Here is a 224,214-nt window from a genome sequence, read left to right as displayed (position 1 = left end):
GGCGTTCGCGACCCCGGCGGCCGGCCCCGGCGAGCCCCAGGCGGCCCGGGCCACGGCCCAGGCCACGGCGTACGTCGACGACCTGCGCGCCCGCCGCCCCTGGTGGCGCCGCCTGCTGTGGACCCTCGACCCGCGCCCCCTGAGGTGGCACCGCCGCCGCTGAAGTTACCGCCCGGCCGCGCGGGGTTCCACTGAGTCACATCGGTGTGATTCGGCTCGGCACGGCGCCGTGGGCGGACCGGCAGGGCCATAGGATTCCGGCATGAACGTCTCGCAGTGGCTGCTCGACGGCGATCCGGCGATCCGCTGGCAGGTGCTGCGGGACCTCGTGGGCGCGCCGGCCGAGAAGGTCGCCCGCGAGCGGGGCCGGGTGGCGTGCGAGGGATGGGGCGCCCGGCTGCTCGACCGGCAGGAGGCGGACGGATCGTGGGCCGGCGGGGCGTACGCGCCGCGCGGCTACGACTGGCCCGAGCAGGCCACCGGGCAGCCGTGGACGGCCACGGCGCACACCCTCGCGCTGCTGCGGGACCTCGGCGTGGACCCGGCCGACGAGCGGGTGGCCTGGGCCGTCGAACTGGTGCGGGACAACGTGAAGTGGGAGGAGGGCGGCCAGGACTTCTTCGCCGGGGAGGTCGAGCCGTGCGTCAACGGGCTCACCGTGTCCGTCGGTGTCTACTTCGGCATCGACGTCTCCGGCATCGTCGAGCGCTTGCTGCGCGACCGGCTCGCCGATGGCGGCTGGAACTGCTGGGCGCCGACCACGGCCTCGTTCGCGTCGACCGTCAACGTGCTCGAAGGGCTGCTCGCGTACGAGCGCGCAACCGGCGTCGCCATCGCCGAGCGGCGGGCCGCCGAAGAATACCTGCTGGAGCGGGGCCTGTTCCGGCGCAAGCGGACCGGCGACGTCGCCGACTCCGCCTGGCTCGAGTTCTCCTTTCCGGCCCGGTGGCATTACGACGTCCTGCGGGCGCTGGAGTATTTCCGCACCACCGCGGAGCCGCCGGATCCGCGGGTTTCTGAGGCTCTGGACATCGTGCGGTCGAAGCGGTCGCCGGACGGGACCTGGCCGCTGGAGAACACGCACCCCGGGGACGCGCACTTCCACCTGGAGGGCCCGGACGGGGCGCCGAGCCGGTGGAACACGCTGCGGGCGCTGCGGGTGCTGGGCTGGGCAGCCGGTCAAAGCAGCGGCAGCGAGCCCGTCACCGGCGCAAGGGCGTCCTGCCGGGCCGGGCCGATCGCGCAGCAGGTCGCCGTCCCGGCGGCCACCTGGGTGCGGCCCGCGTCGTGAATGACCTCGACCGGAAGCCCCGCCTCCTCGGCGGCGGCGACCACGAGCCCGAGCGTGTCCTCGTCGGGGACCTTGAGCACCACCTTGGGCTGGCCGGCGCGCCACCAGTCCGCGAAGGCCGGCCGGGCCTGGTTGCGCATGGCCGCGCCGACCGCCGCGTGCGCCGCCTGGGCGGCGATCTTCCCCTTGCCCATGCCCAGGTCGGTGCGCATGACGATGACCAGCCGGGTTTCGCTCACCCGCGCACCCTACAAGGCGATGTCGAAGCGCTGCATGAGGATCGGGGCGACCAGGACCGCGCCGGCGAAGATGGCCACCGTGGCGAAGACCGTGCGCAGGAAGACGGTCTCGGTCTTGTCTCCCGCCGTCAGGGCGATGCGGTGCGGCAGGCCGAGGCAGCGCCACATGCGCCGGCCGGTCGGGATCGGCCACAGGATCGGCGAACCGTGCCGGGTGATCATGTCGCCGAGCAGGTGGACCAGGCCGCCGACGCCGACGGCGACGCCGAGCAGCGGATAGCCGCGGTCGCCGGGCAGGCGCTCGTAGACCACGAAGGCGGCGCCCGCGGCGGCCAGGGTGACGATGACCCAGCCCGCCCGCTCGGCCCACTTCTCGAACAGGCCGCGCAGGGCCAGGGCGAAGGCGACGAAGAGCACGCCCATGACGGCCCATTTGCCGTACGCCTCGCACAGGGCGAGGGTGCCGTAGCCGACGCCGACGTTGAACACGATCGTGTGGGTCAGCGTGCGGTGGCCGTTGCGCCGGGGCGGGTCGTGCTTCATGCGGGTGAGCTTGTAGACGCCGAGCGAGAACTTCTCGATGCACTCGGCGAGGAACAGCGAGATCACGCCGAACGTGTGCGCCACGGTCGCGCCGCCCCGCCCGGTGGTGACCCGGCCGGAGAGGTCGAGGTCGGGCAACAGCGCACCGCCGGCGCAGATCGCGGTGCCGACGGCGAGCTGTAGCGGCGTCTGGTGGAAGTGCGCGAGCTGATCCAGCGCGAGCGAACCTGTCAACCAGACGGCCGCCCCGGAAAGCGCATGCGACGAGCCCATCATGACGCATGACTATCCCATGTGGACCATCATTCGTACATAGGATCTACAGTCGCATCAATGTGCCCGCAACGTCGAGTGTCGTTGCCGTCATGGTCGCCGCGGCGTTGGAGGCCAGGTAGAGGGCGGCGAAGGCGGCATCGTCCACGGTGGACTCGCACGGTGTCCAGGACACGACATTGGCCCGCACGCCCGCGGACGCGAACAGCCGGGCGTAGTGCCGGGTGAGCGCGGTCACACCGCCGCCGACCGCGTTCGTGGCCGGGTCGGGGCCTGCGGGGGCGAGCGTCACGACCGCGCCGGCGCCGGCCTCGGCCATGGCGGGCACGAACGCCTGCAGCGCCAGGAAGGTGGCCGTCAGTCCACTGTCGACGGTCCGGCGCCAGCCGCCGGCCCCGGACGGGCACGGCAGGACGAACAGGATCTCCGGCGGGCCCAGCTCGCCGGCGACGCTGGCGCGCACGGCGTCCATCGCCGCGGCGTCGGCGTCCCCGAGGCCGGCGGCGACGATGCCGACCGCCTCCGCGCCGCCCCACCGCAGCTCGTCGATCAGGTCGGAGAGCGACAGCTCGTCGGGGCCGACGACGGCGACCCGCGCGCCGCGCTCGGCGAGCAGCCGGCACACGGCCGCGGCGACCCCGTCGGCCCCGCCGAGCACCACCGCGGTCCGGCCCTTGAGCTCCAGCGACGTTCCAAACACGGCGACCTCATCCCTTCGAATCGGCGGGGGCCGCCGCGCCCGCGGCGGCCCCCGGTGGTGTCAGCGGGTCCAGCCCTGCTGCCGGTCCGACGCGGCCCCCCACGGTCCGCGCCCCCAGCCCTGCGGCCCGTGGCCGTGGTGGTGACCCCACGGCCCGCGGCCGAAGCGCGGCCCGGACCCGCCGTACGCCCGCCAGCGCGCATGCCTGGCCAGGCCGAACACCATGAAGAAGAGCGGGATCGCCGGCCAGAAGAAGTGCGCGCCCGACAGCACCCACAGCCCGGTCAGCGCCGCGGCGACCACGGCGACGAAGCCCGTGTGGCCCCACAGGTGCCGGCGGCTGTCGCGGGCGAACCGCTCCTTGGCCTCCGGCGTCTCGTGCAGCCCGCGCCGGCCGCCCTCGGGCAGGTCGGCGGTGAGCGGCGGCAGTTCGTCCCGATACTTCGCGGCGTACACCTGGGTGAGCCGCTCTTCGCCCTCCTCGAGCGTGAGCCGGCCCTCGGTCATGCCGGCCCGCACCATGTTGGCGTACTGTTCGCGCTCCTCGTCCGAGGCGCGCATCCGTTCGCCGGCCATGTTCTCGGCCCCCTTCCGTTGATGAGTACAGCGTGGCGAAAGACCGGCCGTTCGCGCGTCGCACCGGCGACGGCTCATGCGGTACCTCCCGCGGCGCAGCGGGGACCGGCGACTACTCCCGCGGGAGTAGTCGCCGCGCGCCGGGGAGGCGATGCCGCAGGTGAGGCGGCTCCACTACGGTTTGAGACGTGAGACACCACGCGCCCTGGGCCGCCGAGCACCGTGCGGCGCGCCTCGAGCGCAAGTTCCAGCGCTTCGAGGAGCGCATCGAGCGCCGCCGCGCGCACCGCCGCACCGGCCCGCACCACGTGCCGGTGGCGGTGTTCATCGCGCTCGTGCAGGTCTTCGGCACCCGCGCGGCCGCCTACGGCTCGACCGGGCACGTGCTGGACCAGACCGGTTACCTGCTGCTCCTCGCCGGCCCGGCCGCGCTGGTGTTCCGCCACAAGCTGCCGCTGTTCGCGCTCGCGGGCGCGCTGAGTGCCACGGTGGCCTATTTCTCGCAGCTGTACCCCAACGGCCCCGGCTTCATCGCCGCGATCGTGGCCGTCTTCGGCGCGCTGTCGGCCGGTTTCCGCTGGCTGACGTGGATCGCCGTGGTGGCCTCCTACGTCACCTACGTCGTGCTCGTCCTGCCCCACGCGTCCGTGGAGCGGCTGGTCGTCGTCGGCGTCTGGTGCGTGATCATCGCGTTCTTCGGCGAGGCGGCGAGGGTGCGCGCGCAGCGGTACACCCAGATGGCCCGCGACCGCGCCCACCAGGAGGCTCTCGCGCGCGCCGAGGAGGAGAAGGCGCGCAAGGAGCAGCAGCGCCGCCAGGCCAGCGACGAGCGCCTGCTCATCGCCCGCGAGCTGCACGACGTGATCGGCCACCACCTGTCCCTGATCAACGTCCAGGCCGGGGTCGGGCTGCACCTCATGGACGAGCAGCCCGAGCAGGCCCGGGTCGCGCTGAGCGCGATCAAGCACGCCAGCGCCGAGGCCCTGCGCGAGACCCGGGCGGTCCTGGCCGGCCTCAACCCCGGCGAGGCGGCCCCGCGCACCCCCGCCCCGGGCCTGGCGGACCTGGAGCGGCTGGCCGCCGAGGCCCGGGGCGCCGGCCTGCCGGTCGCGCTCGACACGCTCGGCACCGCGCGGGCGCTGCCGCCGCAGGTGGACCGGGCGGCGTACCGGATCGTGCAGGAGGCCCTGACCAACGTCCGCCGCCACGCCGGTCCGGACGCGACCGCGACGGTGATCGTCGGCTACTCCCCCACCGAGCTGAGCCTGATCGTCCGCGACGACGGCACCGGCCCGGCGTCCGGCGAGGCCCACACCGCCGGCAACGGCATCGCCGGCATGCGCCACCGCGCCGCCACGTTCGGCGGCTCGGTCGAGGCCGGCCCGCGCCGGGACAATGGCTCCGGCGGCGGCTTCGAGGTCCACGCCCGCATCCCCCTCAGCGAGGAAGACACGCCGTGATCAAGGTTCTGCTCGCCGACGACCAGGCGCTCGTCCGGGCCGGCTTCCGGGCCCTGCTCGACGCCCAGTCCGACATCGAGGTCGTGGGCGAGGCCGCCGACGGCGCTGAGGCCGCCCGGCTGGCGGCGCGAACCCGCCCGGACGTCATCCTGATGGACATCCGCATGCCGGTCCTGGACGGGCTGGAGGCGACCCGGCTGATCGCCGCCGATCCGGCGCTGGCCGACGTGCGGATCGTCATCCTGACGACGTTCGACCTGGACGAGTACGTCTTCGAGGCCCTCCGCGTCGGCGCCAGCGGCTTCCTGGTGAAGGACACCGAACCGGTCGACCTGCTCCGTGGCGTCCGTGCGGTGGCCGCCGGCGACGCGCTGCTCTCGCCGGGCGTGACCCGCCGGCTGATCGAGGAGTTCGCGAGCCGGTCCCGCGCCCCGCTGGCCCCCATGTCCCTGGACACCCTGACCGACCGCGAGCGCGAGGTCATGGCCCTGGTCGGCGCCGGGCTGTCCAACGAGGACATCGCGGCGAAGCTCTTCGTCAGCCCCGCCACCGCCAAGACCCACGTGAGCCGCGCCATGATCAAGCTGGGCGCCCGCGACCGCGCGCAGCTGGTCGTCTTCGCCTACGAGGCCGGCCTGGTCCGCCCCGGCTGGCTAGGTTAAGTATCCAGGCCGTTTCTCGCGATCACGCCGCGGTACCACTCGGCGCTGGCCTTGCGCCGCCGGTCCCGGGTGTCGCGGTCGACGCGGATGAGGCCCCAGCGCTGGGAGTACCCCTCGGCCCACTCGAAGTTGTCCAGCAGCGACCAGACGTGGAACCCCTGCAGCTTCACGCCGGCCTGGATGGCCCGGTGCGCCGCGGCGAAGTGGTCGCGCAGGAACGCGATCCGGTCGTCGTCGCGCACGTCGTTGACGGTCGGCATGCCGTTCTCGGTGATCGTGAGCGGGATGTCGCCGTAGTCGCGCTTGATGCGGGTCAGCAGGTCGTAGAGGCCGTCGGGGTACACCTCCAGCCAGCTCGCCTGCGTCGTGGGGTGCCGGACCACGCGCCCGCCGTTCGCGCTCACGTAGGCGGGGTTGTAGTACTGCACGGCGAGCAGGTCGGTGCGCTCCCCGATCGTGGCGAGGTCCCCGTCGCGGATGGCGGCCCGCACCTCGGCGGCCTGGTGGTCCAGCCACGCGTCGGGATACCGGCCGAGCAGCACCGGATCGAGCCAGCGCCGGTTCTCCTCCAGGTCCAGCGCGTCGGCCTGCTTCCGGGCCGCGGCCGAGTCGTCGGCGGCGTACACCGGCGAGAGGTTGAGCGCCGCGCCGATGCCGCCCTTGCGCCCGGTCTGGCGGAACGCCCGGACGGCGAGCCCGTGGCCGAGCAGCAGGTGGTGCCCGACGATGTCGCCCAGCCGCCGGTCCTTCTTGCCGGGGGCGTGGACGCCTGCGACGTAGCCGAGCGAGACCACGCTCTTGGGCTCGTTGAGCGTCAGCCAGGTCGAGACCTTGTCGCCGAGCGAGTAGAACATCTGCTGCGCGTAGTCGGCGAACCACTGCGCACAGTCCCGCCGCTCCCAGCCGCCCTTGTCCTGCAGCGCCTGCGGCGTGTCCCAGTGGAACAGCGTCGCCACGGGCGTGATCTTCCGCTCCAGCAGCCCGTCGACGAGGCGGTGGTAGAAGTCGAGCCCCTTGGCGTTGAGCGCGCCGCGGCCCTCGGGCAGCACCCGGGACCAGGAGATCGAGAACCGGTAGCTGTTGAGCCCGAGGTCCTTCATGAGGTCGAGGTCCTCGTAGACCCGGTGGTAGTGATCGGCGGCCACGTCCCCGGTGTCCCCGCCGCGCGTCCGCCCGGCCTGGTGGCTGAACGTGTCCCAGACGGAGGGCCCCCGCCCGTCCTCGGCCGCGGCCCCCTCGACCTGATACGCCGAGGTCGAGGCCCCCCACGCGAACCCCTCGGGAAACGCCGGCCCACCCGCTGCCAGGCTGGGCCGCTGACCCGTCGCCGGGCTCCCGCTCCCGGGCGGCGGCTTCGCCTTGTCCTCATCGGAGCAGCCGGCCGCGACCGCCCCCACGGCGGCGAGCGTGAGCACATGGCGCCGTCGCATCCCGAAACCGTAACGGGTCCGCGCCACCGCCGGCCGGGGCCGGCGCGGAGTGACGAAACGGCCGCCCCCGGCAGATCGGGAAGCGGCCGTTGCGGTGGAGCCGGAGTCAGTCGGCGAGCGTGACGATGCCCTGAGCCCAGCGGAAGTACTTGTTCGTGCCCAGGTCGCGGACCGTCTTGATGTTGAAGGCGGCCAGCAGCTTCTCGGCGTCGCCCTCACTCACGCCGGCGATCGCGGTCACGGGGGCGTCGGCGAGCTCCTGCGCGCTCTTGCCTTCCCATTCCTTCATGAGCTTCTTTTCCAGACCAAGCATGTTGCGCTCCATTCTCTCGGAGATGAAACCCGCGACAGGCTACGTCGCACGCCTACCGGCTGCAACGTGAGGGGTCCCGGTGGAGGGTTGCCACATCGGCCGTTTCGCGGAGATGATCGCCTGATGAACAGCCGATGGGGGCTGACGATTCCGTTGACGGGAATCCCGCTGCCCGACCACGCTGCACTGCTCAAGACGCTACCTGATCTCGGGTACACGGACGTGTGGTCCTCCGAAGTCGCGGGCACGGACGCGTTCACCCCGCTGGCGCTCGCCTCCGCCTGGGCGCCCCGGCTGCGGCTCGGCACGGCGATCGTCCCGGTCTTCACGCGCGGGCCGGGGCTGCTGGCCATGCAGGCGGCGACCCTCGCCGAGGCGGCACCCGGGCGGTTCGCGCTCGGGATCGGAGCCTCCTCGCCCGTCGTGGTCGGCGACTGGAACGCGGTGCCGTTCCAGCGGCCGTTCGAGCGGAGCCGGGACGTTCTGCGGTTCCTGCGCCGGGCCCTGGCGGGCGAGCTGGTCGACGGGGACTTCGACACGTTCTCCGTGCGGCGGTTCCGGCTCGAGCGAGCACCGCAGGTACCGCCGAAATTGCTCTTGGCGGGTCTTCGCGCCAGGATGCTGCGCCTCGCGGCGGCCGAGGCCGACGGGGCGATCCTCAACTGGCTGTCGGTCGAGGACGTGGCGACGGCGCGCGCCGAGCTGGCGGGTGCGCCCGAAGGCTTCGAGGTGGCGGCGCGCATCTTCGTGTGCCCGACGCAGGACGCGGGCCAGGCGCGGGCGATCGGGCGGCGGCTGATCGCGGCGTACCTGACGGTGCCCGCGTACGCGGCGTTTCACCGGTGGCTCGGGCGCGGCGAGGTGCTCAAGCCGATGTGGGACGCGTGGGCGGCCGGGGACCGGCGGGGCGCGCTCGCCGCGATCCCGGACGAGGTCGTCGACGCGCTCATCGTGCACGGGGCGCCCGCGGACTGCCGGGCGCACGTGGAGCGTTACGCGGCGGCGGGCGTCACCACCCCGGTGATCGCGCTGCTGCCGGCGCAGGGCACGGACCCGGTCGAGACACTGCGGGAGCTGGGGGCACGGTCGTGAAGGTTGACGGCAGAGTCGTCGTGGTGACCGGGGCGGCCGGCGGGATCGGGGCCGCGCTCGCCCGGCGGTTCGCCGCGCAGAAGGCGGCCGCGCTGGTCCTGGCCGACCTCGACGGGGCCGCCGCGGCGGCGCTGGCGGCCTCCCTGCCGGGCGAGGCGATCGGCGTGGAGGCCGACGTGACCAGCGAGGAGCAGGTCGCGGAGCTGGTCGCCGAGACGCTGGCGCGCTACGAGCACATCGACCTGTTCTGCGCCAACGCCGGGATCATCACCGGCGCCGGGCTGGAGGCCTCGGACGAGATCTGGGCGCGCACGTGGGCGGTGAACGTGCTCTCGCACGTGTACTCCGCGCGCGCCGTGCTGCCCTCGATGCTGGAGCGCGGGTCCGGGTACCTGCTGCACACCTGCTCGGCCGCGGGCCTGCTGACCGCCGTCGGCGACGCCCCCTACGCGGTGACCAAGCACGCGGCGGTGTCGTTCGCCGAGTGGCTGTCCATCACGTACGGCGGGCGCGGCATCAAGGTGAGCGCGCTGTGCCCCCAGGGCGTGGCGACGCCGATGCTGCAGGAGGGGCTCCAGGAGGGGCACATCGGCGCGAAGGTCACCGCGGCCGGCGGGGCGGTGCTGTCGCCGGAGTCGGTCGCCGACGCGGTCGTGACCGGGCTTGCGGCCGAGAAGTTCCTGATCCTGCCGCACCCCGAGGTCGCGAAGTACTACCTGAACCGCGCGAGCGACACCGACCGCTGGCTCGCCGGCATGCGCAAGCTGCGCGACACCCTGTCATGAGGCCGCCCGAAGTGCTGCCGGCGGCCCTGGACGTGGTCGTGCCGTTCGCCCGCGGGCGGGCCGGCCGCACGATCATCGGGATCTGCGGGCCGCCCGCGGCCGGCAAGTCCACCCTGTCGTCGGCACTGTCGGACGCCCTGAATGTCCACGATGGACTGTCCAGTGTGGCCGTACCGATGGACGGCTTCCATCTGTCCAATGTAGAGTTGACCCGGCTCGGCCTGACCGAGCGCAAGGGCGCGCCGGAGACGTTCGACGCGGCCGGGTTCGTGCACCTGCTGCGCCGGCTGCGCGCGGGCGAGGACCTCGTCTACGCGCCCAGCTACAGCCGCACGCTGCACGAGTCGATCGGCGGGGTCATCCCGGTCCCCGCGGACGTGCGGGTGATCGTGGTCGAGGGCAACTACCTGCTGCTCGACCACGGCCCGTGGGCGTCGGTGCGCGGGCTGGTGGACCTGGTGCTCTACCTCGACGCACCCGACGACGTCCGCCAGGAGTCGCTGGTGCGCCGCCAGCTGGCGAAGGGCCTCGACCTGCCCGAGGCCCGCGACTGGGTGTTCCGCAGCGACGAGCGCAACGCCGAGGTGATCGCCGGCACCCGCGACCGCGCGGATCTCATCCTCACCCGATGATCTCCCAGCGGACCGCGTCCAGCCACGCCTCGCCCGGGTCCAGCCTCACCGCGGAGGGGTCACGGCCGGCTTGGGGTCGGGCGCATCGCACGTGCACGTCCTGCGCCTCGTCGGCGCTGCCGAGGTACACCGCGAGCTGCCCCGCGATGGGCGCGAACGCGGCCGCGTAGCACTCAGCGAACTCCGGCGGCAGGCCGGCAGCGGGACACCGTCGAGCGTATGGATCGTCGTCATGATCCATACACGCCCACGGCCGGGCGGGGTTGTTCGCGCGGGTGTGCCGTCTCCCCGGCGGCGAACCCGGTGCGCCTGGGGCAAAATGGGGCGGTGACCAACACGACGCGACGTTGCCTGCACGGGCTGGCCGAGCTCGTCCTCGCCGGGCCGCAGCATCGCACCAGCGGCACCATCCGGCTGCGCGTCACCGGCGGCGGGTTCGCCACCGTGGCCGCGCCCGACCTGCTCGTGACCGCCGACGCGCTCGTCGCCGGCGGCCGGCGCGTCCCGCTGGCCGGGCGCACGCTCGGCGAGGTGGCGGCGGAGGCCGGCGTGGCGGCGGGAGCGCCGGAGGGCCTCTACCGGGACGGCTCCGGCGCCGCCCTGGACGACGTGACGGTGCTCGACGGGGCCGCGGAGATCCTGGACGGGTTCGCGGCCGGGGACGCGGCGCTGCGCGCGTTCGCCCCCGAGGCCACGCCGGTGCTCTGGCCCGAGCACTTCGACCTCGGCATCTCGCTCGACGAGGTGAACTACGGGGTGTCCGCGGGCGACTCGGCGATCGAGGAGCCGTATGCGTACGTCGGGCCGTGGAAGCCCCGCACCGGCGACTTCTGGAACGTCTCCTTCGGCGCCGCCCACCCGCTGCGCGAGGTGGCGTCCCTCGAAGCCTTCTTCGCCGAGGGACGCCGGCAGGCCGCGCAGAGTTGACCGAAGACGGCGGTGACGGAAATCGCTGATCGCCTATCTCGCGACGCGAATTTCCGCGAATCGGAAACTGGCCCGAGGTCTCCGTCGCCCAGGCATGAGCAACAATCTCCGAATGGATCGCGTGACCGTGTGGGACGACGGCCTCGACGACACCGGGCGGGCGCTGCTCGCCCCCGGCCGGGACGCGCTCGATCGCAGCCCCGACGTGCTGGTGGTCGGGGGCGGCGTGATCGGCCTGGCCGCGGCGGTGTTCGCACGCCGGGCCGGCCTCGGCCGGGTGCTGCTGATCGAGCGCGCGCCGCGGCTGGCACCCGGCCCGTCGACGGGCAACGGCGGGGCGATCGCGCCGGACATGCACGAGCTCACGGACCCGGCGGAGTTCGTCGCCTTCGGGCGCAGGAGCCGGCAGCTGTACCGCGACCTCGACGCCGAATGGTCCGGCGCGATCGGCACCCGCCCGGTCCGCTGGCTCGACATCCGCCCCGCCGACTCCTTCACCAACCACGCGGATCCGCTGGACGAGAGCGAGCTGCGCTCACTCGAACCCGACGTGCGCCTGCCCGACGGTGCGGCCGCCCGGCTGGTCGAGGGTCAGCTCGCGGTCGATCCGCTGCGCCTGGCCGTCGCGCTCGCGGCCCGCGCCGGCACGCTCGTCACCGGCGTGGGGCTGCTCGGCGTCTCGGTCCGCGGCGACCGGGTCACCACCGTGCACACCACCGCCGGCGACCTCACGCCCGGGGCGCTGATCGTCGCCACGGGCCTGGTCCCGCCGCCCTGGCACCGCGGTGTTGCCCAGCGCCGGGTCAAGGGCCACATGCTGGCGGTCGCCCCGGGCCCCTGGCGGCTGGGCAGCGTCCTGGCGGGCCCGTACGGCGGCGGCACGCCCCTGCCCGGCGGCGGCATCGTCATGGGCGGCACCTTCGACGAGGGCGACCCGACGCCCGACGTGCGCCCGGAGATCGCCGACCCGATGGCGGCGGAGCTGGCGACCCTGCTGCCGGCGGCCACCGGCGCCCGGATCAGCCACCGGTGGTGCTGCTTCCGCCCGCGGATCGAGGGCCGCCAGCCGGTGATCGACCGCCTGCCGGGGGTGAGCAACGCCTGGTTCGCCGGTGGCCACTTCACGACGGGTGTCATGATGGCCCCGGCCACGGGCGCGGTCCTGGCCGACTGGGTCGCGACCGGCCGGACACCCGCGGACGTCACCACCTTCACCCTGCCCGAGCCGCCGTATCCCGGGCTCGCCCCCTGACCGGTGCCGAGCAGGGAAAACGGCCGTGCTCTTGCTTTGATCTTTCGAGTTGGGGTCTGCTGATCAGGCAGTGGCCCGTGTTGCGTCCGCCGCGTGCAACGGGCCGTCCGGCACGTCCCCGCGGGAGGACCCATGGCCTGGAATCAGCGCGTCCGTGTGAGCCTTGACGTCGACGGCAGCCGCTACGTCGACGATGTCGAGCCGCGGACCCTTCTCGTGCACCATCTTCGTGAGCGGCTCGGCAAGGTTGGCACGGTCGTCGGATGCGACACCAGCAACTGCGGCTCGTGCACCGTGCTGATGAGCGATGCCGACGGCGTGCCGCGCAGCGTCAAGAGCTGCTCGGTGCTCGCCGTGCAGGCCGACGGCACCAGTGTGACCACGATCGAGGGGCTCGCGGCCCCGGACGGGGCGCTGCACGCGGTGCAGCGGGCGTTCCACGAGCTGCACGCACTGCAGTGCGGATACTGCACGCCCGGCATGATCATGTCGGCCGTCGACCTGCTGCGGGACAACCCCGACCCGTCCGACGAGGAGGTGCGGGAAGGACTGTCCGGGAACCTGTGCCGGTGCACGGGATACCAGAACATCGTGCACGCCGTGCGGGCCGCGGCGGCCGAGATCCGCGCCGGGCAGGGGGCGCCTTGTCTGGGTCGATCCTCGCGAAGCCTCATCGAGCCAGACGGGGCGGTGGCGGCATGACCGCGACCGTCGAGCCCGAGGTCGGGGCGGCCCGGCGGCGCAAGGAGGACGCGCGGCTCATCACCGGGCGGACCCGCTGGACCGACAATATCGTCCTGCCCGGGATGCTGCACCTGGCGATCCTGCGCAGCCCGCACGCCCACGCGCGGATCGTGCGCGTCGACGTCTCGGCCGCGCTGCGCCGGCCGAACGTCGTGGCCGCGTTCTGCGGGGCCGACGTCGCCGACGTGCAGGGGAGCCTGCCGTGCGCGTGGCCGGTCACCGAGGACATCGTGCACCCGGCGCGCCCGCCGCTGGCCGTGGACGTCGTGCGCCACCACGGGGAGGCGGTGGCCGTCGTCGCGGCCCGCGACGCCGCGAGCGCCGTGGACGCGCTGGAGGCGATCGAGGTCGAGTACGAGCCGCTGGACGCCGCGCTCGACCTGGCCGCCGCCGCCCGGGACGAGGTGCTGGTGCACCCGGACAAGGGCACCAATCGCTCGTACACCTGGATCTTCGACTCGGCCGAGGCGGGGACCGGCGGCAGCGTTGCCGAGGCCGGCGGCGAGGTGCGCGTCGAGCGCCGCTACGTGCAGCAGCGCCTGATCCCGGCGTTCATGGAGCCGCGCAGCGTCGTGGTGGACCCCGGCGCCGGGGAGTACACCATCTGGTCGGCCACCCAGATCCCCCACATCCTGCGGGTGTTCTACGCGCTGCTCACCGGCGTGCCGGAGCACAAGATCCGGGTCATCGCCCCCGACGTCGGCGGCGGGTTCGGCGGGAAGCTGCAGGTCACGCCGGAGGAGATGATCGCCTTCCTGGCGGCGAAGCGGATCGGCCGGCCGGTGAAGTACACCGAGACGCGCGGCGACACCATGCTCAGCGCGCACCACGGGCGGGACCAGATCCAGGACATCACGCTCACCGCCCGCCGGGACGGCACGCTCACCTCGATCGACGTGAAGCTGATCGCGAACATGGGCGCGTACCTCGGGCTGGTCGGGCCGGGCGTGCCGATCCTGGGCGCGTTCATGTACAACGCGATCTACAAGGTCCCGGCGTACCGCTTCGAGTGCACCGGCGTCTTCACCAACACCACGATCACCGACGCGTATCGCGGCGCGGGCCGGCCCGAGGCGACCTACGCGATCGAGCGCGCCATGGACGAGCTCGCCGCCGAGCTCGGGCTGGACCCGATCGAGGTGCGGCGGCGCAACTGGATCAAGGCCGAGGAGTTCCCGTTCACGACCGTCGCCGGGCTGGTCTACGACTCCGGTGACTACGACGCGGCCACGGACCGCGCGCTGGAGCTGTTCGGCTACGACGAGCTGCGCGCCGAGCAGGCGAAACGCCGGGAAGCCGGGGATGTCGTACAGCTGGGGCTCGGCGTCTCCACGTATACGGAGATGTGCGGCCTGGCGCCGTCGCGAATCCTCGGCGCGCTGCGATACGCGGCCGGCGGGTGGGAGAGCGCCGCGGTGCGCGTCCTGCCGACCGGCAAGGTCGAGGTCGTCACCGGCACGAGCCCGCACGGCCAGGGGCACGTGACGGCGTGGAGCCAGATCGTCGCCGACGAGCTCGGGGTCGCCTTCGACGACGTCGAGGTGCTCCACGGCGACACGCGCACCTCGCACAAGGGGCTGGACACGTACGGCTCCCGCTCGCTGGCCGTCGGCGGCGTCGCGCTGGTGGAGGCGTGCCGCAAGGTGCGGGACAAGGCGCGGACGGTCGCCGCGCACATGCTCGAGTGCAGCCCCGACGACCTCGAGTTCACCGCGGGGGCGTTCCGGGTGCGGGGTACCCCCGAGGCGGCCAAGACCGTCGGGGACTGCGCCTTCGCCGTCTTCGCCGCCCACGACCTGCCCGACGGCGTCGAGGCGTCGCTGGACGCCGACGCGACGTTCGACCCGCAGACGTTCTCCTTCCCGCACGGCACGCACCTGTGCGCCACCGAGGTCGACACGGCGACCGGGCGGGTCACGATCCGGCGATACGTCGCCGTCGACGACGTCGGCCGGGTGGTCAACCCGCTGATCGTCGAGGGTCAGGTGCACGGCGGCGTGGCCCAGGGCATCGCCCAGGCGCTGCACGAGGAGGCCGTCTACGACCCGGGCGGCACGCTGCTGACCGGGTCGTTCGTGGAGTACACGATCCCGAGCGCGGCGGATCTGCCCACGATCGTCACCGACCGCACCGAGACCCCGGCGACCTCGAACCCGCTGGGCGTCAAGGGCGTCGGCGAGGCGGGCGCGATCGCCGCGACCCCGGCCGTGGTCAACGCGATCGTGGACGCGCTGCGGCCGTTCGGGGTGCATGACGTACCGATGCCGTGCACCCCGGAGCGGGTGTGGCGGGCCGCGAAGCGGGGAGGCATAGCATGAGGAACTGGGGAGGCATGGCATGATCCCGGTCCCGTTCGACTACCTGCGCCCGGCCACGCTCGCCGAGGCGGTCGCCGCGCTCGGCTCGGCCGAGGAGGGCAAGCTGCTCGCCGGCGGCCAGTCGCTGCTGCCGGTGCTGCGGCTGCGGCTGGCCGCCCCGACGCTGCTGGTCGACCTCGGCGCGGTGCCGGGGCTGCGCGGGGTGCAGCTTTCGGGCGCCGACCTCGTCATCGGCGCCATGACCACGCACGCCGAGGTCGCCGCCTCCGACCTGGTCCGCGAGCACGCCCCGCTGCTCGCCGCCGCGGCCGCCACCGTCGGCGACCGCCAGGTCCGCCACCGGGGCACCCTCGGCGGCTCGCTCGCCCACGCCGACCCGGCCGCCGACCTGCCCGCCGTGGCGGCGGCGCTGGACGCGGTGTGCGTCGTTGCGGGCCCGTCCGGGCGGCGCTCGATCCCCGCGGCGGACTTCGCGGTCGACCTGTTCACCACGGCGCTCGCCCCCGACGAGGTGCTGGTCGAGGTGCGGCTGCCCTCGACGGCGGGCTGGGCCGTGCACTACGAGAAGTTCCACCGTACGGCCCAGTCGTGGGCGATCGTCGGGGTGGCGGCCGCAGTACGGCGGGACAACGGCGGCATCGGCGCGGCCCGCGTGGCCCTGACCAACGTCGGCCCGGTCCCGCACCGGGCCCGCGGTGTCGAGGAGGCCCTGGCCGGTGCCCCGGCGACCGCGGAGGCCATCGCCACGGCGTGCGCCGGCGCCGCGGAGGGCACCGACCCGGTCGACGACCTGACGGCGTCGGCGCGGTACCGCCGGGAACTGGCCCGCGTGCTGAGCACCCGGGCGGTGTGCCGCGCACTCGGGGTCCGGGCTGACTAACGTGAGGGTGGCCCCGGCGCGCGGCCGGGGCCACCGACACATCGGAGGCGCACCAGTGCAGCTGGAGAACTCCTTCACCGTGCCCGTCCCCGTCGAGCAGGCGTGGACGGTGCTGCTGGACATCGAGCGGATCGCACCCTGCATGCCCGGCGCGACGCTGACCTCGGTCGACGGCGACGACTTCACCGGGACCGTGAAGGTGAAGCTCGGGCCGGTCAGCCTGACGTTCAAGGGCGCCGGGCGCTTCGCCGAGCGCGACGAGGCCGCGCGGCGCGTGGTGATCAGCGCCAACGGCGCCGACAGCCGCGGCGGCGGGACCGCCCGGGCCACGGTGACCGCGGCGCTGGTGGCCGACGGCGACGCGACCCGGGTCGACGTCTCGACCGATCTGGAGGTCACCGGCAAGGCCGCCCAGTTCGGCCGCGGGCTCATCGCAGACGTGAGCGGCCGGCTCATCGGCCAGTTCGCCGACTGCCTGGCCGGCAAGCTGGCGGGGGAACCGGCCCCGGCTCAGCCCGCGGTGACGCAGCAGCCGGCGGTGACCGGGAAGCTGGAGACCGCCGAGCCGCTCGCGCCGGTGCGGCCCGACGCGGAGCCGATCGACCTGCTCGCAGTCTCCGGCGTGGGCGTCGCGGTCCGGCGCGCGGCGCCGTACGTGATCACCGCCGTCGCCGGCTTCGCCGTGGTGCTCGGCATCGTCTGGTGGATCCGGCGCCGCTGAACGGTCTTGATCCACAGCGCCGATTCATCCGTTAAGGTGACTCTGAGTGACTTTCAGACTACCGAAGGTGATAGCGGATGATCGGCACTGGAAGACGGCGCCGCGTCGGCACCCTGGCGGTCGCGGTTCTCGCCGCGCTCGCCCCGGGGCTGCCGGCGAACGCCGCGCCCCCTATGGGCGTCGTGCACAACGAGGCCCAGACCGGCGAGTCCAACGGATACGTGATCATGCTCAAGGACCCGCCGGGCGCGCAGAGCGCCGGGCAGGCCAAGGCCGCCGTCGCCGACGCGGCCGAGCAGATCTCGCAGAAGTACGGCGGCGAGGTCCGCGAGCAGTACAGCAGCGCGGTGCGCGGCTTCGCGATCGACAACATCGACGACACCGCCGCGAAGCAGATCGCCGCCGTGTCCAACGTGGCCCGCGTCGAGAAGAACATCATGCTGCACACGACGGCGACCCAGAGCTCACCGCCGTGGGGCCTGGACCGCATCGACAACCACGCGAACAACCACGACGCGTCGTACACGGCCCCGAACGCAGCCCCGGACGTCACGGCGTACGTCGTCGACTCCGGCATCCGCATCAGCCACAACGACTTCGGCGGCCGGGCGTCCTACGGCCACAACTTCGTCGACCGGGTCACGAACTACTACTACAACCCGGCCAACGGCGCCAACAGCAACGACCCGAACAACGCCGACGACTGCGACGGCCACGGCACGCACGTCGCCGGCACCATCGGCGGCACCAGCTACGGTGTGGCCAAGCAGATCTCGCTGGTCGCGGTGCGCGTGCTGGACTGCAGCGGCAACGGCTTCCTCTCCGAGATCGTCGGCGGCGTCGACTGGGTCACCGCCCACGCCCAGCACCCGGCCGTGGTCAACATGAGCCTGGGCTCCGACAGCACCACGATCATCCTCGACGCGGCCGTCAAGCGCTCGATCGGCTCCGGCGTGACCTGGTCGGTCGCGGCCGGCAACGGCGACGAGAACGGCAACCCGACCAACGCCTGCGACAACTCGCCCGGTGACGTGACCGAGGCGATCGTCGTGGGCGCCTCGACGTACGACGACCGCCCGGCCTACTGGTCCGACTACGGCCCGTGCCTCGACCTCTACGCCCCCGGCGTCGGCATCACCTCCGACTGGATCGGCAGCGACTCGGCGACCAAGTCCCTGGAAGGCACGTCGATGGCCGCGCCGCACGTCGCCGGCGCGGCCGCGCTGATCCTGCAGACGCACCAGGGCTACAGCCCCGCGCAGATCCGCAACGCGCTCGTGCAGGGCTCGACGGTCGGCGCGCTGGACATGAACTACTACCCGGAGTACGCCCGCGCCGGCTCGCCGAACCGGGTGCTGTTCGTGCGCCAGAGCGACCCGCCGCGCCCGGACGGCCGCACGCAGAGCCTGTTCAACCCGCGGTTCGGCACGACCGAGGTGTACGCCCGCTCGGCCGGCAGCGACCACCTGATCTACGCGTACTGGTCCGGCGACTGGTCGGACTGGACCGACCTGGGCGGCACGCTGGTCGGCGACCCGGCGGTGCTCTACAACCCGCGCTTCGGCACCACCGAGGTGTACGCCCGCCTGTCGAACAACCACCTGGCGTACCGCTACTTCTCCTACGGCTGGTCGGACTGGATCGACCTGGGCGGCAGCCTCGCGGGCAGCCCCGGGGTCATCTACAACCCGACGTTCGGCACGACCGAGGTGTACGTACGCACCACGACCAACTCGCTGGCCTACGTCTACTACTCGGGCGGCTGGTCCGGCTGGAACGACCTGGGCGGCACCCTGACCAGCGACCCGGGCGTGCTCTACAACCCGAAGTACGGCACCACCGAGGCCTACGTCAACACCGCCTCCGGCCTGGCCTACCAGTACTACCTGGGCGGCTGGTCGAACTGGATCGGCCTGGGCGGCACCGTCTCGGGCAGCCCGGCCGTGCTCTACAACCCGAAGTACGGCACGACCGAGGTCTACATGCGCACGGCCGGCGGCGCGCTGACCTACGTCTACTACCTGGGCGGCTGGTCGAGCTGGATCGGCCTGGGCGGCAGCCTGGACCAGGACCCGGGCGTGGTCTACAACCGCTCCTCGGGCACCACGGAGGTGTACGTCCACACACCGGGCGACGAGCTGCAGTACGTCTACTACCTCGGCGGCTGGTCCGGCTGGAACAACCTCGGCGGCGCCAACGACGGCAGCCCGTCGGTGCTCTACAACCCGCGCTTCGGCACCACCGAGGCGTACGTCCTCGGCCAGGACGGCCACGCCTATTACAAGTACTACGCGGGCGGCTGGTCGGACTACATCGACCTGTCCCCGTGACGTGAGCAGGCGGCCCGCGCGACGAGCGCGGGCCGCCTCGCCGGTCAGTACTCCGGGGCCGGAACCACCAACGGACGGTCGACGGCGTCCAGCGCGGCCAGCATCTCCAGCTCGGCCCGGTAGCCCCGGCGGTCCAGGTCGCCGTGCAGAAGACGGGCGGTGGCGGCGCGTTCGGCGTTGGCCAGGCGGCGGTGCGGGCGGTCGGCGGCGGTCGCCTTGTGCAGGTGACGGGCGACCAGAACCACGTAGACGCCGGCGATCGCCGCGGCGGCGAGCATCGTCGCGAGCATCTGCAGGATGCTACGTGGACCGTCCGGCCCCCGGAACCGCCCTCGCGGGTCGAATCAAAGGGCTCCTCGGCGGCGACCGCCTGGCTGCTCAGTCGTGGTGGATCCGGCCCGCCGTCGTGGTGAGCCGGGCTCCCCCGCCGCCCCAGCGGCCGGCGATGATCTCGGCGGCGATGCTGACCGCGGTCTCCTCCGGCGTGCGGGCGCCGAGGTCCAGGCCGATCGGCGAGGAGAGCCGGGCCAGCTCGGCCTCGCCGACGCCGGCCTCGCGCAGGCGGGCCATGCGGTCGTCGTGGGTGCGGCGGGAGCCCATCGCCCCGACGTAGGCGAAGTCCCGGCCCAGCGCCACCCGCAGCACCGGCACGTCGAACTTCGGGTCGTGGGTGAGCACGCACACGACCGTGCGGTCGTCGACGCGGCCGGCGTCGATCTCGCCCTGCAGGTAGCGGTGCGGCCAGTCGACGATCACCTCGTCGGCGCCGGGGAAGCGCTTCGGCGTGGCGAAGACCGGGCGGGCGTCGCAGACGGTCACGTGGTATCCGAGGAAGGTCCCGATCTTCGCCACCGACGCGGCGAAGTCGATCGCGCCGAAGACGAGCATCCGCGCGGGCGGGGCGTAGGAGGCGACGAAGAGCGTCAGGCCCTCGCCGCGGCGCTCGCCGTCCAGGCCGTAGTGCAGCATGTCGGTGCGGCCGGCGGCGAGCAGGCCGCGGGCGTCGTCGGTGGCGGCGGCGTCCAGCCGCGGCGAGCCGAGGGTGCCGTCCGTCGAGCCGGGCCAGACCACGAGCCGGCGGCCGATGCGCTCCTCGGGGCCCTCGACGAGCGACACCACGGCGACCGGGTCGCGCCGCTCGATCGCCGCGGCGACGCGCTCCAGGGCCGGGAACGTGGTCCGCGACACCGGCTCGACCAGCAGCTCGATGATGCCGCCGCAGGTCAGGCCGACGGCGAAGGCGTCGTCGTCGCTCACCCCGTAACGCTGCACGACCGGGCGGCCCGTCCGCACGACCTCCTGGGCCAGCTCGTAGACGGCGCCCTCGACGCAGCCGCCGGAGACGCTGCCGACGGCGGTGCCGTCCGGCCCGGCCAGCATCGTCGCACCCGGCGGGCGCGGCGAACTGCGCCAGGTGCGCACGACGGTGGCCATGCCGACCGGCTCCCCCGAGCGCCACCAGCCCAGCAGATCGCCCAGCACCTCACGCACGACGCACCTCCAGGTTCTGCACCAACGCCTCCAGCGCCGCGATCGTATGGCCCGCGACGAGGGCGTCGACGTGCGGCATCACGGCGGCCAGGCCCCCGGCCGACGGGGCGAAGCCGGGGCGCCCGGCGTGCGGGCTGACCCAGAGCACCCGGGCGGCGAGCCGGCGCAGGTGCGCGGCCGCGTCGCCGAGGCGCTGCGGGTCGCCGGTCTCCCAGCCGTCGCTGAACACCACGACGACCGCGCGGCGGGCGGCGCCGCGGTGGCCGTCGCCGCGCACGAACGCGCGCAGGGTGTCGGCGAGGCGGGTGCCGCCGCGCCAGTCCGGGATCGCCTGGCCGGCCGCGCGCAGCGCCGCCTCGGGGTCGCGGGTGCGCAGGGCGGCGGCCAGCGGGGTCAGGCGGGTGCCGAGCGAGTACACCAGCGTCCACCGTGGACGGTGGCGGACCAGCGCGTGGGCGAAGCGCAGCAGGGCGTCGGCATACGGCGACATCGACCCGGACACGTCGACCAGCAGCACCAGCCGCCGCGGCCGCGGCCGGCGCTCGTGGCGCAGCAGCACGTCGGGGCCGCGCAGCAGGGCGCGGACGGTGCGGCGGCGGTCGACGGCGCCGCGGGCCGACGGGGTGTGCCGCCGCCCGGGCCGCATCGGGTGCACCCGCGCGGTCAGTTCGATGAGCCGCCGGGCCTCGTGGCGCTCGACGGCGGACAGCGTCGCCAGGTCGCGGTGGCGCAGCACCTCCGCGCCGCTGGCCCGCACCGCGAGGGCCGGGTCGCCCTCGGCGGCGGGCGCGCCGGGCGGCATGGTGGAGCGCAACAGCGACCGCTCCGGCAGCCGGCGCACCTGCCACGGCGTGCCCTTCGGCGCGGGGTCGCGGGGCCGGCCGTGCCAGGCCGCGTCGTAGCGGGCGATGTCCTCGGGCGAGCCGCACAGGGTGAGCCGCCCGACCCAGTACGCATGCTCGGGCCCCACCGCGTCGAGCGCGGCGAGGCAGGACAGGCGGCGGTCAAGCGAGTACATCGGCGCCCCGCACCAGCTCGATGTCCTCGCGCACCTTGAGCACCACGCCCAGCGTCTCGGCGCCGGGAACGCTCAGGCCGAGTGCGTTCAGGGCCGCCGCCCAGTCGATGGCCTCCGCCACCCCCGGCGGCTTGACCAGGTCGAGGGTGCGCAGCCGGGCGGTGGCCTCGGCGACCCGGGCGGCGAGGCGCTCGCCGACGCCGGGCAGGCGGGCGCGCAGGATGGCGGCCTCGCGCTCGGGGGTCGGGTGGGCGACCCAGTGGTACAGGCAGCGCCGCTTCAGCGCGTCGTGCACCTCGCGCGTGCGGTTGCTGGTGACCACGACGACCGGCGGCACCTCGGCGACGATCCGGCCGAGCTCGGGGACGCTGACGGCGGCGTCGGCGAGCAGCTCCAGCAGATAGGCCTCGAACTCGTCGTCGGCCCGATCGATCTCGTCGACCAGCAGCACGCAGGGTGAGCGCTCGATCGCCTGCAGCAGCGGCCGGGCGAGCAGGAACCGCCGGTCGTAGAGGCCGGCCTCCAGCTCGTCGGCCGACAGCGGCCCGGAGGCGGCGGCCTCGACGGCCCGCAGGTGCAGCACCTGGCGGGGGAAGTCCCAGTCGTAGAGCGCCTGCGCCGCGTCGAGCCCCTCGTAGCACTGCAGCCGGATCAGCTCGACCCCGGCGGCCTCGGCGAGCGCGGCGGCGAAGGCGGTCTTGCCGACCCCGGCGTCGCCCTCCAGGAAGATCGGCCGGTGCAGGCGCAGCGCGAGGAAGCCCGCCATCGCGAGCCCCTCGTCGGCGAGGTAGCCCGCGTCGGCCAGGCGCGCCGCGAGAGCGGCCGGCGACGCGAAGTCCGGCACGCCCCCAACTATGCGCCACGGACGCCGGTTGCCGGAAATGCTACGACTCGGGCGGCACGTCCAGGTCGGTGTCGTCGGCGATGTCCTCGCAGGGCACGCCCTCGACCTCACCGGAGTGGGCGACCAGGTAGGCACGGGCGCCGACGTCGGCCGTGGCCAGGGTCGTCACCCCCGGCCAGTGGTCGCGGCCGAGGATCACGGGGTGGCCGCGCTTGCCCTTGTACGTCGCCGTGAGCAGCGCGCCCGGGCCCTCGGGGGCGGCGGCGAGCAGCCGGGCGACGGCGTCCGGGCCGATGCCGGGCGTGTCGACCAGGAGCACGGCCACGGCCTGAGCGTCGGTGTCCGCCAGGGCCGCGAGGCCGACGCGCAGGGACGAGCCCATGCCGCTCTTCCAGATCGGGTTGTCCAGCAGCTCGACCCCGTCCAGCCGCGCCTCGTCACGGACGCGGCCGGACTCCGCGCCCAGCACGACCCAGATGCGTGTGCAGCCGCCGTCGCGCAGCGTGGCGACGGCGCGCTCGACCAGCAGGCGGCCGTCATCGTGGCGCACGAGGGCCTTGGGCCCGCCATAGCGGCGGCCGCCACCTGCGGCGAGAACGAGTCCGACTATCGCGCTCAGCGGGGCTCTCCTACGTCCGACGGTCAGCACCGACTCGGATCAGATTAGTACCCGCTCGGTAGGCTGCATCCTCATGGCCCTCCATGATCACTGTTCGTATTGCGGCGCCGCCTTTGCGCAAGGGGCGCCCTGGCCGCGGCGCTGCGGCGCGTGCGGCGAGACCACGTGGCGTAATCCCCTGCCGGTGGCGGTGACGCTGCTGCCGGTCGACACCGATCAGGGGCGCGGCATCGTGGTGGTGCGCCGCGACATCGAGCCGATGCGCGGCGAGCTGGCGCTGCCGGGCGGCTTCATCGAGCTCGGCGAGTCCTGGCAGGAGGCGGCGGTGCGGGAGCTGCGCGAGGAGACCACGATCCACGCGGACGCGACCGACGTGCGCCTGTTCGACGTGCACAGCGTGGCCAGCGGCAACCTCATCGTCTTCGGGCTGCTGCCGCCGCGGCCGCTGGCCGAACTGCCCGCGTCGGCGCGGACCGAGGAGTCCCAGGGCTTCGAGATCTCCGTCGGGCCGCAGCGGCTGTGCTTCCCCACGCACAGCGACGTGATGGCGGCCTATTTCGCGTCGGCGTAGCAGTCCACGACCGACACGTCCAGCGGGAAGCGCACCTCGGTGTCGCCGAAGAGCAGCCGCCGGGCCTCGTCGGCGGCGGCCCGCACGGCGGCGGCGACACCCTCGGCCTCCTCGCGCGGGCAGTGCACGATGACCTCGTCATGCTGGAAGAACACCAGCTCCGCGCGGCGGTCCGCGATCGCCGCGCGCAGCCGGGCGAGCAGCACCAGGGCCCACTCGGCGGCGGTGCCCTGGATGACGAAGTTGCGGGTGAAGCGGCCGCGGGCCCGGCCCCTCGCCCCGCCGCGGGACTCGACCTCGGCGCCCGGCTCGTCGAACCCCTCCCGCCAGGTCACCGACGACGGCGGGCAGGTGCGCCCGAGCCAGGTGCGCACCAGTCCCCCGCTCTCGCCGGTGCGGGCGGCCTCCTCGACGAGGTCCCAGGCGGCCGGATAGAAGCGGCGCAGCGCGGCCAGGGCGGGCGCGGCGTTGCCGCCGGTCTGGCCGTACATCGCGCCGAGCAGCGCGATCTTCGCCTTGGCCCGGTCGCCGTCGAACGCCTCGGCGGCCAGGGCGGCGTAGAGGTCGCCGGCCGCGGCCGCCCGGGCCAGGCGCCGGTCGCCGGAGACCGCGGCGAGCACGCGCGGCTCCAGCTGCCCGGCGTCGGCGACGACGAAGGTCCAGCCGGGGTCCGCGACGACGGCCTTGCGCACGACCCGCGGGATCTGCAGCGCGCCGCCGCCGCGGGTCGCCCAGCGGCCGGAGACGACGCCGCCGGGGATGTACTCGGCGCGGAACCGCCCGCCGGCGACCCACTGCTCCAGCCAGGCCCAGCCGTGCGCGGTCCAGAGCCGGGACAGCTCCTTGTACTCCAGCAGGATCGGCACCGCCGGATGCTCGACGTGCTCCAGCTCCCACTTGCGCGTGCTGCGCAGCATGATCCCGGCGCGGGCGAAGGCGCGCAGCAGCTCGGCGGGCGAGTCGGGGTGGACCCGCCGGCCGAAGGCCTCGTCGATCCGGGCGCCGAGCTCGGCCAGGCGGGCCGGCGGGCCGCCGACCGGCGAGGGCGGGCCGAGCAGCTCCCGCAGCAGGGCGTCGTGCACGTCGGTGCGCCAGGGCAGCCCGGCCAGGCCCATCTCGACGGCGACGAGGGCGCCCGCGGACTCCGCGGCGATGAGCGTGCGCATCCCGCCGGCGCGGGGCGCGAGGGGGTGGGCGGAGGCGAGCTCGGGAAGGGCCTCGACCCGTCGCCGCTGCGCCTGATGAACCGCCAAGAGCTCATCCAGCGGTACGGCCGGTGCGTCAAACGCGTCGAACAGCGAATCCTGCGACAAGCCCGGCGGCTCGGCTGCCCGCGCCGGCGGGTCGGGCGGCACCGGCCGCCCCGCCAGGCGGGCGCTCGCCGCGGCGAGCGTTCGCGGCTGCCCCCAGGCACCCTCGGCGCCGAGCAGCAGCGCCTCGGCGAGCTCGAGGTCGTAGCAGCGCTCGACGCGGACACCGGCGCGCAGCAGGCGCGGGTAGATCTCGGCCGTGGCGGCCCACAGCCAGCGAGGGCGGTCGCGTGACTCGACTTGCGCGACCGCCCCCGCCAGGTCCTGGACGTGCCGCTCGGCGCCGGTGGGCGTGCCGTCGTCGGCCAGCGGCCTGAGCAGACCACCGGCGCCGGAGGGCGTCACCGCGACGAGCATGTGGGCATTACATCGCACGGCCCCGGTACTTCTCGACGGAAGCTCCGGGGCCGCGCGGGTCTGTGTCGCGGCTTACTTGGAGACGCCGCTGGTGAGGCCGGCCTGGACCTGGCGCTGGAAGACGATGTAGACGATCAGCACCGGCAGCATGGCCATGGTGAGGCCGGCGAACAGGCCGGACCAGTCGGACTTGTACCCCTGCTGCACCGACAGGCTGATCAGGCCCTGGGCGAGCACCTCGTGGACCTTGCCGGCGCCGCTCGTGTCCTGCATGAGCACGGTCGGCAGGTACCACTGGTTCCACTGGCCGAGCACGTTGAAGATGCCGATGCTGATCAGGCCGGGCTTGGCCATCGGCAGCATGACCCTGAAGAACAGCGTGCTGTGCGAGGCCCCGTCCACCAGCGCCGCCTCGGCGACCGAGGAGGGCAGCGTGCGGAAGAACGAGTGCATGAAGAAGATCGTGAACGACAGCGACCAGGCGACGTACACCAGGATCAGCATGAACCGGGAGTTCAGGCCGAGCAGCGGGAACGTGGCGCCGGAATTGAAGACGCCCTTGAACAGCGGCACGACCGCGAGGTACACCGGCAGCGTGAGGCCCGACAGGAACAGGAAGTAGATCGCCCGGTTGCCGGGGAACTCGTAGCGGGCCAGCACGTAGGCGGCCATCGAGCCCAGCAGCATGGTCAGGATGACGCCGCCGCCGACGACGATGACGGTGTTGAAGAAGAACTCGCCGAGGCCGCCCTTGCTCCAGGCGCGGACGAAGTTGTCCCAGTGCAGCGAGTGCGGGTTGAGCGACAAGGGCTCCTTGATGATGTACTTGTCCTCCTTGAAGGACGAGATCACCACCCAGAGGATCGGGTAGACCACCATCAGGGCCCAGACGATCAGGAACAGGTGCGAGAAGCCGCCGAACACCCGGTCGCCGAGCCGGAGCGGCTCCGAGGGGGCCTTCGGTGCCGCGTGGCCGCCATTCCCGGCCGGGGCCGTCCGCCTGTCGTTCACCACCACGTCAGCCATGTCAGAACTCGATTCGTTCGCGGCGGGTAAACCGCAGCTGGAGGGCGGCGATCAGCATCGTGAAGATCGCGAGCGTCACGCCGAGGGCGCAGGCGTAGCCGAACTGACCGCGGTTGAAGGCGGTGAACTGGATCACCGAGGCGAAGATCTCGGAGGCGTGGTCGGGGCCGCCCTGGCTGGGGGTCATGACGTAGACCAGGGCGAACATGTCCAGCGCGGTGATGCCCAGGTAGACCCAGGCGACCGAGATGTTGTCCCGCAGCAGCGGCAGCGTGATGCGCACGAAGGTGTGCACGCGGCCGGCGCCGTCAAGCAGCGCGGCCTCGTAGATCTCCTTGGGGATGCCCTGCATCGCCGCGGAGAACAGGACCATGTAGAAGCCGACGCCGCTCCAGACCGCGATGATGAGCAGCCACCACAGTACGGCGGGGATGCCGAGGATCGGGGTGGGGTCGGCGACGAAGAGGTTCGGGTGCTGGGGGTCGATCAGCCCGAACTTGATGAGCAGGCCGTTGAGCAGGCCCTGGTCGTCGGTGCGGTAGATCTGCTGCCACATGACAGCGATCAGGACCAGGGAGAGCACCTGGGGGAAGAAGAAGATGACCTTGTAGACGCTGGACCCGAAGACCCCCTGGATGCCGGCCCTGTTCCCGCGCCCGCCCACGTTGAGCAGGAACGCGAAGAACAGGGCCAGCAGGATCGTGAACAGCGGCACGGTGACCAGGAAGAACACGTTGTGCCAGAAGGCCTTGTGCACGAGCTCGTCCTTGAACACGCGGACGTAGTTGTCCACGCCCACGAAGTTCTGCTTGCCCGACAAACCGCCCCAATCGGTGAGGGAGTACCCCACCGCCTGGGCGAACGGCCACACCACGTAGAACACGTAGAGCAGTACTGGTAGGGCGAGGAAGCCCGTCACGAACCGCGCTTTACCGTGCCGCATGATCAGTCACTACCTAACCGGGAAACGGGGTCAGTTGGTGCGGGTCTGCTTCTTGATGTTCGAGTCCTTGGCGATCTTGTCGGCGGCCGCCTGCATCTTGCTCACGAACCCCGCGGCGTCGGTACGACCGGCCATCAGGTCCTCGGCGAGGTTGCCGCTCTCCTTGTCGTAGTCGGCGTAGAAGTCCGCGAACTTGAACGAGATGAGTTCCGCCGGGGCGCTCTTCATGAGGGTGTTCGCCGAGGCCAGCGCCGGGTCGTCCACCTTGTCGCCGGAGCCCTTGACGGACGAGAGCGACTTGGTGAGCGAGGCGAAGGTGCCGGCACCCTCGGTGGACAGCATCGCGCGCAGGTACTCCTTCGCGCCGGCGGCGTTCTCCGCCTTCGCCGGGACGACCCAGTCCTCACCCGCGCCGGCGAAGACCGCACCGGGCGCCTTGGGGCTGGCCACGTCCCAGTAGTTCGACAGGGTCAGCTTGAAGTCCGGCGGAAGGGTCTTCGCCATCTCGTTCTTGTACCAGGTGCCCAGCTGGATGAAGGCGGCCTTGCGGTCCAGGTGCGCCTGCTGCGACTGGGTGTGGTTGAGGCCCTGGGAGCCGGCCAGGATCAGCTGGTCCTTGACCAGTTTCTCGATGTTCTGCAGGCCCTCGAGGATGCCCGGGGCCTTCCACGCGTCGGGCTTGAGGTTGTCGATGTCGACGACGGCCTGCTTGCCGGCCGCGTTCCACACGGTCTGCATGATGTGCCAGCGCGGGTAGTAGCCGTGCACGCCGTCGTAGACGAACGGCGCGATGCCGGCGGCCTTGATCTTCGGGGCCAGGGTGAAGAAGTCGGCCCACGTCTTCGGCGCGGTCCAGCCGTTCTTCTCGAACAGGGCGGCGTCGTACCACATGCCGTACACCGTGTAGGCGTACTTCAGCGCGTAGAGCTTGCCCTGGAAGGTGCCGTCGTTGATCGTGCCGGGCAGCAGCGTGTCGCGGACCTTGCCGTTGCCGTCCCACGCGGGGGCGTCGAGCAGGTCGTCGAGGGGCTGGATCGCGCCCTCGTTGATCAGCGTGCTGGGGTCCATCTGGTCGGCGCCCGCGTTGTTGATCAGGTCGCTGGGAGTGGTAGCCATCTTCGGCTGCTCCTGCGTCTTGATCTTCTGGGTCGCGCTCTGGTTCACCGTGACGTTCGCGTGCTTCGCGTTGAAGATCGTGATGTCCTTCTTCGCGTACTCGGTGCCCAGACCGCCGTCGAAGACGACGACCTTGACGGTGGTGCCGTCCTTGACGCCGAACGGATTGTCGGCCGACTTGGTGCCGGTGTTGCTGTCCTTGTTGTCGGACCCGGAGTCGGAACCGGCACAGGCGGAGAGCAGCCCGGCGGCCGGCGTGGCGAGCAGGCCCGCAGCCGCCGCGCGCCGCAGGACGGTACGACGATTCAGTTCGTTGGACATATGGGGGTCTCCTCGGTTCGGGTCAGGCGGTTCGCCGGACACGCCCGGCGTACCGCGACTCGAGGGTGTGGTTGTGCTCGTCCCCGCCGGGGACGTTTGCGGACAGGTAGACGGGAGCCACCTCGCCCGCGGCCTCGATGCGTCGCACGACCTCGGCGACCACCAGCTGCGCGATGAGCGCGTTGGTGACCGACGAGACCGGGCAGACCGCGCCGCCGCTATCCAGCGACAGCAGTGCGTCGCCGTACGGCGCGCCGTTGTCCAGCACGACGTCGGCAATGTCGGCGAGCCGCTGGCCCGACGGGTGCCTGGGGGACACCCGGGCGGTGTGCTCGGCCGATGTGATGGCGATCAACTTGTGCCCGCGCTGCTTGATCAGCAGCGCCATCTCGACGATCCCCCCGTTGATCCCCGACTGTGAGGCCATCACGAACACGTCCTCGGGACGCGGCGCGGCGATCTCGTAGAGCCGGCCCGCGATACTGGGATCGCGCTCCAGCTTCTCGTCTTCGAGGATCTTCGGGTCCGCGCCGCCGTAGACGACGAGGTCCCGAAGGAGAATCTTGTTCGTCGGCACGAGGCCCCCGGCGCGGCCGGCGAAGTCCACCGCCACCGCCTCGGAGTGTCCCGTGCCGAACGCCTGGAGGAGGCCGCCGGCGCGCAGCGCGGCGGTGATGTGGTCGGCCGCCTGGCTGACGGGGTCGACCTGGGTGAGGGCGATCCGGTCGATGACCGACTGGATCGCGGAGACGTAACCGTGAGCGGTGACGGCCATCCCGTCGCCCTTTCTCGCGCGAGCGTCCTGGATAGTGGTCACGACGCTTCCTTTCCGGACGCCGACCGGTGACCGGCGACCGCCTGGGCCGTGACGGAGAACGCTGCGTGGGCGCGCTCGTGGGTGCGCTGGGCGACCGCGATGTACAGCAGGTCGAGCACCACGAGCTGCGGGTGCCGGGCCGAGAGGGCGTCCGGCCGGAAGGTGGTCGCCTGCGTCGCGGTGAGCAGGACGATGTCGGCGACCTCGGCCAGCGGCGAGCGCGGGAAGCTGGTCAGCGCGATCGTCGTCGCGCCCCGGCTGCTCGCCTCGGCGATCATCTCGATCGTCTCGCGGGTCTGCCCACTGTGCGAGACGCCCAGGGCCACGTCGCCGGCCTTGAGCAGCGCCGCGCTGGCCAGGCCGTTGTGCACGTCGGTCCAGGCCCAGGCGGCGATGCCGATGCGGTGCAGGCAGAACTGCATCTCCCCGCCGACCAGCGCGCTGCCGCTCGCGCCGTAGATGTCGACCCGGTCGGCGCGGGCGATGGCCTCCGCGGCGCGCTCGACCTCGGCCAAGTCCAGCAGCGACGCGGTGTCGTGCATCGCCTGCGTGTCGGCGGCCATGATCTGGCCGAGCACGCGCTCGAGGGGATCGGTCGGCTGGATCTCGCGCCCGATGTCCATCGTCCAGCCGCCGGTGCGGGCGGCCCGGCCGGTCTCGCCGGCGATCGCCAGCCGCAGGTCGGCGTAGCCGACGAAGCCCAGCGCCCGGCAGAAGCGGGTCACGGTGGCCGGGGAGGTGCCGCTGCGCTCGGCGAGCTCGACGATCGTCGAGCGGGCCGCGGCGGCGGGGTCGGCCAGGATCAGCTCGGCCACGCGCTGCAGGGCGCCGGTGAACTCGGGCAGCCCGGCGCGGACCCGGACCAGGACGCTCTCGCCGTTGCCATCGGCCGGCGACACCGGGACGGCCAGGCCCGAGGGGGTCAGCACGGGGGCACTGACAGCGGCCGGCACCGCCGTGAGTTCCTCGCGAGACACCATCTCGATCCCTTTCAGCAAGGTTCCTTAACTGTTAGTGGTAAAAGTTCTTACTGCGGGGCCCTTCTTGTCAAGGAGTTGGGTGAAGTTTTCAAACTGTTACCTGCCGAGTGGATCTTAAAGGCACCTAAAAGCCCAGCTCAGACTAGATGTCGATCTTGACGCGAGCGCGCCCGCCGCCCGCCCCAGGAGACCACCCGAGACCGGCGTGACGGCCGGGGCCCCGCGAACTACGCCCGATTTGTTACAAGCGCCGACTGGGCGGGATTCCACCGGTTTCCAGCGAAAAGGCCGAACCAGCCCTTCTGAGCGGGTTCGGCCCTGTCGTTGATCTTCGTGTTGACCTGGGCGTTCTCAGTTCGAAACAGTTCCGTGTTCGTGCAGGGCGTTGGTCAGAATTTCCAAACCCTCGCGCGCCTCGGCCTCGGTGAGGTTCAGCGGCGGGCCCATGCGCAGCGTCGTGCCGTACAGCCCGCCCTTACCGACCAGCAGGCCGTCACGCTTGCAGGATTCGAACACCGCGGTGGTGGCGGCCACGCTGGTCAGCTCCACGCCGATCATGAGCCCTCGGCCCCGCACCTCGGCGATGATCGGGCTGTCGACCGCGCGCAGGCCGCCGAGCAGGATCGCGCCCATCCGCGCCGCGTTGGCCTGCAGGTCGTGCTCGACGATGTAGTCCAGCACCGCGTTGCCGGCCGCCGTGGCGATCGGGTTGCCGCCGAACGTCGAGAACGAGATGCCCTGCACCGACTCCAGCACCTCCGCGCGCCCGACCACCCCGGCCAGGGCGAAGCCGTTGCCGATGCCCTTGGCGAACGTGAGCAGGTCCGGCGTGACGCCGTGCGCCTGGTAGCCCCAGAAGTGCTCGCCGGTGCGGCCCCAGCCGGTCTGCACCTCGTCGGAGATGAGCAGGATGCCGTGCTCGTCCAGCACCCGCTGCCACACCGCCATCAGCTTGTCCGGCCCGTGCGTGAACCCGCCGACGCCCTGGATCGGCTCGGCGATCAGGCACGCGACCGGCCCGGCGGTCGTGGTGGCGAGCACCTCGCGGAGGTCCTCCTCGGCCGCTTCGAGGTGCCGCTCGTCGCTCATGCCCCGCAGCAGTCCGCGCAGGCGGTCCCCGGAGTGCAGGTAGCTCACGTTGTACGGGCTGTACGCCGACGCCGACCAGGCCCGGTTGCCGGTCACCGCGATCGTCGCCGCCGTGCGGCCGTGGTAGCCGTTGCGCACCGCCAGGATGCTGTTGCTGCCGCGCTTGTTGGTGGCGACCTGCAGCGCGGCCTCGTTCGCCTCGGTGCCCGAGTTGGTGAAGAACACCCGCGCGTCGGGGATCCCCGACAGCTTCGCGATCTTCTCGGCCAGCTCCACCTGCGCCCGGATGAGGTACAGCGTGGAGGTGTGCACGATCCCGGTGCGCAGCTGCCGCTCGACCGCCTCGCGCACCTCCGGCAGATCGTAACCGAGCGAGTTGGTCAGCACCCCGCCGAAGAAATCCAGATACGTTTTTCCATCACTGTCCGTGACCCGGGCACCCTTACCGGTGACGAGCTCGATCGGCTCCTCGTAGTACACGGGCATCCAGGCGGGCATGACCCGCCGATGGCGGGCGAGAAGGTCATCCATGCCGTACATTCTCGCGCTGGCGTTTTCAGGGCGCTTCGATATGCTGTCCCGCGATGTTGACGGCACCGAGACGATTCCTCACGCTGTTGGTCACTACGTTGGTTCTGGTGGCCACGTTCGGTAACCCCGCAACCGCGGAACCAACCCCCGGCGCGGACGAGGACGGCGGCCAGAACCTCACCGTGCGTCAGGCTCTGGACAAGGCGACCGCGGAGTACAACGACGCCAAGGGCCGCCTGGACAAGTCGGTGGCCGATCAGGCGGCGATCTCTGACCAGATGGGCAAGACGCAGGCCCGCCTCGGCGAGTTGCAGGCCTCCACGGCGACGATCGCCAACGCGGCGTATCGCGGCCACCGCGTCAGCATCGTCAACGTCGTCATCGGCGCCGACAACCCCGACGACATGCTGCACAACATGGTCACGGTCGAGTACATGCTGCAGCAGGAGAACAACCAGCTGCGCCAGGTCACCGAGGCCCAGCGGCAGCTGGAGCAGCAGCGCAAGGACATCGACGCGGCCGTGGCCAACCAGCAGGCCCAGCTGAAGGTCATGGAGGCCAACAAGAAGGCGGCCGAGGACGCCCTGCGCAAGGCCGGCGGCGGCGCGGACGCGGGCTCGGGCGCCCCCTCCGGCGGCAAGGTCACGACCAACTCGGGCGCCCGCAACTCCGACGGTTCGTATCCGAAGGAGGGCTGCACCCTCGACGACCCGACGACGAGCGGCTGCATCTCCCCGCGCATGCTCAACGCCTACAACGAGGCGCGCCGCGCCGGGTTCACGCACTACACGTCGTGCTACCGCAGCGGCGGGGGCGGCGACCACCCCCTCGGCAAGGCCTGCGACTTCTCCGCCAACGCCTCGACCTTCGTCAACGCCCGGGCGACCGGCGCCGACAAGACCTACGGCGACAACCTGGCCGCCTGGGCACTGGCCAACGCCAAGAACCTCGGCGTGAAATACGTGATCTGGTACAAACGCATCTGGCAACCGAGCAGCGGCTGGAAATCCTACGGCGGCGACGGCACCCCCGCCGGCGACCACTACAACCACGTACACATCTCGATGCAGTAGGTCAGCTGCGCAGGGCGTCCAGGGCCAGCAGTGCCACGTGCAGGGACAGGCAGGACCGCACCGAGTCGAGGTCGGCGCTGAGGATCTTGCCGATCTTGGCCAGGCGCTCGTAGAAGGCCGGTCGGGACAGGTGGCTGTGCTCGGCCGCCGCGGACTTGTTGCGCCCGCAGTCCAGATACGCGCGCAGCACCTCCACCAGCTGCTCGCGCGGGTGGCGGGCGTCGTAGGCCAGCAGCGGGCCCAGCTCGCGCTCCACGAACGTCTGCAGGCGGGGCTCGTCGCGCAGCATGTGCAGCAGGCCGGCCAGACCCACGTCGGTCAGGCGCACCACGCCCGTCGCCGGGTGCCGCACCGCCTCGGCGACCTGGGCGGCCTCGACCAGCGACCGGCGCGCCTCACGCGGAGTCGACACGCCCTCGCCGGCCGCGATCACCACGGAGCCGTCCGAGCGCTGCAGGCGTTCCGCGAACCGCCGCAGGGTCTCGGGCTCCTCGGAGCGGTCGCGAAGCGTCAGCAGTACACCCGCGGAATGCTGGTCCAGAGTGCCGACGAGGGCCTTGACCGACATCTCCGACAGGACCCGCTCCGCAGCGGCCGCCAGCGCCGGGCGCAGCACCAGGCCGACCAGGTGGCGGCGCTCCAGCGGCACACCCAGCGCCCGGGCGCGCAGCATGACCTCCTCGACCGGCATCGTGTGGTTGAGCAGGGCGGTGAGCAGCGTGCGCTGCGGCCCTTCGGGGTCGGGGTCGATCAGGCGGCCCAGGGCGAGGGTCGAGGCCGCGCGTTCGATCAGGATGACGTACCGCGCCTCCGCCGAGGGCACCCGCATCAACAGCCGCCCCCAGTCCTGCCCGCGCGCGCCCACGGCGGTCACCAGCCACCCGGAGCCCGCGTCGAAGCCGGTGCGCCCCGGCGGCCGGATCGCCCGCGAGTGCGCCTCCCAGCTGGCCAGCAGCAGCTGCGCGGAGCCGCCCGCCGCGGAGTACGCGAGCACCTGCCGCGACAGGTTCTCCAGCACCACCGGCGCCCCGGCCAGCACGGCGGCCTGCGCGACGACCTCGGCCGGGCCGGCGCCCTCGACCGAGAGGTCGGTGAAACGTTGGTGGATCTCCTCCGTCGCGCGCAACTCGGCCAGCTGGGTGTCGATGATCATCGAGTGGACGGCCTCGGTGATCGCCACGAACGGCGTGCCGCGGTGCAGCTCGACCAGCGGGAGCCCGAGTTCGTCGGCGGCGCGCACCATGGCGGCCGGCAGCCGGCGGGCGTAGCGCCGGCCGAGCTCGACGGCGAGCCCGCACGCCCCGATCCCGGCGAGGTCGCTGACGTACTGCCGCAGCCCCGCCTCGTCCGGCGGCAGCCCGATCCCGGTGGTCAGCACGAGCTCCCCGCCGCGCAGCAGCGTCGCGATGTCCGGCACCTCGGAGCTGTGCACCCAGCGAACGGCCTGGTCGAGCCCGCGCTCGCCCGCGACGACCCGCGGGGCGCCGTTGCGTACCGGCTCCAGGTCGAGCACCTCGCGGACGGTCGGAAACATCAGCGGGATCGTACAAGCAGAATCGGCCCCATGGCCCAACTGACCGCTTGCCGGTTCCCTTCCCCCGGCCAGGCAGAACCCCGGAAGCGTGCGGCCGATCCCACACAAGGGTCCGCCATATCACCCTGGCGCCCGGAATTCGCGACGGGAGCACTGGGTTGTCGGCGGTATGACGACGATCGGGCTTATCGGTAGTGGCCACATCGGGGGCACGGTGGCGCGGCTGGCGGTTGCGGCCGGCTATGACGTGGTGTTGAGCAACTCGCGGGGTCCCGAGACCCTGGCGGATCTGGTCGCCGAGCTCGGGCCGCGCGCGCGGGCGGGCCGGCCGGCTGATGCCGGCTCGGCGGGCGACATCGTGGTGGTGACCGTGCCGCTGAAGGCATATCGCGACGTGCCGGCCGAGCCGCTGGCCGGCAAGGTGGTCATCGACACCAACAACTACTACCCGGAGCGCGACGGGCAGTTCCCGGAGCTGGACGCCGCGTCGACGACCAGCAGCGAGCTGCTGCAGCGTCACCTGGCGGACGCGAAGGTGGTCAAGGGCTTCAACAACATCTTCTTCAAGCACCTGGAGTCGCTGGCCCGCCCGTCCGGGGCCGCCGATCGCACCGCCCTGCCGATCGCGGGCGACGACGCCGAGGCGAAGCGGGCCGCGGCCGCGTTCCTGGACGCCATCGGCTTCGGCACCGTCGACGTGGGGACCCTCGCCGACAGCTGGCGCACCCAGCCGGGCACCCCCGTGTACGGCGCACCCTACGGCGAGTTCAGCGACCCGGTGGGCACCTCGGCGAGCGCGGAGACCGTCCGGGCGGCGGTGGCCAAGGCGCAACGCTGAGCCGGCGTGCCGCGGCGCCCGCCCACGTGCCGCGTGGGCGGGCGCCGCGGCACGGTCAGTGCAGCATCTCGACGTAGCCGCCGGTCCCGTGCAAGCGGATCCGCTGCCCGTCGGGGATCAGCCGGGTGGCGTCCACCACGCCGACGACGGCCGGCAGGCCGTACTCCCGCGCGATCACCGCACCGTGCGTCATCAATCCGCCGACCTCCGTCACCAGGCCCGCGATGGCGACGAAGAGGGGCGTCCAACTCGGGTCCGTGTGGGGCGTGACGAGGATGTCGCCCGGTTCGAGATCGGCCTCGGCCATGTCCAGGATGACGCGGGCCCGCCCTTCGACCGTCCCGGCGGAGACCGGCAGGCCGACGAGCGCGCCGGGCGGCACGTCGTCGCGCCGGTACACCCCGGCGATGGCCTCGCCGTCCGATGTGAGCACCCGGGGCGGCGTGAGCGCCTGGTGCGAACGGAACACGTCCTTGCGCCGGCGGATGAGCCGGTCGTCCGCCCGGTTCGTGCGCACGACGTCGTGGAACTCCTGGAACGTGAGGAAGAAGACGTCCTCCAGCTCGCGGATCACCCGGGCCCGCACGAGGCGCTCGGCCTCGGCCAGCAACGCCTGCTTGTAGACGAAGTAGCGGCTCACGATGGCGTACTTCGGGTACTCCCGGTAGCCGATGAAGGTCCGGACCCGCTCGATCATCCGCTCGACCTCGCCGGCCTTACGCTCCCCGTCGGGCCGGGCCCGCACGCGTTCGAGCACCTCCTGCGTCTTCTTCTCCGCCTCCTGCTGCCCTTGCTCGAAGCGCCGCTCGGCGGCGCCCGGCTCGAAGTTCCTGACGTTGTCGAGGATCACGGGCACGAGTGTGGAGGGGCGCTCGCTCCAGCGCGGCCTCGTGATGTCGATCTCGCCGACGCAGCGCATGCCGTACTTGTCGAGGTAGGCCTCGATGGCCTCGCGCGCTTCGGTCCCGCCCGCGAGCTTCGGCAGCTCGTCCAGGAAGCCCTCGTCCCCGACATCGCGCAGGAACGCCACCACGTCCGGATACGGGCGGATCACGTCGGCGACGTCGAGGAGCGCCAGCCCCATCTCCGACGTGATGTTGCCGGGGGCGGACAGCGTGAGGGTGTCGGCCGCGTTCGTCTCGCCCAGCCACTCCCGCAGCTTGTCGTTGAGCCACCACGTGGCCTCCATCCCCGCCATGATCGCCTGCACGCTCAGCGGATCACCGAGGACTCGCTTGTGCTCCTCGAAGGCCTCCCGCAGGAAGTCGAACAGCGCCGGTCCGCGGGCCGTCCGGACATCGCGCCGCAGGGCGGCGATGGACGCCTGGCTGCGCTCGATCAGCTCCGTGACGATCGCCGGATCGGTCTCGATCGGGGCGGGTGCGCGGCCGGGCGGCGGCCCGCCGGGTCCGGCGTCCGGAAGCGACGCGACGAAGTCGCCGCGGTCGAGGATGGTCCGCAGCGCGTCCGCGGTCAGCGGATCGGACTTACCCATGAGCTCCAGGAAGCCAGCCCGGCTCGTTGGCGAGGCCAGGCGCCGGGTGGCGTCCACGAACAGCCGCCCGCCGGCCTCAAGCATCGGCGCCATGGCCGTCAGCTGCCACATCGAGAGCCCCAAGGGCTTCATGGCGTCGGTCATCATCTGCTGGTGACCGACGGACAGGTAGACGTGGTTGTCTCGGTCGCCGGCCGGCGGAACGGGAAACAGCGTGGTGATCGGCCGGCTCTGGACGATGTGGAAGTCCTCGCCGGTCAGGCACCACTCGATGTCCTGGGGACAGCCGAAATGCGCCTCGATCCGCCGGCCGAGCTGCGCGAGCCGCACGGCCTGCGCGTCGGTCAGCGCCGGCCGCCGCTGCCGCTCCGCCTCGATCGCCTCTTCCCGCGTCCCGCCTGCCGGCCGGGCGTGGATGGCCCGCTGCTTGGCGGCGATCGCCTTGGCGATGACTTCGCCGTCGCGCACCTTGATCACGTCCGCGTTCACCAGACCGGAGACCAGGGCCTCGCCCAGGCCGAAGCCGGCGTCCACGGAGGCGACCTTCCGGTTGCCCGTGACGGGGTCCGCGGTGAACAGGATGCCGGACGCCTCCGGCCGGATCATCCGCTGCACGACCACGGCCATGTGGACCGTACGGTGGTCGATGCCGTTGCGCTGGCGGTAGATCACGGCCCGCTCGGTGAAAAGCGCGGCCCAGCACCAGCTGACGTGCTGGAGGATCGCGGCCGGCCCCACGACGTTGAGGTACGTGTCGTGCTGGCCCGCGAACGAGGCCGTCGGCGAGTCCTCTGCCGTCGCGCTGGACCGGACGGCGTAGGCAGCTTGCTCGCCGAACTGGGCGAGAGCGCGCGTGATCGCCGCCGCGAGATCGCCAGGAATGGCGTTGCCTTCGATGATCCGGCGGATCTGCGCGCTACGGGTGCGGATCGCCTCCCGGTCATCCGGGTCCAGCCGCGACAGCTCATCGAGCCGATCATCGAGCCGACCCTCGATCGAAGGCCCTTCCGCGATGATCCGCCGGAACGCGTCCGTCGTCACGCAGAAGCCGGCCGGCACGCGGATGCCGTCGATCCGCGACAGCGCCCCCAGGTGCGCGCCCTTGCCGCCAACGACCGCGACGTGCGTCTCGTCAACCTCGTGCAGACCCAGCACGTACTGCCCGATCATCTCGACACCTCCGAAATGTCGGCCGTCCGCTGCGCCCGTACCTCCAGCACACACACCTTGTTCACCCGTCTCCTCGTCGGCGCTCAGCCCGGCCGACGATTCTGCGGCAAGACCCGGGTCTTGCCACAAGCCCCCCGGTGTGTTATACGTTGAAAGTGGCAGGGGAATAGATTTCCCTGCCTTTACTTTTGTCGTCCGGCGGTGCAAGACCGGCACAGCCGGCCGCCGCCCCCCGTGTGGCGGCGGCCGGCGTTGCCCCGGTTCGGCGGTCCTGGCTCAGCGGTCCTGATCGAGGAACGCGAGGGTGGCCGCGGCGAACAGCGGGGACAGGAAGATGTCGTAGTGGGTCAGGCCGGGCAGGATGGCCAGCGCGTGGCCGCCTTTCGGGCGGCCCTCGCCCATCCAGCCGCCGTCGCGCAGGCCGCCGTCGAGGAGGTTGAAGACCTCGGCGTAGTGGCTCGGGGGCGCCATGTCGGCGTCGGCGGCGACGATGAGGGTGGGGACCTGCAGGCCGCGGACCTCCTCGGTGTAGTCGAAGTCCTTCGCCATCGCCTCGCCGATCTTGTCCAGCAGCCGCGGGAAGTCCCCGGGGCGGGGCGCGACCCGCTGGTACAGCTCGTACATCGGGGTGTCCTTCATGAACTCGGCGGCGGCCGCGCTCACCTGGCCCTGCTGCTGCAGCATCTCCGGGTAGATCGCATCGCGGCGGATGTTGGCCGACGCGGAGACCAGCCGGCCGACCTTCTCCGGGTGCCGGATCGCGACCTGGAGGGCGACGCCGCCGCCGAGGGAGTAGCCGACGACGTCGGGCTGGTCCAGGCCGAGGTGGTCGATGAGGGCGGCGACGTCGTCGGCCATCAGGGGGACCGCGAGCGGCCGGTCGATGTCGGCGGTGCGGCCGTGGCCCTGCAGGTCGACGGCGATGACCTGGTGGTGGCCGGCCAGGACGGGCAGGATCGGCCCGAACATCTCGCCAGAGCCGAGACCGCCGTGCAGCAGGATCATCGGGCGTCCGCCGCCGTGGGTCTCGTAGTACAGATTGATGCCGTTGACCTCGGCGTACTGCCCAGATCCGGCGGTGTCGGCGCTCCACTCGGCGGCGGTCATGATCTGCTCCTCAAGGTCTGTTCAGGGCCTGCAGTTCGTACTGTCGCCGGTTCAGACCAGGCGTGCACGGAGAACTCATCGCTCGAGGCGGGGAAATTTTCCGCGCCGCCTCGGCTAGGTTCGGATGATGAGCGATGTGGCGGCAAGCACGTCGATCGAGTCGCAGCTGGAGCCGTACCGCACGGAGCTGACCGGATACTGCTATCGGATGCTGGGCTCGGCGTTCGAGGCCGAGGACGCCGTCCAGGACACGTTCGTGCGGGCCTGGCGGGGTTTCGAACGGTTCGAGGGGCGCTCGGCGCTGCGGTCCTGGCTGTACCGTATCGCGACGAACGTGTGCCTGACCATGCTGGGCAGCGCGCAGCGGCGGGTACGGCCGATGGATCTCGGTCCGGCGGGGTCGGGGCGGGCGAGCGATCCGGGTGAGCCGCGCCCCGAGCAGATCTGGCTGGGGCCGGTGCCGGACGGGCGGGTGCTGCCGGAGATCGCCGACCCGGCCGACGTGGTCGCCGCGCGCGAGTCGGTCCAGCTGGCGTTCGTCGCCGCGCTGCAGCACCTGCCGCCGCGGCAGCGGGCCGTGCTGATCCTGCGGGAGGTCCTCGCGTGGTCGGCACAGGAGGTCGCCGACCTGCTCGACACGTCGGTGGCCGGCGTCAACAGTGCCCTGCAGCGGGCCCGGGCGACGCTCGCGGCCACCGACGTCACCGCCGCCGCCGACCCTCTCGACGAGGAGCAGAAGGCGCTGCTGGCGCGGTATGTGCAGGCGTTCGAGGCGTACGACCTGGAGGCGCTCACGGCGCTGCTGCGCGAGGACGCGACGCTGTCGATGCCGCCGGTGCCGCTGTGGCTGCGCGGCCCCGCCGACATCGTCGCGTGGATGCTGGGCACGGGCAGCGGCTGCCGCGGGTCCCGTCTGGTGCCGGTGACGGCGAACGGGATGCCGGCGTTCGGGCAGTACCGCCCGAGCCTCACCGGTGCCGGACACGACCCGTGGGCGCTGATCGTGCTGGAGCTGTCCGGCGGGCGGATCGCCGCGCTCAACAACTTCCTCGACACGCAGCGGCTGTTCCCGCTGTTCGGCCTGCCGGCCCACCTGGACTGACACTGCCGTCGTGGTCCGCTCCCGGCCGCCACCCGAACGCCGTCACGCTCGTCACGGCCGCTCGATCAACGGGGCGTCGAGCCCGATCAGCGTGATGAGCTGCCGCAGGTGGGGGCCGGCCCCGGTGACGACGAGCCGCCGGCCGTGCCGGCGCGCGGTGAGGTGCAGCCGGGCCAGCGCCTCGACCGTGACCGCGTCCGGGCGCGCGACGGCGGCCACGTCGCAGTGCACGACGCCGGGGCCGGTGCCGCGCAGCAACTGCGCGAGGTCACCGCACAGGACCGGGATGTCCGCGCGGGTGACCGCCGCGCCCAGCAGGAACCTCGCCTCGGTGCCCATCCCCGGTAGGACCGCCCGCGGCCGCGGAACTCATCGCTGCGCCGGCTTCGGGTCAAGGGTGTACGAGCCGCCAGCCGCCGGAACGTATGGTCATTTACGGGTGTCGCGCAGCTTCAAACGTTCCCGAACGTACCAGGCCACAAAGACTGCGAGCGGCACCGCACAGATCGCCATGGCGACGGGTTGCGATACATCGAGGCCCGCGAGAAACCAACCAAAGACGAATGCCACGGGAAGAGCCACGATGATCGCGACACGCAGCTTGGCGCGCGACGCCCCACTTGGTCGCGGTTGGCTCATCGATGTTCTCCTCAAATCAAATCGCCGCGCAGCCCGGGACTTTATCACCGGCAGAATGGCCAGCACCATCGCAAACGTCCACCTACCACCCGCTGCCCCGTGCGGGACGCGATGACTCCCCGTCCCCGGCGCAAGGCAGAATTGACCGGGTGCCGACCATCGAGACGATCACCGACGACGACGAGCGCCTCGGCGACTACCGGGCGCTCACCGACGTCGAGTTGCGCACCCGGTGGGAGCCGCCCAACGGCCTGTTCATCGCCGAGGGCGAGCTCGTCCTGCGCCGCGCTCTGCGGGCCGGCTACCGCCCGCGCTCGGTCCTCGTGGACGCCAAACGCGTCGGTCAGCTCGACGGCCTCCCCCTGGACGACGTCCCCGTCTTCGCCGGCGACCAGGCCGTGCTCGAGGCCACGACCGGCTTCCACGTCCACCGCGGCGTCCTGGCGAGCTTCCACCGCAAGCCGGACCGCACCGCATTCGAGGTCCTCGCGTCCGCCCGGCGCGTCGCGATCCTGGAGGACGTCAACAACCACACCAACGTGGGCGCCATCTTCCGGGGCGCGGCGGCGCTGGGCATGGACGCGGTGCTGCTGTCGCCGTCGTGCGCGGATCCGCTGTATCGCCGCAGTGTCCGCGTGAGCATGGGCGAGGTGTTCGCGGTGCCGTACGCCCGCCTGGACCCCTGGCCGTCCTCGCTCGCTGCCGTTCGCGAGGCCGGGTTCACGCTGCTGGCGATGACCCTGGCCCCGGACGCCATCCCGATGCGGGACCTGAGCGAGCGGCAACGCTCACGGACGGCCCTGCTGCTCGGCGCCGAAGGCCCGGGCCTTACCCGGGCGGCGATGGAGGCGGCCGACGTCCGCGTGGTGATCCCGATGCACAACGGCGTCGACTCACTGAACGTGGCCGCGGCGGCCGCGGTCGCCTTCTACGAACTCTGCCGCTGACCCCGCACGCGAGGGGCATGACCAGGGCCGCTCGCCCCCGCGGGAGGAGTGAGCGGCCCCAGTGGTGTCGTGCTGTCAGGCGTTGTCGCGGTGCTGGTCCGGCGCCGGGTCGTACACGGTGGCCGGGATGCCCTGGGAGCCGGGCAGCTCGCGGGACGGCTGCTCGCCGCCCGAGACCTGGGCGGCCGCCGCGGCGGCCTCCGCGTTGGCCGCGGCCGCGGCCTCTTCGGCCGCGCGGCGGGCCTCCAGGACCTCCGCGGACTCGGCCTCCTCCAGGGAGCTCTGGTCGACGTGGCGGGAGCGCTCGTCGTTGGACATCTGGCCGATGCCGCCCAGGGCGCCACCGATGCCCTCCAGGGCCTTGGTCAGCTCGACCGGCAGGATCCACAGCTTGTTGGACTGGCCGGCGGCGATCTGGGGCAGGGACTGCAGGTACTGGTACGCCATCACCTTCGAGTCCGGGTTGGCCAGGTGGATGGAGTCCACGACGGTGCGGATGGCCTTCGCCTGGCCCTCGGCCGTCAGGATGCGGGACTGCCGTTCGCCCTCCGCCCGGAGGACTGCCGCCTGCTTCTCACCCTCGGCGGTGAGGATCTGGGACTGCTTGAGGCCCTCGGCGTGCAGGATCGCGGCGCGGCGGTCGCGCTCGGCGCGCATCTGCTTCTCCATCGAGTCGCGGATGCTCGGCGGCGGCTCGATGGCCTTGATCTCGACGCGGGTGACCTTGATGCCCCAGCGGCCCGTGGTCTCGTCCAGCACGCCGGAGAGGTGACGGTTGATCTCGTCACGGCTGGTGAGCGCCTTCTCCAGGTCGAGCGAGCCGATGACGTTACGCAGCGTGGTCACGGTCAGCTGCTCGATGGCCTGCAGGTAGGAGAAGATCTCGTAGGTCGCGCGGACGGAGTCGACGACCTTGAAATACAGGACCGTGTCGATCGACACGACCAGGTTGTCGGACGTGATGACCGGCTGGGGCGGGAAGTTGACGACCGCCTCACGCTTGTCGACCTTGTTGCGGACCGAGTCGATGAACGGCACCAGGATGTTCAGGCCCGGGGTCAGCGTCCGGCTGTACTTGCCGAGGCGCTCGACGACGTACTCCACCTGCTGCGGTACGACCTTCACCGACTTGGCCACGGTGATGATGGCGATAAGGGCGGCGACGATCACCACGATCGCCAGGAACGTGCTCGGATCCACTTGGGCCTCAGTCCTTCCACACCATTGCGGTGGCACCCTTGATCTCGATCACCCGGACCCGCTCGCCGGCGCTGAAGCGCTGCGTGACGTCGTAGGGCCGGGCGCGCCAGAGTTCCCCTTCAATCTTGATCATGCCGCTGTCATTGTCGACGTCCTCCAGCACGAGCGCCATCGAACCCTCGATGGCCTCGACACCCATCTGGGTGTCGCGTTCGTCGCGGTGCATGTATCGGCGCAGCGTGGGCCGCACCGCCACGAAGGACAGCGCGCTCACCACGGCGAAGACGGCGGCCTGGATCGGCTCGTTCGCCCCGAGGGCGGCGGCCCCGGCGGCGGCGAACGCACCGATCGCGAACATCAGCAGCACGAACGTGGTCGTGAAGACCTCCGCCGCGACGAGTGCGGCGCCGACGATCAACCAGACGATCAGCCAGACATCCACACTTCGATCGTGTCACGCCGGTGCACGTCCCGTCGCCCGCGGGAGCCTCCGGTTGCGAGAACCTTGCAAAACGACCGCGACCCTTGCGCCCGGTGCGCAGTTGGGCTGATCGTGACCCGCGTGCCCCTCCTGCCCGAGACGACCGCCCGCATCGACGAACTGGTCGCCCGCGCCCACGCGAGCGCCCGGGTGCCGACCCTGGTCGCGGGCGTGGTCCGCGACGGGACGCCGGCCCACGTGGCCGCGGCCGGGCCGTACCTGGCCGGCCAGCAGTTCCGGATCGGCTCGATCACCAAGACGATGACCGCCGCGCTGGTGCTCGCCCTGCGCGACGAGGGCAAGCTGGCGCTCGACGACCTGCTGTACCGCCACCTGCCCGGCACACCCGTCGGCGCGGTGACCCTGCGCCAACTGCTCGGCCACGCCGGCGGCGTCCAGCGCGAGCCCGACGGGGACTGGTGGGAGCGCAACGCCGGCACCGACGTCGACACGTTCCTGTCGACCCTCACCGCCGACAAGGTCGCGTACCCGCCCCTGCACGGCTTCCACTACTCCAACCTCGCCTACGGGCTGCTCGGCGCCGTCGTCGCCCGCCTCGGCGGCGAGGACTGGCGGGAGATGGTCCACAAGCGGCTGCTGCGCCCGCTCGGGCTGAAGCGCACCACGTACGCCGCGGCGGAGCCGTTCGCCAGGGGGTACGTCATGCATCCCTGGCTCGACCAGATGCGCGAGGAGCCCCGCCTGGACGCGGGCGCCATGGCCCCGGCCGGTCAGCTGTGGTCGACGGTCGAGGACCTCTCGCGCTGGGCCGCGTTCCTGGCCGACCCCGACCCCGCCGTCCTCGCCCCGGCCACGGTGGCCGAGATGTGCGCCCCGGTGGTCCTGAGCGACCTGGAGAGCTGGCGCGAGGGCCACGGCGTGGGCCTGCAGCTGTGGCGGCGCGGCGAGCGGGTGTTCGTGGGGCACAGCGGGTCGATGCCCGGTTACGTCGCGGTCCTGGCCGTCCACCGCCCGTCGCGCACCGCGGTGGTGGCGTTCGCGAACGCGTACACGATGCATCACCCCGGCGGGCTGAGCGGCTTCGGCCTGGACCTGCTGGAGACGGTCCTCGACCGCGAGCCGGCGCGTCCGGCGCCCTGGCGGCCGGGCACTGCCCCGCCGGCGTCCGTGGCACCGTTGACGGGGCGCTGGTGGTGGATGGGGCGCGAGTACGAGGCCGGCTGGGTCGACGACGCCCTCGTGGTCACGCCGCTGACGACGGGCGACGCCCCGTGGCGCTTCGAGCCGGACGGGCCGGCGCAGGATCGCTGGCGGGGCCGCTCGGGCGAGAACGACGGCGAGATCCTGCAGGTGCGCCGCTCCGCCTCGGGCGAGGTCGTGGCGCTGGACATCGCCACGTTCGTCTTCACCCGGGACCCGTGGCCGGACCTTCGCTGAGCTGCGCTTTACGAAAAGTCGGGCGCTCCGCGCCACGACTTTTCGGATTTATACCCCGACAGGGCATAAGTCCGATATGTCGGAGCGGAGCGGCGCGGAGCGCCCGACATATCGGAAATTCCCGTTGCGGTACAGCCGGAGCTAACCGGACAAATCGCTCAGACATCCTCGTCGGGCTCGGTCACGAAGTCGATCAGCCGCTCCATCGAGTTGATCAGCGGCGTCTCCACGTCCCGGAAGCTCGACACCGACGCCAGAATCCGCCGCCACATGTCGGCCGGCTCCGCGACCCCCAGGGCCGCGCAGACGCCCTCCTTCCAGGGCCGCCCCGGCGGCACCACAGGCCATTCGCGGATGCCCACGGCGGAGGGCTTCACGGCCTGCCACACGTCGACGTACGGATGCCCGGTCACCAGCACGTACGGCGACTGCACCGCCGCCACGATCCGGCTCTCCTTCGAGCCGGGCACCAGGTGGTCGACCAGGACGCCGAGGCGGGCCACCGGCCCGGGCGAGAACTCCCGCACGGCCGCCGCCAGCTCGTCGATGCCCTCCAGCGGCTCCACCACCACGCCCTCGATGCGCAGGTCGTCGCCCCAGATGCGCTCCACCAGGGCGGCGTCGTGGACACCCTCGACCCAGATCCGGCTGCGCCGGGCCACCCGCGCCGAGTGCCCGGCCACGGCGATGGACCCCGACGCCGTCCGCTTGCGCTGCTCCACCCGCGCGGGCGCCGGCCGTACGAGCGTCACCGTCTGCCCCTCGAGGAGGAACGCGGCCGGCTCCAGCGGGAAGTTGCGCCGGTTGCCGAAGCGGTCCTCGAGCACCACGGCCCCGAACTCGAACCCGACCACGGCCCCGCAGAAACCGGAGTCGGCGTCCTCCACGACCAGCTCCAGCTCGGCCTCGACCACCGGCACCGCGCGCCGGCGCCGCCAGTCGTTGTTCGCCAGGACGTCCATGGCCGGGAAGCGTATCGGCTGACGGCCCGTTCGCCTGCGAGACATACCGGCACGTCAGCACGTACCCTTGCTCCCATGTCCCCCGCAGCACGCGCGGCGACCCTCCAGGCGCGCCGCTCGGCGCGTTTCGTGGCATGGGTCCGGGCGTGGCGCGCCGGCCTGGTGCCGTGCGACGACGCCGCCGCCGAGATCTCCGGCGACGAGGAGCACATGGTCTCCGACGTCCCCGGCACGTGGACCGACGTGCCGCTCGCCGACGCCCTGGCGTCGCTGTCGAAGCTGCACCCGGATGAGGTACGCCTCGTGCTCCCCGCACCCGGCGACCCCCGCGGCCTGCCGGGCCCGGGCCCCTTCACCGGTGCCGCCCTGCTCGCCGGCGAGGGCGTGATCGCGGGCGGCCTGGGCTTCGTGCCGGAAGTACGCTTGCACACGTCGGGCTCGGGCGACGAGTTCGAGACCGTACGCTGGCAGGTGTTCGCACTACCGCAGGACCGGCCGGCGACCCACGAGCCGAACACGGCCGAGGCGGAGGCCGAGCTGTCCGCGGAGCTGGCCACGGCCACGCGCACCCTCGCGAAGCTCGACATCGCCCAGTGGCGCCCGGAGCTCGCCGGCGCGATCGAGGCCCTGCGCAAGCCCGACTCCGCGGCCGACCTCCCGCCGGGCTACGACCCGAGGGCCCGCCGCCTGTTCGCCCGTGCGAGCATCCTCGACCGCGTGCTGGCGCTGGCCGAACACGCGGCCCCGGGCGGCGCGGTCAACGGCTACGAGGTCCAGCAGCGCGACGCGGCCCTGCGCCCGCTGACGACGGCCTGCCGCCGGGCCCTGGTCGCCGCCTGCAACGCCCCGCTGCTGTAGGGCCGTTCCCGGTTCGCGAAAAGTCGGGCGCTCCGCGCCACGACTTTTCGGACTTTTCGCCTGACAGGTCATAAATCCGATATGCGGGAGCACAGCGGCGGGCCGCGGTCCAAGAGAGACCGGCAGCGGGAGCACAGCGGCACGGGCCGCGGTCCAACTAGAAGAGACCGACAATCGGTCAAGATCACGCCTCGTCGCGGCGGGCGCCTCACCCCCTTGGACCTGCCGCGCCGCGGTCGCACGGCGGGCGGGGAGATGCAGGCAGGGCGCCTGTTGCCGGTCGCTCCAAGGCGCAAGAAAAGCCCGGCACGGACCACCAGCCGGAAACGGAAGCGCAAGAAGACTCGGCACGGACCACCAGCCGAACGTGCGAGCGCGAGAAGTCCGGCGCGGGGCGCCGGACCTCTGCGTCGGGTCGTCAGACCTCGTCGATCAGGTGCGCGACCGAAGGGATGATCCGCGAGGGCCGGTACGGGTACCGCTCCACGTCCGCCGTGGTCGAGATTCCGCTCAGCACCAGGATCGTCTCCAGGCCGGCCTCCAGCCCGCACAGGACGTCGGTGTCCATGCGGTCGCCGATCATCGCCGTCGTCTCCGAATGCGCGTCGATGCTGTTCAGCGCCGAGCGCATCATCATCGGGTTCGGCTTGCCGATGAAGTATGGCTCGATGCCCGTCGCCTTCGAGATGAGGGCCGCCACCGCGCCGCAGGCCGGCAGGGCGCCCTCGTTCGACGGGCCGGTCGCGTCCGGGTTGGTGCAGATGAACCGGGCGCCGTCGTTGATGAGGCGGATGGCGGTGGTGATCGCCTCGAAACTGTACGTGCGGGTCTCCCCCAGCACCACGTAGTCGGGCTCGGTGTCGGTGAGGATGTACCCGACCTCGTGCATCGCGGTCGTCAGCCCCGCCTCGCCGATGACGTAGGCGGTGCCGCCCGGGCGCTGGGTGTCCAGGAACTGCGCGGTCGCCAGCGCCGAGGTCCAGATCGCCGACTCCGGGACGTCGAATCCGATGCGGCGCAGCCGGGCCTGCAGGTCGCGTGCGGTGTAGATGGAGTTGTTGGTCAGGATCAGGAACGGCTTGCCGGACGAGCGCAGCCGGTTGACGAACTCCGGTGCGCCCGGCACGGGCTCGCCCTCGTGCACGAGGACCCCGTCCATGTCGGTGAGCCAGGACTCGATGGGCTTGCGTTCTCTCACGCGCAACATACTCCCTCGGATACGTTTCAAACCTATGCGCGTTTCGGTGACGCGCAGCAGTCAGCGGGGCAGAAATCCCAGGTCGGGACGGTTCCCAGCGCGTGACGCACATTACTGTGAGCAAGGACGCGCTCGTCGACGAGCTGTCGGATCATGTCCACGAAGCGCGGGTCGGCGCCGGGGGTGGCGGCGCGGGCGTAGGCCAGGCCGAGCCGGGCGGCGGTGGCACGGGCCTCCTCGTCGAGGTCCCAGATGACCTCCAGGTGGTCGGAGATGAACCCGATCGGGCTCACCACGACCTCGGTCACACCCCCCTTCGCCAGCGCCTCCAGGTGGTCGTTGACGTCCGGCTCCAGCCACGGCACCTGCGGCGGGCCGGAGCGGCTCTGCCAGACCAGGTCCCAGGACAGCTCCGGGGCGGCCTCGGCGGCGACCAGGGCCGCGGTCTCGCGCAGCTGCGCCTCGTAGCGCCCGACGCCGCCCGGGCCGCTGGCCGCGTTCATCGACACCGGGATCGAGTGTGCGGTGAAGACCAGCCGGGCCGCCATCCGCGACGGCAGCGCGGCCAGGGCGGCGCGCACGGCGTCGGCGTGCGGGTGGATGTACCCGGGATGGTCGTGGTAGTGCCGGATCTTGTCGATGACGGGCGCGCCGGGCACCTCGGCCCGGGCCCGGTCAATGTCCTGCAGGTACTGCCGGCACGAGGAGTACGACCCGAACGGGCTCGTGGCGAAGGCGATCACGCGCCGCACGCCGTCGTCGCGCATCTGCCGGACGGTGTCGGCGAGCATCGGGTGCCAGTTGCGGTTGCCCCAGTAGATGGGCAGGTCCAGGTGGGGGCGGAGGGCCTCGATGAGCTCGCGGCACTGGGCGTTGATCGGTGAGACGCCGCCGAAGTGGCGGTAGTGACCGGCGACGGCCTCCAGCCGCTCGCGTGGGATGCCCCGGCCGCGGGTCACGTTCTCCAGGAAGGGCAGGACGTCGTCCTGCCCTTCCGGGCCGCCGAACGAAAGCAGGAGGAACGCGTCATAAACCACGTCCCCCATTCTGCAACCGCGTCAGGAGGAGCCGACCGCGTGGTAGCCGCCGTCGACGTGGACGATCTCGCCGGTCGTGGCCGGGAACCAGTCGGACATGAGGGCGCAGCAGGCCTTGGCCGCGGCGGCCTGGTCGTACAGGTCCCAGCCGAGCGGCGCGGCCTTGGCCCAGGAGTCCTCGAAGACCGAGAAGCCCGGGATCGACTTGGCCGCCATGGTCCGCAGCGGCCCGGCCGCGACCAGGTTGACGCGGATGCCGCGCGGCCCGAGCTCGCGAGCCAGGTAGCGCGACGTGGACTCGAGGCCGGCCTTCGCCACGCCCATCCAGTCGTACACCGGCCAGGCCTTCGACGCGTCGAAGTCCAGGCCCACGATCGACCCGCCGTTGCTCATGAGGGGCAGGCAGGCGACGGCGAGCGACTTGAACGAGAACGTCGAGACGTGCACCGCGGTGGCGACGTCCGCCCACGGCGCGGCCAGGAAGTCGCCGCCGAGGCAGCTCGCCGGCGCGAAGGCGATCGAGTGCAGCACGCCGTCGAGCCCGTCGGCGTGCTCGCGCACCTTGTCGGCCAGGCCGTCGAGGTGCTCCTGGTTGGTCACGTCGAGCTCGATGACCGGGGCCTCCTGCGGCAGCCGCTTGGCGATGCGCTCTACCAGCGACAGCCGGCCGAAGCCGGTGAGCACGACCTGGGCGCCCTGCTCCTGGGCGACCTTCGCGGCGGAGAAGGCGATGGACTGTTCGGTGATGATCCCGGTGATCAGCAGCCGCTTGCCTTCGAGAAGTCCTGCCATAGTTCAGGCGTCTCCTAAGTGATGAGTTGTCCGCGGATCAGACCGTCAGTGACCCATGCCCAGGCCGCCGTCGACCGGAATCACAGCGCCGGTGATATACCCCGCGGCGTCGCTCGCGAGGAACGTCACCACGTCGGCGACCTCCTCGGGCTTGGCCATGCGGCCGAGGGGGATGCTCTTCTTGTACTCCGCCTGCGTCGCCTCGGGCAGCACCGCGGTCATGTCGGTCTCGATGAAGCCGGGCGCGACCACGTTGGCGGTGATGTTGCGGCTGCCGAGCTCCCGCGTGATCGAGCGGGCCATGCCGACCAGGCCGGCCTTGCTCGCCGCGTAGTTCACCTGGCCCGGGCCGCCGTAGAGACCCACGACCGAGGAGATGAAGATGATACGGCCCCAGCGGGCGCGCAGCATCTTGCTCGCGGCCCGCTTGGCGCAGCGGAACGAACCGGTCAGGTTGGTGTCGACGACGCCGGTGAACTGCTCCTCGCTCATGCGCAGCAGCAGGGTGTCCTGGGTGATGCCGGCGTTGGCCACGAGCACCTCGACCGGGCCGAGTGCGTTCTCGACCTCCGTGAACGCGGCGTCGACGGCGGCACTGTCGGTGATGTCACACTGCACGCCGAAGAGACCCTCCGGAGCGCCGGAACCGCGGTGCGTCACCGCCACCCGGTCGCCCTGCTTGGCGAACGCCTGCGCGATCGCCAGTCCGATGCCCCGGTTTCCGCCGGTGACCAGCACGGTCCTCGCCACGGGTGCCGCCTTTCAACACGTGAGGGAAATTCTGTAGGGAGAGTAGGTGCTACCGCATGGTAGGACCCAACGAGCCAGGCGGCTGATGGCGGGCGTGACGGCCCGGCGTACGATGAACCCGTCTGGATGTCCGGCCGCGGTGACGGCTGGGCCCGTTCTCCTACCGGCCGGTCCGGTAGCCGCTCCCAGGAGGTGATCGCTGTGCGAAGTAGCGATCCCTCCAGTCGTGGCCGGTAACAGCAGATCACCCGCCACGGCTTTCCGCGTGTCTGTTCTCTCTTTCTCGCTGAGACAACACCCGTTGGGAGCATGTCGTGAACCGTTTTGTCGCGCCCGTTGGCTTTTTCCTGGCCGCCGTGTGGGTCGCCGCCCTCTTCTTCATGGTCGGCGCCCACTAACTGGCCAGGGCCGCCGCTAGGGAAGCCGGGAGCCCCACAGCAGGCTCAGCGCACCCGCACACAGGGCCATCAGGAACCCGAATCCCAGATACCACTGGGTGATCTCCTGAGGCTTGGTGCGGAAGCCGATCGAGCTGCCCATGTCGGAGTACACCCGCTTGAGCTCTTCCTTGCTGGCGGCTTCGTAGAAGTACCCCTTGGTGACCTCCGCCACCTTCTGCAGCGAGGGGCGGTCCACCGGCACCCGCTGCGGCGTGTTGCCGATGCGGACCACGCCCTCGTCCGTGCCGAACGCGATCGTCGACACCGGCACGTTGGCCGCCGACGCGGCCGCGGAGGCGTCCTCCAGCGAGCGGCCGGCGGTGCGGAAGCCGTCGGAGAGCAGCACGATCCGGGCCGGCGGCGGGCCGGCCGCGCCGTCGGCGGGCACCGTGCGGATCGCGTCGAGGCTGGTGAAGACCGCCTCGCCGGTGGCCGTCGATTCCTGCAGGGTCAGGCCGTCGATGGCCTGCATGATCGAGTCGCGCTCCTTGGTCGGCGAGACCAGCACGCTGGCGGTCTTGGCGAAGGAGACCAGGCCGACGTTGAAGTTCGCCGGGAGCTGCTTGACGAAGTCCTGGGCGGCCGCCTTCGCCGCGTCGATGCGCGTCGGGGCCACGTCGGTCGCCTGCATCGACAGCGACACGTCGATGGCGAGCATGATGGTCGCCCGCTCCAGGGGCTCCTTGGTGTCCACCGACGGGCGGGCCATGCCGAAGGCCAGGATCACCAGGCTGAGCAGGAACGCCGCGGCGCTGACGTGACGACGCACGCCGATGCCCTTGGGCACCAGGCTGCTGAGCAGGTCCACGTTGGTGAAGCGGACGGCGAACGCGCGGCGGTGCAGCTGGCGCCACACGTACACGCCGATGACCACGGCGACGGGCACCAGGGCCAGCAGCCACCACGGTGAGAGCAGACGGATCATCGGGTCGTTCCTCGAGTTCGGGCGTGTCGCTGGGCCGCGACGAACCGGACGATGTCCAGCAGCCAGTCGGAGTCGGTGCGCAGCCGCAGATGGGCCGCGTTCGCGCCGCGCAGGGCCGAGGCTATCTCGGCGCGCTGGGCGGCGGCCGCGTGCGCGTAACGGTGGCGCAGCTTCGGGTCGGCGGTCTGTACCTCGTGCATCCGCCCCGTCTCCGGATCGACGAGCGCGATCACGCCGACGTTGGGCAGCTCCAGCTCGCGCGGGTCGACGACCTCGACGGCGAGCAGGTCGTGGCGGACGCCGAGCTTGCGCAGCGGCCGCGCCCACTGCTGCGGCGGGGTCATGAAGTCGGAGATGACCACGGCCAGGCCGCGCCGGCGCGGGGGCCGGTTGAGCATGTCGATGAGCGCGCCGAGGTCGGCGCGGCCGGGCCGGCCCCGGGTGAGTGCGATGGTGCGCAGCAGGCCCTGCGCGTCCTTGCGGCCCGGGCGCGCCGGGAGGCGGTCGAGGGCATCGGCGGTGCCGACGACGGCTCCGATGCGGTTGCCGCCGCGGACCGTGAGGTGGGCGACGGCGGCCGCGGCGGCGATCGCCAGGTCGCGCTTGAGGTAGTTCGCGGTGCCGAAGTCCAGGCTGGCGCTGAGGTCGACGGCGAGCCAGGTCTCCAGCTCCCGGTCGGCGACGGTCTGGCGGACGTGCGGCAGCGTGGTGCGCGCGGTGACCGGCCAGTCCATGCGCCGCACGTCGTCGCCGGGGCGATACTCCCGCGACTCACCGGCCTCGGTCCCCGGCCCCGGCAGCAGGCCCAGGTAGTCGCCCTGCAGCAGGCCGTCGAGCTTGCGGGTGACGAGCAGCTGCATGCGGTTGAGGACGACCTCGGCGCGAGCGTCGTCCAGGCCGGTCCCGCTTCGGATCCTCACCGACCGGGCCACGTCGTGATGGTCGTGGTCGCCTGCGGCTGACCGGGTTGCCCGGGTTGACCCGGCTGCCCGGCCGGCGCGGTGGTGGCCTGCTGGCGCGGAGCGACGGTGGGGGGCGCCACGGCGGCGAGCACCCGGCGCACCACGTCGTCGGCCGGGATGTCGTCGGCGAGCGCGTCGTAGGACAGCACGAGCCGGTGGCGCAGGATGTCCGGGGCGATGTCCTGCACGTCCTGCGGCAGCGCGTAGTCGCGGCCGCGCAGCAGGGCGAGCGCGCGGGAGGCGCGCACGATGCCGAGCGAGGCGCGGGGACTCGCACCGTACTGAATGAGGTGGGCGATGTCACCCAGCCCGTGCTCGGCCGGGGCGCGCGTGGCGACCACCAGCCGCACCGCGTAGTCGACGAGCGCGTTGTGCACGAACACGTCGTCGGCCTTGTCCTGCAGCGCCATGAGCTCCTCGGTGGTGAGCACCGCGACCGGCTCCGGGGTCTTCACGCTGACCCGGTAGACGATCTCGCGCTCCTCGGCGTCGGAGGGGTAGCCCACCTGGATCTTCATGAGGAACCGGTCGCGCTGGGCCTCGGGCAGCGGGTAGACGCCCTCCTGCTCGATCGGGTTCTGCGTGGCCATGACCAGGAACGGCCGCGGCACGTCATAGGTCTCGCCGCCGATCGACACCTGCTGCTCGGCCATGACCTCCAGCAGCGCCGACTGCACCTTGGCGGGCGCACGGTTGATCTCGTCGGCGAGCAGGAAGTTGACGAACACCGGGCCGAGCTCGACGTCGAACTTCTCGCTGGACTGCCGGTAGATCCGGGTGCCGACGATGTCGGCGGGCACCAGGTCGGGGGTGAACTGGATGCGGGAGAACGTGCCGCCCACGACCCGGGCCAGGGTCTCCACGGCGAGCGTCTTGGCCACGCCGGGCACGCCCTCCAGCAGCACGTGGCCGCGGCAGAGCAGGGACACGAACATTCGCTCGATCATGCGGTCCTGGCCGACGATGACCCGCTTGACCTCGAATAGGGCCCGTTCGAGCACGGTCGCGTCCTGAGCTGGGGTCGAGACAGGGTTGCTCGGCTGGGTCACCGGTCCTCCACGCAGATGTTCGTCTTTGCTGCAACCCTAGCGTCGCACGGCGCGGCGAGCGCTCGCGATCTGACACCGCTGAGAGCCTACTGGGAGTTCGCATCCAGGTACCTTGGGGCGATATATCGCATATGTGAACATCTATTGTGGGGATTTTTCTTACCGGTCACCGGCGACGACTGGACATCACCCGTACCGCAGCGGGTACCATTCACCCCGTCGCCGGGCGGCTTCCCCCGTGGCCGCCCGGCGCTCACACTTTCCACGTGGACGAGCTGATCTGCTCCGCGAAGGGGTGCCGCGCGCCGGCCACCTGGCGCCTGCTGTGGAACAACCCGAAGCTGCACACGCCGGAGCGACGCAAGACGTGGCTGGCGTGCGACAATCACCGCGAGTCGCTCTCGACCTTCCTCGATGCGCGCGGATTCCTGCGCGAGACCACCCCCATCCATGATCAAGATGCGATCAATGAGGCGGATAGGCTCGAGGAGTGAACGCTCCGGTCGCACCCGACCCGCTGCGCCCCTGGCCGGACACGGTCGCGTGGCGGCCGATCTCCCCGCGCTACTTCCTCGTCCGGCTCGCCGTGCTCGCCGTCTGGGTCCTCGTGCTGGCGCTCGCCTGCCTGGTCACCGGCGTGCTGTGGTCGGCCTGGTTCTTCGCCGCCGCGGCCGCGATCGTCGTCACCGGCGTGGTGCGGGCGGCGTTCATGCGCCGGTCCATCCGCTCCTGGGGCTACGCCGAGCGGGCCGAGGACCTGCTGGTCCGCCACGGGCTGCTGGTGCGGCGGCTGTCCATCGTGCCCTACGCGCGGATGCAGTTCGTCGACGTGACCGCCGGCCCCGTCGAGCGCGCCGCCGGCCTGGCCACCGTGACCTTGCACACCGCGGCCGCGGCGAGCGACGCCACCGTGCCGGGCCTGGAGGCCGCCGAGGCCACCCGGCTGCGCGACCGCCTGACGGCGCTGGGCGAGATCCGCGAAGAGGGCCTGTGAGCGGTCCGGAGCGAAGCGGAGGGGCCGCTCACGAGTGGCCCAGCGACGGGACGGAGCGAAGCGCAGGGGCCGCTCACCAGTGGCTGGGGCCGGCGCCGGTGGCGGCCGAGGCGCTGCCGCGGCAGCGCCTGCACCCGTTGACGCCGCTGGTGCGCGGGGCGAAGCTGGTGGCCCTGGCCGCCGTCGCGGTGTCCTGGCGCGGCCTGAGCGACCTCGGCCTCGGGCACTGGCTGATCGCGATGACCGTCGTGCTGGTCGGGGCGGTGCTGGTCTCCGCGGTCGTGTGGGCCGTGACCGGCTACGAGGTCGTCGGGCGCGAGCTGCGCGTCCACGAGGGGCTGCTGTCGCGGCGGGTGCGGACCATCCCGCTGGAGCGGGTCCAGGCCATCGACGTCGTCCGCCCCGCCCTGGCCCGCGTGTTCGGCCTGGCCGAGCTGCGCCTGGAGGTGATCGGCGGCGGCAAGACCGAGGCGCCGCTGGCCTACCTCACCCTCGCCGGCGCCACCGCGCTGCGCGCCTCCCTGCTGGGCCTGGCCACCGGTGCCGCCCCGGCCGAGCCCGCCGACGAGCGTCCGCTCTTCGCCGTGGGCAACTCCCGGCTGCTGCTGGCCCAGTTGCTCACCCCGCAGACGTTCTCGGTCCCGATCGGCGCCGCGTTCGTGGTCTGGCCGGCCCTCACCCACCCCGACTGGACCCTGATCGGCGTGGCCAGCACGATCACCGCGTTCCTGGGCGTGTTCCAGGTGACGGTCCGCCGGGTGCTGGACGAGTGGGACTTTCGCATCGCCGACGGCACGGCCGCGCTACGGGTCCGCCAGGGCCTGCTCAACAAGCGCAGCCAGTCCGTACCGCCCCGGCGCATCCAAGGCGTGAAGCTCACCTGGCCGCTGCTGTGGCGGCCGGCCGGATGGGCCCGGGCGCGCATGGACGTGGCCGGCTACGGCGGGGACGGCGAGGAGCAGCTGCGCGCGGGCACACTCGTCCCCGTCGCCGCGACGCCGGACGCGGTCGTGGTGGTTTCGTCCGTACTCGCAGCAGCGGTCGACCCCCGCCCCGCCCCGGCCCCGATCGACGCGGCCGCCCTCGCCGTGAGCGGCCCGCCACGCCGCGCCCGCTGGCTCGCCCCGCTGGCCTGGTCGCGCATCGGCGTCGCCGTCACCGACGACGTCGTCGCGGTCCGGGAGGGTGTGCTGACCCGCGAGCTGGTCGCGGTCCCCCTGGCCCGGGTGCAGAGCGTCCGGGTCACCCAGGGCCCGCTGCAGCGTCTGCTGTCGCTGGCCACCGTCACCGTCGACACCGCGGGCGGCCTCGACGCGACCGCCCGCCACCGCGACGCCGCCGACGCCTACCGCCTCGCCGGTGACCTGGCCGACCGGTCGCGCTCGGCCCGCCACACGTTCTCCGCCCGGCTCAGGTCCGGACGGAGTTAGGCGACCAGCCGCGGCAGCACCTCGCCGATCGGGTCGCGGATCACCTCGTCGGCGATGGCGTCGTACGGCGTCTCGGCGTCGTTGAGGATGACGATCCTGGCGCCCTGCTTCGCCGCGACCTCGAGCAGCCCGGCGGCCGGGTGGACGGTCAGCGAGGTGCCGATGGCCACGAACGTGTGGCAGGACACCGCCGCCTCCGCCGCCGCGGTCAGCGTCGCCATGTTCATCTGCTGCCCGAACGAGATCGTCGCCGACTTCAGCAGTCCCCCGCAGCTCAGGCAGGCCGGGTCGGGCTCGCCGGCCTCGACGCGGTCCAGGGTCGCGCGCATCGGCCCGCGCGCCCCGCAGTCCAGGCACTCGGTCTCGTGGATCGTCCCGTGCAGCTCGATGACCTTCGCGTCCGGCAGGCCGGCGCGCTGGTGCAGCCCGTCGATGTTCTGGGTCACCACGACGTCGAGCCGCCCGGCCCGCTCCAGGTCCACCAGCGCGCGGTGGGCGGCGTTGGGCTCGGCACCCCACGCGGGGTGGGTGAGCCGCTCCTGCCACGACCGGCGCCGCACGTCCGGGTCGGCCACGTAGTGCTCGATCGACGACAGCTTCATCGCCTCCGGGTCCCGCGTCCACACGCCCTTCGGCCCGCGGAAGTCCGGGATGCCGGAGTCGGTGGAGATGCCCGCCCCGGTGAGCGCGACGACGGACCCCTGGGCGAACCACTCGGCGGCCTCATACATGGCGATCAGGGTAAGCGGGGGTCACTCGGCGCCGCTGCCGGATTAATCTGGAACCATGCAGCCTCCTTCGGTCGATGCGGCATCCTGGGTCGGCGCGCTCACCCGCGTCGAGCTGACGGTCACCGACGCCGACACGGCCCAGGCCCTCGGCTCCGGCGACGTGCCCGTGCTCGCCACCCCGCGCCTGCTGGCCCTGGCCGAGGCGGCCACGGTCGGCGCCACGGCCAGCCGCCTCCCGCCGGGCTACACGACCGTCGGCACCCGCGCCGACCTCGAGCACCGCGTCGCCACCCCGATCGGCGGCCGGGTCGTCGCCGAGGCCCGCCTGGCCAAGGCCGACGGGCGCCGCCTCATGTTCGAGATCGTGGTCCGCGACGCCAACCGGGTCGTCGCCGAGGGCCGCGTCGAGCGGGTGATCGTCGAGCGCGCCCGCTTCCTGGCCAAGGCGCTGGAGCCGTCATGACGTTCCTGCGGGAGATCGCCGCCGGGGTCCACGTCCTGCGCCACCCGGTGCTGGACGTCAACGCCACCCTGGTCGTCGGCGGGCGGGCGGCCCTGGTCGTCGACACGCTCTCGTCGGCCCCGCAGGCCCAGGACCTCCTGGCGGCCGTGCGCCGTGTGACGCCCCTCCCCCTCGTCGTGCTCAACACCCACCACCACTTCGACCACTGCTTCGGCAACATGGTCTTCGCCGCCGACGGCGCCCCGATCTGGTCCCACGAGGAGGCCGCGGCGCTGATCGGCCCGGCCCTGCGCGAGCGCGCGGTCCTGGAGTTCCCGGAGCTGGCCGCGGAGATGGCCTGCACCACCCCGGCCGTGCCGACCCGGCTGTTGCGCACCGCCGCCGACCTGGACCTCGGCGACCGCGAGGTGCGGCTGCGCCACTTCGGTCGCGGCCACTCGATCGGCGACGTGGTGGCCCTGGTGCCCGACGCCGACGTCGTCGTCGCGGGTGACCTGGTGGAGTCCGGCGGTCCGCCGCAGTTCGACGACGCCTACCCGCTGGAGTGGCCCGACACCGTGGCCGCCGTGATCCCGGCGCTCACGGCGGACACCCGGATCGTCCCGGGCCACGGCGCCGTGGTCGACCGCCGCTTCGTCCTCGCCCAGCACGAGCAGCTGGCCGCCCTGGCCTGGCTCATCCGCGAGGGCGACGCCGACGGCGCCCCGGCCGAGCGGGTCGCCGCCAAGTCCCCGTTCCCCCAGGACGTCACCCTGCCGGCCGTGCACCGCGGCTACGTGCAGCTCAACGCCTGAGCCGCGCGGCGATCTCGAACAGCGCCCCGGCCAGCTCGCGGCCGCTCATCGCCTGCTCCGGCACGACGAGGTGCTGGACCACGACCCCGGTGAGCAGCGCCTGGTAGAAGCCGCCGATCCGCTGGGCCAGCTCCGGCTCGGCGGCCGGGTCGATGTGGTGGAACAGCGCCGCCAGGGCCGCCTGGGCCTCGCGCTGGGGGCCGCCCCACGACGCATCCGGCTCCGCCTGCCGGCCCAGCCGCGTCACCACCTCGAACTGCGTGGTCCACAGCGACCGGTTCCGCGTCACCGACTCGATCACCCGCACCCAGATCGCCTCGAACCGCTCGGCCGGGTCGGCGACGCCGGCCGCGCCGCCGAGCGCCCGCTCCAGCTCCTCGCCCCACTGCTCCAGCGCCCGGCGCAGGGCCTCGTCGAGCAGCGCCTCGGTGGTCCTGAAGTGGTAGTTGATCGCGGCCAGGCTCACCCCGGCCGCGGAGGCGATGTCCCGCGCGGTCGTGGCCGCGTACCCCTTCTCGAGCAGGCACTGCAGCGCGCCGTCGAGCAGCTTCTCCCGGTTACCCATGTCTGAAGCATACGTCTAAGAAATCTGTCTTGGACATTTGTCTTAGAATTCCGTACAGTCGTTGCCGGCAGGAAACACATCGACCAAGGGGAGACCGAAGATGTCCGTCATCGCCATCACCGCCGCCGTCGCGACCGCCGCCGGGGCACCCCTGGCCTACCGGGCCCTCCGCCAGCGCCGGCGCGCCGCCGAGGCCCGCATCACGAGCCCGAACGGCATCGTCGAGGGCCGCTACCTCACCATCGGCGGCGTCGAGCAGTGGCTGCAGATCCGCGGCGAGGACCGCGCCAACCCCGTGCTGCTCGTCGTGCACGGCGGCCCCGGCTCGCCGTACTGCGTCTTCACCCCCGCCATGCGCGAGTGGGAGAAGCACTTCACGATCGTGCACTGGGACCGCCGGGGCGCCGGACGGACCCTGCGCCGGGGCGGCTTCCACCCGCGGGAGATGTCGTTCGAGCTCATGGTCCAAGACGGCATCGAGGTCGCCGAGCACCTGCGGGAGCACTTCGGCCAGGAGCGCATCGTGCTCATGGCGGGCTCGATGGGCACGCTCGTCGGCATCCCGATGGCCCGGCGCCGCCCGGAGCTGTTCCGCGCGTACGTCGGCACGGACTTCTACGTGAACATGGTCGAGAACGAGCGCCGCGGCCGCGTGGAGACCCTGCAGCGGCTGCGTGAGGCCGGCAACCGGCGCGGGGTCGCCGCGCTGGAGCGACTGCCCGCCGACCCGCGCACGTGGGACGTGCAGCAGTGGGGTGTGCGGATGCAGTGGAGCATGAGCACCGATCCGACGACCGGCAACACCGCCCTGACCCGGCTGTTCGAGTTCCTGCTGACCAAGCCGGACTACTCCCTCGCCGACGTCGCCGCGTGGCTCAGGGGCTTCGGCCGGACCCGCGACACCATGTTCGAGCAGTTCATGGCCTGGGACGCGCGGGCGCTCGGCACCACGTTCGAGATCCCGTTCTTCCTCTTCCAGGGCGCCCACGACGTGGTGACGCTGACGGCGCCCGCACAGGAGTACTTCGCCGAGGTCGAGGCCCCGCGCAAGGAGCTCGTCCTCATCGAGGGCGCGAGCCACTTCGCCGCGTTCAGCCGGCCCGCCCGGTTCCTGGAGGCCCTCCGGCTGGTGCGCTGCTGAGCCAGAAGGGTGACGACGGTGCCGCGAGATTCTTCACGACGCCACCACGACCTCGGTCCCGGCGCGGCGGATCGCCTCGACGTGCTCCGGGTCGGCGCTCGCGTCGGTGACGAGGACCGACACGTCGGTGATGGCGCAGATCCCGGCCAGGCAGTTGCGCCCGATCTTCGAGCCGTCGGCGACCACCATCACGCGGTCGGCGCGGCGGATCATCGCCGCGTTGGTGTGGGCCTCGATCTCGTCGTGGGTGGTCAGCCCGCCGCGGGCGCTGATGCCGTCCACGCCGACGACCGCGACCTGCATGTTGAGCCCCGACAGCGCCTGGTCGGCGATCGGCCCGACCAGCTCGTAGGACTGGGTGCGGGAGACGCCGCCGGTCATGATGAGCTTCAGCCGCGGCCGCAGCACGAGCTCGGAGGCGATGTTCAGCGCGTTGGTCACCACGGTCAGGTCGACCCGGTCGGCGAGCAGCCGCGCGAGGATGAGCGTCGTCGTGCCGCCGGTCAGGCCCAGCGTCAGCGGCCCGCGCGGGAGCAGCGCCGCGGCCTTCTGGGCGACGAGGGCCTTCTCCTCGCGATGCTGGCCGCCGCGGTAGCGCACGGGCAGCTCGTAGGCCACGTCCACGGCCACCGCGCCGCCGTGCGTGCGCGACAGCAGCCGCTGCTCCTCCAGCACCTGCAGGTCGCGGCGGATCGTGGCGGCCGAGACGTCGAACTCCTCGGCGAGCGCGCCCGCGTCCACGGAGCCGTGCCGGGACACCCGCTCGAGGATGGCCGACATGCGGTCGGCCCGGCGCAGCGAACTCTCAGCCATCCACGCTCCGGCTCTCGGGCTTGGGAACTCCATCGATGATCAAACGCGCACAGACTATAGTTCGTTTGCGCACGATTGGTCAAAGAACCTTGTGCGATGCTGCACGACCTGCCGACAATCCCGGGCATGACTGTGATCACGTTCCTCGGCGCCGGCAGCGTGGTGTTCACCCGCGAGCTGCTCGCCGACCTGCTCTCCTTCGACGAACTGCGCGGCGTGACGCTCGCCCTGCACGACATCGACCCGCAGCGGCTGGAGACCGCCGAGGCGATCGCCCGCCGCACGGCCGAGCAGCTCGGCGCCGCCCCGAAGATCACCGCGAGCCTGGACCGGCGCACCGCGCTCGACGGCGCGACGTACGTCATCAACGCCATCCAGGTCGGCATGCACGCCGCGACGGTGCGCGACTTCGAGATCCCGGCCCGGTACGGCCTGCGCCAGACCATCGCCGACACCGTGGGCGTCGGCGGCATCTTCCGCGCGCTGCGCACCTTCCCGGTCCTGGCCGGCATCGCCGCCGACATGCGGGAGCTGTGCCCGGACGCGTGGCTGCTCAACTACACCAACCCGATGGCGATGAACGTCGCCTACCTGGCCGCGATCGCCCCGGACCTGAAGGTGGCCGGCCTGTGCCACTCGGTCTTCTGGACCGTGCACGACCTGTGCGCACTGGTCGGGGCGCCACTGGACGAGGTCGACTACCTGGCCGCGGGCGTGAACCACCAGAGCTGGCTGCTGCGCTGGGAGCACCGCGGCGAGAGCCTCTACCCGCGCCTGGACGCGCTGCTGGCCGGCGACCCGCAACTGCGCCGGCGGGTGCGCATGGACATGTACCGCCGCCTGGGCTACTTCCCCACGGAGACGAGCGAGCACAGCTCGGAGTACGTCCCCTGGTACCTCCACCACGACTCGGAGATCGAGCGGCTGCGCATTCCCGTCGGGGAGTACGTGCGCATCAGCGAGGCCAACCTGGCCGACTACGCCGCCACCCGCGCGGCGGTCCTGGCCGGCGAGCCGCTCGATCTGCACCGCGAGGCCACCGAGTACGCCCCGCAGGTCATCCACAGCATCGAGACCGGCACGCTGCGGCGTATCCACGCCAACGTCGCCAACCGGGGCCTGATCGCCAACCTGCCGGAGGGCTTCGCGGTCGAGGTGCCGTGCGTGGTGGACCGCCTCGGCGTGCGCCCGGAGCGGGTCGGGGCGCTGCCACCACAGTGCGCGGCGGTCAACCGCGGCTTCGTCAGCGTGGGCGAGCTGACCGTCCAGGCCGCCCTGACCGGGGATCCCCGCCTGGTCCGGCAGGCCGCGATGGTCGATCCCAACACCGCCGCCACCATGACGGTGGAGCGGATCTGGGCGTTGTGCGACGAGCTGACCGCCGCCCACGGCGACCTGATCCCGGAGCCCCTGCGCGCTTAAGTGTGCAATCCGGAATGTTCACTTGCGCAGTCAGTCTTGTGGAGCGTGCATAAACGCGCATAGCGTTCGCGCATGAACGACACTGCGCTCGAAATCGCCAGTCAGCCGGCCGTCTGGGGGCAGGGGCTCGCCCTCGCCGCTGAGGCCCGCGCCGCGCTCGGTGCGCCCGGGGACCGCACGCTCGTGCTGGGCTGCGGCACCTCCTGGTTCGTGGCCCAGAGCATCGCGGAGCTGCGGGAGGCGGCCGGCCTGGGCGAGACGGACGCCGTGTGCGCGTCGGAGTTCGTCCCCCGCCGCCGCTACGACCGGGTCGTCGCCATCACGCGCTCGGGCACCTCGACCGAGGTCCTCGAGGCGCTGCGCCGGCTGCCGTCCGGCGCGCACCGGGTGGCGGTGACCGCGGTCGCCGGCATGCCGGTCGACGACCTGGTCGACACCCGCGTCCTGCTCGACTTCGCCGACGAGCGCAGCGTCGTGCAGACCCGCTTCCCGACCACGACCCTCGCGATGGTCCGCGCCGCCTTCGGCGAGGACCTCGCCCACCTGGTCGCCGACGGCGAGACCGCGCTCGCCGCGCCGCTGCCCGCCGACCCCGCGCGGATCGAGCACCTGGTGTTTCTCGGCACCGGCTGGACGGTGGGCCTGGCCCACGAGGCCGCGCTGAAGTGCCGCGAGGCCGCGCAGGCGTGGTCGGAGTCGTACCCGGCGATGGACTACCGCCACGGCCCGGTCGCCGTGGCCGGCCCGCGCTCCCTGGTCTGGTCCTTCGGCGCCGTCCCCGCCGAACTCGACCAGGTCGTGCTCGACGCCGGCGCCACGCCCCACCGCGACGGCCTGGACCCGCTCGCCCAGCTGGTCCTCGCCCAGCGCTTCGCGGTCGCGCTCGCCGGCCACCGCGGCCTCGACCCGGACACGCCCCGCCTGCTGACCCGCTCGGTAGTCCTGGCCTGACCCAACCTCGCCATTCCCCCAGGTAAAGAGGTCTAGCGATGAGAATCCCCTCCCGAGGTAACGGCCGGATCCGTTTGCTGGCCGGCATAACCGGAGCCGCCGTGCTGCTGAGTGCGTGCAGCGGCGGCTCCAAGGCGAGCTCCGGCAAGGACGCCGCCGAGGGCTACGACCCGGCGGCCCAGGTGACCATCACCTGGTGGACCGGGCAGACCACCGAGGCCGAGAAGACGGCGGAGGACCTCGCCGCGCAGTACACCAAGGCCCACCCGAACGTCACGATCAAGACCTCGACCGGCGCCTCGACCACCGACGACCTGCTCACCAAGCTCTCGGCCGGGTTCACCGGCGGCAGCTACCCGGACATCTCCTACGCCTACGGCAGCTGGGCCGGCGAGCTGGCCACCAGCGGCCGCACGCAGGACCTCGCCAAGTGGGTCGCCGAGGAGTCCTTCGGCTGGTCGGAGATCCCGGCCGCGGCCCGCGAGACGGCGACGTACGAGGGCAAGGTCATCGGCGTCCCCGCACTGGTCGACAACCTGGCGCTGATCTACAACAAGCAGCTGTTCGACCAGGCGGGCGTGGCGTACCCGACGGACCAGTGGACCTGGGACGACTTCCGCGCGGCGGCGAAGAAGCTCACGGACCCGGCCAAGAGCCAGTACGGCACGGCGTACTCGGTGTCGGGCAGCGAGGACACCACCTGGCACCTGTGGCCGATGCTGTGGCAGCGCGGCGGGAAGATCCTCGACGGCCGCAAGCCCGCGTTCAACTCCGACGCCGGGGTCGGCGCGCTGGAGCTGCTGCGCGCGATGGCGGTCGACGACAAGTCGATGTACCTCGACCAGACCGACGAGAAGTACGGCCCGCTGTTCAACGACGGCCACATCGCGATGATGATGTCCGGCCCGTGGGCGCTGCTGGAGATCAAGGAGGCCGGCCTCGACTACGGCGTGACCCAGCTGCCCGGGTACAACGGCGACCACCAGACCGTCTCCGGCCCGGACCTGTGGGTGCTGTTCGACCACGGCGACGCCAACCGCGCCGGCGCCTCGCGCGACTTCATCAAGTGGCTGACCAGCAAGGAGATCGACGCGAAGTGGAACCTCGCGATCGGCAACCTCCCGCTGCGCTCCTCCGAGCAGGGCACGCCCGAGTTCGCCGCGTACGTCAAGGAGTACCCCGGCGGGCAGAAGTTCTTCGAGAACCTCGCGAACGCCAAGCAGGCCCGCCCCACCGTCGCCGGCTACGAGGAGATGTCACGCAACGTCGGCGACGCGATCTCCAAGGTGCTGCAGGGCGCTGCGAAGCCCAAGGAGGCGCTCGACGAGGCGGCCAAGAAGTCGGCGGGGGCGATCGAGTGACGCTCACGTTCGCGGCCTCGGCCCGCTCCGGTGCGCCGCCCGGGCCCTCGGCCAGGCACCGCCGCAGCCGCCCGGGCCTGCGCCGGACGCTCACCGGCTGGGCGTTCGCGGGGCCGGCGACGCTCGTCGTGGTCGGCCTGTCGCTCTTCCCCGCGGTGTGGGCGTTCTTCATCTCCCGCACGAAATGGAACGGCATCGCCGAGCCGCAGGACATCGGCTGGTCGAACTACGAGCGGCTCGCGCAGGACCCGGACCTGGCCGCCGCGGCGCAGCACACGCTCGTGCTCACCGCGCTGTTCGTGCCCGGGTCGATCGTGCTGGGCCTGCTGCTGGCGATCGCGCTGAACCAGCGGATCCGGCTGATCGGGTTCTACCGGACGTGCATCTTCGTGCCGTACGTCGCATCCGCCGCCGCGACCGGCATCCTGGCCGGCTACGTGTTCAACCCGCAGTTCGGGGCCGCGAACGAGGCCCTGCGCCGGGTCGGGCTGCCCGCGCAGCAGTTCCTGGAGAACCCGCGGCAGGCGCTGGTCGTGGTGGTCGTCGTCGCGCTGTGGGGCGAGGTCGGGTTCACCTCGGTGGTGTACCTCGCGGCGCTGCAGGACGTGCCGAAGGAGCTCATCGAGGCGGCGACGGTCGACGGGGCCGGGCGGTGGCGGGTCCTGCGCAGCGTGACGCTTCCGCAGCTGCGCCCGGTGACGCTGTTCGCCACGGTGTGGCAGACGATCACGGCCCTGCAGCTGTTCGACCTCATCTACACCACGACCCGCGGCGGGCCGATGAACAGCACGCAGACGGTCGTGTACTACGTGTACGAGCTCGCCTTCCAGACCCGCCGCCTGGGCTACGGCGCGGCGGTGGCGTATCTGCTGTTCGCGGTGACCCTGCTGCTCACGGCCCTGGCCATCTGGCGCGGCCGGCGCAGCGGCGAGGAGGCGTTCTGATGCGCAGACGACTGCTGCCCTTCAGCCCGTGGCACCTGGTCCTCATGCCGGCGGCGCTGCTGTTCGTGCTGCCGCTCGTGCACATGGTGCTCACGTCCTTCATGTCCGAGCGCGAGATCAACCGCTTCCCGCCGAAGCTCGTCCCGAGCGGGCTGCACTTCGACGGGTACCGCCAACTCTTCGGCGAATCCCACATCCTGCTGTGGCTGGGCAACACAGTGTTCGTGTCGGCCGTCTCGGTCGTGGCGCACCTGGTGCTGTGCTCGGCCGCCGGATACGGCTTCGCGCGCCTGAAGTTCGCCGGCCGGGGCCTGGCGTTCGCGGCGGTCCTGGCGACCGTGATGATCCCGATCCAGCTGCTGATGATCCCGACGTACCTCATGTTCGCCCGCCTGGGCATCGTCGACACCCTCGCCGCGGCCTTCGTCCCGTGGCTGGCCTCGGCGTTCGGCATCTTCCTGATGCGCCAGTTCTTCCTGTCGCTGCCGGCGGAGCTGGAGGAGGCGGCGCGCATCGACGGCGCCGGGGTGTTCCGCACGTTCGTGAGCATCGTGCTGCCGCTGGCCCGCCCGGCGCTGGCGACGCTGGCGGTGTTCACGCTGCTGTCGAGCTGGAACGACCTGCTGTGGCCGCTGGTGGCGATCAGCGACGACCACAAGTACACGCTGCAGGTGGGCCTGGCCACGTTCCAGGGCATGCGCCGCACCGAGTGGTCGCAGCTGATGGCCGGCAACGTGGTCGCCACGATGCCGCTGGTCCTGGCGTTCCTGATGGCCCAGAAGCGTTTCGTGGCGACGATGACCCTCAGCGGGCTGAAGGGATGAGCTCGTCGCGTTCTGGCTGGGCGGCCGTGCCTCCGGCGGCGCGGGTGCTGAGCGATCCGGCCCGCGCCGCCCAGGCCACCGCCTCGGGCAGTGCCTCGCCGCCGAGGCGGGCGGCCAGGAACCCGGCGTTGAAGCTGTCACCGGCGCCGGTGGTGTCCACGACGTCCACGGAGAGCCCGGGCGCGGCCGCTTCGCCGCCCGGCCACCAGACGCGTCCGCCGCGGGCGCCGTCCTTGAGCACGACGGTGGTCCCGGCCGCGACCAGCTTCGCGGCGGCCTCGTGCAGGTTGCCGGCTTTCGAGACCGCGAGCAGCTCGGCCGCGTTGGGCAGGAACACGTCGGTCACGGCCAGGATCTCCTCCAGCCCGCTCCAGCGCCCCGACGGGTCCCAGTTGGTGTCCAGCGACGTGCCGGTGTCGTTCGCGCGGGCCCGCGCGAACACGTCCGCCAGCCCTTCCTGCAGGCCGGGTTGCAGGAACAGCGACGCCACGTGGACATGCCGGGAGTCTTTGATCAGTTCGTCGGTCACGTCGGCCGGACGCAGCAAGGGGATCGCGCCGGACAGCGTGAGGATCGCCCGGTCGCCGGGCGCGGACAGGATCACGCTGATCCCGGTCGGCTCCTTGGCCTGCGCGTGGTCCGGCACGAGCAGCTCCACGCCACGCTCGGCGAGTCGTTCGCGCACGAACGAGCCGAAGACGTCGTCGCCGACGGCGGCCAGCAGCCCGGTGCGCAGCCCGAGGCGGGCGCAGCCCATCGCGGTGATCGCCGCCGACCCGCCGAGCACCAGGTCGGCCGCGTCCAGCAGCTGCTCCTCCTGCCCGAAGCGCGGCCGCACATCCCCGCGCAGCACCAGATCGGGGTTGGCGTCGCCGACCACGAGCACGTCGAACCGCATGATCACTCCTCCGCGTCGCTGTTCGAATGGACAGTATCAGCCGCTCGATCATGCGCGTACTGGCGATTTTCGTGCAGAATCAGCCATTGACATGTACAGATTTATGCGGTTTGATCGCTCCGAGCGATCGAGCCCAGCCGGTAGTGAGGACGTCCTCGAGCCCGGCACACAGGTCGCCAGGGTGCTCGGCACCCGAGGCGGGGCAGATCCCGAAACCCCTCGGAGCTCCCCCTGTGAACCCCATCCTGCGCCGCATCGGCGCTCCCGCCCTGACGTTGCTCGCAGCCGTCGGTACCGTCATCGGACTCGGCATGGGCAACGCCGATGCCGCCACCTACACCCTTCCGCCGGCCAACGCGCAATTCGACTACCAGATCGGAGCCGCGTACGCGCCACCGTCCGGCGTCAAGGTCGTCAGCCGCGACCGGACGGCCACGCCGGCGGCGGGGCTGTACAACATCTGCTACGTCAACGTGTTCCAGACCCAGCCCGGCGAGATCGCCTGGTGGCAGGCGAACCACGACGACCTGCTGCTGAAGGACGGCTCGGGCAAGTACGTCGTGGACAGCGCCTGGGGCGAAAATCTCATCGACGTCTCGACCCCGGCCAAGCGCACGGCGGTGGCGGCGATCGTCAACGGCTGGATCGACGGCTGCGCGGCGAAGGGCTTCAAGGCCGTGGAGCCGGACAACATCGACTCCTACGAGCGCTCGAAGGGCCTGCTGACGAAGGCCAACGCCGTGGCGCTGCTGAAGCTGCTGGCCCCGCACGCGCACGACAAGGGGCTGGCGATCGCGCAGAAGAACACGACGGACCTGGGCAGCGCGGGCAAGAACGCGGGCCTGGACTTCGCCGTGGCCGAGGAGTGCGGCCGCTACAACGAGTGCGGCGACTACACCGACGTGTACGGCAGCCACGTGATCGTCATCGAGTACACGAAGAACGCCTTCACCAAGGCCTGCAACAGCTACGGCTCGACGCTGTCGATCGTCCTGCGCGACGTGGACGTCACCGCGCCGGGCAGCGGCAGCTACAAGTACGACGCCTGCTGATCCGGCGGCTCCCCGCGGGCGGCGCCGCTCCCGGCGATCCCGGGCTTCGGCGCCGCCCGCACCTGAGCACCGGAGGTGCCGCGTGATCCTGACCGTGACGCTGAACCCGGCCCTGGACCTGACGTACGCTGTGGACGAACTCCGCCCGCACACCACCCACCGCGTGCGAACGGTCCACGAGCGCCCCGGCGGCAAGGGCCTGAACGTGGCGAGCGTCCTGCACATGCTGGGCGAGCCCGTGCACGCGACCGGCCTCCTGGGCGGCGCGACGGGAGCCCGCGTGCGGGACCTGCTCGCCGCGACCGGCCTGCCGGCAACCTTCAGCCCGACCGCGGGCGAGACCCGCCGCACGGTGACCATCACCGACGGCACCGACGCCACCGGCCTGTGGGAGCCCGGCCCGGCGGCCACAGAGCCCGAATGGCAGGACTTCCTGCGCCTGTACCGGGAGCTGCTGGCCGGCACCACGGTCGTGGCCCTGTCCGGCTCGCTGCCGCGCGGGCTCCCGCCGGACGCGTACGCCGTGCTGATCCATTCCGCGCGGGAGTACGGTGCCCGCACGGTCCTCGACACCAGCGGCGAGCCGCTGCGGCTGGGCCTGACGGCCGGCCCGGACCTGGCCAAACCGAACGCCGAGGAGCTCGCCGCGCTGGTCGGGCCCCGCGCCGCTCGGGCCGCCGGGGCCGACGGTCCGGCCGCCGGGGCCGACGGTCCGGCCGCGGAGGCCGACGGCCGGGTCGCGACGGTCGCGGTGGCGCGGGCCTTGGCCGCGGACGGCTGTGGCCTGGTCGTGTCGCGGGGGCGGAGGGGCTGCTCGCGGTCTGCGACGACCAGGCCTGGCACGCGGCGCCGCCGGCCCCGAGTCCGGAAATCCCACCGGCGCCGGCGATGCCTGCGTGGCGGCGCTGGCCCGCGGGCTGCGCGACCGCACGCCGTGGCCCGACCTGCTCGCCGACGCCGTGGCGCTGTCCGCCGCCGCGGTCGCCGCCCCCGTAGCCGGCGCCGTGGACGACGGCCACTACCGCCGGCTCCTCCCCCGAATCACCGTCACGCCGGTCCCGCGCCCGCAGGACCCGCGGCAGCAACCAGAACACGAGCAGAGCCACCGGAAACAGCCCCAGGCTGAGCAAGGAGCGTCGCCATGCTGACCCCAACCGGCGAGATCGTCGCGGACGCCCGGCGGCGGGGCGTCGGGGCCGGGGCGTTCAACGTGATCACCGTCGAGCACGCCGAGGCCGTCGTCACCGGGGCCGAGGCGGCCGGCTGCGCCGTGATCCTGCAGATCAGCGAGAACGCCGTACGCTTCCACCACGGGCGGCTCGGGCCCATCGCGGCCGCCGCGCGGGCCGTCGCCGAGCTGGCCTCCGTGCCGGTCGGGCTGCACCTGGACCACGTCGAGAGCGACGAGCTCTTCGATCAGGCCGCCGGCAACGGGTTCGGGTCGGCGATGTACGACGCTTCGCGGCTGGAGTACGACGCCAACGTCGCCGCCACCGCGGCCGCCGCCGGGCGGGGGCACGCGTGCGGGCTCTGGGTGGAGAGTGAGCTCGGCGAGGTCGGGGGCAAGGACGGGGCGCACAAGCCGGGGGTGCGCACGAATCCCGGGGAGGCGGCGGCGTTCGTCGAGGCGACCGGGGTCGACGCGCTCGCGGTCGCCGTCGGGTCGTCGCACGCCATGACGACCCGGGACGCCCGGCTCGACCACGAACTCGTCCGCCGGCTGTGCGCCGCCGTCGCTGTGCCGCTGGTGCTGCACGGATCGTCGGGGGTGCCCGACGACGAGCTGCGGACGGCGGTGCGGGGCGGGCTCGTGAAGATCAATATTGGCACCGCCCTCAACATCGCGTTCACCGGGGCGATCCGCGACGCGATGCGGCGCAATGCCGAACTCGTCGACCCGCGCAAATACCTGCTGGACGCCCGGCGGGACATGGCCGAGACCGTCACGCGCGCGTTGCAGGTGATATCGCGCTAATGCGGTGCCGTTCGTTCCGCTGCCTCACACGCTACCCGACTCCGCCTAATCGATCTCGGCCTCGTGGCGCACCGTCACGCCGGGCCCACCGACAGCACCCGGACCGCGGCGGCGCCCAGGGCGTCGGACTCGGCCAGGTCGACCTCGGCGACGATGGCCCAGTCGCGGTCGCCCTCGGGGTCGTCGAAGATCTGGCGGACGTGCCAGCGGTCCGGCTTCTGCTCGATGACGAGCAGGGCCGGGCCGCGGGCGTCGGGGCCGACGCCCAGGGAGTCGTACTCCTCGAAGTATCCCTCGATCGCATCCTGCCAGGCGTCCGCCGTGAAGCCGTGCTCGCCGTCGAGCTCGCCCAGCTCGTCGTAGCGGCGCAGGGCCGCGAGCTCCACGCGGCGGAACAGCGCGTTGCGGACCAGGACGCGGAAGGCGCGCAGGTTGCGGGTGACGGCCGGCGGCCGGTCGTCGCGAACAGCGGTCTCCTCGACGAGCGAGGGATTGCGCAGCCGCTCCCACTCGTCGATGAGGCTGGAGTCGACCTGGCGCACCAGCTCGCCGAGCCACTCGATGATGTCGGTCAGGTCCTCGGTGCGGGCGTCCTCGGGCACCGTCTGGCGCACGGCCTTGTAGGCGTCGGCGAGGTATCGCAGCACCAGCCCCTCGGAGCGCGACAGCCCGTAGAAGCCCACGTACTCGACGAACGTCATCGCCCGCTCGAACATGTCGCGCACCACGGACTTCGGCGACAGCACGTAGTCGGCGACCCACGGGTGGCCCTGCTTGTACAGGTGGTAGGCGTTGTCGAGCAGGTCCACCAGCGGCTTGGGGTGGGTGACGTCGTCGAGGAGCTCCAGGCGCTGCTCGTACTCGATCCCGTCGGCCTTCATCGCCGCGACCGCCTCGCCGCGGGCCTTGAACTGCTGCGCGGAGAGGACCTGGCGCGGGTCGTCCAATGTGGACTCGATGACGGAGAGTACGTCGAGGGCGTAGCCGGGCGCCTCCCGGTCCAGCAGCTCGATGGCGGCGAGCGCGAACGGCGACAGCGGCTGGTTGAGCGCGAAGTCCATCTGCAGGTCGACGGTGAGCCGCACCCGGCGCCCCTCCTCGTCGGGTTCGGGCAGTTGCTCGACGACCCCGCCGGCCAGCAGGGCGCGGTAGATGGCGATGGCCCGCCGGATCAGCCTGCGCTGCGCGGACGGGTCCTCGTGGTTCGCGGTGAGCAGGTGGCGCATCGCCGCGAACGCGTCGCCGGGGCGGCTGATCACGTTGAGCAGCATGGCGTGCGAGACCTGGAAGCTGGACTTCAGCGGCTCCGGCTCGGCCTCGACGAGCCGCTCGAAGGTCGGCCGGCCCCAGCCGATCGAGCCCTCGGGCGGCTTCTTGCGCACGACCTTGCGCCGCTTCTTCGGGTCGTCGCCGGCCTTGGCGAGGGCCCGCTCGTTGTCGATGACGTGCTCGGGCGCCTGGACGACGACGGTACCCACGGTGTCGAAGCCGGCCCGCCCGGCGCGCCCGGCGATCTGGTGGAACTCCCGGGCGTACAGCAGCCTGGTCTTCTGTCCGTCGTACTTGGACAGTGCCGTGAACAGCACGGTGCGGATCGGCACGTTGATGCCGACGCCGAGCGTGTCGGTGCCGCAGATGACCTTCAGCAGCCCGGCCTGGGCGAGGGTCTCGACGAGGCGGCGGTACTTCGGCAGCATCCCGGCATGGTGCACCCCGATCCCGTGCCGGACGAGCCGCGACAGCGTCTTGCCGAACCCGGCGGTGAACCGGAAGTTGCCGATCGTCTCGGCGATCATGTCCTTCTCGGCGCGCGTCGACACGTTGACGCTCATCAGCGCCTGCGCGCGCTCCAGTGCGGCGGCCTGGGTGAAGTGCACGATGTACACCGGAGCCTGCCGCGTGCTGAGCAGCTCCTCGATGGTCTCGTGCATCGGGTCCATGGAGTAGGTGAACATCAGCGGCACCGGCCGCTCGGCGTTCTTCACCACGGCGGTGGGCCGCCCGGTGCGCCGGCTGAGGTCCTCCTCGAACCGGGTGACGTCGCCGAGCGTGGCGGACATGAGCACGAACTGCGCCTGGGGCAGCTCGATCAGCGGCACCTGCCACGCCCACCCGCGGTCGGGGTCGGCATAGAAGTGAAACTCGTCCATGACGACGATGCCGACGTCGGCGCGCTCGCCGTCGCGCAGGGCGATGTTGGCCAGGATTTCGGCCGTACAGCAAATGATCGGCGCATCCGCGTTGACGCTCGCGTCGCCGGTGAGCATCCCGACGTTCTCCGGCCCGAACTGCTCCACGAGCGCGAAGAACTTCTCCGAAACCAGCGCCTTGATGGGCGCGGTGTAGAACGTCGTGCGGTCGGTGGCCAGCGCCGCGAAGTGCGCGCCCGCGGCGACGAGACTCTTGCCCGACCCGGTCGGGGTGTTGAGGATGACGTTGGCGCCGGAGACGATCTCGATGAGCGACTCCTCCTGGTGCGGGTACAGCGCCAGGCCCTGCTCCCGCGCCCACTCGGAGAACGCCTCGAAGACCGCGTCGGGGTCCCCGCCCCGCGGCACGCGCACAGCCAGATTCTTCATGCCTGCGCCCCCGCTTCGCTCCGGCCTCCGCTTCGCCGCGGGCCGCTGCGCTCGTACACCAGGTCGTAGGCGGTCCGCCCGGCACGCACGGCCCGCAGCTCGAACTTCGTCACCGGCCGCGACTCGGGCCGCGGCGCGAAGCCCGCGAAACGGTTCACCAGCCCCGGGTCGGCGTCGAGCGTGTCCAGCATCGTGTGGGCATAACCCTCGTCGTCGGTGGCGCAGTGCAGGATTCCGCCGTACCGCAACCGCCCCCGCAGCACCGCGACCCGCTCCGGCACGATGAGCCGCCGCTTGTGGTGCCGCGACTTGGGCCACGGGTCCGGGAAGAACACGTGCACGGCGGCGAGGCTCTCGGCCCCGATGTGCTCCCGCAGCAGCTCGAACGCGTCGACGGCCGCGACCCGCAGGTTGGTGAGCCCGCCCTCGTCGATGAGGTGCAGCAGGTTGGCGACGCCGGGCGTGTGCACCTCGACGGCCAGGTAGTGTCGGTCCGGGTCGCCGGCCGCCATCCGCGCGGTCGCCTCGCCCATCCCGGACCCGATCTCGAGGACATCGACGGGCTCCCCGGGCACGAAGGAGTATCGCGCGGCGAGCCGCTCCAGCGCGTCGAAGTGCCGACCGCTGAGCCGCCCGCGGCGCGGGTGATATGTCCGGACGGTCCGCAGCGGCCGGTCGACGGTAGTCATGGGGCGCCAACTCTACCCGAAACGCCGCTCCCACCCGCCCCCGGCCAGAATTTCCGACAAATCGGACACAAGTCCCGCACCCGGTCCGCCGCGCCCGCCCGCGCGACGGCAGCAACCCCGGCGCCACGAAGCGGCCGCCGGGCGAACAAATCGGATTTATGGCCGGGCAGGTATAAGAGGCCGCGCGAATAGGTCAAGATCATGGGCCGGGGCGCTTGTCCCACCGGTACAGGGTCCACGCCTGTCGACGCACGTGCCTCGTGCGTCGTCGTCGTTCTTGAGGCGCACGGAAATGCTGGTCGGTGGTCCGTTGGGATAGGGCTGGACGGATTTCGTGCGTGAGATTTCCCCGGGAACAGTTCTCATGTGCTGGCAGGCGCTGATGCTCGCCGGTATTGCTTCGCGGTGTCGTGTCGGCGGGCCGGCGCGGATTCTCGCGGGCGTGCCCGCGCCGCGCCGACGGGCCGGCGGGATGGCGCTGATGCGGTGGGTGCGGGTGGGCGCTGCGAGGCGGGGCCGGGTTGATCGGCGCCATGCGTCGGGTGCGGCACTGCGGTGTGGTCGTCCGGGCCGGTATCGATCGCGGGGCGGTCCGGGCTGCACGGGCGCTTCGGCAGCTGGCGGTGCTTCCGCCGGTGGCGGTGCTTCCGCCGGTGGCGGTGCTTCCGCCGGTGGCGGTGCTTCCGCCGGTGGCGGTGCTTCCGCCGGTGGCGTGCCGAGGCCCTGTCCTTGGCCGACGGTGCCGAGGTCCTGGCTGGGGCCTTGGTCGGCGGCTGCGCCGTGGCCGTGGCCGTGGCCACGGCCGTGGCCATGCGCGGTGCCGGGGTTGTGGCTGGGCCATGCCGGGGTCGTGCGTCGCGCCGAGGTCGGGGCCGTGGCGGGGGCGGGGGCGAGGGCGAGGGCGAGGGCGAGGGCGAGGGCGAGGGCGAGGGCGAGGGCGGGAGCCGGGGTGGCTGGTTCGTTCACTGCGTCTTCCCGGCCGTCGGCAGCCACGCTTGCCGGCGAGGTGCTCGCGCGTATTCGGCGGAGTTTCTCGGCATGTCGTTGAGCGAGACCCCACGCGCGATGCCGAGCATGTTCCCGACGAAACTCCTCATTCGCCACGGAATAACGACGCGACCTGGTCCGGTCACGCATGGCAGCCAATTCAGACTTGCAAAACAATTGCAGCTGCCCCATGCATTCATTCTCCCAGAATCCAGCCCGACCCGCCGCCCCGAACGGCCGACGGAAATGTCAAATGGTGCACGCACACACCGCGGCGAGGCTTGCCACCCAACGCGACGGAAGCTGGGTCGTCGGCCACAAAACATGCCGAATACACGGGCACCCGATCACCGCGCCGGGTCACTGCGGCACTTCGCCCCGGCGTCGTGGTGCTTGACGCAGAAAACCTGGACCAAAGGCAGACGACAAAACAGCTCGACAACACCGACGCCCCCGCCGTAGCAGGCCTCATCGAACGCCGCCCATGTGAGGTCAACAGATTGTCAGCCCGGCCCGGGAGGACATCGCCATGGACGGATGCATCACCAAAGCTCCCGGCGACGGTGAGGTCCCCGGCCAGCCCCCGGCCAACCGGGGCAAACATGGGATAAAACGCCCCAACACGGTCGAGGGCACAGGAATCCCCCAGGACCGGGTCCCAGCCAGCGCGAACCGACACGAACCACCACTGCCGCTGGGACCAACCCCCGACACACCAGACGCGTCCGATCCGCCGCCCGAGCAGGTGACGGCGCATCTGGACACCGGCGACGACTCGGCGGTCACCCACGAGGTTCCGGCTGCCCGAACCCTGGACGGTGAAATCGCCCAGCAAGGCGACAAAGCGCCCATCCAGGCGAGCCGGAGATGGCACGTCGAGCGGACGAACTCCCTCGCACAACAGCTACCAACGCACAGCACGCGTCATCAACGCGTTCCTTCACCTCGCCGACACCATCATCACGCCACATAGCCCGATCCGGCAGACGTGGACCCCGTACCGGTGGGACAAGGCGCCCGCGCGGACTCAGCGCCGCAGGGCCTCCTGAGCGGCCTGCACGAGCGCCATCACGTCCTCCCCCGCCGAGTCGGCGGACCAGACCAGCGCGAACGTCAACCGCAGCGACCCGCTGGACAGTGGCACGAACCGCACATCGGGCCGCCGGACGGTGTCGACGAGCAGCTGCGGCACCGGCAGGGCGCCTCGCCCCGCGGCGACCAGGTCCAGGGCTGCCACCGGATCGTCGACGGCCTCGGGCGCGAGCCGGACCCCGTCGGGCAGGGGTACGCCACGGGGCAGCAGGAGGCGTCCCGCGCGGTCGAGGGGCAGCGACGAGGTGCTCGACAGCGGATCGGCGGCGGACAGCGCCAGGTGGGACAGCGGCACATGGAACCGGGCGGCGCTGGCGAACCCGGGCGGGAACGGGGTGCTCATCAGGGCCGCCGAGACCCGGTGACCGGTCAGCGCCTCGGTGGCGGCGTGCCAGCCGGCCGGTACGAGCTGCAGGTCCAGTCCCGGCTTGCGCAGGGTGAGGCGGCGCGCGACCCGGGCCGCGAACCCGCCGGCGAGCGGTGCATAAGCGAGGCGAATCGCGTCCGGGGCGGGCACGGCCAGCCGGGCGGCCTCGGCGGTGAAGGCGGCGGCCTGCTCCAGCAGCGCGGACGCGTGCGGCAGCAGGGCGAGGCCGGAGTCCGTCAGCGAGACCTCGCGGCTGGTGCGCGCGAAGAGCCGGAATCCCAGCTCCCGCTCGAGCCGCGCGACGGCCTGGCTGACGGCCGGCTGGGACACGCCGAGGGCGGATGCGGCGCGCGAGAAGGAGCGGTGCCGCGCCACCAGCGCGAAGCACTCGATGTCCCGCAGCGCCGCCACGCCGACCAGTATCGGCCATAAGCGCTGGTGATGGCTGCGGCGCGAGCGCCCCGGAACCGGACACGATCCGCGCCGTGACCAATGACTTTCCCGCCTCCACGGTGCTCGGCTACCCGCGGATCGGCCCGGACCGGGAGCTCAAGCGCGCCCTCGAGGACTCCTGGGCCGGCCGGATCGACCGGTCGGCGCTGGAGGAGACCGGCCGCCGGCTGCGCGCGCAGACCTGGCACCGGCTGCACGAACTGGGGCTCGAGGGGCTGCCGTCGAACACCTTCTCGGCGTACGACCACGTGCTCGACGCCGCCGTGGCGGTCGGCGCGGTCCCGGACCGGTACCGCGGCGCGGCCGACCCGTACTTCGCGATGGCCCGCGGCGAGGGCGACCTCGCCCCGCTGCGGATGACGAAGTGGTTCGACACCAACTACCACTACATCGTCCCCGAGATCGGGCCGCGCACCCGCTTCCGCGCGGTGCCGGACAAGCCCGTAGCCGAGCTGCTGGAGGCCCGCGCGCTCGGCTACGAGACCCGGCCGGTGCTGCTCGGTCCGGTGACGCTGCTGCGGCTGGCCCAGAATCCCACCCCGGACCGCCTCGACGACCTGCTGGACGCCTACGCGGGGCTGCTCGCGGCGCTCGCCGACGCCGGTGCCGGCTGGGTGCAGCTGGACGAGCCGGTCGCCGTGATCGACGGTGGATCGCCCGCGCTGCGCCACGCCTACCGGCGCCTCGCCCGGCTGGACCGCCGCCCGAAGCTCATGGTCGCGACCTACTTCGGGGACGCCGGCGACGCGCTTCCGGCGCTGTCCGTGGCGCCGGTGGAGGCCGTCGCGGTCGATCTCACGCATGGTGTACCGCAAAATCTTCAGCTCTTCGAGGGTCGCACGATCGTCGGCGGCGTCGTGTCCGGGCGGGACGTGTGGCGCACCGATCCGGACGCGGCGCGGGCGCTGCTGGCCGCGGCCGGGGCGACGTCGGTGAGCACGAGCTGCTCGCTGCTGCACGTGCCGTACACGCTGCGGGGCGAGCCGGGCCTGCCGCCCGGGCTCGCGTTCGCGGAGGAGAAGGTCGCCGAGGTCGTGGCGCTGGCCGCCCTCGGGCCGAAGGCGGGCCCGCTGCCGGTCGCCCCGCGCGCCGAGGGCAGCGTGCCGGTCGAGTCCCGCGCGGACTTCGCGACCCGGCTGGCGGCCCAGGCCGACCTCGGGCTCCCGGCGCTGCCGGTGACCACGATCGGCTCGTTCCCGCAGACCGGCGAGCTGCGGGCGGCCCGGGCGGCGGTGGCGGCGGGGCGGCTGCCGGTCGCCGAGTACGAGGCGCGCATCGAGGCGGAGATCGCCGGCGTCATCGCCGAGCAGGAGGCGCTCGGGCTGGACGTGCTGGTGCACGGCGAGCCGGAGCGCAACGACATGGTGCAGTACTTCGCCGAGCACCTCGACGGCTTCGCGGTCACCCGCAACGGGTGGGTGCAGTCGTACGGCTCGCGCTGCACCCGCCCGCCGATCCTGCACGGCGACGTGTCCCGCCCGGCGCCGATCACGGTGCGGTGGGCCGCGTACGCGCAGTCGCGCACCACCCGGCCCGTCAAGGGCATGCTGACCGGCCCGGTGACGATCGTCGCCTGGTCGTTCGTGCGCACGGACCTGCCCCTGCGGGACGTGACGCTGCAGGTCGCCGACGCGGTGCGGGCCGAGGTGGCGGACCTGGAGGCGGCCGGAGTCCGGATCATCCAGGTCGACGAGCCGGCGCTGCGCGAGCTGCTGCCGCTGCGGCGCGAGGAGCAGGAGTCGTACCTGCGGTGGGCCGTCGCCGCCTACCGCCGCGCGACCGCCGGCGCCGCGGCCGGCACCCAGATCCACACGCATCTTTGCTACAGCGACGCGGCCGAGGTGCTGCGGGCGATCGACGCCCTGGACGCGGACGTCACGAGCATCGAGGCGGCCCGCTCGGGCCTGACCCTGCCGCCGGGCGCGTTCGCCCGCGGGATCGGCCCCGGGGTGTACGACATCCACTCCCCGCGCATCCCCGGCCGCGCCGAGATCGAGGCGCGCCTGCGCGCCGCCCTCGACGCCGTCCCGGCGTCACGACTGTGGGTGAATCCGGACTGCGGCCTGAAGACCCGCACGTACGCCGAGGTCCGCGCCGCCCTGGCCAACGTCGTCGCGGCCGCCGGAGCCGTGCGGGAGTCCGTAAGATGACGACATGTCATATCCACCCGCGGTCTACTCCGGCGAAACCGGCGAGCTCAACGCGACCTACCGCCCGGCCGGCACCGAACCGGAGCTGACCTACGCCAACGGCAACACCGTGCGCTACCTCGCCACGGGCGCGTCGACGAGGGGGCAGTTCGGGCTGTACCGCTGGGTGGTGGGCCCGCAGCCCAGCGGTCCGGACCCGCACTTCCACCGCTCGATCTCGGAGAGCTTCTACATCCTGCGCGGCTCGGTGCGCATCTACGACGGCAAGCGCTGGATCGACACCGAGCCGGGCGACTTCGTCCACGTCCCGGAGGGCGGGATCCACGCCTTCCGCAACGAATCCGGCGCCCCGGCGGAGATGCTGCTGCACTTCGCCCCGGGTGCTCCGCGGGAGGGATACTTCGAGGGCCTGCCGGACCTGTCGAAGATGACCGAGGACGAGCGGGCCGCCTTCATGCTCGAGCACGACACGTTCTGGATCTGAGGCGGCGGCTACGCGGTGCCGGTCAGGCGGGCGTACTCCTCGGCCGTGCCGATCGCCGCGCGGCGGTCCGGGTGCTCGACGTAGTGCTCGACCACCGAGCCGAGGAAGACCGGCTCCACGGCCAGCAGATCCAGCGGGACCAGCAGCCAGCCCGGCTCCGGCCGGCCGGGCCGGCGCACGCTCAGGGCCAGCTTCGGGGCGCGGACCGTCAGCGGCAGCGGGTTGCCCGGGACCATCACCAGGTCGTCCCAGGCCAGGACGCGCCGGCCGCCCGCGCGGATGTTCAGGCCGGCCGGGCTCACCACGATCCGCGGTCCCCGCAGCAGCGGCAGGACGGCACCGGCGATGACCAGGGCGGCGCCGCCGTTGATGGCCGTGCGGGTCGACGCCGGCAGGGCCGGGTCGCTCTCCAGGAACACCGTGCCCAGCAGCGCCCAGCCCATGGTGAGCCGGCCCATCAGGATCGGGGAGCCGGGGACCACGAACGCGTCGCCGCGCACGCGCAGCGCCACCGGGGGCGGGTGCTGGATCGGGCGGAAGACGATGCCGACGGCGATGAACGCGGCGCTGAGCACGACGACCGGGGCGAACAGCAGGGCGGCGGCGGCCCAGGCCGGCGTGTCGGCGGGGGTGACGCCGAACTCGTAGGCGACGCGCAGCGCGACGATCAGCAGGGCGACACCCACGGCCGTCGCCTTGCACCCAACCACGTAGCGGCCGAACCGCCCCGGCGTCACACCGCCAAGTCTACGAAGCGGGCGCGCAGGTCGGCGACCGTCGGCATCGACACGGCGCCGCCCGGGGACTCGCAGACCAGGCCGGCGACGTGGACCGCGACGCGGGTCAGGGTCGCCCAGGCGCCGAGGTCGCCGGGGCGGCCGTGGGCGAGGATCCCCCAGCTCAGACCGGCCATCGTCGCGTCGCCGGCGCCGGTGGCGTCGACCGGGGCGATGCGAGGGGCGGGCACGAGTACGGTCGATGGGCCCTTGGCCACGAGCGCGCCCTGCGCACCGAGCGTCACCACGACGGCGCCGGCGCCCGCGGACAGCAGGCGCGCGGCGGCCTGCTCCGGCGAGTCGCCCCACAGGGCGCTCGCGTCGGCGGAGCTCAGCTTGACCAGGTCGGCGGTGGCGGCGAACTCCTCGACGACGTCGGGGTTGACCCCGACGATCGGGCGGACGTTCGGGTCGAAGACGCGGACCGGGCCCGGGACGGCCCAGGCGCGGCGGGCCGCGGCGAGCACGGACGGGGCGAGCAGGCACATCGACCCGCAGTACAGCAGGCGCGCCCCGGCGATGAGCGACTCGTCGACGTCGGGGGCGCCGAGCAGGCCGTAGGACGGGGGTTCGCCGTAGAAGCGGAACGTCGGCTCGTGGCCCTGGAAGGTGGTGACGGCCAGGGTGGTGGCGACGCCCGGGATCGTGACGGCACCATCGGTACTGACGCCGGCTTTGTCCAGGAAGTCCAGCAGGCGGTGGCCGAACGGGTCGTCGCCGAACGAGCCCAGGAAGTGCACGTCGGCGCCGAGGCGGGCGATGCCGACCGCGACGTTGAACGGGGCGCCGCCGACGGCGGGCCGGTAGACGAGCTCACCGCCGGACGTGGACTCCAGCAGATCGATCAGCGCCTCACCGAGTACCACGCCGTAACCCGTCATGCGGCCAGTATCCGGCGCACACGGGCCCGTTGGCCAGCGATCACGGCAGGGGCTCGGCCACCGGCGGCTCGGTGAACGTCGGGCGCATGGTGCCGGTGACGAACACCGCGTGCCACACGCAGAAGACCAGCACCGTCCACAGCTTGCGGGAGTGGTCGGCCTCCTTCTTGCGGTGGCCCCGCAGCAGGCCGCGGACCACGTCGAGGTCGAGCAGGTCGCCGGCGTCGGAGGCGTCGAGCAGGCCGTGCGCCCAGTCGTACATCTCCCCGCGCAGCCACGGCCGGATCGGCACCGGGAAGCCCAGCTTCCTGCGGTGCACGATCGGCTCCGGCACGACCCCGGCCAGGGCCCGGCGCAGCGCCGCCTTCGTCTCCTGCGAGCGGGGCGGGACCTTGAGCTCGCTGGGCAGGCCGGCGGCGACCTCGAACACGGCCCGGTCCAGGAACGGGGTGCGCAGCTGCAGCGAGTGCGCCATGGTCATCCGGTCGGCCTTGACCAGGATGTCGCCGCGCAGCCAGGTGTAGAGGTCGATGTACTGCATCGTCGTGACGTCGTCGAGCGCCCCGGCCTCCTTGAACACCGGCGCGGTGACGTCGGTGTGGCGCACGTCGGGCTCGTAGTGGCGCAGCAGCGCGGCCTTCTCCTCGTCGGTGAAGATCCGGGCGTTGCCGTAGTAGCGCTCCTCGATCGGGGTCGTCCCGCGCTCCAGGAAGCTCTTGCCCTTCACGCCCTGCGGGATGACCCGGCTGACGGCCCGCAGACCGCGCCGCATCGAGTCGGGCAGGTGGCTCACGCCGGCCAGCGACAGCGGCTCGCGGTAGATCGGGTATCCGCCGAAGAGCTCGTCCGCCCCGTCGCCGCCGAGCACCACGGTCACGTCCCGGGCCGCCCGCTCGGCCAGGAAGAACAGCGGCACCAGGGCCGGGTCGGCGACCGGGTCGTCGAGGTGCCAGACGATGCGCGGCAGGGCCCGCATGAAGTCGGCGGCGGTGACGACGGTCGCGTCGAGCGGGACGCCGAGCGCGCGGGCGGACTGCTCGGCGACGTCGATCTCCGAATACTGCGCGCCGGGGCCGGCCGCGTCGTAGCCGACGGTGAAGGTGCGCAGCTGCGGGTCCTTCTCCGCGGCGAACGCGACGATCGCCGTGGAGTCGATGCCGCTGGACAGGAACGCGCCGACCGGGGCGTCGGCGTCCATGTGCGCGTGCACGCTGTCGCGCAGCGCCGCGGCGATGCGGCGCACGACGGCGTCGGGATCGGAGACCGGGGCGGGGTGGAAGCTCAGCTGGCTGTATCGCCGGTTGGCCAGCGGCCCGCCCGGCGTGTAGACGAACGACTCGCCCGCCCCGAGCCGCCGCACCTCGGGGTGCATGGTGGCCGGCTCCGGCACGTATTGCATGGTCAGGTAGTGCTGCAGCCGCACCGTGTCGACCGCGGCGGGGTCGCTCACGAAGGGCAGCAGCGCCTTCTTCTCGCTGGCGAGGTAGACCCCGTCCGGGGTCTGCAGCTGGAACAGCGGCTTGATGCCGAACGGGTCGCGGGCGCCGAACGCGCGCCGGGCCGAGCCGTCCCAGATCACGAACGCGAACATGCCCCGCAGCCGGCTCACGGCGCTGGGGCCCCAGTGGTGGTAGGCGGCCAGGATCACCTCCGCCTCGCTGCCGGTGGCGAACTCGGCGCCCCGGTCCTCGACGAGTTCGGCGCGCAGCTGCTCGGCGTTGTAGATCGCGCCGTCCAGGACGATGAGGTAACGCCCGGCGGTGACCCCGGACGGCGGGTAGGCGACCGGCTGGCGTCCGCCCGGTGCGTCGGTGACGGCGAGCCGCTCGGCGCCGAAGACGACGTCGTCGGTCGCGACCACCTGCTCCTCGTCCGGGCCGCGGTGGCGCAGCCGACCGAGCGCGTCGGCGACCGCATCCCGCTGCCTCGCCGCGCCGCCCCGGGCGCTGACGAACGTGAGAAGACCCGCCATGGCAAGCATCCTCGCACGGGGTATGGTCCCAGGTGGAGCACGAATTCGCGGCGGATGGAAGCGGGGTCGCAATGGAGGATGCCGTCGGCAGCAAGTCACACGACCCGGACTTTCCGGAGCGGTTCCGGCGGTTCATGCGCACCGGCTGGCGCGACACGACCCTGGAGGTGTCGCCCCGCACGGAGGCGCCCGACCACGCCAAGCGCCGGGCCGAGCTCTCCGCCGCGTTCCCCGGTGAGACGTTGATCATCCCGACCGGCGTCGAGCGGGTCCGATCCAACGACACCAACCACGCCTTCCGCCCCGGCACCGAGCACGTGTGGCTCACCGGCGAGCGCGACCCCGACTCGGTGCTCGTGCTGCGCCCGAGCGACGGCGGCCACGACGCCACCCTCTACGTCCGCCCGCGCTCCCCGCGCGACACCGACGAGTTCTTCACCGACCGCAACTACGGCGAGCTGTGGATCGGCCGGCGCCACACCCTGGCCGAGAAGTCGACCGAGCTGCAGCTGCAGACCGCGCACCTCGACGACCTCGCCGCCGCGCTCGACGACACCGCGCCCGGCCGCACCCGGGTCCTGCGCGGCTTCGACCCCTCCGTCGACGTGGCCGTGCGCTCCACCGACCCCGAGCGCGACCGCGAGCTGGCCTGGGTCCTGTCCGAGCTGCGGCTGGTCAAGGACGCGTGGGAGCTGGAGCAGCTGCAGGACGCCATCGACGCGACGGTCCGCGGTTTCGAGGACGCGGCCCGCGCGATCCCGGCCGACCGCGCGGTGAGCGAGCGGCTGATCGAGGGCGTCTTCGGCCTGCGGGCCCGCCACGACGGCAACGACGTCGGATACGCCTCGATCGTCGGCAGCGGCGCCCACGCCGCGATCCTGCACTGGACCCGCAACGACGGCCGCACCAGCCCCGGCGACCTGCTACTCATGGACATGGGTGTGGAGAACCGCAACCTCTACACCGCCGACGTCACCCGCACCGTGCCGGTGTCGGGCACGTTCACGCCGCTGCAGCGGGAGGTGTATGACATCGTCGTGCGCGCCCAGCAGGCCGGCATCGACGTCATCCAGCCCGGCACCGCCTTCGACGACGTCCACCAGGCCTGCATGCGGGTCCTGGCCGAGGGACTGGCGGCGCTCGGCGTGCTGCCGGTCAGCGTCGACGAGGCGATGGCGAAGGACAGCATTCTGTATCGCCGGTGGACCCTGCACGGCTTCGGCCACATGCTGGGCCTGGACGTCCACGACTGCGCCAACGCCCGCAAGGAGCGCTACCGCGAGGGGCACCTGGACGCGGGCTACGTGCTCACGGTCGAGCCCGGCCTGTACTTCCAGCCCGAGGACGACCTGGTCCCGGCCGAACTGCGCGGCCTGGCGGTCCGCATCGAGGACGACGTCCTGGTCACCCCCACCGGCGCCCGCAACCTCTCCGACGCCCTGCCCCGCTCGGCCGACGACGTGGAGTCCTGGCTGGCCGCCCGCCGCACCGAGGAGTTCCGCCTACCCTGAGCCGTTCGAGACCCAGACCCGCCGGCGTCCCTCTCCGCGGCCACCCTGCTCCGGTCCGGTTCGATATATGGCCATATGTTGCCTATGGTTTCACGATGCCGCGCTTGCGACCGATCGAGGAACTCGACGTCGATGACCTCGTCTCGCTGCCGAAGGAGTATCGGTACGAGCTGCACGAGGGCAACCTCGTCATCACGACGCCATCGAGCTTTTGGCACAAGGCGATGGCCCGCCGCCTGTTGCTGATGCTGCACGCCGCCGGCGCGAACGTCTTCCAGGACCCGGGCGTCCGGGGCGACCGCCCGCGCGACAACCGCCTCCCGGACCTCGGCGTGGTGACCCGGCTCCCACCGGGACTCGCCACCTACTCAAATCTGCCCGGCTCGGCGTACAGCCTCGTCGTCGAGATCGTCTCCGAGCACTCGGAGAACGGCGAGTACACCGACAAGGCCGTCTGGTACGCCCAACGAGGAATCCCGGAGTACTGGATCGTCGACCAGACCCCCGCCCGGGACGACGACGACGCGAATGTGCTGGTCCACCGCTTGACCCTGTCCGGTGGCAAGCCCGCCTACGTGCGCGACCGGACCCTGCTCCTGTCGGACCTCGAGGCCGAGTATCGACAGCAGCCCCAGCATCCGTGACCACTCACTGACACCGCGTGTCGGCAGGCATGATCAATTAGGTCGGGCTGGGTAAGATAGAAAATCAAGACGGTCCGGCCTTTCGGCGGATCGCGCCCGGGGTCGGAAGACGCAGACCGCGGACCTGATACAGCACATGTGTGTCGGATGGGCGACCGTTAACCGGCCCCGGCAACCCGCGCCGGTCACCATGCGGCCATGACTCCACTGATCGTCCTCGGCGCCGTGGTCGTGATCGTGATCGCGCTGCTGTGGTGGGCCGTGGCCACGTACAACGCCCTGGTCAAGGCCCGCACCCAGGTCGAGGCGTCCTGGGCCCAGATCGATGTCCAACTCAAGCGCCGCCACTCACTGATCCCCAACCTGGTCGAGACCGTCAAGGGCTACGCGGCGCACGAGCGCGGCACGCTGGAGTCGGTCATCGCCGCGCGGGGCGCCGCCGCCTCGGCCGCCGGCCCGGCCCAGCAGGCCCAGGCCGAGGGCATGCTCACCCAGGCCCTCGGCCGGCTCTTCGCGGTCGCCGAGGCCTACCCGGCCCTCAAGGCGAACCAGAACTTCCTGCAGCTGCAGGGCGAGCTGGGCAACACCGAGGAGAAGATCGCGTACGCGCGGCAGTTCTACAACAGCGCCACGCAGACGTACAACCAGAAGATCCAGACGCTGCCGACGAACCTGATCGCGGGCGTCGGCGGCTTCCACGCCCGGCCCTACTTCGAGGCCGCCGCCGGCGAGCGCGCCGACGTCAACGTCCGGTTCTGATGGACGCCCTGGAGATCGACCCCCGACTCCTGGTCGAGGCCGGCATCGCGCTGGCCGGCCTCGCGGTGTGGCTGGTCGCGTTCTGGGGCGCCCTGCTGTGGACCCGGCCCCGGCCGATCGCCGCGCCGCCGCCCACGCAGGACTTCGGCGGGCCCGAGCCGCCGGCCGTGGTGAGCATGATCACCGGGCGGTGGGAGCTGAGCGAGGACGCGGCCGAGTCCACGTTCATCGACCTGGCCGCGCGCCGGGTGCTCGAGTTCCGCCAGCCGGGCAACGACCCGCTGCAGACCACGGTGCACGTGCGCGACGAGCGGCCGGAGGGGCTCAACGCGTACGAATCCATGATCTTCGAGCGCGTGAAACGCCTGGCCAAGGGCGGCATGGTGCCGCTGACCGCCCTCACGTTCCGCGACGCCGCCGAGGCCGGCGGCTGGACGCGGCGGCTCAACGCGGCCATCGTCGCCGATGCTCGCTCGCGCGGGCTGTCCCAGCGCCGATTCTCGCCCGCGCTCGTCACGGCGCTGACCATTCTCGCGGCGATCCCGTCGTTCGCGCTCGGCCTCGCCGTCTACCTCTACGTCCGCCGCACCGGCGGCGACACGGGCGGCGCCTTCGTGCCGATCCTGTTCATGTGGATCATCCTGGGCGTCGCAGCCGGCAAGTCGCGCGGCGAGCGCGCCACGCCGGCGGGGCGCACGGCGGCCGCGCGCTGGCTGGGCCTCAAGTCGTTCCTGCGCGCCCACGAGAGCTTCGCCGACCTGCCGCCGGCCGCCGTCACGGTGTGGGACCGCTATCTTGCCTACGGTGACGCCGTCGGCGCCACCCGCGTCTGCGCCGCCGTGATCGACCTGGGCATGGGCAACCGCCGGCGCGTGTGGAGCTCGCTCGGCGGCACCTGGCACCGGGTCAGGGTCACATACCCCAGATTCTTCCCACGGTACGGCCAGAAAGCCGTCCGCCTGGCGGCCAAGGGCGTCCTCGCCCTGGTCATCGCCGCGCTGATCGTGCGCTTCAACGACCTCGCGTTCGACTTCACGCCCGGGTCGATCTCGGCGTGGGTGACGCTCGCGGTGCGGCTGCTGATCCTGTGGCCGCTGCTCTACGGCGGGTACACCCTGCTCGGCACCCTCGTCGACGTCCTCACCCCGGTCACCGTCACCGGCGAGGTGCTGTGGGTCGAGACGTGGAAGACCAAGAGTCAGGGCGAGAACTCCCCGTCCATCCCGATCGTGCACTATCTGGCGGTCGACGACGGCACCGCGGAGCGCACCGTGGCCTGGGCGTGCCCGTCGGGCATCGTGCACCGCGCCAACGTCGGCGACCTCGTCACGCTGACCGCCCGCCGCTGGACCCGGCGGGTGGTGGAGCTGCGGGTGGACTCCAGCGCGGGGGCGCGGTCGCAGACGTACGGCGACGAGAAGACCGACCAGCTCATCCTGCGCGCGATGAACGCCGGCGCGCCCGCCCTGGCCACGGCTGTCCGGCCGTCCCGGGTCGTGGCCGCCGAGCTGGTCTCGGCGCAGGAGGCCGGGCGGGTCCTCGGGCGGCCGGTGACCCTGACCGGCGCGGACCGCGGGGTAGCGGTCGGGCCGATGACGATGGCCGAGTTCCGGGCGGCGGACGGCTCCGCGCTGATCCTCACGGTGACGACCGGCGACGCGGCGGAGCTGGCGGTGCGGGCGCACCGCGGCGGCACCCCCGTGCCCGGCGTGGGCGACGAGGCCTTCGCCTCCGGCCAGTGGGCGGTCGCCCGCAGCGGCCAGGTCGTCGTGAGCCTGGAGCAGCGCACGCCGGGCCCCGTGCACCAGCCGTACCTGGTCTGGTTGCTCGGACTGGCCGTCAACCGCCTCACTTGAGACCCCCGGTCGTTGGGTAAGAGGATGCCCGGTAGACAGCTGTAGCCACTCGCAAGGAGATTGCGCATGTCCGATCGTCCGCGCCCGCCGTCGCCGTACGACTTCCTGCCCGCGGTGCCGGCGTTCAGTTTGACCAGCGAGGACCTGACCGACGGCGGTACCCTGCCCGACGCCCAGGTCTACGAGCGTGGCAACACCTCTCCCCACCTGGCCTGGCGGGGCGCCCCGCAGGGCACCAAGAGCTACGCGGTGACCTGTTACGACCCGGACGCCCCGACGGGCGGCGGCTTCTGGCACTGGATCGTGTACGACCTGCCGGCCGACGCGACCGAGCTGCCGACGGGCGCCGGCACCGGCGACAAGGACGGCATGCCCGACGAGGCGATCCACGCCCGCAACGACTACGGCACCCGCGACTTCGGCGGTGCCGCGCCGCCGCCGCAGGACGCGCCGCACCGGTACTTCTTCGTGGTCCACGCCCTCGACACCGACTCCCTGGGGGTGGACGCCGACGCCACCGCCAACGTGGTCGGCTTCAACCTGACGGCCCACACCCTGGGCCGCGCGATCCTCGTCGCCTCGTTCGGCTTCTGAGTCTCCACCTTCGGGCCCCGCCCGCCGGCAACGTCGCCGGCGGGCGGTCCGGGCGCGCAAGCAAGCCGTTTGCAAGGCGTACCACGGATGCTGGTTGTCGTGACTGCTTTGCTGTTGGTACGCCGGGTCCCGCCGGCCCGGCTCGAACTCACCCGGGCGACCACCATGCAGTGGCACGCGGGCCTGGCGGGCGACCCGTCCCTGCAGTGGTGGGAGCTGGTCGACCCGGCCGCCGACGACGCCCAGCCCGCCGCCGCCCTGGCCGCCCTCCGACCGGGCGACGAGACCGTACGCCTGGCCGCCCTCGCCACCCCGCCCGGCCGCCGCGACCGGGCCGTTCAGGTGTTGACCGCTCTGGTCGATGCACTGCGGGCCACGTCGGCCCGTACGCTCGAAGCGACGCCGTCCGCCGAGCTGCTCGGCATCCTGCGTGATGCGGGGTTCCGGCCCGGGCCGGACGGCCGGGAGGTCGTCGAGCTGTAGATTGGGAACGCCGGTTGGAGTTGCGGATCCTTGGCGCGCTGGAGGCGCTGACCTCCGACGGCGCCCAGATCGACCTGGGCACCCCGAAGCAGCGGGCGATCGTCGCCATGCTGGCCGCCCAGCCCGGCCGGGTCGTGCCGGTCCACCGCCTGATCGACGAGCTGTGGGCGGACGAGCCCCCGGAGCGCGCGCTAGCGACCCTGCAGGCGTACGTCTCCCGCCTGCGCCGCGCCCTGGAGCCCGGCCGCTCGTCGCGGGATCGTTCAACAATCCTGGTGAGCCGGGCGCCCGGCTACCTGTTGTCGGTGACGCCAGCTCAGGTGGACGCGGCCCGGTTCACGGCCGCGGTGGAGGGCTTCGAGCCGGACGGCGACCCGGCCGCGCTGACCGAGGCGCTGTTGCTATGGCGCGGTGACCCGCTGCCGGAGCTGGGCGACTCACCCTTCGCCCAGGCCGAGCGCTCCCGCCTGCAGGAGCTACGCTTCACGGCGATCGAGCTGCGCTCCGACGCACTGCTGGCATGGGGCCGCCCCAGGGACGTGATCCCCGCGACGGAGTCGGCGCTGGCCGAGTCCCCGTACCGCGAGCGCCTGTGGTCGCAGCTGATGCTCGCGCTGTATCGCGCCGGCCGGCAGGCGGAGGCGCTGAACGCCTACGCACGGGCACGCACGATGCTGGCCGAGGACCTCGGCATCGAGCCGGGCCCAGCGCTGCAGAAACTCGAAAAAGAGATTCTCCGCCAGTCCCCCGCCCTGAACCCGCCCGCCGCCGCCTCCAAGCCAACGGCCGCGGCGCCTTCGCCGGATAAATCCGAAATAACGGAAAAATCCGACAAGGCTGGCCGGGCCACGGCGGCAAGCACCGCCAACGAGCCCGGCCCGGCCGCCACACCGAACGGCGCGCCAACGCCGAGCGCCACGACGATGCGAAGCACCCCACCGACACCGGGCACTCGAGCAGAAGCACCAGGCCCGGCCGGAGCGCCGAACGCAACCCACGCGCCAACGCCCAACAACACCCCGCCGACGCCGGCCGGAGCACCGAGCCCAGCGGAATCGCCCAACGCCACCGGCACGCCAGCACCGAACACTCCGCAGGCACGCGAGGTCCCCACCGGAGCCGGAAGCACGGCGGAACCAGCTGACGCCACGCGCACCGCGGCACCAGATATCCCGGTCACCTCTGCCGGACCGATAGGCCCAGCGAGATCAGCCGACGCCGGTCTCACGCCGGGGCCGGACCCGGGCACCTCGGCGACTGCGGGCGATCGCGAGCGGGCGTTCGGGGCGGGGCACGGCGATGCCTGGGTGGCGGGCGGCGGCGGGGAGCGGGCCGGGCTTGTCGGGCGGGACGCTGAGCTGGCCGTCCTGGACCGGCTGCTCGACGAGCGGGGCCGCGGGCGGCTGCTGCTCGTCTCCGGCTCGCCGGGAATTGGCAAGTCGGCGTTGTTGCGGGAGCTGGCGGCACGGGCCAGTGCCCATGGGTATGCCGTCGGGATCGGTACGGGCGTCGACGGGCGGCCGCCGCCCGTGTTCGTTCCCTGGGCGCAGGTGCTGCGCGGTGTCGCGAGCACCGCGGACAAGGACGCCCTGGCGGCCGCGTTCGCGCCGTTCGGGAATCTCCCGGCGGTTCTCGATCCGGCGCTGGCGGACGTCCTGCCGCTGCCCGCCCCCGAGCGCCTGGCCGACGCCGAGCTCGCGCGGTCCCGGCTGTTTCAGGGCATCGTCAACGGGCTGCGGCGCCTTTCCACCCACACCCCCCTCCTCCTCATTCTCGACGACGCCCACCTCCTCGACAAACCATCCGCCACCCTGCTCACCCTCTGCGCCCGCACCATCACCGGCGACGACATCCTGCTGGCCACCGGGTTCCGGGACGCGGAGCTCGACCCGGGGGACGTGATCGCTGGGCTGAAGGGGGAGGCACAGGCCGTACGGCTGCGGCTTGAAGGGCTCAACGCCGAAAACCTCGCGGAGCTGGGGGCGCGGATCGCGGGGGCGCCCCTGGCCCGGGAGACGATCCGGACCCTGCTCGACCGCAGCGGCGGGAACCCGTTCTTCGCCGGGGAGCTGGTGCAGGAGCTCATGATGCGGGGCCGCGACGCCGGGATCCCCGTGCGGGTGCAGGAGGTGCTGCGGCGGCGGCTCGAGCGGCTGCCGGGGCAGGTCGGGGCCGTGCTCGCGGTCGCCTCGGTGCTCGGGCGCGAGTTCGACGTCGCGGTGCTGCGGGAGATGACGCAGCTCGACGAGCTGGAGCTGTACGACACGCTCGACACCGCCGTCGTGACCGGGCTCGTGCACGCCGACTTCCCGAACGTCCGCTTCGTGCACGACCTGCTGCGGCAGGCGGCGTACGAGCAGCAGGGGCCGCTGCGGCGGGCCCGGCTGCACGCGCGGGCCGGGCGGGCGATCCGCGCGGCCGGCGGGTCGGCGACGGACGTGGCGGCGCACCTGCGGCTGGCACTGCCGGTGCTCGCGGCGCTGGAGGTCGCGCCGGTGCTCGGGGACGCGGCCGGGGAGGCCTACGAGCGGACCGCCCACGAGGAGGCCGCGGCACTGCTCGAAGAAGCGTTGACGGTACTGCTCACCGCCAAGGCCTCCGAGCAGCGCGACGTCCAGGAGCTCGACCTGCGGGTCCGGCTGGCGTTCATGCATCAGGCGACCGACGACTACCTCGCCGGGCCCGTCGCCGAGCAGTACGCGCTCATGGAGCCGGTGCTGCGCCGCGTCCGCGACGTCCCCGGGGTCCTGCCGGCGCTGTGGGGGTACGCCTCCTTTCACACCAGCGCGGGCAACCCCGGCAAGATCGCCGAGGTGGTGCCGCCGGGCCCGGTCGCCGACGTCCACGCCGGCTACGCCGCGTTCGCCGCCGGCGATCTGCCGCGGGCCCGCGAGCTGTTCCGGCAGGCCTTGCGGGAGCTGCCGGCGGCGGAGGCGTTCCCGATCATCGACTGGGACCCGCGGGCCGGCATCCTGGGACCGGCCGCCGCGGCCGAGAGCCTGCTGGGCAACCGGGCCGCCGCCGAGCAGATCCTGGCCGGGGCGCGCGGCGGGAGCCTTTTCCAGCGGATGTACCTCAGCCAGTACGCCGCTGGCATCGCCGTCGACCACGACGACCCGGCCGGGGTCGCGGCGGCCTCCACCACGACGTTCGAGCTGGCGGAGCGGGGCGGGCACCCGGAGTACCGCGCGATGGCCCAGACCATGCTCGGCTGGGCGAACGCGGACGAGGCGCTGCTCACCGAGGGCGAGGCGGCCCTCGGCGAGACGCTGTGGCGCTATCCTCGCCTGCTGCCGCTGCACCCCGACCTGCTGCTGCGCGCGGGCCGGCGCGCCGAGGCCGCCCAGCTGGCCCGGGACCGGCTCGTCATCCCGCTGGACGGGCTGAACCGGTTCGCCGAGCCCGAGTTGCGCCGGGTGCTCGGCGCGGCCACCGGTGACCGCGCCGAACTGGAGCGCGCGCTGCGCCTGGCCCGCGACCTGGGCCACGCGCCGGCGGCGGCGCGGATCGCCGGGGTCCTCGAGCGGGGCTAGGAACTCCAGGCGATTGCCGAGGGGGATCGTGGGTGCTCGTCGCCCCACGTGAGCTCGTGCCCGGCCGGCGCCAGCCGGGCGGCGAGGCCGTCGAGATCGGGCCAGAGCAGCCCGGGGTGGGCCTTGCGGGCGGGGGCGAAGGGCTCCTCGACCCCCAGGTGCAGCTCGATGCCGTGCCCGCGGAACCAGCAGCCGCCCCGCCCGGCCAGCACCGGCGGCTTCGGGATCTCCGGCAGGCCGAGCAGGTCGCCGTAGAAGGCGCGGCACACCGGCTCCGAGCCCGCCGGGCAGGCGATCTGGACATGGTGAATCATGGCTCACAGCTTGGAACAGCCTTGCCTATCTAACAAGACGGACGTACGGTTTTCTTGACACCCGGAACCCCGCGACCTCGCGTCGCCGCACGCTGGGGAAGACTGGGTACTGGGGAAACACGACTTGACGGAAGAGGAGCACACGCCGTGGCGAGCCTCGACTCCTTCGGAGCAAAGAGCCAGCTGAGCGTCGGCGACGCCAGCTACGAGATTTACCGGATCGGCCAGGTCGAGGGGGCCGCTCGGCTGCCGTACAGCCTGAAGATCCTCCTGGAGAACCTCCTGCGCACCGAGGACGGCGCGAACATCACCGCCGAGCACATCCGGGCGCTGGGCGGCTGGGACGCCTCGGCCGAGCCGAGCGTCGAGATCCAGTTCACCCCGGCCCGGGTGCTGATGCAGGACTTCACCGGCGTGCCGTGCGTGGTCGACCTCGCCACCATGCGCGAGGCGGTCGTGGAGCTGGGCGGCGACCCGAAGCGGGTCAACCCGCTCGCCCCGGCCGAGCTGGTCATCGACCACTCCGTCATCGCCGACCTGTTCGGCCGCCCGGACGCCTTCGAGCGCAACGTCGAGCTGGAGTACGGGCGCAACCGCGAGCGCTACCAGTTCCTGCGCTGGGGCCAGACCGCGTTCAACGAGTTCAAGGTCGTCCCGCCGGGCACCGGCATCGTGCACCAGGTCAACATCGAATACCTCGCCCGGGTCATCATGGCCCGCGGCGGCCAGGCCTACCCCGACACCGTGGTCGGCACCGACTCGCACACCACGATGGTCAACGGCCTGGGCGTGCTCGGCTGGGGCGTCGGCGGCATCGAGGCCGAGGCCGCGATGCTCGGCCAGCCGGTGTCGATGCTCATCCCACGGGTCGTGGGCTTCAAGCTCAGCGGCGAGCTGCCGGAGGGCACCACCGCCACCGACCTGGTGCTCGTGATCACCGAGATGCTGCGCAAGCACGGCGTGGTCGGCAAGTTCGTCGAGTTCTACGGCCCCGGCGTGAGCGCGGTGCCGCTGGCCAACCGGGCCACGATCGGCAACATGAGCCCGGAGTACGGCTCGACCGTCGCGATCTTCCCGATCGACGACGAGACCATCAAGTACCTCCGGCTGACCGGCCGCGACGAGGCCCAGGTCGCCCTGGTCGAGGCCTACGCCAAGGAGCAGGGCCTCTGGCACGACCCGGCCGCCGAGCCGGACTACTCCGAGCGCCTGGAGCTCGACCTCAGCACCATCGAGCCGTCCCTGGCCGGGCCGAAGCGCCCGCAGGACCGGGTGCCCCTGAGCAGCGCCAAGCCCATGTTCCGCTCCGTTCTGAAGGACTACGTCGGTGACGGCGTCGAGGGCCCGGCGGACGAGGCCAGCGCCGAGTCGTTCCCGGCCAGCGACCCGCCGGCCAACACCCTGACGGCCAACGGCGACCGCCCGCACGAGCTGGTCTCGGCGGCCGTGGGCGCGAACGGCCGGCAGTCCAAGCCGGTGCGGGTCGAGGACTACGAGCTCGACCACGGCGCGGTCGTCATCGCCGCCATCACGTCCTGCACCAACACGTCCAACCCGCAGGTCATGATCGGCGCGGCGCTGCTGGCCCGCAACGCGGTGGAGAAGGGCCTGGCCCGCAAGCCGTGGGTGAAGACCACCCTGGCGCCCGGCTCGAAGGTCGTCACGGACTACTACGAGCGGGCCGGCCTCACGCCCTACCTCGACAAGCTCGGCTTCAACCTCGTCGGCTACGGCTGCACCACCTGCATCGGCAACTCCGGCCCGCTGCCGGAGCCGATCAGCGCCGCGGTCAACGAGCACGACCTCACCGTCGTGTCGGTGCTGTCGGGCAACCGCAACTTCGAGGGCCGGATCAACCCGGACGTGAAGATGAACTACCTGGCCTCGCCGCCGCTGGTGGTCGCCTACGCCCTCGCCGGCACCATGGACATCGACCTGACCAGCGACCCGCTGGGTACCGGCTCGGACGGGCAGCCGGTCTACCTGCGCGACATCTGGCCGAGCCCGAAGGAGATCGAGGACACCATCGCCTCGGCCATCGGCTCGGACCTGTTCTCCACCCGCTACGCCGACGTCTTCGCCGGCGACGAGCAGTGGCGCTCGCTGCCGACCCCGACCGGCGACACGTTCGACTGGGCGGGTGACTCGACCTACGTGCGCAAGCCCCCGTACTTCGAGGGCATGGCCGGCGAGCCGTCGCCGGTGAGCGACATCAGCGGCGCCCGGGTCCTGGCCAAGCTCGGCGACTCGGTCACCACCGACCACATCTCGCCGGCCGGCTCGATCAAGGCGGACTCCCCCGCCGGCAAGTATCTCGCCGAGCACGGGGTGGAGCGCAAGGACTTCAACTCGTACGGCTCCCGCCGCGGCAACCACGAGGTGATGATCCGCGGCACGTTCGCCAACATCCGGCTGCGCAACCAGCTGGCGCCCGGCACCGAGGGCGGCGTGACGGTCAACCACCTCACCGGCGAGCAGAGCACCATCTACGACGCCTCGGTCGCCTACGCCGAGGCCGGCGTGCCGCTGGTGATCCTGGCCGGCAAGGAGTACGGCTCCGGCTCCTCGCGCGACTGGGCCGCCAAGGGCACCGCGCTGCTGGGCGTGCGGGCCGTCATCGCCGAGTCGTACGAGCGCATCCACCGCTCGAACCTCATCGGCATGGGCGTGCTGCCGCTGCAGTTCCCGCAGGGCTCCTCGGCCGACTCGCTGGGCCTGTCCGGCACCGAGACGTTCACGATCACCGGCGTCGAGCAGCTCAACGAGGGCGGCACCCCGCGCACGGTGAAGGTGAGCACGGACACCGGCGTCGAGTTCGACGCGGTCGTGCGCATCGACACGCCCGGCGAGGCGGACTACTACCGCCACGGCGGCATCCTGCAGTACGTCCTGCGCAAGATGATCGCCGCGTAGCCGGCACCGTCACACGCGAACGGCGGCCGTAGGCTCCGCCCGGTCTGGCTCCGTGAGGCTTCGCCGAGACGGACCCACACCGGGCGACGGCCGCCGTTCTCCGTTTGCGCCTACTTGCCCGCGGGGATCTGGTAGCGGTACACCTTCGCGTTGTCCTTGTCCAGGAGCACCAGCGAGTCGTTGCTCAGCGACACGTCCTGCAGCAGCGTCGGCACCCCGCCCGAGCCGATCACCTTGCCGTCGAGGCTGTAGATGCAGGCCTTCCAGGTGGACTTGCCCGGCACGACGCTCTCGATGACGACCTTGTTGCCGTAGCCGGCCTGGACGTCCTGCACCGACAGCCCCTTGCCCAGCACGACCTGTTCGTTGCCGGTGGCCGGGTCGACCACGGCCGCGTCGCCGATCGAGTCGAACACGCCGTGACCGCGGACGAGCTTGCCGTCCATCACGACCCAGTTGGGCTCCTCGGTGCCGGTCAGGGTGCCGCTGCGGTCCTTGATCGACGGCTTCTTCCACTTGGCCTGGCCGTTGGTGGTGTCGATGGCGATAAGATCGTGCTTGTCGGAGCCCCGCTCGCCCGCGACGCAGATCTGCTGTTGCCCGCACGGGCGCAGGTCGTCGACCTTCGTGCCGGAATCCGCCTTGAACTCCCACGCCTTCTGCCAGTTCTGGATCTTGTACGCCACCACGCTGCCGTCCGCGTCGGGCCGGAACATCGCCAGGTCGTTGTAGACCAGCCAGGAGTCCTTCGTCATGCCCTTGGTGTAGGTGCCGGAGGCGGTCTGCTTGCCGGTGTTGAGGTCGATGGTGGCGGCCTTGGTGTCGCTGAGCAGCTGCACCGCGAAGGCGCCGCCGGTCAGCGACTCCTGGAACGGCCAGTAGCCGGAGAACGACAGCCCGTAGGTCGGCACGATGGTCCCGGCCCCGGTGTCGGAGGTGGGCCAGTGCAGCGCCGGCTTGGCCCCGCGCTGGCCGTTGATGCGGTGGCCGCTCTGCTCGACGCCGGCGGACCACTTCGTCGAGCCGTCGGCGAGGTTGACCCGGTCCAGGGTCGGCTTGCTCCAGTCGCGGTGCTCCACGATGGCGTCGGTGCCCAGGTAGATCAGGTCGATCCGGTCGTCCCAGGGCTTCGTCCACACCGCCTTCTGGGTGGCCAGGTTGATGACCGAGCGCGACTCCTGCTTGCCGTCGCCGCCGAGCTTGGCGTCGTCCTCGCCGTCGACGATGAGCAGGTTGCCGATCACGCGCAGCGCGAGCTTGGCCGGCTCCATCTGCAGCTGCACGTTCCAGATCGACTTGCCCGCGGTCTCGTAGCCGGTCACGACCGTCGCGCCCGCGTTGACCTGCGCGGTGTAGATGTTGCCATTGCCGGCCACGGCGGCGATGGCGCCGTCGGAGTTGAGCTGGATCACCTCGCCGGCGTTGAGCCCGTCGACCTGGCCCGGCCCGTCGGTTCCGGTGTCGAAGCCGGGGAAGCCGTTCTTGGCCGACTCGAACTGGTCGCCCACCCAGCCGAAGAACCGGTTGCCGCCGTAGACGCACCCGCCGATGATGGCCAGCACGATCACGAGCGCGATCCACGGCCCGGTGCGCCGGCGACGCTCGCGCACGATGATCGGCGGCCCGTAACCCGGCGGCCGATTCAGGCCCGGAGGCTGGTTCAGGCCCGGCGGGGCCATGGGCGGCGGCGCCGGGGTGCCGACGGCCATGCTCGGCGCGACCGGCCGCTGTGGGCTCAGCAGGCCCGGCGGCTGCCCGCCGGGCGACGCCGGGGCGGCCGGGAACGCCTGCGAGGTGAGGCCCGCGGGCGAGCCGTAGGCGCCGGGAGAGGTCTGCGACGTCGGGAGGCCGGAGACCGGGAAAGCGCCCGAGACCGGGATGCCGGTCGGCGGCAGGAAGGCGGGCGACTGCCCCGGGGGCGGCGCGGGCGTGCCCGGGGCCGGGCGGGGGCCAGGGACCGGCGGCGCGTCGAACTGCTGCTGCGACGGGGTGCCGACGGCGAGCATGCCGCCGTAGGCGACCGGGAGCTCCGGCTGCTCGGGCACGACCGGCGCGACCCCGAACCGGGCGTGCAGGCGGCTCGCGACGAGCGGGATGCGGCTGGACCCGCCGACCAGGAAGATGCCGGCGAGCTGGCGCACGTCGACGCCGGCCCGCTCCAGCACCCGGCGGGTCTCGTCCACGGCCCGGTCGATGAGCGGCCCGGCGACCCGCTCCAGCTCCTCGCGGGTCAGGTGCAGCGCCTCGTCGGTGCCGGGCAGGTGCACCGGCGCGGACGCGGCCCGCGACAGCATCTCCTTCGCGGCGCGGACCTCGGTCCACAGCTCGCGGCGGTCACGCTTGGCGGCGACGCTGTCCGGGTTGGCCAGCCGCTGCCACAGCTCGGGGTGACGCAGGTTGATGAGCTGGCCGAGGTGGCCGACGAGGGCCGCGTCGATGTCGACGCCGCCGAGGTCGTCGAGGCCGCCGACGCCGAGGACCCGCAGCCCGTCGAACTCGCGGCGGACCACGGAGACGTCCAGCGTGCCGCCGCCGAAGTCGAACACCGCCAGCGACTGCAGCGGGGCGACCTGCTGGCCGAGAACCCGCAGACAGTACGTCGCTGCGGCGATCGGCTCGTCGACGAGCACCACGGGGCCGAGGTTGGCCGCGCGGGCCGCCTCCAGCAGCACCCCGCGGCGCTGGCCGCCCCAGTCGGCCGGGCAGGTGAGCACGGTCGAGCCGACCGGGTTGACGCCGGCCTGCAGCGACTCCTCCGCGGCCCGGCGCAGCAGCGAGGCGAGCATCTCCACGATGGTGACCTCGACCGAGCCGAGCAGGGCCGAGCCCTCGTCGATGCTGCGCTTCGGATAGGGCTCGAAGCGCTCCGGGGCCAGCTGGGAGAGGCGCTCGGCGTCCCGCCCGACGCTGATACGGCCCTGCTCGTCGGCGTAGATGCCCGACGGCATGACGGGCGAGCCGTCGAAGAGCAGGGCACGGGGCGCCTCGTCGCCGCGGTGCACCACCGCGACGGTGTGGCAGGTGCCCAGGTCGATCGCGAGACGATGGGTCGGGGTCGGGGCCACCGCGAGCTCACCTCCAAAGACTCCCGGATGCTACGGCAGTGGTACGACATTTTTGATCGGCGGCTTGGGGTAGACAAGAACCTGACAATCTAGGAGGCAACCCGATGCGTGCGGTGGTGTTCGGCGAGTACGGCGATCGCTCGGTCCTGCGAGTGCGGCAGAGCCCCGATCCGCGGCCCGGCCCGGGCGAGGTCCTGGTGCTCGTCGGCGCCAGCGGGGTCAACTACATGGACGTGTACCAGCGCACCGGCACCTACCAGGTTCCGCTGCCGGCGGTGCTGGGCAGCGAGGGCGCCGGCACCGTGCTCTCCTTCGCCGACGACGTGCGCGGCCTGGCCCCCGGCGACCGGGTGGCCTGGACGGGCGTCCCCGGCAGCCACGCCGAGCAGGCGCTGGTGCCGGCCGATCGGCTCGTGCCCGTACCCGAGGAGGTCAGCACCGAGCAGGCGGCCGCGGTGATGCTGCAGGGCCTCACCGCCCACTACCTCACCCACGACTCGTTCGCCGTGCGCCCCGGCGCGACCGTCCTCGTCCACGCCGCCGCCGGGGGCATGGGGCAGTTGCTCACCCGGATCGTCACGCACCTCGGCGGCCGGGTGCTCGCCACGGCGTCCACCCCGCAGAAGCGGAACCTGGCGGAGGCGGCGGGGGCCGTACGCGCCGTGCCCTACGACGCCGCCCTGGACGCGGTCCGCGAGCTCACCGGCGGCGCCGGCGTCGACGCGGTCTACGACGGGGTCGGCGCGGACACGTTCGACACCAGCCTGCAGGCGCTGCGCCCGCGGGGCACGCTGGTGCTCTTCGGCGCCGCCAGCGGCAAGGTCCCGCCGTTCGACCCGCTGCGGCTGATGGCCGGCTCCTATTTCCTCACCCGCCCGACGCTGGGCCATTTCATCGCCTCGCGCGCCGAACTGCTCGACCGCGCCGGAGCACTGTTCCGCTGGGTCGCCGAGGGCGTCATCGACCCGGCCGTCACCGGGCGCTATCCGCTGGACGCGGTGGCCGACGCATACGCGGCGCTGGAGGGCCGGCAGACCACCGGAAAACTGCTCGTCATTCCGTGACCACGGTCTCAAAACACGAACCTGGCGGAATCCGCGAGCGGCCGCGCCAGTAGACCTTCAATGGTTTTCAGGAGCGATCGCGACAGTCCGCGCGGAGGGGAACCCGCACCATGAGTCACGCGTCCACCGGGGGTAAGCACGCGGCCACCGCCGTGCTGACGCCGCTGCACGCGTACCCGCGACGCTGGTTCGCCCTGGCGATCATCGCCGTCGCCCAGCTCATGCTCGTGCTCGACGCCACCGTCGTGAACGTCGCCCTGCCGCACGCCAACCAGCAGCGGGTGGTCGCAACCTACACGCTGACCTTCGGCGGCCTGCTGCTGCTCGGCGGCCGCATCGCCGGCTACCGGGGCCGCAAGCGCACGTTCGCCGTCGCCTCGGCCCTGGGCGGTGGCGCCTGGAATGACACCTCTTTTTCGGACTCATACCACGTCAGGCGATAAATCCGGCCAGTCGCGGCGCGGAGCGCCCGACTTGTCGATCCAGAGCCCAGGCCACGGCCTGTCGGGAACAAGCCCGAACCTGCGGAACCGGCGACCACCCTCCCCGCCGTCCGCGCCGCTGCGGCCCCGCCCGGCCACGAACCCGGGCGGGGCCGCAGCACCGTCTCACCGCACGCCGGCGTCGTGCAGCAGCTCGACGATCAGCGGCTCGGGGTCGATCGCCAGCCCCTTGCCCGTGAACCAGTTGGCCACGTTGGTGACGTCCCGGGCGAGGAAGTCGGCCCCGTTCGGGTTGATCACCACGTCGACGATCTGCGGCAGGTCGATGAGGACCAGCCGGGAGCCGTCGACCAGCAGGTTGTACGGCGAGAGGTCCCCGTGCGCCAGCCCCGCCCGGGCCAGCACGCGCAGGGCGTCGACGAGCTGCCACCACAGGTGTTCCAGCTCCGGCCGGGTGGGCCGGGTCTGGGCCAGCCGCGGTGCCGCGGTCCCGTCGGGCGCCCCGACGAACTCGAGCATGAGTTCGGTGCCGAGCAGCTGCACGGGGTACGGCACGCTGACCCCGAGCTCCCACAGCCCGGCGAGCGCGGCGAACTCCGCCGCCGCCCACTGCCCCGCGATGGCCTCGCGCCCGAAGGCGGTGCGGCCCTCCATCGCGCGGGTGACGCGGGACGCGCGGACGCGGCGCCCCTCGAGGTAGCCGGCGTCGCGGTGGAACATCCGGTGCGAGGCGTCGCGGTATCGCTTGGCGGCCAGCAGCACCGAGCGCCCCGTCCCGGGCACGGCCCGCTCGACGAGGTGAACGTCGGCCTCCTTGCCGGTCTTGAGCACCCCGCGGTCGGTGTCGCGGGCGGCCAGCTCGGTGATCACCCAGTCGGGCCGGGGCTCGGGTCCGTGCTGGACCCCGCCGGCGCCCCAGGTGGTCCAGCCGGCTTCGTCGTCGTTCTGCGCCGAGTCCCACGCGACGTCGAAGTCGTGGGAGAGACGCTTCAGGAAGGTCGGGTCGTCGTCATCGAAGCGGCGACGACGGGATGAGGCGAAGTTTCGGTCGCGCAACGCGAGATCTCCTGAGTCGAGAGAAGAGGAAGAAAGGTGGGCATGCGGAAGCGCGCCGTGACGGCAGCCATGCGAACCAACCCCCTCTCGTCGACTCGGAGCGATGGGACCCAACATGCGGTACGACCAAAGGAAGCGCAACCGATTTTCTCAGCGCGCCGCCATCACCTCGGCGATCGCGGCGATCACGCCGTCGGCCGTCCTGGTCGGCGCGTAGCGCCGCTCGCTCCAGCGGCGGCCGCGATGCAGCCAGACGCTACGCACCCCGGCCGCGTCGGCGCCGCCGATGTCGGCCTCGGGGCTGTCGCCGATCATCCACGCGCCGCCCAGGCGCATCCGGGCGCGCTCGGCGGCGATGGCGAAGATGCGCGGGTTGGGCTTGCGCACGCCGGCCTCATCGGAGACGACCCAGTCGGCGAGGTACCGGTCGAGCCCGGTCTTTCGCAGCTTCTCCTCCTGCTGCCGGGACTCGCCGTTGGTCACCACGACCGGCACCCAGCCGGAGTCCTCGGCGATCGCGAGGGCGCAGGCGGTCAGCGGGTCCAGCCGGACCCGGTCCATGATCGCGCCGCGAATCTCCTCGACGAGGTCCAGCGCGCTGTACCGCAGGCCGTACCGCTCGCGCAGGCCCTCGGCCACGTCCCACGTCGAGTTCATGCCGTCGGCGTCGACGGAGAGCAGCCACTCGAGGTCGTACTCAGGGGCGCCGATCTCCCGGAGGAACTCGCTCGCCCACGCGCGGAACGCCCCAGCCCTGTCCAGCAGGGTGTCGTCCAGGCTGAGCAACAACAGGGGCACGCGGGCAGGTTACGTGACCGGATTGATATCGAACAGATCCTCATCTCTGTGTAGCCATCGACAAAACGGCGCAAAACTGGTCAAAAGACCGGCATGAAACAAGCCGGCAACACCCTTGTATGCAAACCGTATGTACGGCTTGCATAATCGACCTTGTGCCAAGGGTGAGCCAGGACCAGCTCGACGCGCGCCGGAGGGAGATCCTCACCGGCGCCCGGACCTGTTTCGCCCGCCACGGCTACGAGGGCGCGACCGTTCGGCGCCTCGAGGAGGAGATCGGCCTGTCCCGCGGCGCGATCTTCCACCACTTCCGCGACAAGGACTCGCTCTTCCTGGCCGTCGCCGAGGACGACGCCACCGCCATGGTAGCCACCGTCGCCCAGCACGGCCTGGTGCAGGTCATGCGCGACCTGCTCACCGACGCCTCGGCCGCCGGCACCGGCGAGCCGGACGTGACCGGCTGGCTCGGCAGCCAGCTGGAGGTCTCCCGGCGGCTGCGCACCGACCCCGAGTTCGCCAAGCGCTGGGCCGCCCGCTCCGAGGCCGTCGCCGAGGCCACCCGCGAGCGCCTGCAGCGCCAGCGCGAGGCCGGGGTGCTGCGCGACGACGTGCCGATCGGCATCCTGGCGCAGTTCCTGGAGCTCGCCTACGACGGCCTGGTCCTGCACCTGGCGACCGGACGCCCGGCCGCCGACCTGGAGGCGGTGCTGAACCTGGTGGAGGCGGCCGTACGGCGCAAGTGAAGGGTCGCTGTCCGCCACAAGGTTTCCTCAAGTGTCCGGCCGGCGACACGCCGCACTCGACAGTGCCGCCCACACTGGGCCCATGACGACATCGATCGTGGCGGGGCCGGGCGACACCTGGGGCGTCCCGGGCCCGCAGTTCCTGTGGCTGTACTTCGGCCTCGCCGCTGTTGCGATCATCGGCGTGCTCATCTGGCGGCGCTCGTACACCGGCGGCCCGTCGCTGCGCAACGCCCGCGACCTCACCCCGACCCAGGCCGCGCTGATCAACGGGGATCGCCGCCTCGCCGTCTACAGCTCCCTCGCCGCCCTGCGCGCCGCCGGCTCCATCGAGAGCGACAAGCGCGGCTACCTGCGCCAGGTCGCGCCGCCGCCGACCGGCGCGTCCGAGCTGGACCGGGTCGTCCACGCGCTCACGCTCAACGGCATCACGACCACGGGCGCGCTCACCCACGCCAACGCCCGGTCGATTCTCGACCGCACGGAATCCGAGCTCACCCAGGCCGGCTGGATCCTCGACGAGCAGGGCCGCCGGGCCGTGCGCACGGGCTCCCTGGTCGTCTTCGCCGTCGTGGCGCTGGGCATCGCCCGGATCTTCGCCGGTGTCGCCAACGACAAGCCGGTCACCAACCTGGTGCTGCTCATGATCCCGGTGGTCATCGCGGCCTTCGCGCTGCTGGCCGTGCCGCGGGTGACCTCGTCCGGCAAGAAGATCCTCAACAAGATGCGGCGTGACGCCCGCCACCTCGCGCCCAGCCAGAAGCCGTCCTGGGCCACCTACGGCCCGCAGGCCGCGGCCCTGAGCGTCGCCGTCTTCGGCGTCGGCGCGTTCTGGCTCGCCGATCCGGCCTTCGCCGCCGAGGCCGAGCTGCAGCGCAACATCGCCCAGACCGGCACCGGCTACTTCGGCTCCGGCTCGTCCTCCTCCAGCAGCGACTCCAGCGGTTCGTCGTGCTCGAGCGGTTCGAGCTGCAGCGGCGGATCGAGCTGTGGCGGCGGCGGAGGATGTGGCGGATGAGTGTGTCGTACGGTGTGGGCATCGGCTGGCGGCCGGAGATCGCCGGCTATGTGGCGGGCCTGCCCGGGCTGCGCTTCACCGAGGTGGTCGCCGAGTCCGTGCACACCCACGCGCCCCTGCCCGACGCGCTCGCCGAGCTCGTCGCCCGCGGGGTCTGCGTGGTCCCGCACGGCGTGAAGCTCTCCCTCGGCGGCGCCGAGCCGATCTCCGACGAGCGCGCCGCCCACCTCTACGAGTGCGCCCAGCTGCTCAACGCCCCGCTGGTCAGCGAGCACATCGCGTTCGTGCGCGCCGGCGGCCTGGAGGCCGGCCACCTCCTGCCGGTCCCCCGCACCCGCGAGTCGCTCGACGCGATCGTCGCGAACGTCCGCCGCACCCAGTCGGCGCTCGGCGGTGTGCCGCTGGCCCTGGAGCCCATCGCCGCCCTGTTCGACTGGCCCGACCCGGAGCTGACCGAGGCCCAGTTCCTGACCGAGATCCTCGAGGGCACCGGCTGCGGCCTGCTGCTGGACATCGCCAACGTCTACGCCAACGCCCGCAACCGCGGCGAGTCCCCGGCGGCACTGCTGGACGAGCTGCCACTTTCGCGCATCGCGTACGTTCACGTGGCCGGTGGCATGCAGCACGGCGGCTACTACCACGACACCCACACCGACGCGATCCCGCCGGAGGTCCTGACCCTGGTCAAGGACCTGTGCGCCCGCACCACCCCACCGGCCCTGATGCTGGAGCGCGACGGCGAGTATCCGCCCGCGGCCGCCCTGTCGGCCGAGCTCGACGCCATCGCCGCGGCCGCGGGCCGGCCGGCGATCACATGAGCGCACCCGATCTGGCCGCCCGGCAGCAGGCGCTGGTCGCGGCCCTGGTCGCGGGCGGCGAGCTGCCCGCGGGCTTCGACCCGGCGGCCGTACGCGCGACGAAATCCGCGCTGCGCCGCAAGCGCGCCGGCGAGGTGGCCCGCACGTGGCCGTTCCTGGCCGCGTCGTACGGCCCCGACTGGCCGGGGGTCTTCGCGGCCTGGGCCGAGGACCGCCCGCCGAACGGCTCGCTCCGCGACGGCTGGGACTTCGCCAGGGCCCGGGGCGGGGCGCTGCCCGCGCTGGCCCGGGAGGAGCTGAGGGAGCGCGAGGCCGAGTACACCTACGACGGCTCCTGCGCCCCCGTCCCCCGCCGCCGGGGCCTGTTGTCCCGCCTCCGCCGCCGCTGAGCGCCGCGCCTTACGTGGCCCGGCCGCCCAGCCCCTGGTCACCGACGGCGCCCGGGCGGTCGACGCCGGCCCCACCGAGTTGGCGGTCCGCGCGGCCGTGTCCGCCCCTGGGCCCGGCGTGGCCCTCCCCGTCGACGGCGGCAGCATCGCGGCCGTCTGAAGCATCCCGGCCGCCGCCCGATCACCATGGGCAAGGATCGAACGGACCCGAACGATCTGCCCGGACTTGTATCAGCGACGACCAGCCCGTCCTCATGTCAGCAAGACGGCGCCGCCCACCGACCCGGCGACGCCCGAACGGGGACGGAGACACTCATGCAGCGAAGGCACCGCCGCTTACCTGGCACCCGCTCGGCCACCACCCCCAGGAGCCGGGCGTGCGTCCCATTCGCCAGACCATGACTGCCGACGACCCCGACGAGGCACTGCTTGCCGAACTCCGCCGCGTGGCCGCCCTGGCCGACCCGGCGCCCTCGACTCCGCCCGCACCACCACCGGACCTTTCATCGATAGTGTCCGATTTGCACGCTTGAGCGGGTATCGCGAATCCGCCAGTCCACGGCACCGAACCGCCAGCACCCTCCGTGACGCCATCTATACGAAGGCCCACTCAACCTCACGGGGGAACTCATGAAACTCGCAGTGTGCATCGGCATCAACGACTACCCTGGCACCGCCAACGACCTGTCCGGCTGCCGCAACGACGCCGAGGACTGGTCCGCCGCGCTGCAGTCCCGCGGCTTCACGACCCGCCGCCTCCTGGACGAGGCCGCCTCGGGCGAAGCGATCCGAACGGCCATCCGCTCCCTGCTGTCCCAGGCAACGACCGGCGACGCGGTGGTGATCACCTATTCGGGCCACGGCACCTGGCTCCCCGACACCAACGGCGACGAGCCCGACCACCGCGACGAGGCGCTCTGCCCCCACGACATCGCCGAGAACGGCCCCCTGCTGGACGACGAGCTCCACGACCTGTTCGCCCTGGCCCCCGAGGGAGTCCGCACCGTCCTGATCTCCGACTCCTGCCACTCGGGCACCCTGACGAGGCTCGCCCACGCCCCCACGCCGCCGCTCGCCCTGACCCCTCTCGACGTCACCGCCCCGCACGTTCTCCCCGCCCGCCCCCGCTTCCTGCCCCCGTCCACGTTCCTGCCCCCGCAGGGCTATCTCCGCGCGGCCGCCGCAACGAAAACGCCCCGCAAGCCCGACCCCCGCCCGACAGCCCTGCTCCTGTCCGGCTGCACCGACCCCGAGTATTCATACGACGCCACCTTCGACGGCCGCCCCAACGGCGCCTTCACCTACGTGGCCCTGACAACCCTGGCCGGCCTGCCCCCGAAGGCCACCTACCGCGACTGGCTGAACGCCATCCGCGCAACCCTCCCCAGCGAGACCTACCCGCAGACCCCGTCCCTCCAAGCCACCAAGCCCCAACTGGCGTGGCCGCTCCTGTCGTAACCTCGTCCCCCGCAGACCAAGGCGCCCCCGCCACCGAGGCCTCGGCCCGAAAAGGTCACCGGCACAACGGCACGGGCGAGTTCCCCCATGCCCGCCCGTGCCCAAGCCGCTCCCCCATCGGCGGCGGCCAGCCCCCACCAGATGTCCTGCCATGCTCCAGCCAACCACCAAGCCAGACCCAACCCGCTCACCGCGCGACGGAGCCCGCAATAGGCCCATCCGGCCGCGCCATCAGCCGTGGCAACGCGAGCACCGCAGGCGCCCGCCGAACCGCCGCACACGCAGAACCGCGCACTCTCGTCCCGCCAGCGCGGACATGGCCCGCGACAACGCACCGAACGATCACCAACAGTAGGGGTGGGAGCAAAACAGACAACCCAGCAAACGATCCCATCGATCACCGCAAACAGCCGCCAGCACCGACAGAAGGCCCGACCACATCCACCGCCCGCCGACATCCACGATCCCTGAGCAGTCCCGGCGCCGCGACCACGCCAGCACCCCACCAGCCGCCCAACGACGAGCAGGCGCAGGCCCGTGGCGCACGGGCCAGAGCGAGCCCATGAACGCGCGAGCCGGCGCAGGCCCTTGCGCGGGTGGGCAGGCGTGGGTGTCGATCCCCTGGAACCGTGAAGGACTCCGTTATGCGGCTTGAGCCTCCATCGCCCGAGGTGTTGATCGTTCGTGACCGATGGATGAACGTCCGTCGCAGACGGAGTGACGCTGGCGACGGTTGTCGAAATCGGTGATCCAGGTGGCGATCCAGCCGCGCCTCGCCGCGAGTGCGGAACTGGCGACGGTGGACGTACTCGACCTTGATGCTGGAGAAGGTGGCCTCGGCCACGGCGTTGTCGAAGCGCGAGCCGACCCGGCCCATCGACTGGCGCACCTTCCAACGGGCGAAGGAGCGCGCGAAGTCGGCCGATGTGTACTTGAGCTGGGCAGGCGCGGCCCATGCGACGGGCGAGCAGGCGCGGCCCATGAGGGCGCGGCAGGCGCGGCCCATGAGGGCGCGGCAGGCGCGGGCCCTTACGCGCGTGGGCAGGCGCTGCCCGATGAACGCGCGAGCAGGCGCAAGCCCGTCGAGGGGCCAGCACGCGCAGGCCTGTGGCGGGCGCACAGGCACGAGCACGTAGACACGCGGGCTGGCAGGCGCGGTCCGTCGACGGGCGAACGGACGCGGGGCCGTGAGCGCCGGCGTAGGGCGTAGCTCCCACCGGACGCGGGGCCGTGAGCGCGGGCGTAGGGCGTAGCACCCGTTAGGGGGTTGGGACTGAGGGGGCGGTTGGGTGGGGTATTGGGGACGTTGGGTGGGGCAAGGGGGAGTCGACTACGGCGAACTGGGTTCGGTACAGGTCGGCGTATAGGCCGCCGGCCGTTACCAGGTCGTCGTGGGGGCCTCGCTCTACTATGCGGCCGTTGTCTACCACCAGGATCTCGTCGGCGTCTCTGATTGTGCTGAGGCGGTGGGCGATCACCAGGGCCGTTCGGCCGGACAGGGCTTCGGACAGGGCTCGCTGGACCGCGGCCTCCGATTCTGAGTCCAGGTGGGCCGTGGCCTCGTCCAGGATGACGATCGACGGGGCCTTCAGCAGGAGGCGGGCGATCGCGATGCGCTGCTTCTCGCCGCCCGAGAAACGGTAGCCGCGTTCACCGACGACCGTGTCCAGGCCGTCCGGCAGGGACTCGACCAGGTCGCCGATCTGGGCGCGGCGCAGGGCCGTCCACAGCTCGTCGTCCGTCGCGCCGGGCTTGGCGTAGCGCAGGTTTTCCGCGATCGTCTCGTGGAACAGGTGGGAGTCCTGGGTGACCACGCCGATCGTGTCGCGCAGCGACTGCAGGGTCGCGTCGCGGACGTCGACGCCGCCGACCAGGACCGCGCCGCTCGTGGCGTCGTAGATGCGGGGCAGAAGCATCGCCGTCGTGGACTTGCCGGCGCCCGACGGGCCGACCAGGGCGACCATCCGGCCCGGCGCGACGGTGAAGGAGACGCCGCGCAGGACCTCCTCGGTGACCGTGCGGTCCAGGGCGGCCACGTCCTCCAGGGAGGCCAGCGAGATCTCGGCGGCGCTCGGGTAGCGGAAGTGCACGTCGCGAAACTCGACCGTCGCGGCGTCGCGCGGGATCTCGCGGGCGTCGGGACGCTCGGCGATCGATGGGGCAAGGTCGAGAACCTCGAAGACGCGCTCGAAGCTCACCAGTGCGCTCATGACGTCGACGCGCACGTTGGACAGGGCCGTGAGCGGACCGTAGAGCCTGGTGAGCAGCAGGGCGAGCGTCACGACGGTGCCGGCGGTGATGCGACCGTGCACGGCGAGCCAGCCGCCCAGCCCGTAGGTCAGCGCCTGGGCGAGGGACGCGACGAGCAGCATGCTGACGAAGAAGACGCGGCTGAACATGGCGGTCTGGATGCCGATGTCACGGACCCGGCCGGCGCGCTCGGCGAAGCGTTCGGCCTCGGCGTCGGGGCGGCCGAAGAGCTTGACGAGCAGGGCGCCGGCGACGCCGAACCGCTCGGTCATGGTGGCGTTCATCTTCGCGTCGAGCTGATACGCCTCGCGGGTGATGGCGGCCAGGCGCCGGCCGACCCGGCGGGCGGGCAGGATGAACAGTGGCAGCATCACGAGCGACAGCAGGGTGATCTGCCACGACAGGGTGAGCATCACCGCGGCGGTCAGCACGAGCTGGATGACGTTGCTGACGACGCCGGACAGGGTCGAGGTGAAGGCGCGCTGGGCGCCCTGCACGTCGTTGTTGAGCCGGCTGACGAGCGCGCCGGTTTGCGTGCGGGTGAAGAACTGCAGGGGCATGCGCTGCACGTGGTCATACACCAACCGGCGCAGCGAGAGGATGATGCCCTCGCCGATCCGCGCCGAATACCACCTCTGGGCGAGCGACAGGAGCGAGTCCACGACGGCGAGCCCGCCGATCAGCAGCGCGATGCGCACCACGGCCGTCCCGGCGTCGGGCCCGCCCGCATTGATCTTGTTGACGACGTCACCGGCGAGATAGGGCGTGGCGACGCCGATGCCGGCGCCGAGCACCACGGTGATCAGGAAGATCACGATGTCGCGCCGGTAGGGCCGGGCGAAGCGCAGGATGCGCCGGGTCGTGTCCCGGCTGAGCTTCTTGCCCGCCAGCTCGTCGGCCTTGCGCAGCGAGCGCAGGGTCTCCCACCCCGTCATGCTGCTCATCGGCGAGGACATGCCGCACACCCCCGGTCGCTTCGTACCTACCGGGGATGATTCTGCCCGGCAGGTACGACAACTTTTGGAGGGCACGAAGCCTTCCCGTCCGCGACCAGGTCTTTGGTCCTACTCCCCCAGTCCCGACAGATCCGCGATGCGCCGCAGCTGGGCCGAGCGCTCCGCGGCCTCCTGCTCGGCGAACGAACGCCCGGCGGCCTGGGCCAGCAGCGCCTTGATCTCGATGACGGCGTCGCGGGGGCCGGCGAGCACCGCGGCGGCGAGGTCGCTGGCGGCGTCGTCGAGCTCCGCACGGGGTACGACCACGTTGGCCAGGCCGATCTGTGACGCCTCGGCCGCCGCCACGCGCCGCCCGGTGACGCACAGTTCGAGCGCCCGGGCGTAGCCGACCAGCTCGACCAGGCGCTTCGTGCCGCCGAGATCCGGCACGAGGCCGAGCTTGATCTCGGCCATGCTGAAGGAGACGTCCTCGGCGACGACCCGGAAGTCGCAGGCGAGGGCGAGCTGGAAGCCGCCGCCGATGGCATGGCCCTGGACTGCTGCGATGGAGATCAGCGAGGGCCGGCGCAGCCAGGAGAAGGCCTCCTGGAAACCCGCGATGCGGGCGTCGGAGTCGGTGCCGACGGCGAGGGCGCCGAGCATCTTGGTCGCGGCGTTGGTGTCGAGTCCGGCTGAGAAGGCCCGACCCTCACCGCGGACGATGACGACGCGTACGTCACCCGGCAGCTTCCGTCCGAACTCGCGCAGATCGGCCCAGAGCTCGGGGGTCTGCGCGTTGAGGACCTGGGGCCGGCACAACGTCACCGTCGCAACCGGCCCGTCGAGGTCGAATCGCGCTTCTCCCGATTCGGGATCGGCGCTTGCCGAGGGGCTGACGTTCACGCCTTCTTGCGGCGCCGGGCGCCGCCACGTTGACGAAGCTGAACGCCGGATTCGGTCAGCACGCGGTGCACGAATCCATAGGAACGGCCGGTGGAAGCGGCGAGCGCACGGATACTCTCACCGTTGGTGTACCGCTTCACGAGGTCCTTCGCCAGCGTCTGCCTTTCGGCGCCGACGATCCGGCGACCCTTCTCGGTGCTGGTGGTGGCGGTGGCTGCCATGCTGATCCCTCACGTCCCAGACAGAGCGGTTGGTGCGGTCCCACCTATTAGACCGCCTCGAACGATCATGCGCTAGATATCGACGGCACGCCAACCGACACGCAGAGCATTGTCAGCTACCCGATACCGTGATGGGCCGTGATGAGCGAACCGCCCTCCGACCCGCCACGGACTGCGCAACGTGAGCGCCGCGATGCGCTGTGTTGGCTCCTACTGGCCCTCGGCGGCCTCGCCCTGGCCGCACTCGCGGTGCAGCTCGACGCTCGCCTGGGCACCGCCAGTGCCCCCTTCCTCGGTAGGTACAAGATCAGGGTCGGTCCGGGCTCGGTTCTGGCCCCGCTCGTCGCCGCCGGGACGCTCTGGTTCGCCGCGTCGGGAAGGTTCACCCGCCTGAGGTGGCACGAAATTCAGCTATTCGGGTACACGGTAGGGCTGGCGTGGGCAATTGCTTTGGCGCTTGTCGATGGTTGGTCGGGCCTTACGAAAGCCCTCGGGTCACCCGAGGAATACCTGGGCGACGTAAGGCAGGTGGGTGACGAACCGCTGACATACCTCAGACATTTCACGGCCGACGCCGCGTACCACTCGGTAGCGTCCCGGGGCCATCCGCCGGGCCCCGTGCTCTTTTTGTGGGCACTGCAGCGAATCGGGGTCACCGACCACATTATCCTCGGTTTCCTGATCACCGCCGTATCGGTGCTCACGATTCCGTTGGTACTCGCCGCCGTGCGCGACTCGGTCGGCGAGGAAGCGGCCCGGCGGTACCTTCCGGTGCTCGTCCTCGCCCCTTACGCGATCTGGACGGCGGTCAGCCTGGACGGCCTCGTGGCGGTCCTGGGCGCCGCCGCGATCGTCTCGGGCCTGCGGGCGAGCCGGCGCCGGATGCGCGGCTGGGCGGCCACGGGCTGGGCCGTCCTGGCAGGCCTCCTCGTCGGGGTGGCCGCCCTGTTCTCCTACTCCGCGCCGTGGCTCGGGCTCTCCCTGGTTTGTGTGTACTTCGCGAGGCGCCGCGCCGCCCTCAACGTCCTCAGCGGCGTCGGCGCCCTCCTGCCAGTCCTGGGCGTGCAGCTGCTGGGGTTCGAGTGGGCGGACGGGCTCGTGGCGGCGGAGACGGACTACGCCAGCCGTGTCGCGCCGTACCGCTCGGTGCTGTGGTGGAGCGCGATCAGCGTCGTCGTCCTGCTGCTCGCCGCAGGGCCGCCGCTGTACGCCAGCGGACGGAAGGTCAGGAACACCGCCATGTGGCCCTTCCTCGTCGGCGCCGGGGCGGCGGTGGTGTTCTCGATCGCCGCGGGGCTGGCGCGTGGCGGGGTCGAGCACGCCTGGCTGCCGTTCTTCCCGTGGCTGACGGTGGCGGCGGTGGCGCCCGAGCGGCCGGCGGGGGATCCGCCGCCGGCACCGCTGCTCCTGGTGGGGCTGGGCGCGGTCGCGGCGGTCCTGATCGAGGGCGTACTCGTCACACCCTGGTGAAACGGACTTGCCGCCTGTCAGGCGAAAAATCCGATATGTCCGGCGCGCCAGCGCCGGACATATCGTGATGGAAGGTACTCAAACGCCGGACGCTTCGCGATGGAGGGCGCCCAGGAACCGGACATATCGCGACGGAAGACACCCCAGACGCCGGACACTTCGCGATGGAGGGCGCTCAGGCGCCAGACATATCGCGAATGGAAGGCACCCAGACGCCGGACATATCGTGACGGAAGGCACTCAGGCGGCCGGACGTTTCACGATGGAGCCGGACATTTCGCACGGAAGGAGCTCCGGCAAGGGCACGACGGCCAAACGGCAATGCCACGGTGCGGCGCGGGATGGGGCAGTCAGCCGCCCCGGCCACGAGACCCCCGACGGTCCGGACATGCAACCTCAGGCGAGCTCGACCAGCTCCAGCAGATCGTCGCTCCAGGCATCCTCCACCCCGTCGGGCAGCAGGATCGCCCGGTCGGGCTTGAGCGCCTGCACGGCCCCGGGATCGTGGGTGACCAGGACGATGGCGCCCGGGTATCGCGCGATGGCGTCCAGCACCTGCTCCCGACTCACGGGGTCGAGGTTGTTGGTCGGCTCGTCCAGCAGCAGGACGTTGGCGCCGGAGCAGACGAGCGTGGCCAGGGCGAGCCGGGTCTTCTCGCCGCCGGACAGGACGCCCGCCGGCTTGTCGACGTCGTCGCCGGTGAACAGGAAGGCGCCGAGGATCTTGCGCAGCTCGGTGTCGTTCTGCTCGGGCGCGGCCGAGCGCATGATCTGCAGGATGGTGCGGTCGACCTCGAGCTGCTCGTGCTCCTGCGCATAGTATCCCCGCTGCAGCCCGTGCCCGGGGGTCACCTCGCCGGTGTCGGGGTCGAGCTCGCCGGCCAGCATGCGCAGCAGCGTCGTCTTGCCGGCGCCGTTGAGGCCCAGGATCGCCACGCGCGAGCCGCGGTCGACGGCGACGTTGACGTCCATGAAGATCTCGAGGGAGCCGTAGGACTTCGACAGGCCGCGGGCGGTCAGCGGGGTCTTGCCGCAGGCCTTGGGCTCGGGGAAGCGGACCTTGGCGACCTTGTCGGCGACGCGCACCTCTTCGAGGCCGTCGAGCATGCGCTCGGCGCGGCGGGCCATGTTCTGCGCGGCGACGGTCTTCGTGGCCTTGGCGCGCATCTTGTCGGCCTGGGCGAGCAGGGCGCCGGCCTTCTTCTCGGCGTTGGCGCGCTCGCGGCGGCGGCGCTTCTCGTCGGTCTCGCGCTGCTGCTGGTAGAGCTTCCAGCCCACGTTGTAGAAGTCGATCGTGGCACGGTTGGCGTCGAGGTACCACACCTTGTTGACGATCGCGTCCAGCAGGTCGACGTCGTGGGAGATGACCACGAGCCCGCCCTTGTGGCTGGACAGAAAGCCGCGCAGCCACGAGATGCTGTCCGCGTCCAGGTGGTTGGTGGGCTCGTCGAGCAGCAGGATCCCGCCGCCGGTGGCGCTCGCGTCGCGGAACAGGATGCGGGCCAGCTCGATGCGGCGCCGCTGACCGCCGGACATGGTGCCGATGGTCTGGCCGAGCACGCGGTCGGGCAGGCCCAGGTTGGCGCAGATGCGGGCGGCCTCGGCCTCGGCCGCGTAGCCGCCGAGCCCCGCGAACTGGTCCTCCAGCTGGCCGTAGCGGCGGATGAGCCGCTCGTCGTCGCCGAGCCGGGCCTCCAGCGCCTTCATCTCGGCGTAGATGGTGTCGAGCCCGCGCGCGGAGAGGACCCGGTCGCGGGCGGTCACCTCGAGGTCGCCGGTGCGCGGGTCCTGGGGCAGGTATCCGACCGGGCCGCGCCGCTCCACCTGCCCGGCGTGCGGAGTGCCCTCGCCGGCGAGCACCTTGAGGGTGGTGGTCTTGCCGGCGCCGTTACGGCCCACGAGGCCGATGCGGTCGCCGGGCTGGACGCGCAGGTTGATGTCGCTGAGCAGGATGCGGGCACCAGCGCGCAACTCAAGACCGTTTGTCGTGATCACAGCGGGAACTCTTTCTCGAGTGGGGGGACAGACTCCTGGTGACAGACTTCTGGTGTCTCAACAGGGTCACTCCCTCTGCGTGATCACGGCGATAGTCTACCGTGCGACCCGAGTGGCCCCGCCACACGATTCCGTCACAAGATCAACGGGTACTCCGCTCAAGCAGACGCCGGTCGATACCAACCCCCCGAGGTGCGCGATGGAGTTCAACGACGACGCCGATCTCGACAGCAGCCAGGTCAACGACCTGCGCGGGTCGGGCGGCGGTGGAGGCGGTAGCGGCTTCGGCGGCTTCGGCGGCCTGGGCGGCATTCCGATCCCGATCGGGGGAGGCCGCGGCGGCATCATCATCACGGTCATCATCCTGGCGGTGGTGCTCTGCGGCGGTGGCGGCCTCTTCGGCAGCGGCCTGCTGGGCGGGGGCGGCGGCGGCGACAAGAAGGCCGACAACGGCAAGATCAACAAACAGTGCGACAAGTCGAACCCGGACCGCTTCAAGAACGCCGACTGCCGCAACGTGCTGTACATCAACTCCGTCCAGGCCTACTGGAAGACCGAGCTGCCGGCGGCGTTCGGCAAGCAGTACAAGCCGGCCCAGACGAACTTCTTCAGCCGGTCCGTGAGCACCGGCTGCGGCGCGGCCGACTCCGGCGTCGGCCCCTTCTACTGCCCGGCCGACAGCCAGGTGTACATCGACCTGACCTTCTACAACGAGCTCAACAGCCGCTTCGGCGCCAAGGGCGAGTTCGCCGCGCCGTACGTGATCGCCCACGAGTACGGCCACCACGTGCAGAACCTCCTGGGCACCAACGCCAAGGCGCAGCAGGGTTCGCAGCAGGGAGCGAACTCGGCGTCGGTACGGCTGGAGCTGCAGGCCGACTGCTACGCCGGCACGTGGGCCAACCACGCCACGCAGACCAAGGACCCGCAGGGCGACGCGCTGTTCAAGTCCATCAGCGAGCAGGACATCGCCGAGGCCGTGCAGGCCGCCGAGGCGATCGGCGACGACACGATTCAGAAGAAGGCCGGCGGCCGGGTCAACCCCGACGGGTTCACGCACGGCACGTCGGCGCAGCGCAAGAAGTGGTTCCTGCAGGGGTACAACACCGGCGACCCGCGCCAGTGTGACACGTTCAACACCAGCAACCCGTGACGGGCGATCTCCTCGAACGCCTCCGGCACGTCTTCGGCGCGGCCGCCGACCCCGGGCGGGCCGCGCCGATGCGGGCCTACATGCGCGAGCAGTTCGAGTTTCTCGGCATTCCGAGCGTCCCCCGCCGGGAGCTGACCCGGGTCGTACTCCGCGGAGCGGGCCGGCCCACCGAGCGCGACCTCACGCGGGTCGCGCTCGCGTGCTGGGCGCTGCCGGAGCGGGAGTACCAGTACTTCGCCTGCGACTACCTGCAGAAGCACGCGAAGGTCCTGACCCCGGCCGCGCTGCCCGTGCTGCGCGAGCTCGTCACCACCAGGTCCTGGTGGGACACGGTCGACATCCTGGCCTCCAACGTCGCCGGCCCGCTGGTCACCGCCCACCCGCAGCTGCTGTCCACGATGGACGCCTGGACGGCGCCGGGGACGAACCTGTGGCTGGTGCGCACGGCGATCCTGCATCAGCTGCGCTACCGCGAGCAGACCGACCGCGACCGGCTGTTCGGCTACTGCGCGCGCTGGGCGGGCGAGCCGGACTTCTTCATCCGCAAGGGCATCGGCTGGGCGCTGCGGGAGTACGCCAAGACGGACCCGGCCGGGGTGCGCGAGTTCGTCGCGGACCACCCCGGCCTGTCCGCCTTGTCCAAGCGGGAGGCTCTCAAGAACCTGGCTTGACGACGAGCAGCACCGCGAGCACGGCGATGAAGGCGCTCGACACGATCGCCGTCCAGAATCGCCCGCGGGCCCCGGTGAGCACCCGGCCGAGCAGCGTCCCGCTTCCGGCGAGCATGAGCTGCCAACTGGCGGAGGCGGCGAACGCGGCCGCCACCCAGACGGCCTCGGCCGCGGCGGAGAGCCCGTCGTCGGCGCGGCGGCCGAGAACGAGCGCCCCGAAGTACACCACGGTGGCAGGGTTGAGCAGTGTCAGCCCGAGCAGCGCCAGGTACGCCCCGAGGGGCCGCCCCATCCGCCCCTCGGCCGTGCGCGCCGTGGCCCGTTCCCCGCGATGCCGCAGTGCTTCCCAACCGGTCTTGGCGGCCAGGCCGAGCAGCACCACGGCGGCAAGCCACCGCAGGGCTGCGGACATCGGGGCGATGAACCCGGCCAGAGCGGCCCCGCCGAGCACCGCGATGACCGCGTAGATCCCGTCCGCGGTGGCGACCCCCAGCGCGGCGGCGGCCCCGACCCGCCACGAGTGGCGCGAGGCGAGGCCGACGATGAGCGCACCGATGGCCCCGACGGGGATGGCGACGCCATATCCGGCGAGGAGGCCGCTGCCGACCACCTCGCCGATCCCGGCGCTCACGCCCGCGGCTTGCGGCTCGCCTCCGTCACGGCGCCGGACTGCTGTCGCGCGAACCCCTCGCCGGCGGCGGTGGATTCGGGCAGCGACGGCGCTCGGAAGCAGGTCATGCGGCGATGATGCCGACCGCGAGCCCCACTCGCCAGCGATTTAGCGGTGACGCCGCATTATCATGATAAAGGCGATAAATCCGGATACGGAACGTGTCCGGATTTATCGGGACAGCACGGTCCAGACTCGGGCCGGGACAGCACGGTTCAGACGTTGAAGCCCAGGGAACGCAGCTGGTCGCGGCCCTCGTCGGTGATCTTGTCCGGGCCCCACGGCGGCAGCCAGACCCAGTTGATGCGGATGTCCGAGACCAGCCCGCCGCCCGGGCCCGTGCACAGCGCCTGGCGGGCCTGGTCCTCGATGACGTCGGTCAGGGGGCAGGCCGCTGAGGTCAGGGTCATGTCGAGGGTGGCGACGTTCTCCTCGTCGACGTGGATGCCGTAGACAAGGCCGAGGTCGACGACGTTGATGCCCAGCTCGGGGTCGACGACGTCCTTCATCGCCTCTTCGATGTCGGCCAGGACTGCGGTCATGAGGACTCCTCAGGAGAAGTGGAGGCGCGCATCAGCGCGTCCTTGTAGGCCATCCAGGGCAGCAGCGCGCACTTCACGCGGGCCGGATACTTGGCCACGCCCGCGAACGCCACCGCGTCCTCCAGCACCGCCTCGTCCGGCTCGACCTTGCCGCGGCCGGCCATCAGCTCGGCGAAGGCCTCGTGGCGGCGCAGGGAGTCCTCGACGCTCGCGCCCTTGAGCAGGTCGTAGAGGACGCTGGCGGAGGCCTGGCTGATCGAGCAGCCCATGCCCTCGTAGGAGACGTCGGCCACGCTGCCGGACTTGAGCGACACGCGCAGGGTCACCTCGTCGCCGCAGGTCGGGTTGACGTGGTGCGCCTCGGCGTCGAAGGGCTCGCGCAGGCCGCGGCCGTGCGGATGCTTGAAGTGGTCCAGGATGATCTCCTGGTACAGCTGGTCGATCTGCATCAGGCGAAGACCTTCCGGACCCGTTCGACCCCGCGGACCAGGGCGTCGATCTCGTCGTTGGTCGTGTAGAGGTAGAAGGACGCGCGGGTCGTGGCCGGCACGCCGAAGCGCACGCACGTGGGGCGGGCGCAGTGGTGGCCGACGCGAACCTGGACACCCGAGTCGTCGAGGATCTGGCCGACGTCGTGCGGGTGGACGCCCTCGACGGTGAAGGAGATCGTCGCCCCGCGGTCCACAGTGGACTTCGGGCCGATGATCCGCACGTACGGCAGCGAGCCGAGCGCGTCCAGCGCGTACGCGGTCAGGGCCTTCTCGTGCGCGACGACGTTGTCCATGCCGACGCCCGTCAGGTAGTCCACCGCGGCGCCGAGGCCGACGGCCTGGGCGATCGGCGGGGTGCCGGCCTCGAAGCGGGCCGGCGGCGGCATGAACGTCGTGCCGGTCATGGAAACCGTCTCGATCATCGAGCCGCCGCCGAGGAACGGGGGCATCGCCTCGAGCAGCTCCAGCCGGCCCCACAGCGCGCCGATGCCGGTCGGGCCGAGCATCTTGTGGCCGGTGAAGGCGACGAAGTCGGCGCCGAGCGCGGCCACGTCGACGGGGATGTGCGGCACCGACTGGGAGCCGTCGAGCAGCACGAGCGCTCCGACCGCGCGGGCCCTGGCGACGAGCACGTCGACGGGGTTGATGGTGCCGAGGATGTTCGAGTAGTGCACGAACGCGACCAGCTTGGTGCGCGGGTTGATCAGCTCGTCCATGTCGGACAGATCGAGGCGGCCCTCGTCGGTCATCCCGAACCAGCGCAGGGTCGCGCCGGTGCGCTGGGCGAGCAGCTGCCACGGCACGATGTTGGAGTGGTGCTCCATCTCGGTCACGACGATCTCGTCGCCGGGGCCGAGCCGGAAGCGCGAGTCGTCGCCCGGTCTGGGTCGGTCTCCGCGAAGCGTCGCCGAGCCAGACTGGGCGTCTCGCGGGGTGAACGCGTGTGCGACGAGGTTGATCGCCTCGGTCGAGTTCTTCGTGAAGACGATCTCGGCGGACGACGGGGCCCCGACGAAGCCCGCGATCCGGTCGCGGGCCCCCTCGTAGGCCTCCGTCGCCTCGGTGCCCAGGGTGTGCACCGAGCGGGCCACGTTGGCGTTGTGCTGCTCGTAGTGCTCCCGCACCGCGTCGATCACCTGGCGCGGCTTCTGCGAGGTGTTCCCCGAGTCCAGGTAGACCAGCGGGTTGCCGTTGATCGTGCGGTCGAGGATCGGGAAGTCCTTGCGGACGGTCTCGACGTCGAGTGCGGTCATGGTGTCGTCCCTCAGGCGATCGAGGCCGGGGCGGCGTCGGCGAGGTACCGCTTGTACCCGGTGTCCTCCAGCTGCTCCGCCAGCTCCGGGCCGCCCTCCTCGACGATCCGCCCGCCGACGAAGACGTGCACGAAGTCCGGCTTGATGTATCGCAGGATGCGCGTGTAGTGCGTGATGAGCAGCAGCCCGGTCGCGCCCTGCTCGCGCACCCGGTTGACGCCCTCGCTGACGACGCGCAGCGCGTCGACGTCGAGGCCGGAGTCGGTCTCGTCGAGCACCGCGATCCTCGGCTTGAGCAGCTCCAGCTGCATGATCTCGTGGCGCTTCTTCTCGCCGCCGGAGAAGCCCTCGTTGACGTTGCGCTGGGCGAACGCCGGGTCCATCTGCAGCTTCTCCATGGCCCCGCGCAGCTCACCGGCCCAGGTGCGCAGCTTCGGCGCCTCGCCGGAGATGGCGGTCTTGGCGGTGCGCAGGAAGTTCGCGACCGAGACGCCGGGGACCTCGACCGGGTACTGCATGGCCAGGAACAGCCCGGCCCGGGCGCGCTCGTCGACGGTCATCGCCAGCACGTCCTGGCCGTCGAGCGTCACGGCACCGCCGGTGACCTCGTAGCGCGGGTGCCCGGCGACCGCGTACGCCAGGGTGGACTTGCCGGAGCCGTTGGGCCCCATGATGGCGTGGGTCTCCCCCGCCCGGACGGTCAGGTCGACCCCGGCGAGGATCGGCTTGAGCTCACCGTCGGGCAGCTTGACCGAGACCTGCAGGTTGCTGATCGAGAGCTCGCTCACGTGGTTACTCCGTTGCTCGGGTTCAGGTCGATGTAGACGTCGCCGTCGCGGATCTCGACCGCGTAGACCGGGACCGGCTCGGTGGCGGGCAGCCCGGTGGGCTCACCGGTGCGCAGGTCGAAGCGCGAGCCGTGCAGCCAGCACTCCAGGGTGCAGCCCTCGACCTCGCCCTCGCTCAGCGCGACCGCCGCGTGCGAGCACTCGTCGTAGACGGCGTAGAACTTGTCGTCGTCGGCGTGGACCAGTGCGATCTCGGTCCCATCGACCGTGACCTGCACGACCTCGCCCTTGGCCACGTCGGCCACGGAACAGACTCGAATCACGAACCGGCCTCTTCCAGCCGCGCCTCGATCGCGGCGCCGAGGCGCTCGCGCAGCCCCACGACCGGGATCTTCGCCAGCAACTCGTGGAAGAAGCCGCGCACGACGAGCTTGCGGGCCTGGTCGTCCGGGATGCCCCGGGACATGAGGTAGAACAGCTGCTCGTCGTCGAAGCGGCCGGTGGCGCTCGCGTGGCCGGCCCCGGCGACCTCGCCGGTCTCGATCTCCAGGTTGGGCACGGAGTCGGCGCGGGCGCCGTCGCTCAGCACGAGGTTGCGATTGATCTCGTACGTGTCCGTGCCCGTCGCCTCCGCCCGGATCAGCACGTCGCCGACCCACACGGTGTGCGCGTCCGCGCCCTGCAGCGCGCCGCGGTAGGCGACGTAGCTGCGGCAGTCCGGCACGGAGTGGTCGACGAGCAGCCGGTGCTCCAGGTGCTGGCCGGCGTCGGCGAAGTAGAGCCCGAACGCGTCGAGCTCGCCGCCGCGGCCGGTGTAGTCGACGCTGGTGTACTGCCGCACGAGGTCGCCACCGAGGGTCACCTGCACGTGCGTGACCTTGGCGTCGCGGCCGATACGGAAGCGCACGTGCTGCGCCTGCACCGCGTCCGCGTCCCAATCGGTGACGGTGACGAGCGTCAGCTTGGCGCCCTCGGCGACGAGCACCTCGACGTTGTCGGCGAGCGTGACGGTGCCGGTCTGCTCCAGCACGACGACGGCCTCGGCGAACCGGCCCACCTCGACCACGGTGTGCCCGTACGCCAGGTCGGCGCTCGCGCCCACCAGACGTACGACCGCGGGCTCTTGCAGAACCGCGTCGGGCGCCACCGCGACCAGCAGCGCCTCGCTCGCGCCGCCCGCGGCCAGGGCGCTGATGCGGTCGAACGGGGTCAGCGCCGAGCCGACCCGCGGGTCGCTGCGCTCGACGGTGGACACGGCGACGCCGACCGGCAGCGCGTCGGCCTCGACCTTCGGCGTGGTGGCGCCGGGACCGGTCGCGCTGGCCAGCCCGCGGAGGCGCTTGAGCGGCGTGAAGCGCCACTCCTCCTCGCGGCCGGTGAGCGCCGGAAAGTCGTTGACGTCGAAAGATCTGACCTGCTGAGCCCGGGTCTTGGGCGGGACCAACACGGGTGCGCTCATCCGACTGCGCCCTCCATCTGCAGCTCGATGAGCCGGTTGAGCTCCAACGCGTACTCCATGGGCAGTTCCTTGGCGATCGGCTCGATGAAGCCGCGCACGATCATCGCCATGGCCTCGTCCTCGGTGAGGCCGCGCGACATGAGGTAGAAGAGCTGGTCGTCGCTGATCTTCGACACGGTCGCCTCGTGCCCCATCGACACGTCGTCCTCGCGGATGTCGACGTAGGGGTAGGTGTCGGAGCGGGAGACCGTGTCGACCAGCAGGGCGTCGCACTTGACCGTGGACTTCGAGTGGTGCGAGCCCTCCAGGACCTGCACGAGGCCGCGGTACGACGTGCGACCGCCGGCGCGCGCGATCGACTTCGACACGATGGTCGAGGAGGTGTGCGGCGCGGCGTGGACCATCTTGGCGCCGGCGTCCTGGTGCTGGCCCTCGCCGGCCATGGCGACGCTGAGCACCTCGCCCTTGGCGTGCTCGCCGGTCATGAAGACCGCCGGGTACTTCATCGTGACCTTGGAGCCGAGGTTGCCGTCGATCCACTCCATGGTGGCGCCCTCGTGGCAGACCGCCCGCTTGGTGACCAGGTTGTAGACGTTGGTCGACCAGTTCTGGATGGTGGTGTACCGGCAGCGCGCGTTCTTCTTCACGATGATCTCGACGACCGCGGAGTGCAGGGAGTCCGACGAGTAGATCGGCGCGGTGCAGCCCTCGACGTAGTGCACGTAGGCGCCCTCGTCGACGATGATCAGGGTCCGCTCGAACTGGCCCATGTTCTCGGTGTTGATCCGGAAGTACGCCTGCAGCGGGATCTCCACGTGCACGCCCTTCGGCACGTAGATGAAGCTGCCGCCGGACCAGACCGAGGTGTTGAGCGCGGCGAACTTGTTGTCCCCGACCGGGATGACGGTGCTGAAGTACTCCTTGAAGAGCTCCTCGTGCTCGCGCAGCGCCGTGTCGGTGTCCAGGAAGACGACGCCCTGCTCCTCGAGGTCCTCGCGGATCTTGTGGTAGACGACCTCGGACTCGTACTGCGCGGCCACGCCCGCGATCAGCCGCTGCTTCTCGGCCTCGGGGATGCCCAGCTTGTCGTAGGTGTTCCTGATGTCCTCGGGCAGGTCTTCCCAGCTCGCCGCCTGCTTCTCGGTCGAGCGGACGAAATACTTGATGTTGTCGAAGTCGATGTGCGACAGGTCCGCGCCCCACGCCGGCATCGGCTTGCGGTCGAACAGCCGCAGACCCTTGAGCCGCAGGTCGAGCATCCACTGGGGCTCGGACTTCTTCGCCGAGATGTCGCGCACGACGTCCTGGTTGAGGCCGCGGCGCGCCGAGGCCCCCGCGATGTCGGAGTCGGCCCAGCCGTACTCGTACCGACCGAGGCCGGCCAGCTGATCGGCAGTCGTCATCTCACGATCCTTTGCCTGTCGGAACGGGCTCCGGCATGGACCGGGGCCGGAATGTGGGTGGTGCAGACACCGTCGCCGTTGGCGATGGTGGCCAGCCGCTGGACGTGCGTGCCGACCAGGCGCGAGATCACCTGGGTCTCGGCCTCGCACAGCTGCGAGAACTCGGCGGCGACGTGGGCCACCGGGCAGTGGTGCTGACACAGCTGCCCGCCGGAGGCGATCGTCGTCGCGCCGGCGGCGTAGCCCTCGGCCGTCAGCGCCCGCGCCAGGGCCTCGGCCCGGGCCAGCGGGTCGACGCCGGCCTCGGCCATGGCCGAGCGGCAGCGCTCCTCCAGCCCCGCGACCTGGGCGGCGGCGAACGCGGCGACCTCGGCCGGCCCGCCGTGCTCGGCGATCCAGCGCAGGGCCGCGGCGGCCAGGCCGTCGTAGGTGTGCGGCAGCGTCTCGCGGGCGGCGGCGGTCAGCGTGAACACGCGCGCAGGGCGGCCCCGGCCGCGCGGGCCGCGCTCGGGGCGCTCACGGCACTCGACCAGCCCCTCGGCGTGCATGACGTCGAGGTGGCGGCGCACCCCGGCAGGGCTCAGCCCGAGGGCGGCCCCCAGCTCGGTGGCGGTGGCGGAGCCCTCCTGCAGCAGCAGCTCGGTCACGCGGTCACGGGTCCGCACGTCGAGCGCCGCGTCGGCGCGCGCCGGTACTTCACCGTTTTTCACAACACCAACGTTACGTAATTCAGGGTGGTCGGGCAAACCACCGCCCGGGTGATCCACCGCACGGAAGGTAAACCTAACCAAACCTCGGGCGGCTGCGGGGCGATATGTAGCCTGGCGTAGTATCGCCCGCGTGAGTTGGGTGGGAGTGTGGCTGGAGCGGCCCTCGACGCTACGGCGCGCGGCGCTGGCGTCGCTCGTGGCCAACATCGGCATCGTGTGCACCGGCGGCCTGGTCCGCCTGACGGGGTCGGGGCTGGGCTGCCCGACATGGCCACGGTGCACCGACGACTCCTACGTGACCACCCGCGAGATGGGCTACCACGGGATCATCGAGTTCGGCAACCGCACGCTGACCGGCGTGCTGAGCGTGCTCGCGCTGGTCGCCATCGCCGCGGCCTGGCGGCAGCGGGCCCGCTCGAAGGCGGCGCTGCGGGCGGCGGTGTGGGTGCTGGCCGGCATCGCGGCGCAGGGCGTCCTCGGCGGCATCACGGTGCGGCTGGCGCTCAACCCGTGGAGCGTGGCCGTGCACTTCCTCGCCTCGATCGCGCTGATCGCCCTGGTCTTCGTGTTCTGGGACCGCACCCGGGCGGAGCCGCCGCGCTGGAGCGCCCCGCGGGCGATGCGAACCGCCGGCGTGGTGATCACGGTGGTGTCGGCGGCGACGCTCGTGCTGGGCACGATCGTCACCGGCAGCGGCCCGCACTCCGGCGACACCCGCGCGACCCGCACCGGCTTCGACCCGCAGGCGATGTCGCAGCTGCACGGCGACGCGGTGTTCGTGCTGGTCGGGCTCTCGATCGCGATGTGGTTCGGCCTGCGCGCCCTCGGGGCACCACTGCGGGTCACCCGCGCCGCGGCGATCCTGGTGATCGTCGAGCTCGCGCAGGGGGTCGTCGGCTTCGTGCAGTACTTCACCGGCCTGCCCTGGCCCGTGGTCATCCTGCACATGCTGGGCGCCTGCCTGGTGTGGACGGCGACGCTGAACCTCATGGCCCGCGTCGCCGCGAAGCCCGCTCAGTCCGGGGCCGACTCCGCCGAGGGCGACCGCGACCACTCGCTGGCCAGCACCGCGTAGCGAGCGTCGTCGGGCCGTTTTCCCCTCCCCTGCCGTCCCCCTTCCCCCAACCCGCTCTGCAGCTCCAGGCCCTCGCGGCGGAACCCGAGCCGCGAAAGCAGCCGCGCCGAGCGCGCGTTGCGCCCGTCGACCGAGGCGTGCACGCGGTGCAGGCCCTCCCCGACGAGCAGGTGGTCGACGACCCGCCGCACGGCCTCGGCCGCGTAGCCGTGACCCTGGGCCCGGGGCTCGAGCGTGAATCCGATCTCGGCCTGCCGCCCGAGGTCGTGCCGGTTCACGCCGACATCGCCGATGAGCAGCCCGTCCTGCGTGCGCTCGATCGCGTACTGGAACCAGCCCTCGGCGCGCGGGTCGCGCCCGTCCAGCCCGGCGATGAACGCGACGGCGTCCCGCAGCGGGAAGGGCGCGTCCCAGGACTGGTACCGCGCCACCTGCGGGTCCGACCGGTAGGCGGCCAGCACCGGGGCGTCATCGAGGCGGAAGGCCCGCAGCAGCAGTCGCTCGGTCTGCATCAACACTGCGCGACTGTACGGCGAGCGCCCCCGCCAGCAGCGCCACGGCCACCCCCGACAGGAGCCGGACGCCGAGGACGTGCACGCGGTCGGGGTAGCCGAACCACTCGAGGCGGTGCTCGCCCAGCGCCCAGACCAGGGCGAGCGCCGCGGCCCCGGCGGCGACCGCGACGCCCCAGAACCGGGCCATGCGCCGCGGCACCTGCGGCGCCTCGCCGTGCCACTCGCGGATCTTGTGGCGCAGCCCGGCGTACGCCATGAACAGCGGCAGCAGGAGCAGCGCGGCGCAGTCGCTGGCCCGGCGGATCGACCACCACGCCTCGACCGGCCCGGGGTGGGTGACGAGATCCCACAGCAGGTGGCTGACCGCGCCGAGCAGGGCGGAGCAGGCGGTGACGTACCAGCGGTGCCGGACCCGGCCGAGCACGCCGTACTCGCGCAGCCACCCGGGCAGCCACCGTGGGACGTGCGCGGCCACGGCGGGCGCCCCGAGCCGGATGACCCACGCCGTCGCGACCGCGGCGGGCACGCTCCACCAGAACAGCGCCAAAACGGTGTGCGAGTGGATGCGCAAGCCGATCCCGTCGAAGGCGTACGCCATGTCGGGCGCGCAGGCCCCGGTGGCCAGCGCCACCCCGTCGAACCAGCGGGGCCGCCAGAGCTTGAGCGGTAGCACGGCGAGCGGATGCGTCGGCAGTGTCGAAGGCACGCCCCGATGCTGGCAGCGCGACCGGCCCCGGGGACGGTCATCCACCGGATCTCCGCGAACCCCTCACAACGGGCTACAGCACAGTGCCGGCCATCATCACACACCCAAGGCTTGTGAATCCGTTCGCCGCATCATTGCCAAGTTGTAAATTCATCTGCACTTTCTTTGGGCCCGGATGACCGGTGTGCAACTCTTCTGCAATGGGGCACACGGAACCGCTCATCATGCAGATCTACTGCCGCCTCGAGGTTGCGGTCACCGATCCGGAGGCCGTTGCGAAACTGGCCGGTCAGCAGCTGCGCGAGGCAGAGATCGACTGGTCACGGCGGGAGGAGGACCTCGACGAGGCGGTCCACCAGCTCGAGTCAGATCTGTCACAGGCATTGGCGTGTGTAATTGAGCACGATCGCATGATCGAACACCTGCCGGGCGTGGAACCGCGAGGCGGCCTCGCCTTCACGGCATTCGGCAAACCCGACGACCGATTCCGGCCGGGGTTCACCGACTTTCTGTGACAGACCCCGGCGCCGGCCCCGACGAGGGGGCCGGCGCCGGATTTGTCGTGATCGGGGCGGTGAGCCGGGGAGCTGCCGCGCAACCAAACCGGCCTCCCGAGGCGTTGATCCCGTCATGGAGCACGGACCGGCCCGGCTGCGGGCCACCGCGATCACGAAGCGGTACGGGCGCCGCACCGTCCTGTCCGGCGTCGACCTCACCGTTCACGCCGGGCAGGTCGCGGCGATCGTCGGGGCCAACGGCGCCGGCAAGTCGACGCTGCTGAAGATCTGCGCCGGGCTCATCAGCCCGGACTCCGGCACGGTGCGCATCGACGGCGCCATCGGATACTGCCCCCAGCAGGCCGGCCTCTTGCAGTTCCTGCGCCCGGACGAGCACTTCGAGCTCTTCGGCGCCGGGCGAGGCGCGGGCCGGGCGGCCTCGCGGCGGGCCGGACGGCGGATGGCGCGCGAGCTGTCGTGGGACGCGAGCGCCCCGACGATGGCGCGGCACCTGTCCGGCGGGACCCAGCAGAAGCTCAACCTGGTGCTGGCCGCGCTCGGCGACCCGGGCCTGATCCTGCTCGACGAGCCCTACCAGGGCTTCGACCGCGGCTCCTACACCGACTTCTGGGAGTGGGTGTTCCGCTGGCGGGCCGAGGGCCGGGCGGTGGTCGTGGTGACCCACATGCTCAACGTCCTCGACCGCGTCGACACCGTGCTCGACCTGACCCCGGTAGGAGTGTGACGTGCGCCGCTCGCTGATCGTCGCCGAGATGGTGACCCGGGACCTGATCCGCCGCCGCGCCGCGCTGGCCCTGCTCGCGCTCGTGCCGCTCGCCTTCTACCTGGCCCGGCACGACGAGAAGGTGGGGCAGTCGATCCGGTTCGCGAGCCTCGGCCTGGCCTTCGCGGTGAGCGCGCTCGGGCTGTTCTCCGGCACGGCGGCCAAGGGCTCGGAGCCGCGCCTGCGGATCAGCGGATACCGGCCGCTGCAGCTCTACGCCGGGCGACTGCTCGCGCTCGTCGGCATCGGGTTCGGCCTCGGCGCGGTGTACTGGGGCATCATCGTCGCCGACCAGGACCTGCGCCGGCCGGGCGCGGTCGCGCTGATGCTGGCGGTGACGGTCGTCGTGGCCGCGCCGCTGGGCCTGCTCATCGGGGCCGTAGTGCCGCGGGACCTGGAGGGGGCGCTGCTGCTCATCTCGATGATCGGGCTGCAGTTCCTCATGGACCCGGCGAAGAGCTCGGCGCGGCTGCTGCCGCTGTGGTCGAACCGGGAGCTGGGCACGTACGCGGTGGACCTCACCGACTCGGGCTACCTGCAGCGCGGTCTGGTGCACGGCGCCGCCTGCACGGTGCTGCTGGTCGGCCTCACGGCGGCGCTGACGTCGGTGCGCCTGCGCCGCCGCCGGCACATCCGGCTCAGCTCGACAGCTTGACCAGCAGCGGCGCGAGGGCGGCCGGGTCCACGTCCTGGGTCTGGCCGGCGAGGACCTCGAACCGCGCGCCGCGTCGCGCAGGAACTCGGAGGTGGCGCCGCCGTTGACAACCAATTGGTTGTCATTGCAGGGTGTGGGTCACCCGCTCGGCCTCGCCCAGGGTGCGCAGTGCCTCCGGGGTCGCGTTGGCGCACACCACCACGCTCGCGCGGGCCGACAGCGGCGCTAGCAGCCACTTGACCGGGTGCTCGTGCTCGGCCGCGGCCACGAGCAGGCGGTCTCCGGGGTGCAGCCCGATCCGGCCCGCCAGCTCGCCGGCGACCGCGCCCCACTCGCCGTAGCTGGTGCCGTCGGGCGTGGCGGCGTCGGTGGACCGGGTCCGGCCGTAGGCCGGCACGTGCGGGGAGTACTCGTCGAGCTCGGCGAGCAGGTCGCGGTACGACTCCGGGGGCTTCGGCGCGAACAGCGAGAACCGGTGCCGGGCGGCGGGGATGTTCTCCAGCCAGGAGCCGATGCGGTCGGCGGCGACGAAGGAGGCGTCGTAGGGGTCGCCCGCGCCGGGCTCGGCGACGCTCAGCCCGGCGGTCGCCCGGCCCTGTAGCGACAGCGCGACGCCGGCGGACCAGCCACCGAGCAGCACGGCGGCGGTGAGCCAGTGCGGCGGGAGCAGCACCGCGACGCGCCCACCCCCGGTCAGGCCGCAGCCCTCGCGCAGCAGGCCGGCGACGCGGGCGGCCCAGCCGCCGAGCTCGGCCGCCGAGAGGTCGGCCCGCTCGCCGGTGGCGGCGTCGACGAAGGTGATCAGCGCCGCCTCGGCGCGCTGAGGTGTGGCGGTCGTCATGCCCTACAGCATGACGACCGCGCTGCTGCGGGCGACCTCCGGCTCGGCCGGGGGGAAGTTCTCGTACTTGCCCAGCACGGCATGGATGACGAAGACGTACGGCACCTTGGAGGACAGCCCGGTGACCGTCGCCGAGACGCGGCTGCAGCCGGTGCCCTTCGGCACGGTCTGCCAGATCCAGGCGGGGGCCGGGCCCGCGTACAGGTCCTGCGACACGGCGGCCAGGCGATACTCGACCAGCGCCGGATCGCCGACGTTCCACCAGCTCACCACGGCCGAGGCGGTGCCCGGGGCCACGTCGGCGCCGTTGACCACGCCCTGGCGGTGGACGCCGGTGCACTCCGTCGGGCGGTAGCTCGGCGTCGCGGTGGAGCGGGTCCGCCTCGGCAGCGGCGACATCGACGCGATCGGGCCGCGCACGGGGGCGCCGGTGGCGAGGCCCGCCGACGGGTCCACGGATTCGCCGCGCAGGTACACCGTCCTCTCCGGCAGGTTCACCACCTTGCCCGACCCCGTGCCGGTGCTCGTGCCGCCGCCGCTGCCCGAGCCGCCGAGCCCGGGCAGCACGCCGCAGCCCGCGACCCCCGCCAGGAGGGCGGAGAACAGCACGAGGCCCGCGCCGATGCGCCGTTTCACACCGGGAACATCGGCACGGCCGGCGGTTACCTGAGCCGGCGCTCGACCGCCGCGGCGAAGCGGTCCGCCGCGCCCTCGGCGTGGGCGAAGAACAGCGACGGCTCGGTGAGCTCGACCTCGATCACCACCGGCCCGTCCGGGGTCGGCAGCAGGTCGACGCGGACGTACAGCAGGTCCCGCGCCGGCAGCGCCTCGAGCACCCGGGCGGCGAGCGCGTGCTCGGCCGGCGACGGGGTGCGCGGCTGGATGTTCTCGATCTGGTACAGCTGGTCCGCGGCCACGTACGGGCCGGTCAGGATGGCGCCCTTGCGGATCGCGTGGCTGTACTCACCGCCGAAGTACAGCAGCGCGGTCTCCCCGGCCGTGTCGACGGCGTCGAGATAGGGCTGGACCATCACCAGGCGGGCATCGTCCTGCAGGCGCCGCACGTGCGCCGCGGCGAGGCCGGCCTGGGTGGCGAGGTCGTACCGCCCGGTGTCGATGCTGCCGGCGCTGACCGCGGGCTTGACGACGATCTCGCCGCCGTCACCGGGCGCCCACGCGTCGCCGGGCTCGACCCAGGTCGTCGGGACGATCGGCACGCCGGCCGCCTCGAGCTCGCGCAGGTACACCTTGTCGGTGTTCCACGCGATGACCTCGGCGGGGTTGGCCAGCCGCGGCACCGAGCGCGCCCAGGCGACGAACTCGGCCCGGCGCTTGGCGTAGTCCCAGGTGTTGCGCACGACCGCCAGGTCGTAGGCGGCCCAGTCGGCGCCGGGGGCGTCCCAGGCGACCGGCTCGGCGGCGATGCCGCGGGCGGCGAGGGCGGGCACCAGGGCCCGGTCGTCCTCGTCGAGGTCCGGCAGGTCGGCGCAGGTAACGAGAGCGACCCGGGCGGCGGCCCGGGTCGCGTTGGAAAGGAAAGGATCTTGGTTCACGCAGCGAAGATACCCGCGGCGGGCGGGCCCGTCGCTAGCGAGACAGCGTGCGGCGCCCCATCGACCGCCACAGGTCGTTGCTCGGCCGCATGTGCTCGAGGAGCTCGCGCTCCCATGCGTTCTCGATCGTGACCCCGGCCTGAGCGCAGGCGGAGCGTGCGACGTCCGTGCCCTCGGCGAACTGGTCGCCCCAGACGCCGTCCTCTCCGACGAGCACGATGCGGGCACCGCGCCGGCCGACGTACTCGATGACCGCCTTGGCGCCGCCGTGGTCCTCCGCGAAGGACTTGAGGCCGGCGATCAGGCCGCCCGGGACCGGGCGGTTCAGGGTCATCGTCGTATCGGAACCATCTGCCATGAGCGCCACACTAAAGGGACAACGGGACACGTGCGGGTGAACTGCGGCCCCGTTGTGATCGTTGTTACCAACACGTTTAACGGGCCCGCCAGTATATTTGCCCGGCCATGTCCGTAAATATCCGGATCTTCTTCATGACTTTTCGGTGCTCAAAGCGAGACAAACGTCACGTGTCGTGATCGGTGGCGGCGTGGTCACAAAATTCGGGCGTTTCTGGCTTAACTTTCGCTTAGGCGCCCATTTCACCGGCGGTTCGGGCCATCGGTACTTGCCGCGCGCCTCACTGGATCAGGGCGTCCACGGCGATCGCGACGAACAGCAGCGTCAGGTAGGTCACCGACCAGTGGAACAGCCGCATCGGCTTCAGCGGCTCCTCGCGCCGCGCCCGGCCGTGCAGGCGATGCGCCTCGACGAGCAGCATCGCGCCGGTGACGAGCGCGACCACGCCATACAGCGGCGTCATCCCCATCGGCCAGAGCGCGACGGAGGCGCCGACCGTGAGCCAGCTGTACACCACCGTCTCCAGGCCCACGCGCCGCATGCTGCGCACGACCGGCAGCATCGGGATCCCGGCCCGGGCGTAGTCCGCCTTGAACTTGATGGCCAGCGCGTAGAAGTGCGGCGGCTGCCACAGGAACACGATGGCGAAGAGCACCCACGCCGTCCACGACAGCCCGCCGGTGACCGCGGCCCAGCCGATGAGCACCGGCGCCGCCCCGCACGCGCCGCCCCACACCGTGTTCTGCGGCGTCGTGCGCTTGAGCCACAGCGTGTAGACGAGGTCGTAGTAGGCGATCGCGCCCACGGTCACCAGCGTGGCGAGCAGGTTGGTGAACGTCGCCATCAGCACGGTCGAGACGACGGCGAGGGTCAGGCCGAAGATCAGCGCGCTGCGCGGCGACACGGTGTGCGTGGCCAGCGGCCGGCGCGACGTGCGCTTCATCACCTGGTCGATGTCGCGGTCGATGTAGCAGTTGAGCGCGTTGGCCGCGCCGGCGGCGAGCGAGCCGCCGACGAGCACGACCAGGACCAGCCACAGCGAGGGCAGGCCCCGGTCGGCGAGGAACATCACCGGGACGGTCGTGACGAGCAACAGCTCGATGATGCGGGGCTTGGTCAGCGAGACGTAGGCCTTCACCACCGCGCCGAGGCCGGCGCGGCGCGCGGAAGCCCGCTCCTGCTGCATCCGGGCCAGGGCCGCCGCCGAGGTGGGACGGACCGGTTCGGACGCGCGCTGATCAACGACTGCATGATCGACGAGCTGCGTCACTCGGGGTTGCCACCTTCCGGCGTCGGCCGTGCCTGCTGCCCGGCCGGCCGGGCAAAGCGTGCGGCGGAGCGAGGGTCCCGCCGAGATCAGCGGGCCCCCGCATCGTAGAACAGGATCGGCGCAGGTCGGACGGCGCCCCCACACCGGCCGTCACGCAGTGTCCCGGCGCGCTGAACCAAGTGAATTCCTGGCGGACGGCGCGCGGCGATTTCGCGCACAGCTGAATCGATCCAGCTCTGGAGCCGCATGCCACATCGCGGCTCATCCGTGCCCTGGGGCCCGGATGTGGCCATCGACTACGGTTGTCGCAGGCAGTGTCGCCGATGTCCGAAAGCTGGTCGACCGCGCGTGGGGCTACCCGATCGTGGGTAGGGTCGACGTGGTAATCCCCTTCGAGCCCTGCATCACTCGAGGAACGTAAGCACACCTCACCCCGTTCGACAGGAGCAGCACCGCCGTGAGCGTTGAAGAGGTCAAGGGTCCCGAGCTGTCCTGGTCCGACGTCGACCGGCGCGCGGTCGACACGGTCCGGGCGCTGGCGATGGACGCCGTCGAGAAGGCCGGCAACGGCCACCCCGGCACCGCGATGAGCCTGGCACCGGCCGCCTACCTTCTGTTCCAGAAGGTCATGAAGCACGACCCGACCGACCCGGCCTGGCTCGGGCGCGACCGGTTCGTGCTGTCCTGCGGCCACTCCAGCCTGACGCTGTACATCCAGCTTTACCTGGCCGGATACGGGCTGAGCCTGGACGACCTGAAGTCGCTGCGGCAGTGGGGCTCGCTGACCCCGGGCCACCCCGAGCACGGCCACACCGCCGGCGTCGAGACCACCACCGGCCCGCTGGGCCAGGGCATCGGCAACGCGGTCGGCATGGCCATGGCCGCCCGCCGCGAGCGCGGCCTGTTCGACCCGGAGCCGGGCGCCGGCGAGAGCCTCTTCGACCACGATGTCTATGTGCTGTGCTCCGACGGCGACATCGAAGAGGGCATCAGCCACGAGGTCAGCGCGCTGGCCGGACACCAGAGGCTGGGCAACCTGACCGTCATCTACGACGACAACGAGATCTCGATCGAGGACGACACCCGGGTCGCCAAGAGCGAGAACGTAGCGGCGCGCTACGAGGCGTATGGGTTCCACGTCCAGGTCGTCGACTGGCGCAAGGGCCACGACGCCGGCGACGGGGTCTACACGGAGGACGTCCAGGCGCTCTGGGACGCCGTCCAGGCCGCCAAGGCGGTGACCGACAAGCCGTCGTTCATCGCGCTGCGGACCATCATCGGCTGGCCGGCCCCGAAGAAGCAGAACACCGGCAAGATCCACGGCTCGGCCCTCGGCGCCGACGAGGTCGCCGCCACCAAGCAGGTCCTCGGCTTCGACCCGGCCCTGTCGTTCGAGGTCGCCGACGACGTGCTCGCGCACACCCGCGGCGCCATCGAGCGCGGCAAGACGCTGCACGAGGAGTGGGACAAGGGCCTCGCCCAGTGGCGCGAGGAGGCGGGCGAGCGCGCGGCGCTGCTGGACCGCCTGCTCGCCGGCGCGCTGCCGGACGGCTGGGAGAAGGCGCTGCCGGAGTTCCCGGCCAGCGAGAAGGGCCTCGCCACCCGCAAGGCCTCCGGCGACACGCTCGGGGCGCTGGCGCCGGTCCTGCCGGAGCTGTGGGGCGGCTCGGCCGACCTCGCGGAGAGCAACAACACCACGATGGAGGGCGAGCCGTCGTTCCTGCCGTCGGAATACGCGACGAAGGCGTTCCCCGGCCATGAGTACGGGCGAACCCTGCACTTCGGCATCCGCGAGCACGGCATGGGTTCGATCCTCAACGGCATCAAGCTGCACGGCCCGACCCGGCCCTACGGCGGCACCTTCCTCGTCTTCTCCGACTACATGCGCCCCGCGGTGCGCCTGGCCGCGCTCATGAAGCAGCCGGTCGTCTACGTGTGGACGCACGACTCGATCGGCCTCGGCGAGGACGGCCCGACGCACCAGCCGATCGAGCATCTCTCGGCGCTGCGCGCGATCCCCGGCCTCGCGGTGGTGCGCCCCGGCGACGCCAACGAGACCGCGCAGGCCTGGAAGGCGGCGCTGGAGCGCACGGACCAGCCGGTGGCGCTCGCGCTCACCCGGCAGAACCTGCCCACCCTGGACCGCACGGTCTACGCGCCGGCGGAGAACGTGGCCAAGGGCGGCTACATCCTCAAGGACGCCTCCGACGGCCAGCCCCGGGTGATCCTCGTCGCCACCGGCTCCGAGGTGCAGCTCGCCGTCAAGGCGCAGGAGCGCCTGGAGGCCGAAGGCACGCCGGTCCGGGTCGTGTCGATGCCGTGCCAGGAGTGGTTCGAGGAGCAGGACGCGGCGTATCGCCAGCAGGTGCTCCCGACCGGGGTCAGGGCGCGCGTGACGGTCGAGGCCGGCATCGCGATGTCGTGGCAGAAGATCCTCGGCGACTGCGGCGTCCCCGTGAGCATCGAGCACTACGGCGCGAGCGCCCCCTATGGGGTGCTGTTCGAGCAGTTCGGCTTCACCGTCGACAAGGTCGTCGCCGCCGCGCACGCCTCCCTGGCCAAGGTGGGCGAGATCACCGGCAGCACCACGGGCAACTAGGCAAAAGGAGTCCTCATGAGTTCCGATCGGCTGGCCGAGCTCGCCGCCGCTGGGGTGGCGATCTGGCTCGACGACCTTTCCCGGCAGCGGCTGACCAGCGGCGGGCTGGACAAGCTCCGCCGCGAGCAGCACGTGGTCGGCGTGACCACCAACCCCACCATCTTCGCCAAGGCCGTCACCTCCGCCGAGGACTACGCCGGGCAGGTCAAGGACCTGGCCGTGCGGGAGACCTCGGTGGCCGAGGCGACGCGCTCGATCATGGGCCACGACGTGCGCTGGGCCTGTGACGTCATGAAGCCCGCCGCCGACGCCAGCAAGGGCATCGACGGCCGGGTCTCGATCGAGGTCGACCCGTTGCTCGCCGCCGACACCGCCCGCACCGTCGCCGAGGCGAAGGAGCTGTGGTGGCTGGTCGACCGCGACAACCTGTTCATCAAGATCCCGGCGACCCAGGAGGGCCTGCCGGCGATCACGGCCACGCTCGCGGCGGGCATCAGCGTCAACGTGACGCTGATCTTCTCCCTGGAGCGCTACGAGGCCGTGATGAACGCGTTCTTCGACGGCCTCGAGCAGGCCAAGGCCAACGGCCACGACCTGTCCAGGATCGGCTCGGTGGCCTCGTTCTTCGTCTCGCGCGTCGACACCGAATACGACAAGCGCCTCGACAAGATCGGCACCGACGAGGCCAAGGCGCTCAAGGGCAAGGCGGCGATCGCCAACGCGAAGCTCGCCTACAAGCTTTACGAGCAGCTGTTCTCCTCGCCGCGCTGGCAGACCCTGGCCGACGCGGGCGCGCACCCGCAGCGGCCGCTGTGGGCCTCGACGTCGACGAAGAACCCGGAGTACCGCGACGTCATCTACGTCGAGGAGCTCGTCGCCCCCGGCACGGTGAACACCATGCCGGAGTCGGTGATCCACGCCTTCGCCGACCACGGCGAGGTGCGCCTGGACGCCATCACCGGCGGCTACGAGGAGGCCCAGCAGATCATGGACTCCCTGGCGGCCCTGGGCATCGACTACAGCGACGTCGTCGAGGTCCTCGAGCGCGAGGGCGTCGAGAAGTTCAGCGTCAGCGGCAAGGAAATGAACGACACGGTCCAGAAGGCCCTGGGCTCGGCGTCCTGAGGTTCGCGGGACCTCCCGGGTGCCGTGCCGTGCCCGCCCGGTGCGGGCACGGCTCACCCGCGGGGGTCCCGCACCCGCCTCGCTCGGGCGCGGCACGTTCGCGAGTTCGCGTCGCGCCCGCCTCGCGCGGGCGCCAAGATGAGGGCATGCAGGGGGTGGCGGGTGTCTGATCTGCTCGACGAGGTCGTGGCGGCGGCTGGGCTCACGGTCTTCGGCGCCACCGAGACCACGCGTCCGGCGGACGCCCCGGCCCCTTCGCCCTTCCTGCCCGGGCCCGAGCTGACCGACCGGATCGCCGCCTTGCGCGCCGGCCTGCGGGCCGCGGGCCTCGACCGGTTCGTCCTGGTCGCGACCGGCGCCCCGGCCGCCGGCGCCGGGGCGATCGCGGCCACGCTCGGGCTGAGTCTCACGGTGCTCGACGCGCCCGACCCGCACCGGGCGCGCGCGGCCCTGGCCGACCGCCTGGAGCGCACGGCGGTCGTGATCGCCTCCCCGGGCCCCCTCTCCCCCGCGGCCGACGCCTACCGCCAGGCGTTCCTGCAGGCATTCCAGGACGCCGGCCGGACCGATGTGGGCCCGCGTTTCGTCGTGGTGACCGCCCCCGGTTCGCCCCTGGAAGCGACCGCCCGCGACACCGGCGCCCACCTGTTCCTGGCCGCGGAGACCGCCTCCGCCCTGAGCGCCTACACCCTGGTCCCGGCCGGCCTGGCCGGCGCCGACGCGGCCGTCCTGCTCGCCGAGGCCGAGGCCCTGCTGACCCCGCCGGCGTCGGCCGCCCGCCGCCCGATCGGCTTCGCGGCCGCCCCGCCGTCCGCCGGCGAGGCTCCTCCCGCGCCACCGGCCGCCGACGACTCCCGCGGCGCAGACCGGCGTCACCAGCCCGGCGTCGCGCTCGGGGAGACCATCGCCGCGGCCGCGCGGGCCGGGCGGGACAAGCTCGCCGTGGCCTCCGACGGGACCGGGATCGACGGGCTCGGGCCGTGGATCGAGCGGCTCTTCGGCGACGCGGTCGTCACCGTCGCCCTGGAGAACCCGTCGTCCTGGGGGCACGAGGGCCCCGACGTGCTCGGCGTGACCGTCGGCGGCGCGCTCGGGCGCGCCATCATGCCCGGCGGCGGCATCAACCCCGATCTTTGCGTCAACGGCCCGCTCGGCGCGCAGCTGCTCGCCTGGGAGCAGGCCGCCCTGGTGGTGGGCGCCGCCCGGCCGGCCGCGGCCGGCGACGACCGCCTGCTGCGCCTGCTCGGCACCGGCCTGCCGCGGCAGGTGCCGTCTCTGGTAGAGGGGGCCATCGAGGTTTACGGCGAGACGGCCGCCACCACGCTCATCGACGCGGTCGACGCGCTGGCCCGCACCGTGCCGCCCGGCGGGCGGCTGGCGATCGAGGCGCACCTCGACCCCGGCGGCGACGCGGCCGCGGCGCAGGTGCGCGACGCGCTCGCGGGGCGGGTGGCCCGGGCCGTGACGTTCGGCTGGGGCCCGCGGACGGCCCCCGGGGCGGGCGCGACGCTGCGGATCACCGGCGCCGTCACCGGCGACCTGGCGGTGCCGGGCCGGCCACACACCTTCGGCGAGCTGCAGGCGGCGGGCGCCCAAGCGGTGCAGGAAAACGAGCCCGGAATGCGCTTGCACCTGACCGACCGGGTAACCGGTATCGAACAACTGTTGGCCGCCCTCGGAGGGTGAGAAACTGATGACCAATCCGCTGCGGGACCCGCAGGACCGGCGACTGCCTCGGATTCCCGAGCCGTGTGCGCTGGTCATCTTCGGCGTCACCGGTGACCTGGCCCGCAAGAAGCTCATCCCGGCCGTCTACGACCTGGCCAACCGGGGCCTGCTGCCGCCCAGCTTCGCCGTGCTCGGCTTCGCCCGGCGCGACTGGGGCGACGGCGACTTCGAGGACCTGGCGCGCAAGGCGGCCCAGAACGGCGCCCGCACCACGTGGCGGGAGGAGGTTTGGTCGCGGCTGTCGGGCAACATCAAGTTCGTGCCGGGCTCGTTCGAGGACGACCAGGCCTTCGACCACCTGGCGCAGATGCTCAACGACCTGCACGACGAGTCGGGCATCCCCGGCAACGCGGCGTTCTACCTGTCGATTCCGCCGTCGGCGTTCCCGGTCGTGCTCAAGCAGCTGGAGCGCACCGGCATGTCGGACAACGCGAAGTCCGGCGGGTGGCGGCGCGTGGTGGTGGAGAAGCCGTTCGGCTACGACCTCGGCTCCGCCAAGCAGCTCAACGACCTCGTCGACGACGCCTTCACCGCCCAGGACGTGTTCCGCATCGACCACTACCTGGGCAAGGAGACCGTCCAGAACATCATGGCGCTGCGGTTCGCCAACAACCTGTTCGAGCCGGTGTGGAACTCCAACTACGTCGACTCGGTGCAGATCACCATGGCCGAGGACGTCGGCATCGGCACCCGCGCGGCCTTCTACGACAAGGTCGGCACGGCCCGCGACGTGCTGCAGAACCACCTGCTGCAGCTGCTCGCCCTGGTCGCGATGGAGGAGCCCACCGCGTTCGACGCGGACGCCATCCGCACCGAGAAGCTCAAGGTGCTCAACGCGATCAAGGTGCCGGCCGACGTGTCCACCAACACGGTCCGGGGGCAATACCTCACCGGCTGGGTGGCCGGCGAGCGCGTCCCCGGATACCTGGAGGAGAAGGACGTCCCGGAGGAGTCGAAGACGGAGACGTACGTCGCCGTCCGCCTGGGCATCCAGAACCGGCGGTGGGCCGGTGTGCCGTTCTACATCCGGGCCGGCAAGCGCCTGCCGCGGCGGGTCACCGAGCTCGCCGTGCTGTTCAAGAAGGCCCCGCACCTGCCGTTCCACGAGGCCGACGTGGAGATGCTTGGCAACAACCAGCTCGTCATCCGGGTGCAGCCGGACGAGGGCGTGATGCTGAAGTTCGGCTCGAAGGTGCCGGGCACGACGATGGAGGTCCGCGACATCGCGATGGACTTCCAATACGGCGAGGCGTTCACCGACGCGAGCCCGGAGGCGTACGAGCGGCTGATCCTCGACGTGCTCATCGGCGACAAGACGCTGTTCCCGGACTCGGCGGAGGTCGAGGCGAGCTGGAACGTGATCGACCCGCTGGAGGAGGCCTGGGCCGGTTCGACGCCGCAGCCGTATCGCGCGGGCGAGTGGGGACCGCGGGCGGCCGACGAGATGCTGGCCCGCGAGGGCCGCGTCTGGCGCCGGGCCTGAGCACGGCCGAGAGGGAGACATAGACATGATCGGTTTGTGGGACACCACCGGTATCGAGGTGGTCAAGGCCCTGGCCAACGAGCGGCGCAGCGCCGGTGGCCTGACCAGCGGCCTGGCCCTGACCCTGATCGCGGTGGTCGACGAGCGGCAGGTCCGCGAGGCCGAGGCGGCGGCCACCATCGCCGCCTCCGCGCACCCCTGCCGCCTGCTGCTCATCGTGCGCGCCGACGTGACGCAGCAGCGCTCGCGCCTGGACGCCGAGATCGTCGTCGGCGGGCGGCTCGGCCCGTGCGAGGCGGTCGTCATGCGCATGCAGGGCCGCCTGGCGCTGCACGCCGAGTCGGTCGTCATGCCGCTGCTCGCCCCGGACGTGCCGGTGGTGACGTGGTGGCAGTGCGCGCCGCCGGAGCGGATCGCCTACGACCCGCTGGGCGTCGTCGCCGACCGGCGCATCACCGACAGCGCCCAGGCCGACGACCCGGTGGCGGCGCTGCGGGTGCGCTCCGACGACTATGTGCCCGGCGACACCGACCTGGCCTGGTCCCGGATCACGCCGTGGCGCACCCTGCTGGCCGGGGCGTTCGACGCCAACCGCGTCAGCGTGCGCTCCGCGACGATCGTGGCGCCCGAGCACGACCCGACCGCGCTGCTGCTCGGCGGCTGGCTGGAGGCCCGCCTGGGCGTCCACCCGTCCCGGCGGACCGGCTCCGGCCGGATCATGGAGGCCGTCAACCTCGAGTTCGAGGACGGCAACACCATGAACCTGATCCGCGACCTCAACGCGGGCGTCGCCACGCTGCAGCGCACCGGCCAGCCGGACCGCATCCTGCCGCTGAGCCGCCGCCCGCTCGGCGACGAGCTCGCCGAGGAGCTGCGCCGGCTCGACCCGGACCAGCCCTACGCGCACGCCCTGGCGGCCGGCACCGGCAAGCGCGGCCTGGACGAGCGGGCCACGCCCCGCGTGCACATCTGGAAGGACCCGGCCCTCGCCGAGAAGCCGGAGGCGACCACCGCACCGCTGCAGGAGAGCGTTCCTTCATGACCCAGGCGAAGGTTGTCGTACACACCGAGCCCACCCTGCTGGCGGAGGCGGCCGCCGCGCGGCTGATCGTCCGGCTCACGGACGCGCAGGCCGAGCGGGGCGAGGCCACGGTCGTGCTGACCGGCGGCCGGATCGCGGCCCAGATCTACCAGGCGGTCCGCGAGAGCCCCGCCCGCGACGCGGTCGACTGGTCCCGGGTCAACTGCTGGTGGGGCGACGAGCGGTTCCTGCCCGCCGGCGACGGGGAGCGCAACGAGACCCAGGCCCGCGCGGCCCTGCTCGACGCGCTGCCGCTGGACCCGGCGCGAGTCCACCCGATGCCGGCCTGCGACGGCCCGGACGGCAACGACGCCGAGGCGGCGGCCGCCCGCTACGCCGAGGAGCTGGCCGCCGCGGCCCGCCCCGGCCACGCGGAGCTGCCGCACTTCGACGTGGTCCTGCTCGGCGTCGGCGAGGACGGCCACGTCGCCTCGGTGTTCCCGGAGCACCCGGTGACGCTGGAGAACCGCCCGGTCTCGGCGGTGCGGGGCAGCCCGAAGCCGCCGCCGGTCCGCACGACGCTGACCCTGCCGGCGATCAACACCGCCGACGAGGTGTGGCTGATCGCCGCGGGCGACGGCAAGGCGAAGGCCGTCGGCCTGGCCCTGGCCGACGCGGGCCCCCGCCAGATCCCGGCGGCCGGGGTCCACGGCCGCGACCTGACGCTGTGGCTGCTCGACTCGGCCGCGGCCCACCAGCTGCCGCCGAAGTTCCGCAGCCTGGTCTGAGCATCCCTGAAAAGAAGGGCGCCGGTTTTCACCGGCGCCCTTCTTTCGTCGCTAACCTCGTCGCTGGCGCAGTCGCGCCAGGGCCTCCTGGAGGATGGCCTCGCCGTCGGCGTCGGAGCGCCGCTCCTTCACGTAGGCCAGGTGGGACTTGTACGGCTCGGCCCGCGGGCGCTGCGGTGGGGCCTGCTCGTTCTGGCCGGCCGGGAGGCCGCACCGGGGGCAGTCCCAGGTGTCCGGGGGCGTGATCTCCGCGGCGAAGGCCGGCGTGGTGACGTGCCCGTTGACGCAGAAGTAGGTCACGCTGCGTCTGGGGGCCTGTTCACCTCGCTCGGGCATGCGCATCGGGCCTGAGCCGACCCGGGTTCCACGGATGGCATTGCCAGCTGCCACGGCTGCTCGCTCCTGTTCGTCGGGGGGGACGACGTCTTACGGAGTGCAGGAGTGTGGGCCAAACACCTGCGCGCGGCCCGTATCGTCACGGACCGCGCGCATGAGTCTAGGACCACCGGTGTGCTCAGGCACCACCGTTCTGGACAATTTTCAGCCAGAGGCCGAGACCGACGATGCAGGCGAACCAGATGATGCCCACCAGCAGCGTGTAGCGGTCCAGGTTCTTCTCGGCGACCGAGGATCCGGCGAGGCTCGAGGACACGCCGCCGCCGAACATGCTGGACATGCCGCCGCCCTTGCCGCGGTGCAGCAGCACGAGCAGGGTGAGCAGCACACTGGTGATAACCAGCAGCACGATCAGGGTGTAGGCGAACGCCGTCATGGCGCGGTCGTCCTCTCGGTGGGTGCCTGTTCCGGGTCGATCGGAGCGAGCCTCATCGAGCCGGACTGGGCGAAGGTGTCGGACAGCGGCTGCCAGCTTACTAGGCGAGGCCGAGCGCGCACAGGTCGGGCTGGCCGAACCGCGGGTGGATGAAGCCGCCGCGGATGGTCGTGCCGGCCATGCGCAGCGCCGTCATGTGGTCCTGGTTGTTTCGTCCATCGGCAGCGTCAGCGTCAGCGTGTTCGCACAGGGCTTGCCGTTCTTCTGCTGGTCCTCGATCAGCTTGCGGGCCACGTCCGGCTTGCCCTCGGCGTTGTTCGCGCTGTCGAACACGTCGAGCGGTGGTGGATGGAGCCACTGCCGGCGGCGTTCAGCCGCCGCGGAACCGGGGCGGGGCGCACAACACAACGTCGCGCGGCCCCGTCCGGACCGCGCGACGCTGGGTGTTTCGCTGACTACGGTTGTTACTTGCCGAGCCGGACAATCCTCGCGAAGCCCTCGGCGTCGATGCTCGCGCCACCGACGAGAGCACCGTCGATGTCGGGCTGCTCGATGATCGCCGCGACGTTGTCGTGCTTCACCGAGCCGCCGTAGAGGATGCGCACCCGGTCGGCGATGCCGCCGGTGTACTTCTCGGCCAGCCGGGTGCGGATCGCCCCGATGACCTCCTGCGCGTCCTGCGGCGTCGCCACCTTGCCGGTGCCGATCGCCCAGACCGGCTCGTACGCGATGACGATCTTCTCGACCTCGTCGGTCTTGATCTTCTCCAGGCCCGCGTCGAGCTGCGCGAGGGTGTATCCCACGTGCTCGCCCGACTCCCGGATCTCCAGGCCCTCGCCCACGCAGAGGATCGGCGCGATCCCGTTGGCCAGCGCCGCCTTCACCTTGGCGTTGACCAGGGCGTCGTCCTCGCGGTGGTACTGCCGCCGCTCCGAGTGCCCCACGACCACGTACTGGCAGCCCAGCTTGGCCAGCATGGCCCCGGAGACCTCGCCGGTGTAGGCGCCGTTCGTGTGCGCGGAGATGTCCTGCGCGCCGTAGCCGATGAGCAGCTTGTCGCCGTCCACCAGCGTCTGCACGCTGCGGATGTCGACGAACGGCGGGAGGACCACGGCCTCGACGTCGCCCAGCTGCTTCTCGGTGAGCGTGAAGGCCAGCTGCTGGACCAGCTTGATGGCCTCGAGGTGGTTCAGGTTCATTTTCCAGTTGCCGGCCATGAGCGGACGGCGTCCGGTCGCCTCAGCCATCGGGTCAGACCTCCAGCGCCGTGATGCCCGGCAGGGCCTTGCCTTCGAGGAACTCCAGGGAGGCGCCGCCACCGGTGGAGATGTGGCTGAAGCCGTCCTCGGGGATGCCCAGCGCGCGGACCGCCGCGGCCGAGTCGCCGCCGCCGACGACCGTGAAGCCGTCGACCTTGGTGATCGCCTCGGCGACGCCACGGGTGCCGGCCTCGAACGGGCGCTTCTCGAACACGCCCATCGGGCCGTTCCAGAAGACCGTCTTGGCACCGGCCAGGATGCCCGCGAACTCCGACACGCTCTGCGGGCCGATGTCCAGGCCGAGCTCGCCGGCCGGGATCTCGGCGATGCCGACCGTCTTGGTGGCGGCCTCGTCGCTGATCTCCGTCGCCGTGACGACGTCGGTGGGCAGCACGATCTTGCCCGCGCCGCGCTGGAGCAGGTCCTTGCAGGTGTCGACCATCTCGTCCTGCAGCAGGCTCTTGCCGACCTCGTGGCCCTGGGCCTTGAGGAAGGTGAAGCACATGCCGCCGCCGATGAGCAGCTTGTCGACCTTCGGCAGCAGTGCCTCGATGACGGCGAGCTTGTCGGACACCTTCGAGCCGCCGAGCACGACGACGTACGGCCGCTCCCCCACGCCCGTAAGCTTGCTCAGGACCTCGAGCTCCTTGGCGACCAGGTAGCCGCTGTAGTGCGGCAGGAGCGCGGCCACGTCGTACACGCTGGCATGCTTGCGGTGCACGGCGCCGAACGCGTCGTCGACGTAGACGTCGCCGTGCGCGGCCAGCTCCTGCGCGAACGCCTTGCGCTCGCCCTCGTCCTTGCTGGTCTCCCCCGCGTTGAACCGGAGGTTCTCCAGCAGCGTCACGTCACCCTCGCCGGAGTCGCCGAACGCGACCGGGGCGCCGAGCAGCTCGCCGAGGCGGGCGGCGACGGGCGCCAGCGTGTACTTCGGGTCGGGCGCGCCCTTCGGCCGGCCCAGGTGCGACATCACGGTCACCCGGGCGCCCGCCTCACGCAGTGCGTTGAGGGTGGGCAGGACGGCGCGGATGCGGCCGTCGTCGGTGATCTTGTCTCCGTCGAGCGGGACGTTCAGGTCGGCGCGCAGGAGCACGCGCCGACCGGCGACGCCCTCGCTCAGGAGGTCGTCGAGCGTCTTCACAGGCCGGTGCCGACCAGGGTGACGGCGTCGACGAGACGGTTGCTGTAGCCCCACTCGTTGTCGTACCAGCCGACAACCTTGACCTGGTTGCCGATGACCTTGGTCAGGCCCGAGTCGAAGATGCACGACGCCGGGTCGGTCACGATGTCGGTGGAGACGATCGGGTCCTCGGTGTAGACGAGGATGCCGGCCAGCGGGCCGTCGGCGGCCGCCTTGATCGCCGCGTTGACCTCCTCGACGCTGGTCTCGCGGCCGACGGTGACCGTGAGGTCGGTCGCCGAGCCGGTCGGGACCGGCACGCGCAGCGCGTAGCCGTCCAGCTTGCCCTTGAGCTCCGGCAGCACCAGGCCGATCGCCTTGGCCGCACCGGTCGAGGTCGGCACGATGTTCAGGGCCGCGGCGCGGGCACGACGCAGGTCCTTGTGCGGGCCGTCCTGCAGGTTCTGGTCCTGCGTGTACGCGTGGATCGTGGTCATGAGGCCACGCTCGATGCCGAACGTGTCGTTGATGACCTTCGCCATCGGCGCGAGGCAGTTGGTCGTGCACGACGCGTTGGAGATGATCGTGTGCTTCGCCGGGTCGTACTGGTTCTCGTTCACGCCGAAGACGATCGTGAGGTCCTCGTTCTTGGCCGGGGCCGAGATGATGACCTTCTTGGCGCCCTGCTCGACGTGCACCTTGGCCTTGGTCGCGTCGGTGAAGATGCCGGTCGACTCGATGACGACGTCCGCACCGAGGTCGCCCCACGGCAGCTTCGACGGGTCACGCTCGGCGAGCGCCTTGAAGGTCTTGCCCGCGACGGTGATCTCGTCCGCGGTCGCCTTCACCTCCTCGCCCAGGCGGCCGAGGATGCTGTCGTACTTCAGCAGGTGCGCCAGCGTCGCATTGTCGGTCAGGTCGTTCACACCGACAACCTCGATGTCGGCGCCCTTCTGCAGGGCCGCACGGAAGAAGTTGCGGCCGATCCGGCCGAAGCCGTTGATGCCAACCCGGATGGTCACTTCGACACATCTCCTCGTCTCTTCGCACCCCGGCCGCGTTGCCAGTGCCGGTGCCGGGTGCGGATGAGTGTTATTGGCTCGCCCACCCTGGTCCCGCCGGTCCGGACCCACCCGATCCATGCCGGGTCCGGCCGCGTGTCGCGGCGGCGATCGAACAGCGAGGAGCGACCCGAGTCGGCCTCATCGCCGAACACGGAAACCCTATCGTCTCGAACCGGTCACGATCCCGCGGGGGTGTCGGAGCCCACGTTTCAGCGTACGGCCTCCCAGCCGCCCAGCGGCCCATGATCGGCAGCCTCCGGCCAGGTCCCGCTCCACCCCGCATCCGGCCACCGCCACCATGTCCGTCCGCAGCATCGCAACCGCCCAGGTCCGCCCGCTGCTCGGGGCCCGGTTCCGCATGGCCTCACGACCATCGCGTCCGCCCACGGCCAGCGACCCGGCCGCGCCGGGTCCGCCGACTCACAGGTCACGCCACTGCCCCCGCACCCAGCCGGATTTATCGGACATATCACGATTTTCCTACCCAACACCCAGCCGGCCCGGTCGCATGAGGGCCGGGCCGGGTGCTGCTGGGGTCGAGTGGTGGGTGGCCGACGTTCAGCCGACGAGCATCTCCGGGGTGACCGCGGACTCGGTGTCCGGGATGCCCAGGTCCCGCGCCCGCTTGTCGGCCAGGGCCAGCAGGCGCCGGATACGCCCCGCGATGGCGTCCTTGGTCAGCGGCGGGTCGGCGAGCGCGCCGAGCTCCTCCAGCGAGGCCTGCCGGTGCTCCAGCCGCAGGGTACCGGCGCTGGAAAGGTGCTCGGGCGCGGTGTCGGCGAGGATCTCCATGGCCCGGGCGACCCGCGCCGCGGCGGCGACCGCGGCCCGCGCCGAGCGGCGCAGGTTGGCGTCGTCGAAGTTGGCCAGCCGGTTGGCGGTGGCCCGTACCTCGCGCCGGACGCGCCGCTCCTCCCAGGTCAGCACGCTCTGGTGCGCGCCGATGCGGGTCAGCAGCGCGGCGATCGCGTCGCCGTCCTTGACCACGACCCGGTCCACCCCGCGTACCTCGCGCGCCTTGGCGGTGATCCCGATCCGGCGGGCCGCCCCGACGAGCGCGAGCGCCGCCTCCGGCCCCGGGCACGTGATCTCCAGCGCGCAGCTGCGCCCCGGCTCGGTCAGCGACCCGTGCGCGAGGAATGCCCCGCGCCACGCGGCGACCGCGCAGCACATGTTGGCCGAGACCACGTGCGGCGGCAGCCCGCGCACCGGGCGTCCGCGCACGTCGAGCAGCCCGGTCTGGCGGGCGAGGGCCTCGCCGTCCTTGACCACCCGCACGATGAAGTGGCTGGCCTTGCGCAAACCGCCGGAGGCCAGGACGTGAATTTCGCTGCCGTACCCGTACACCTCCGACACCTCCCGCCGGAGCCGTCGCGCGGCCGCGTTGGTGTCGAGCTCGGCCTCCACGACCACCCGCCCGGAGACGATGTGCAGCCCACCGGCGAAGCGCAGCAGCGCGGCCATCTCGGCGCGCCGGCAGCACGGCTTGGCCACGTCCACCCGGCTCAGCTCGTCCTTGACCGCAGCGGTCATCGCCATTCTGTCGTCACCTCGCGGTTTTCGTGTTCAGCGTCATGTCCTCGTCCGTGCCGGTACGCGCCCGGCCCCCGTTGCCGGCGTGGGCTCGCGAGCCGTTCTCGCCCTGCGCACCCGCGCCGCCGGCACTCCGGCCCGGGCGAGCCCGGCCGTCGCCCGTGCCGCTCTCATCGTTTCCTGTGCGCTTGCTGCCCGAGCGGCTCGCGCTGCCCGGGACGCTCACGGTTCCCGGGCTCCTCGCGTCGCCCGAGCCACTTGCACCGCCTGAGCGGCCCGCGTGCCCGTTGCTCGCCGCGTCGTCGCCGGCGTGGCTCACGCCGCGCGCGGCGACGGTGCCGCGAGCGTCGGCGCGCAGCAATGGCTCGAGCGCCCGGGCCAGGCCCTGCGGGTCGTGCCGGGGCGCCCCGTCGCCGACGGCGACCGGGGCCAGCACGAGCCGCGCACCAAGCGATTCTGCCGCACGATGGACCGGTTCGGGGTCGCCTACGGCTTTCCCGTCGGCAAGAACTACATCGACCTGCAATCCAGGAAGGTAACGACGCAGGGCGGCAAGGTGTTCCGGCAGGGTCAGCCCCGCGGTCTCGCTGTCGGCGGCGAGGTTGAGCGTGACCAGCCGCCGGGCCGCGCTGGCCCGGATCGCGTCGGCCAGCCCCGGCACGAGCAGGTGCGGGATCACGCTGGTGAACCAGGATCCGGGCCCGAACAGCAGCCAGTCGGCGTCGAGCACCGCCCGCACCGCCTCGGCGCACGCCTCGGGTTCGGCCGGGGTCAGCCGCACGCGGTCGATCGTCTTGGTGGTCACCGCGACCTCGTGCTGCCCGCGTACGGTGACAACCTCGCCACCCTCCGAAAGCTCCGCCTCGATGTGCAGCGAATCGCGTGACATGGGCAGCACCCGCCCGCCGCAACGCAGCATCTCCGCCGCGCGGTCGAGCGCCGCGACGGGGTCACTGGCGAGCTCCATCAGAGCGCAGAGTACGAGATTTCCGACCGGATGCCCGGCGATGTCATCCTCACCGGTGAACCGATGCTGGAACAGGTCCGCCGTCGAGGTCTCGTCGGCGAGCGCCGCCAGCGCCTGCCGCAGGTCTCCGGGCGGCAGGATGTCCCGCGTCTTGCGCAGCCGCCCGCTGGACCCGCCGTCATCGGCGACGGTCACCACGGCCGTGATGTCGAGCGGCATCCCGCGCTGCACGACCCGCAACGCCCGCAGCGTCGCGGACAGCCCGTGCCCGCCCCCGAACGCCACCACCCGGACGGCCCTCGCCCCACGCTTGGATCGGCCGTGGCCGTTCGAGCGAGCGGTTAACGGCACGCTGTTGTCGTCCGGCTGCGGCTCGTCGCCCGTGCCTGGATTCCGTGCGGCACCGTTGCCGCCCGTGCTTCGCCCTGTCATTCGCGTCCCAGGTCGCGGTGCTGGGGAGAGGCCGCGAGCCGCATCTCGCGCAGCCGCCGTGCGAGCTCCTCGGCGATGGCGACGCTGCGGTGCTTGCCACCGGTGCAGCCGACGGCGATCGTGAGGTAACGCTTGCCCTCGCGCTCGAACCCGGGCGCGGTCGCGTTGATGAGCCGGGCATACGTCTCGACGAAGGTGATCGCCCCGCGCTGCCCCAGCACGTATCGACTGACGTCGGTCTCCTTCCCGGTGTGCTCCCGCAGCTCGGGCACCCAGTAGGGATTCGGCAGGAACCGCGCGTCGAGCACGAAGTCAGCATCGGGCGGCAGCCCGTACTTGAAGCCGAACGAGAGCACCGTCACCCGGATCTGGGTCGTGTCCTCCTCGCCGAACATCTCCTCGATACGCCCGCGCAGCTGGTTGACATTGAGATGGCTCGTATCGATCAGCACGTCGGCCTGCTCGCGGGCCTCCTGCAGCAGCTTGCGCTCCGCGGCGATCCCGTCCGACAGCCGTCCCGCCCCCTGCAGCGGGTGCGAGCGCCGCACGCTCTCAAATCGCCGGATCAGCACCTCGTCATCGGCGTCGACGAACACCATCCGCGGGTTGAACCCCCGTTCGCGCAGCGCCTTGACCGCGCCCGGCAGGTCCGTCGAGAACGCGTGGCTGCGAACGTCGAGCACCATCGCCGTGCGCCGGGCCGCCCCGCGGGCGGCATGGGCGAGCTCGGCCATGTCGAGCAGCAGCGCCTGGGGCAGATTGTCGACGACGTAGTACCCGACGTTCTCCAACGCCCGCGCCACGGTGCTCCGCCCGCCGCCGGACACGCCGGTCACGATCACGAGGTCGGTGGTGTTGCGGCCGGGCAGCGCCCCCTCCTCGGAGTCACCGAACGTCTCCCCCCGATACGCATCCGCGCTCACCAACGCCCCGCCCAATGCCCCGCCCACCGCCACGGCCTCGCCACCGACCGAGCCGGCCCCGGCGCTCGAAGCGCCCCCGGCGCTCGAGCCGGCCCCTGTGCTCGAAGCGGCCCGGGCGTTCGAGTCGCTGCCCGTGGTCGAAGCGGCCCGGGCGTTCGAGTCGCTGCCCGTGGTCGATGCGTCACCGGTGACCTGGTCGCCCTCGGTGGCATCGTCAGCGTTGACGACACGATCGGCGGCCTCCTGACCCGGCGGCTGAGCGCCGCTGTCGGGCGCGGTGGCGTCTCTCGGCACGTCGCCTTCTCTCGACACGTCGACGAGTTTATGTCGTCCCGCGGATCACATCGGACGGTCGGTCAGTTTGCACCATTTAGCGGTATACACCGCATGCGTCACAACCGCCCCTCCTCACGCGCCTCCTCCCGGGAGAACGGCCGCGGCAGCACCGCGCCCGTCTCGACGTGCGACGCACCGGGGCCGGGCTCCTGCGCCGCTGCCGCTGAGCTTTCGGAAGAGGAGGGTGCGGCCTCGGGACCAGGCGCCCCGGAGGTGTGCGACGCCGGCGGCCGGGCCGAGGCCAGCGGATCGCCGTTGAGCGCCGCGAGGATCGCCTCCGCGGTGCGCCGCCCGATGCCCGGAACCTCCGCGATCTCCTCCAGGCTCGCCGCCTTCATCCGTTTGAGTGAACCGAAGTGCCGCAACAGCGCCTTGCGGCGGATCTCCCCGAGGCCGGGGACCGCGTCCAGCGTCGAGGTGGTCATGCGCTTGGAGCGCTTCTGCCGGTGATAGGTGATCGCGAAGCGGTGGGCCTCGTCGCGGACCCGCTGCAGGAGATAGAGGCCCTCGGAGGCGCGGGGCAGGATCACCGGGAACTCGTCGTCCGGCAGCCACACCTCCTCCAGCCGCTTGGCGAGTCCGCAGATGGTGATGTCGTCGATGCCCAGATCGAGCAGGACCTGGGCGGCCGCGTTGACCTGGGGCTGGCCACCGTCGACGACGACCAGCTGGGGCGGGTAGGCGAACTTGCGCGGCCGCCCCGTCGTCGGGTCGATGCCGGGCCGCGACGGGTCGACCTCGGCGGCCTCGTCGATCTCGACCTTGCTCTCGAGATAGCGGGCGAAGCGGCGGCGCAGGACCTCGGAGATCGCGGAGACGTCGTCGGTGGCGCCGTTGATCGCGAAGCGGCGATATTCGCTCTTGCGGGACAGCCCGTCCTCGAAGACGACCATGCTGGCGACCACGTCGGTGCCCTGGATCTGCGAGATGTCGTAGCACTCGATGCGCAGCGGCGCCGTCGACATCGACAGGGCCTCGGCGATCTCCTCCAGGGCCTTGCTGCGGGTGCTCAGGTCGCCGGCGCGGCGCAGCTTGTGCTGCTGCAGCGCCTGCCCGGCGTTGCGCGCCACGGTCTCGGCCAGGGTCTTCTTGTCGCCGCGCTGCGGCACGCGGATCGACACCCGGCTGCCGCGCAGCCGGCTGAGCCAGTCGGCGAGCGCGTCGACGTCGGCCGGCAGCTCCGGCACGAGCAGCTCGCGGGGCAGGTCGGCGGCGTCGGCGCCGGCCTCGCTGCCGTAGATCTGGGTGCAGAAGTGGTGGACGAGGTCGCCGGGGGTCAGGTCCTCGGTCTTCTCCACGATCCAGCCCCGCTGGCCGCGCACCCGCCCGCCGCGCACGTGGAAGACCTGGACCGCGGCCTCCAGCGGGTCGTCGGCGAAGGCGACCACGTCGGCGTCGGTGCCGTCGCCGAGCACGACGGCCTGCTTCTCCATCGCCCGCCGCAGCGCCCCGAGGTCGTCGCGCAGCCGCGCGGCACGCTCGAAGTCCAGCTGGTCGGAGGCCTCATACATCTCCCGCTCGAGCTGGCGGACCATGGTGTCGGTGCGGCCGGCCATGAAGTCGCAGAAGCCCTCGACGATCTGGCGGTGCTCGGCCTCGCTGACCCGGTCGACGCACGGGGCCGAGCACTTGCCGATGTAGCCCAGCAGGCACGGCCGCCCGATCTGACCGGCCCGCTTGAACACGCCGGACGAGCACGTGCGCGCCGGGAACACCCGCAGCAGCAGGTCGAGAACCTCGCGGATGGCCCAGGCGTGTGCATAGGGACCGAAATAGCGCACGCCCTTGCGCTTCGCCCCGCGCATCACCTGCAGCCGCGGATAGGCCTCGTCGAGCGTGACGGCCAGATACGGATAGCTCTTGTCGTCGCGATAACGGACGTTGAAGCGCGGGTCGTAGGCCTTGATCCAGTTGTACTCCAGCTGCAGCGCCTCGACCTCGGTGCCGACCGTCACCCAGTCGACCCGCGACGCCGTGGTGACCATCTGCTGGGTGCGCGAGTGCAGCGTCCACAGATCGGCGAAGTAGCTGCTGAGCCGCTGCCGGAGGCTCTTGGCCTTGCCCACGTAGATGACCCGCCCGGACGGGTCGTAGAAGCGATACACCCCCGGGGTGTCCGGAATGGTCCCCGGTGCGGGTCTGTACGTGGACGGGTCAGGCACCGTTCGAGCCTATCCGGGGGGTACGACAGAAATCGGAGGGCCGGTCACCGCCACGGCAACCGGCCCAGAACACGAAATAATATGAAATGTCCGAAAAATCCTGATGACGCCAGGCATCGGGATTTTTCGTCCCCGCGACGCGTCAGGTCGTGATGTAGATGTCGTCCCCGTCGAAGCGGAGCTTCTTCTCCTTCAGCGGCTCCGTCGCCGGCGGGTTCGTCGCCGACCCGTCCGAGGCCGAGAACGTACTCCCGTGGCACTTGCAGTTGATGTTGTTGTTCGCCACGTCCGTGACCACACACAGTTGGTGCGTGCAGATGGCGGTGAACGCCTTGTACGTCCCCGCCTCCGGCTGGGTGATCACCGTGCCGCCGTCGTCCGACACGATCTTGCCGCCACCGACCGGAATGTCCGCCTTCTTGGCGACCGGACCACCCGGGCTGGAATCGGCGCTGGTGTTCGAGCCGCCCTTGTCGTCTCCACAGGCGGCGAGGACGGACACGGCCGTCACGCCGACCGCTCCGGCGAGCACCGCACGGCGGGTCGTCTCACTCATCAAGCTCCTCCATCGGTCGTTAGCCCGCAGGGCTGCGGCCAGAGATACACCGAGCACGGAGGATACGGTTCAATGCTCAACAAAGTCTGGGAATCCCGCACCCGAACCGCAATCACGGACATACCGTGCGTGATCGCTCAGGCCCGGACCACGTAGCCGCTCTTCACGCCGACCTTGACGCTCTTGAGCCCGCGCGGCGCCGGCCCGTCGACCCGGCTGCCGTCGGCGACCTTGAACTTCGAGTTGTGCCGCGGGCACATGATGATCGGGTTCCCGTCGAACGGCGGGTCCACGATCGCCCCTTCATGCGGACACACGGCGTCGTACGCCTTGAAGCTCCCCTTCGCCGGCTGCAGCACCAGCACCGTGTCCTTGACGATCACGCCCCCGCCGACCGGCACCTCCCCCGCCGCGACCAGCGCGTTGGCCGGCACCTGCGGCGCAGCGCCCCCGCCGGAGCCGCTGTCGTCGAACGGGTTCCCGCCAGTGGTCGCCGGCGCCGCGGGCGCGCTGGAGACGCCCGGGCTACCGCCGGCGCCCGGGGTGGCGTCCGAGTCGCCGCCGCAGCCGGCCAGCACGGCGATGCCCATCGCGCTCGCGCCCAGCAGCAGCGTGCGCCGCGCGGCGCAGGGGTTGAAGACGTCCTCGTCCGGCACCTGGTTCCTCCTGAGGGTCAGCCTCGCCAGCGGCCACCGTAACAGCGTGCCCCGAAGCGCCGAAGCCCCTCGCTCAACCCACTAAATGATGATATGTCCGAAAAGTCGTGGCGCGAAGCGCCCGACTTTTCGCAAAGCAGGCCCGGCGCCGAGACACGACGCCGGGCCGGGGCCGGCTACTTCTTGGCCGCCGCCTTCTTGGCGGGTGCCTTGCGTGCCGCGGTCTTGCGGGCCGGCGTGGCCTTGGCGGCGGCAGCCTTGGCGGGAGCGGTCTTGGCGGCCGCCTTGCGCGGTGCCGGCGCCGCCTTGCCCTCGCCGTTGGCCAGTGCCCCCCGCTCCCGGGCCGAGGGATCCCCGCTGGGCTCCCCGGACAGGTCCAGCACGTGCCGGAGGAACTGCCCGGTGTAGCTCTCGGGCAGCTCGGCGACCTCCTCGGGCGTCCCGGCCGCGACGACCGTCCCGCCCTTGTGGCCGCCCTCCGGCCCCATGTCGATGATCCAGTCCGCGGTCTTGATCACGTCGAGGTTGTGCTCGATGACGATAACCGTGTTGCCCTTGTCCACCAGGCCCTGCAGGACCAGCAGCAGCTTGCGGATGTCCTCGAAGTGCAGGCCGGTGGTCGGCTCGTCGAGGACATACACCGTCCGGCCGGTCGAGCGCTTCTGCAACTCGGAGGCGAGCTTCACGCGCTGGGCCTCGCCGCCGGACAGCGTCGGGGCCGGCTGGCCGAGGCGCACGTAGCCGAGGCCGACGTCGACCAGGGTCTTGAGGTGGCGGTGGATCGCCGGGATGGCCTCGAAGAAGCCCGCGGCCTCGTCGATCGGCATGTCGAGGACCTCGGCGATCGTGCGGCCCTTGTAGTGCACCTCGAGGGTCTCGCGGTTGTACCGCGCACCCTTGCACACCTCACAGGGAACGTACACGTCCGGGAGGAAGTTCATCTCGATCTTGATCGTGCCGTCGCCGGCGCAGGCCTCGCAGCGGCCGCCCTTGACGTTGAAGGAGAAGCGGCCCGGGCCATAGCCGCGCACCTTCGCCTCGGTCGTCTCGGCGAAGAGCTTGCGGATATTGTCGAACACGCCGGTATACGTCGCCGGGTTGGAGCGCGGCGTGCGCCCGATCGGCGACTGGTCCACCCCGACGACCTTGTCGACGAGGTCGAGCCCGGAGATGCGGGTGTGCCGGCCGGGCACGAGCCGGGCGCCGTTGACCGTGTTGGCCAGCACCGCGTGCAGGATGTCGTTGACCAGCGTCGACTTGCCGGAGCCGGAGACGCCGGTGACCGCGGTGAGCTGCCCGAGCGGGAACGGCACCGTGAGGTTGCGCAGGTTGTGCTCGCGCGCGCCGACCACCACGAGCTCGCGGCCCGGGGTGCGCGGCCGGCGGATCTGCGGCGTCGGGATGCTGCGCCGGCCGGACAGATACGCCCCCGTCACCGACTCCTCAGTCTTGACCAGCCCGTCGTAGGGGCCGCTGTGCACCACCTTGCCGCCGTGCTCGCCGGCGCCGGGCCCGATGTCGACGATCCAGTCGGCGGTGCGGATGGTGTCCTCGTCGTGCTCGACGACGATCAGCGTGTTGCCGAGGTTCTTCAGGCGCACCAGCGTCTCGATGAGCCGGTGGTTGTCGCGCTGGTGCAGGCCGATGCTCGGCTCGTCGAGGACGTAGAGCACGCCGACGAGGCCGGAGCCGATCTGGGTGGCCAGCCGGATGCGCTGCGCCTCGCCGCCCGACAGCGTGCCGGCGGCCCGGTCGAGCGAGAGGTAGTCCAGACCCACGTCGACCAGGAAGCGCAGCCGGGCGTTGATCTCCTTGAGCACCCGCTCGGCGATCATCTTCTGCCGGTCGGTGAGCTCCATCGCGCCGAGCAGGTCAGCGCACTCCCCCACCGACAGGTTGCACACGTCGGCGATGCTGCGCCCGGCGATCGTCACCGCGAGGATCTCGGGCTTGAGCCGGGTGCCGCCGCAGGTGCCGCAGGGCACATCGCGCATGTACCCCTCATACTTGTCCCGCGACCAGTCGCTCTCGGTGTCGGCGTGGCGGCGCTCGATCCACTGCACGACGCCCTCGAAGCCCGTGTAGTAGGAGCGCTCGCGACCGTACTTGTTCCGGTAGCGCACGTGGACCTGGTCCTCGGAGCCGTGCAGGATCGCCTTCTGCCCGCGCGAGGACAGCGCCCGCCACGGCGTGTCGAGGTTGAAGCCCTCCTCGTCGCCGAGGGCCTCCAGCAGGCGCAGGAAGTAGTCCAGCGTGTGCCCGGTCGCCCAGGGCGCGATGGCGCCCTCCCGCAGCGTGCGCTCCGGGTCCGGGACGATCAGCTCCGGGTCGACCTCTTTCTTGGTGCCGATGCCGCTGCAGTCGGGACAGGCACCATACGGCGCGTTGAAGGAGAACGACCGCGGCTCGAGGTCCTCGATCGACAGCGGGTGCTCGTTGGGGCAGGCGAGGTGCTCGGAGAACAGCCGCTCGCGGTGCTCGTCGTCCTCCGGCAGGTCGACGAACTCGAGGATCACGATCCCGGCGGCGAGCTTCAGCGCGGTCTCCACCGAGTCGGTGAGCCGCTGCTTGGCGCTCGGCTTCACCGCGAGCCGGTCGATGACCACCTCGATGGTGTGCTTCTCCTGCTTCTTGAGCTTCGGCGGCTCGGTGAGCGGGTGCACGACCCCGTCGATGCGGGCGCGCGCATACCCCTTCGACTGCAGCTCGGCGAAGAGGTCCACGTATTCGCCCTTGCGCCCGCGCACGACCGGCGCGAGCACCTGGAACCGGGTGCCCTCCGTCATGGCCAGGACCCGGTCGACGATCTGCTGCGGCGTCTGCTTGGTGATCGCCTCGCCGCAGACCGGGCAGTGCGGTTCGCCGACGCGGGCGAAGAGCAGGCGCAGGTAGTCATACACCTCGGTGATGGTGCCGACCGTCGAGCGCGGGTTGCGCGAGGTCGACTTCTGGTCGATCGAGACCGCCGGGGACAGGCCCTCGATGAAGTCGACGTCGGGCTTGTCCATCTGGCCGAGGAACTGGCGCGCGTACGACGAGAGCGACTCGACGTAACGCCGCTGCCCCTCGGCGAAGATCGTGTCGAACGCCAGGCTCGACTTACCCGAGCCGGAGAGCCCGGTGAACACGATCATCGCGTCGCGCGGCAGGTCGAGACTGACGTCGCGGAGGTTGTGCTCCCGTGCGCCACGGATGATCAAGCTGTCGGACATGCTTCCCCTTGGCGAGTAATTCGTCCGTTCATGCAGTCGGTGTCCCGATGGCCCCCGAAACCCCGATGGCCCCCGAACATCGTCCGGGTGTCAGCCGCCAACTCTAGCCAGGGGGTATGACATTTTTCGGCACCCGCCCACCCACCGAATACTCGAACGGGGGAAGAGTGCCAGCTAGCCCCGGGCCGGTCGGCGGCGCTCGCGGTTCTCGCGACGCACCCGGCGTACTGCTGCCAGCTTCTGCTCTTGTTGCAGTTTCTGCCAGCTCGCGTATCGCCGAGGGCTCAGCTCGCCCTCCTCGACGGCCGCGCGCACGGCGCATCCGGGCTCGTCGCCGTGGCGGCAGTCCTGGAACCGGCAGTGCCGCGCGAGCAGCGTCACATCCTCGAAGGCCCGGTCCAGGCCGGCCACCGTGTCGAACATGCCGACCAGCCGTACGCCCGGCGTGTCCAGCACCGCCCCGCCGTCCGGCATCGGGATCAGTGCCCGGTATGTGGTGGTGTGCCGCCCGCGCCCGTCGGCCCGCAGTGCCCGTGTCTGCATCACCGGCGCCCCCGCGAGCGCGTTGACCAGGCTCGACTTGCCCGCCCCGGACTGCCCGAGCAGCCCGAGCGTGCGCCCGTGCGCCACCAGCGGCCGCAGCGCGTCGAGCCCCAGCCCGGTCCGCGCGCTGACCGCGTGCACCTGCACGCCGGAGGCCCGCCCCGGCATCTGCGCGGCGATCGCCTCGGGGTCCGCGGCGAGATCAGCTTTCGTCAGTACCAGATGTGGTTTTGCCCCGGACTCCCACGCGAGCGCCAGCAGACGCTCGATACGCCCCAGGTCGGGTGAGGGGTCCACGGGCTCGACGACGGCGACGGCGTCGATGTTGGCCGCCAGGACCTGCCCGAACGACTCCTCGCCGGCCACCGCGCGGACGATCGCCGTGCGCCGGGGCAGTACTGCTTCCGCGGTGATCCGCTCGTCCGGCCAGGTGCGCACGACCAGCCAGTCCCCCGCGCACGGCAGCGCGCCCGGGTCCCGCGCGGCGCGCGCCAGCAGCCCGCCGGACAGGCTCGCCCGGACCGGCCCCGCCACCGTGAGCGCCGTGCAGACCCCCCGGTCCACGCGGCTGACCCGCGCGGGTCGCTGCCCGGGCACGGCGAACCCCCGCGCGAAGGCCGCGGCGAAGGCGTCGTCCCAGCCCAGGGCCGACAGGTCGATGCTCACGCTCGTCCTCTCCGTACGAACTGCTGTTCGGAATTCACGGTAGGCAGCGCGCCCACCCCGCGAAACCGAATATCGGGGCTATGGTCGGGGACGTGCTCCCCTCGCATGTGCTCGCCGGCGCGGTCGGGCTCCGCCTCAAACGGGCCGACGTGCAGTGGCACGTCACCCACGGTCAGGACGACTCGCTGATGCGGTTCTGGCTGACGTTCGGCGACACGTCGTACGGGTTCCACGTCGGCGCCGAGGACGAGATCCTCGACGTGATCGTCGAGGAGCGCGGGACCGACGCCGACATGGGCGTCTACGGCCGCCTGGAGGTAAGGGCCGCCGCAGGCCGCGACCCGGCGGCCTACGCGGTCGGCCAGCGCTTGGTGGTGGTTCATGATCTCTTCGCGGGGTACCTCGGCAAGCCCATCGGCGCCCGTCTCTGCTTCGAGACCGTCGACCTGAGCGTCGCCGACTGGGAGGACGAGCTGCACTGGGCCGCCGGCGACCTGCCCCCCGCGGTGGGTGTCCGTCAGCGCTAGGGTGTCCGTGTGACGGCCGACCCGCTGGTGCTGCACCCGGAGCTGAAGCGCGCCACCGCGCGCCTGATCACCACCGTCGAGTCCCTCGACGACGACGCGCTGGCCGCACCCTCGCTGTGCCCCGGCTGGACCCGCGGCCACGTCGTCTCCCACCTGGCCCGCAACGCCGACGCGTACTGCAACCTGCTCACCTGGGCCCGCACGGGCGTCCGCACGCCGGCCTACGCCGGCCCGGAGGCCCGCGACGCCGACATCGAGGCCGGCTCGTCCCGCCCGGCCGCCGCCCAGCTGGCCGATCTCATTGCGGCCTCCAGCCGCTTGGCCACCGCGATCGACGCCCTCCCGGCCGAGGCCTGGCCGGCGATCATCGCGATGCCGTCGGGCACCGGGGTCCCGGCCGCCCGCCTGGTGTGGTCTCGCATCTGCGAGGTGGAGCTCCACCACGTCGACCTGGACGCCGGCTACGCCCCGGCCGACTGGCCCGACTCCTTCCCGACGCGTCTGCTGCACGACCCGGCCACCCCGCGCGCCGCGACCCTGGCCACCGAGGACGGCACCGTCCTGCTCACGGTTCCGTCCGCCCCAACCGTCACCGGCCCGGTCCATCTGCTGGCCGCCTGGCTCTCGGGCCGCAGCGCGGGCAAGGGCCTGACCGGCGACCTGCCCAGCCTGGAGGCCTGGAAATGAGCACCGGACTCGAGATCACGTCCCTGTCCGTCGGCCCGATGGACAACAACGCCTACCTGCTGCGCTGCCGCGCCAACGGCGAGGCCGTCCTCATCGACGCCGCCAACGAGGCCCCGCGCCTGCTACGACTCATCGAGCCGGGCGGCATCACGACGGTCGTGACCACCCACCGCCACCAGGACCACTGGATGGCGCTGCAGGAGGTCGTCGACGCCACCGGCGCCCGCTCGCTGGCCCACCCGGCCGACGCCCCGGAGATCCCGGTGGTGACCGGCCACCTGAACGAGGGCGACACCCTGCGGGTGGGCGACTGCTCACTGTCGGTCATCCACCTGGTGGGGCACACGCCGGGCTCGATCGCGCTGTACTACGCCGAGGAGGGCGGCCACCTCTTCACCGGCGACGCACTGTTCCCCGGCGGCGTCGGCAACACGCACGGCAACCCGAACGACTTCGACTCCCTCTTCACCGACGTGACCATGAAGATCTTCGACCGCATGCCGGACGGCGTCACGTTCTACCCCGGCCACGGCAAGAACTCCACCCTCGGCGCCGAGCGCCCGAGCCTCCCGGAGTGGCGCGCCCGCGGCTGGTGAGCGGCTCCGGCGGCGAACGGCCTCGACTGTCCGGTTGCCGCGCCGTCACCTGAGCGTGATGGCCGGCTTCTACCGTTGGCCTATGCGGCGGCCGAACAGATCGCGGATGACCGTGAGCGCCTCGGTGGCTTCAGCTCCCCGGACGAGCTTGTCGTGTACTGCACCGGCATCACGCCGGCTCAGCTCGGCAACATCCGCGATCGGCTGGTGTTCCTGCCTCGCTGACCACGACCTCCGCCGCCACCGTCGGCTCAGTGGCGGTAGTCGCGGTGCCGCCAGAGCATCGCGGCGAGCATGGCCGGCAGCATCAGCAGGTGACCGCCCATCATGAGCGCGGCGCCGGAGATGGCGCCCATCGCGTAGGGCACGAGCAGCGCCACGAACGGCAGAACCATCGCGGCCGACATCTCGGCGATCAGCCGCCACGAGTGGCGCCGGACGCGCATCCAGGCGCTCATGCCGATGGTCATGTTCGCGGCCATCACGAGCGCGTTCACCGCGGGGCGGTCGTCCAGACCGGGCCAGGCCCAGGACCAGAGGGGGCCGAGGAGCAGCATGCCGGCCAGCATCGAGACGACCATCTCCACGTAGTGCAGCGCGAAACGGAGGTTCTTCCGGGTGGCCGATCGGGCCGGTGCGTGCGATCCATGCGTCGATGTCATGCCCGAAAGCGTGCGGCGTGCCGCTGGCGGGTACACGTGCCAGAGGTCATGGTCGGCGGTCATGACCGTCCTTGACGGCATTCGCGATCAGAGCAGGCCGAGCGCGCGGGCCCGCAGGGCGGCCTGGGTGCGGTCGCGCGCGTTGAGCTTGGCCAGCACGTTCGTCACGTGGTTCTTGACGGTGCCTTCGGCGAGGAAGAGCTCGGTTGCGATCTCCCGATTGGTCCGGCCGTCGGCGAGGAGCCGGAGCACGTCCAGCTCACGGCCGGACAGCGGCACGACGAGCGGCTGGGGCTTCGGGGCCGGGTCGCCCTCGGGCAGCTGGGCGAACCGGGCCACGACCTTCGCCGCCACCGACGGCTGCAGTACCGACTCGCCGCGGGCGGCGCCCAGCACGGCCTCGACGAGCCGAGCCGACGACGCGTCCTTGAGCAGGTAACCCACCGCACCCGCCCGAAGCGCGGCGAACACGTCCTCGTCGTCGTCGAACGTGGTGAGCGCGATCACCCGCACGCCCGGCTGTTCCACCCGCAGCCGGCGGGTGGCCGCGATGCCGTCGAGGACGGGCATGCGCAGGTCCATCAGGACGACGTCGGGGCGCAGCTCGGCCGCGCGGGTCAGCGCCTCGTCGCCGTTGCCGGCCTCGCCGACCACGACGATGTCGGTGCGCACCCCGAGCAGCACGGCGAGCGCCTCGCGGAACAGGGACTGGTCGTCGACGAGCAGTACGCGTACGGGCTCGGCGCTCACCCGGGGACCTCCACGCTCAGTGTCGAGCCCTGCCCGGGCTCCGACTCGATGCTCATCCGCCCGCCCGCATGCGCCGCTCGCTCGCGTACCCCCAGAAGCCCGTAGCCGGCCGTCGCAGCCGCGCCCACGGCCGGGTCGAGACCGACGCCGTTGTCGCGGACCTCGAGCCGGACGGCGGCCGGGCGGGTGTAGTCCAGCCGGAGCTCGGCCCGGGTCGCGTCCGCGTGCTTGCGGACGTTCGTGAGGCCTTCCTGCGCGGCCCGGTAGAGCGACTCCTCGGCGTCGGCGGGAAGGGGCCGCGCCGCACCGGACACGCCCAGGCTGGTCGGGACGCCGGCGGCCGAGGCCTCGTCGGCCAGAGCGCGCAGGGCCTCGGACAGGGGCACCGGCGGCCGGGGCTCGCGCAGCGCGCCGACCGACCGCCGGACCTCGGCGAGCGCCTCCTCGGCCTGCCGCTCGGCCTTCTTCAGTACGGCGTCGGCCCGCTCCGGGTCCTGCTCCAGCACCGCCCGGGCCGCCTTCACCTGCATCTGCACGACGGTGAGCGAGTGCCCGAGCCCGTCGTGGATGTCGCGCGCCACGCGGTTGCGCTCCTGCGCCGCGGCGAGCCGCTCGGCCTGCAGCGCGTACTCCCGGAGGCGCACGCGCGCTTCCTGCTCCCGGACGAACAAGTAGGTGAGCACCGCGGCGAACACGGCCGCGGCGAGCATGCCCAGCCCTTCGCGCAGCCCGTCGCGCCACGCCATGCCCAGGTGCGCGAACGGGACGAGGCAGACGACCACCGCCGCGCCACGAAGCGAGAGCAGCAGGACTGTCTGGCTCACGAGCACGAGCAGCAGCAGTACGGCGCCCACCGTCGCGCCGGACAGTACGAAGACGACGTAGCCGAGCGCCAGCTGGACCGCGACGTAGGCGATGGCCGGCCACCGCCGCCCGCGGCGCCGCACCCATCCGAAGCCGATCGTCGCGAGGGCGAGGTACACCAGGCCGGCGATGAGTGGCGCGACCGGCCGCTCGGCGTCGGACATACCGACGACGAGCGTCAGGAACGCGGCCAAGGTCAGCGCGTCGAGGGCCCGATTCACGCCCCTAACTGTGGCGTGCCCTCGACCGCGGGTCAAAGCCGTATATTGTGGCCAGAAGCGGTGTATACGAGGTGGTGCACCGTGACCGAGTCCCTCATCGACATCGACGACGAGGCGCTCGCCGAGGCGGCCGAGCTGCTCGGTACCAAGACCAAGAAGGACACGGTCAATACCGCGCTGCGCTCGGCCGCGCAGCAGCTGCGCCGCCCGAAGGCGCTCTGCTGGACAAGTCGACGTACCGCCCATGATCCTGGCCCGGTTCCTGGCCGTCATGGGCATCTGCCCGATCACCGAGCTGGAACTGCTGCACAGCGCCCGGTCCAAGGCCCATCGCGACCCGTGGCTAGCACTGCTCAACGCCACGTTCGCGTGGGTCGCGATGCCGGACCAGGTCTACGGTCGCGCAGCCGAGGTCCAGGCGGCCATGACGGCCCGCGGCACGCACCGATCGGCCGGCGCGGTCGATCTGCTCCTCGCCGCCACGGCCGACCTGAGCGGACTGATCCTGGTGCACTACGACCACGACTTCGACGAGATCGTCAAGGTGACGGGCCAGCCGGCTGCGCGGGTCGCCGCCGCAGGCTCGATCACCTGAACCAGGAGCAGCTTCGATCAGGCACTTGGGACGCCACTCCGGAACGGGGCAATGGCCACGCAGAGCCGCTGCTGTTCCTGGCGGCGTTGGCAGCGCCCACGGCAGAAAAGGCCGGCACTCGGCCTTCTACCCCGGCCACGGGAAGAAGCCGACCATCGGCACCGAACGCCCGTCGCTGGACGAGTAGCGCGCCCGCGGCGGGGTGTATGGCGGCCAAGTGACCACGTCCGGCTCGGCTGGATGACCACGGAAATGGCGGCCATCTCACCGTTGATCATGCTTGGACGACATACTTGGGGCCATGGTGGACCTGGTACCCAGACATGCCCAATCGCTCGTCGCTGAGGCGCTCGCCGACACGCGGGTGGTGCTGGTCAACGGGGCACGGCAGGCAGGGAAAAGCACCCTGACGCGGCTTGCCGCGGCGAATGTCTCGCCGACCGTGATCCGCCTCCTCGACGATCCGGCCACACTGCGAGCGGCGCAGGACGATCCGACCAGTTTCGTCGAGCACCCGGGGCTTATGGTGATCGACGAGATTCAGCTCGTTCCCGAGCTGCTACGCCCGATCAAGGTAGTGGTGGACCTCGATCCAACACCGGGCCGGTTCCTGCTCACCGGGTCTTCGCGAGTTCTCGCGCTGCGGACCCTTCCCGACGCGCTTCCGGGACGCATGGAGATCATCGAACTCTGGCCCTTCTCTCAGGGCGAGATGACCGGTGAACCCGACCGGTTCGTTGACGCCGCGTTTCGCCACGGTCCCGGTTTGAGCCACACATCGCAATGGCGGAGAAAGGACTACCTCGAGCGAGCCGTCGTCGGCGGATTCCCCGAGGCGGTTCGGCGCAACCAGCGACGGCGAGCCGCGTTCTTCGACTCCTACCTCACCACGCTGGTCGAGCGCGACGTTCTCGAACTGGCGAACATCGAGCGCCGCGGTGAGATGCTCAAACTGCTCGGACTGCTGGCGGGCCGAGCCGGCCACCTCCTTGTGCCAGGCACGCTCGCCGGGCAATCCGGTATCCCGCGTACGACCCTCGTTCGCTATCTGGAACTGCTCGCCTCGGTGTTCCTGATCAAAAGCGTTCCGGCCTGGTCGTCGAACCTCACCCAACGAGCCATCGGCACACCGAAACTGGCCTTCGTCGACACGGGCGTGGCATGTCACCTGATCGGCCAGGACGCCGCCCGCCTCGGCGAACCTGGCGGCGCGGCCGGACCGATGATGGAAAATTTCGTGCTCATGGAGCTGGCCCGGCAACTCACCTGGTCCGACGAACGCGGATCACTCCATCACTATCGAACCAAGGATGGCGTTGAGGTCGATGCCGTAATCGAGACGCCCGATGGCCGGGTCATCGGCGTCGAGGTGAAGGCCGGAGCAACAGTACGGGCGGAAGACCTGGCCGGATTACGGTCGTTGGCGAGTTCGCTCGGTGAACGATTCGTCGCCGGCTTCGTTCTGTACACAGGCCAGCAGACACTCCCATTTGGCGACAGGATTCGCGCCATTCCACTGGACGCGCTCTGGCGGCTCAAACCGTGACACCAGGCATTGGTCCTGCTCGACCGGCCGGTGGACACTACTTCCACAGCACGTCGAGCGGCACGACGTGCGTTCCGTCGTCGTGGGTGTAGGCCAGCGGGCCCGTGTACAGCACGATCCCCGCGGTCAAGCGGTCGCCGAGCCGGGCCCGCAGCGCTCGCATCCCGCGCAGGTCCTCGCCGTGGACGCGCGTCCCGGACTTGATCTCGAATGCGATGACGCATCCGTCGTCGCGTTCGAGCACGAGGTCTACCTCGTCGGCGGCCGGCGTGCGGAAGTGGCCGGCGGCCACCGGTGCGTCCCACCAACTGACCTGCTTGAGAATCTCACCGACGGCGAATGTCTCGATCAGGTGGCCGTAGTCGGTCAGCACCGCCGGATCGGACTTCGCGATCTTCTCGGGCATCAGTCCGAGCAGCCACGCCATGACGCCGGCGTCGACCAGATGGACCTTGGGCTGACGTGCCACGCGCGAGCCCAAGGTCGTACCCCACGCGGGCAGACGCTGGATCAGGAACACAGCCTCCAGCAGCCGCAGATAGTTCTCCGTGCTGCTCTTCTCCATGCCGACCGCCTGCGCGGTCGCCGCGATGTTCAGCACCTGCCCCGACCTCGCGGCCAGCTGGTTCAGCAACCGGGGAAGCATCTCCCGCTGGCGAACGCGACTGAGCTCGATCACATCGCGCTCGATGACGAGCTCGAGATAGTTGCTGAACCAGCGTGAACGCGACCGTCCAGGCGGACGCCGCAACGCGACGGGCATGCCGCCCGACGTCACGCGCCGGGCGTACTCATCCCGGCTGGTCGACGACGGTTCCGCCGACGTTGGCGGCGGCACCCCACCGAGCAACCGGTGAACAAACGGCTCGCCCCGACCGCCGTCGATTTCCAACTGCGCGAGTGGCAGTACGTCGATGATGTCGACTCTTCCCGTCAGCGACTGGCCGGCCTGCGGCAATGTCGAGTACCGGGTGGAACCGGCCAGCACAAACCGTCCCGGGCGCAGGTCGCGGTTGAGCTCGGCCTTGATCGCGTCGAGAAGCTCCGGGACATGCTGAAACTCGTCGATGAGTACCGGCCCGGGTCCGGCAACGAAGCGCCCCGGATCGTTGCGAACGGCACCGCGGGTTGCGGGATCGTCACAGTCGATCACCGCTGCGCCAAGACGCTGCGCGAACGTATGCAGCAGAGTGCTCTTGCCGACCGTTCGAGGCCCGTTCAGCACCACGGTCGGCTCCTCGCACAGCCGATCGGCCAGCACTGCGGCCAAACGTCGGTCAGCCAGGCCCGTCAACGCACCATCCATGCTCAGACCATCTCACCTCTTCCGCATCTGAGCCACTTTTGTTCCGCATTTGCAGGACACAAGTTCCGCATTCTCACAGAAGCCCGAACGGGTGTCCCTTTCGGATCTTGGCCGGCAACGGCGAACTACTGCAGTCCATCCGGGTAGGCGGGGCGCCGTCGCGATTGGGGGGCTCCCGCCCCCGGCCCTCTGGATTCGCCAGGCGACAGGAAGATCCGCAACGGCTGCGCGCCCGCGGCTGGTAGCTCGCGGCGGGCCTCACCGACCTGGTCCCCTTTGTCGAAGTGGGCTGCGCCATCCAACTTTCGTCATGCGTGGGGCCATGTTCCGGCTACGCGAACCGCGCTGCGAGGCACACGCGCCGGGGAAACAACGGCAACGCCTTGGATCAACGGCTACCCCGTCCGGCGCCTCCACTCTCCGGACGGAACCTGACCCACCGCGACGCCCGACCGGTATACCCTGCAGTAGACTGACAGGTATGAGCACTACAACAATCAAGGTCGACACGACCGTACGGGACAGGTTGGCCGTCCTGGCGCGGGAGCGTGGGACGACGATGGGCGCCCTGCTGGCCGAGGCCACGGAGTCTCTTGAGCGGCAGGCGTTCTTCGCACGGGCCCAAGAGCAGCTTGAACGGCTCCGCCAGAACCCGGACGCCTGGGCGGCGGATCGCGCCGAGTCGCGATCGTGGCAGGCCGGCACGGATCGTGACGCAGTCGCGATGGACGACGCGCCGGGCTGGTGGGAGTGACCAACGTCAGCACCGGCGAAATCTGGCTTGCCGAACTCGATCCGACGGTGGCTCATGAGCAGGGCGGTCGACGCCCGGTCGTCGTCGTGTCCTCAAATGGGCTGCACTCCTTGCCGATCAGCATGGTCGTCGTGGTTCCGCTCACCAGCCACGATCGAGGTCTGGTCACCCAGCCGCGGATGACCGGTCGCGAGTCGGGCCTCCGCCAGGCGAGCTTTGCCCGGCCGGAAGACATGCGAGCCATCGACGCCGCGCGCCTCCAACGGCGACTGGGTCGAGTCAGCGACAACGACCTGACCGAGATCCGCAAAGTGATGCGGTACTTTCTCGATTTTTGAGCACTATCGCCCCCCATACCCGCCGCTGTTTCATTCCGCATCTGAGCCACTTTTGTTCCGCATCCGCATGGCACAGGTTCCGCGTTCCCGGACTTGCCTCCACTGCGCGGACCGACGGGACTGACCTTCTACGCCGGCCACGGCAAGGCACCGAGCGCCCATCCCCGAAGGAGTGGCGCACCGGGGGCTGGGAACGCAGGACGCTCTGGGTGATGCGGTACTTCCTCGACCTCTGAGCGGCCCACCATGCTTGCCCTCACACATCCACGAGATTCTCATCGAGATGTTCCGGGGTCGGCCGGCGCTGGCCGCCGAACTCTTGACCGGCCCACTCCACCTCACGGTGCCGAACTTCGAGAAAGCTCGCCTGTCGCCAGGTGATCTCACCGGCAGACGCGGTGGTGACGCTGGACGACCACGGCGACACGGTGGTGTGCCCCACCCCGCCCGTCGCCGAGTGGTGCGCAGCGCCGATCACGATGGGGCCTGGCTCGGTGGTAACCCCGTTCGCGCTGGTCCCCGGACAGGTTCCCGTCGTCACCGACCTCGACGAGGCCCGCCGCATCCCCGAACTCGCGGTGCTCTCGGCCCTCGCGCACGGAACGGGGCCCGACCCGACGCCAATCTTCGAAGCCCTGCTCACCGCACTTAACGTCATCGATCATGACCATGCCAACCTGTACGCTGACCTTGTACTCGCAGTGCTGCCGGCGGCTGCCCGGGACTGCTTGGAGGAACTGATGACCACCACGAGCTACCGGTACCGGAGCAACTTCGCCCGCAGATACTTCAGCGAAGGTGAGGCCAGCGGAGAGGCACGCGGCGAGGTCAAGGCCTTGCTCACCATCCTCGACGCCCGCGGCGTCGAGATCCCCGACGAGATCCGGGCCAACATCGCCAACTGCACCGACCCCGACCAACTCGGCGTCTGGATCCGCCGGGCCGCCACCGCGAACAAGATCCAAGACCTGGAATACCCAGATCACGAGTGAAGCGCTCACCACAAGGGCTGTCCCCGCCCGGTGCCGAGCGCCCGTCGTTGCCGGAGTAGTGGCGTGAACGCGGCTGGTGGCTGATGAGGGTGCGCCCGGACCGGACGATAGATTGCGGGCCATGACCGGATCGACGAAGCCCGTCTACCTCCTGGACTTCATGCCCGAGGACTGGCGCGAGGCGGTCAGCCCGTACGTCGACCCCGGCGTCGTCGCGCGGCTGTCCTCGTTCGTTGTCGAGCAGTACCGGTCGGCCACGGTGTACCCACGGAAGCAGGACATCTATGCCGCGTACCGGCTGTGCCCGCTCGCGGCCACCCGGGTCCTCATCCTCGGCCAGGACCCGTACATCCAGCCGGGACAGGCCCACGGGCTGAGCTTCAGTGTGCCACCGGGCGTCCCGGTCCCGCCGTCCCTGCGCAACGTGTACCAGGAAATGCGTGACGATCTGACGGTGGAACCGCCCCCGTCCGGCGACCTGACCGCGTGGTGCCGGCAGGGGGTGATGCTGCTGAACTCCGTGCTGACCGTCCGCGCCGGCACCCCGAACTCACACAAGGGGCGCGGCTGGGAGAACATCACCGACGCCACGATCCGGGCGCTGAACGAAAAGACGGACCGGGTCGTATTCGTACTCTGGGGCGCGGCCGCAAAGGCGAAGGCGCCCCTGGTAACGAACAATCAGCATGTCGTACTGCGCGCCGGGCACCCCAGCCCGATGAACCCCGCCGGATTTCTCGGCAGCCGACCATTCAGCCGCATCAACGCAGCACTCGTAGCGGCCGGAACACCACCGGTGCGCTGGTCACCGGCCATGCCGCGGCAGTGACCACGCCCGGTCGCGGCGGCCGCCCGTCCGCAACTTGTTCCATTTTGCGTGATACAAGTTTGGCGCACCGTGAGCACCCTCGCTAGGGTCCTCCTCCGTGCCATCACACATCCACGAGATCCTCATCGAGATGTTCCGGGGTCGGCCGGCGCTGGCCGCCGAACTCTTGACCGGCCCGCTCCATGTCACGGTGCCGGACTTCGAGAAGGCTCGCCTATCGCCAGGTGATCTCACCGACATCGCCCCGACCGAGTACCGGGCAGACGCGGTCGTGACGCTGGACGACCACGACAGCACGGTGCTGGCGGTCGTGATCGAGGTCCAGTTGCGCATCGACCAACGCAAACGGCGCAGCTGGCCCGCGTATCTGGCCACGCTGTACGCACGGCTCGACAGCCCGGTCGTGTTGCTTGTGGTGTGCCCCACCCAGCCCATCGCCGAGTGGTGCGCGGCACCCATCACGATGGGGCCCGGCTCGGTGGTGACCCCGAGGGCGCTCGGTCCGGACCAGGTCCCAATCGTCACCGACCTCGACGCGGCGCGGCGCATCCCTGAGCTCGCGGTGCTCTCAGCCCTCGCCCATGGCGCCCGTCCCGACCCCACGCCGATCTTCGAAGCCCTGCTCACGGCCCTCGACGTCATCGATCATGACCATGCCAACCTGTACACTGACCTTGTACTCACGGTGCTGCCAGCGGCCGCCCGGGACTGCCTGGAGGAACTGATGACCACCACGAGCCACCGGTACCAAAGCGACTTCGCCCGCAGATACTTCAACGAAGGTGAAGCCAGCGGAGAAGCACGTGGAGAAGCGCGCGGGGAAGCACGCGGAGAAGCACGTGGAGAGGTAAAGGCGCTTCTCACCATCCTCGACGCCCGCGGCGTCCAAATCCCCGACCAGATCCGCGCCGACATCACCAAGTGCACCGACCTCGACCAACTCGGCATCTGGATCCGCCGAGCCGCCACCGCCAACACCATTCAGGATCTGGACAACCCAGATCGCGGGTAAGCCCAACCCACAACGGCTGTTGCGCGCTGAGAACCTTCACGGCCGGCCGCGGCGAGCAGGGGCATCCGGCCGTTGAGTGCGAGGGCGACGCCGTCCAGTACGGCTGGCCTGCCTGGAGGAACTGATGACCACCACGAGCCACCGGTACCAAAGCGACTTCGCCCGCAGATACTTCAACGAAGGTGAAGCCAGCGGAGAAGCACGTGGAGAAGCACGCGGAGAGGTAAAGGCGCTCCTCGCCATCCTCGACGCCCGCGGCGTCCAAATCCCCGACCAGATCCGCGCCGACATCACCAAGTGCACCGACCTCGACCAACTCGGCATCTGGATCCGCCGAGCCGCCACCGCCAACACCATTCAGGATCTGGACAACCCAGATCGCGGGTAAAGCGCAACCCACAGCGGCCGTTGAGCGTGAGGGCGACGCCGTCCAGTACGGCCGGTTTCGTCCGGATCATCCAGGGCAGCACGGCGCCGTGGACGTCGCCTGTTGCCGGGGAGGGTCGACATGACCGTGCGGCTCAGCTTGCTCAACGCGGGCCAGACGGAATTCACCGACACACAACTGGATGAGCTGCGGGCGATGTTCCACGGCCCGCTCATCACCCCCGAGGATCCGGGTTACGACGAAAGTCGTGTCACGCAGAACGGCATGTTCGACCGTCATCCTGGGCTTATCGTCCGGTGTTCGGGCACGGCGGACGTGATCGACGCCGTGCGCGTCGCTGGGGAGCGTGACCTGCTGGTCGCCGTGCGGGGTGGCGGCCACGGGATCGCGGGTCACAGTGTCTGCGACAACGCGCTGATGATCGACCTGTCCGCGATGCGCGGGGTTTGGACGAATCCCGCTGAGCGTATCGTTCGTGTCCAAGGCGGGGCGACCTGGGCAGACGTCGACCGCGAGGCCCAGACCTTCGGGCTTGCCGTGCCGGGCGGTGTGGTGTCGACGACCGGCGTCGCCGGTCTGACGCTGGGTGGCGGGCTCGGATGGCTCCATCGTAAGTACGGCCTCACCTGCGACAACCTGATCGCGGCCGAGGTCGTCACCGCCGATGGAAGTCTGGTCCGGGCCAGTGGCACCGAAAACGAAGAACTCTTCTGGGCGCTGCGGGGCGGTGGCGGCAACTTCGGCGTCGTGGCCGCGTTCGAATTCCAGGCCCACCCGGTGGGACCCGTCGTCATGTTCGGGTGCGCGATGTACGCCGCCGCGGACGCGGAGGAAATTCTGCCGGCCTGGCGCGACTGGACAGCCGGCCTGCCGGACGAGGTCACCAGCCGGGTCCTGTTCTGGACAATGCCCGCGACACCGCTGTTGCCGCAGGAGGTACACAACCGAGATGTGTTCATCGTGGCGGCCGTGCACGCGGGTTCGCCGGACGATGGCGCGTCCGCCGTCCGGCCGATCGGACGGTTCGGCACGCCACTGGCCGACCTGAGCGGCCCGGCGTCCTTCCGGGACGTACAGAGAAATCTGGACTTCATGTTCCCCAAGGGACAATTGCGCAGCTACTGGAAGTCGGTGACCGTGAACGAGCTCGGCGACGATGTGCTCGACGTGCTACTGCGCCGGGGGCTGAACCGGCCTCATCCCCGCACGCTGGTCCACGCGCCGCAGATGGGCGGCGCCGTGCGACGGATGGGTCCGGCTGACACCGCCCAGGGCGACCGGGGCGCCGCCTACATCGTGAGCTTCGACGGCAACTGGACCGACGCCGTCGACAATGCCGCGAGCATGAATTGGGTACGGGACGCCTTCAACGAGGTACAGAGGCTACCGTCCGCAGCCGGCACATACCTCAACTTCAGCGGCGACCGGGACCTCGACAGCGCGACCAGGCAGGCGGCATTCGGCCGGAATCTCGATCGGCTCGTACGGACCAAACGAGACTTCGACCCCGAGAATCGCTTCCGGCTCAACAACAACATCCAGCCGGCGAGCCCCTCATAACCGTCCCCGGCAACGCTCCTGGCGAACCGAGACGCGGCCTTCGCGTGGACCACGACTTCGGCGGGGTCATCACGTGACCTGAGCCGGCGGGAACATTGACCCGGGCATGGGCGTTGGATAGCGTGCTGATCATTCGTTTGGTTACGGGTGGCAATGATCATCACGCTGATCATCGATACGTTCAACGTCGGCAACAACGGCACCACGATCTCGGCGATGCGGTTCGCCGACTCCCTCGTCTCGCGGGGGCACGCGGTGCGCGTGGTCGCGTGCGGCGGGCCGGGTGACGCGACCGGGTCCGGCCACGAGGGGCCGGAGATGTACTGGGTCCCGGAGCTCGTGGTGCCGATCGCGAGCCGCTTCGCGCACCGCCAGAACACCGTGTTCGCCAAGCCCGTGCGCTCGGTGCTGACCGAGGCGATCACGGGCGCCGATGTCGTACACATCTATCAGCCTTGGGCGCTCGGCCGGGCCGCCGAGCGCATCGCCCGCCGGCTCGGGGTGCCGGCGATCGCCGCCTTTCACGTCCAGCCCGAGAACATCACGTACAACATCGGTCTGGGGTGGTTCCCGCCGGTCGCGCACCTCGTCTACGTGCTGCTGCGCCTGGCGTTCTACGGGCGCTTCACCGACATCCACTGTCCGTCGACCTTCATCGCGGCGCAACTGCGCCAGCACGGGTACCGTGCCCGCCTGCACATCATTTCCAACGGCGTCGGCGACGCCTTCCGGCCGGGGCCGCCCCGGGCGCGGGGCGACGGCGAGCCGTTGCGGATCCTCATGGTGGGCCGGCTGTCCCCCGAGAAGCGCCAGGACGTCCTCATCCGGGCCGTCCGGCGATCCCGCCACGCCGCCGACATCGAACTGCACTTCGCCGGGCACGGCCCGCGCGAGCAGCGCCTGCGCCGGATGGCCGCGAAGCTGCCCAACCCGGCGCGGTTCGGCTACTACTCGCAGGACGCGCTCCTCGGGCTGATCCGCGCCTGCGACCTGTACGTGCACGCCTCCGACGTCGAGATCGAGGGCGTGTCGTGCATGGAGGCGTTCTCCTGCGGCCTGGTCCCGATCATCTCCGACAGCCGCCACAGCGCGACGGGCCAGTTCGCGCTCACACCGGCCAACCTGTTCCACGCCGGCGACCCGGCCTCGCTGGCCGAGCGCATCGACGCCTGGATCGACGACCCGCCGGCGCTGGCCGCCGCCTCGGAGGCGTACACCCGCTACGCCGAACTGTACAGGGTCGACCGCAGCGTGAAGGCGATCGAGCGCGTCTACGCCAGGGCCGGCCACGCCCCGGAGGCCCCCGCCGGATACGCGGGCCGCGTGTACCGCCTGCTGTCGAACGCCTTCTACTACGCGATCGCCATCCCGCTGCTGTTCCTGTGGACCCGAGTGATCCTGGGCGTACGCACCGAGGGCGACAACCGCCTCCCCCGCACCGGCGGCGCCCTCACGGTGTGCAACCACGTGCACCTGCTGGACAGCGCCCTGGTCGGCCTGGCCCTGTTCCCCCGCCGCCCGGTCTTCACGGCCGCCCCGATCAACCTGGACAATCGATGGTACGGCGGCCTGGTGCGCCTGCTCGGCGGCGTCGCGGTCCCCCGCAGTCCGGCGGGTCTGCCGTCGTTCTTCTCGGAGCTGGAGCTGTTCCTGGCCCAGGGCCGGATCGTGCACTTCTTCCCGGAAGGGGAGCTGAAGCCGTACGACACCAGCCTGCGCGACTTCAAACGCGGCGCGTTCCACCTGGCCGCCCAGGCCCGCGTCCCGGTGGTACCACTGTCGATCCGCTTCACCCCACCGGCGGGCGTGGGCCGGATGTTCCGCCGCAAACCGACCATGGTGATCGTCATCGGCGAGCCAATCGTCCCGACGATGACGGACCCGAGAAGCGACCGCCGAATCCGCATGGAACTGGCCCGGCGCCGAATGCACGACCAGATCACCCGCGCGGCGTGAGCAGCGGGCCCGCCCGCAAGACATGCGATCTGTGGCGTCACGCCTCGCCCGAGGCGTCGGACATCCGCTCGTCCAACGACGCGTGGAACCGGTCGTAGAAGATCGCGTGCGCGACGCTGCCCGGGATCCATGCATCGTCGAGATCGCGTTCGACGTATCGCCGGATCGCCTCGGTCAGGCCGGCCGGGCCCGAGCGCGCCGCCTCCCACGCGGGGCGGCCCTGGGCGACGATCCATTGACAGAGGTCTTCGGTGTCGTCCTCGGAGTATGGCACTCCGTCGACGACCGGTCCGTCCCAGTAGTCGGTGATCTCCTCCGCGGCCAGTTCGTATGCGAGCTGGAAGGCGACGATCTCGTCCTCGCTCGCGCCGCGCAGCCAGGCGGTCAGGCGCTGGGTGCTGGGCGCGTGCGCCTCGAGAACATTCCAGAACCGGTCCGGAACATCCACGACCGCCCCCTCTCGTCAATGCGCTCTCCGCGACAACAGAATGCGAGGTCAGCGCCCACTTGTACAGCGCAAGCCGGGCCGTTTTCTTGGCGTGTGACAGCGGCCCGCCTACGCTCCTGCAGCGTGTCGCCACAACTTCCCGAGATCGTCATGGAAATGCTCCGCGATCGGCCGGCGCTGGTCGCGGAACTGCTGACCGGGCAGCTCTACATCGAGATTCCGGAATTCGAAACGGCAACGCTCGCCCCGGCGGATCTGACCGGATACCGGCCGGACGCGGTGATCACGCTGAACGGCGCGGACGGTCCGGTGCTGGCGGTCGCGGTCGACGTGCAGCTGGGCATCGACCCGGCCAAGCGCCACCGGTGGCCGGAAGGCCTGGCCGTGCTGCACGCGCGGCTCGACTGCCCCGTTGCGTTGCTGGTGCTGTGCCCCGGGCAGGACGTCGTCGACTGGGCCGGTGGCCTGATCCACATCGGGCCGCCGAGTTCCGTCGTGACGCCGCTGGCGCTCGGGCCCCACCAGATCCCGTACGTCACCGGCCTCGACGCGGCCCGCCGAAGCCCCGAACTCGCGGTCCTGTGGGCCCTCGCGCACGGCAGCCACCCCGGCGCCGGGGCGCTCGACGAGGCACTCGAGGCCATGGATCATGAGCGGGCCGAGCGGTACCGCGGCCTGCTGAGCGAAGCGGTGTAACCGTTCCAGCCGGGCCGCGTTGGACGGCGCGGCCCGGCTGGTCGCGGGCTGATCAGTCGGTGCCGAGCTCCATGGCGGCGCTGTCCAGCAGTTCGGCGTCCTCCGGCGTTGCCGGGCCGCGGGACGCGATCGCGGCCGCGCCGCCCGCCGGCATCGCGCCCAGCAGGTCGGCCGACGGGGTCTGGTTGGCGCCGATCAGCATCGGGTGCGGGCTGCCGATCACGTTCAGCGAGACGTACTGCTCCAGCTTCGCCCGCGAGTCGGCGATGTCCAGGTTGCGCATGGTCAGCTGGCCGATGCGGTCGACCGGGCCGAACGCGGCGTCCTCGGTGCGCTCCATGGAGAGCTTGTCCGGGTGGTACGACAGGGCCGGGCCGGTGGTGTCGAGGATCGAGTAGTCCTCGCCGCGGCGCAGGCGCAGCGTCACCTCGCCGGTGACGGCGGAGCCGACCCAGCGCTGCAGCGCCTCGCGGAGCATCAGGGCCTGCGGGTCGAGCCAGCGGCCCTCGTACAGCAGGCGCCCGAGCTTGCGCCCCTCGTTGTGGTACGCGGCGACCGTGTCCTCGTTGTGGATCGCGTTGACCAGCCGCTCGTACGCCGCGTGCAGCAGCGCCATGCCCGGCGCCTCGTAGATGCCGCGGCTCTTCGCCTCGATGATGCGATTCTCGATCTGGTCGGACATGCCCAGCCCGTGCCGCCCGCCGATCGCGTTCGCCTCCAGCACCAGGTCGACGGCGGTTGCGAACTCCTTGCCGTTGATCGTCACCGGGCGGCCCTGCGCGAACCCGACGGTGACGTCCTCGGACGGGATCTCAACACCCGCGTCCCAGAAGCGCACACCCATGATCGGGTCGACGATCTCGATCCCGGCGTCCAGGTGCTCCAGCGACTTCGCCTCGTGCGTGGCACCCCAGATGTTGGCGTCGGTCGAATACGCCTTCTCGGTGCTGTCCCGGTACGGCAGGTTGTGCGCCAGCAGCCACTCCGACATCTCCTTGCGCCCGCCGAGCTCACCGACGAAGTCGGCGTCGAGCCAGGGCTTGTAGATGCGCAGTGCGGGGTTGGCCAGCAGGCCGTACCGATAAAAACGCTCGATGTCGTTGCCCTTGAACGTCGAGCCGTCGCCCCAGATCTGCACGTCGTCCTCGAGCATGGCGCGCACCAGGAGCGTGCCGGCCACGGCCCGCCCGAGCGGGGTCGAGTTGAAATACGCCCGGCCGCCGGAGCGGATGTGGAACGCCCCGCAGGCCAGCGCCGCGAGCCCCTCCTCGACGAGGCTCGCCCGGCAGTCGACCAGCCGCGCCACCTCGGCCCCGTACGCCGTGGCGCGCCCCGGCACCGAGGCGATGTCGGGCTCGTCGTACTGACCGATGTCGGCGGTATACGTGCACGGGATCGCGCCCTTCTCACGCATCCACGCGACCGCTACCGAGGTGTCGAGCCCTCCGGAGAAGGCAATCCCGACACGTTCGCCGACAGGCAGAGAGTTGAGCACCTTGGACACGGGTGAAGCATATACGAGGGACTGCATAACCATGCAACCCCCTTCCACGTCACAGCGCCGATTGCGCCGCGCACAGCTGGGACCGCAGATTCAACACTTGTCAACAAGTTCTATCAAACATCGACGTACTTACGCATAATGAAGCGTCGATCGGTCTCGGCTGCCGCCATCGGCCGGGCTTTCCTGCGGTACCGCGCGGCAACCCCCTCGAACGAAAGAGGTCCTCCCGTGGTCAGTCGATCACGACCGGGCCGGCGCCGGAGAATGCTCCTCTCCGCCGCCGCCAGCCTGGCCCTCACCGCCGCCGCCCTCGTCGGGCTCACCGGAACAGCCCAGGCCGCCGGGCCGCTGCCCTGCGACATCTACGCCTCGGCCGGCACGGCGTGCGTCGCCGCGCACAGCACGACGCGGGCGCTCTTCGCGGCGTACAGCGGGCCGCTCTACCAGATCCAGCGTGCCTCCGACGGCGCCCTGCACGACATCGGCCTGCTGGCCGCGGGTGGGTACGCCAACGCCGGCGACCAGGACGCGTTCTGCAACGGCTCGACGTGCCGGATCACGAAGATCTACGACCAGACGAGCAACCACAGCGACCTGACGATCGCGCCGGACGGCGGCGCGGGGTCGGGTGACCGGGGCGCCGACGCGAGCGAGATCGCGGTGAGCGCCGGTGGTCACAAGGTGTACGGCCTGTGGGTCTCCCCGGGGGTCGGATACCGGTTCAACGGCCGGGCGCCCGGCGTGGCGGTCAACGGCCAGCCCGAGGGCGTCTACATGGTCGCCAGCGGCACGCACGTCGGCTCGGACTGCTGCTTCGACTACGGCAACGCGGAGGCGACGCCGTACGACATCGGCAACGGCCACATGGACGCGATCAGCATCGCGACGACGTGCTTCTTCCCGCCGTGCCAGGGCTCCGGCCCGTGGATCGAGGCGGACATGGAGAACGGCATGTTCCAGGGCGGCAACGGGTCGAACCCGAACCCGGGGAACAACTCGGCATACGTCACCGCGGTGCTGAAGAACAACGGCCAGACGACGTACGCGCTCAAGGGCGGCAACTCCCAGTCCGGCGGGCTCACGACCTGGTGGAACGGGGCGCTGCCGACGGACAAGCCCGGCTACCGGCCGATGCACCAGGAGGGCGGCATCATCCTCGGCATCGGCGGTGACAACAGCAACCGTAATCGGGGCACCTGGTTCGAGGGCGCGATGGTGTACGGCTACCCGAGCGACGCCGCCGAGAACGCCGTCCAGGCCAACATCGTCAGCGTCGGCTACAGCGGCCAGACCAGCGTCCCGAACGGGCCGCAGGGCACGATCGCCGGGCCGGGCGGCAAGTGCGTCGACGTCGCCGCGGACGACACCGGGGGCAACCTCGCCGCGGTGCAGCTGTGGGACTGCCAGACGTACGCCGAGGACCAGCACTGGACGCACTTCGCGGACAACTCGCTGCGCACCCTGAACCGGTGCCTGGACATCAACGGCAACGGTACGGCCAACGGCACCCAGGTCGAACTGTGGGACTGCAACGGCGTCGGCGGCCAGCAGTGGATTCAACAGGCCGACGGCTCCCTGCGCAACCCGCAGTCCGGCCGCTGCCTCGACTCGCCCAGCGGCGCGACGGGCAACGGCACCCGCCTGCAGATCTGGGACTGCAACGGCTCCGCGGCGCAGAAGTTCGCCGTCAACGGCGGCGGCACCGGCGTCGGCCCGGGCGGCAAGTGCGTCGACGTCGCCGCGGACGACTCGGGCACCAACGGCTCGGCCGTCCAGCTCTGGGACTGCCAGTCGTACGCCGTGGACCAGCACTGGTTCCACCAGTCCAACGGCGCCCTGCGTACGCTGGGCCGCTGCCTGGACATCAACGGCAACGGCACCGCCAACGGCACCCAGGTCGAGCTGTGGGACTGCAACGGCGTCGGCGGCCAGGTCTGGCAGCAGCAGGCCGACGGCTCCCTGCGCAACCCGCAGTCCGGCCGCTGCCTGGACTCCCCGAACGGGGCGACGGCCAACGGCACCCGCCTGCAGATCTGGGACTGCAACGGCTCCGCGGCGCAGAAGTTCGCGCTGAACTAACCGCTAGGTGAATGGGGGCGCGGAAACGCGCCCCCATGCTCAACGCCCGGCCCGCGCCCGCTCGATGACCTCCTCCGGCGACAGTGGCGCCGCCGGGTGGTACGAAAGGCACATCGGCGCAGCCATCTTCACGAACGAGAATCCTTCTCCGGCCGCGTAGAAGCGCCCGCTTCCGAGCATCCCGATGTCGGGCAGTTTCCCGCCCTTCGCCTGAGCCAGCTCCCGAGCCGCGTCAATCTGCGCCGGCGCGTTCAGCAGCCCGAAGAACTGCGTGGTGGCGTTCCCGGAAATCTGATTGTGCAGCCCCTTCGGCGCCTGGGTGGCGAACACCAGCCCGAGCCCGTACTTGCGTGCCTGCGACGCCAACGCGATCGTGCTGGCCGTGCACGGCGTACTCCCACTGGCCGGCGCCAGCGTCTGCGCCTCGTCCATCACGAAAAGCCCACCCAGCGGCCGGTCGCCGGCGGGATTCCGCTTGATCCAGGCGAACAACGCCATCTGCAACTGATTGACGAAGCTCTGCCGCTGCTCGTCCGAGCTGAGCCCGGCAAGACTGATGACGGAGACACGGGCCCGCCGCCCGGCCCGCGGCGTGAACAGTTCCCCGGGATCCACCGGCGCCCCATGCCCACCGAACAGCGGATCCGTGACCATGGCAGCCTTGAGCGTCTCGGCGACCTCGCCGGCCAGCTTGCCCGCCTTCGCCATGCTGCTCACGCCGTCGGGGAGATCACTGAGGTACTCCGTGAAGCCCCGCAGCCCCGAGTTCCCCGACCGCGCGTAGGCGATCAGCGCCTCGGTCAGCACCGCCTTGCCCTGCTTGGCCAGCCGGGTGCCGGTATGTACTCCGGCCCGGGACGCCAACGCCTCAACGGCGGACGTGATCGCCTGATCGAACTCATCGGCCGAGTCCCGAACCGGCCCGAAGTCCGGCAACGGCTGAAACGCGAGCGGCCGCCCACTGGTGACCCGAGGCGTCCAGATCACCACGTCGGTGGACCCCAGATACTCGGCCGCCCGCGCGTCGTCCCCCGGCCCCCATCCACCAGGCGCCGACGGCCACGCATCCCCGAGCCGGGCGAGGTCATTGTTGGGATCGAGCACGATGGAGGAGACTCCGGCGAGCGCACACTCCTCCACAAGCCGCCGAATGAGCACGGTCTTACCGGACCCGGACCCGGCGAACACCACGGTATGCCGCCGCAACGACTCCAGCCCGACTGTGAACGGCTCCCCGCCTTCAGCGAGCGCTCCCAGCGCAATCCGCCCAGCGGCAACAGGTGCGACAACGGCTGCTTCCTCAGCCGGCTCTGGTTCCCCCTCCGAGGCGTTCTCCCCGGCCGACTCGAGCAGCTTCGAGAAGAGCTCAGTCCGGCTGGCCGGCCGCCGGGCCCGCAACCACTCCTGGAAATGCCGTGGCGGCGCGACACCAAGATGCTTGAGCGCGGCGAAGACCTTGAGATCCCTCTCGGAGATCTTCGCAACGGTCCCCCCGGCCGCCGCGAACGCCTCGATGATCTCCTTGGTCCGCTTCCCGGTGGGCCAGGGAGAGTTCCGCAGCACGACGAGCCGCCGCTGCGGAACGGCCTTGTCGAGCCCGGCCATGGTCGAGGCGGCTTTGACCCGGCTGATGACGGCGATCGCGTTCGGGCTGTTGATCGCCCGGAACGCCCAGTGCGCCTCGTTCTCGGTCGACTCGTCGAGCACCTTGATGAGCCGCCCGTGCAGCGCAGGCTTCCGGCTGGGCAGCGGGTCGTGCTTGTAGGTGGCCCCGGTCGGCGCCTGCTCATCGATCCAGGCGTTGAGCCCCGCCGCGAGCAGAGAGGGCATCTCGGCGTCTTCGGTCTCATACTGCAGCGCCGCCGACACATCAAGCGCCCCAACAAGCTCGGCGAACCGAGCGTCAATCTCTGGGAAGTCGCTCCCCGGATCCGGGGGCGGAACAACCACCGTGCCCTTGTCGTCATCCGGGAACTTCTCCAACTCGGCAATCCGGTCCTCTTCGAGACACCGATGGATGTGCCGCTCGACCTTCCGCAGCAGGGCCCGCGGTGTGTGCTTGTTCGCGATTCCCTCGAACGCCTTGGGTAGCACCGGCCACGTGTCATAGGTGGCACCGAAACGCGTGGCTCCGAGGCGCCGTGCGACGATCTTCTCGGCAATCTCGTCGGAAGGAATCCGGTCGGGCAGCGTCTCACGCCGGAACCGTTGACCCACCGGGCCTGGCGCGTTCCTTTCAATCAGGGCCCAGATCTCCGGCAGGCAGGAAACGACGATAAGGGTGCGGCGGGTGATCTCCCGAAGGTTCAGCAACCCGTCGGCGACCTGACCGAGAAGACGAGCGTCGTCGTCCTCCAAGCTCTCGCGCTGGTCGAACACCGTCGTTGTGGTCTGGGCGAACAGCGTGTCGATCTGGTCGACCGCGATGACGGTCGGATCCATGGGCAGCGCCATCAGCCGGGAGATGTCCCGCACGATCTGCTGGGGACTGCGGACCGCCTGCGACATGCCCCACTTGGTCCGTCCGTCGGGATCGCCGAGTTCGGATATAAGGTGTGCATATCCGACGTCCTGCGCCTCGAAGTCGTTGGATCCGTTGAGCACCAAGGCACGGGCCGTGTCCTGACATTCCTTGCCGACGTCACGGTGCTCCGTGCGCAGGGCGATGATGAACGCGTCCAGATGAGCCCGCGTCAGCACACCATCCCCCGCGATCGCATCTCGGACATCGGCCGGCAGATGAAGGTCGGCCGAGAGATTGCGCAGGAATCGTACGAGCTGGCTGGGCCACCCCTTCGCGGGCTGGTCAAGGCACTCAACCATGCACAGCGCGGTGCTGTCCCAGAATGTCCGGCCGCTGATCATGTTGACTAGGACGAAATAGCCACCTGCGGTCTGGATCTGCTCCCGGATAGCCCCGAGCAGATGTGTCTTGCCCACACCCGCCCGACCCTCCATCGCGACGCTGAGGGGTTTGGAGATGTCGTCGCGCCGGGCCTTGTTGACGCCGCTGACGATCTCCTTGGCGGTCTTCTCGTGCAGCTCCGGGACGTTGTATCGCAAGTCCCGCCAGACATCGTCGGGAGTCGGTGCTGGGTTGAAGTCGAACGCCATCAGTGCGGCACGCTGCGTGTCGGTGATCATGATGACTCGATCGCAATCATGTGGCTGTCCTCGCCGCCGATCCTCACCGCGGCATCGCGGTCCCGCGGCTTCAGTGCCTTCGTGTTCGCCACCGGAATGATCCGCACGCCGGGCTTCGGCAGCATGGCCCGCAGCGTGGCGTCGACCGTCTCCTTGTCCAGGCCCAACAGGCGGTCGCGCAGATCGGCGAGGCCCACCCAGCCGCCGGGCGGGTTGGCGAGCGCCTTGTAGGCGGCCCGAACCGCCCCCTCGACGTCCTGCGGCACCACGGAAATGGTTGTCTGCTTGAAGAACTCACCGTGGCTGATCTGCAGGCGCTCCAGCGCCCGGGAGACGTTGGCCATCAAGGTGAACAGGGTCCGGATCGCCGAGCGGCCCTCCTCCGGCGGCGTGGTGTTGTGCAGGGTCCGGACCAGGCGCCAGCCCTCGTCGGTGAGCTGGTGCGAGTAGGGCTTGGAGGTGCGGTCCGTCTCGACGTAGCCGAGCTTCTCCAGCCTGCGGTTGTCGTTCCCGGTCAGCGAGAAGCCGGCCGCCTCGGCGAATTCGTTGTTGTTCAGCTCGCGGGCCTCGGCCATCAGCACGACAAGCGCCAGGATCTGGTTCGGCGACAGGGATTTCGGCTTCGGCACCGTCAGCGAAATCAGATACTCCCGGCCGGCGTCAGTCAGGGTGTGCAGAAGCGGTCGTCGGTTTTGCGTCGTGACCAGGCCCTGGTTCACGAGCAGCGCGTTGTCCTGGCCGGTCAAGGTGCTGCCCGCGAGTTCCTTGAGCTGTTTGTTGTCCAGCGTGCCGCCGTTGTCGCGCAGGGCGGTCAGGATTTTGACCAGGGTCTGCTTCATTGGGAGGGGCCTCTCCGCCGCTGTTCGAGCAGCTGTCTGATGTTGTGGACTACGAGCAGGACGTCGGTCAGGACCTGCTCGTTGGTGAAGCGCAGGACGTCGTTGCCGTGGAGCTGGAGGTGTACGTCGCGGCGGTGGTCGTCGGCGAACTTGGCCGCGCCGCGGTGGTCGTCGCCGTCGACCTCGACCACCAGGCGTTCCGCCGGCCAGAACAGGTCCAGGCGGTACCGGCGGCCGAGGATGTCGGGCTCGTAGTCGTGGTTCCAGCGGCGGCCCCGCGCCCACTCGCTCTTCGCCAGGGCTCGCTCCAGGGCTTGCTCGGCCTCGCTGTCGGCGCGTGGGAAGCCCGAGCGTGGCGGGTACGTCACGCGCGGGCCCGGTGCCGGGCGGGCAGGCAGGAGCCCAAGGGCCGCGGCCTCGGCCGGCAGGGCCGCGATCGACGGCGGCAGGGCGATCCGCACGGACCGCACCCGGTCCACGCTGCGCAGCGGCGCGCCGGCGAGCCACACCGTCACGCCGCCGTGGTGGACCAGCCACTCCGCGGCGTGCACGAGCGCCCGCTCCGCGGCCGGGCCCAGGTCGTCGGGCAGCTCGACGATGACGACGAGGTGTGAACGGCCGTACGCCGCGGCGATGACCCGCGCCAGGCCCGCCGCGCGGACTTCGGGCGGGAAGGACGGAGGGCGGTCGAAAGCCAGGCGACGCAGCGAGCGGGACGCGAGGTCGGCGAGGAACGGGCCGAAGTTGTGGGAGCCGGCGGCCGCGCGCTCGGCCAGGGTGCGGACCGCGGCGACCCCGAGGGTGCTGGGCCCGTCGAGGGTTTCCGCGCCCGGGAGCCACAGCGGGTACAGCGAAATCGCCGCCTTGTCGAGCTCCCGCAGGACGACGTGGACCTGGTCGCCGGGTGAGCCGGGCGGGGCCGGGCGGAAGGACACCACGGCCGGCGCGGCGGACGGCAGCGGGTCGAGCGCGACGGTCAGCAACTCCGGCGCCGCCCCGCTCAGGTGGCTGACCTGGCGGCGCGGCGGTACGTCCCACCAGTGCGCCACCGCTGCCGCGGGGGACATGCAGGCACCGTACTGTCGGCGCCCATCCGGAGGCACTCCGTTGATCAGGGCGGGGCCACTGCCGCAACGGACGACGCATTCCGGCTCGCGTCCAGGGTCGGGGACATGCACATCCACCGCTCTGAACACCAGGCGGGGCCGCTCGGAGCGTGGCTTCAGAGGTAGGCCGGCAGCCCCGCGCGCAGGCAGGCCAGCATCGCCGCACCCTCGGCCGGTGGCATCGCGGCCGAGGCGCGGCCGACCGCCGAGAGTACGTCGTCGAGGGAGAAGGCCGGGTCAGCGCCCGGGGCGTGGTGGCGCACCTGCGCGGCGAGGTCCGCGACGTACGCGACCAGGTCGTCCGGGGTGGTCTCCCACAGCCACGCGAACACCTGGCCGAGTGCCTCGCCGGCGTGCAGGTCCGCGCCGCGGGAGCGCTGGGCCAGCATGGCCGCCGCGGACTCGCAGATCAGCGCGCCGATCAGCTTCTCGAAGATGTGGTCAGGCACCTCGCGCGTCCGCACATCACACTCCCGCACCTCGATGTGACGAGGGGTGATGCTACCGCTTCAATGTGTCATCGACGTATCGTTGATCAAAGTTCATGAACTGTTTTGGTACCCCGGCGCACCAGCACCCGCATCGCGATCGCCGGGCGCAGCAGCGCGGCCGGCGGGTCGAGCAGGTTCGTGACCCGGTTGAACGCGAGCGAGACGACCTCGTCGCGGGCGGCGGTGGCGTAGAGGCGGTTGAGGTACCGGTTCACCATCCGCGTCCGCGCGTCCCTCGGCCCGTCCACGCCCGGCAGGGCCGCGTCGCCGCCGGTCGCGATCTGCCACGGGATGTCGATCACCGGCCGGACCGCGCGGAAGAACCGCAACGCGTCGAAATCCCCGCCCTCGCAGAGGAGGTCCCCGAGCCTGAGCGCCTCGACGCCCGCCACGGACATGCCTTGGCCGTACATCGGGTTGAAGGAGCACATCGCGTCCCCGACGACCACGAAGCCCTTCGGGAAGCGGCGCAGGCGGTCGTACCGCAACCGCGTGCTCGCCGGATACCGGAGCTTGACCGCGTCGTCGAGCGGGGTGGACGCCTCGATGATGTCGGAGACGTACGGCAGGGGCAGGCGCTTGGCGTACGCCCGGTAGCCCGCGTCGTCCAGGGGCGCGTGGTCGCCGAGGATGCCGAACAGGGTGACGACCGCCCGGCCGCCCTCCTGCAGCATCACCGCGCCCCCGCGCGGAGCGGCCGCCGACGGCCCGATGATCATCGCGATGTCGCCCTCCAGCAGCGCCGGATCGACCTCGTAGTGCCGCGACACGTACGCGAGGTCGACGTGCAGCCGCTCCTCCTGCGGCGGGGCGAAGCCCAGCTCCGCCAGCCACCGCGGCGCCCGGGAGCCGCGCCCGGTCGCGTCGACGACCAGGTCCGCCGCGAGCGTCTCCGGCGCGCCGTCGCGGGCCTGGACGCGCGCCCCGGTCACCCGCGCCCGCGCCGCGTCCACCACGACGCCGACGATGTCGTGCCCGCCGCGGACCGTCACGCCGGGCAGGGCGAACACCTTGGCCCGGACGTACGCCTCCAGGTACGGCCGGCTGAACGACAGCGCCGCCATGCCGGACGGCACCTGCTTGAGCCGGTACCCGTTCACGCAGAACCGCACGTTGCCCAGCACGTCGCCGGCGGGCACGCCGGCCGCGACGAGCTCCTCCGCGGCGCCCGGGAACAGCTCCTCGATCACGTGGAGGCCGGCGGCGAGCAGCCCGTGGGCGTGCCGGCCCTGCGGCACCCCGCGGCGCACCTCGCGCTCGCGCGGATCGGCGCCGGGGTCGCCGGCCCAGCCCCCGGCCAGTTCGTCGCGCTCGACGATCGTCACCCGCTCGAAGTGCCCGGTCAGCACCCGCGCGGTGAGCAGGCCGGCCATGCTGCCGCCGAGTACGACGGCGTGTCGTTGCCTCATGCCCTCCGGGGCGTTCCATCCCGGGACAGCCGGCTTCCCGGCCGGGTTTGCGACACTGGGGTGGAAGACTGATCCCCATGACGACGCTGGGTGCCGTGTTTCTGCCACAGCTGCCGCCGGAGCGGCTGCGCTCGATCGTGACCGCCGCCGACGAGGCCGGGCTCGAGGAGCTGTGGCTGTGGGAGGACTGCTTCCTGGAGGGCGGGCTGACCATGGCCTCCGCCGCCCTCGCGTGGACCACCCGGCTGCGGGTCGGGGTCGGGCTGCTGCCGGTGCCGCTGCGCAACGTGGCCATCGCGGCGATGGAGACCGCCACGCTGTACCGCATGTTCCCCGGACGCGCGGTCATCGCCGCCGGGCACGGGGTCCAGGACTGGATGGGGCAGGTCGGGGCGCGGGTCTCCTCGCCGCTGACGCTGCTGCGGGAGTACACCCTCGCCCTGCGGGCCCTGCTGGCCGGCGAGCGCGTGTCGACACCGGAGGGCCGCTACGTCCGCCTGTCCGACGTGGCCCTGGACTGGCCGCCGCCGCAGCGCGCGCCCGTGCTGCTCGGCGCCACGGGCCCGAAAACGCTGCGCCTGTCGGGCGAGGTCTCCGACGGCACGGTGCTGACCGGCGGCACGGGCCCGGACGACGTACGCCGCGCCCGCACCCTGATCGACGAGGGCCGCACGGCGGTGGGCCGCTCGGACCCGCACCCGATCGTGGTGTACCTGCACGCCGCGACGGGCCCGGACGCGCTCGAACGCCTGGCCACGGATCGGGTCAAATGGGGCTACCCGGACGACACCGACGTGCTGATCTCCGGCGACGAGCACGATTTCGCGGCCGCGATCGAACGCTGGTCCGCCGCGGGCGCGAACCACGTGATCCTGCAACCGACGCCGGACGACCCGGATCCCGAGGGTTTCGTACGGTTCATCGCAGAACGCGTCCGGCCGCTCGTTCCCTGAGGATATTCCGGATATGTCCCCCGATACTGGATCGAACGCCGCGATTGACGGGGTCGCCGCCGCCGGCATTCCGTTCCGGGTCGTCGAGCACGGCCCGGTCGGCAGCCTGGCCGAGGCGGCCGCGGCCCGGGGCGTCGAGGTCGCCGACGTGGTGAAGACGATCGTCGTACGCCTCGCCGACGACGACTTCCGCTTCGTCCTGGTCCCCGGCGGCCGCGTGATCTCGTGGCCGAAGCTGCGCGCCCTGCTCGGCGTGGCTCGCGTGTCGATGCCCGACGCCGCGACGGCCAAGGCGGCGACCGGGTACGAGCGCGGCACGATCACCCCGTTCGGCTCGGCGACGGCCTGGCCGGTGATCGCCGACGAGCACATCCGGGGCCGCGAGATCACCCTCGGCGGCGGCCGGCACGGCGTGGCCCTGGCGGTGCCCGCGGACGCCGCGATCGAGGCGCTGTCGGCCACCGTGGCGGACGTCTCCGACCCGGAACCGCCTCGCTGACCCCACACCCCCGGCAATCCCTCGCGCACGGGGCGTCGAATGCTAGATCGACGTGGCTATTCTCCGCCGGTACATCCGGAATGAATCCCCGCCGATGTGGATATTTTTCCGAATTGCCCGACTGATCGGATACGTCGGTTTAGTTTGGCTCTCGGCAGTGATCAGTTGCCCGGGTCTCCGGTGCCGGGGGCGGTGAACATTTCTCCGTCGCCCCGGTCACCCCGCGAGTCCGGCCGTACGGGCCGGGCGAGCGGGACCGGAGAGCGCACGAGTGCCCCGGGCCGAACGGGGGAGCCACACCTGAGCACTCATCCGTTACGCCGCGGCCTCGCGGCGGCCACGACCGCCTGCACGATCGCTTGTACCGTTCTGGGCGGTGCCCTGATCAGCGGCAACTCGACCCACGTCGCCGCGTCCGAGGCCGCCGCGCCCGACGAGGCGACCACCACGACCCGGGCGGTGCTCCCGGACCGCCTGATCGAACTCCGGGACGCCTCCCGGGGCATCCGTCAGCCACCACCGCCCGCGGCCGCACCGGCCCGGACCGCGACGGCCCCGGCCCCGCGCACCGAGTCGGCCCGGGCCGAGACCACGAGGGCCTCCCGCGCCACGAGGTCCCCGCGCACGCCCCGCACCACCGACCGCGCCACGACGCGCCCCCGCCCCATGCCGGCCACCGGCGCGCCCCGCACCCAGACGCGCCGCCCGGCCCGCGGCCCGGTCGCGGGGTACTCCGGCGGCGGCGTGGTCGGCTTCGCCATGGCCCAGGTCGGCAAGGGTTACGCGTACGGCTCGACGGGCCCCGACGAGTTCGACTGCTCGGGCCTCGTCGTCGCCGCGTATCGCCGGGCCGGCATCAACCTGCCCCGCTCCACCGGCGGCCTGGCCGGCACGGGCCGCCCGGTCGCGCGGGCGGACCTCCAGCCCGGCGACCTGATCTTCCCGTCGACGGGCCACGTGGGCATCTACATCGGCGGTGGCCGCATGGTCCACGCCTCGACCGAGCGCGGCGGCGTGAAGATCTCGAACATCTACGCCTTCCGCTTCGCCCGCCGCGTGCTCAACTGAGCGGGGCCGGGCTCGGCGTCAGTCGTCCAGGCGGAAGTCGGCGAAGTCGAAGCCCGGCGCCACCACGCAGCTGACCAGGACCGGCTCGTCGCCGGCCGGGTCCGCGGACTGCCAGACGCCGCCCGGGATCAGCACCTGGGGGCACTGGCCGGCGGCCACGCCCGCGCCCAGCACGACCTGCGGGCCCGCGCCCGGGTGGTCGCCGCGCCCGCCCAGGCGGAGCAGGAGCGGGCCGCCCGAGTGCCAGAACCACAGCTCGTCGGAGCGGACCACGTGCCAGGCCGACCGCTCGCCCGGGTGGAGCAGGAAGTAGATCGCGGTCGCGGCGCTCCTCGGGCCGTCGTAGCCCTCGGGGGTGAAGGCGACCGGGGAGCGCCAGGTCTCGCGGTACCAGCCGCCCTCGGGATGCGGCCGCATGTCGAGCTGCTCGGCCAGGTGCGGTCTCATGGGGGTACCGTATCCGGCCTTTCGCCTGGTGTGAGCTGACGTCCGGTTTGCGATGCTGGGCCGGTGAGACTGCAATCGCGAAACGGGGCCCACGTCGAACTGCGAGCCGTGGAGGCGACCGGCGAGACGCTGGTCGTCGAGGGGGTCGTCGACGCGCTCGACGGGCGGGCCTGGATGTTCCGGGCGCCGTGCCTGACCCGCGCCGAGGCCCGCCAGCTCGGGGACTGGCTGCTCAAGGCGGCCAAGGGCCAGATCGAGCTGCTGGAGCGGCTCGGCTTCGCGACCTTGTCCTTCACGCTGGACGAGCACGAGTACGGGCAGCCGCGGATCACCGTCGGCTTCTCCGGCAAGACGGCACCGGCCTGGCTGGGGGCGGAGCGGGAGATCACGTTCGACTATCCGGTCACGCTCGACCTGACGCCGGAGTCGCTGGAGGCCGCGGCGGTGGACTGGGAGCGGGAGCTCAAGCGCCACCGCTGACAACCGCCGCGGAGCGCCCCGACCTCGTCGTCAGCGCCGGGCGCCACGAACAGCGATCGGCGGGAAGCGGTGAGCGACGCCGATGAGCCGGGTGACGCGGACCGCTACCATCGCCCAATGCGACGACAGTTCGGGGCAATGCTGCTGGTGGCGGCGCTGACGCTGGCGGGCTGCGGTGACGAGCGGCTGCCCGCCGATCCGGGCGACCGCCTGCCGGGCTCGTCGGACTCCGCGAGCGCGTCGGCGGGGGCGTCCGGCGAGGCCGAAGGCGGCACCGGCGGCACGGGCGGCATGGGCGCGGCGCCGAGCAAGACCGGGGCGGGCGCACAGGCCGGGCAGTCGTTCACCAACGGCAACCCGGGCGGCCACGCCGCCGTGCCGGCCGAGGCGCAGGCCGCGGACTCGTCCAACCCCACCTGGATCGTCGGGGACGGCTCGCCCGCCGGCTGCACGTCCGAGAGGTTCGTCGCGGCGGTCGCGCAGGGCGGGGTGATCACGTTCGACTGCGGCCCGGACCCGGTGACGATCGTGGTCAAGCAGACCGCGAAGGTGCGCAACCGCTCGTCCAAGGTGGTCATCGACGGCGGCGGCAAGGTCACGCTGAGCGGTGAGGGCAAGCGCCGGATCCTGTACCAGAACACCTGCGACAAGGAACTGGAGTGGGCCACCGACCACTGCCAGGACCAGGCGACCCCGGCCCTGACGGTGCAGAACATCGCCTTCGCCGACGGCAACTCGGCCGGCGACAAGACCGAGGGCGGGGGCGGGGGCGCCATCTTCGTGCGCGGCGGCCGGTTCAAGGCGGTCAACACCCGCTTCGTGCGCAACCGCTGCGACGACACCGGCCCGGACCTCGGCGGCGCCGCGATCCGGGTCCTCAGCCAGTACCACAACCAGCCCGTCTACATCGTCGGCAGCACCTTCGGCGGCGCGTCCGGCCAGGGCGGGGTCTGCTCCAACGGCGGCGCGCTGAGCAGCATCCAGGTGTCGTGGGTGGTGCTCAACAGCGTGTTCTCGTACAACTCGGCGATCGGCAAGGGCGCCAACCCGGCCCGCTCCGGCACCCCGGGCGGCGGCAGCGGGGGCGCGATCTACTGCGACGGCGACAACTTCACCGTGAAGATCGCCGGCACGCTGATCGAGCAGAACAAGGCCAACGAGGGCGGCGGCGCGGTCTTCTTCGTCAGCAACGACAAGACCGGCACCATGTCGATCGAAGGCTCCACGCTGCGCAAGAACCCGAGCGCGGGCTTCGAGACGGACGGCTTCCCGGGCATCTTCTTCCTCGGCGCGAGGCCGCCGTCCGTCTCGGGATCGACCCTGAGCAGATAGGTTCAGCGGATCAGGACCTAGGACCAGCGGATCAGGACCGCAGGCAGGCGCAGAACGGGTGGCCGGCCGGGTCGAGCAGCACCGTGTACCGCTCGCCGCCCGGCTGGAACTCCGGCTTGCTCGCACCCAGCTTCAGCGCCCGCTCCTCGGCGTCGGCCAGGTCGTCGACGTAGAAGTCGAGGTGGAACTGCTTCGGCGTCGGGCCCTCGGGCCAGGTCGGCGCCGCGTAGCCGGCGATCTGGCCGAAGCCGACGGACGTGGTGCCGTCGGAGATCATCGCGTACTCGGCCTGGGTGTGCGTGACCTCCCAGCCGAGCATCTCGCTGTAGAAGGCGGCCAGCGCCGGCGGCTCGGCGCAGTCGATGTTCACCATGATGAGGCTCGCGAATCCGGTCATGCGCCCATCGTCGCGCCAATTCCTGCCACCCTGTGTCAGGAATTCTGGCCCGTAACCAGAAACTACGACGGCGTCGGCGCGGACCAGTTGCGGCGGATCGCGATCATCCGCAGCACGAACGTCAGCGTCGCGGCCAGGGCGATCCCGGCCGGCCGGTGCACCCCGACGGCGTCCAGCGCCACGATCGACCCGCACCCGAGCAGCCCCGCCACGGCGTAGATCTCGCGGCGCAGCACGGACGGGATCTCACCGGTGAGCAGGTCCCGGGCGAGGCCGCCGCCGATCCCGGTGATCATGCCGATGATGCAGGCCCCGATCGGCGGCAGCCCGGCGTCGAGCGCCTTCAGCGTGCCGGTGACCACGAACAGCCCGAGCCCCGCGGCGTCGAGCACGAGCACCGTCCAGCGCAGCCGGCTGACCGCCGGGTGGAGCCAGAAGGTCGCGGCGGCGGTGAGGACGGCGACCAGGGAGTACCGCCAGTCCACGAACGCGTTGGGCTGGACGTTGACGAAGACGTCGCGCATGATCCCGCCGCCCAGGGCCGCGGTGAACCCCACGAACACCACGCCGAACAGGTCGAGCCGCTTGGCGACGCCGGCGACGGCGCCGGAGGCCGCGAACACGGCGATGCCGACGAGGTCGGCCACGAGCAGGGGGCTGAGCGATGTCACGGGGATCATGTATACCGGCCGCCCGGCCCGCGAAAGCGCGGGCCGGGCGGGGAACCGGGTCAGATGTTGTTGATCACGGCCATGCTGGCCTCGTGCTGCATCGCCAGCATGTCGGAGACCGCCCCGGCGTCGTAGTAGCCGCCGGAGGAGCCGGACGAGGCCGCGTCGCCGTCGGAGGAGCCGGCGGAGACCACGTCGCCGTCGAGGTTGCCGCCGGAGCCGTCGTACTCGTCGTAGCCGGGGTCGGCCGAGCCGGTCAGGTCGTAGGTCTCGCCCGTGGCCGGGTCGTAGGCCACCTCGTACACCCCGTCGCCGTCGCTGTCCAGGGCGGCGATGTCCATCTGCCCGTCGTGGTCCAGGTCGCCGACCAGCACGTTGCTGCCGTCGTCGAGGGTGTAGATCGCGGCCGGGTCGTCGGTGCCGTTGCCGTCGAGGTCGGTGCTGAAGTTCGTGTAGTCGTCGCTCATATCGAGGTACCCCATCAATTAGCGGTTGAAGAACGTGCACCGCGAACGTTATGGCCTCGGGCGGCCCGCTCACTCCCCGATTGCTGCCAAGCCGACACCGGAAGCGACGCGGGTCACGGTGGCCGCGTTTGCCGCACGGCGCCGCTGGGGTATCCATTCGTCGATCTCGTTCAGGAGAAGACGAAGGAGGCGGAGCAGTGGGCCGGGGTTCCTCGATCGGCGGGGTCATCCTCGCCATCTGGCTGATCATCGGCGTCATCGCGGCGGGCCAGCGCGGCTACTTCAACGGCGACGACGCGAACTGCGCCAAGGCGGGCACCATCGCGGTCACCATCATCGCGGGGCCACTGAACTACGTCGGGGTCAACCCGAAGATCAGCTGTGAGCTGCCGCAGCCGTCCAAATGACCTCAACGCGAAGGCCCTGCGCGCCCGATGTTCAGCCAGTTCTCAGGCTCCGGAGCTAACGTTCCGGGATGGATGAGTTCGAGGCGCGCAGGGTCGTCGACTCGCTGCGGGAGCGCGGCGTGCCGGCCCATCTGGAAATGGCGAAGGCCGGGCTGTCGCAGTTCGGCGTGCGGGTGCAGCTGTTCGACGGCCGGGTCGCCGTCTGGGACACCGACGGCACCGCGGGGCTGGAGGCCCAGGTGATGCGGGACGGCATCCTCGTCGGTTTCGTCCCGATGATCGAGGGGTCCGATCACTTCACCGAGGCGCAGATCATCGACGCGATCGCGCGGACCGACTACGACCGCCCGATCGCCCGCCAGCGCGCGTCCGCTCCCCCGGCCTCCGCGCCGCTGCCGCAGGAGGGCGGCTTCTTCCGCCGCTTCCGCAACGGATTCCGCAATTAGCCTCGGCAACTCAACTAATCGTGCAGCTCCGCGCGCTCGATCTCGGTGAAGGCCCGCTCCAGGAGCTTGGCGAAGCTGCGGTGCTGCAACAGATCGTCGATGAGCAACGGCGCGTGCGCGGCCAGGGCGCGGGGTGAGACCGGAGCATCCTCGTCGGTCTCGTGGATGCCGAGCGCGCCGATCAGCAGCACGACCATGACCTGCGGGTCCACGTCCCGCCAGGTGCCGGCGGAGCGCACCGCGTGCTCCAGCGCCGCCCGGATGTCATCCCCGTCCAGCCCGTCCGGATGCCGCGCCTCCAGCAGCGAGCGCACCACGGCCCCGAGGACCCGCCCGGCCTGCTCCGGGTCCAGCGCGGCGAGCCGGTCCACGGCGGCGTCGTAGGCCTCCGCGTCCCGCGCCCGGGCCGCCTCGACGGCCTCGACCGCGGCGACGGCGATCGCACGAGCGGCGGGCGGCAGGTGGCGCCAGGTCGCGGACGTCATCGGCAAACCCTAACAAGTGCTCCAGCCCACACTCGGGACTGTCACGCCCGCTCGCGGGTAGCCGTCGTCACGTTATGACCTACAACCAGGCGCGCATGAGCGTCAACCAGGTCTCCCCCGAGGCGTACCGGGCCGTGTCGGGCATGGAGAAGTACATCCGCAAGCACGTCGACAGCCACCTGCTGCACCTCGTCAAGTTGCGTGCCTCGCTGCTCAACGGCTGCTCGTTCTGCCTCGACATGCACAGCCGCGAGGGCCTCGCCGACGGCATGGACACCCGGCAGCTGTTCGCGGTCGGGGCGTGGCGCGAGGGGCCGTTCTTCGACGAGCGGGAGCGGGCCGCGCTCGCGCTCACCGACGCCGTCACGAAGCTGGGCGAGGACGGGGTGCCCGACGAGGTGTGGGACGCGGCGGTCAAGCACTTCGGCGACGAGGGCGTCGTGAACCTCCTGATGGCGATTGCGACGATCAACGTGTGGAACCGCCTCTCGATCGCGACCCGGACGCAGCCGCCGACGGGGTGAGCGAATACGAGAAGCATCGCCCGATGCTGTACGGCCTGGCGTACCGGATGCTGGGCAGCGTCCACGACGCCGAGGACGTGCTGCAGGAGGCGTACCTGCGCTGGGGCGCCGCCGAGCGCACCGACGTCGCCGAGCCGCGCCGCTACCTGACCCGGGTGGTGGCACGGCTGGCGGTGGACGCGCTGCGGGCCCGGCAGGCGCGGCGCGAGGACTACATCGGGACCTGGCTGCCGGAGCCGGTGTCGACCGAGGCGTCGCCGTTCGGCGCGGTCGACACGTCCGAGCTGTCGATCGCCGTGCTGCACCTCATGGAGCGCCTCACGCCGCCGCAGCGGGCCGTGTACGTGCTGCACACCGCCTTCGCCGTGCCGTACGCGGAGATCGGCGCGATCCTGGAACGCTCCCCCGAGGACTGCCGCCAGCTACACCGGCGCGCGGTCGCGGCACTCGGCGGCCGAGCGCGCTTCAGCACCGACCCGGCCGAGCTCGCCCGCCTGCTCGACGGGTTCGTGGCAGCGGCCCGCCGCGGCGACGTCGAGCGGCTGGAGCGGATGCTGCACGACGACGTGGTGGTGTGGAGCGACGGCGGCGGCCGGGCGCGCACGGCCCGCAACCCGATCCTGGGGCGGGCCAAGACGATCCGGTTCTTCGTCGCCGTGGCCGCGCGCCGGCTCACCGCGACGCCGGCCGAGCTCAACGGGCAGCCGGCGCTGCTCATGGACGGCCGCCACCGGTACACCCTCAGCCTCGCCGTCGCGGCCGGGCGCATCAGCGGCGTCTATCTCGTCGCGAACCCCGGCAAGCTCGCAGGCATTGACGGGTACAACTAGGCCTGACGTTTCATTTGTTCAGCGCTCCGCCCTCGCGCTTGTATGCCGCTTGCTCATATTCCGCTTCTTGCTCATATGCCGCTTCGGCGCAGGCCCAGGACTCATATGCCGCTTCGGCGCAGGGCCAGGACCGTCGCGAGGGGCCAGACCGACTCCGCGCCGGCGGCCAAGCGCTCGGCCAGCCCGACCAGGACGCCGCTGCCGAGGGCGATGGCGAACAGCAGCACCAGCGCGACCATGACCAGCGTCGCGGGAATCATCACGCGCACAGGCGGCCGGGGCGCCCCACCGCCGCCTTGTCGCCACAGGGCCGGCCACAGCGCGAGGCAGACGAACGCGAAGGTCGCCGCGACCTGATGCGCACCGGAGGTGCTGGCCGCCGGCACCGGAAACGCGCCAGCGCCGAGCGTGGCAGCGCCGCCGAGCCCGAGCATCACCCGCGCCGGCTTGGCCAGTGGCCGCAGCCCACACGCGGTGACGATGTGGGCAAGCCCGAGCCCGACGAGCGCGACAGTCATCACCCAGCGATGCTCGACCCCGTCCGCGGCAAGGGCACTGATGGTGTCCCGCAACGAGTCGTACCCGGGTTGCAGCGCAGCCGCGACGGTCCACCCCCCGATGAGCAACACGGGCGCGACGGCGGAGGAAACGAGGGCATACCCAGCGACGGCATCGCGACGCATGGCCCCCAGTATTCCGCTCACCCCGCCACCGTCCGACCACGCCCACGCGGGCCACGCCTCCCCGCACCCCATCGCCCCCGCGCCCTCGCTCCCACCCCGCGACCCCGTACGCCCCCGCGACCTGCTGCGGCCCTGCGCTCCAGCCCGTGAGCCGCATCGAATGCTCTGTCGGTCGCGTCTCACTTCGGTCGCGCACGACTTAATCGTGCGCTACCGTTGGCGCCGTGGACGTCCTTCCGCTTGACCGGCAGGTCTGCTTCGCGCTCTACACCGCCACCCGCGCGGTCACGGCGCGCTACCGGCCGCTGCTCGACGAGCTGGGCCTGACCTACCCGCAGTACCTGGTCCTACTCGCGCTCTGGGAGCGTGACGAGCGGACCGTGAAGGACCTCGGCACGGCGCTGCGGCTGGACTCCAGCACGCTGTCACCGCTGCTCAAGCGCCTCGAGGCGGCCGGCCTCGTAGCGCGGGAGCGGCGCACCGACGACGAGCGCTCGGTCGTCGTGAGACTCACCGGCGACGGCGCGGCTCTGCGTCAAAGGGCCGCCACGATACCGGAGCGGCTGGTCTGCGACGGCGGGCTCGGCGGCGGCGAACTCGCGGAACTCCGCGACACCCTCGTGCGGCTCACCGCCGCACTCCAGCGACAGGGAGAGATCGATGCAGGTGCTCTACACGGCTGAGGTCGCCGCCACCGGCGACGGCCGCAACGGCCACGTCACCAGCTCCGACGGCATCGTCGACTTCGACGTTCGCATGCCCGAGGAGATGGGCGGCGCGGGCGGAGCGACCAATCCCGAGCAGCTCTTCGCCGCCGGCTATGCGGCCTGCTACCACAGCGCGCTGCGCAGCGTGGCCCGCCGCCAGGACGCGCTCGCCGCGGTCGAGGGCTCCGAGGTGCGGGCGAAGGTCGGCATCGGCCCGAACGGCGCCGGCGGATACGGCCTGGAGGTCTGGCTCACCGTGACCCTGCCGGCCACCGACCCCGGCACCGCCCAGCAACTCGCCGACGCCGCCCACCAGGTCTGCCCCTACTCCAACGCCACCCGCGGCAACATCGACGTGCACATCGAGGTCACCAAGTGACCGGCACCGTCAACCGGGTCTGGCACCTGGCGGCGCGCCCGACCGGCTTCCCGTCGGAGTCGGACTTCGAGCTCAGGCCGGAGCCGGTGCCCTCGCCCGGGCCCGGCCAGGTCCTGGTGCGCAACGAGGTCATGTCCGTCGACCCGGCCATGCGCGGCCGGATGAACGACGTGAAGTCCTACGTCGAGCCGTTCCAGCTCGGCGCCCCGCTGGACGGCGGCGCGGTCGGCACCGTGGTCGCGTCGCGGTCCGGGGACGTCGAGGCCGGCCAGAGCGTGCTGCACGGCCTGGGCTGGCGGGAGTACGCGCTGCTGGACGCCGCGCGGGTGCGCGTGGTCGACACGACGGCCGCGCCCGCCTCCGCGTTTCTCGGGGTGCTCGGCATGCCGGGCCTGACCGCCTACGCCGGGCTGCTCGACGTGGCCCGCATGCGCCCCGAGGAGACGGTGTTCGTCTCCGGCGCGGCCGGCGCGGTCGGCACGCTGGTCGGCCAGATCGCCAGGCTGCGGGGCGCCCGCCTGGTGATCGGCTCGGCCGGCACACCGGAGAAGGTGCGATACCTCACCGAGGAACTGGGCTTCGACGGGGCCTTCAACTATCGCGACGGTGACATCCGCGGCCAGCTCAAGCGCCTGGCCCCGGACGGCATCGACGTCTTCTTCGACAACGTGGGCGGCGAGCAGCTCGAGGCGGCCCTGTTCCGGATGAACCTGCACGGGCGGATCGCGGTGTGCGGGGCGATCTCGCAGTACAACACCCCGGACGCCACCGGCATCCGCAACCTGAGCCTGCTGATCAGCAAGCGCCTCACCATGCAGGGCTTCCTCGTCCTGGACCACTGGTCCCGGCGCGAGGCCTTCATGGAGGAGATGACCGCCTGGCTGCGCGAGGACCGGATCAAGGTCGCCGAGACGTTCGTCGACGGCATCGACCACGCGGTGGAGGCGTTCCTGGGCATGCTCAAGGGCGCCAACCTGGGCAAGATGATCGTCCGCCTGACCGCGTGACCCGCCGGCCACGGCCGGGGCGACGCACGCGCGAACCCCGGCCGGGGCGGCGCGACGCCCGGACCTCAGTTCGCGGCGGGGCCGATCGGGAGGTGAAGCTGGAAGGCGACCTCCGTGTAATGGATCACCGGGGGTGGCAGCGCCTCGAGCTGGCGCTCCAGCACCACCAGCAGCTCCCGCGGCGGGGCGACGGGGCGGGCCATGATGCGCACCGCCACCGGCCGGTTCGGGGCCAGACGGAACTCCACCATCAGCTCCTCGGTGTGGTGGCGCACCCCGGTGAAGAGCCGCTCCACCACCCGCCGGGCGCGGTCGAGGAAGTCGCTCAGCTCGGCCGGTGTCGTGGCCTGGCGCAGCTGCTCCTCGCTCGTCAGCAGCACGATCCGGCCGGGGCGCGGGGACGGCGCCGGGGCGGCGGCGGGCGGGGCGGCCATCGTGGTCGCCGCCGGCACGCCGTTGAGCAGCGTCGGGGACAGGGCGTTGACCGCGTCCGGGCCCTCCGGGACCTCGGCGTCCTCGGCCGACGGGTGGGTGACCCGGAAGGCGAGCGCCCGCACGGCGCCGCCGGGCAGGCCGATCTCGACCGGGCGGCCGGCCTCCACGGCCTGCAGGAGGCGGGCGTGCATCGCGCCGGTGAGCAGCACCGCGAAGCCGTCCTCGACCTGCCGCGCCGTCGGCTGCTGGACCGGATCGCCGGGGGCGGCACCGGGCCGGGCGGCGGAGCCGCGCACGATCAGCAGGAAGTTGCAGGCCAGCCTCGTCGCGCGCTCGCCGCCCGGGGCGACGATCGCGGCGGGGCCGGACTGGCCGGGAGACCACACGTAGGTCTTCGGCGTGCCGGCCAGCCCCGGCAGGTACGCGCAAACCTCCGGCGCCTCCCGCATCGCCTCCCGCAGGCCGGGTAGCTCCTCGGCCGGCACCGACAGCTCCAGCCGGTCGCCGTCGTGGACCACGTGCAGGAACGGCAGGTTGTACGCCGGCGCGCGGGACAGCATCGTCGCCGCCCGGAACTCGGCGTCGGAAAGGACCGGGGCGCGGCCGGGCCGGAACCACCACGGGTGCGGGTAGTAGCGCTCCTGGGCCCCCAGCAGGGCGAGCACCCGCGCGTGGCCGAAGCGCTGCACGATCGCGGTCTCCCCGCCCAGCAGCGGCAGGGCGATCAGCGGCGGGCGCGGCAGGTCCACAGTGGACGGCAGGGCGGCCGGCGGGTCGGCGTAGACGAAGCCGGTCACGCGCTCGTCGACGTCGACGCCCGGGCGACCGAAGACGCTCACGTCGCCGGCGTCGACCAGGCGGCCCTCGGCGGCGAAGCGGTGCACGGTGCGGGCCATGGTGAGCGGGAAGCCCGGTGCCGGCGCGCCGGTGCGGGCAACCGCGAAGACCATCTCCCGCTGGCCGTGCCGCTCCAGGCCGTCGGTGGTGTAAAGCAGCGCGGGCAGCATCCCGCCGGCCGTGCGGATGCCACCCTCGTCGATGGCGACCGACAGCTCGCCGGGGATGAGTATCTCCCGGCCGACGGGTAACGCGGAGCCCACGGGGCCGATCATCGCACCCGCGTGCAAGGGTCCCGGACACACGATCGCGGTGGGACGATGACAGGCATGCGCGTTGGTGTGATGCGTATGACATCGGAGCCCCCGCCCGGCTACGTCGCGTTCGTCACCCGGCACCTGGAGCCACTGCGCCGCGACGCCTCACAGGTCGCCGGCGCCGAGGACGCCGACGTCCTCTACGCCGACGTGCTCACCGACGTGGCCACCCACTGGTCCTGGCTGGAGCTGCGGCGAACGCGCCTGGGCCGTCCGGAGGCGGCCGAGGACTTCCTGGGCCGGGTCTTCCAGCGCCGCTCGGAGCGCTGGTTCGGCTCCGGCGAGGAGTCCGGCGAGGAGGAGGACCGCCAGATCACGGTCACCCCCGAGGAGCGACCCGAGAAGCCGCAACGCCGGGTGTACGTCAGCACCGCCGTCCGCCTCGCCCCGATGGTCGTGCCGCGGAAGGCCCGCCCGCGCAACTTCGTGGCCGGCCCGGTGTCGGAGGCGGCGATCGCCTGGTGGCACGCGTACGAGAACATCCGCCGCCGGCGGCTCGTCTACGCCGGTTTCGTGGTCCTCGCGCTACTGCTCGCCCTGGCCCAGTTCAGCGCGCCGGCCCCCGAGATGTAGCCAGCACACATGTAGCCATGCTACTCGTCGAACTCGGAAACGCTCACGGGCGCGGCGCCGGATTCGTGTTCCGCAAGACCAGCGACACTGCTCTTCGCGCCCTGTTCGCGTTCTCGTCCGTGGTCACGCCGTTCTCCTTCGCCGCCGCCGGCGGGGTCGCCTCGGGCCGGGGTGCCGCCCCGGACCGCGGGCCGCGGCGACTGGAACCCGGCATCGATCGCGACCAGGGCCGTATGCGCGGTACCTCGCCGCGGTCTTCCTCACCCACAGCGCCCGGCGCGAGGACCCGGACCTGGTGCCGGGCTGCTCGCCGTGAAAACTCGACGACAGCCGGCTCGCCGAGCGGCTGCGGGGGTGGGCGACGGCGCAGGCCACGGGCGTCGTCGGTGTCGCGGCCACCCCGGCCGTGATGCGCGCCACCCTCTGATCCTGACGCCGTCGCCGTGGTGGCTTTTCTGCCTGTTTCAGGCGCCTGTGGGCGATTCATCTGGCCGGTCTGCGGACGGCGATCGTTGACAAATCCTGCTAGTGTCCGCCGAAGCTATGGGTGACGTCCGGAGGTTGAGGCGCTGGAGCGCGGCGGCGAGTGCCGTCGCGATCGTCGGCGTCGGCACGCTCGCGCTGACCGCCACGCCCGCCTGGGCCGCCGACCCGCTCGAGATCAAGGTCGACAACAGCGTCCAGGGCAAGGTCGGCGACAAGGTCACGGTCCGCTTCGTGGTCAAGAACAACTCGAAGCAGCCGGTCGAGGACGTCACCGTGCTCGTCCAGGCCCCCAGCAACGCGGTCATGGACCCGGACAACAACCCCGGCTGCGCCGTCGGCGGCGCCGGGCGCGGCGCGACCTGCCGCTACGCCAGCATCGCCGCCGACAAGTCCGCCGGCGGCCAGGTCGTGCTGATCGTCAAGAGCGCCGGGCAGGCCAACGGCCGGGTCTCGGTCGAGCACGGCAACGCCGACAACTTCGCCCTGCGCGCCACCGGCGGGCCCAGCGCGACCGCGAGCAGCAAGTCGCCGAAGCCGACCAGGTCCAGCGGGGCTTCGGCCAGCGCCGAGCCGACCATCGCCGACGACGGCACCTTCGCCCCGCCGCAGGCCGGCAACGGCGTGGCCATCGAGCCGACCACCGCCCCGACCACCACCCGCACCGGCGGCGACGGCGGCGGGCTGTCGACGGGCCTGTGGGTCGGCATCGCGGCGATCGTGGGCGCGCTGGGCCTCATCGGCAGCCTCTTCTGGTTCCGCCGCAAGGACCGCAACGAGCCCGAGACGGGCATGCAGCCGGCGGTCCCGGCCCCGGGCGGCTTCCCCATGAACTACGGTCCGGCCCAGCCGACGACGTATGGCACCCCGGCCACCCCCACGACCTACGGCTCGCCGGCCGCCGGCGCGACGCAGATGATCCCGCCGGTGAGCAGCGCCCCGCCCCCCGGGCCGACGCAGATCATCCCGCCCGGCCAGCCGCCCCAGGGCGGCGGCGACCAGACCGTCATGTTCAAGCGGCCCGACGACTTCTAGATGGACCGGGCCCGGGTGAACAGGGCGGCGCTGGGCACGGCCGTGGTGTTCACGGCCAGCGGCACCGTCATGGGCGGCTGGGTCTCGCGTATCCCCGCGGTCGTGCGCCACCTGGACATCAGCACGGGCGAACTCGGCCGGGCCCTGCTCGCCCTCGGCATCGGCTCGCTGCTGTCCATGCCCGTGACCGGCCGCGCGTGCCGGCGCTTCGGCACCCGCGCCTGGGTCGCGCTCACCGCCGCCGGCTCGGCCGCCGCGCTCGCCGCCGCCGGCTTCGCGGGCGGGCTGTGGCCGCTCACCGGCGCCCTGTTCGCGTTCGGGCTCGCCTACGGCTCCTGGGACGTGGCGATGAACGTCCAGGGCAGCCACGTCGACCGGCGGGCCGGCAAGGAGTGGATGCCGCAGTACCACGCCTGCTGGAGCCTCGGCTCGATCGGCGGGGCGGCCGCCGGGTCGCTCGCCGCCCGCGCGGGTATGGACGCCGGTGCGCACCTGGCGGTCGCCGCGGCCGTCGCCCTCGCCGCGGCGTACGCCGGCATCACCCTGTATCTGGACGAGCGCCGCGACGCCGTCGAACCGGCCCCGCAGGGGCACCGGCGCCGCCTCGGCCTCGACCGGGCCCTGCTGCTCATCGGGCTGCTGACGTTCTGCGCCACGGTCGCGGAGGGGGCGGCGGGCGACTGGCTGGCGCTGTACCTCGACACGGGCCGGCAGGTCTCCCAGGCCTCCGCCGCGCTGGGCTACACCGTCTTCGCCGTGGCGATGACCGCCGGCCGGTTCGCCGGCAGCACCGTTATCGCGCGCCTCGGCCGCCCCGCCGCGGTCCGCCTCGGCGGGCTGCTGGCCGTGGCCGGGGTCGCCGCGGCGGTCCTCGCCCCGTGGATGCCGCTGTCGTACACCGGTGCGCTCCTGTGGGGCCTGGGCGTCTGCCTGGTGTTCCCGGCCGCGGTGAGCGCGGCCGGCGAGACGGCCCGCCCGGCCGACGCGATCGCGCTGGTCACCAGCATCGGGTACGGCTCCATCCTGGTCGGCCCGCCCCTCATCGGTGCCCTGGCCGACGTGGTCGGCCTCGGCCGCGCCCTGCTGGGCCTCGCCCTGCTGGCGGCCGGCATCGTGGCGCTGGCCCCGGCGCTGCGGGTCACGGCTCAGCCCGACAGCGCGTCCATCGCGCGGTAGATGCGCACGTCGGAGACCGGGTAGGCGGTGCCAAGGGCCTGCGCGAACAGCCCGACCCGCAGCTCCTCGATCATCCAGCGGATCTCCCGCAGCTGCGGTGACATGGTCATCGTGTTCACCAGCTGGTCGTACTCCCGCTGGACCTCGGCCACCGTGAGCATCCGGTCCCGGTCGCGGGCCGGGTCGCTCGGCACCTTCTCCAGGCGCTTCTCGATGCCGCGCAGGTAGCGCTCCAGGTCCGGCAGGCGCTGCCAGCCGGTGTCGGTGACGAAGCCGCGGTACACCAGCCGGGACAGCTGCGTGCGCATGTCGGTCAGGGCCGGCAGCAGCAGCGGGTTCTTCGTGCGGGCCAGCTTCTGCTCGGCGTCGTAGGCCGCGGCGAGGATCTTCCGCACGCTGCCGATCACGTCCAGGGTCAGGTCGACCACGTCGGCGCGGACCTTGTCGCGCAGGGCCGCGAACCCGGCCTCGTCCCACGCCGGGCCGCCGGCGTCGGTCATGAGCTGGTCGACGGCGCAGGCCGCGCAGTCCTCCAGCAGGTCCACCGCGTTCTTGTGCGGGTTGCGGCTCAGCGCCAGCTTCGCCTCGTTGGACAGCCGCCCCTGCACGAACCGGGCCGGCGGCGGCAGCGTGAGCTGCAGCAGGCGGCGGGTGCCGGCCCACATCTCCAGCCGCTGGCGGGCCGACAGATCGAACGCCCGGACCGCGACCGAGGTGCCCTCGTCAACCAGGGCCGGGTACACGGTGAGGGTGTGCCCGGCGACCGTGCGCGACAGGCTCGTGGGCAGCGTGCCGAACTCCCAGCTCGTCGCGCCGGTGCGGGTCACGTCCTCGGCGGCCTGGGCCACGGTCGCCTGGACCTTGGGGGCGAGACGCTCACGCAGTACACCCAAATCCTTGCCCTCGCCGAGGACCTTGCCGGCGTCGTCGACGATCCGGAAGGTCGTCTTGAGGTGCTCGGGCACCTTCGCGAGGTCCCACTCCTGGCGCGGCACCGCGACTCCGGTCATCCGGCGCAGCTGGTGCGCCAGCGCGTCGAGCAGGTCGCCGTCGCGGGGCGTCATCTCCGCGAGGGCGTCGCGGGCGGTGTCGGGGGCCGGGACGAAGTTGCGCCGGGTCGCCTTCGGCAGCGACTTGATCAGCGCCGTCACGAGATCCTCACGCAGCCCCGGCACCTGCCACACGAAGTCGGCGTCGCGGACCCGGCCGAGCAGCGGCAGTCCGATGTGGACGGTCACGCCGTCGGCCTCGGTGCCCGGCTCGAACTGGTACGTCAGCGCGAAGCGGTGCCCGTCCTGCTCCCAGGCGTCCGGGTACTGCTCCTGGCGTACGGCGTCGGCGGAGGCGTTGACGAGCATCGCCGGGTCGAAGGTGAGCAGTTCGGGCTGCTCGCGGCGGGTCTTCTTCCACCAGCTGTCGAAGTGCCGGCCGGAGACCACCTCGGCCGGCAGCCGCTCGTCGTAGAAGGCGAACAGCGTCTCGTCGTCGACGAGCAGGTCCCGGCGGCGGGCCCGGGCCTCGAGCTCCTCCACCTCGTCGAGCAGGCGGCGGTTCTCGGCGAAGAACGCGTGCGGGGTGTCCCAGTCCCCCTCGACCAGCGCGTGCCGGATGAACAGCTCGCGGGCCAGCGGCGCATCGATGCGGCCGAAGTTCACCTTGCGGCTGGTGACGATCGGGACGCCGTACAGCGTGACCTTCTCCGAGGCCATCACCGCGGCCGGCTTGCGCTCCCAGTGCGGCTCGCTGTATTGCCGCTTCACGAGGTGCCCGGCCAGCGGCTCGATCCACTCGGGCTCGATGCGGGCCACGACCCGGGCCCACAGCCGCGACGTCTCGACCAGCTCGGCGGCCATCACCCAGCGTGGCGTCTTGCGGAACAGCGCCGAGCCCGGGAAGACCGCGAAGCGCGCGTTACGGGCGCCGAGGTACTCGTTCTTCTCCGCGTCCTTGAGCCCGATGTGCGACAGCAGGCCGGACAGCAGCGAGACGTGGATCGGGTACGCCGCGGCGGGCTCCTCGTTCGGCGTGACGTCCATCGTCTTGAGCACCTGGCGCAGCTGGCTGTAGATGTCCTGCCACTCCCGCACACGCAGGTAGTTGAGGAACTCGGCCCGGCACAGCTTGCGGAACTGGTTGCTGGAGAGCTCCTGCTGCTTGTCCTGCAGGTAGTTCCAGAGGTTCAGGAAGCCGGTGAAGTCGGAGTCCTTGTCGGCGAAGCGGGCGTGCAGCTGCTGGGCCTGGGCCTGCTGCTCGGCCGGGCGCTCGCGGGGGTCCTGGATGGACAGTGCCGCGGCGATCACCATGACCTCGCGCACGCACCCGTTCTTCTCCGCCTCCAGGACCATGCGGGCCAGCCGCGGGTCGACCGGCAGCTGCGCCAGGCGCCGCCCGAGCGGGGTCAGCCGCGGCCCGGCCTCGATCGCGCCGAGCTCCTCCAGCAGCTGCACGCCGGCGTTGACGTTGCGCCGGTCCGGCGGGTCGATGAACGGGAACGCGGCCAGGTCGCCCAGCCCCAGCGAGATCATCTGCAGGATGACCGACGCCAGGTTGGTGCGCAGGATCTCCGGGTCGGTGAACTCGGGCCGCGCGTTGAAGTCGTCCTCGCTGTAGAGGCGGATGCACACACCGTCGGACGTGCGCCCGCAGCGGCCCTTGCGCTGGTTGGCCGACGCCTGCGAGACGGGCTCGATCGGCAGTCGCTGCACCTTCAGACGGTGGCTGTACCGCGAGATGCGCGCCGTTCCCGGATCGACGACATACTTGATGCCGGGGACCGTCAGCGATGTCTCGGCCACGTTGGTCGCGAGCACCACCCGGCGGCCCGAGTGCGGCTGGAACACCCGGTGCTGCTCGGCGAAGGACAGCCGGGCGAACAGCGGCAGGATCTCCGTGTTGGGCAGGTCGAGGCGGGCCAGGGCGTCGGCGGCGTCGCGGATCTCCCGCTCGCCGCTGAGGAACACCAGCACGTCCCCGGGCCCCTCGGCCTGCAGCTCCATGACGGCCATGCAGATCGCGTCGAACTGGTCGACCTCTTCCGCACCCTCGTCGGGTGCCTCCACGGGCCGATACCGCACCTCGACCGGGTACGTCCGCCCGGACACCTCGACGATCGGAGCGTCGCCGAAGTGCCGCGAGAAGCGCTCGGGGTCGATGGTGGCCGAGGTGATGATGAGCTTCAGGTCGGGACGGCGGGGCAGCAGTTGCTTGAGGTATCCGAGAATGAAGTCGATGTTGAGGCTGCGCTCATGGGCCTCGTCGATGATGAGGGTGTCGTACTTTCGCAGCATCCGGTCCTGCTGGATCTCCGCCAGCAGGATGCCGTCGGTCATGACCTTGACCATCGTCCGGTCGCTGGAGTTGTCGGTGAAGCGCACCTTGAACCCGACGGTCGAGCCGACCTCGGTGCCCAGCTCCTCCGCGACCCGCTCGGCCACGGTCCGCGCCGCGATCCGCCGCGGCTGGGTGTGCCCGATCTGCCCGCTCACGCCCCGCCCCAGCTCCAGGCAGATCTTCGGCAGCTGGGTCGTCTTGCCCGACCCGGTCTCGCCCGCGACGATCACGACCTGGTGGTCGCGGATCTTCTCGAGGATCTCGTCCTTGCGCTGACTGACCGGCAGCTGCTCGGGATACCTGATCTCGGGCCGCGCGGCGCGGCGGGCGGCGACCCGCTGCTCGGCGCGCTCCACATCGGCCTTGATCGCCTCGGCAATGGCATCGGCGTTACGGGACCGGCGAGCCCCGTCGATCCGCCGTCGCAGGCGATGCTGGTCCTGCGGCATGAGCCCGGCGAGACGCGCGCGCAGTTCGCCGAGACTGGTCGGCTGGGACGTTTCAGACATGACGCAGGCAAGAATAGGCACGCGTCGCCGCGTTTGCCCGGTGATTTTCCCGTCACCCGGTCTTCCAAGCCCTCACCACCGCGGCTAACGTGCCCCGCCCCGGCTCACAGACCCCCACCACACGGCTCGCAGAGCCCACCCCCACGGCCTTCCGGCACCGCCCCACCCCCCGACTCACAGCAGCCCGCCCCGCAGCCTCCAACCGCCCGCCCCACAGCTCCCAGGGCCCCACCACACGGCTCTCCAGGGGCCGCCCACAGCTCCCACGGCCTGCCCCGCGGCTTCTCAGGGGCCGCCCACAGCGCCCCCGCCTCGCGGAGATTCGCTCGCCTCGTGTGCCCTTGTGCGTGGGCGAGATATCCGCTTCTGTCCGACCACGAGCACGGTCGACGGTGACTGCGGTTGCACGGCGACATCGGCCGCGCTTCTCAGCTGCCGGCGGGCGAGCCGTTCCTGCATTTCACGGCTCTGCAACGAAGCGGAAGGTGGCGCCCCGGAACGAGAAAAGAGGACCCTGGTCCTGCTCCTCGTCCGGGGCACGCCCCGCCTTACCAGGCCAGACCGGACGATCACAGCATGAGCATGAGCTTGCCGCCGGGTCGGCCAGACCGGCTGAGCTTGGCCGCTTCCTGGATTTGGCCGAGGGTGTAGGTGCGGGCGACCGGCACGGTCAGGATGCCTTCGCCGGCGAGTCGTGCGAACTCGTCCAACTGCTCGTAACTGATCTCGGTGGTGATCCGGACACCCAGTTCGGCCGCGGCGGCGAAGTCCGAGACGGTGAGGACGTGGTCGGGGTCGCCGGTCAGCTCGATCAGGGTCGGTAGCACGCCGCCGGCCGGGCTGGGCTGATCCGGGCGGTCGATCCGGCCGCCGGTCGGGGCCGCGTCCAGGGCCCGGTCGACGCGGCCGGCGGCCAGCGCGGTGACGCGTTCGGCCATGCCGTCGCCGTAGGCGGTCACTCGGGCGCCGATCTGTTCCAGTGCGGCGGACCGCGTCGGCCCGGCGGTGGCGATCACCCGGATGCCCCGGTGCAGCGCGAAGCGCACCGCCGCCTCGCCAACGGTGCTGCCCGCGCCGTGGACGAGCAGCAGCTCGCCCGGTTGGACGCCGAGGTCGCCAAGGGCGCGCCACGCCGTCTCGGCCGCCATCGGCAGCGCGGCGGCCTGCTCGGCGGTGACGCCTTCGGGGATGTGCGCCCAGGCCGGCATCAGCGCGTGTTCGGCGGCGCCGGCAGTCGGGCCGTGGAAGGTGGCCGGGCCGAACACGCGGTCGCCGATCTGGACGCCGGTGACAGCCTCGCCGAGCGCGTCGACGATCCCCGCGACCTCGAAGCCAAGCCCCCGCGGCAGCGGTGGCAGATGGTCGGCGAGGAGGCCGTCGACGACGTGCCAGTCGGCCGGGGTCAGGCCGCACGCCTGGACGGCGATCCGGATCTGGCCGGGTCCCGGCTCCGGTGCCGGGACCTCGCGCAGCTCGATCACGTCCGGGGATCCGAACCGGTCGAACTGAAGAGCCTTCATGACGATCTCCATGGTTGATAACAGCATCTGTTGTCATTGACTCTAGCATCGCGATGACAGCTTCTGTTGTCATACTCTGGTGGGCATGCCGAGATGGGAGTCCGACGCACAGGGCCGGCTCGAGCGCGCGGCGCTCGAGCTGTTCGAGACGCAAGGTTTCGAGCGCACCACGGTCGCGCAGATCGCGGACGCCGCCGGCCTGAAGGAGCGTTCCTTCTACCGCTACTTCCCCGACAAGCGGGAGGTGCTCTTCGCCGGCAACGAGTTCGAGGCCCACCTCGTCGACCATGTCGATGCGGCCGACCCGGACCTCACGCCGATCGAGGCCGTGCTGAGCGCGCTGCGAACCGCCGACGGGATCTTTCCGCGTGAGCTCCTGCTGCGCCGCGTCAGAGTGATCGCCGCCAACCCAGCACTGGCGGAGCGCGATCTGATCAAGCTCGCCGACATCGCCGACGCGCTGGCGCGGGCGATCGAACGCCGCGGCATCGAGGCCGGCAAGGCGCGCTTGATCATCGACGTGGTGATGGCGATCCACCGGCGCGCCACGTCCAGCTGGCTGGCCGATCCCGACGCATCCCTGGCCGGGCTCATCACCCAGGCCGCGGCCGAGCTGCGCGAGGCGGTCACGCTGCCGGCACCGACAGTCCGCTGAGCCCGCCGCAACGAGGAACGACAGCTCCCACTCAGCCGGCTCCCGATGGATCGGCGTTTCTTGGGTTTCCCCGGGTCGGGGGGACAGGCACTGTCCGGTACTTGCCTTTTGGCGGCTTTTGGCGAATCCTCCCCACGGGGCCGCTGTGACGGATTGTCACTCCTGCCACTAACGTCACACCCATGGCCATGCCCGCCGTCCCCTCCCAGCCGTTACCCTCCGGCGCGGTGCCACCCCGTCCGGGCCCCCGCCACGCGGCCCCGACCCGAACGTTCTCGGCCGGGACGTTCGCGACCGGCGCGTTCCCGACCGTCGCCGCCGGCCGCCCCGGCCCGGCCCGCCCGCGCCCGCCGAAGGCCCTGACGCTGGCCACACTGGAGGAGGACGACCTCCGCGACGCCGGCGCCTACCAGGCCATCGGCTTCTACGACCTGGCCCTGACCGGCCGCAGCGCCCGCTCGGCCGAGTTCGTCCAGTGCCGATTCAACCGCGCCGACCTCACCGGCACCGCCCTGTCGGCCGCGATCCTCACCGACTGCCTGCTGGAGGGCACGGTCCTCGACCACGTACACGCCGACCACGCCGTGCTGCACCGCGTGACGCTGCGCGACTGCGGCCTGGCCGACCTGCAGTGGCTGGGGGGCACGCTGCGCGACGTCACGGTCCGCGACTGCCGCGCCGCGCGCAGCGTCTTCCGCGACGCCCACCTGCAGGCGGTGTTCTTCACCGACACGGACCTGACCGGCGCCGACTTCACCGACGCCGACCTGACGGGCGCCACGTTCACCGGCTGCGACCTCAGCGGCGCGACGTTCACCGGCGCCGCCGGGGCCGGCGCCCGCTTCAAGGCGTGTGCCCTGGCCGGCGTGGCCGGCATCGAGGGCCTGGCCGGTGCCACGGTCACCGACACCGACCCGGCCGAGCTGCTCCCCCTGCTGGCGACGGCCCTGTCGATCACCCTGACGGAGGTATGACGGCTATCCGATGCTCGCCTGACGCGGCCACCCGAGCCCGGGCGCGACCCCGCCTCCGGCCCGCCGCGCCGTCACCTCGATCTCGATCCGCATGCGAGGGTCGGACAGCCCGCACACCTGCATGGTGGCGGCCGGCCGCACGTCGCCCATCCACCGCTTCAGCACCGGAAAGCAGGACTCGAAGTCGGCGGCGTCGGGCAGCAGGTATCGCACCCGCACCACGTCCCCGACCGACGCCCCGGCCTGCTTGAGCGCCGCGTCGATGTTCCGCCAGCACTGCTCGGCCTGCTCGACGACGTCGTCGGAGATGCTCATCGCCGAGTAGTCGAACCCGGTCGTGCCGGACACGTGCACCCAGTCGCCGTCCGCGACCGCCCGCGAGTACCCGATCTCCGCCTCGAACGTGGACCCGCTGGAAATCAACCGCCGCTCGCCCATACCGTCAGACGCTAGACGTGCCGCAGCAGGTCCACATCGTCAGGATGTCGTTGACCCGGATCCTCAGCCGCCGCCCGGACGCCGCCTGCAGCGCCCGGGCCCGCGCCACCAGCCCCTCGGCGGACACCCATCGACGTCTGTGCCGGACCGGCCCCGGCGCCCTGGCATGCTTGTCCGCATGCCGTCGCGAGTGAACCGCCCCGCCGCCCCGCGCGTGCGCTTCACCCGTGAGGAGCTCCTGGCCGCCGCCGGTCGCCTCCTGCCCGACGTGATCGCCCCCGGCCTGGACGTCCTGCTGTGCGGCATCAACCCGGGCCTGTGGTCGGCGGCGACGGGCCACCACTTCGCCCGCCCGGGCAACCGATTCTGGCCGGCCCTGCACCTGAGCGGCTTCACCCCGCGGCTGCTGCGCCCCGACGAGCAGGCGCTCCTGCCCGGCTGGGGCCTGGGCATCACCAACCTGGCCGCACGGGCCACGGCCCGGGCCGACGAGCTCACCCGCGAGGAGCTGACCGAGGGCGCGGCGATCCTGCGCGCCAAGGTGGCCGAACACGCTCCCAGGTGGCTCGCCGTCCTGGGCGTCACGGCGTTCCGTACGGCCTTCGGCCTGCAGGCGGCGAAGGTCGGCCCCCAGGACCTGGCCACCCTGTCCCCGACGCGGATCTGGATCCTGCCCAACCCGAGCGGCCTGAACGCCCACTACCAGCTTGACCGGCTGGCCGAAGAATTCGCCCGGCTACGCGAGGCGATCGAGGTGCCGGCGTAATACGCCCCGTTATACTTTCGACGTGGCAGACTCCTACCGGTGGCCCGCAGAGGGCCCCGGTGACCTTCGTGACGGCCTGACCGCGAAGGATGTCATCGACGCGCTGCACGCGCCGGCCACACTCCGGATGGACAACCGCGTACCACCACGGAGGCCGACGTTCCTCACGGTCTGCGCACCGACCTCCGCCGAACAGCGACTCATCATCGTCACGTGCACCCGCGACGAGGACGACGTCTGGACCATCGTCGGCGCCCGTGAAGCCGGCATGAACGAGCGCCAGATGTGGAGGAAACACACATCATGACCAAGAAGCGTGAGGATCTGGCCGGCATGCCACCCGCCGAGGCCGCGGAGTTCGCACTCAACAACGACCTCGGTGACCTGTTCGACGAAGCAGAGGTAGTTCGGGAACGACGCCCGGCCAAGATGGTGACCACGCTGCGCCTCGATCTGGACATCCAGGCCGAGCTCGAGGCCGCGGCCGGCGCTCGGGGAATCGGCTCGTCAACCTTGATGCGGCAGATCATCGAGGAGTGGGTGGCCGCCCATCGAGGGGGGCCGGTCCCGAACCAGTTCGGTGAACTGGTTCGTCACCTCGACGCAGCTCGTCAGGCGGCGGCCTCACTTGCCAGGGAAGCCGCCGCCTGACTGTTGTCGCGCGCCCCGAACAGCCTGAACGCCGGCCGAGCAGGGACGTCATGACCGAGCCCATCGAACCACCCGAGGCCGACTGCTGTCTGCATCCGCACGCGGTGCCCGGGGTCTCGGCGATCGCGGGGCGAGGGCTGTTCGCCCGGGCGCCGATCGCCGCCGGGACCGTCGCGGCTCGGCGGCCGGCTGGTGGAGTGGGACGAGCCGCGGCGCCCCATCGCGGCCGCGACGCACCACGTGGACACCATCACCGTCACCTGGCGGCTCAAGGGGCCCGGCAACCACGGATGCGACCCCAGCCTGTGGTGGTCCGGGCCGTACACGCTCGTCGCGCGGCGAGACATCGCGGCCGGTGAGGAGCTCACCAACGACTATGCGACCAGCACCGCCGACCCCGGCTTCCGCATGCCCGTGCGCGTGCGGCACGGCGCTGTGCCGCGGCACCGTCACCGGTGACGACTGGCGCCGCCGGGATCTGCAAAGCGTTACGAGGGGCACTGGGTGCCGGCGCTGCTGGAGCGGATTCAGGCGAGCTCGGCCGGGGGTTCGTAGCGGGCGGCCCGCTCGGCCAGGAGCTGGCCGAAGACGCCGCTCGGGCGGCCGCAGTCGGCGCAGACGAAGTTGTCGTCCAGGCGCGGGCCGCCGCAGTGCTCGCAGGCGCCGCGGTCGCGCGGGTCCTGGTACGCCCGCAGCGCCTCGCCCAGGGCCTTCACCACCGGCGCGCGCAGGGCGACGACCTGCTCGCCGACCCGGACCGAGGCCACCGGCGGGCCGGGCGCCGGGTCATACCCGTCGAGGCGCTCCGCGAACTGCCGCAGCGCGGCGGCGACCTGCTCCTCCACGGGTTCGACCCTAACCCAGGCCGCCCGGCAGCAGAAGGTTCACGTCCCCGAACTCGTGCCAGAGGTACCCGTGCCGGATCGCCGCGGCGTAGCAGGCCCGCAGCACCGGCGCGGGCGCGACCGCCGCGAGCAGGTCCAGGTGGGACGCGTGCGGCTCGTGGAATCCGGTCAGCAGCCCGTCGACCACGGCCACGCCCCGGGACGGGGTCACGACGAGGTCGGTGTACCCGTCGCGGGCGGCGACCCGGCCGTCCGGCCCGACCGAGCTCTCCAGGGCCCGGACCGCGGTCGTGCCCACGGCGACGATCCGGCCGCCGGCCGCGCGGGCGTCGTTGATCAGGCGTGCGGTGGTGGCGGGGACGGAGAACCACTCCGGGTACGGCCGCTCGTGCGCCTCCGGCGAGGCGACCCCGGTGTGCAGCAGCAGCGGCGCGAACTGCACCCCGGCGGCCACGAGCCGCGTGACGACCCGATCGGTGAACGGGCGGGCGGCGCTGGGCATCTCGGCGCTGCCGGGCACCGTGGCGAACACGGTCTGGTAGTCGGCCAGCGGCCACCGGCGGCGCACGTAGGGGTAGCGGATCGGCTCGCCGTACCGCTGCAGGAAATCGACGACCGGCAACCCCGAGCGGATCGTGGCGGCCCACAGCCGGCCCCGCGTGTAGGGCTCCTCCAGGGTGGCGGTGGCGCCGCCGGGCAGCTCGAGCGCGCCGGGCCGGCCGGGCAGCGGGCGAAGATCACGGCCCCGCACCTCGACCGCCCAGCGCCCGTCGGGCAGCTCGGTGGAGAAGTGCAGCCGCATCGGTACGCCGGAAACCTCCACCGCCGCGGCCAGCGTCCCGGACGTGTTGACGACCAGCACGTCCCCGGCGCGCAGCAGCCCGGGCAGGTCCGTGAACCGGTGGTGCGCCACGCCCGCGGCGGAGCCCACGAGCAGCCGGACCCCGTCGCGGGCCAGGCCCCGGGCCTCGGGCGGCTCGTGCGCCTCCAGCTCCGGCGGCAGCTCGAAGGCCGGCACCGGGGCCGTCGCGACACTCACAGCCGCACCCGGCCCGACTCCGGCCGGGTCGCGAGCAGCCGCAGGAACGCGGGCGTCACCGACTCGGGCAGCGGACGGTCGCTGATGTCCTCGCCGGGGAAGGCCTCGGCGTGCATCCGGGTGCGCAGGTCGCCCGGGTCGACCCACCAGACGCGCACCTTCGGCTCCTCGGCGGCGAGCACGCTGGACAACTGCTCGACGGCGGCCTTCGCCGAGCCGTAGCCGCCCCACCCCGGATACGCCCCGGTCGCCGTGTCCGAGCTGACGTTCACGACCGCACCGCCGTACTCCCGCAGCGCGGGCAGCGCCAGCTGGGTCAGGGCGAGCGGCGCGACGACGTTCACCTCGTAGACGCCGCGCAGCACGTCGAGCGGGTAGTCGGCCAGGACCGGCTGCGGGCTCGGGCCGAGGATGCCGGCGTTGTTGACGAGCAGGTCGAGCCGGCCGGTCTCCAGCGCGGTCTCGACGAGCAGGGCACGGTGCCAGGAGTCGGTGACGTCGCCGGGGACGGCGATGACGCCGGGGATCCCGGGGTCCCGCAGGGTGCGCCCGTCGCCGACTACGGTCCACCCCGCGCCCGCGAGCGCCTCGGCGAGGGCCCGGCCGAGCCCGCGGGTCACGCCGGTGACGACGGCGGTCGGTGCGTCAGGATTGCTCATACCTGCGACGCTAGGAAGCGCCCGGCCCCGTGCCATCGGGCGGCGGACCGGGCCCCGCCTAGGACCATGGTCCTAAGCCCTGCAAAAGCGGACCCCGGCGTCGGTACGGTTGGTGCGTGGCCGGATGCGATCGGGACGAGCTGCGCGAGGTGAGCGCCGCGGTGCTGGCCGTCACCGCCCACCTGTCGGTCCGCGAGGTCCTGCAGACGATCGTCTCCGCGGCCCGGCGGCTGCTCGGCGCGCGCTACGCGGCCCTGGGCATCCCCGACGGCAACGGCTCGTTCCGCGAGTTCCTCGCCGACGGCCTCACCGACGAGCAGTGGCGCGCGATCGGCCCGATCCCGCGCCAGCACGGCCTGCTGGGCGTGATGCTGTCCGACCCGCACCCGGTCCGCTCGGCCGACATCCGCACCCACCCGCGCTTCGAGGGCTACCCGGCCGCGCACCCGGAGATGGTGGACTTCCTCGGGATGCCCATTGTGGACGGTGACGAGATCCTCGGCGAGCTGTTCCTGGCCGACAAGGAGGACGGCCCGTTCGACGCCGACGACGAGGAGCTGCTGAAGCTGCTCGCCGCCCACGCGGCGATCGCGATCGTCAACGCGCGGCTCTACGAGCGCGGCCGCGAGCTGTCCATCGTGCAGGAGCGGCAGCGCATCGCCCGGGAGCTGCACGACGCGGTGACGCAGAAGCTGTTCAGCCTCCGGCTCACCGCCGAGGCCGCGGCCGCGCTGGTCTCCCGCGACCCGGACCGCGCCGCGGCCGAGCTGGACACGGTGCGCCGCCTGGCCGCGGAGGCGACGGCGGAGCTCAAGTCCATTGTGGTCGGCCTGCGCCCGGTGGACCTGGCCGGCGACGGGCTCGCCGCGGCCCTGCGCCGCCAGGCGGAGCTGCTCGACCGGGTGCACGCGGCCCGGGTCACGTTCGCCACGGACGCGGTGCCGCGGCTGGCGGCGGCGCGGGAGGAGGCGGCGTACCGCGTGGCCCAGGAGGCCCTGCACAACGCCCTGCGCCACGCGGACGCCGGCCACATCGCGGTGGAGCTGCGCCGTGCCGGCCCCGGCGTGGTCCTCACGGTCGCCGACGACGGCCGCGGCTTCGACGCCGGGCGCGTGGGCGGGGCGCACCGGCGGCGCCTGGGCCTGGCGTCGATGCGCGAGCGCGCCCGGGCGGCCGGTGGCCGGCTGCTGATCCGCTCGCGCCCGGGCGAGGGCACGACGGTCACGATGGAGGTGCCGGGTGGCTGACCCCATCCGGGTGCTCGTGGTCGACGACCATCCGGTGGTCCGGCAGGGGCTGCGCACCTTCCTCGACCTGCAGGACGACATCGAGGTCGTCGGCGAGGCGGAAGACAGCGTCTCCTGCGTCGCCGAGGCCGCCCGCACCGACCCCGACGTGATCCTGCTCGACCTGCGCATGCCCGGCGGCGACGGGGTCGAGGCCCTGCAGGGCCTGGGATCTTCCCGCGCCCGCGTCCTCGTCATCACCAGCTTCACCGACCCGGCGGCCGTGCTGCCGGCGGTGCGGGCGGGCGCGGCCGGGTACGTCTTCAAGGACGTCGACCCGCCCGCGCTCGCCGCCGCGATCCGCGCCGTGCACGCCGGGCACGTGCTGATGCACCCCGACGTGGCCCGCCTGCTCGCCGACAGCGGCCCGCCGCCCGGGGCCGCGCACCTGACCGCGCGGGAGCGGCAGGTGCTGGCCGAGGTGGCGCGGGGCCGCTCCAACCGGGAGATCGCCCGCGCCCTGGGCCTGGCCGAGAAGACCGTGAAGACGCACGTCAGCGCGATCCTGACCAAGCTCGGGGTGCAGGACCGCACGCAGGCCGCGCTGTATGCCGTACGGCACGATCTGGGTTAGCTCATCTTCAGTGCCTCGTCCAGAATGGACAGTCCCCGGTCGATCTCCTCGTCGCTGCTCGTCAGCGGCGGCGCGATGCGGAACGTCCCGCCCATGCCCGGCAGCTGCACCATGTTCATGTGCAGCCCGAGCGCCAGGCACCGCTGGGTGACCTCGGCCCCGAGCTTGTCCGCGCCGGTCTTGCTCGCCCGGTCGGTGACGAGCTCCAGGCCCTGCAGCAGCCCGCGCCCGCGCACGTCCCCGACGACCTCGTGCCGGCTCCGCAGCTCCAGCAGCCCCGTGCGCAGCCGCTCGCCGAGCTCGGTCGCGCGCCGGTCGAGCCCGTCGCGCTCCAGGATGTCCAGCACGGTGTTGCCCACGGCCGCGGGCAACGGGTCGCTGACGTGCGTGGTGTAGAAGAGGAAGCCGCGCTCGTACGCCTGCTGCTCGATCTCCGCCGTGGTCACCACGGCTGCGAGCGGCAGCCCCGCCCCGAGCGTCTTGGACAGCGTGATGATGTCGGGGGCGACGCCGTCGCGCTCGAAGGCGTACCACGTCCCGGTCCGGCACAGCCCCGTCTGCGCCTCGTCGAGGATCAGCAGCATGCCCCGCTCGCGGCACTTGCTCCGCAGCGCGGCGAAGTAGCCGGGCGGCGGCTCGATCACCCCGCCCGAGCTGAGGATCGGCTCGACCAGGCACGCGGCCGGCGCCCCGACCGACTGCGCGTCGAAGAGCGCGAACGCGTGGTCGAGCTGCCGCCGCCAGTCGAGGTTGCCGTCGGCGTCGACGAAGTCGGGCCGGTACGCGTCCGGCGCCGGGATCGCGAAGTTCCCGGGCGCGGCGGGCCCGTAGCCGCGCCGCCCCGCGCTGTACGTGGCCCCGGCCGCGGCCTGCGTCATGCCGTGCCACGACCGGGCGAACGAGACGATCTCGTGCCCGCCGGTGACGAGCTTCGCCATGCGCACGGCGGCCTCGTTGGACTCGGCCCCGGTGGTCAGCAGCAGCACCTTCGAAAGGTCTTCTCCGCTCTTCGCGGTGAGCGACTCGCCCAGCCGCCGCGACAGCGTGACGACGGGCTCGGACAGCATCCCGCTGAAAAGATGATCGAGGGTGCCGACCTGGCGCCGCACGGTCTCGACGATCTCGGGGTGCGAGTGCCCGAGGATGGCGCTCATCTGCCCCGACGTGAAGTCGAGAATCCGCCGCCCGTCAGCGGTGACGACGTGGCTGCCGTCGGCCCGGACAATGATCTCCGGCGTGAACGCCCCGCCGTACCGCACGACATGCCGCTGAACATCACTCCAGAAATCCGTCATGCTCAGGACGCTACGACGGTCCCCTGTTCACATCCAGCGCACATTTTCGCACAGGTTGTTCGGTGCTGTCGTACGGTTGGCGGATGCTGGATCCGTGGCGCCTGAAGCTCCTGGCCGACCTGGCGTCCCTGGGCACCGTGCGGGCGGTGGCACAATCGGCGCACCTGAGCCCGTCGACGGTTTCGCAGCAGTTGTCGGTCCTGGAGCGCGAGTCGGGCGCCCGCCTGTTCGAGCGCGCGGGCCGCCGCCTGCGCCTGACCGAGGCCGGCGAGACCCTGGCCCGCCACGCCCGCGTGATCCTCGACCAGATGGACACCGCCCGCGCCGAGATCGCCGGCGACACCGCCCCCACGCCCACGGGCCGCCTGACGATCGGCGCCTTCACGAGCGCGGCGAACACCTTCGTCCTGGCGGCGGTGCAACACCTGCACACCCAGGCCCCCCGCCTGCGGGTGGACATCCAGGAGCTGGACCCGACGGAGACCCTCCCAGCCCTACGCCGAGGCGCCTGCGACGTGGCAGTGACCGCGGACCTGTTCGACAGCACAGCGCCGGCCCCGGTCGACGCCGAGATCCTCCACACTCCCCTGGCGACCGACCACGTGGTCCTGGTGACGCCGGCCCCACCCACCCCACTGCCCCTCGCCGCCCCACCGCACCTTGGCACCCCGCCGCGCGCCGCCCAGCCGCCCGCCGGGCCCGGCTCCCACACGCCCCCCGTCGGCGCGCCGCCGGCCCCTCGCCCCGGGACCGCCCGCGCTCGCGGCGCCTGCAAGCCGGCCGCGCCGGCGGCGGCGAGCACCGCAGCCACGCGGGCCGCAGCAGGCGGTGCAGCGGCTCCTCGGGCAGCGGCGGACGACGCCGCCCCCGTGGATCTGGCCGACTACGCCGAGGCCCGTTGGTCGGCGGAGCGCCCCGGCAGCTGGACCCACGACCTCATCACCTGGGCCTGCCGCCGCGCCGGATTCGAGCCGGACGTCACCGGCCTCTTCGCCTCATACGGCCCGCTGCTGGCGCACGTCGAGGCCGGCCTCTCGGTCACGCTGCTGCCCGAGCTGGCCGTCGACCCGCGCTACCGGGTCACGGCGCGGCCGCTGCGCGAGCCTGTCAAGCGACAGATCACCGCGGCCGTGCGCGCGTCAGCCGCTCAACGTCCGTCGATCGCCGCCGTGCTCGCCGCCCTCGAGGCCACCGCGGCGGCGTCCAGATAGCACCATGCCCGGCGGAGCGATGCCGGTTTCCCCTTACGCTACAACACCCCGCCAAATTCTCATGATCGTCATGACCCACGGTGAGCGCCCCGCAACCGCTCCAGGACCAGCGGGTCGATCGCCCCCTCGACCAGGCGCTCCTCCAGGTTCTCCACGCCCGCCCACGCGTCCAGCGACGCGTAGCCGAGCACGGCCAGGCGGTCGCGCACCTCCGTGGCCAGGTCGCCCGCAAGCGGCAGCAGCGTCGCGGGGTCGGGCTTGCCGAAGTACAGGTCCCAGAGTTCCACCAGGCCGCCCAAGCGTGCCACCGGGTCCGGGTCGTCGTCCACGCGCAGGTCGACCTCGACGTCGCTCATCCCGCCGTACCCGGCCCCGCGCCGCACCGTGAACAGGGCCGCGCTCTGCCGGCCGCGGCGATCGCCACCGGCGGCGTCGCCGGCGGCCAGAGCGACCCGCAGCCGGCGGGGCAGCGGCAGGCCGGCGCCGGCGAGCCAGGCACGCTCCATCTCGGCGACGACCTCGGGGCCGGTCAGAATGTTGCCCTGGATCGCGTACCCGTCCCCGGCCACCCCGCCGGCCCAGTCGAAGCACTCCTCGCCCGTGAACGTCGCGCCCGGGCCCGACGGCCCGACGACTCCCAGCTGGCGGCCGGCCCGGCCGGAGTCGGCCGCGGTCAGGCCCGCGATGACGTGCGCGGCCGAGGCTCCGGTCCGCAGCATGGCGAGGCCCTGGACGCGATACGCCAGGTTCGCGAACGCCTGCGTCGCCAGCGCGCCGACGCCGGCCTCGGCGGCCGGGACCGCCGCCCCGACGGCGAGGAACTTGCTGGCCACGGCGACGCCGAGGGACTGCCCGTCGGTCGAGCGCCCGACGATCGAGAACGTCATTGGGACACCGTACGGAAAAGCAACAAGGATCACTCGGCCGGCGGCTGGGAGAGGCACACGAACGGGCCGCGGACACCCGCACTGAAGCGCTCCGCGGCGCGCAGCGCGATCTCGACCCGGCGCTGGGGCAGCATCCGGGACTGGGCGGTCGCGAACAACGCCCCGAGCGCGATCTCGTCGCCGACCCCGACCGCCGCGTAGCCGTCCGCCGCCTCGGCGACCTGGTAGTCGTCGTGGACCGTGAACAGGCGCCCCTTCACCCCGACCAGGAACGTGCCGCCCTCCTCGCGTTCGCTGTCGCGCCGGGCCCAGCCGCCGGTCTTGAGACACTCGCGCACCGCGTCGATGAACTTGGTGGCCATGAAGCGCTCGATGTCGCCGACGGGCTTCGGGGGCTTCAGGGAGTACCGGATGAGCTGCCCCATGCGGAACGACGTGGTGAAGCCGAAGAGGTATCCGTTGTTGTGGAACACCTTCTGGTCAGCGCGGACCGTGAGGCTCCAGCCGGACGCGCCGGCGCTGTCGCCGCCGATGTAGACGGTGCCCCGGTGGACCAGGCCGACGATCGCGGTCACGCGGCGCCCCCCGCGGGCGCGGCGTGGCGGGCGAGGCCGTCGACCATGATGTCGATGGCGAACGCGAAGCGCTCGTCGCCGCTGCCCTGGATCATCGTGGGCGCCACGGCGACGAGGTTGGGGAACTCGTCGGCGGGCAGGGCGGCGAAGTAGTCGTGGACCTGGGCGAGATAGGGCGCGGCGTCGGCCTCCGTGCGCCGCCCGAGGTCGGCGTGGATGGCCTGCTCCACCGCGTCGGCGATGATGACCATCGCCATCTGGTCCATCGCCCAGGCGGCGATCCGGTCGGGGATCCCGGCCCCGCGCAGCAGCCCGAGCAGCGCCTCGGTGTAGCGCAGCGAGTTGGGCCCGACCGGGATGCTCGCCCGGGCGACCTTGGCCAGGTCGCGGTGCGAGCAGAACACCTCGCGGCTGGCGTAGCAGCTGCGCTTGACCTCGCCGACCCAGTCCGCCGCGCCGCCGTCGGGCAGCGGGATCTCCCCGACGACCCGGTCGAGCAACTGCTCGAGCAGCTCGTCCTTGTTGGCGAAGTACGCATACAGCGACGCCGCCCCCGTCCCGAGCTCCTGCGCCACCCGCCGCATGCTCAGCGCGTCGAGCCCGTCCCGGTCGACCAGGCGCAGCGCGGTGGACAGCACCGCCTCCGCGCTGAGGGGCTGGCGGTCGGCGGGCGTCTTTCTCGGCGCCCGCCACGGTGGGGCGGGAATGGCGGCGGCAGGCACCCGGCTATCGTACTTGACACGAACGGCGTTCGTAAGTAGAACGATGTTCGTGACCTACGAACACCGTTCGAACCAGCCGTACCGCTGGAAATGGGCCGTCCTCGCCGTCGTCCTGGCCGCCGAGATCATGGACCTGCTCGACGCCACGATCATCGCCATCGCCGGCCCCGCCGTCCGCGCCGACCTGGGCGGGGGAACCGCATTCCTGCAGTGGCTGGCCGCCGGCTACACCCTCGCCTTCGCTGTGGGCCTCGTCACGGGCGGCCGCCTCGGCGACATCTTCGGCCGCCGCCGCATGTTCCTGCTCGGGGCGGCCGGCTTCACGCTCATGTCCCTGGCCTGCGCACTCGCCCCGGGCCCGGCCTGGCTGGTGGCGTTCCGCGTCCTGCAGGGCCTCTTCGGCGCGGTGCTGATCCCCCAGGGCCTGGGCCTGATCAAGGCCGCCTTCCCGCCCGACAAGCTCGGCGCGGCCTTCGGCGCCTTCGGCCCGGTGATGGGCCTGTCGGCGGTCTGCGGCCCGATCCTGGCCGGCGTCCTGGTCGATGCGGATCTCTTCGGTACCGGCTGGCGCATGATCTTCCTCGTCAACCTCCCCGTCGGCGTGGCGGCCCTGGCCGGCGCGGTCCTGGTCCTGCCCCGGGCGGCCGAGCGCGACCGCACCCTGCGCCTGGACCTGCCCGGCACGGCGCTGCTGGGCACGGCGCTGCTGCTGCTCGTGTACCCGCTGGTGCAGGGCCGCGAGCTGGGCTGGCCGTGGTGGTGCTGGGCCGCGATGACCGCCTCGCTGCCCGCCTTCCTGCTGTTCCAGCGCTACGAGCGCCGCCGGGTGCGCGCCGGTGCCACGCCCCTGGTCGAGCCGTCCCTGCTGGCCAAGCGGCGCTTCAACGCCGGGCTCCTGGTCGGCCTGATCTTCTTCGCCGGGCTCATGGGGCTGACGCTCATCATCAGCGTGTACCTCCAGTTGGGCCTCGGCTTCAGCCCCCTGCGCGCCGGCCTCACCCAGTCGCCGTGGGCCTTCGGCACCGCCCTGGGCGCGGTCGCCGCCCAGCCGCTGAGCGCGCGCTTCGGCGGCCGGAAGGTCCTCGTCGGCGGCACGGCGGTCGGCGCCCTCGGCGTGGCCGCGCTGCTGGTCACCCTGGCGGCGACCGGCGGCCCGGCGTCGCCGTGGCCCCTGCTGCCGGCGCTGCTGGTCCTGGGCGTCGGGATGGGCGCCTCGATGGCACCGTACTTCGACATCGTCCTCGCCGCCGTCGACGAGCACGAGGTCGGCACCGCCTCGGGCACACTGACCGCCGCCCAGCAGGTCGGCGGCGCGATCGGCGTGGCGATCCTGGGCACGGCCTTCTTCTCCTGGCTGGGCCAAGGCGACTTCACCGGGTCGCTGCAGCGGGTCCTGTGGCTGGAGCTGGCGCTCCTGACCCTGGCGGGAGCACTGTGTTTCCTGCTGCCACCCCGCGCCCGCGAGGAGCCGGCCCCGGAGCAGGCCCACGACGCGGAACCCGCACCCGCCACCTGACCGGCCCCGCGCCGCTTCGAGTCCGACAAGCCGGTCACCCCGCCGTGCCCACCGCCGACGACCACGCCGACGTGTGGGTAACCCCACGGACGGGTTACCGTCGCCACGCCGAGTGCCCAGAGCCGGTTTCACCCCTGGCTCGACGCGCTGCCCGCACCGCCTCGCCCGGCGCGCACCCGCCGCCTGACCCGCCCCGCGCCGCACGTCCGGCCTCCTACTGGACATCGCGCCGACGCGAGATCCAGGCGTGAGCGAGCAATGGGTCGTAGTGGTGACCGACGCTGAGGCGGTGCGTACGGCGCTGCACCCGCTGTACGGCGACGCGCTCACGGTGGTGCGCAGCCAATGGCATCAGGAACTGCTCGACGAGATCGCAAACGTCCTGGCAGCCACCACCGACGTGTGCTCTCTGGGCACCGGGCGGACGCCGGACCACCAGGTCACCGTCAAAGCGAGCGTGCTGCACCTGCCGTCAAGGCCAGCCGCCCGGCTCGCACGCTACCCCAAGAACGCGATCTCCCTCACCGCCGTCGTCGTACCGGCGGATTAGGGCAGCACTGGGGGTGTTGCTAACGACATACGAACAAGGGATCAAAAAGTTGATCCAGGCCCCCGAGGCACCTTCGCGGGGCAATGATCAGCCCCGTCTCGGTCGGTCGTCGTTCTCGGCCGTGATGCGGGCGGAGGTTTCCTCCCCGACCTGCACGTAGATGCCGAGGGTGCCGGTGGCGGGACTTGGCCGGCAGCTCGGCCGCGCGAACGGCCTGGTCGGCCCAGCCCGCCGCCACACCGTCCGCTCCGACGCCTTCGGCGACCAAGGCCATCTGTTCCCGCGACAACGGGCCCGCTGAGCTCCGCCAGCCGGCGCAACGCCGCATCGGGCAGCGCGCGCTGCCCGCCGTCTACCAACAGCTCCGCCTCCGTCGATCGTGCTCAATCGCCACCAACCTATCGCCACCAGCCTACGGGACCACCGCATCTGCTGACAGATCCACGGCCGTTCCCGCTGACAACGACATGGCCGCCTGCTGACAACGATGCGGTCGCTCCCACCGCCCGCCGGCCGACCCGCACATCTCCACATAGCAGGCGTTTCGACATGTCGGGCGATTCGCCGCCAAACCACCCGACATATCGGATTTTCCGCCTGTCAGGGCATAAATCCGTTATGTCGCGGCGCGGCAGCACCCGACATAACGGTCCGTGATGCGTAAAACCGAGGAAGCCGGGCAAAGTTCACCGCAGAGCGGCGCCACGAAGACACAACGGGTTAGCCCCGGCTTCGGCTGGGCATCAATTACTTAGAGGGTGTTGGGCTGCTTGCTGCTTGTGTGCTAGCGAGAGGAGAAGCCTTGACCATCCTCCCCGTCCTAAGGACAGGGATTCCCTGGGTCGCCCCCGGGGGTTCCTGCTTCACCGACGACCGCCCCGTCCGAGAGGACTCTCGTTGAGGTCTTACACCGCCTCCACAGGCAATCACGGAGAGCCCCTCCGCGAGGATGTTGCGGGCCGCGTTGACGTCACGGTCGTGGACGGTGCCGCATCGGCACGTCCACGACCGCACGTGCAGCGGCATCCGCTCAGCGAGCGCACCACACGCCGAACACAGCTTCGACGACGGGAACCAGCGGTCCACCACGACCAGGTTCCGGCCGTACCAGTCAGCCTTGTACTCCAGCATGGTGCGAAACTGCCGCCAGGCCGCGTCGCTGACAGCGCGGGCCAAGTGGTGGTTTTTGACCATGTTGCGCACGGTCAGGTCCTCGATCACGATCGTTTGGTTCTCACGAACGAGCCGAGTGCTCAGCTTGTGCAGGTGGTCACGGCGGCGGTCGGCGATCCGGGCGTGGACATGGGCCACCTTGCGGCGGGCCTTAGCCCGGTTCGCCGAGCCCCGCTCCTTCCTGGCAAGGCTCCGTTGGGCGCGGGCGAGCGCGGCCCGGTCGCGGCGCTCATGCTTCGGGTTGGTGATCTTCTCCCCGGTGGACAGAGCGAGCAGGCTGTCCAGGCCCGCGTCGGTCCCGACCGCGCCCGTGGCCGGGACCGGCTCGATCACGTCGTCGCAGAGCAGGGACACGAACCAGCGGCCCGCGGCGTCCCGCGACACGGTCACCGTGGACGCCGAAGCACCCTCGGGCAGCGGCCGGGACCACACGATGTCCAAGGGTTCGGTCATCTTCGCCAGGGTGAGCCGGCCGTCGCGGTAGCGGAACGCGCTGGTGGTGTACTCCGCCGACCGGCGGGACTTCTTCCGGCTCTTGAACGTCGGGTACCCTGCCCGCTTGGCCCAGAAGTTAGTGAACGCGACCTGGAGGTGGCGCAGCGTCTGCTGCAACGGCACGGAGGAGACCTCGTTGAGGAACGCCAACTCCTCGGTCCGCTTCCAGCCGGTCAGCAGGGCCGACGTGGCGTTGTAGTTGACCCGTTCCTGGCGCAGCGTCCACGCCTCGGTCCGGGCCTGCAACGCCATGTTGTAGACCAGCCGGACACACCCGAACGTGCGGGCAAGCTCGGAAGCCTGCCCGGGACTCGGATAGAAGCGGTACTTGAACGCCCGCTTCACAGCCCTGGCCATCGCTCAGACGATAGCGGTTCAGCTAGTGAATCTTGCGGTGACACGCGGGGAGACGCCTGTCCGCCTCGGCGGCGGATCGGCTTCCCCTGCCCTGCTCCGCAGGGGTTCCGTTTCCTCTCCGGCCTGAAGGCCGGAGTATCCACGGAAGGAATCCGATGACGTCAACCCTGAACAACCGCCCGGCCGTCACGCCGCGCGTCCAGAACCCGATCACAAGACCGGCGCCCGAGACGGCCGACCGATCCACGGCCGAGCTCGTCAAGCTCGCTGCCGAGCAGCTCTCCACGCTGGTCCGCGACGAGTTGAAGCTCGCCCAGATCGAGCTGACGCAGAAGGGCAAGCGGGCCGGCGTCGGCGTCGGGATGTTCGGCGGGGCGGGCGTCGTCGCCCTGTACGGCGTCGGGGCCCTGCTCGCCGCGCTCATCATCGGGCTCGCCGCGGTCATCCCGGCCTGGCTCGCCGCGCTCATCGTCGGCGTCGCGCTGTTCGTGGTCGCCGGCGTGCTCGCGCTGCTGGGCCGCAGCCAGGTCAAGCGGGCCGTGCCGGCGATGCCGCAGGAAACCGTCGCCGGCGTGCGGGCCGACATCGACACGATCACCGCCTCGGTCAAGCACGGAGGTCATCGATGACCTCGACCGAGTCCTCGTACAGCCACAACGGCCACAGCCGGACCGCCGACCCGGACGCGATCAGGGCGGAGATCGCCCGCACCCGGGCCGGCCTCGGCGAGACCGTCGAGGCGCTCGCGGCCAAGGCCGACGTGAAGGCCCGCGCCCAGGAGGCGGTCCACTCGTCGGTGGAGGCGGCGAAGCTGCGCATGCGCGAGGGGGTCGAGCAGGTGGCGGTCAACGCCGCGTACGCCGGGCGCGAGCTGCGCACCCATCCTCGCCAGAGCCTGCGGGCCGGGCTGCGCCGCATGGTCGACTCGGCGCGGGAACGCCCCGCACCCTGGGTCGTGGGCTCGGCGATGCTGGTCCTGATGGCCCTCATCGGCTATCGCAACCGGCGCGACTAGGACAGGGCACGAAACAGACAGACCCGAAATAAGGCATAAATCCGATAAGTCGCGGTGCGGAGCGCCCGACTTGTCGCGGCGAACCACAGGAGCGGTCGTGAACAAGCTGATGTACAAGCCGTTCAGCGTCGCGTTCGGCGTCGCCGGCGGCATCGCGGCCGGCTTCGTGTTCAAGCAGATCTGGAAGCGGCTGTCCGGCGAGGAGGAGGCGCCCGAGGCGACCTCCCGGGAGTATGGCTGGGGCGAGGTCATCGCCGCCGCCGCGCTGCAGGGCGCCGTTTTCGCGGCCGTCCGGGCGGCGATCGACCGGGGCGGTGCGGCCGGGGTGCGCCGGCTCACCGGGAACTGGCCCGACTGACCAGGAATCAGGGACGAGGGCCTTCCGCCGGCGCGGGAGGCCCTTTCTCCCGATCCGCTCCCGGACGGGACCCGGCCGGCGCAACCGGACGGGCGGAGAGTCGGTGCTGCGCCAGACGTGATGGAGCACCGGCACCGCACGAGGGAGCGGCCCGGTGCGAGGAGATCCGGCGCCGGGTCGTTGGCGGACGACCCGGCGCCGGACCCACTACGTGAGCAGCGCCCGCGCCCGGTCGCGCACGTCGGCGTACACCTTGCGGACCCCCGCTGCGGGCGCGGCCGTCGCCTCGGCCGCGGACACCGGCCACGCCGGCGCCTCCGCCGTGCCCCGCAGGGCCCACGCCGCCTGCCGCGCGGCGC

The 224,214-nt window shown here is 71.8% G+C and carries 221 protein-coding genes and 3 pseudogenes (2 of these 224 running past the window's edge); 111 read left to right on the top strand and 113 right to left on the bottom strand.

All coding sequences use genetic code 11. The features are described 5' to 3' along the window. Positions 1–163: the end of a DUF3488 and transglutaminase-like domain-containing protein gene (locus tag ACQPY0_RS11540; protein ID WP_432987708.1), read on the top strand. 2,081 nt of this gene lie to the left of the window's left edge; only the last 163 of its 2,244 coding nucleotides appear in the window; its start codon lies beyond the left edge, outside the window; it ends in the stop codon at positions 161–163. A 99-nt stretch (positions 164–262) separates the two neighbouring features. Beyond that, complete coding sequence (locus ACQPY0_RS11535; protein WP_432987706.1) at positions 263–1,291, top strand: hypothetical protein; 1,029 nt, start codon at positions 263–265, stop codon at positions 1,289–1,291. Here the strand turns inward: ACQPY0_RS11535 and pth2 are convergent. The 4 genes from pth2 to ACQPY0_RS11515 are packed head-to-tail and all read right to left on the bottom strand — an operon-like array spanning position 1,180 to position 3,622. Next, the gene (pth2, locus tag ACQPY0_RS11530) at positions 1,180–1,530 is read right to left on the bottom strand and encodes a peptidyl-tRNA hydrolase Pth2 (RefSeq protein WP_432987704.1); all 351 of its coding nucleotides are present in this window, start codon (positions 1,528–1,530) and stop codon (positions 1,180–1,182) included. The two genes, ACQPY0_RS11535 and pth2, sit on opposite strands and share 112 nt — an antisense overlap. 9 nt (positions 1,531–1,539) lie before the next feature. Beyond that, positions 1,540–2,349 carry a metal-dependent hydrolase gene (locus ACQPY0_RS11525; RefSeq protein ID WP_432987702.1) on the bottom strand — a complete coding sequence of 270 codons (810 nt, stop codon included), beginning with the start codon at positions 2,347–2,349 and terminating at the stop codon, positions 1,540–1,542. A 43-nt stretch (positions 2,350–2,392) separates the two neighbouring features. Next, complete coding sequence (locus ACQPY0_RS11520; RefSeq protein ID WP_432987700.1) at positions 2,393–3,046, bottom strand: SDR family NAD(P)-dependent oxidoreductase; 654 nt, start codon at positions 3,044–3,046, stop codon at positions 2,393–2,395. A 60-nt stretch (positions 3,047–3,106) separates the two neighbouring features. Continuing rightward, complete coding sequence (locus tag ACQPY0_RS11515; protein WP_432987698.1) at positions 3,107–3,622, bottom strand: DUF1707 domain-containing protein; 516 nt, start codon at positions 3,620–3,622, stop codon at positions 3,107–3,109. A 188-nt stretch (positions 3,623–3,810) separates the two neighbouring features. Between ACQPY0_RS11515 and ACQPY0_RS11510 the strand changes: the two genes are divergently transcribed. Next, a complete protein-coding gene (locus tag ACQPY0_RS11510; protein ID WP_432987696.1) occupies positions 3,811–5,082 on the top strand; it encodes a sensor histidine kinase in 1,272 nt (423 codons plus the stop codon). Next, entirely contained in the window at positions 5,079–5,744 is a 666-nt protein-coding gene (locus ACQPY0_RS11505; protein ID WP_432987694.1) for a response regulator, read from the top strand. The genes ACQPY0_RS11510 and ACQPY0_RS11505 overlap by 4 nt, the downstream gene beginning before the upstream one ends. On the opposite strand, the gene ACQPY0_RS11500 is transcribed toward ACQPY0_RS11505, so the two are convergent. Then, on the bottom strand, positions 5,741–7,174 hold the full coding sequence (locus ACQPY0_RS11500) for a GH1 family beta-glucosidase (RefSeq protein WP_432987692.1): 1,434 nt from the start codon (positions 7,172–7,174) through the stop codon (positions 5,741–5,743). The two genes, ACQPY0_RS11505 and ACQPY0_RS11500, sit on opposite strands and share 4 nt — an antisense overlap. A gap of 106 nt (positions 7,175–7,280) precedes the next feature. After that, complete coding sequence (locus ACQPY0_RS11495) at positions 7,281–7,487, bottom strand: hypothetical protein (RefSeq protein WP_392804186.1); 207 nt, start codon at positions 7,485–7,487, stop codon at positions 7,281–7,283. Between the two features lie 141 nt (positions 7,488–7,628). Here ACQPY0_RS11495 and ACQPY0_RS11490 point away from each other — a divergent pair, with 141 nt between their 5' ends. From ACQPY0_RS11490 to ACQPY0_RS11480, 3 genes are read left to right on the top strand one after another with little or no spacing between them, the layout of a single operon-like run. Next, a complete protein-coding gene (locus tag ACQPY0_RS11490) occupies positions 7,629–8,579 on the top strand; it encodes an LLM class F420-dependent oxidoreductase (RefSeq protein ID WP_432995182.1) in 951 nt (316 codons plus the stop codon). Further along, positions 8,576–9,364: an SDR family oxidoreductase gene (locus ACQPY0_RS11485; RefSeq protein WP_432987690.1), complete on the top strand. Its 789-nt coding sequence runs from the start codon at positions 8,576–8,578 to the stop codon at positions 9,362–9,364. The genes ACQPY0_RS11490 and ACQPY0_RS11485 overlap by 4 nt, the downstream gene beginning before the upstream one ends. Beyond that, positions 9,361–9,996: a nucleoside/nucleotide kinase family protein gene (locus ACQPY0_RS11480; protein ID WP_432987688.1), complete on the top strand. Its 636-nt coding sequence runs from the start codon at positions 9,361–9,363 to the stop codon at positions 9,994–9,996. The genes ACQPY0_RS11485 and ACQPY0_RS11480 overlap by 4 nt, the downstream gene beginning before the upstream one ends. Here the strand turns inward: ACQPY0_RS11480 and ACQPY0_RS11475 are convergent. Continuing rightward, positions 9,986–10,237 (bottom strand): hypothetical protein, encoded by a 252-nt coding sequence (locus tag ACQPY0_RS11475; RefSeq protein WP_432987686.1) that lies wholly within the window; start codon positions 10,235–10,237, stop codon positions 9,986–9,988. The genes ACQPY0_RS11480 and ACQPY0_RS11475 overlap by 11 nt on opposite strands. An 86-nt stretch (positions 10,238–10,323) precedes the next feature. On the opposite strand from ACQPY0_RS11475, the gene ACQPY0_RS11470 reads away from it, so the two are divergent. From ACQPY0_RS11470 to ACQPY0_RS11440, 7 genes are all read left to right on the top strand, one after another. Beyond that, the gene (locus ACQPY0_RS11470; protein ID WP_432987684.1) at positions 10,324–10,923 is read left to right on the top strand and encodes a hypothetical protein; all 600 of its coding nucleotides are present in this window, start codon (positions 10,324–10,326) and stop codon (positions 10,921–10,923) included. Positions 10,924–11,035: 112 nt separating this feature from the next. Then, complete coding sequence (locus ACQPY0_RS11465) at positions 11,036–12,175, top strand: NAD(P)/FAD-dependent oxidoreductase (RefSeq protein WP_432987683.1); 1,140 nt, start codon at positions 11,036–11,038, stop codon at positions 12,173–12,175. Positions 12,176–12,331: 156 nt separating this feature from the next. Next, positions 12,332–12,877: a (2Fe-2S)-binding protein gene (locus tag ACQPY0_RS11460; RefSeq protein WP_432987681.1), complete on the top strand. Its 546-nt coding sequence runs from the start codon at positions 12,332–12,334 to the stop codon at positions 12,875–12,877. Beyond that, positions 12,874–15,237 (top strand): xanthine dehydrogenase family protein molybdopterin-binding subunit, encoded by a 2,364-nt coding sequence (locus ACQPY0_RS11455; RefSeq protein WP_432987679.1) that lies wholly within the window; start codon positions 12,874–12,876, stop codon positions 15,235–15,237. The genes ACQPY0_RS11460 and ACQPY0_RS11455 overlap by 4 nt, the downstream gene beginning before the upstream one ends. 19 nt (positions 15,238–15,256) lie before the next feature. Then, entirely contained in the window at positions 15,257–16,117 is an 861-nt protein-coding gene (locus ACQPY0_RS11450) for an FAD binding domain-containing protein (protein WP_432987677.1), read from the top strand. Positions 16,118–16,172: 55 nt separating this feature from the next. Further along, complete coding sequence (locus ACQPY0_RS11445; RefSeq protein ID WP_432987675.1) at positions 16,173–16,838, top strand: SRPBCC family protein; 666 nt, start codon at positions 16,173–16,175, stop codon at positions 16,836–16,838. 77 nt (positions 16,839–16,915) lie between these two features. Continuing rightward, the gene (locus ACQPY0_RS11440) at positions 16,916–19,168 is read left to right on the top strand and encodes a S8 family serine peptidase (RefSeq protein ID WP_432987673.1); all 2,253 of its coding nucleotides are present in this window, start codon (positions 16,916–16,918) and stop codon (positions 19,166–19,168) included. Positions 19,169–19,212: 44 nt separating this feature from the next. On the opposite strand, the gene ACQPY0_RS11435 is transcribed toward ACQPY0_RS11440, so the two are convergent. The 5 genes from ACQPY0_RS11435 to ACQPY0_RS11415 all read right to left on the bottom strand — a co-directional run bounded on the left by ACQPY0_RS11435 (position 19,213) and on the right by ACQPY0_RS11415 (position 23,071). Then, the gene (locus ACQPY0_RS11435; protein ID WP_432987671.1) at positions 19,213–19,458 is read right to left on the bottom strand and encodes a hypothetical protein; all 246 of its coding nucleotides are present in this window, start codon (positions 19,456–19,458) and stop codon (positions 19,213–19,215) included. Between the two features lie 88 nt (positions 19,459–19,546). Continuing rightward, entirely contained in the window at positions 19,547–20,659 is a 1,113-nt protein-coding gene (locus tag ACQPY0_RS11430; protein WP_432987669.1) for an XdhC family protein, read from the bottom strand. Next, positions 20,652–21,677: a vWA domain-containing protein gene (locus ACQPY0_RS11425; protein ID WP_432987667.1), complete on the bottom strand. Its 1,026-nt coding sequence runs from the start codon at positions 21,675–21,677 to the stop codon at positions 20,652–20,654. The genes ACQPY0_RS11430 and ACQPY0_RS11425 overlap by 8 nt, the downstream gene beginning before the upstream one ends. Next, a complete protein-coding gene (locus ACQPY0_RS11420; protein WP_432987665.1) occupies positions 21,664–22,521 on the bottom strand; it encodes an AAA family ATPase in 858 nt (285 codons plus the stop codon). The genes ACQPY0_RS11425 and ACQPY0_RS11420 overlap by 14 nt, the downstream gene beginning before the upstream one ends. 40 nt (positions 22,522–22,561) lie before the next feature. Next, complete coding sequence (locus tag ACQPY0_RS11415) at positions 22,562–23,071, bottom strand: nucleotidyltransferase family protein (RefSeq protein ID WP_432987663.1); 510 nt, start codon at positions 23,069–23,071, stop codon at positions 22,562–22,564. A 253-nt stretch (positions 23,072–23,324) separates the two neighbouring features. On the opposite strand from ACQPY0_RS11415, the gene ACQPY0_RS11410 reads away from it, so the two are divergent. Next, positions 23,325–23,711, top strand: a complete 387-nt coding sequence (locus tag ACQPY0_RS11410; RefSeq protein ID WP_432987661.1) for an NUDIX domain-containing protein — start codon at positions 23,325–23,327, stop codon at positions 23,709–23,711. On the opposite strand, the gene ACQPY0_RS11405 is transcribed toward ACQPY0_RS11410, so the two are convergent. The 7 genes from ACQPY0_RS11405 to ACQPY0_RS11375 form a co-directional block, all read right to left on the bottom strand. Continuing rightward, positions 23,693–25,378, bottom strand: a complete 1,686-nt coding sequence (locus ACQPY0_RS11405; RefSeq protein WP_432987659.1) for a bifunctional 3'-5' exonuclease/DNA polymerase — start codon at positions 25,376–25,378, stop codon at positions 23,693–23,695. The two genes, ACQPY0_RS11410 and ACQPY0_RS11405, sit on opposite strands and share 19 nt — an antisense overlap. Before the next feature lie 72 nt (positions 25,379–25,450). Continuing rightward, positions 25,451–26,257, bottom strand: a complete 807-nt coding sequence (locus ACQPY0_RS11400; RefSeq protein WP_432995180.1) for a carbohydrate ABC transporter permease — start codon at positions 26,255–26,257, stop codon at positions 25,451–25,453. A 148-nt stretch (positions 26,258–26,405) separates the two neighbouring features. Continuing rightward, entirely contained in the window at positions 26,406–27,347 is a 942-nt protein-coding gene (locus ACQPY0_RS11395; protein WP_432987657.1) for a carbohydrate ABC transporter permease, read from the bottom strand. Positions 27,348–27,377: 30 nt separating this feature from the next. Then, on the bottom strand, positions 27,378–28,784 hold the full coding sequence (gene ngcE / locus ACQPY0_RS11390) for an N-acetylglucosamine/diacetylchitobiose ABC transporter substrate-binding protein (protein WP_432987655.1): 1,407 nt from the start codon (positions 28,782–28,784) through the stop codon (positions 27,378–27,380). A gap of 22 nt (positions 28,785–28,806) precedes the next feature. Next, the gene (locus ACQPY0_RS11385) at positions 28,807–29,559 is read right to left on the bottom strand and encodes a sugar isomerase domain-containing protein (RefSeq protein WP_432995178.1); all 753 of its coding nucleotides are present in this window, start codon (positions 29,557–29,559) and stop codon (positions 28,807–28,809) included. Positions 29,560–29,597: 38 nt separating this feature from the next. Next, positions 29,598–30,581, bottom strand: coding sequence for a MurR/RpiR family transcriptional regulator (locus ACQPY0_RS11380; protein WP_432987653.1), 984 nt, complete (start codon positions 30,579–30,581; stop codon positions 29,598–29,600). A gap of 351 nt (positions 30,582–30,932) precedes the next feature. Next, positions 30,933–32,210 carry an aspartate aminotransferase family protein gene (locus ACQPY0_RS11375; protein ID WP_432987651.1) on the bottom strand — a complete coding sequence of 426 codons (1,278 nt, stop codon included), beginning with the start codon at positions 32,208–32,210 and terminating at the stop codon, positions 30,933–30,935. A gap of 98 nt (positions 32,211–32,308) precedes the next feature. Between ACQPY0_RS11375 and ACQPY0_RS11370 the strand changes: the two genes are divergently transcribed. Then, positions 32,309–33,274 (top strand): coiled-coil domain-containing protein, encoded by a 966-nt coding sequence (locus tag ACQPY0_RS11370; protein ID WP_432987649.1) that lies wholly within the window; start codon positions 32,309–32,311, stop codon positions 33,272–33,274. Position 33,275: 1 nt separating this feature from the next. Here the strand turns inward: ACQPY0_RS11370 and ACQPY0_RS11365 are convergent, their stop codons facing one another. Then, positions 33,276–34,808, bottom strand: a complete 1,533-nt coding sequence (locus ACQPY0_RS11365) for a PucR family transcriptional regulator (protein ID WP_432987647.1) — start codon at positions 34,806–34,808, stop codon at positions 33,276–33,278. A 169-nt stretch (positions 34,809–34,977) separates the two neighbouring features. On the opposite strand from ACQPY0_RS11365, the gene ACQPY0_RS11360 reads away from it, so the two are divergent. Next, entirely contained in the window at positions 34,978–35,646 is a 669-nt protein-coding gene (locus ACQPY0_RS11360) for an NADPH-dependent F420 reductase (RefSeq protein WP_432987645.1), read from the top strand. 55 nt (positions 35,647–35,701) lie between these two features. Here the strand turns inward: ACQPY0_RS11360 and rph are convergent, their stop codons facing one another. After that, a complete protein-coding gene (gene rph, locus ACQPY0_RS11355) occupies positions 35,702–38,311 on the bottom strand; it encodes a rifamycin-inactivating phosphotransferase (RefSeq protein ID WP_432987643.1) in 2,610 nt (869 codons plus the stop codon). A gap of 276 nt (positions 38,312–38,587) precedes the next feature. Beyond that, the gene (locus ACQPY0_RS11350; RefSeq protein WP_432987641.1) at positions 38,588–39,418 is read right to left on the bottom strand and encodes an alpha/beta fold hydrolase; all 831 of its coding nucleotides are present in this window, start codon (positions 39,416–39,418) and stop codon (positions 38,588–38,590) included. A gap of 127 nt (positions 39,419–39,545) precedes the next feature. Here ACQPY0_RS11350 and ACQPY0_RS11345 point away from each other — a divergent pair, with 127 nt between their 5' ends. Further along, positions 39,546–40,520: a sigma-70 family RNA polymerase sigma factor gene (locus tag ACQPY0_RS11345; protein WP_432987639.1), complete on the top strand. Its 975-nt coding sequence runs from the start codon at positions 39,546–39,548 to the stop codon at positions 40,518–40,520. A 51-nt stretch (positions 40,521–40,571) separates the two neighbouring features. Here ACQPY0_RS11345 and ACQPY0_RS11340 read toward each other — a convergent pair whose 3' ends face one another. Continuing rightward, on the bottom strand, positions 40,572–40,859 hold the full coding sequence (locus ACQPY0_RS11340) for an STAS domain-containing protein (RefSeq protein ID WP_432987637.1): 288 nt from the start codon (positions 40,857–40,859) through the stop codon (positions 40,572–40,574). Positions 40,860–40,949: 90 nt separating this feature from the next. Next, positions 40,950–41,228 (bottom strand): hypothetical protein, encoded by a 279-nt coding sequence (locus tag ACQPY0_RS11335; protein WP_432987635.1) that lies wholly within the window; start codon positions 41,226–41,228, stop codon positions 40,950–40,952. Between the two features lie 80 nt (positions 41,229–41,308). On the opposite strand from ACQPY0_RS11335, the gene ACQPY0_RS11330 reads away from it, so the two are divergent. Continuing rightward, on the top strand, positions 41,309–42,106 hold the full coding sequence (locus tag ACQPY0_RS11330) for a TrmH family RNA methyltransferase (RefSeq protein WP_432987633.1): 798 nt from the start codon (positions 41,309–41,311) through the stop codon (positions 42,104–42,106). A 75-nt stretch (positions 42,107–42,181) separates the two neighbouring features. On the opposite strand, the gene ACQPY0_RS11325 is transcribed toward ACQPY0_RS11330, so the two are convergent. Together ACQPY0_RS11325 and ACQPY0_RS11320 are read right to left on the bottom strand one after the other, a co-directional pair. Continuing rightward, the gene (locus tag ACQPY0_RS11325; RefSeq protein WP_432987631.1) at positions 42,182–43,306 is read right to left on the bottom strand and encodes an SPFH domain-containing protein; all 1,125 of its coding nucleotides are present in this window, start codon (positions 43,304–43,306) and stop codon (positions 42,182–42,184) included. Between the two features lie 7 nt (positions 43,307–43,313). Further along, positions 43,314–43,748, bottom strand: coding sequence for an NfeD family protein (locus ACQPY0_RS11320; protein ID WP_432987629.1), 435 nt, complete (start codon positions 43,746–43,748; stop codon positions 43,314–43,316). 120 nt (positions 43,749–43,868) lie between these two features. On the opposite strand from ACQPY0_RS11320, the gene ACQPY0_RS11315 reads away from it, so the two are divergent. Beyond that, on the top strand, positions 43,869–45,185 hold the full coding sequence (locus ACQPY0_RS11315) for a serine hydrolase domain-containing protein (protein ID WP_432987627.1): 1,317 nt from the start codon (positions 43,869–43,871) through the stop codon (positions 45,183–45,185). Positions 45,186–45,343: 158 nt separating this feature from the next. Here ACQPY0_RS11315 and ACQPY0_RS11310 read toward each other — a convergent pair whose 3' ends face one another. Then, a complete protein-coding gene (locus ACQPY0_RS11310; RefSeq protein WP_432987625.1) occupies positions 45,344–46,147 on the bottom strand; it encodes a DUF3097 domain-containing protein in 804 nt (267 codons plus the stop codon). A gap of 75 nt (positions 46,148–46,222) precedes the next feature. Here ACQPY0_RS11310 and ACQPY0_RS11305 point away from each other — a divergent pair, with 75 nt between their 5' ends. Continuing rightward, positions 46,223–47,005, top strand: a complete 783-nt coding sequence (locus ACQPY0_RS11305) for a hypothetical protein (protein WP_432987623.1) — start codon at positions 46,223–46,225, stop codon at positions 47,003–47,005. A 418-nt stretch (positions 47,006–47,423) separates the two neighbouring features. Here the strand turns inward: ACQPY0_RS11305 and ACQPY0_RS11300 are convergent, their stop codons facing one another. The 7 genes from ACQPY0_RS11300 to ACQPY0_RS11270 all read right to left on the bottom strand — a co-directional run bounded on the left by ACQPY0_RS11300 (position 47,424) and on the right by ACQPY0_RS11270 (position 54,158). Next, complete coding sequence (locus ACQPY0_RS11300) at positions 47,424–48,212, bottom strand: HAD-IIA family hydrolase (RefSeq protein WP_432987621.1); 789 nt, start codon at positions 48,210–48,212, stop codon at positions 47,424–47,426. A gap of 23 nt (positions 48,213–48,235) precedes the next feature. Then, positions 48,236–49,240, bottom strand: a complete 1,005-nt coding sequence (locus ACQPY0_RS11295) for a ferrochelatase (protein ID WP_432987619.1) — start codon at positions 49,238–49,240, stop codon at positions 48,236–48,238. Positions 49,241–49,261: 21 nt separating this feature from the next. Continuing rightward, positions 49,262–50,032 carry an enoyl-ACP reductase FabI gene (gene fabI / locus ACQPY0_RS11290; RefSeq protein WP_432987617.1) on the bottom strand — a complete coding sequence of 257 codons (771 nt, stop codon included), beginning with the start codon at positions 50,030–50,032 and terminating at the stop codon, positions 49,262–49,264. Positions 50,033–50,077: 45 nt separating this feature from the next. Beyond that, a complete protein-coding gene (gene fabG / locus ACQPY0_RS11285; protein ID WP_432987615.1) occupies positions 50,078–50,782 on the bottom strand; it encodes a 3-oxoacyl-[acyl-carrier-protein] reductase in 705 nt (234 codons plus the stop codon). A gap of 414 nt (positions 50,783–51,196) precedes the next feature. Next, positions 51,197–52,147 (bottom strand): VWA domain-containing protein, encoded by a 951-nt coding sequence (locus ACQPY0_RS11280; protein ID WP_432987613.1) that lies wholly within the window; start codon positions 52,145–52,147, stop codon positions 51,197–51,199. Beyond that, positions 52,144–53,007 carry a DUF58 domain-containing protein gene (locus tag ACQPY0_RS11275; protein ID WP_432995176.1) on the bottom strand — a complete coding sequence of 288 codons (864 nt, stop codon included), beginning with the start codon at positions 53,005–53,007 and terminating at the stop codon, positions 52,144–52,146. Before ACQPY0_RS11275 ends, ACQPY0_RS11280 begins: the two co-directional genes overlap by 4 nt. 56 nt (positions 53,008–53,063) lie before the next feature. After that, complete coding sequence (locus ACQPY0_RS11270; RefSeq protein WP_432987611.1) at positions 53,064–54,158, bottom strand: AAA family ATPase; 1,095 nt, start codon at positions 54,156–54,158, stop codon at positions 53,064–53,066. 266 nt (positions 54,159–54,424) lie between these two features. Between ACQPY0_RS11270 and ACQPY0_RS11265 the strand changes: the two genes are divergently transcribed. The 3 genes from ACQPY0_RS11265 to ACQPY0_RS11255 all read left to right on the top strand — a co-directional run bounded on the left by ACQPY0_RS11265 (position 54,425) and on the right by ACQPY0_RS11255 (position 56,582). Further along, positions 54,425–54,652, top strand: a complete 228-nt coding sequence (locus ACQPY0_RS11265) for an acetone carboxylase (RefSeq protein WP_432987609.1) — start codon at positions 54,425–54,427, stop codon at positions 54,650–54,652. Continuing rightward, positions 54,649–55,152, top strand: coding sequence for a PH domain-containing protein (locus ACQPY0_RS11260; protein ID WP_432987607.1), 504 nt, complete (start codon positions 54,649–54,651; stop codon positions 55,150–55,152). The genes ACQPY0_RS11265 and ACQPY0_RS11260 overlap by 4 nt, the downstream gene beginning before the upstream one ends. Positions 55,153–55,250: 98 nt before the next feature. Next, positions 55,251–56,582, top strand: coding sequence for a PH domain-containing protein (locus ACQPY0_RS11255; RefSeq protein ID WP_432995174.1), 1,332 nt, complete (start codon positions 55,251–55,253; stop codon positions 56,580–56,582). On the opposite strand, the gene ACQPY0_RS11250 is transcribed toward ACQPY0_RS11255, so the two are convergent. Next, on the bottom strand, positions 56,579–57,313 hold the full coding sequence (locus ACQPY0_RS11250; RefSeq protein WP_432987605.1) for an SIR2 family NAD-dependent protein deacylase: 735 nt from the start codon (positions 57,311–57,313) through the stop codon (positions 56,579–56,581). The two genes, ACQPY0_RS11255 and ACQPY0_RS11250, sit on opposite strands and share 4 nt — an antisense overlap. A 55-nt stretch (positions 57,314–57,368) precedes the next feature. Between ACQPY0_RS11250 and ACQPY0_RS11245 the strand changes: the two genes are divergently transcribed. Together ACQPY0_RS11245 and ACQPY0_RS11240 are read left to right on the top strand one after the other, a co-directional pair. Then, on the top strand, positions 57,369–57,776 hold the full coding sequence (locus ACQPY0_RS11245) for a thioesterase family protein (protein WP_432987603.1): 408 nt from the start codon (positions 57,369–57,371) through the stop codon (positions 57,774–57,776). After that, a complete protein-coding gene (locus ACQPY0_RS11240; RefSeq protein ID WP_432987601.1) occupies positions 57,773–58,570 on the top strand; it encodes an MBL fold metallo-hydrolase in 798 nt (265 codons plus the stop codon). Before ACQPY0_RS11245 ends, ACQPY0_RS11240 begins: the two co-directional genes overlap by 4 nt. Here ACQPY0_RS11240 and ACQPY0_RS11235 read toward each other — a convergent pair. Beyond that, positions 58,560–59,135, bottom strand: coding sequence for a TetR/AcrR family transcriptional regulator (locus ACQPY0_RS11235; protein ID WP_432987599.1), 576 nt, complete (start codon positions 59,133–59,135; stop codon positions 58,560–58,562). The genes ACQPY0_RS11240 and ACQPY0_RS11235 overlap by 11 nt on opposite strands. A 100-nt stretch (positions 59,136–59,235) precedes the next feature. Here ACQPY0_RS11235 and ACQPY0_RS11230 point away from each other — a divergent pair, with 100 nt between their 5' ends. Beyond that, positions 59,236–60,276, top strand: a complete 1,041-nt coding sequence (locus tag ACQPY0_RS11230) for an alpha/beta fold hydrolase (RefSeq protein WP_432987597.1) — start codon at positions 59,236–59,238, stop codon at positions 60,274–60,276. Between the two features lie 33 nt (positions 60,277–60,309). On the opposite strand, the gene ACQPY0_RS11225 is transcribed toward ACQPY0_RS11230, so the two are convergent. Continuing rightward, a complete protein-coding gene (locus tag ACQPY0_RS11225) occupies positions 60,310–61,089 on the bottom strand; it encodes a DeoR/GlpR family DNA-binding transcription regulator (RefSeq protein ID WP_432987595.1) in 780 nt (259 codons plus the stop codon). A gap of 126 nt (positions 61,090–61,215) precedes the next feature. On the opposite strand from ACQPY0_RS11225, the gene ACQPY0_RS11220 reads away from it, so the two are divergent. The 5 genes from ACQPY0_RS11220 (at position 61,216) to ACQPY0_RS11200 (ending at position 66,591) form a co-directional block, all read left to right on the top strand. Next, the gene (locus ACQPY0_RS11220) at positions 61,216–62,511 is read left to right on the top strand and encodes an alpha-glucosidase/alpha-galactosidase (RefSeq protein WP_432987593.1); all 1,296 of its coding nucleotides are present in this window, start codon (positions 61,216–61,218) and stop codon (positions 62,509–62,511) included. A 72-nt stretch (positions 62,512–62,583) separates the two neighbouring features. Then, on the top strand, positions 62,584–63,462 hold the full coding sequence (locus ACQPY0_RS11215) for an SIS domain-containing protein (RefSeq protein WP_432987591.1): 879 nt from the start codon (positions 62,584–62,586) through the stop codon (positions 63,460–63,462). A gap of 101 nt (positions 63,463–63,563) precedes the next feature. After that, entirely contained in the window at positions 63,564–64,823 is a 1,260-nt protein-coding gene (locus tag ACQPY0_RS11210; protein WP_432987589.1) for an ABC transporter substrate-binding protein, read from the top strand. Next, the gene (locus tag ACQPY0_RS11205; RefSeq protein WP_432987587.1) at positions 64,820–65,767 is read left to right on the top strand and encodes a carbohydrate ABC transporter permease; all 948 of its coding nucleotides are present in this window, start codon (positions 64,820–64,822) and stop codon (positions 65,765–65,767) included. Before ACQPY0_RS11210 ends, ACQPY0_RS11205 begins: the two co-directional genes overlap by 4 nt. Then, complete coding sequence (locus tag ACQPY0_RS11200) at positions 65,767–66,591, top strand: carbohydrate ABC transporter permease (protein WP_432987585.1); 825 nt, start codon at positions 65,767–65,769, stop codon at positions 66,589–66,591. The genes ACQPY0_RS11205 and ACQPY0_RS11200 overlap by 1 nt, the downstream gene beginning before the upstream one ends. Here ACQPY0_RS11200 and ACQPY0_RS11195 read toward each other — a convergent pair. Then, positions 66,572–67,489 (bottom strand): carbohydrate kinase family protein, encoded by a 918-nt coding sequence (locus tag ACQPY0_RS11195; RefSeq protein WP_432987583.1) that lies wholly within the window; start codon positions 67,487–67,489, stop codon positions 66,572–66,574. The two genes, ACQPY0_RS11200 and ACQPY0_RS11195, sit on opposite strands and share 20 nt — an antisense overlap. Positions 67,490–67,758: 269 nt before the next feature. Between ACQPY0_RS11195 and ACQPY0_RS11190 the strand changes: the two genes are divergently transcribed. From ACQPY0_RS11190 to ACQPY0_RS11180, 3 genes are all read left to right on the top strand, one after another. Continuing rightward, a complete protein-coding gene (locus tag ACQPY0_RS11190; protein ID WP_432995172.1) occupies positions 67,759–68,541 on the top strand; it encodes an endo alpha-1,4 polygalactosaminidase in 783 nt (260 codons plus the stop codon). An 82-nt stretch (positions 68,542–68,623) separates the two neighbouring features. Further along, positions 68,624–69,667 carry a 1-phosphofructokinase family hexose kinase gene (locus ACQPY0_RS11185; RefSeq protein WP_432987581.1) on the top strand — a complete coding sequence of 348 codons (1,044 nt, stop codon included), beginning with the start codon at positions 68,624–68,626 and terminating at the stop codon, positions 69,665–69,667. A gap of 15 nt (positions 69,668–69,682) precedes the next feature. Beyond that, complete coding sequence (locus ACQPY0_RS11180) at positions 69,683–70,516, top strand: class II fructose-bisphosphate aldolase (protein WP_432987579.1); 834 nt, start codon at positions 69,683–69,685, stop codon at positions 70,514–70,516. A gap of 74 nt (positions 70,517–70,590) precedes the next feature. Here ACQPY0_RS11180 and ACQPY0_RS11175 read toward each other — a convergent pair whose 3' ends face one another. The 3 genes from ACQPY0_RS11175 to ACQPY0_RS11165 all read right to left on the bottom strand — a co-directional run bounded on the left by ACQPY0_RS11175 (position 70,591) and on the right by ACQPY0_RS11165 (position 76,641). Beyond that, positions 70,591–73,095: a DEAD/DEAH box helicase gene (locus ACQPY0_RS11175; RefSeq protein ID WP_432987577.1), complete on the bottom strand. Its 2,505-nt coding sequence runs from the start codon at positions 73,093–73,095 to the stop codon at positions 70,591–70,593. Then, a complete protein-coding gene (trmB, locus tag ACQPY0_RS11170) occupies positions 73,092–73,784 on the bottom strand; it encodes a tRNA (guanosine(46)-N7)-methyltransferase TrmB (protein ID WP_432987575.1) in 693 nt (230 codons plus the stop codon). The genes ACQPY0_RS11175 and trmB overlap by 4 nt, the downstream gene beginning before the upstream one ends. Positions 73,785–75,798: 2,014 nt before the next feature. Then, positions 75,799–76,641, bottom strand: coding sequence for a LysR family transcriptional regulator (locus tag ACQPY0_RS11165; RefSeq protein WP_432987573.1), 843 nt, complete (start codon positions 76,639–76,641; stop codon positions 75,799–75,801). Positions 76,642–76,715: 74 nt separating this feature from the next. Here ACQPY0_RS11165 and metE point away from each other — a divergent pair, with 74 nt between their 5' ends. After that, positions 76,716–78,833, top strand: coding sequence for a 5-methyltetrahydropteroyltriglutamate--homocysteine S-methyltransferase (gene metE, locus ACQPY0_RS11160; RefSeq protein WP_432987571.1), 2,118 nt, complete (start codon positions 76,716–76,718; stop codon positions 78,831–78,833). A 4-nt stretch (positions 78,834–78,837) separates the two neighbouring features. Then, the gene (locus tag ACQPY0_RS11155; protein WP_432987569.1) at positions 78,838–79,317 is read left to right on the top strand and encodes a cupin domain-containing protein; all 480 of its coding nucleotides are present in this window, start codon (positions 78,838–78,840) and stop codon (positions 79,315–79,317) included. Positions 79,318–79,325: 8 nt separating this feature from the next. Here ACQPY0_RS11155 and ACQPY0_RS11150 read toward each other — a convergent pair whose 3' ends face one another. The 3 genes from ACQPY0_RS11150 to asnB are packed head-to-tail and all read right to left on the bottom strand — an operon-like array spanning position 79,326 to position 82,946. Next, positions 79,326–80,054: a hypothetical protein gene (locus ACQPY0_RS11150; RefSeq protein ID WP_432987567.1), complete on the bottom strand. Its 729-nt coding sequence runs from the start codon at positions 80,052–80,054 to the stop codon at positions 79,326–79,328. Then, on the bottom strand, positions 80,051–80,974 hold the full coding sequence (locus ACQPY0_RS11145) for a carbohydrate kinase family protein (RefSeq protein ID WP_432987565.1): 924 nt from the start codon (positions 80,972–80,974) through the stop codon (positions 80,051–80,053). The genes ACQPY0_RS11150 and ACQPY0_RS11145 overlap by 4 nt, the downstream gene beginning before the upstream one ends. Positions 80,975–81,014: 40 nt before the next feature. After that, positions 81,015–82,946 (bottom strand): asparagine synthase (glutamine-hydrolyzing), encoded by a 1,932-nt coding sequence (asnB, locus tag ACQPY0_RS11140; RefSeq protein ID WP_432987563.1) that lies wholly within the window; start codon positions 82,944–82,946, stop codon positions 81,015–81,017. Between the two features lie 71 nt (positions 82,947–83,017). Here asnB and ACQPY0_RS11135 point away from each other — a divergent pair, with 71 nt between their 5' ends. The 7 genes from ACQPY0_RS11135 to ACQPY0_RS11105 all read left to right on the top strand — a co-directional run bounded on the left by ACQPY0_RS11135 (position 83,018) and on the right by ACQPY0_RS11105 (position 92,326). Continuing rightward, entirely contained in the window at positions 83,018–84,457 is a 1,440-nt protein-coding gene (locus ACQPY0_RS11135; protein ID WP_432987561.1) for an aminopeptidase P family protein, read from the top strand. A 95-nt stretch (positions 84,458–84,552) separates the two neighbouring features. Then, complete coding sequence (locus ACQPY0_RS11130; RefSeq protein WP_432987559.1) at positions 84,553–85,101, top strand: Uma2 family endonuclease; 549 nt, start codon at positions 84,553–84,555, stop codon at positions 85,099–85,101. Positions 85,102–85,299: 198 nt separating this feature from the next. Beyond that, positions 85,300–85,860 carry a LemA family protein gene (locus ACQPY0_RS11125; protein WP_432987557.1) on the top strand — a complete coding sequence of 187 codons (561 nt, stop codon included), beginning with the start codon at positions 85,300–85,302 and terminating at the stop codon, positions 85,858–85,860. Further along, the gene (locus ACQPY0_RS11120; protein WP_432987555.1) at positions 85,860–87,716 is read left to right on the top strand and encodes a DUF2207 family protein; all 1,857 of its coding nucleotides are present in this window, start codon (positions 85,860–85,862) and stop codon (positions 87,714–87,716) included. Before ACQPY0_RS11125 ends, ACQPY0_RS11120 begins: the two co-directional genes overlap by 1 nt. Before the next feature lie 66 nt (positions 87,717–87,782). Further along, the gene (locus ACQPY0_RS11115) at positions 87,783–88,310 is read left to right on the top strand and encodes a YbhB/YbcL family Raf kinase inhibitor-like protein (RefSeq protein WP_432987553.1); all 528 of its coding nucleotides are present in this window, start codon (positions 87,783–87,785) and stop codon (positions 88,308–88,310) included. A gap of 99 nt (positions 88,311–88,409) precedes the next feature. Further along, complete coding sequence (locus ACQPY0_RS11110) at positions 88,410–88,793, top strand: hypothetical protein (RefSeq protein WP_432987551.1); 384 nt, start codon at positions 88,410–88,412, stop codon at positions 88,791–88,793. A 107-nt stretch (positions 88,794–88,900) separates the two neighbouring features. After that, positions 88,901–92,326 carry a BTAD domain-containing putative transcriptional regulator gene (locus tag ACQPY0_RS11105; RefSeq protein ID WP_432995170.1) on the top strand — a complete coding sequence of 1,142 codons (3,426 nt, stop codon included), beginning with the start codon at positions 88,901–88,903 and terminating at the stop codon, positions 92,324–92,326. Here ACQPY0_RS11105 and ACQPY0_RS11100 read toward each other — a convergent pair. Next, positions 92,318–92,640, bottom strand: a pseudogene (locus ACQPY0_RS11100) (glyoxalase); the annotation flags it as partial. The gene ACQPY0_RS11105 and the pseudogene ACQPY0_RS11100 sit on opposite strands and share 9 nt — an antisense overlap. 147 nt (positions 92,641–92,787) lie before the next feature. Here ACQPY0_RS11100 and ACQPY0_RS11095 point away from each other — a divergent pair. Continuing rightward, the gene (locus ACQPY0_RS11095; protein ID WP_432987549.1) at positions 92,788–95,553 is read left to right on the top strand and encodes an aconitate hydratase; all 2,766 of its coding nucleotides are present in this window, start codon (positions 92,788–92,790) and stop codon (positions 95,551–95,553) included. 110 nt (positions 95,554–95,663) lie between these two features. Here ACQPY0_RS11095 and ACQPY0_RS11090 read toward each other — a convergent pair whose 3' ends face one another. Beyond that, the gene (locus ACQPY0_RS11090; protein ID WP_432987547.1) at positions 95,664–98,618 is read right to left on the bottom strand and encodes an Hsp70 family protein; all 2,955 of its coding nucleotides are present in this window, start codon (positions 98,616–98,618) and stop codon (positions 95,664–95,666) included. Positions 98,619–98,722: 104 nt separating this feature from the next. On the opposite strand from ACQPY0_RS11090, the gene ACQPY0_RS11085 reads away from it, so the two are divergent. Together ACQPY0_RS11085 and ACQPY0_RS11080 are read left to right on the top strand one after the other, a co-directional pair. Next, the gene (locus ACQPY0_RS11085) at positions 98,723–99,682 is read left to right on the top strand and encodes a quinone oxidoreductase family protein (RefSeq protein WP_432987545.1); all 960 of its coding nucleotides are present in this window, start codon (positions 98,723–98,725) and stop codon (positions 99,680–99,682) included. A 110-nt stretch (positions 99,683–99,792) separates the two neighbouring features. After that, the gene (locus tag ACQPY0_RS11080) at positions 99,793–100,125 is read left to right on the top strand and encodes a hypothetical protein (protein WP_432987543.1); all 333 of its coding nucleotides are present in this window, start codon (positions 99,793–99,795) and stop codon (positions 100,123–100,125) included. 165 nt (positions 100,126–100,290) lie between these two features. Here the strand turns inward: ACQPY0_RS11080 and ACQPY0_RS11075 are convergent, their stop codons facing one another. Both ACQPY0_RS11075 and ACQPY0_RS11070 read right to left on the bottom strand, forming a co-directional pair. Then, positions 100,291–101,181, bottom strand: coding sequence for a serine protein kinase RIO (locus ACQPY0_RS11075; protein ID WP_432987541.1), 891 nt, complete (start codon positions 101,179–101,181; stop codon positions 100,291–100,293). A 150-nt stretch (positions 101,182–101,331) separates the two neighbouring features. Then, positions 101,332–101,979 carry an HAD family hydrolase gene (locus ACQPY0_RS11070; RefSeq protein ID WP_432987539.1) on the bottom strand — a complete coding sequence of 216 codons (648 nt, stop codon included), beginning with the start codon at positions 101,977–101,979 and terminating at the stop codon, positions 101,332–101,334. Between the two features lie 155 nt (positions 101,980–102,134). On the opposite strand from ACQPY0_RS11070, the gene ACQPY0_RS11065 reads away from it, so the two are divergent. The 5 genes from ACQPY0_RS11065 (at position 102,135) to ACQPY0_RS11045 (ending at position 106,405) form a co-directional block, all read left to right on the top strand. Further along, complete coding sequence (locus tag ACQPY0_RS11065; RefSeq protein WP_432987537.1) at positions 102,135–102,722, top strand: TetR/AcrR family transcriptional regulator; 588 nt, start codon at positions 102,135–102,137, stop codon at positions 102,720–102,722. Between the two features lie 82 nt (positions 102,723–102,804). Continuing rightward, positions 102,805–103,740 carry a TIGR04222 domain-containing membrane protein gene (locus ACQPY0_RS11060; RefSeq protein WP_432987535.1) on the top strand — a complete coding sequence of 312 codons (936 nt, stop codon included), beginning with the start codon at positions 102,805–102,807 and terminating at the stop codon, positions 103,738–103,740. After that, complete coding sequence (locus tag ACQPY0_RS11055; protein WP_432987533.1) at positions 103,737–104,558, top strand: DUF692 domain-containing protein; 822 nt, start codon at positions 103,737–103,739, stop codon at positions 104,556–104,558. The genes ACQPY0_RS11060 and ACQPY0_RS11055 overlap by 4 nt, the downstream gene beginning before the upstream one ends. Then, positions 104,555–104,947, top strand: a complete 393-nt coding sequence (locus ACQPY0_RS11050) for a hypothetical protein (protein WP_432987531.1) — start codon at positions 104,555–104,557, stop codon at positions 104,945–104,947. Before ACQPY0_RS11055 ends, ACQPY0_RS11050 begins: the two co-directional genes overlap by 4 nt. Before the next feature lie 630 nt (positions 104,948–105,577). After that, the gene (locus ACQPY0_RS11045; RefSeq protein ID WP_432987529.1) at positions 105,578–106,405 is read left to right on the top strand and encodes a caspase family protein; all 828 of its coding nucleotides are present in this window, start codon (positions 105,578–105,580) and stop codon (positions 106,403–106,405) included. A gap of 1,259 nt (positions 106,406–107,664) precedes the next feature. On the opposite strand, the gene ACQPY0_RS11040 is transcribed toward ACQPY0_RS11045, so the two are convergent. The 3 genes from ACQPY0_RS11040 to ACQPY0_RS11030 all read right to left on the bottom strand — a co-directional run bounded on the left by ACQPY0_RS11040 (position 107,665) and on the right by ACQPY0_RS11030 (position 110,714). Continuing rightward, positions 107,665–109,611, bottom strand: coding sequence for an ABC transporter ATP-binding protein (locus ACQPY0_RS11040; protein ID WP_432987527.1), 1,947 nt, complete (start codon positions 109,609–109,611; stop codon positions 107,665–107,667). Positions 109,612–109,719: 108 nt separating this feature from the next. Further along, positions 109,720–110,493, bottom strand: coding sequence for an enoyl-CoA hydratase/isomerase family protein (locus ACQPY0_RS11035; RefSeq protein WP_432987525.1), 774 nt, complete (start codon positions 110,491–110,493; stop codon positions 109,720–109,722). Then, positions 110,490–110,714: a helix-turn-helix domain-containing protein gene (locus ACQPY0_RS11030; RefSeq protein WP_033359767.1), complete on the bottom strand. Its 225-nt coding sequence runs from the start codon at positions 110,712–110,714 to the stop codon at positions 110,490–110,492. Before ACQPY0_RS11030 ends, ACQPY0_RS11035 begins: the two co-directional genes overlap by 4 nt. Before the next feature lie 618 nt (positions 110,715–111,332). On the opposite strand from ACQPY0_RS11030, the gene ACQPY0_RS11025 reads away from it, so the two are divergent. After that, positions 111,333–112,184: a hypothetical protein gene (locus tag ACQPY0_RS11025; RefSeq protein ID WP_432987523.1), complete on the top strand. Its 852-nt coding sequence runs from the start codon at positions 111,333–111,335 to the stop codon at positions 112,182–112,184. A 396-nt stretch (positions 112,185–112,580) separates the two neighbouring features. Here the strand turns inward: ACQPY0_RS11025 and ACQPY0_RS11020 are convergent, their stop codons facing one another. After that, entirely contained in the window at positions 112,581–114,179 is a 1,599-nt protein-coding gene (locus ACQPY0_RS11020) for an ABC-F family ATP-binding cassette domain-containing protein (protein ID WP_432987521.1), read from the bottom strand. Positions 114,180–114,378: 199 nt separating this feature from the next. On the opposite strand from ACQPY0_RS11020, the gene ypfJ reads away from it, so the two are divergent. Both ypfJ and ACQPY0_RS11010 read left to right on the top strand, forming a co-directional pair. Next, positions 114,379–115,332, top strand: coding sequence for a KPN_02809 family neutral zinc metallopeptidase (gene ypfJ / locus ACQPY0_RS11015; protein ID WP_432987519.1), 954 nt, complete (start codon positions 114,379–114,381; stop codon positions 115,330–115,332). Next, positions 115,329–116,003, top strand: a complete 675-nt coding sequence (locus tag ACQPY0_RS11010) for a DNA alkylation repair protein (RefSeq protein ID WP_432987517.1) — start codon at positions 115,329–115,331, stop codon at positions 116,001–116,003. Before ypfJ ends, ACQPY0_RS11010 begins: the two co-directional genes overlap by 4 nt. On the opposite strand, the gene ACQPY0_RS11005 is transcribed toward ACQPY0_RS11010, so the two are convergent. The 9 genes from ACQPY0_RS11005 to ACQPY0_RS10965 form a co-directional block, all read right to left on the bottom strand. Next, positions 115,987–116,634, bottom strand: a complete 648-nt coding sequence (locus ACQPY0_RS11005; RefSeq protein WP_432987515.1) for a LysE family transporter — start codon at positions 116,632–116,634, stop codon at positions 115,987–115,989. The two genes, ACQPY0_RS11010 and ACQPY0_RS11005, sit on opposite strands and share 17 nt — an antisense overlap. A 254-nt stretch (positions 116,635–116,888) precedes the next feature. Then, positions 116,889–117,215 carry a metal-sulfur cluster assembly factor gene (locus ACQPY0_RS11000; RefSeq protein ID WP_432987513.1) on the bottom strand — a complete coding sequence of 109 codons (327 nt, stop codon included), beginning with the start codon at positions 117,213–117,215 and terminating at the stop codon, positions 116,889–116,891. Next, positions 117,212–117,664, bottom strand: a complete 453-nt coding sequence (gene sufU / locus ACQPY0_RS10995; protein ID WP_432987511.1) for a Fe-S cluster assembly sulfur transfer protein SufU — start codon at positions 117,662–117,664, stop codon at positions 117,212–117,214. The genes ACQPY0_RS11000 and sufU overlap by 4 nt, the downstream gene beginning before the upstream one ends. Next, positions 117,664–118,959 (bottom strand): cysteine desulfurase, encoded by a 1,296-nt coding sequence (locus tag ACQPY0_RS10990; protein ID WP_432987509.1) that lies wholly within the window; start codon positions 118,957–118,959, stop codon positions 117,664–117,666. The genes sufU and ACQPY0_RS10990 overlap by 1 nt, the downstream gene beginning before the upstream one ends. A gap of 11 nt (positions 118,960–118,970) precedes the next feature. Next, complete coding sequence (sufC, locus tag ACQPY0_RS10985) at positions 118,971–119,747, bottom strand: Fe-S cluster assembly ATPase SufC (protein ID WP_432987507.1); 777 nt, start codon at positions 119,745–119,747, stop codon at positions 118,971–118,973. Next, positions 119,744–120,070 carry a bifunctional 3-phenylpropionate/cinnamic acid dioxygenase ferredoxin subunit gene (locus ACQPY0_RS10980; RefSeq protein WP_432987505.1) on the bottom strand — a complete coding sequence of 109 codons (327 nt, stop codon included), beginning with the start codon at positions 120,068–120,070 and terminating at the stop codon, positions 119,744–119,746. The genes sufC and ACQPY0_RS10980 overlap by 4 nt, the downstream gene beginning before the upstream one ends. Continuing rightward, entirely contained in the window at positions 120,067–121,206 is a 1,140-nt protein-coding gene (gene sufD, locus ACQPY0_RS10975; RefSeq protein ID WP_432987503.1) for a Fe-S cluster assembly protein SufD, read from the bottom strand. The genes ACQPY0_RS10980 and sufD overlap by 4 nt, the downstream gene beginning before the upstream one ends. After that, entirely contained in the window at positions 121,203–122,609 is a 1,407-nt protein-coding gene (gene sufB / locus ACQPY0_RS10970) for a Fe-S cluster assembly protein SufB (protein ID WP_432987501.1), read from the bottom strand. Before sufB ends, sufD begins: the two co-directional genes overlap by 4 nt. Then, positions 122,606–123,319 carry a helix-turn-helix transcriptional regulator gene (locus ACQPY0_RS10965; protein WP_432987499.1) on the bottom strand — a complete coding sequence of 238 codons (714 nt, stop codon included), beginning with the start codon at positions 123,317–123,319 and terminating at the stop codon, positions 122,606–122,608. Before ACQPY0_RS10965 ends, sufB begins: the two co-directional genes overlap by 4 nt. Before the next feature lie 130 nt (positions 123,320–123,449). Between ACQPY0_RS10965 and ACQPY0_RS10960 the strand changes: the two genes are divergently transcribed. Continuing rightward, positions 123,450–124,394, top strand: a complete 945-nt coding sequence (locus tag ACQPY0_RS10960) for a COX15/CtaA family protein (RefSeq protein WP_432987497.1) — start codon at positions 123,450–123,452, stop codon at positions 124,392–124,394. Here the strand turns inward: ACQPY0_RS10960 and ACQPY0_RS10955 are convergent. Both ACQPY0_RS10955 and ACQPY0_RS10950 read right to left on the bottom strand, forming a co-directional pair. Beyond that, complete coding sequence (locus ACQPY0_RS10955; RefSeq protein ID WP_432995168.1) at positions 124,334–124,906, bottom strand: GNAT family N-acetyltransferase; 573 nt, start codon at positions 124,904–124,906, stop codon at positions 124,334–124,336. The genes ACQPY0_RS10960 and ACQPY0_RS10955 overlap by 61 nt on opposite strands. Continuing rightward, a complete protein-coding gene (locus ACQPY0_RS10950) occupies positions 124,863–125,615 on the bottom strand; it encodes a DUF4184 family protein (protein WP_432987495.1) in 753 nt (250 codons plus the stop codon). Before ACQPY0_RS10950 ends, ACQPY0_RS10955 begins: the two co-directional genes overlap by 44 nt. A gap of 224 nt (positions 125,616–125,839) precedes the next feature. On the opposite strand from ACQPY0_RS10950, the gene ACQPY0_RS10945 reads away from it, so the two are divergent. The 3 genes from ACQPY0_RS10945 (at position 125,840) to ACQPY0_RS10935 (ending at position 127,551) form a co-directional block, all read left to right on the top strand. Then, positions 125,840–126,130: a hypothetical protein gene (locus ACQPY0_RS10945; protein ID WP_432987493.1), complete on the top strand. Its 291-nt coding sequence runs from the start codon at positions 125,840–125,842 to the stop codon at positions 126,128–126,130. 115 nt (positions 126,131–126,245) lie between these two features. Further along, on the top strand, positions 126,246–126,857 hold the full coding sequence (locus tag ACQPY0_RS10940; protein WP_432987491.1) for an ATP-binding cassette domain-containing protein: 612 nt from the start codon (positions 126,246–126,248) through the stop codon (positions 126,855–126,857). Between the two features lies 1 nt (position 126,858). Beyond that, complete coding sequence (locus ACQPY0_RS10935) at positions 126,859–127,551, top strand: hypothetical protein (protein WP_432987489.1); 693 nt, start codon at positions 126,859–126,861, stop codon at positions 127,549–127,551. A gap of 121 nt (positions 127,552–127,672) precedes the next feature. On the opposite strand, the gene ACQPY0_RS10930 is transcribed toward ACQPY0_RS10935, so the two are convergent. The 5 genes from ACQPY0_RS10930 to ACQPY0_RS10910 form a co-directional block, all read right to left on the bottom strand. Beyond that, positions 127,673–128,392 (bottom strand): TIGR03089 family protein, encoded by a 720-nt coding sequence (locus ACQPY0_RS10930; RefSeq protein ID WP_432987487.1) that lies wholly within the window; start codon positions 128,390–128,392, stop codon positions 127,673–127,675. Positions 128,393–128,395: 3 nt separating this feature from the next. Continuing rightward, positions 128,396–129,028, bottom strand: a complete 633-nt coding sequence (locus tag ACQPY0_RS10925; protein WP_432987485.1) for a hypothetical protein — start codon at positions 129,026–129,028, stop codon at positions 128,396–128,398. Between the two features lie 26 nt (positions 129,029–129,054). After that, positions 129,055–129,945: an ATP-grasp domain-containing protein gene (locus ACQPY0_RS10920; RefSeq protein WP_432987483.1), complete on the bottom strand. Its 891-nt coding sequence runs from the start codon at positions 129,943–129,945 to the stop codon at positions 129,055–129,057. A gap of 34 nt (positions 129,946–129,979) precedes the next feature. Then, complete coding sequence (locus tag ACQPY0_RS10915) at positions 129,980–130,303, bottom strand: hypothetical protein (RefSeq protein WP_432987481.1); 324 nt, start codon at positions 130,301–130,303, stop codon at positions 129,980–129,982. A 280-nt stretch (positions 130,304–130,583) separates the two neighbouring features. Further along, positions 130,584–131,489, bottom strand: a complete 906-nt coding sequence (locus ACQPY0_RS10910; RefSeq protein ID WP_432995166.1) for a heme o synthase — start codon at positions 131,487–131,489, stop codon at positions 130,584–130,586. A 625-nt stretch (positions 131,490–132,114) separates the two neighbouring features. On the opposite strand from ACQPY0_RS10910, the gene tkt reads away from it, so the two are divergent. The 6 genes from tkt (at position 132,115) to pgl (ending at position 140,317) form a co-directional block, all read left to right on the top strand. Continuing rightward, the gene (gene tkt / locus ACQPY0_RS10905; RefSeq protein ID WP_432995164.1) at positions 132,115–134,172 is read left to right on the top strand and encodes a transketolase; all 2,058 of its coding nucleotides are present in this window, start codon (positions 132,115–132,117) and stop codon (positions 134,170–134,172) included. 15 nt (positions 134,173–134,187) lie between these two features. Continuing rightward, positions 134,188–135,297, top strand: coding sequence for a transaldolase (gene tal / locus ACQPY0_RS10900; RefSeq protein WP_432987479.1), 1,110 nt, complete (start codon positions 134,188–134,190; stop codon positions 135,295–135,297). 162 nt (positions 135,298–135,459) lie between these two features. Continuing rightward, positions 135,460–136,983, top strand: coding sequence for a glucose-6-phosphate isomerase (locus tag ACQPY0_RS10895; RefSeq protein WP_432987478.1), 1,524 nt, complete (start codon positions 135,460–135,462; stop codon positions 136,981–136,983). A gap of 7 nt (positions 136,984–136,990) precedes the next feature. Next, positions 136,991–138,508 carry a glucose-6-phosphate dehydrogenase gene (gene zwf, locus ACQPY0_RS10890; RefSeq protein ID WP_432987476.1) on the top strand — a complete coding sequence of 506 codons (1,518 nt, stop codon included), beginning with the start codon at positions 136,991–136,993 and terminating at the stop codon, positions 138,506–138,508. Between the two features lie 25 nt (positions 138,509–138,533). After that, complete coding sequence (locus ACQPY0_RS10885; protein ID WP_432987474.1) at positions 138,534–139,550, top strand: glucose-6-phosphate dehydrogenase assembly protein OpcA; 1,017 nt, start codon at positions 138,534–138,536, stop codon at positions 139,548–139,550. Beyond that, entirely contained in the window at positions 139,547–140,317 is a 771-nt protein-coding gene (gene pgl, locus ACQPY0_RS10880; protein WP_432987472.1) for a 6-phosphogluconolactonase, read from the top strand. Before ACQPY0_RS10885 ends, pgl begins: the two co-directional genes overlap by 4 nt. Positions 140,318–140,368: 51 nt before the next feature. Here pgl and ACQPY0_RS10875 read toward each other — a convergent pair whose 3' ends face one another. The 14 genes and pseudogenes from ACQPY0_RS10875 to rsgA form a co-directional block, all read right to left on the bottom strand. After that, complete coding sequence (locus ACQPY0_RS10875) at positions 140,369–140,707, bottom strand: RNA polymerase-binding protein RbpA (protein WP_432987470.1); 339 nt, start codon at positions 140,705–140,707, stop codon at positions 140,369–140,371. A 124-nt stretch (positions 140,708–140,831) separates the two neighbouring features. Next, positions 140,832–141,089, bottom strand: coding sequence for a preprotein translocase subunit SecG (gene secG / locus ACQPY0_RS10870; RefSeq protein ID WP_344614412.1), 258 nt, complete (start codon positions 141,087–141,089; stop codon positions 140,832–140,834). Between the two features lie 192 nt (positions 141,090–141,281). Further along, positions 141,282–141,422, bottom strand: coding sequence for a hypothetical protein (locus ACQPY0_RS10865; RefSeq protein ID WP_432987468.1), 141 nt, complete (start codon positions 141,420–141,422; stop codon positions 141,282–141,284). Between the two features lie 131 nt (positions 141,423–141,553). Beyond that, entirely contained in the window at positions 141,554–142,336 is a 783-nt protein-coding gene (tpiA, locus tag ACQPY0_RS10860; RefSeq protein WP_432987466.1) for a triose-phosphate isomerase, read from the bottom strand. Positions 142,337–142,340: 4 nt separating this feature from the next. Further along, entirely contained in the window at positions 142,341–143,489 is a 1,149-nt protein-coding gene (locus ACQPY0_RS10855) for a phosphoglycerate kinase (protein WP_432987464.1), read from the bottom strand. Then, positions 143,486–144,490 (bottom strand): type I glyceraldehyde-3-phosphate dehydrogenase, encoded by a 1,005-nt coding sequence (gene gap, locus ACQPY0_RS10850; protein ID WP_432987462.1) that lies wholly within the window; start codon positions 144,488–144,490, stop codon positions 143,486–143,488. Before gap ends, ACQPY0_RS10855 begins: the two co-directional genes overlap by 4 nt. A gap of 600 nt (positions 144,491–145,090) precedes the next feature. Next, on the bottom strand, positions 145,091–146,071 hold the full coding sequence (whiA, locus tag ACQPY0_RS10845; protein ID WP_432987460.1) for a DNA-binding protein WhiA: 981 nt from the start codon (positions 146,069–146,071) through the stop codon (positions 145,091–145,093). Between the two features lie 340 nt (positions 146,072–146,411). Next, positions 146,412–147,317, bottom strand: a pseudogene (locus ACQPY0_RS10840) (gluconeogenesis factor YvcK family protein); the annotation flags it as partial. A 143-nt stretch (positions 147,318–147,460) separates the two neighbouring features. After that, positions 147,461–148,333, bottom strand: a complete 873-nt coding sequence (rapZ, locus tag ACQPY0_RS10835; protein WP_432995161.1) for an RNase adapter RapZ — start codon at positions 148,331–148,333, stop codon at positions 147,461–147,463. 446 nt (positions 148,334–148,779) lie between these two features. Then, the gene (gene uvrC, locus ACQPY0_RS10830) at positions 148,780–150,885 is read right to left on the bottom strand and encodes an excinuclease ABC subunit UvrC (RefSeq protein WP_432987458.1); all 2,106 of its coding nucleotides are present in this window, start codon (positions 150,883–150,885) and stop codon (positions 148,780–148,782) included. Positions 150,886–151,027: 142 nt separating this feature from the next. Next, positions 151,028–151,441: a ubiquinol-cytochrome c reductase iron-sulfur subunit gene (locus ACQPY0_RS10825; protein ID WP_432987456.1), complete on the bottom strand. Its 414-nt coding sequence runs from the start codon at positions 151,439–151,441 to the stop codon at positions 151,028–151,030. A 137-nt stretch (positions 151,442–151,578) separates the two neighbouring features. Next, positions 151,579–152,097: a Rieske 2Fe-2S domain-containing protein gene (locus ACQPY0_RS10820; protein ID WP_432987454.1), complete on the bottom strand. Its 519-nt coding sequence runs from the start codon at positions 152,095–152,097 to the stop codon at positions 151,579–151,581. A gap of 176 nt (positions 152,098–152,273) precedes the next feature. After that, a complete protein-coding gene (uvrA, locus tag ACQPY0_RS10815; RefSeq protein ID WP_432987452.1) occupies positions 152,274–155,309 on the bottom strand; it encodes an excinuclease ABC subunit UvrA in 3,036 nt (1,011 codons plus the stop codon). A 174-nt stretch (positions 155,310–155,483) separates the two neighbouring features. Continuing rightward, on the bottom strand, positions 155,484–156,518 hold the full coding sequence (rsgA, locus tag ACQPY0_RS10810; protein WP_432987450.1) for a ribosome small subunit-dependent GTPase A: 1,035 nt from the start codon (positions 156,516–156,518) through the stop codon (positions 155,484–155,486). 92 nt (positions 156,519–156,610) lie between these two features. Here rsgA and ACQPY0_RS10805 point away from each other — a divergent pair, with 92 nt between their 5' ends. From ACQPY0_RS10805 to ACQPY0_RS10790, 4 genes are all read left to right on the top strand, one after another. Next, complete coding sequence (locus ACQPY0_RS10805; RefSeq protein ID WP_432987448.1) at positions 156,611–157,045, top strand: hypothetical protein; 435 nt, start codon at positions 156,611–156,613, stop codon at positions 157,043–157,045. A 9-nt stretch (positions 157,046–157,054) separates the two neighbouring features. Next, the gene (locus ACQPY0_RS10800) at positions 157,055–157,732 is read left to right on the top strand and encodes a maleylpyruvate isomerase family mycothiol-dependent enzyme (protein ID WP_432987446.1); all 678 of its coding nucleotides are present in this window, start codon (positions 157,055–157,057) and stop codon (positions 157,730–157,732) included. Beyond that, on the top strand, positions 157,729–158,328 hold the full coding sequence (locus ACQPY0_RS10795; protein WP_432987444.1) for an MBL fold metallo-hydrolase: 600 nt from the start codon (positions 157,729–157,731) through the stop codon (positions 158,326–158,328). Before ACQPY0_RS10800 ends, ACQPY0_RS10795 begins: the two co-directional genes overlap by 4 nt. A gap of 75 nt (positions 158,329–158,403) precedes the next feature. Then, positions 158,404–158,553 carry a hypothetical protein gene (locus ACQPY0_RS10790; protein ID WP_432987442.1) on the top strand — a complete coding sequence of 50 codons (150 nt, stop codon included), beginning with the start codon at positions 158,404–158,406 and terminating at the stop codon, positions 158,551–158,553. Between the two features lie 26 nt (positions 158,554–158,579). On the opposite strand, the gene ACQPY0_RS10785 is transcribed toward ACQPY0_RS10790, so the two are convergent. The 3 genes from ACQPY0_RS10785 to ACQPY0_RS10775 form a co-directional block, all read right to left on the bottom strand. Beyond that, positions 158,580–158,990: a hypothetical protein gene (locus tag ACQPY0_RS10785; protein WP_432987440.1), complete on the bottom strand. Its 411-nt coding sequence runs from the start codon at positions 158,988–158,990 to the stop codon at positions 158,580–158,582. Positions 158,991–159,077: 87 nt separating this feature from the next. After that, on the bottom strand, positions 159,078–159,740 hold the full coding sequence (locus ACQPY0_RS10780) for a response regulator (protein WP_432987438.1): 663 nt from the start codon (positions 159,738–159,740) through the stop codon (positions 159,078–159,080). Continuing rightward, the gene (locus tag ACQPY0_RS10775) at positions 159,737–160,825 is read right to left on the bottom strand and encodes a sensor histidine kinase (protein WP_432987436.1); all 1,089 of its coding nucleotides are present in this window, start codon (positions 160,823–160,825) and stop codon (positions 159,737–159,739) included. Before ACQPY0_RS10775 ends, ACQPY0_RS10780 begins: the two co-directional genes overlap by 4 nt. Positions 160,826–160,840: 15 nt before the next feature. Between ACQPY0_RS10775 and ACQPY0_RS10770 the strand changes: the two are divergent. The 3 genes and pseudogenes from ACQPY0_RS10770 to ACQPY0_RS10760 all read left to right on the top strand — a co-directional run. Then, positions 160,841–160,969 (top strand): annotated as a pseudogene (locus ACQPY0_RS10770) (hypothetical protein); the annotation flags it as partial. Positions 160,970–161,069: 100 nt separating this feature from the next. Beyond that, positions 161,070–161,420: a PIN domain-containing protein gene (locus ACQPY0_RS10765; protein WP_432987434.1), complete on the top strand. Its 351-nt coding sequence runs from the start codon at positions 161,070–161,072 to the stop codon at positions 161,418–161,420. 301 nt (positions 161,421–161,721) lie between these two features. Then, the gene (locus ACQPY0_RS10760) at positions 161,722–162,966 is read left to right on the top strand and encodes an ATP-binding protein (RefSeq protein ID WP_432987432.1); all 1,245 of its coding nucleotides are present in this window, start codon (positions 161,722–161,724) and stop codon (positions 162,964–162,966) included. Between the two features lie 37 nt (positions 162,967–163,003). Here the strand turns inward: ACQPY0_RS10760 and ACQPY0_RS10755 are convergent, their stop codons facing one another. Beyond that, positions 163,004–164,272 carry an ATP-binding protein gene (locus ACQPY0_RS10755; protein WP_432987430.1) on the bottom strand — a complete coding sequence of 423 codons (1,269 nt, stop codon included), beginning with the start codon at positions 164,270–164,272 and terminating at the stop codon, positions 163,004–163,006. A 481-nt stretch (positions 164,273–164,753) separates the two neighbouring features. Here ACQPY0_RS10755 and ACQPY0_RS10750 point away from each other — a divergent pair, with 481 nt between their 5' ends. The 8 genes from ACQPY0_RS10750 to ACQPY0_RS10715 all read left to right on the top strand — a co-directional run bounded on the left by ACQPY0_RS10750 (position 164,754) and on the right by ACQPY0_RS10715 (position 172,101). Next, positions 164,754–165,026: a hypothetical protein gene (locus ACQPY0_RS10750; RefSeq protein ID WP_432987428.1), complete on the top strand. Its 273-nt coding sequence runs from the start codon at positions 164,754–164,756 to the stop codon at positions 165,024–165,026. Next, positions 165,023–165,364: a type II toxin-antitoxin system PemK/MazF family toxin gene (locus tag ACQPY0_RS10745; protein WP_432987426.1), complete on the top strand. Its 342-nt coding sequence runs from the start codon at positions 165,023–165,025 to the stop codon at positions 165,362–165,364. Before ACQPY0_RS10750 ends, ACQPY0_RS10745 begins: the two co-directional genes overlap by 4 nt. Positions 165,365–165,741: 377 nt before the next feature. Further along, entirely contained in the window at positions 165,742–166,356 is a 615-nt protein-coding gene (locus ACQPY0_RS10740) for a hypothetical protein (RefSeq protein ID WP_432987424.1), read from the top strand. A gap of 121 nt (positions 166,357–166,477) precedes the next feature. After that, a complete protein-coding gene (locus tag ACQPY0_RS10735; protein ID WP_432987422.1) occupies positions 166,478–167,185 on the top strand; it encodes a uracil-DNA glycosylase in 708 nt (235 codons plus the stop codon). A gap of 97 nt (positions 167,186–167,282) precedes the next feature. Beyond that, positions 167,283–168,197 (top strand): hypothetical protein, encoded by a 915-nt coding sequence (locus ACQPY0_RS10730; RefSeq protein WP_432987420.1) that lies wholly within the window; start codon positions 167,283–167,285, stop codon positions 168,195–168,197. A gap of 124 nt (positions 168,198–168,321) precedes the next feature. Then, positions 168,322–168,585: a hypothetical protein gene (locus ACQPY0_RS10725; RefSeq protein WP_432987418.1), complete on the top strand. Its 264-nt coding sequence runs from the start codon at positions 168,322–168,324 to the stop codon at positions 168,583–168,585. A 120-nt stretch (positions 168,586–168,705) separates the two neighbouring features. Then, entirely contained in the window at positions 168,706–170,145 is a 1,440-nt protein-coding gene (locus tag ACQPY0_RS10720) for an FAD-binding oxidoreductase (RefSeq protein WP_432987416.1), read from the top strand. A 153-nt stretch (positions 170,146–170,298) separates the two neighbouring features. Beyond that, positions 170,299–172,101, top strand: a complete 1,803-nt coding sequence (locus ACQPY0_RS10715; protein WP_432987414.1) for a glycosyltransferase — start codon at positions 170,299–170,301, stop codon at positions 172,099–172,101. Positions 172,102–172,138: 37 nt separating this feature from the next. Here ACQPY0_RS10715 and ACQPY0_RS10710 read toward each other — a convergent pair whose 3' ends face one another. After that, complete coding sequence (locus ACQPY0_RS10710) at positions 172,139–172,549, bottom strand: DUF4240 domain-containing protein (protein ID WP_432987412.1); 411 nt, start codon at positions 172,547–172,549, stop codon at positions 172,139–172,141. 123 nt (positions 172,550–172,672) lie between these two features. Between ACQPY0_RS10710 and ACQPY0_RS10705 the strand changes: the two genes are divergently transcribed. Continuing rightward, positions 172,673–173,245: a hypothetical protein gene (locus ACQPY0_RS10705; protein WP_432987411.1), complete on the top strand. Its 573-nt coding sequence runs from the start codon at positions 172,673–172,675 to the stop codon at positions 173,243–173,245. A 52-nt stretch (positions 173,246–173,297) separates the two neighbouring features. Here ACQPY0_RS10705 and argG read toward each other — a convergent pair whose 3' ends face one another. Further along, positions 173,298–174,749 carry an argininosuccinate synthase gene (gene argG, locus ACQPY0_RS10700; protein WP_432987409.1) on the bottom strand — a complete coding sequence of 484 codons (1,452 nt, stop codon included), beginning with the start codon at positions 174,747–174,749 and terminating at the stop codon, positions 173,298–173,300. 264 nt (positions 174,750–175,013) lie between these two features. Between argG and ACQPY0_RS10695 the strand changes: the two genes are divergently transcribed. Then, positions 175,014–176,828, top strand: coding sequence for an arabinofuranosidase catalytic domain-containing protein (locus tag ACQPY0_RS10695; RefSeq protein WP_432987407.1), 1,815 nt, complete (start codon positions 175,014–175,016; stop codon positions 176,826–176,828). Between the two features lie 39 nt (positions 176,829–176,867). On the opposite strand, the gene ACQPY0_RS10690 is transcribed toward ACQPY0_RS10695, so the two are convergent. The 5 genes from ACQPY0_RS10690 to ACQPY0_RS10670 all read right to left on the bottom strand — a co-directional run bounded on the left by ACQPY0_RS10690 (position 176,868) and on the right by ACQPY0_RS10670 (position 183,817). Further along, the gene (locus tag ACQPY0_RS10690) at positions 176,868–179,972 is read right to left on the bottom strand and encodes an ATP-binding protein (protein ID WP_432987405.1); all 3,105 of its coding nucleotides are present in this window, start codon (positions 179,970–179,972) and stop codon (positions 176,868–176,870) included. Beyond that, positions 179,969–180,811, bottom strand: coding sequence for a hypothetical protein (locus tag ACQPY0_RS10685; RefSeq protein ID WP_432987403.1), 843 nt, complete (start codon positions 180,809–180,811; stop codon positions 179,969–179,971). Before ACQPY0_RS10685 ends, ACQPY0_RS10690 begins: the two co-directional genes overlap by 4 nt. After that, the gene (locus ACQPY0_RS10680) at positions 180,808–181,878 is read right to left on the bottom strand and encodes an endonuclease domain-containing protein (protein WP_432987401.1); all 1,071 of its coding nucleotides are present in this window, start codon (positions 181,876–181,878) and stop codon (positions 180,808–180,810) included. The genes ACQPY0_RS10685 and ACQPY0_RS10680 overlap by 4 nt, the downstream gene beginning before the upstream one ends. A gap of 155 nt (positions 181,879–182,033) precedes the next feature. Further along, on the bottom strand, positions 182,034–182,366 hold the full coding sequence (locus ACQPY0_RS10675; protein WP_432987399.1) for a hypothetical protein: 333 nt from the start codon (positions 182,364–182,366) through the stop codon (positions 182,034–182,036). Positions 182,367–182,452: 86 nt separating this feature from the next. Beyond that, the gene (locus tag ACQPY0_RS10670; protein ID WP_432987397.1) at positions 182,453–183,817 is read right to left on the bottom strand and encodes an FAD-dependent oxidoreductase; all 1,365 of its coding nucleotides are present in this window, start codon (positions 183,815–183,817) and stop codon (positions 182,453–182,455) included. Positions 183,818–183,894: 77 nt separating this feature from the next. Between ACQPY0_RS10670 and ACQPY0_RS10665 the strand changes: the two genes are divergently transcribed. The 3 genes from ACQPY0_RS10665 (at position 183,895) to ACQPY0_RS10655 (ending at position 186,337) form a co-directional block, all read left to right on the top strand. Further along, positions 183,895–184,770, top strand: coding sequence for an LLM class flavin-dependent oxidoreductase (locus tag ACQPY0_RS10665; protein ID WP_432987395.1), 876 nt, complete (start codon positions 183,895–183,897; stop codon positions 184,768–184,770). 13 nt (positions 184,771–184,783) lie between these two features. After that, entirely contained in the window at positions 184,784–185,269 is a 486-nt protein-coding gene (locus ACQPY0_RS10660) for an aminoacyl-tRNA deacylase (protein WP_432987394.1), read from the top strand. A 192-nt stretch (positions 185,270–185,461) separates the two neighbouring features. Then, on the top strand, positions 185,462–186,337 hold the full coding sequence (locus ACQPY0_RS10655) for a C40 family peptidase (protein ID WP_432987392.1): 876 nt from the start codon (positions 185,462–185,464) through the stop codon (positions 186,335–186,337). Between the two features lie 18 nt (positions 186,338–186,355). Here the strand turns inward: ACQPY0_RS10655 and ACQPY0_RS10650 are convergent, their stop codons facing one another. Further along, on the bottom strand, positions 186,356–186,784 hold the full coding sequence (locus ACQPY0_RS10650; protein ID WP_432987390.1) for a cupin domain-containing protein: 429 nt from the start codon (positions 186,782–186,784) through the stop codon (positions 186,356–186,358). A 63-nt stretch (positions 186,785–186,847) separates the two neighbouring features. Here ACQPY0_RS10650 and ACQPY0_RS10645 point away from each other — a divergent pair, with 63 nt between their 5' ends. Next, the gene (locus ACQPY0_RS10645) at positions 186,848–187,264 is read left to right on the top strand and encodes a WapI family immunity protein (protein WP_432987388.1); all 417 of its coding nucleotides are present in this window, start codon (positions 186,848–186,850) and stop codon (positions 187,262–187,264) included. Between the two features lie 117 nt (positions 187,265–187,381). Further along, positions 187,382–188,596 (top strand): hypothetical protein, encoded by a 1,215-nt coding sequence (locus ACQPY0_RS10640; protein ID WP_432987386.1) that lies wholly within the window; start codon positions 187,382–187,384, stop codon positions 188,594–188,596. Positions 188,597–188,627: 31 nt separating this feature from the next. Here the strand turns inward: ACQPY0_RS10640 and ACQPY0_RS10635 are convergent, their stop codons facing one another. The 3 genes from ACQPY0_RS10635 to ACQPY0_RS10625 all read right to left on the bottom strand — a co-directional run bounded on the left by ACQPY0_RS10635 (position 188,628) and on the right by ACQPY0_RS10625 (position 190,146). Beyond that, positions 188,628–188,993 carry a VOC family protein gene (locus ACQPY0_RS10635; protein ID WP_432987384.1) on the bottom strand — a complete coding sequence of 122 codons (366 nt, stop codon included), beginning with the start codon at positions 188,991–188,993 and terminating at the stop codon, positions 188,628–188,630. Between the two features lie 62 nt (positions 188,994–189,055). Beyond that, complete coding sequence (locus ACQPY0_RS10630; RefSeq protein ID WP_432987382.1) at positions 189,056–189,664, bottom strand: trimeric intracellular cation channel family protein; 609 nt, start codon at positions 189,662–189,664, stop codon at positions 189,056–189,058. Positions 189,665–189,723: 59 nt separating this feature from the next. Then, on the bottom strand, positions 189,724–190,146 hold the full coding sequence (locus ACQPY0_RS10625; RefSeq protein ID WP_432987380.1) for a hypothetical protein: 423 nt from the start codon (positions 190,144–190,146) through the stop codon (positions 189,724–189,726). A 182-nt stretch (positions 190,147–190,328) separates the two neighbouring features. On the opposite strand from ACQPY0_RS10625, the gene ACQPY0_RS10620 reads away from it, so the two are divergent. Both ACQPY0_RS10620 and ACQPY0_RS10615 read left to right on the top strand, forming a co-directional pair. Continuing rightward, positions 190,329–190,538, top strand: a complete 210-nt coding sequence (locus ACQPY0_RS10620; RefSeq protein WP_432987379.1) for a hypothetical protein — start codon at positions 190,329–190,331, stop codon at positions 190,536–190,538. Between the two features lie 68 nt (positions 190,539–190,606). Continuing rightward, entirely contained in the window at positions 190,607–190,984 is a 378-nt protein-coding gene (locus ACQPY0_RS10615; protein WP_432987377.1) for a hypothetical protein, read from the top strand. Positions 190,985–190,998: 14 nt separating this feature from the next. On the opposite strand, the gene ACQPY0_RS10610 is transcribed toward ACQPY0_RS10615, so the two are convergent. Then, entirely contained in the window at positions 190,999–191,469 is a 471-nt protein-coding gene (locus ACQPY0_RS10610) for a hypothetical protein (RefSeq protein WP_432987375.1), read from the bottom strand. A 74-nt stretch (positions 191,470–191,543) separates the two neighbouring features. Between ACQPY0_RS10610 and ACQPY0_RS10605 the strand changes: the two genes are divergently transcribed. Together ACQPY0_RS10605 and sigJ are read left to right on the top strand one after the other, a co-directional pair. Further along, on the top strand, positions 191,544–191,993 hold the full coding sequence (locus ACQPY0_RS10605; RefSeq protein ID WP_432987373.1) for a carboxymuconolactone decarboxylase family protein: 450 nt from the start codon (positions 191,544–191,546) through the stop codon (positions 191,991–191,993). Then, the gene (gene sigJ / locus ACQPY0_RS10600; protein ID WP_432987372.1) at positions 191,945–192,823 is read left to right on the top strand and encodes an RNA polymerase sigma factor SigJ; all 879 of its coding nucleotides are present in this window, start codon (positions 191,945–191,947) and stop codon (positions 192,821–192,823) included. Before ACQPY0_RS10605 ends, sigJ begins: the two co-directional genes overlap by 49 nt. A 101-nt stretch (positions 192,824–192,924) precedes the next feature. Here sigJ and ACQPY0_RS10595 read toward each other — a convergent pair whose 3' ends face one another. After that, positions 192,925–193,506 (bottom strand): DUF998 domain-containing protein, encoded by a 582-nt coding sequence (locus tag ACQPY0_RS10595; protein ID WP_432987370.1) that lies wholly within the window; start codon positions 193,504–193,506, stop codon positions 192,925–192,927. Positions 193,507–193,730: 224 nt separating this feature from the next. On the opposite strand from ACQPY0_RS10595, the gene ACQPY0_RS10590 reads away from it, so the two are divergent. From ACQPY0_RS10590 to ACQPY0_RS10580, 3 genes are read left to right on the top strand one after another with little or no spacing between them, the layout of a single operon-like run. Continuing rightward, complete coding sequence (locus ACQPY0_RS10590; protein ID WP_432987368.1) at positions 193,731–194,189, top strand: MarR family winged helix-turn-helix transcriptional regulator; 459 nt, start codon at positions 193,731–193,733, stop codon at positions 194,187–194,189. Continuing rightward, entirely contained in the window at positions 194,167–194,592 is a 426-nt protein-coding gene (locus ACQPY0_RS10585) for an organic hydroperoxide resistance protein (RefSeq protein WP_432987366.1), read from the top strand. The genes ACQPY0_RS10590 and ACQPY0_RS10585 overlap by 23 nt, the downstream gene beginning before the upstream one ends. Beyond that, positions 194,589–195,599: an NADP-dependent oxidoreductase gene (locus tag ACQPY0_RS10580; protein WP_432987364.1), complete on the top strand. Its 1,011-nt coding sequence runs from the start codon at positions 194,589–194,591 to the stop codon at positions 195,597–195,599. The genes ACQPY0_RS10585 and ACQPY0_RS10580 overlap by 4 nt, the downstream gene beginning before the upstream one ends. A 65-nt stretch (positions 195,600–195,664) precedes the next feature. Here ACQPY0_RS10580 and ACQPY0_RS10575 read toward each other — a convergent pair whose 3' ends face one another. Then, positions 195,665–197,134, bottom strand: coding sequence for a hypothetical protein (locus ACQPY0_RS10575; protein ID WP_432987362.1), 1,470 nt, complete (start codon positions 197,132–197,134; stop codon positions 195,665–195,667). 87 nt (positions 197,135–197,221) lie between these two features. Between ACQPY0_RS10575 and ACQPY0_RS10570 the strand changes: the two genes are divergently transcribed. The 3 genes from ACQPY0_RS10570 to ACQPY0_RS10560 all read left to right on the top strand — a co-directional run bounded on the left by ACQPY0_RS10570 (position 197,222) and on the right by ACQPY0_RS10560 (position 200,455). After that, positions 197,222–197,761, top strand: coding sequence for a hypothetical protein (locus tag ACQPY0_RS10570; protein WP_432987360.1), 540 nt, complete (start codon positions 197,222–197,224; stop codon positions 197,759–197,761). Positions 197,762–198,322: 561 nt separating this feature from the next. Beyond that, entirely contained in the window at positions 198,323–199,279 is a 957-nt protein-coding gene (locus tag ACQPY0_RS10565; RefSeq protein WP_432987358.1) for a hypothetical protein, read from the top strand. Continuing rightward, the gene (locus tag ACQPY0_RS10560) at positions 199,280–200,455 is read left to right on the top strand and encodes an MFS transporter (protein ID WP_432987356.1); all 1,176 of its coding nucleotides are present in this window, start codon (positions 199,280–199,282) and stop codon (positions 200,453–200,455) included. Here ACQPY0_RS10560 and hrpA read toward each other — a convergent pair. Together hrpA and ACQPY0_RS10550 are read right to left on the bottom strand one after the other, a co-directional pair. Continuing rightward, entirely contained in the window at positions 200,425–204,294 is a 3,870-nt protein-coding gene (hrpA, locus tag ACQPY0_RS10555) for an ATP-dependent RNA helicase HrpA (RefSeq protein ID WP_432987354.1), read from the bottom strand. The two genes, ACQPY0_RS10560 and hrpA, sit on opposite strands and share 31 nt — an antisense overlap. 569 nt (positions 204,295–204,863) lie before the next feature. After that, positions 204,864–205,814 carry an NADP-dependent oxidoreductase gene (locus ACQPY0_RS10550; protein ID WP_432987352.1) on the bottom strand — a complete coding sequence of 317 codons (951 nt, stop codon included), beginning with the start codon at positions 205,812–205,814 and terminating at the stop codon, positions 204,864–204,866. A gap of 85 nt (positions 205,815–205,899) precedes the next feature. On the opposite strand from ACQPY0_RS10550, the gene ACQPY0_RS10545 reads away from it, so the two are divergent. Both ACQPY0_RS10545 and ACQPY0_RS10540 read left to right on the top strand, forming a co-directional pair. Then, positions 205,900–206,469: a TetR/AcrR family transcriptional regulator gene (locus tag ACQPY0_RS10545; RefSeq protein WP_432987350.1), complete on the top strand. Its 570-nt coding sequence runs from the start codon at positions 205,900–205,902 to the stop codon at positions 206,467–206,469. Positions 206,470–206,651: 182 nt separating this feature from the next. Beyond that, positions 206,652–207,443, top strand: coding sequence for a pentapeptide repeat-containing protein (locus ACQPY0_RS10540; protein ID WP_432987348.1), 792 nt, complete (start codon positions 206,652–206,654; stop codon positions 207,441–207,443). A 3-nt stretch (positions 207,444–207,446) separates the two neighbouring features. On the opposite strand, the gene ACQPY0_RS10535 is transcribed toward ACQPY0_RS10540, so the two are convergent. Together ACQPY0_RS10535 and ACQPY0_RS10530 are read right to left on the bottom strand one after the other, a co-directional pair. Continuing rightward, positions 207,447–207,881, bottom strand: a complete 435-nt coding sequence (locus tag ACQPY0_RS10535; RefSeq protein ID WP_432987346.1) for a RidA family protein — start codon at positions 207,879–207,881, stop codon at positions 207,447–207,449. Positions 207,882–207,885: 4 nt separating this feature from the next. After that, positions 207,886–208,008: a hypothetical protein gene (locus tag ACQPY0_RS10530; protein WP_432987344.1), complete on the bottom strand. Its 123-nt coding sequence runs from the start codon at positions 208,006–208,008 to the stop codon at positions 207,886–207,888. A gap of 51 nt (positions 208,009–208,059) precedes the next feature. Here ACQPY0_RS10530 and mug point away from each other — a divergent pair, with 51 nt between their 5' ends. The 4 genes from mug (at position 208,060) to ACQPY0_RS10510 (ending at position 209,757) form a co-directional block, all read left to right on the top strand. After that, complete coding sequence (gene mug, locus ACQPY0_RS10525; protein ID WP_432987342.1) at positions 208,060–208,647, top strand: G/U mismatch-specific DNA glycosylase; 588 nt, start codon at positions 208,060–208,062, stop codon at positions 208,645–208,647. A 22-nt stretch (positions 208,648–208,669) separates the two neighbouring features. Next, the gene (locus ACQPY0_RS10520) at positions 208,670–208,954 is read left to right on the top strand and encodes a hypothetical protein (RefSeq protein WP_432987341.1); all 285 of its coding nucleotides are present in this window, start codon (positions 208,670–208,672) and stop codon (positions 208,952–208,954) included. After that, complete coding sequence (locus ACQPY0_RS10515) at positions 208,951–209,298, top strand: ribbon-helix-helix protein, CopG family (RefSeq protein WP_432987339.1); 348 nt, start codon at positions 208,951–208,953, stop codon at positions 209,296–209,298. Before ACQPY0_RS10520 ends, ACQPY0_RS10515 begins: the two co-directional genes overlap by 4 nt. Before the next feature lie 192 nt (positions 209,299–209,490). Further along, on the top strand, positions 209,491–209,757 hold the full coding sequence (locus tag ACQPY0_RS10510; RefSeq protein ID WP_432987337.1) for an SET domain-containing protein-lysine N-methyltransferase: 267 nt from the start codon (positions 209,491–209,493) through the stop codon (positions 209,755–209,757). Between the two features lie 68 nt (positions 209,758–209,825). Here ACQPY0_RS10510 and ACQPY0_RS10505 read toward each other — a convergent pair whose 3' ends face one another. The 3 genes from ACQPY0_RS10505 to ACQPY0_RS10495 are packed head-to-tail and all read right to left on the bottom strand — an operon-like array spanning position 209,826 to position 211,841. Continuing rightward, a complete protein-coding gene (locus tag ACQPY0_RS10505; RefSeq protein WP_432987335.1) occupies positions 209,826–210,143 on the bottom strand; it encodes a hypothetical protein in 318 nt (105 codons plus the stop codon). A gap of 10 nt (positions 210,144–210,153) precedes the next feature. Then, a complete protein-coding gene (locus tag ACQPY0_RS10500; protein WP_432987333.1) occupies positions 210,154–211,182 on the bottom strand; it encodes an S-adenosylmethionine:tRNA ribosyltransferase-isomerase in 1,029 nt (342 codons plus the stop codon). Beyond that, a complete protein-coding gene (locus tag ACQPY0_RS10495; protein WP_432987331.1) occupies positions 211,179–211,841 on the bottom strand; it encodes an SDR family oxidoreductase in 663 nt (220 codons plus the stop codon). The genes ACQPY0_RS10500 and ACQPY0_RS10495 overlap by 4 nt, the downstream gene beginning before the upstream one ends. A gap of 116 nt (positions 211,842–211,957) precedes the next feature. Here ACQPY0_RS10495 and ACQPY0_RS10490 point away from each other — a divergent pair, with 116 nt between their 5' ends. After that, positions 211,958–213,088, top strand: coding sequence for a GAF domain-containing protein (locus ACQPY0_RS10490; protein ID WP_432987329.1), 1,131 nt, complete (start codon positions 211,958–211,960; stop codon positions 213,086–213,088). Beyond that, complete coding sequence (locus ACQPY0_RS10485) at positions 213,081–213,701, top strand: response regulator (RefSeq protein ID WP_432987327.1); 621 nt, start codon at positions 213,081–213,083, stop codon at positions 213,699–213,701. The genes ACQPY0_RS10490 and ACQPY0_RS10485 overlap by 8 nt, the downstream gene beginning before the upstream one ends. Here the strand turns inward: ACQPY0_RS10485 and ACQPY0_RS10480 are convergent. Further along, positions 213,698–214,996: an aspartate aminotransferase family protein gene (locus ACQPY0_RS10480; RefSeq protein ID WP_432987325.1), complete on the bottom strand. Its 1,299-nt coding sequence runs from the start codon at positions 214,994–214,996 to the stop codon at positions 213,698–213,700. The two genes, ACQPY0_RS10485 and ACQPY0_RS10480, sit on opposite strands and share 4 nt — an antisense overlap. Before the next feature lie 83 nt (positions 214,997–215,079). Between ACQPY0_RS10480 and ACQPY0_RS10475 the strand changes: the two genes are divergently transcribed. Beyond that, entirely contained in the window at positions 215,080–216,207 is a 1,128-nt protein-coding gene (locus tag ACQPY0_RS10475) for a LysR family transcriptional regulator (protein ID WP_432987323.1), read from the top strand. A 68-nt stretch (positions 216,208–216,275) separates the two neighbouring features. Here the strand turns inward: ACQPY0_RS10475 and ACQPY0_RS10470 are convergent, their stop codons facing one another. The 3 genes from ACQPY0_RS10470 to ACQPY0_RS10460 are packed head-to-tail and all read right to left on the bottom strand — an operon-like array spanning position 216,276 to position 218,391. Then, positions 216,276–217,094, bottom strand: coding sequence for a DUF1028 domain-containing protein (locus tag ACQPY0_RS10470; RefSeq protein WP_432987321.1), 819 nt, complete (start codon positions 217,092–217,094; stop codon positions 216,276–216,278). 29 nt (positions 217,095–217,123) lie between these two features. Next, a complete protein-coding gene (locus tag ACQPY0_RS10465) occupies positions 217,124–217,669 on the bottom strand; it encodes a hypothetical protein (RefSeq protein WP_432987319.1) in 546 nt (181 codons plus the stop codon). Then, positions 217,666–218,391, bottom strand: coding sequence for a TetR/AcrR family transcriptional regulator (locus tag ACQPY0_RS10460; RefSeq protein WP_432987317.1), 726 nt, complete (start codon positions 218,389–218,391; stop codon positions 217,666–217,668). Before ACQPY0_RS10460 ends, ACQPY0_RS10465 begins: the two co-directional genes overlap by 4 nt. 49 nt (positions 218,392–218,440) lie before the next feature. Between ACQPY0_RS10460 and ACQPY0_RS10455 the strand changes: the two genes are divergently transcribed. Further along, positions 218,441–219,907 carry an MFS transporter gene (locus ACQPY0_RS10455; RefSeq protein WP_432987315.1) on the top strand — a complete coding sequence of 489 codons (1,467 nt, stop codon included), beginning with the start codon at positions 218,441–218,443 and terminating at the stop codon, positions 219,905–219,907. A gap of 247 nt (positions 219,908–220,154) precedes the next feature. Continuing rightward, entirely contained in the window at positions 220,155–220,457 is a 303-nt protein-coding gene (locus tag ACQPY0_RS10450; RefSeq protein WP_432987313.1) for a hypothetical protein, read from the top strand. Between the two features lie 747 nt (positions 220,458–221,204). On the opposite strand, the gene ACQPY0_RS10445 is transcribed toward ACQPY0_RS10450, so the two are convergent. Then, positions 221,205–222,482: an RNA-guided endonuclease InsQ/TnpB family protein gene (locus ACQPY0_RS10445; RefSeq protein ID WP_432987311.1), complete on the bottom strand. Its 1,278-nt coding sequence runs from the start codon at positions 222,480–222,482 to the stop codon at positions 221,205–221,207. Between the two features lie 155 nt (positions 222,483–222,637). Here ACQPY0_RS10445 and ACQPY0_RS10440 point away from each other — a divergent pair, with 155 nt between their 5' ends. The 3 genes from ACQPY0_RS10440 to ACQPY0_RS10430 all read left to right on the top strand — a co-directional run bounded on the left by ACQPY0_RS10440 (position 222,638) and on the right by ACQPY0_RS10430 (position 223,855). Beyond that, positions 222,638–223,111 (top strand): phage holin family protein, encoded by a 474-nt coding sequence (locus ACQPY0_RS10440; RefSeq protein ID WP_432987309.1) that lies wholly within the window; start codon positions 222,638–222,640, stop codon positions 223,109–223,111. After that, positions 223,108–223,497, top strand: coding sequence for a DUF3618 domain-containing protein (locus tag ACQPY0_RS10435; protein ID WP_432987307.1), 390 nt, complete (start codon positions 223,108–223,110; stop codon positions 223,495–223,497). Before ACQPY0_RS10440 ends, ACQPY0_RS10435 begins: the two co-directional genes overlap by 4 nt. A 109-nt stretch (positions 223,498–223,606) precedes the next feature. After that, positions 223,607–223,855: a DUF4235 domain-containing protein gene (locus tag ACQPY0_RS10430; protein ID WP_432995158.1), complete on the top strand. Its 249-nt coding sequence runs from the start codon at positions 223,607–223,609 to the stop codon at positions 223,853–223,855. 207 nt (positions 223,856–224,062) lie between these two features. Here ACQPY0_RS10430 and xylB read toward each other — a convergent pair whose 3' ends face one another. Beyond that, positions 224,063–224,214, bottom strand: partial view of a xylulokinase gene (gene xylB / locus ACQPY0_RS10425; protein WP_432987305.1) — the final stretch only. The gene runs 1,243 nt beyond the window's last position; the window shows 152 of its 1,395 coding nt (coding positions 1,244–1,395); its start codon lies off the right edge, out of view; its stop codon occupies positions 224,063–224,065.

This window comes from Dactylosporangium sp. CA-233914 (genome assembly GCF_050942935.1).
GTDB lineage: Bacteria > Actinomycetota > Actinomycetes > Mycobacteriales > Micromonosporaceae > Dactylosporangium.
This window is presented reverse-complemented; position numbering and strand designations above follow the sequence as displayed.

What these genes read in the sequence shown, in the direction of transcription:
- ACQPY0_RS11535 (WP_432987706.1), top strand. Translation starts at nt 263, where the DNA reads ATGAACGTCTCGCAGTGGCTGCTCGACGGCGATCCGGCGATCCGCTGG.
- ACQPY0_RS11525 (WP_432987702.1), bottom strand. Translation starts at nt 2,349, where the DNA reads ATGATGGGCTCGTCGCATGCGCTTTCCGGGGCGGCCGTCTGGTTGACA.
- ACQPY0_RS11515 (WP_432987698.1), bottom strand. Translation starts at nt 3,622, where the DNA reads ATGGCCGGCGAACGGATGCGCGCCTCGGACGAGGAGCGCGAACAGTAC.
- ACQPY0_RS11500 (WP_432987692.1), bottom strand. Translation starts at nt 7,174, where the DNA reads ATGCGACGGCGCCATGTGCTCACGCTCGCCGCCGTGGGGGCGGTCGCG.
- ACQPY0_RS11495 (WP_392804186.1), bottom strand. Translation starts at nt 7,487, where the DNA reads ATGCTTGGTCTGGAAAAGAAGCTCATGAAGGAATGGGAAGGCAAGAGC.
- ACQPY0_RS11480 (WP_432987688.1), top strand. Translation starts at nt 9,361, where the DNA reads ATGAGGCCGCCCGAAGTGCTGCCGGCGGCCCTGGACGTGGTCGTGCCG.
- ACQPY0_RS11475 (WP_432987686.1), bottom strand. Translation starts at nt 10,237, where the DNA reads ATGGATCATGACGACGATCCATACGCTCGACGGTGTCCCGCTGCCGGC.
- ACQPY0_RS11465 (WP_432987683.1), top strand. Translation starts at nt 11,036, where the DNA reads ATGGATCGCGTGACCGTGTGGGACGACGGCCTCGACGACACCGGGCGG.
- ACQPY0_RS11455 (WP_432987679.1), top strand. Translation starts at nt 12,874, where the DNA reads ATGACCGCGACCGTCGAGCCCGAGGTCGGGGCGGCCCGGCGGCGCAAG.
- ACQPY0_RS11450 (WP_432987677.1), top strand. Translation starts at nt 15,257, where the DNA reads ATGATCCCGGTCCCGTTCGACTACCTGCGCCCGGCCACGCTCGCCGAG.
- ACQPY0_RS11440 (WP_432987673.1), top strand. Translation starts at nt 16,916, where the DNA reads ATGATCGGCACTGGAAGACGGCGCCGCGTCGGCACCCTGGCGGTCGCG.
- ACQPY0_RS11435 (WP_432987671.1), bottom strand. Translation starts at nt 19,458, where the DNA reads ATGCTCGCGACGATGCTCGCCGCCGCGGCGATCGCCGGCGTCTACGTG.
- ACQPY0_RS11425 (WP_432987667.1), bottom strand. Translation starts at nt 21,677, where the DNA reads ATGTACTCGCTTGACCGCCGCCTGTCCTGCCTCGCCGCGCTCGACGCG.
- ACQPY0_RS11405 (WP_432987659.1), bottom strand. Translation starts at nt 25,378, where the DNA reads ATGCTCGTCGCGGTGACGCCCTCCGGCGCCGGTGGTCTGCTCAGGCCG.
- ACQPY0_RS11400 (WP_432995180.1), bottom strand. Translation starts at nt 26,257, where the DNA reads ATGGTGGTCTACCCGATCCTCTGGGTGGTGATCTCGTCCTTCAAGGAG.
- ACQPY0_RS11395 (WP_432987657.1), bottom strand. Translation starts at nt 27,347, where the DNA reads ATGCGGCACGGTAAAGCGCGGTTCGTGACGGGCTTCCTCGCCCTACCA.
- ngcE (WP_432987655.1), bottom strand. Translation starts at nt 28,784, where the DNA reads ATGTCCAACGAACTGAATCGTCGTACCGTCCTGCGGCGCGCGGCGGCT.
- ACQPY0_RS11385 (WP_432995178.1), bottom strand. Translation starts at nt 29,559, where the DNA reads ATGGCCGTCACCGCTCACGGTTACGTCTCCGCGATCCAGTCGGTCATC.
- ACQPY0_RS11380 (WP_432987653.1), bottom strand. Translation starts at nt 30,581, where the DNA reads ATGGTGTCTCGCGAGGAACTCACGGCGGTGCCGGCCGCTGTCAGTGCC.
- ACQPY0_RS11375 (WP_432987651.1), bottom strand. Translation starts at nt 32,210, where the DNA reads ATGTACGGCATGGATGACCTTCTCGCCCGCCATCGGCGGGTCATGCCC.
- ACQPY0_RS11365 (WP_432987647.1), bottom strand. Translation starts at nt 34,808, where the DNA reads ATGTTTCCGACCGTCCGCGAGGTGCTCGACCTGGAGCCGGTACGCAAC.
- ACQPY0_RS11360 (WP_432987645.1), top strand. Translation starts at nt 34,978, where the DNA reads ATGACGACGATCGGGCTTATCGGTAGTGGCCACATCGGGGGCACGGTG.
- rph (WP_432987643.1), bottom strand. Translation starts at nt 38,311, where the DNA reads ATGATCGGGCAGTACGTGCTGGGTCTGCACGAGGTTGACGAGACGCAC.
- ACQPY0_RS11350 (WP_432987641.1), bottom strand. Translation starts at nt 39,418, where the DNA reads ATGACCGCCGCCGAGTGGAGCGCCGACACCGCCGGATCTGGGCAGTAC.
- ACQPY0_RS11345 (WP_432987639.1), top strand. Translation starts at nt 39,546, where the DNA reads ATGAGCGATGTGGCGGCAAGCACGTCGATCGAGTCGCAGCTGGAGCCG.
- ACQPY0_RS11340 (WP_432987637.1), bottom strand. Translation starts at nt 40,859, where the DNA reads ATGGGCACCGAGGCGAGGTTCCTGCTGGGCGCGGCGGTCACCCGCGCG.
- ACQPY0_RS11335 (WP_432987635.1), bottom strand. Translation starts at nt 41,228, where the DNA reads ATGGTGCTGGCCATTCTGCCGGTGATAAAGTCCCGGGCTGCGCGGCGA.
- ACQPY0_RS11310 (WP_432987625.1), bottom strand. Translation starts at nt 46,147, where the DNA reads ATGGACGTCCTGGCGAACAACGACTGGCGGCGCCGGCGCGCGGTGCCG.
- ACQPY0_RS11305 (WP_432987623.1), top strand. Translation starts at nt 46,223, where the DNA reads ATGTCCCCCGCAGCACGCGCGGCGACCCTCCAGGCGCGCCGCTCGGCG.
- ACQPY0_RS11300 (WP_432987621.1), bottom strand. Translation starts at nt 48,212, where the DNA reads ATGTTGCGCGTGAGAGAACGCAAGCCCATCGAGTCCTGGCTCACCGAC.
- fabI (WP_432987617.1), bottom strand. Translation starts at nt 50,032, where the DNA reads ATGGCAGGACTTCTCGAAGGCAAGCGGCTGCTGATCACCGGGATCATC.
- ACQPY0_RS11280 (WP_432987613.1), bottom strand. Translation starts at nt 52,147, where the DNA reads ATGATCCGTCTGCTCTCACCGTGGTGGCTGCTGGCCCTGGTGCCCGTC.
- ACQPY0_RS11275 (WP_432995176.1), bottom strand. Translation starts at nt 53,007, where the DNA reads ATGCAGCTGCTCGTCACCCGCAAGCTCGACGGCCTGCTGCAGGGCGAC.
- ACQPY0_RS11250 (WP_432987605.1), bottom strand. Translation starts at nt 57,313, where the DNA reads ATGTATGAGGCCGCCGAGTGGTTCGCCCAGGGGTCCGTCGTCGCGCTC.
- ACQPY0_RS11245 (WP_432987603.1), top strand. Translation starts at nt 57,369, where the DNA reads ATGCAGCCTCCTTCGGTCGATGCGGCATCCTGGGTCGGCGCGCTCACC.
- ACQPY0_RS11240 (WP_432987601.1), top strand. Translation starts at nt 57,773, where the DNA reads ATGACGTTCCTGCGGGAGATCGCCGCCGGGGTCCACGTCCTGCGCCAC.
- ACQPY0_RS11235 (WP_432987599.1), bottom strand. Translation starts at nt 59,135, where the DNA reads ATGGGTAACCGGGAGAAGCTGCTCGACGGCGCGCTGCAGTGCCTGCTC.
- ACQPY0_RS11230 (WP_432987597.1), top strand. Translation starts at nt 59,236, where the DNA reads ATGTCCGTCATCGCCATCACCGCCGCCGTCGCGACCGCCGCCGGGGCA.
- ACQPY0_RS11225 (WP_432987595.1), bottom strand. Translation starts at nt 61,089, where the DNA reads ATGGCTGAGAGTTCGCTGCGCCGGGCCGACCGCATGTCGGCCATCCTC.
- ACQPY0_RS11220 (WP_432987593.1), top strand. Translation starts at nt 61,216, where the DNA reads ATGACTGTGATCACGTTCCTCGGCGCCGGCAGCGTGGTGTTCACCCGC.
- ACQPY0_RS11215 (WP_432987591.1), top strand. Translation starts at nt 62,584, where the DNA reads ATGAACGACACTGCGCTCGAAATCGCCAGTCAGCCGGCCGTCTGGGGG.
- ACQPY0_RS11200 (WP_432987585.1), top strand. Translation starts at nt 65,767, where the DNA reads ATGCGCAGACGACTGCTGCCCTTCAGCCCGTGGCACCTGGTCCTCATG.
- ACQPY0_RS11195 (WP_432987583.1), bottom strand. Translation starts at nt 67,489, where the DNA reads ATGCGGTTCGACGTGCTCGTGGTCGGCGACGCCAACCCCGATCTGGTG.
- ACQPY0_RS11180 (WP_432987579.1), top strand. Translation starts at nt 69,683, where the DNA reads ATGCTGACCCCAACCGGCGAGATCGTCGCGGACGCCCGGCGGCGGGGC.
- ACQPY0_RS11175 (WP_432987577.1), bottom strand. Translation starts at nt 73,095, where the DNA reads ATGAAGAATCTGGCTGTGCGCGTGCCGCGGGGCGGGGACCCCGACGCG.
- trmB (WP_432987575.1), bottom strand. Translation starts at nt 73,784, where the DNA reads ATGACTACCGTCGACCGGCCGCTGCGGACCGTCCGGACATATCACCCG.
- ACQPY0_RS11155 (WP_432987569.1), top strand. Translation starts at nt 78,838, where the DNA reads ATGTCATATCCACCCGCGGTCTACTCCGGCGAAACCGGCGAGCTCAAC.
- ACQPY0_RS11145 (WP_432987565.1), bottom strand. Translation starts at nt 80,974, where the DNA reads ATGACGGGTTACGGCGTGGTACTCGGTGAGGCGCTGATCGATCTGCTG.
- asnB (WP_432987563.1), bottom strand. Translation starts at nt 82,946, where the DNA reads ATGGCGGGTCTTCTCACGTTCGTCAGCGCCCGGGGCGGCGCGGCGAGG.
- ACQPY0_RS11135 (WP_432987561.1), top strand. Translation starts at nt 83,018, where the DNA reads ATGGAGGATGCCGTCGGCAGCAAGTCACACGACCCGGACTTTCCGGAG.
- ACQPY0_RS11130 (WP_432987559.1), top strand. Translation starts at nt 84,553, where the DNA reads ATGCCGCGCTTGCGACCGATCGAGGAACTCGACGTCGATGACCTCGTC.
- ACQPY0_RS11125 (WP_432987557.1), top strand. Translation starts at nt 85,300, where the DNA reads ATGACTCCACTGATCGTCCTCGGCGCCGTGGTCGTGATCGTGATCGCG.
- ACQPY0_RS11120 (WP_432987555.1), top strand. Translation starts at nt 85,860, where the DNA reads ATGGACGCCCTGGAGATCGACCCCCGACTCCTGGTCGAGGCCGGCATC.
- ACQPY0_RS11115 (WP_432987553.1), top strand. Translation starts at nt 87,783, where the DNA reads ATGTCCGATCGTCCGCGCCCGCCGTCGCCGTACGACTTCCTGCCCGCG.
- ACQPY0_RS11105 (WP_432995170.1), top strand. Translation starts at nt 88,901, where the DNA reads ATGCTGGCCGCCCAGCCCGGCCGGGTCGTGCCGGTCCACCGCCTGATC.
- ACQPY0_RS11085 (WP_432987545.1), top strand. Translation starts at nt 98,723, where the DNA reads ATGCGTGCGGTGGTGTTCGGCGAGTACGGCGATCGCTCGGTCCTGCGA.
- ACQPY0_RS11080 (WP_432987543.1), top strand. Translation starts at nt 99,793, where the DNA reads ATGAGTCACGCGTCCACCGGGGGTAAGCACGCGGCCACCGCCGTGCTG.
- ACQPY0_RS11060 (WP_432987535.1), top strand. Translation starts at nt 102,805, where the DNA reads ATGACGACATCGATCGTGGCGGGGCCGGGCGACACCTGGGGCGTCCCG.
- ACQPY0_RS11055 (WP_432987533.1), top strand. Translation starts at nt 103,737, where the DNA reads ATGAGTGTGTCGTACGGTGTGGGCATCGGCTGGCGGCCGGAGATCGCC.
- ACQPY0_RS11050 (WP_432987531.1), top strand. Translation starts at nt 104,555, where the DNA reads ATGAGCGCACCCGATCTGGCCGCCCGGCAGCAGGCGCTGGTCGCGGCC.
- ACQPY0_RS11045 (WP_432987529.1), top strand. Translation starts at nt 105,578, where the DNA reads ATGAAACTCGCAGTGTGCATCGGCATCAACGACTACCCTGGCACCGCC.
- ACQPY0_RS11040 (WP_432987527.1), bottom strand. Translation starts at nt 109,611, where the DNA reads ATGTCCTCGCCGATGAGCAGCATGACGGGGTGGGAGACCCTGCGCTCG.
- ACQPY0_RS11030 (WP_033359767.1), bottom strand. Translation starts at nt 110,714, where the DNA reads ATGGCAGCCACCGCCACCACCAGCACCGAGAAGGGTCGCCGGATCGTC.
- ypfJ (WP_432987519.1), top strand. Translation starts at nt 114,379, where the DNA reads ATGGAGTTCAACGACGACGCCGATCTCGACAGCAGCCAGGTCAACGAC.
- ACQPY0_RS11000 (WP_432987513.1), bottom strand. Translation starts at nt 117,215, where the DNA reads ATGACCGCAGTCCTGGCCGACATCGAAGAGGCGATGAAGGACGTCGTC.
- sufU (WP_432987511.1), bottom strand. Translation starts at nt 117,664, where the DNA reads ATGCAGATCGACCAGCTGTACCAGGAGATCATCCTGGACCACTTCAAG.
- ACQPY0_RS10990 (WP_432987509.1), bottom strand. Translation starts at nt 118,959, where the DNA reads ATGACCGCACTCGACGTCGAGACCGTCCGCAAGGACTTCCCGATCCTC.
- sufD (WP_432987503.1), bottom strand. Translation starts at nt 121,206, where the DNA reads ATGAGCGCACCCGTGTTGGTCCCGCCCAAGACCCGGGCTCAGCAGGTC.
- sufB (WP_432987501.1), bottom strand. Translation starts at nt 122,609, where the DNA reads ATGACGACTGCCGATCAGCTGGCCGGCCTCGGTCGGTACGAGTACGGC.
- ACQPY0_RS10955 (WP_432995168.1), bottom strand. Translation starts at nt 124,906, where the DNA reads ATGCAGACCGAGCGACTGCTGCTGCGGGCCTTCCGCCTCGATGACGCC.
- ACQPY0_RS10945 (WP_432987493.1), top strand. Translation starts at nt 125,840, where the DNA reads ATGCAGATCTACTGCCGCCTCGAGGTTGCGGTCACCGATCCGGAGGCC.
- ACQPY0_RS10940 (WP_432987491.1), top strand. Translation starts at nt 126,246, where the DNA reads ATGGAGCACGGACCGGCCCGGCTGCGGGCCACCGCGATCACGAAGCGG.
- ACQPY0_RS10930 (WP_432987487.1), bottom strand. Translation starts at nt 128,392, where the DNA reads ATGACGACCGCCACACCTCAGCGCGCCGAGGCGGCGCTGATCACCTTC.
- ACQPY0_RS10915 (WP_432987481.1), bottom strand. Translation starts at nt 130,303, where the DNA reads ATGGCAGATGGTTCCGATACGACGATGACCCTGAACCGCCCGGTCCCG.
- ACQPY0_RS10910 (WP_432995166.1), bottom strand. Translation starts at nt 131,489, where the DNA reads ATGCAGCAGGAGCGGGCTTCCGCGCGCCGCGCCGGCCTCGGCGCGGTG.
- tkt (WP_432995164.1), top strand. Translation starts at nt 132,115, where the DNA reads ATGGACGCCGTCGAGAAGGCCGGCAACGGCCACCCCGGCACCGCGATG.
- tal (WP_432987479.1), top strand. Translation starts at nt 134,188, where the DNA reads ATGAGTTCCGATCGGCTGGCCGAGCTCGCCGCCGCTGGGGTGGCGATC.
- zwf (WP_432987476.1), top strand. Translation starts at nt 136,991, where the DNA reads ATGACCAATCCGCTGCGGGACCCGCAGGACCGGCGACTGCCTCGGATT.
- ACQPY0_RS10885 (WP_432987474.1), top strand. Translation starts at nt 138,534, where the DNA reads ATGATCGGTTTGTGGGACACCACCGGTATCGAGGTGGTCAAGGCCCTG.
- pgl (WP_432987472.1), top strand. Translation starts at nt 139,547, where the DNA reads ATGACCCAGGCGAAGGTTGTCGTACACACCGAGCCCACCCTGCTGGCG.
- secG (WP_344614412.1), bottom strand. Translation starts at nt 141,089, where the DNA reads ATGACGGCGTTCGCCTACACCCTGATCGTGCTGCTGGTTATCACCAGT.
- tpiA (WP_432987466.1), bottom strand. Translation starts at nt 142,336, where the DNA reads ATGGCTGAGGCGACCGGACGCCGTCCGCTCATGGCCGGCAACTGGAAA.
- whiA (WP_432987460.1), bottom strand. Translation starts at nt 146,071, where the DNA reads ATGGCGATGACCGCTGCGGTCAAGGACGAGCTGAGCCGGGTGGACGTG.
- ACQPY0_RS10825 (WP_432987456.1), bottom strand. Translation starts at nt 151,441, where the DNA reads ATGAGTGAGACGACCCGCCGTGCGGTGCTCGCCGGAGCGGTCGGCGTG.
- uvrA (WP_432987452.1), bottom strand. Translation starts at nt 155,309, where the DNA reads ATGTCCGACAGCTTGATCATCCGTGGCGCACGGGAGCACAACCTCCGC.
- ACQPY0_RS10795 (WP_432987444.1), top strand. Translation starts at nt 157,729, where the DNA reads ATGAGCACCGGACTCGAGATCACGTCCCTGTCCGTCGGCCCGATGGAC.
- ACQPY0_RS10785 (WP_432987440.1), bottom strand. Translation starts at nt 158,990, where the DNA reads ATGACATCGACGCATGGATCGCACGCACCGGCCCGATCGGCCACCCGG.
- ACQPY0_RS10765 (WP_432987434.1), top strand. Translation starts at nt 161,070, where the DNA reads ATGATCCTGGCCCGGTTCCTGGCCGTCATGGGCATCTGCCCGATCACC.
- ACQPY0_RS10760 (WP_432987432.1), top strand. Translation starts at nt 161,722, where the DNA reads ATGGTGGACCTGGTACCCAGACATGCCCAATCGCTCGTCGCTGAGGCG.
- ACQPY0_RS10755 (WP_432987430.1), bottom strand. Translation starts at nt 164,272, where the DNA reads ATGGATGGTGCGTTGACGGGCCTGGCTGACCGACGTTTGGCCGCAGTG.
- ACQPY0_RS10750 (WP_432987428.1), top strand. Translation starts at nt 164,754, where the DNA reads ATGAGCACTACAACAATCAAGGTCGACACGACCGTACGGGACAGGTTG.
- ACQPY0_RS10735 (WP_432987422.1), top strand. Translation starts at nt 166,478, where the DNA reads ATGACCGGATCGACGAAGCCCGTCTACCTCCTGGACTTCATGCCCGAG.
- ACQPY0_RS10725 (WP_432987418.1), top strand. Translation starts at nt 168,322, where the DNA reads ATGACCACCACGAGCCACCGGTACCAAAGCGACTTCGCCCGCAGATAC.
- ACQPY0_RS10720 (WP_432987416.1), top strand. Translation starts at nt 168,706, where the DNA reads ATGACCGTGCGGCTCAGCTTGCTCAACGCGGGCCAGACGGAATTCACC.
- ACQPY0_RS10715 (WP_432987414.1), top strand. Translation starts at nt 170,299, where the DNA reads ATGATCATCACGCTGATCATCGATACGTTCAACGTCGGCAACAACGGC.
- ACQPY0_RS10695 (WP_432987407.1), top strand. Translation starts at nt 175,014, where the DNA reads ATGCTCCTCTCCGCCGCCGCCAGCCTGGCCCTCACCGCCGCCGCCCTC.
- ACQPY0_RS10690 (WP_432987405.1), bottom strand. Translation starts at nt 179,972, where the DNA reads ATGATCACCGACACGCAGCGTGCCGCACTGATGGCGTTCGACTTCAAC.
- ACQPY0_RS10685 (WP_432987403.1), bottom strand. Translation starts at nt 180,811, where the DNA reads ATGAAGCAGACCCTGGTCAAAATCCTGACCGCCCTGCGCGACAACGGC.
- ACQPY0_RS10680 (WP_432987401.1), bottom strand. Translation starts at nt 181,878, where the DNA reads ATGTCCCCCGCGGCAGCGGTGGCGCACTGGTGGGACGTACCGCCGCGC.
- ACQPY0_RS10670 (WP_432987397.1), bottom strand. Translation starts at nt 183,817, where the DNA reads ATGAGGCAACGACACGCCGTCGTACTCGGCGGCAGCATGGCCGGCCTG.
- ACQPY0_RS10665 (WP_432987395.1), top strand. Translation starts at nt 183,895, where the DNA reads ATGACGACGCTGGGTGCCGTGTTTCTGCCACAGCTGCCGCCGGAGCGG.
- ACQPY0_RS10660 (WP_432987394.1), top strand. Translation starts at nt 184,784, where the DNA reads ATGTCCCCCGATACTGGATCGAACGCCGCGATTGACGGGGTCGCCGCC.
- ACQPY0_RS10650 (WP_432987390.1), bottom strand. Translation starts at nt 186,784, where the DNA reads ATGAGACCGCACCTGGCCGAGCAGCTCGACATGCGGCCGCATCCCGAG.
- ACQPY0_RS10640 (WP_432987386.1), top strand. Translation starts at nt 187,382, where the DNA reads ATGCGACGACAGTTCGGGGCAATGCTGCTGGTGGCGGCGCTGACGCTG.
- ACQPY0_RS10635 (WP_432987384.1), bottom strand. Translation starts at nt 188,993, where the DNA reads ATGACCGGATTCGCGAGCCTCATCATGGTGAACATCGACTGCGCCGAG.
- ACQPY0_RS10625 (WP_432987380.1), bottom strand. Translation starts at nt 190,146, where the DNA reads ATGGGGTACCTCGATATGAGCGACGACTACACGAACTTCAGCACCGAC.
- ACQPY0_RS10615 (WP_432987377.1), top strand. Translation starts at nt 190,607, where the DNA reads ATGGATGAGTTCGAGGCGCGCAGGGTCGTCGACTCGCTGCGGGAGCGC.
- ACQPY0_RS10610 (WP_432987375.1), bottom strand. Translation starts at nt 191,469, where the DNA reads ATGACGTCCGCGACCTGGCGCCACCTGCCGCCCGCCGCTCGTGCGATC.
- ACQPY0_RS10605 (WP_432987373.1), top strand. Translation starts at nt 191,544, where the DNA reads ATGACCTACAACCAGGCGCGCATGAGCGTCAACCAGGTCTCCCCCGAG.
- ACQPY0_RS10595 (WP_432987370.1), bottom strand. Translation starts at nt 193,506, where the DNA reads ATGCGTCGCGATGCCGTCGCTGGGTATGCCCTCGTTTCCTCCGCCGTC.
- ACQPY0_RS10585 (WP_432987366.1), top strand. Translation starts at nt 194,167, where the DNA reads ATGCAGGTGCTCTACACGGCTGAGGTCGCCGCCACCGGCGACGGCCGC.
- ACQPY0_RS10570 (WP_432987360.1), top strand. Translation starts at nt 197,222, where the DNA reads ATGACATCGGAGCCCCCGCCCGGCTACGTCGCGTTCGTCACCCGGCAC.
- ACQPY0_RS10560 (WP_432987356.1), top strand. Translation starts at nt 199,280, where the DNA reads ATGGACCGGGCCCGGGTGAACAGGGCGGCGCTGGGCACGGCCGTGGTG.
- hrpA (WP_432987354.1), bottom strand. Translation starts at nt 204,294, where the DNA reads ATGTCTGAAACGTCCCAGCCGACCAGTCTCGGCGAACTGCGCGCGCGT.
- ACQPY0_RS10550 (WP_432987352.1), bottom strand. Translation starts at nt 205,814, where the DNA reads ATGAAGGCTCTTCAGTTCGACCGGTTCGGATCCCCGGACGTGATCGAG.
- ACQPY0_RS10545 (WP_432987350.1), top strand. Translation starts at nt 205,900, where the DNA reads ATGCCGAGATGGGAGTCCGACGCACAGGGCCGGCTCGAGCGCGCGGCG.
- ACQPY0_RS10540 (WP_432987348.1), top strand. Translation starts at nt 206,652, where the DNA reads ATGGCCATGCCCGCCGTCCCCTCCCAGCCGTTACCCTCCGGCGCGGTG.
- ACQPY0_RS10535 (WP_432987346.1), bottom strand. Translation starts at nt 207,881, where the DNA reads ATGGGCGAGCGGCGGTTGATTTCCAGCGGGTCCACGTTCGAGGCGGAG.
- mug (WP_432987342.1), top strand. Translation starts at nt 208,060, where the DNA reads ATGCCGTCGCGAGTGAACCGCCCCGCCGCCCCGCGCGTGCGCTTCACC.
- ACQPY0_RS10515 (WP_432987339.1), top strand. Translation starts at nt 208,951, where the DNA reads ATGACCAAGAAGCGTGAGGATCTGGCCGGCATGCCACCCGCCGAGGCC.
- ACQPY0_RS10495 (WP_432987331.1), bottom strand. Translation starts at nt 211,841, where the DNA reads ATGAGCAATCCTGACGCACCGACCGCCGTCGTCACCGGCGTGACCCGC.
- ACQPY0_RS10480 (WP_432987325.1), bottom strand. Translation starts at nt 214,996, where the DNA reads ATGACGGATTTCTGGAGTGATGTTCAGCGGCATGTCGTGCGGTACGGC.
- ACQPY0_RS10475 (WP_432987323.1), top strand. Translation starts at nt 215,080, where the DNA reads ATGCTGGATCCGTGGCGCCTGAAGCTCCTGGCCGACCTGGCGTCCCTG.
- ACQPY0_RS10470 (WP_432987321.1), bottom strand. Translation starts at nt 217,094, where the DNA reads ATGACGTTCTCGATCGTCGGGCGCTCGACCGACGGGCAGTCCCTCGGC.
- ACQPY0_RS10445 (WP_432987311.1), bottom strand. Translation starts at nt 222,482, where the DNA reads ATGGCCAGGGCTGTGAAGCGGGCGTTCAAGTACCGCTTCTATCCGAGT.
- ACQPY0_RS10440 (WP_432987309.1), top strand. Translation starts at nt 222,638, where the DNA reads ATGACGTCAACCCTGAACAACCGCCCGGCCGTCACGCCGCGCGTCCAG.
- ACQPY0_RS10435 (WP_432987307.1), top strand. Translation starts at nt 223,108, where the DNA reads ATGACCTCGACCGAGTCCTCGTACAGCCACAACGGCCACAGCCGGACC.
- ACQPY0_RS10430 (WP_432995158.1), top strand. Translation starts at nt 223,607, where the DNA reads ATGTACAAGCCGTTCAGCGTCGCGTTCGGCGTCGCCGGCGGCATCGCG.